This is a genomic window from Pseudomonas edaphica, from assembly GCF_965277385.1.
Lineage (GTDB): Bacteria > Pseudomonadota > Gammaproteobacteria > Pseudomonadales > Pseudomonadaceae > Aquipseudomonas > Aquipseudomonas edaphica.
The window spans coordinates 3,033,454-3,264,139 of record NZ_OZ255725.1 but is presented as its reverse complement, the minus strand read 5'-3'; the positions used below and the strand labels follow the sequence as shown (position 1 = coordinate 3,264,139).

The 230,686-nt window shown below is 59.4% G+C and carries 182 protein-coding genes, 2 tRNA genes, 4 rRNA genes and 3 pseudogenes (1 of these 191 cut by a window edge); 99 read left to right on the top strand and 92 right to left on the bottom strand.

The features are described 5' to 3' along the window. The 23 genes from ACQY47_RS14710 to rpmH form a co-directional block, all read right to left on the bottom strand. On the bottom strand, positions 1-704 hold the 5' portion of the coding sequence (locus ACQY47_RS14710; RefSeq protein WP_236460346.1) for a hypothetical protein. The gene continues 286 nt to the left of window position 1, outside the view; the window shows 704 of its 990 coding nt (coding positions 1-704); it begins with the start codon at positions 702-704; its stop codon lies off the left edge, out of view. 108 nt (positions 705-812) lie between these two features. Next, entirely contained in the window at positions 813-1,178 is a 366-nt protein-coding gene (locus ACQY47_RS14705) for a hypothetical protein (protein ID WP_138450349.1), read from the bottom strand. Positions 1,179-1,258: 80 nt separating this feature from the next. After that, a complete protein-coding gene (gene glmS, locus ACQY47_RS14700; protein ID WP_428557330.1) occupies positions 1,259-3,091 on the bottom strand; it encodes a glutamine--fructose-6-phosphate transaminase (isomerizing) in 1,833 nt (610 codons plus the stop codon). Between the two features lie 10 nt (positions 3,092-3,101). Then, positions 3,102-3,869 carry a DeoR/GlpR family DNA-binding transcription regulator gene (locus ACQY47_RS14695; RefSeq protein WP_099550203.1) on the bottom strand — a complete coding sequence of 256 codons (768 nt, stop codon included), beginning with the start codon at positions 3,867-3,869 and terminating at the stop codon, positions 3,102-3,104. 241 nt (positions 3,870-4,110) lie between these two features. Further along, positions 4,111-5,478 (bottom strand): bifunctional UDP-N-acetylglucosamine diphosphorylase/glucosamine-1-phosphate N-acetyltransferase GlmU, encoded by a 1,368-nt coding sequence (gene glmU, locus ACQY47_RS14690; RefSeq protein WP_428557329.1) that lies wholly within the window; start codon positions 5,476-5,478, stop codon positions 4,111-4,113. A gap of 123 nt (positions 5,479-5,601) precedes the next feature. Beyond that, positions 5,602-6,018, bottom strand: a complete 417-nt coding sequence (locus tag ACQY47_RS14685; RefSeq protein WP_017135117.1) for a F0F1 ATP synthase subunit epsilon — start codon at positions 6,016-6,018, stop codon at positions 5,602-5,604. A 44-nt stretch (positions 6,019-6,062) separates the two neighbouring features. Next, entirely contained in the window at positions 6,063-7,439 is a 1,377-nt protein-coding gene (atpD, locus tag ACQY47_RS14680) for a F0F1 ATP synthase subunit beta (RefSeq protein ID WP_017135118.1), read from the bottom strand. Between the two features lie 27 nt (positions 7,440-7,466). Next, entirely contained in the window at positions 7,467-8,327 is an 861-nt protein-coding gene (atpG, locus tag ACQY47_RS14675; protein ID WP_010207685.1) for a F0F1 ATP synthase subunit gamma, read from the bottom strand. 50 nt (positions 8,328-8,377) lie between these two features. Then, a complete protein-coding gene (atpA, locus tag ACQY47_RS14670) occupies positions 8,378-9,922 on the bottom strand; it encodes a F0F1 ATP synthase subunit alpha (protein ID WP_017135120.1) in 1,545 nt (514 codons plus the stop codon). 21 nt (positions 9,923-9,943) lie between these two features. Then, the gene (locus tag ACQY47_RS14665; protein WP_017135121.1) at positions 9,944-10,480 is read right to left on the bottom strand and encodes a F0F1 ATP synthase subunit delta; all 537 of its coding nucleotides are present in this window, start codon (positions 10,478-10,480) and stop codon (positions 9,944-9,946) included. 12 nt (positions 10,481-10,492) lie between these two features. Beyond that, entirely contained in the window at positions 10,493-10,963 is a 471-nt protein-coding gene (locus ACQY47_RS14660) for a F0F1 ATP synthase subunit B (RefSeq protein ID WP_017135122.1), read from the bottom strand. Between the two features lie 56 nt (positions 10,964-11,019). Beyond that, positions 11,020-11,277, bottom strand: a complete 258-nt coding sequence (gene atpE, locus ACQY47_RS14655) for a F0F1 ATP synthase subunit C (RefSeq protein WP_002555987.1) — start codon at positions 11,275-11,277, stop codon at positions 11,020-11,022. Between the two features lie 133 nt (positions 11,278-11,410). Further along, positions 11,411-12,280: a F0F1 ATP synthase subunit A gene (atpB, locus tag ACQY47_RS14650; protein ID WP_017135123.1), complete on the bottom strand. Its 870-nt coding sequence runs from the start codon at positions 12,278-12,280 to the stop codon at positions 11,411-11,413. Positions 12,281-12,296: 16 nt separating this feature from the next. Further along, positions 12,297-12,704, bottom strand: a complete 408-nt coding sequence (locus ACQY47_RS14645; RefSeq protein WP_010565865.1) for a F0F1 ATP synthase subunit I — start codon at positions 12,702-12,704, stop codon at positions 12,297-12,299. Between the two features lie 148 nt (positions 12,705-12,852). Continuing rightward, positions 12,853-13,725: a ParB/RepB/Spo0J family partition protein gene (locus ACQY47_RS14640; protein ID WP_017135124.1), complete on the bottom strand. Its 873-nt coding sequence runs from the start codon at positions 13,723-13,725 to the stop codon at positions 12,853-12,855. A gap of 9 nt (positions 13,726-13,734) precedes the next feature. Beyond that, complete coding sequence (locus ACQY47_RS14635; RefSeq protein WP_017477894.1) at positions 13,735-14,532, bottom strand: ParA family protein; 798 nt, start codon at positions 14,530-14,532, stop codon at positions 13,735-13,737. Between the two features lie 18 nt (positions 14,533-14,550). Then, positions 14,551-15,195: a 16S rRNA (guanine(527)-N(7))-methyltransferase RsmG gene (gene rsmG, locus ACQY47_RS14630; RefSeq protein ID WP_017135125.1), complete on the bottom strand. Its 645-nt coding sequence runs from the start codon at positions 15,193-15,195 to the stop codon at positions 14,551-14,553. Beyond that, positions 15,192-17,084 carry a tRNA uridine-5-carboxymethylaminomethyl(34) synthesis enzyme MnmG gene (mnmG, locus tag ACQY47_RS14625; RefSeq protein ID WP_099550201.1) on the bottom strand — a complete coding sequence of 631 codons (1,893 nt, stop codon included), beginning with the start codon at positions 17,082-17,084 and terminating at the stop codon, positions 15,192-15,194. Before mnmG ends, rsmG begins: the two co-directional genes overlap by 4 nt. A 553-nt stretch (positions 17,085-17,637) precedes the next feature. Further along, positions 17,638-19,008: a tRNA uridine-5-carboxymethylaminomethyl(34) synthesis GTPase MnmE gene (gene mnmE / locus ACQY47_RS14620; protein WP_428557328.1), complete on the bottom strand. Its 1,371-nt coding sequence runs from the start codon at positions 19,006-19,008 to the stop codon at positions 17,638-17,640. A 79-nt stretch (positions 19,009-19,087) separates the two neighbouring features. Further along, entirely contained in the window at positions 19,088-20,770 is a 1,683-nt protein-coding gene (gene yidC, locus ACQY47_RS14615; RefSeq protein WP_017135128.1) for a membrane protein insertase YidC, read from the bottom strand. Between the two features lie 2 nt (positions 20,771-20,772). Next, on the bottom strand, positions 20,773-21,018 hold the full coding sequence (yidD, locus tag ACQY47_RS14610; RefSeq protein ID WP_073636650.1) for a membrane protein insertion efficiency factor YidD: 246 nt from the start codon (positions 21,016-21,018) through the stop codon (positions 20,773-20,775). Then, positions 21,011-21,415: a ribonuclease P protein component gene (gene rnpA / locus ACQY47_RS14605; protein WP_026013533.1), complete on the bottom strand. Its 405-nt coding sequence runs from the start codon at positions 21,413-21,415 to the stop codon at positions 21,011-21,013. The genes yidD and rnpA overlap by 8 nt, the downstream gene beginning before the upstream one ends. Before the next feature lie 16 nt (positions 21,416-21,431). Beyond that, positions 21,432-21,566: a 50S ribosomal protein L34 gene (gene rpmH / locus ACQY47_RS14600; RefSeq protein ID WP_003213577.1), complete on the bottom strand. Its 135-nt coding sequence runs from the start codon at positions 21,564-21,566 to the stop codon at positions 21,432-21,434. 586 nt (positions 21,567-22,152) lie between these two features. On the opposite strand from rpmH, the gene dnaA reads away from it, so the two are divergent. Genes dnaA through gyrB form a run of 4 tightly spaced genes read left to right on the top strand, consistent with a single transcriptional unit; the run spans position 22,153 to position 28,361 of the window. Further along, positions 22,153-23,673: a chromosomal replication initiator protein DnaA gene (gene dnaA, locus ACQY47_RS14595; RefSeq protein ID WP_017135130.1), complete on the top strand. Its 1,521-nt coding sequence runs from the start codon at positions 22,153-22,155 to the stop codon at positions 23,671-23,673. A gap of 38 nt (positions 23,674-23,711) precedes the next feature. Beyond that, positions 23,712-24,815 carry a DNA polymerase III subunit beta gene (gene dnaN, locus ACQY47_RS14590; RefSeq protein ID WP_017135131.1) on the top strand — a complete coding sequence of 368 codons (1,104 nt, stop codon included), beginning with the start codon at positions 23,712-23,714 and terminating at the stop codon, positions 24,813-24,815. Between the two features lie 20 nt (positions 24,816-24,835). Next, the gene (recF, locus tag ACQY47_RS14585; RefSeq protein ID WP_099488159.1) at positions 24,836-25,939 is read left to right on the top strand and encodes a DNA replication/repair protein RecF; all 1,104 of its coding nucleotides are present in this window, start codon (positions 24,836-24,838) and stop codon (positions 25,937-25,939) included. A gap of 4 nt (positions 25,940-25,943) precedes the next feature. Continuing rightward, positions 25,944-28,361, top strand: coding sequence for a DNA topoisomerase (ATP-hydrolyzing) subunit B (gyrB, locus tag ACQY47_RS14580; protein ID WP_017135133.1), 2,418 nt, complete (start codon positions 25,944-25,946; stop codon positions 28,359-28,361). Between the two features lie 104 nt (positions 28,362-28,465). On the opposite strand, the gene ACQY47_RS14575 is transcribed toward gyrB, so the two are convergent. Continuing rightward, positions 28,466-29,185 carry a response regulator transcription factor gene (locus tag ACQY47_RS14575; protein WP_428557327.1) on the bottom strand — a complete coding sequence of 240 codons (720 nt, stop codon included), beginning with the start codon at positions 29,183-29,185 and terminating at the stop codon, positions 28,466-28,468. A 293-nt stretch (positions 29,186-29,478) separates the two neighbouring features. Here ACQY47_RS14575 and ACQY47_RS14570 point away from each other — a divergent pair, with 293 nt between their 5' ends. Both ACQY47_RS14570 and ACQY47_RS14565 read left to right on the top strand, forming a co-directional pair. Then, positions 29,479-30,408 (top strand): FecR family protein, encoded by a 930-nt coding sequence (locus tag ACQY47_RS14570; RefSeq protein WP_428557326.1) that lies wholly within the window; start codon positions 29,479-29,481, stop codon positions 30,406-30,408. Between the two features lie 3 nt (positions 30,409-30,411). Then, entirely contained in the window at positions 30,412-32,691 is a 2,280-nt protein-coding gene (locus ACQY47_RS14565) for a CHASE2 domain-containing protein (protein WP_428557325.1), read from the top strand. 181 nt (positions 32,692-32,872) lie between these two features. Here ACQY47_RS14565 and ACQY47_RS14560 read toward each other — a convergent pair whose 3' ends face one another. From ACQY47_RS14560 to glyQ, 4 genes are all read right to left on the bottom strand, one after another. Next, entirely contained in the window at positions 32,873-33,643 is a 771-nt protein-coding gene (locus ACQY47_RS14560; RefSeq protein WP_017135137.1) for a lysophospholipid acyltransferase family protein, read from the bottom strand. An 82-nt stretch (positions 33,644-33,725) separates the two neighbouring features. Then, positions 33,726-34,262: a D-glycero-beta-D-manno-heptose 1,7-bisphosphate 7-phosphatase gene (gene gmhB / locus ACQY47_RS14555; protein WP_428557324.1), complete on the bottom strand. Its 537-nt coding sequence runs from the start codon at positions 34,260-34,262 to the stop codon at positions 33,726-33,728. Between the two features lie 2 nt (positions 34,263-34,264). Then, positions 34,265-36,319, bottom strand: coding sequence for a glycine--tRNA ligase subunit beta (gene glyS / locus ACQY47_RS14550; RefSeq protein WP_200431006.1), 2,055 nt, complete (start codon positions 36,317-36,319; stop codon positions 34,265-34,267). Continuing rightward, positions 36,316-37,269, bottom strand: a complete 954-nt coding sequence (gene glyQ, locus ACQY47_RS14545; RefSeq protein ID WP_003187265.1) for a glycine--tRNA ligase subunit alpha — start codon at positions 37,267-37,269, stop codon at positions 36,316-36,318. The genes glyS and glyQ overlap by 4 nt, the downstream gene beginning before the upstream one ends. An 81-nt stretch (positions 37,270-37,350) precedes the next feature. Here glyQ and ACQY47_RS14540 point away from each other — a divergent pair, with 81 nt between their 5' ends. Together ACQY47_RS14540 and ACQY47_RS14535 are read left to right on the top strand one after the other, a co-directional pair. Beyond that, positions 37,351-37,908, top strand: a complete 558-nt coding sequence (locus ACQY47_RS14540; protein WP_428557323.1) for a DNA-3-methyladenine glycosylase I — start codon at positions 37,351-37,353, stop codon at positions 37,906-37,908. A 40-nt stretch (positions 37,909-37,948) separates the two neighbouring features. Continuing rightward, positions 37,949-38,836, top strand: a complete 888-nt coding sequence (locus ACQY47_RS14535; RefSeq protein WP_017135141.1) for a lysophospholipid acyltransferase — start codon at positions 37,949-37,951, stop codon at positions 38,834-38,836. Positions 38,837-38,966: 130 nt separating this feature from the next. Here the strand turns inward: ACQY47_RS14535 and ACQY47_RS14530 are convergent, their stop codons facing one another. The 5 genes from ACQY47_RS14530 to def all read right to left on the bottom strand — a co-directional run bounded on the left by ACQY47_RS14530 (position 38,967) and on the right by def (position 43,645). Beyond that, positions 38,967-39,278 (bottom strand): tetratricopeptide repeat protein, encoded by a 312-nt coding sequence (locus ACQY47_RS14530; RefSeq protein ID WP_428557322.1) that lies wholly within the window; start codon positions 39,276-39,278, stop codon positions 38,967-38,969. 135 nt (positions 39,279-39,413) lie between these two features. After that, positions 39,414-40,787 (bottom strand): Trk system potassium transporter TrkA, encoded by a 1,374-nt coding sequence (gene trkA / locus ACQY47_RS14525; RefSeq protein ID WP_017135143.1) that lies wholly within the window; start codon positions 40,785-40,787, stop codon positions 39,414-39,416. 21 nt (positions 40,788-40,808) lie between these two features. Continuing rightward, positions 40,809-42,119: a 16S rRNA (cytosine(967)-C(5))-methyltransferase RsmB gene (rsmB, locus tag ACQY47_RS14520; RefSeq protein WP_017135144.1), complete on the bottom strand. Its 1,311-nt coding sequence runs from the start codon at positions 42,117-42,119 to the stop codon at positions 40,809-40,811. After that, the gene (gene fmt / locus ACQY47_RS14515) at positions 42,116-43,069 is read right to left on the bottom strand and encodes a methionyl-tRNA formyltransferase (protein ID WP_428557321.1); all 954 of its coding nucleotides are present in this window, start codon (positions 43,067-43,069) and stop codon (positions 42,116-42,118) included. Before fmt ends, rsmB begins: the two co-directional genes overlap by 4 nt. Positions 43,070-43,138: 69 nt before the next feature. Beyond that, positions 43,139-43,645, bottom strand: coding sequence for a peptide deformylase (def, locus tag ACQY47_RS14510; RefSeq protein ID WP_017135146.1), 507 nt, complete (start codon positions 43,643-43,645; stop codon positions 43,139-43,141). Positions 43,646-43,780: 135 nt separating this feature from the next. Here def and ACQY47_RS14505 point away from each other — a divergent pair, with 135 nt between their 5' ends. The 3 genes from ACQY47_RS14505 to ACQY47_RS14495 all read left to right on the top strand — a co-directional run bounded on the left by ACQY47_RS14505 (position 43,781) and on the right by ACQY47_RS14495 (position 46,331). Beyond that, the gene (locus tag ACQY47_RS14505) at positions 43,781-44,548 is read left to right on the top strand and encodes a peptidoglycan-binding protein (RefSeq protein WP_428557320.1); all 768 of its coding nucleotides are present in this window, start codon (positions 43,781-43,783) and stop codon (positions 44,546-44,548) included. Between the two features lie 63 nt (positions 44,549-44,611). Next, positions 44,612-45,715: a DNA-processing protein DprA gene (dprA, locus tag ACQY47_RS14500; RefSeq protein WP_428557319.1), complete on the top strand. Its 1,104-nt coding sequence runs from the start codon at positions 44,612-44,614 to the stop codon at positions 45,713-45,715. Between the two features lie 58 nt (positions 45,716-45,773). Beyond that, the gene (locus ACQY47_RS14495) at positions 45,774-46,331 is read left to right on the top strand and encodes an L-threonylcarbamoyladenylate synthase (protein WP_056860965.1); all 558 of its coding nucleotides are present in this window, start codon (positions 45,774-45,776) and stop codon (positions 46,329-46,331) included. An 88-nt stretch (positions 46,332-46,419) separates the two neighbouring features. On the opposite strand, the gene ACQY47_RS14490 is transcribed toward ACQY47_RS14495, so the two are convergent. Both ACQY47_RS14490 and ACQY47_RS14485 read right to left on the bottom strand, forming a co-directional pair. Beyond that, positions 46,420-47,337: an IS110 family transposase gene (locus ACQY47_RS14490; RefSeq protein ID WP_017139096.1), complete on the bottom strand. Its 918-nt coding sequence runs from the start codon at positions 47,335-47,337 to the stop codon at positions 46,420-46,422. A gap of 259 nt (positions 47,338-47,596) precedes the next feature. After that, positions 47,597-48,574: an NADPH:quinone reductase gene (locus ACQY47_RS14485; protein WP_017135150.1), complete on the bottom strand. Its 978-nt coding sequence runs from the start codon at positions 48,572-48,574 to the stop codon at positions 47,597-47,599. Positions 48,575-48,733: 159 nt separating this feature from the next. On the opposite strand from ACQY47_RS14485, the gene hemF reads away from it, so the two are divergent. After that, positions 48,734-49,666: an oxygen-dependent coproporphyrinogen oxidase gene (hemF, locus tag ACQY47_RS14480; protein WP_017135151.1), complete on the top strand. Its 933-nt coding sequence runs from the start codon at positions 48,734-48,736 to the stop codon at positions 49,664-49,666. Next, positions 49,666-50,490, top strand: coding sequence for a shikimate dehydrogenase (gene aroE, locus ACQY47_RS14475; RefSeq protein ID WP_428557318.1), 825 nt, complete (start codon positions 49,666-49,668; stop codon positions 50,488-50,490). The genes hemF and aroE overlap by 1 nt, the downstream gene beginning before the upstream one ends. A 126-nt stretch (positions 50,491-50,616) precedes the next feature. Here the strand turns inward: aroE and ACQY47_RS14470 are convergent, their stop codons facing one another. From ACQY47_RS14470 to betC, 3 genes are all read right to left on the bottom strand, one after another. Then, positions 50,617-52,185 carry a SulP family inorganic anion transporter gene (locus ACQY47_RS14470; protein WP_428557317.1) on the bottom strand — a complete coding sequence of 523 codons (1,569 nt, stop codon included), beginning with the start codon at positions 52,183-52,185 and terminating at the stop codon, positions 50,617-50,619. A gap of 155 nt (positions 52,186-52,340) precedes the next feature. Continuing rightward, complete coding sequence (gene choX, locus ACQY47_RS14465; RefSeq protein WP_428557316.1) at positions 52,341-53,255, bottom strand: choline ABC transporter substrate-binding protein; 915 nt, start codon at positions 53,253-53,255, stop codon at positions 52,341-52,343. An 18-nt stretch (positions 53,256-53,273) separates the two neighbouring features. Then, on the bottom strand, positions 53,274-54,788 hold the full coding sequence (gene betC / locus ACQY47_RS14460) for a choline-sulfatase (RefSeq protein ID WP_428557315.1): 1,515 nt from the start codon (positions 54,786-54,788) through the stop codon (positions 53,274-53,276). Positions 54,789-54,891: 103 nt separating this feature from the next. Here betC and ACQY47_RS14455 point away from each other — a divergent pair, with 103 nt between their 5' ends. From ACQY47_RS14455 to ACQY47_RS14430, 6 genes are all read left to right on the top strand, one after another. Next, positions 54,892-55,842 carry a choline sulfate utilization transcriptional regulator gene (locus tag ACQY47_RS14455; protein WP_017137931.1) on the top strand — a complete coding sequence of 317 codons (951 nt, stop codon included), beginning with the start codon at positions 54,892-54,894 and terminating at the stop codon, positions 55,840-55,842. A 30-nt stretch (positions 55,843-55,872) separates the two neighbouring features. Beyond that, positions 55,873-56,199 (top strand): DOPA 4,5-dioxygenase family protein, encoded by a 327-nt coding sequence (locus tag ACQY47_RS14450; protein WP_026013770.1) that lies wholly within the window; start codon positions 55,873-55,875, stop codon positions 56,197-56,199. Between the two features lie 162 nt (positions 56,200-56,361). After that, positions 56,362-57,321, top strand: a complete 960-nt coding sequence (locus tag ACQY47_RS14445) for a 2-dehydro-3-deoxygalactonokinase (protein ID WP_428557314.1) — start codon at positions 56,362-56,364, stop codon at positions 57,319-57,321. A 1-nt stretch (position 57,322) separates the two neighbouring features. After that, positions 57,323-57,943 (top strand): 2-dehydro-3-deoxy-6-phosphogalactonate aldolase, encoded by a 621-nt coding sequence (locus ACQY47_RS14440; RefSeq protein WP_017137928.1) that lies wholly within the window; start codon positions 57,323-57,325, stop codon positions 57,941-57,943. 48 nt (positions 57,944-57,991) lie between these two features. After that, on the top strand, positions 57,992-59,140 hold the full coding sequence (gene dgoD / locus ACQY47_RS14435) for a galactonate dehydratase (protein WP_017137927.1): 1,149 nt from the start codon (positions 57,992-57,994) through the stop codon (positions 59,138-59,140). A gap of 159 nt (positions 59,141-59,299) precedes the next feature. Next, positions 59,300-60,604 carry an MFS transporter gene (locus ACQY47_RS14430; protein ID WP_099550181.1) on the top strand — a complete coding sequence of 435 codons (1,305 nt, stop codon included), beginning with the start codon at positions 59,300-59,302 and terminating at the stop codon, positions 60,602-60,604. Positions 60,605-60,816: 212 nt separating this feature from the next. Here ACQY47_RS14430 and ACQY47_RS14425 read toward each other — a convergent pair whose 3' ends face one another. The 3 genes from ACQY47_RS14425 to trpB form a co-directional block, all read right to left on the bottom strand. Beyond that, positions 60,817-61,260 (bottom strand): anti-virulence regulator CigR family protein, encoded by a 444-nt coding sequence (locus ACQY47_RS14425; RefSeq protein WP_017137925.1) that lies wholly within the window; start codon positions 61,258-61,260, stop codon positions 60,817-60,819. Positions 61,261-61,398: 138 nt separating this feature from the next. After that, on the bottom strand, positions 61,399-62,208 hold the full coding sequence (gene trpA / locus ACQY47_RS14420; RefSeq protein ID WP_017137924.1) for a tryptophan synthase subunit alpha: 810 nt from the start codon (positions 62,206-62,208) through the stop codon (positions 61,399-61,401). Further along, positions 62,208-63,449, bottom strand: a complete 1,242-nt coding sequence (gene trpB / locus ACQY47_RS14415) for a tryptophan synthase subunit beta (RefSeq protein WP_170040613.1) — start codon at positions 63,447-63,449, stop codon at positions 62,208-62,210. The genes trpA and trpB overlap by 1 nt, the downstream gene beginning before the upstream one ends. A 109-nt stretch (positions 63,450-63,558) precedes the next feature. Between trpB and ACQY47_RS14410 the strand changes: the two genes are divergently transcribed. Continuing rightward, positions 63,559-64,455, top strand: coding sequence for a LysR family transcriptional regulator (locus ACQY47_RS14410; RefSeq protein ID WP_428557313.1), 897 nt, complete (start codon positions 63,559-63,561; stop codon positions 64,453-64,455). Here the strand turns inward: ACQY47_RS14410 and ACQY47_RS14405 are convergent. Then, positions 64,452-64,778 carry a DUF883 family protein gene (locus ACQY47_RS14405; RefSeq protein ID WP_003187304.1) on the bottom strand — a complete coding sequence of 109 codons (327 nt, stop codon included), beginning with the start codon at positions 64,776-64,778 and terminating at the stop codon, positions 64,452-64,454. The genes ACQY47_RS14410 and ACQY47_RS14405 overlap by 4 nt on opposite strands. A 155-nt stretch (positions 64,779-64,933) precedes the next feature. Here ACQY47_RS14405 and ACQY47_RS14400 point away from each other — a divergent pair, with 155 nt between their 5' ends. Both ACQY47_RS14400 and ACQY47_RS14395 read left to right on the top strand, forming a co-directional pair. Beyond that, positions 64,934-65,149 (top strand): dodecin, encoded by a 216-nt coding sequence (locus tag ACQY47_RS14400; protein WP_016969657.1) that lies wholly within the window; start codon positions 64,934-64,936, stop codon positions 65,147-65,149. Between the two features lie 115 nt (positions 65,150-65,264). Beyond that, the gene (locus ACQY47_RS14395; RefSeq protein WP_017137921.1) at positions 65,265-65,489 is read left to right on the top strand and encodes a DUF1161 domain-containing protein; all 225 of its coding nucleotides are present in this window, start codon (positions 65,265-65,267) and stop codon (positions 65,487-65,489) included. A gap of 149 nt (positions 65,490-65,638) precedes the next feature. On the opposite strand, the gene ACQY47_RS14390 is transcribed toward ACQY47_RS14395, so the two are convergent. Further along, complete coding sequence (locus ACQY47_RS14390; protein ID WP_017137920.1) at positions 65,639-66,640, bottom strand: LLM class flavin-dependent oxidoreductase; 1,002 nt, start codon at positions 66,638-66,640, stop codon at positions 65,639-65,641. Between the two features lie 216 nt (positions 66,641-66,856). Between ACQY47_RS14390 and ACQY47_RS14385 the strand changes: the two genes are divergently transcribed. Together ACQY47_RS14385 and ACQY47_RS14380 are read left to right on the top strand one after the other, a co-directional pair. Further along, complete coding sequence (locus ACQY47_RS14385) at positions 66,857-67,285, top strand: OsmC family protein (RefSeq protein ID WP_017137919.1); 429 nt, start codon at positions 66,857-66,859, stop codon at positions 67,283-67,285. A 234-nt stretch (positions 67,286-67,519) separates the two neighbouring features. Further along, positions 67,520-67,759, top strand: coding sequence for a DUF1161 domain-containing protein (locus tag ACQY47_RS14380; protein WP_017137918.1), 240 nt, complete (start codon positions 67,520-67,522; stop codon positions 67,757-67,759). Here ACQY47_RS14380 and ACQY47_RS14375 read toward each other — a convergent pair whose 3' ends face one another. Then, positions 67,760-68,182 (bottom strand): hypothetical protein, encoded by a 423-nt coding sequence (locus ACQY47_RS14375; protein ID WP_017137917.1) that lies wholly within the window; start codon positions 68,180-68,182, stop codon positions 67,760-67,762. It lies immediately after the preceding gene. A 143-nt stretch (positions 68,183-68,325) separates the two neighbouring features. Here ACQY47_RS14375 and ACQY47_RS14370 point away from each other — a divergent pair, with 143 nt between their 5' ends. Beyond that, on the top strand, positions 68,326-69,369 hold the full coding sequence (locus tag ACQY47_RS14370) for an aminopeptidase (protein ID WP_428557312.1): 1,044 nt from the start codon (positions 68,326-68,328) through the stop codon (positions 69,367-69,369). 320 nt (positions 69,370-69,689) lie between these two features. Here ACQY47_RS14370 and ACQY47_RS14365 read toward each other — a convergent pair whose 3' ends face one another. Together ACQY47_RS14365 and ACQY47_RS14360 are read right to left on the bottom strand one after the other, a co-directional pair. Then, complete coding sequence (locus tag ACQY47_RS14365) at positions 69,690-70,349, bottom strand: HAD family hydrolase (RefSeq protein ID WP_428557311.1); 660 nt, start codon at positions 70,347-70,349, stop codon at positions 69,690-69,692. After that, on the bottom strand, positions 70,346-70,888 hold the full coding sequence (locus ACQY47_RS14360) for a gamma carbonic anhydrase family protein (RefSeq protein ID WP_428557310.1): 543 nt from the start codon (positions 70,886-70,888) through the stop codon (positions 70,346-70,348). Before ACQY47_RS14360 ends, ACQY47_RS14365 begins: the two co-directional genes overlap by 4 nt. 101 nt (positions 70,889-70,989) lie before the next feature. Here ACQY47_RS14360 and prlC point away from each other — a divergent pair, with 101 nt between their 5' ends. Both prlC and ACQY47_RS14350 read left to right on the top strand, forming a co-directional pair. Beyond that, positions 70,990-73,041, top strand: coding sequence for an oligopeptidase A (gene prlC / locus ACQY47_RS14355; protein WP_428557309.1), 2,052 nt, complete (start codon positions 70,990-70,992; stop codon positions 73,039-73,041). Then, positions 73,038-73,313: a YheV family putative zinc ribbon protein gene (locus ACQY47_RS14350; protein ID WP_428557308.1), complete on the top strand. Its 276-nt coding sequence runs from the start codon at positions 73,038-73,040 to the stop codon at positions 73,311-73,313. Before prlC ends, ACQY47_RS14350 begins: the two co-directional genes overlap by 4 nt. A gap of 146 nt (positions 73,314-73,459) precedes the next feature. On the opposite strand, the gene ACQY47_RS14345 is transcribed toward ACQY47_RS14350, so the two are convergent. Continuing rightward, the gene (locus ACQY47_RS14345) at positions 73,460-74,116 is read right to left on the bottom strand and encodes a dual specificity protein phosphatase family protein (protein WP_017137911.1); all 657 of its coding nucleotides are present in this window, start codon (positions 74,114-74,116) and stop codon (positions 73,460-73,462) included. 274 nt (positions 74,117-74,390) lie between these two features. Here ACQY47_RS14345 and ACQY47_RS14340 point away from each other — a divergent pair, with 274 nt between their 5' ends. The 6 genes from ACQY47_RS14340 (at position 74,391) to ACQY47_RS14315 (ending at position 81,967) form a co-directional block, all read left to right on the top strand. Continuing rightward, the gene (locus ACQY47_RS14340; RefSeq protein ID WP_169987954.1) at positions 74,391-75,143 is read left to right on the top strand and encodes a gluconate 2-dehydrogenase subunit 3 family protein; all 753 of its coding nucleotides are present in this window, start codon (positions 74,391-74,393) and stop codon (positions 75,141-75,143) included. Positions 75,144-75,145: 2 nt separating this feature from the next. After that, positions 75,146-76,930: a GMC family oxidoreductase gene (locus ACQY47_RS14335; RefSeq protein WP_017137909.1), complete on the top strand. Its 1,785-nt coding sequence runs from the start codon at positions 75,146-75,148 to the stop codon at positions 76,928-76,930. A gap of 12 nt (positions 76,931-76,942) precedes the next feature. After that, on the top strand, positions 76,943-78,241 hold the full coding sequence (locus ACQY47_RS14330; RefSeq protein ID WP_026013769.1) for a cytochrome c: 1,299 nt from the start codon (positions 76,943-76,945) through the stop codon (positions 78,239-78,241). Between the two features lie 81 nt (positions 78,242-78,322). Next, positions 78,323-79,381, top strand: coding sequence for a PA0069 family radical SAM protein (locus tag ACQY47_RS14325; RefSeq protein WP_428557307.1), 1,059 nt, complete (start codon positions 78,323-78,325; stop codon positions 79,379-79,381). A gap of 227 nt (positions 79,382-79,608) precedes the next feature. After that, positions 79,609-80,340, top strand: a complete 732-nt coding sequence (locus ACQY47_RS14320) for a carbonic anhydrase (protein ID WP_017137905.1) — start codon at positions 79,609-79,611, stop codon at positions 80,338-80,340. Between the two features lie 85 nt (positions 80,341-80,425). Next, a complete protein-coding gene (locus ACQY47_RS14315) occupies positions 80,426-81,967 on the top strand; it encodes a SulP family inorganic anion transporter (protein WP_170040735.1) in 1,542 nt (513 codons plus the stop codon). A gap of 129 nt (positions 81,968-82,096) precedes the next feature. On the opposite strand, the gene ACQY47_RS14310 is transcribed toward ACQY47_RS14315, so the two are convergent. Further along, positions 82,097-82,744, bottom strand: a complete 648-nt coding sequence (locus ACQY47_RS14310; RefSeq protein WP_428557306.1) for a hypothetical protein — start codon at positions 82,742-82,744, stop codon at positions 82,097-82,099. 369 nt (positions 82,745-83,113) lie between these two features. Between ACQY47_RS14310 and coxB the strand changes: the two genes are divergently transcribed. The 4 genes from coxB (at position 83,114) to ACQY47_RS14290 (ending at position 87,502) form a co-directional block, all read left to right on the top strand. Beyond that, complete coding sequence (coxB, locus tag ACQY47_RS14305; protein ID WP_017137902.1) at positions 83,114-84,241, top strand: cytochrome c oxidase subunit II; 1,128 nt, start codon at positions 83,114-83,116, stop codon at positions 84,239-84,241. 58 nt (positions 84,242-84,299) lie between these two features. Next, positions 84,300-85,883 (top strand): cytochrome c oxidase subunit I, encoded by a 1,584-nt coding sequence (gene ctaD, locus ACQY47_RS14300; RefSeq protein ID WP_017137901.1) that lies wholly within the window; start codon positions 84,300-84,302, stop codon positions 85,881-85,883. A gap of 144 nt (positions 85,884-86,027) precedes the next feature. After that, positions 86,028-86,579 (top strand): cytochrome c oxidase assembly protein, encoded by a 552-nt coding sequence (locus ACQY47_RS14295; protein WP_026013768.1) that lies wholly within the window; start codon positions 86,028-86,030, stop codon positions 86,577-86,579. A 35-nt stretch (positions 86,580-86,614) separates the two neighbouring features. Next, a complete protein-coding gene (locus ACQY47_RS14290) occupies positions 86,615-87,502 on the top strand; it encodes a cytochrome c oxidase subunit 3 (RefSeq protein ID WP_428557305.1) in 888 nt (295 codons plus the stop codon). Between the two features lie 6 nt (positions 87,503-87,508). Here the strand turns inward: ACQY47_RS14290 and ACQY47_RS14285 are convergent, their stop codons facing one another. Continuing rightward, on the bottom strand, positions 87,509-87,712 hold the full coding sequence (locus tag ACQY47_RS14285; protein WP_016969525.1) for a twin transmembrane helix small protein: 204 nt from the start codon (positions 87,710-87,712) through the stop codon (positions 87,509-87,511). A 43-nt stretch (positions 87,713-87,755) separates the two neighbouring features. Here ACQY47_RS14285 and ACQY47_RS14280 point away from each other — a divergent pair, with 43 nt between their 5' ends. From ACQY47_RS14280 to ACQY47_RS14255, 6 genes and pseudogenes are all read left to right on the top strand, one after another. Beyond that, on the top strand, positions 87,756-88,520 hold the full coding sequence (locus ACQY47_RS14280; RefSeq protein WP_177034744.1) for an SURF1 family protein: 765 nt from the start codon (positions 87,756-87,758) through the stop codon (positions 88,518-88,520). Continuing rightward, positions 88,486-89,070 (top strand): hypothetical protein, encoded by a 585-nt coding sequence (locus ACQY47_RS14275; protein ID WP_428557304.1) that lies wholly within the window; start codon positions 88,486-88,488, stop codon positions 89,068-89,070. Before ACQY47_RS14280 ends, ACQY47_RS14275 begins: the two co-directional genes overlap by 35 nt. 10 nt (positions 89,071-89,080) lie before the next feature. After that, a complete protein-coding gene (locus ACQY47_RS14270) occupies positions 89,081-90,160 on the top strand; it encodes a COX15/CtaA family protein (RefSeq protein ID WP_428557303.1) in 1,080 nt (359 codons plus the stop codon). Then, positions 90,148-91,047, top strand: coding sequence for a heme o synthase (gene cyoE / locus ACQY47_RS14265; RefSeq protein ID WP_428557302.1), 900 nt, complete (start codon positions 90,148-90,150; stop codon positions 91,045-91,047). The genes ACQY47_RS14270 and cyoE overlap by 13 nt, the downstream gene beginning before the upstream one ends. Next, positions 91,044-91,679 (top strand): SCO family protein, encoded by a 636-nt coding sequence (locus tag ACQY47_RS14260; RefSeq protein ID WP_017137893.1) that lies wholly within the window; start codon positions 91,044-91,046, stop codon positions 91,677-91,679. The genes cyoE and ACQY47_RS14260 overlap by 4 nt, the downstream gene beginning before the upstream one ends. Before the next feature lie 399 nt (positions 91,680-92,078). Next, positions 92,079-92,405, top strand: a pseudogene (locus ACQY47_RS14255) (Bro-N domain-containing protein); the annotation flags it as partial. Positions 92,406-92,707: 302 nt separating this feature from the next. Here the strand turns inward: ACQY47_RS14255 and ACQY47_RS14250 are convergent. Genes ACQY47_RS14250 through ACQY47_RS14240 form a run of 3 tightly spaced genes read right to left on the bottom strand, consistent with a single transcriptional unit; the run spans position 92,708 to position 95,213 of the window. Further along, positions 92,708-93,481: a MetQ/NlpA family ABC transporter substrate-binding protein gene (locus tag ACQY47_RS14250; protein WP_428557301.1), complete on the bottom strand. Its 774-nt coding sequence runs from the start codon at positions 93,479-93,481 to the stop codon at positions 92,708-92,710. A gap of 50 nt (positions 93,482-93,531) precedes the next feature. Next, positions 93,532-94,206 carry a methionine ABC transporter permease gene (locus ACQY47_RS14245; RefSeq protein ID WP_099488106.1) on the bottom strand — a complete coding sequence of 225 codons (675 nt, stop codon included), beginning with the start codon at positions 94,204-94,206 and terminating at the stop codon, positions 93,532-93,534. Further along, on the bottom strand, positions 94,206-95,213 hold the full coding sequence (locus tag ACQY47_RS14240; protein ID WP_428557300.1) for a methionine ABC transporter ATP-binding protein: 1,008 nt from the start codon (positions 95,211-95,213) through the stop codon (positions 94,206-94,208). Before ACQY47_RS14240 ends, ACQY47_RS14245 begins: the two co-directional genes overlap by 1 nt. A gap of 265 nt (positions 95,214-95,478) precedes the next feature. Between ACQY47_RS14240 and katE the strand changes: the two genes are divergently transcribed. Beyond that, positions 95,479-97,620, top strand: a complete 2,142-nt coding sequence (gene katE / locus ACQY47_RS14235) for a catalase HPII (RefSeq protein WP_428557299.1) — start codon at positions 95,479-95,481, stop codon at positions 97,618-97,620. A 101-nt stretch (positions 97,621-97,721) separates the two neighbouring features. Here katE and ACQY47_RS14230 read toward each other — a convergent pair whose 3' ends face one another. The 4 genes from ACQY47_RS14230 to zur are packed head-to-tail and all read right to left on the bottom strand — an operon-like array spanning position 97,722 to position 100,527. Then, complete coding sequence (locus tag ACQY47_RS14230; RefSeq protein WP_428557298.1) at positions 97,722-98,441, bottom strand: PA5502 family lipoprotein; 720 nt, start codon at positions 98,439-98,441, stop codon at positions 97,722-97,724. 37 nt (positions 98,442-98,478) lie between these two features. Next, entirely contained in the window at positions 98,479-99,267 is a 789-nt protein-coding gene (gene znuB, locus ACQY47_RS14225; RefSeq protein WP_017139100.1) for a zinc ABC transporter permease subunit ZnuB, read from the bottom strand. Further along, on the bottom strand, positions 99,260-100,045 hold the full coding sequence (gene znuC, locus ACQY47_RS14220) for a zinc ABC transporter ATP-binding protein ZnuC (protein ID WP_017139099.1): 786 nt from the start codon (positions 100,043-100,045) through the stop codon (positions 99,260-99,262). The genes znuB and znuC overlap by 8 nt, the downstream gene beginning before the upstream one ends. Continuing rightward, on the bottom strand, positions 100,045-100,527 hold the full coding sequence (gene zur, locus ACQY47_RS14215; protein WP_056861009.1) for a zinc uptake transcriptional repressor Zur: 483 nt from the start codon (positions 100,525-100,527) through the stop codon (positions 100,045-100,047). The genes znuC and zur overlap by 1 nt, the downstream gene beginning before the upstream one ends. A 58-nt stretch (positions 100,528-100,585) precedes the next feature. Between zur and ACQY47_RS14210 the strand changes: the two genes are divergently transcribed. Continuing rightward, on the top strand, positions 100,586-101,515 hold the full coding sequence (locus tag ACQY47_RS14210; protein WP_428557297.1) for a zinc ABC transporter substrate-binding protein: 930 nt from the start codon (positions 100,586-100,588) through the stop codon (positions 101,513-101,515). A 121-nt stretch (positions 101,516-101,636) separates the two neighbouring features. Here ACQY47_RS14210 and ACQY47_RS14205 read toward each other — a convergent pair whose 3' ends face one another. Both ACQY47_RS14205 and ACQY47_RS14200 read right to left on the bottom strand, forming a co-directional pair. Beyond that, a complete protein-coding gene (locus ACQY47_RS14205; protein ID WP_017139094.1) occupies positions 101,637-102,590 on the bottom strand; it encodes a homoserine kinase in 954 nt (317 codons plus the stop codon). 55 nt (positions 102,591-102,645) lie between these two features. Continuing rightward, on the bottom strand, positions 102,646-102,936 hold the full coding sequence (locus ACQY47_RS14200; RefSeq protein WP_017139093.1) for a DUF2782 domain-containing protein: 291 nt from the start codon (positions 102,934-102,936) through the stop codon (positions 102,646-102,648). 74 nt (positions 102,937-103,010) lie between these two features. On the opposite strand from ACQY47_RS14200, the gene polA reads away from it, so the two are divergent. After that, positions 103,011-105,788, top strand: a complete 2,778-nt coding sequence (polA, locus tag ACQY47_RS14195; protein WP_428557296.1) for a DNA polymerase I — start codon at positions 103,011-103,013, stop codon at positions 105,786-105,788. Between the two features lie 269 nt (positions 105,789-106,057). On the opposite strand, the gene yihA is transcribed toward polA, so the two are convergent. Continuing rightward, on the bottom strand, positions 106,058-106,699 hold the full coding sequence (gene yihA / locus ACQY47_RS14190; RefSeq protein WP_042943980.1) for a ribosome biogenesis GTP-binding protein YihA/YsxC: 642 nt from the start codon (positions 106,697-106,699) through the stop codon (positions 106,058-106,060). Positions 106,700-106,921: 222 nt separating this feature from the next. Here yihA and ACQY47_RS14185 point away from each other — a divergent pair, with 222 nt between their 5' ends. The 6 genes from ACQY47_RS14185 to ACQY47_RS14160 all read left to right on the top strand — a co-directional run bounded on the left by ACQY47_RS14185 (position 106,922) and on the right by ACQY47_RS14160 (position 112,414). Then, positions 106,922-107,113, top strand: a complete 192-nt coding sequence (locus tag ACQY47_RS14185) for a c-type cytochrome (RefSeq protein WP_428557361.1) — start codon at positions 106,922-106,924, stop codon at positions 107,111-107,113. A 33-nt stretch (positions 107,114-107,146) separates the two neighbouring features. Next, positions 107,147-107,788, top strand: coding sequence for a c-type cytochrome (locus ACQY47_RS14180; protein ID WP_017139089.1), 642 nt, complete (start codon positions 107,147-107,149; stop codon positions 107,786-107,788). A gap of 170 nt (positions 107,789-107,958) precedes the next feature. Beyond that, positions 107,959-108,594, top strand: a complete 636-nt coding sequence (dsbA, locus tag ACQY47_RS14175) for a thiol:disulfide interchange protein DsbA (protein WP_017139088.1) — start codon at positions 107,959-107,961, stop codon at positions 108,592-108,594. A gap of 7 nt (positions 108,595-108,601) precedes the next feature. Continuing rightward, positions 108,602-109,483, top strand: coding sequence for an endonuclease/exonuclease/phosphatase family protein (locus ACQY47_RS14170; protein WP_370589433.1), 882 nt, complete (start codon positions 108,602-108,604; stop codon positions 109,481-109,483). After that, the gene (locus ACQY47_RS14165; RefSeq protein WP_428557295.1) at positions 109,480-111,549 is read left to right on the top strand and encodes a diguanylate cyclase; all 2,070 of its coding nucleotides are present in this window, start codon (positions 109,480-109,482) and stop codon (positions 111,547-111,549) included. Before ACQY47_RS14170 ends, ACQY47_RS14165 begins: the two co-directional genes overlap by 4 nt. Positions 111,550-111,637: 88 nt before the next feature. After that, positions 111,638-112,414, top strand: coding sequence for an N-acetylmuramoyl-L-alanine amidase (locus ACQY47_RS14160; RefSeq protein WP_428557294.1), 777 nt, complete (start codon positions 111,638-111,640; stop codon positions 112,412-112,414). 124 nt (positions 112,415-112,538) lie between these two features. Here ACQY47_RS14160 and ACQY47_RS14155 read toward each other — a convergent pair whose 3' ends face one another. Both ACQY47_RS14155 and algB read right to left on the bottom strand, forming a co-directional pair. After that, positions 112,539-114,326, bottom strand: coding sequence for an ATP-binding protein (locus ACQY47_RS14155; RefSeq protein ID WP_428557293.1), 1,788 nt, complete (start codon positions 114,324-114,326; stop codon positions 112,539-112,541). 10 nt (positions 114,327-114,336) lie between these two features. Beyond that, positions 114,337-115,683 (bottom strand): sigma-54-dependent response regulator transcription factor AlgB, encoded by a 1,347-nt coding sequence (algB, locus tag ACQY47_RS14150; protein WP_017139083.1) that lies wholly within the window; start codon positions 115,681-115,683, stop codon positions 114,337-114,339. Positions 115,684-116,061: 378 nt separating this feature from the next. Here algB and ACQY47_RS14145 point away from each other — a divergent pair, with 378 nt between their 5' ends. The 5 genes from ACQY47_RS14145 (at position 116,062) to ACQY47_RS14125 (ending at position 120,453) form a co-directional block, all read left to right on the top strand. Continuing rightward, a complete protein-coding gene (locus ACQY47_RS14145) occupies positions 116,062-116,352 on the top strand; it encodes a hypothetical protein (protein ID WP_017139082.1) in 291 nt (96 codons plus the stop codon). Positions 116,353-116,430: 78 nt separating this feature from the next. Next, entirely contained in the window at positions 116,431-116,595 is a 165-nt protein-coding gene (locus ACQY47_RS14140) for a DUF1328 domain-containing protein (protein WP_003170804.1), read from the top strand. Between the two features lie 2 nt (positions 116,596-116,597). Next, positions 116,598-117,065, top strand: a complete 468-nt coding sequence (locus tag ACQY47_RS14135; protein WP_169987972.1) for an inhibitor of vertebrate lysozyme family protein — start codon at positions 116,598-116,600, stop codon at positions 117,063-117,065. A gap of 728 nt (positions 117,066-117,793) precedes the next feature. Beyond that, positions 117,794-119,125 carry a glutamate/aspartate:proton symporter GltP gene (gene gltP, locus ACQY47_RS14130; RefSeq protein WP_017139080.1) on the top strand — a complete coding sequence of 444 codons (1,332 nt, stop codon included), beginning with the start codon at positions 117,794-117,796 and terminating at the stop codon, positions 119,123-119,125. Between the two features lie 98 nt (positions 119,126-119,223). Beyond that, positions 119,224-120,453, top strand: coding sequence for a nucleoside recognition domain-containing protein (locus ACQY47_RS14125; RefSeq protein WP_017139079.1), 1,230 nt, complete (start codon positions 119,224-119,226; stop codon positions 120,451-120,453). Positions 120,454-120,545: 92 nt separating this feature from the next. Here ACQY47_RS14125 and ACQY47_RS14120 read toward each other — a convergent pair whose 3' ends face one another. The 20 genes from ACQY47_RS14120 to ACQY47_RS14025 all read right to left on the bottom strand — a co-directional run bounded on the left by ACQY47_RS14120 (position 120,546) and on the right by ACQY47_RS14025 (position 141,151). Then, positions 120,546-121,157: an ABC-type transport auxiliary lipoprotein family protein gene (locus ACQY47_RS14120; RefSeq protein WP_428557292.1), complete on the bottom strand. Its 612-nt coding sequence runs from the start codon at positions 121,155-121,157 to the stop codon at positions 120,546-120,548. Further along, complete coding sequence (locus ACQY47_RS14115; RefSeq protein WP_017139077.1) at positions 121,154-122,092, bottom strand: MlaD family protein; 939 nt, start codon at positions 122,090-122,092, stop codon at positions 121,154-121,156. Before ACQY47_RS14115 ends, ACQY47_RS14120 begins: the two co-directional genes overlap by 4 nt. A gap of 1 nt (position 122,093) precedes the next feature. Then, a complete protein-coding gene (locus ACQY47_RS14110) occupies positions 122,094-122,897 on the bottom strand; it encodes an ABC transporter ATP-binding protein (protein ID WP_428557291.1) in 804 nt (267 codons plus the stop codon). Then, positions 122,894-124,042 carry an ABC transporter permease gene (locus tag ACQY47_RS14105; RefSeq protein ID WP_017139075.1) on the bottom strand — a complete coding sequence of 383 codons (1,149 nt, stop codon included), beginning with the start codon at positions 124,040-124,042 and terminating at the stop codon, positions 122,894-122,896. The genes ACQY47_RS14110 and ACQY47_RS14105 overlap by 4 nt, the downstream gene beginning before the upstream one ends. A gap of 54 nt (positions 124,043-124,096) precedes the next feature. Then, positions 124,097-125,128 carry a DUF5924 family protein gene (locus ACQY47_RS14100; protein WP_017139074.1) on the bottom strand — a complete coding sequence of 344 codons (1,032 nt, stop codon included), beginning with the start codon at positions 125,126-125,128 and terminating at the stop codon, positions 124,097-124,099. Positions 125,129-125,198: 70 nt separating this feature from the next. Next, positions 125,199-126,581, bottom strand: a complete 1,383-nt coding sequence (locus tag ACQY47_RS14095) for a M16 family metallopeptidase (protein ID WP_428557290.1) — start codon at positions 126,579-126,581, stop codon at positions 125,199-125,201. A gap of 58 nt (positions 126,582-126,639) precedes the next feature. Beyond that, positions 126,640-128,298: a Na/Pi cotransporter family protein gene (locus ACQY47_RS14090; protein WP_428557289.1), complete on the bottom strand. Its 1,659-nt coding sequence runs from the start codon at positions 128,296-128,298 to the stop codon at positions 126,640-126,642. A 289-nt stretch (positions 128,299-128,587) separates the two neighbouring features. Beyond that, positions 128,588-129,355, bottom strand: coding sequence for a TerC family protein (locus ACQY47_RS14085; RefSeq protein ID WP_017139071.1), 768 nt, complete (start codon positions 129,353-129,355; stop codon positions 128,588-128,590). 65 nt (positions 129,356-129,420) lie between these two features. Next, positions 129,421-130,728: a CitMHS family transporter gene (locus tag ACQY47_RS14080; RefSeq protein ID WP_017139070.1), complete on the bottom strand. Its 1,308-nt coding sequence runs from the start codon at positions 130,726-130,728 to the stop codon at positions 129,421-129,423. 256 nt (positions 130,729-130,984) lie between these two features. Continuing rightward, on the bottom strand, positions 130,985-132,946 hold the full coding sequence (locus ACQY47_RS14075) for a DUF4105 domain-containing protein (protein ID WP_017139069.1): 1,962 nt from the start codon (positions 132,944-132,946) through the stop codon (positions 130,985-130,987). Beyond that, on the bottom strand, positions 132,943-133,263 hold the full coding sequence (locus ACQY47_RS14070) for a DUF2388 domain-containing protein (RefSeq protein WP_060756468.1): 321 nt from the start codon (positions 133,261-133,263) through the stop codon (positions 132,943-132,945). Before ACQY47_RS14070 ends, ACQY47_RS14075 begins: the two co-directional genes overlap by 4 nt. Positions 133,264-133,302: 39 nt before the next feature. Then, positions 133,303-133,611 carry a DUF2388 domain-containing protein gene (locus tag ACQY47_RS14065; RefSeq protein WP_099550155.1) on the bottom strand — a complete coding sequence of 103 codons (309 nt, stop codon included), beginning with the start codon at positions 133,609-133,611 and terminating at the stop codon, positions 133,303-133,305. A 107-nt stretch (positions 133,612-133,718) separates the two neighbouring features. Then, positions 133,719-134,039 (bottom strand): DUF2388 domain-containing protein, encoded by a 321-nt coding sequence (locus ACQY47_RS14060; protein ID WP_017139066.1) that lies wholly within the window; start codon positions 134,037-134,039, stop codon positions 133,719-133,721. A gap of 160 nt (positions 134,040-134,199) precedes the next feature. Further along, the gene (locus ACQY47_RS14055) at positions 134,200-134,379 is read right to left on the bottom strand and encodes a DUF1127 domain-containing protein (RefSeq protein WP_428557288.1); all 180 of its coding nucleotides are present in this window, start codon (positions 134,377-134,379) and stop codon (positions 134,200-134,202) included. Positions 134,380-134,642: 263 nt separating this feature from the next. After that, complete coding sequence (locus ACQY47_RS14050) at positions 134,643-134,858, bottom strand: DUF1127 domain-containing protein (RefSeq protein WP_003214752.1); 216 nt, start codon at positions 134,856-134,858, stop codon at positions 134,643-134,645. 318 nt (positions 134,859-135,176) lie between these two features. Continuing rightward, positions 135,177-136,670 (bottom strand): acetyl-CoA hydrolase/transferase family protein, encoded by a 1,494-nt coding sequence (locus tag ACQY47_RS14045; RefSeq protein ID WP_017139063.1) that lies wholly within the window; start codon positions 136,668-136,670, stop codon positions 135,177-135,179. Positions 136,671-136,905: 235 nt separating this feature from the next. Next, positions 136,906-138,342: an NAD(P)(+) transhydrogenase (Re/Si-specific) subunit beta gene (locus ACQY47_RS14040; RefSeq protein WP_017139062.1), complete on the bottom strand. Its 1,437-nt coding sequence runs from the start codon at positions 138,340-138,342 to the stop codon at positions 136,906-136,908. Continuing rightward, a complete protein-coding gene (locus ACQY47_RS14035) occupies positions 138,342-138,662 on the bottom strand; it encodes an NAD(P) transhydrogenase subunit alpha (RefSeq protein WP_003220416.1) in 321 nt (106 codons plus the stop codon). Before ACQY47_RS14035 ends, ACQY47_RS14040 begins: the two co-directional genes overlap by 1 nt. Positions 138,663-138,677: 15 nt before the next feature. Beyond that, a complete protein-coding gene (locus ACQY47_RS14030) occupies positions 138,678-139,799 on the bottom strand; it encodes a Re/Si-specific NAD(P)(+) transhydrogenase subunit alpha (protein WP_099550154.1) in 1,122 nt (373 codons plus the stop codon). Between the two features lie 452 nt (positions 139,800-140,251). Beyond that, positions 140,252-141,151: a LysR family transcriptional regulator gene (locus ACQY47_RS14025; RefSeq protein WP_017139060.1), complete on the bottom strand. Its 900-nt coding sequence runs from the start codon at positions 141,149-141,151 to the stop codon at positions 140,252-140,254. A gap of 157 nt (positions 141,152-141,308) precedes the next feature. Here ACQY47_RS14025 and ACQY47_RS14020 point away from each other — a divergent pair, with 157 nt between their 5' ends. From ACQY47_RS14020 to rrf (ACQY47_RS13985), 8 genes are all read left to right on the top strand, one after another. Then, positions 141,309-142,490: an acyl-CoA dehydrogenase gene (locus ACQY47_RS14020; protein ID WP_003187423.1), complete on the top strand. Its 1,182-nt coding sequence runs from the start codon at positions 141,309-141,311 to the stop codon at positions 142,488-142,490. A gap of 12 nt (positions 142,491-142,502) precedes the next feature. After that, a complete protein-coding gene (locus ACQY47_RS14015; protein ID WP_099550152.1) occupies positions 142,503-143,723 on the top strand; it encodes a CaiB/BaiF CoA transferase family protein in 1,221 nt (406 codons plus the stop codon). A gap of 576 nt (positions 143,724-144,299) precedes the next feature. Next, a 16S ribosomal RNA gene (locus tag ACQY47_RS14010) occupies positions 144,300-145,836 on the top strand. Between the two features lie 82 nt (positions 145,837-145,918). Further along, positions 145,919-145,995, top strand: a tRNA-Ile gene (locus ACQY47_RS14005). A gap of 30 nt (positions 145,996-146,025) precedes the next feature. After that, positions 146,026-146,101: transfer RNA gene (locus ACQY47_RS14000), tRNA-Ala, on the top strand. Positions 146,102-146,348: 247 nt separating this feature from the next. Beyond that, a 23S ribosomal RNA gene (locus ACQY47_RS13995) occupies positions 146,349-149,240 on the top strand. Positions 149,241-149,397: 157 nt separating this feature from the next. Continuing rightward, positions 149,398-149,513, top strand: a 5S ribosomal RNA gene (rrf, locus tag ACQY47_RS13990). 109 nt (positions 149,514-149,622) lie between these two features. Then, positions 149,623-149,738 (top strand): 5S ribosomal RNA (rrf, locus tag ACQY47_RS13985). Together the 16S, 23S and 5S rRNA genes with 2 tRNA genes alongside form the textbook arrangement of a ribosomal RNA operon. A 181-nt stretch (positions 149,739-149,919) precedes the next feature. Here the strand turns inward: rrf (ACQY47_RS13985) and ACQY47_RS13980 are convergent. Further along, positions 149,920-150,102 (bottom strand): annotated as a pseudogene (locus ACQY47_RS13980) (hypothetical protein); the annotation flags it as partial. Positions 150,103-150,237: 135 nt separating this feature from the next. After that, positions 150,238-150,854, bottom strand: a pseudogene (locus ACQY47_RS13975) (FecR domain-containing protein); the annotation flags it as partial. A gap of 416 nt (positions 150,855-151,270) precedes the next feature. Here ACQY47_RS13975 and ACQY47_RS13970 point away from each other — a divergent pair. Further along, entirely contained in the window at positions 151,271-153,151 is a 1,881-nt protein-coding gene (locus ACQY47_RS13970; RefSeq protein ID WP_428557287.1) for a methyl-accepting chemotaxis protein, read from the top strand. Between the two features lie 38 nt (positions 153,152-153,189). Here the strand turns inward: ACQY47_RS13970 and ACQY47_RS13965 are convergent, their stop codons facing one another. The 5 genes from ACQY47_RS13965 to ACQY47_RS13945 all read right to left on the bottom strand — a co-directional run bounded on the left by ACQY47_RS13965 (position 153,190) and on the right by ACQY47_RS13945 (position 159,822). Continuing rightward, entirely contained in the window at positions 153,190-153,648 is a 459-nt protein-coding gene (locus ACQY47_RS13965; RefSeq protein WP_017134437.1) for an SRPBCC family protein, read from the bottom strand. An 11-nt stretch (positions 153,649-153,659) separates the two neighbouring features. Continuing rightward, positions 153,660-157,034: an amino acid adenylation domain-containing protein gene (locus tag ACQY47_RS13960; protein ID WP_428557286.1), complete on the bottom strand. Its 3,375-nt coding sequence runs from the start codon at positions 157,032-157,034 to the stop codon at positions 153,660-153,662. Further along, positions 157,022-157,978 carry a diiron oxygenase gene (locus ACQY47_RS13955; RefSeq protein WP_428557285.1) on the bottom strand — a complete coding sequence of 319 codons (957 nt, stop codon included), beginning with the start codon at positions 157,976-157,978 and terminating at the stop codon, positions 157,022-157,024. Before ACQY47_RS13955 ends, ACQY47_RS13960 begins: the two co-directional genes overlap by 13 nt. Then, the gene (locus ACQY47_RS13950; protein WP_017134434.1) at positions 157,975-158,733 is read right to left on the bottom strand and encodes a DUF3050 domain-containing protein; all 759 of its coding nucleotides are present in this window, start codon (positions 158,731-158,733) and stop codon (positions 157,975-157,977) included. Before ACQY47_RS13950 ends, ACQY47_RS13955 begins: the two co-directional genes overlap by 4 nt. Before the next feature lie 378 nt (positions 158,734-159,111). Next, positions 159,112-159,822, bottom strand: a complete 711-nt coding sequence (locus ACQY47_RS13945; protein ID WP_428557284.1) for a GntR family transcriptional regulator — start codon at positions 159,820-159,822, stop codon at positions 159,112-159,114. Positions 159,823-160,140: 318 nt separating this feature from the next. On the opposite strand from ACQY47_RS13945, the gene lapG reads away from it, so the two are divergent. Together lapG and lapD are read left to right on the top strand one after the other, a co-directional pair. Beyond that, entirely contained in the window at positions 160,141-160,764 is a 624-nt protein-coding gene (gene lapG / locus ACQY47_RS13940) for a cysteine protease LapG (RefSeq protein WP_370589355.1), read from the top strand. 14 nt (positions 160,765-160,778) lie between these two features. Next, on the top strand, positions 160,779-162,725 hold the full coding sequence (lapD, locus tag ACQY47_RS13935; protein ID WP_017134431.1) for a cyclic di-GMP receptor LapD: 1,947 nt from the start codon (positions 160,779-160,781) through the stop codon (positions 162,723-162,725). A gap of 140 nt (positions 162,726-162,865) precedes the next feature. Here lapD and ACQY47_RS13930 read toward each other — a convergent pair whose 3' ends face one another. Next, complete coding sequence (locus ACQY47_RS13930; protein ID WP_017134430.1) at positions 162,866-163,204, bottom strand: hypothetical protein; 339 nt, start codon at positions 163,202-163,204, stop codon at positions 162,866-162,868. 152 nt (positions 163,205-163,356) lie between these two features. Further along, entirely contained in the window at positions 163,357-180,450 is a 17,094-nt protein-coding gene (locus ACQY47_RS13925; RefSeq protein ID WP_428557283.1) for a retention module-containing protein, read from the bottom strand. A 341-nt stretch (positions 180,451-180,791) separates the two neighbouring features. On the opposite strand from ACQY47_RS13925, the gene ACQY47_RS13920 reads away from it, so the two are divergent. From ACQY47_RS13920 to ACQY47_RS13875, 10 genes are all read left to right on the top strand, one after another. After that, positions 180,792-182,150 (top strand): TolC family outer membrane protein, encoded by a 1,359-nt coding sequence (locus ACQY47_RS13920; RefSeq protein ID WP_428557282.1) that lies wholly within the window; start codon positions 180,792-180,794, stop codon positions 182,148-182,150. A gap of 41 nt (positions 182,151-182,191) precedes the next feature. Beyond that, complete coding sequence (locus tag ACQY47_RS13915; protein ID WP_428557281.1) at positions 182,192-184,348, top strand: type I secretion system permease/ATPase; 2,157 nt, start codon at positions 182,192-182,194, stop codon at positions 184,346-184,348. After that, complete coding sequence (locus ACQY47_RS13910) at positions 184,338-185,702, top strand: HlyD family type I secretion periplasmic adaptor subunit (RefSeq protein ID WP_138451889.1); 1,365 nt, start codon at positions 184,338-184,340, stop codon at positions 185,700-185,702. The genes ACQY47_RS13915 and ACQY47_RS13910 overlap by 11 nt, the downstream gene beginning before the upstream one ends. 214 nt (positions 185,703-185,916) lie before the next feature. Continuing rightward, positions 185,917-186,810, top strand: a complete 894-nt coding sequence (locus tag ACQY47_RS13905) for a TauD/TfdA dioxygenase family protein (RefSeq protein WP_428557280.1) — start codon at positions 185,917-185,919, stop codon at positions 186,808-186,810. Positions 186,811-186,830: 20 nt separating this feature from the next. Beyond that, positions 186,831-187,682 carry an ABC transporter ATP-binding protein gene (locus ACQY47_RS13900; protein ID WP_017136617.1) on the top strand — a complete coding sequence of 284 codons (852 nt, stop codon included), beginning with the start codon at positions 186,831-186,833 and terminating at the stop codon, positions 187,680-187,682. A gap of 11 nt (positions 187,683-187,693) precedes the next feature. Then, positions 187,694-188,542, top strand: a complete 849-nt coding sequence (locus tag ACQY47_RS13895) for an ABC transporter permease (RefSeq protein ID WP_017136616.1) — start codon at positions 187,694-187,696, stop codon at positions 188,540-188,542. Positions 188,543-188,602: 60 nt separating this feature from the next. Beyond that, positions 188,603-189,523, top strand: a complete 921-nt coding sequence (locus ACQY47_RS13890; RefSeq protein WP_017136615.1) for a LysR family transcriptional regulator — start codon at positions 188,603-188,605, stop codon at positions 189,521-189,523. Between the two features lie 227 nt (positions 189,524-189,750). After that, positions 189,751-191,286, top strand: a complete 1,536-nt coding sequence (locus tag ACQY47_RS13885) for an MFS transporter (RefSeq protein WP_236461021.1) — start codon at positions 189,751-189,753, stop codon at positions 191,284-191,286. Positions 191,287-191,301: 15 nt separating this feature from the next. Further along, complete coding sequence (locus ACQY47_RS13880; protein ID WP_138450956.1) at positions 191,302-192,360, top strand: HlyD family secretion protein; 1,059 nt, start codon at positions 191,302-191,304, stop codon at positions 192,358-192,360. After that, positions 192,357-193,808 carry an efflux transporter outer membrane subunit gene (locus ACQY47_RS13875; protein ID WP_428557279.1) on the top strand — a complete coding sequence of 484 codons (1,452 nt, stop codon included), beginning with the start codon at positions 192,357-192,359 and terminating at the stop codon, positions 193,806-193,808. Before ACQY47_RS13880 ends, ACQY47_RS13875 begins: the two co-directional genes overlap by 4 nt. Before the next feature lie 368 nt (positions 193,809-194,176). On the opposite strand, the gene ACQY47_RS13870 is transcribed toward ACQY47_RS13875, so the two are convergent. Both ACQY47_RS13870 and ACQY47_RS13865 read right to left on the bottom strand, forming a co-directional pair. Beyond that, on the bottom strand, positions 194,177-194,881 hold the full coding sequence (locus ACQY47_RS13870; protein ID WP_428557278.1) for a DUF3142 domain-containing protein: 705 nt from the start codon (positions 194,879-194,881) through the stop codon (positions 194,177-194,179). After that, a complete protein-coding gene (locus tag ACQY47_RS13865; RefSeq protein ID WP_428557277.1) occupies positions 194,878-197,034 on the bottom strand; it encodes an outer membrane assembly lipoprotein YfiO in 2,157 nt (718 codons plus the stop codon). The genes ACQY47_RS13870 and ACQY47_RS13865 overlap by 4 nt, the downstream gene beginning before the upstream one ends. A gap of 194 nt (positions 197,035-197,228) precedes the next feature. On the opposite strand from ACQY47_RS13865, the gene ACQY47_RS13860 reads away from it, so the two are divergent. From ACQY47_RS13860 to ACQY47_RS13760, 21 genes are all read left to right on the top strand, one after another. Next, on the top strand, positions 197,229-198,839 hold the full coding sequence (locus ACQY47_RS13860; RefSeq protein ID WP_428557276.1) for a glycosyltransferase family 39 protein: 1,611 nt from the start codon (positions 197,229-197,231) through the stop codon (positions 198,837-198,839). A gap of 33 nt (positions 198,840-198,872) precedes the next feature. After that, a complete protein-coding gene (locus ACQY47_RS13855) occupies positions 198,873-199,118 on the top strand; it encodes a DUF2789 domain-containing protein (RefSeq protein WP_428557275.1) in 246 nt (81 codons plus the stop codon). Positions 199,119-199,357: 239 nt separating this feature from the next. Then, positions 199,358-200,011 (top strand): hypothetical protein, encoded by a 654-nt coding sequence (locus ACQY47_RS13850; protein WP_428557274.1) that lies wholly within the window; start codon positions 199,358-199,360, stop codon positions 200,009-200,011. Beyond that, a complete protein-coding gene (locus tag ACQY47_RS13845) occupies positions 200,008-200,445 on the top strand; it encodes a hypothetical protein (RefSeq protein WP_099549579.1) in 438 nt (145 codons plus the stop codon). Before ACQY47_RS13850 ends, ACQY47_RS13845 begins: the two co-directional genes overlap by 4 nt. 138 nt (positions 200,446-200,583) lie before the next feature. Continuing rightward, a complete protein-coding gene (locus ACQY47_RS13840; RefSeq protein ID WP_428557273.1) occupies positions 200,584-200,997 on the top strand; it encodes a hypothetical protein in 414 nt (137 codons plus the stop codon). Between the two features lie 292 nt (positions 200,998-201,289). Continuing rightward, positions 201,290-201,706, top strand: coding sequence for a MarR family winged helix-turn-helix transcriptional regulator (locus ACQY47_RS13835; protein WP_017136599.1), 417 nt, complete (start codon positions 201,290-201,292; stop codon positions 201,704-201,706). After that, the gene (locus ACQY47_RS13830; protein ID WP_428557272.1) at positions 201,703-203,781 is read left to right on the top strand and encodes an FUSC family protein; all 2,079 of its coding nucleotides are present in this window, start codon (positions 201,703-201,705) and stop codon (positions 203,779-203,781) included. The genes ACQY47_RS13835 and ACQY47_RS13830 overlap by 4 nt, the downstream gene beginning before the upstream one ends. Further along, the gene (locus ACQY47_RS13825; RefSeq protein ID WP_016969155.1) at positions 203,778-203,987 is read left to right on the top strand and encodes a DUF1656 domain-containing protein; all 210 of its coding nucleotides are present in this window, start codon (positions 203,778-203,780) and stop codon (positions 203,985-203,987) included. Before ACQY47_RS13830 ends, ACQY47_RS13825 begins: the two co-directional genes overlap by 4 nt. Next, on the top strand, positions 203,984-204,874 hold the full coding sequence (locus ACQY47_RS13820; protein ID WP_017136597.1) for an efflux RND transporter periplasmic adaptor subunit: 891 nt from the start codon (positions 203,984-203,986) through the stop codon (positions 204,872-204,874). Before ACQY47_RS13825 ends, ACQY47_RS13820 begins: the two co-directional genes overlap by 4 nt. Continuing rightward, positions 204,871-206,313, top strand: a complete 1,443-nt coding sequence (locus ACQY47_RS13815) for an efflux transporter outer membrane subunit (RefSeq protein WP_428557271.1) — start codon at positions 204,871-204,873, stop codon at positions 206,311-206,313. Before ACQY47_RS13820 ends, ACQY47_RS13815 begins: the two co-directional genes overlap by 4 nt. An 80-nt stretch (positions 206,314-206,393) precedes the next feature. Continuing rightward, positions 206,394-207,026, top strand: coding sequence for a hypothetical protein (locus tag ACQY47_RS13810; RefSeq protein WP_026013660.1), 633 nt, complete (start codon positions 206,394-206,396; stop codon positions 207,024-207,026). Positions 207,027-207,173: 147 nt separating this feature from the next. Continuing rightward, positions 207,174-208,670 (top strand): YdgA family protein, encoded by a 1,497-nt coding sequence (locus ACQY47_RS13805; RefSeq protein ID WP_017136594.1) that lies wholly within the window; start codon positions 207,174-207,176, stop codon positions 208,668-208,670. A 297-nt stretch (positions 208,671-208,967) separates the two neighbouring features. After that, positions 208,968-211,448 carry a poly-beta-1,6 N-acetyl-D-glucosamine export porin PgaA gene (gene pgaA / locus ACQY47_RS13800; RefSeq protein ID WP_099549574.1) on the top strand — a complete coding sequence of 827 codons (2,481 nt, stop codon included), beginning with the start codon at positions 208,968-208,970 and terminating at the stop codon, positions 211,446-211,448. 12 nt (positions 211,449-211,460) lie between these two features. Further along, entirely contained in the window at positions 211,461-213,458 is a 1,998-nt protein-coding gene (gene pgaB / locus ACQY47_RS13795; RefSeq protein WP_428557270.1) for a poly-beta-1,6-N-acetyl-D-glucosamine N-deacetylase PgaB, read from the top strand. Between the two features lie 2 nt (positions 213,459-213,460). Further along, on the top strand, positions 213,461-214,801 hold the full coding sequence (gene pgaC, locus ACQY47_RS13790; RefSeq protein WP_017136591.1) for a poly-beta-1,6-N-acetyl-D-glucosamine synthase: 1,341 nt from the start codon (positions 213,461-213,463) through the stop codon (positions 214,799-214,801). Positions 214,802-214,803: 2 nt separating this feature from the next. Continuing rightward, the gene (pgaD, locus tag ACQY47_RS13785; RefSeq protein ID WP_428557269.1) at positions 214,804-215,286 is read left to right on the top strand and encodes a poly-beta-1,6-N-acetyl-D-glucosamine biosynthesis protein PgaD; all 483 of its coding nucleotides are present in this window, start codon (positions 214,804-214,806) and stop codon (positions 215,284-215,286) included. Positions 215,287-215,736: 450 nt separating this feature from the next. Then, positions 215,737-217,461: a ShlB/FhaC/HecB family hemolysin secretion/activation protein gene (locus tag ACQY47_RS13780; RefSeq protein ID WP_428557268.1), complete on the top strand. Its 1,725-nt coding sequence runs from the start codon at positions 215,737-215,739 to the stop codon at positions 217,459-217,461. A gap of 31 nt (positions 217,462-217,492) precedes the next feature. Next, positions 217,493-227,917, top strand: a complete 10,425-nt coding sequence (locus ACQY47_RS13775; RefSeq protein WP_428557267.1) for a hemagglutinin repeat-containing protein — start codon at positions 217,493-217,495, stop codon at positions 227,915-227,917. Then, complete coding sequence (locus ACQY47_RS13770) at positions 227,914-228,231, top strand: hypothetical protein (protein WP_073637953.1); 318 nt, start codon at positions 227,914-227,916, stop codon at positions 228,229-228,231. The genes ACQY47_RS13775 and ACQY47_RS13770 overlap by 4 nt, the downstream gene beginning before the upstream one ends. 411 nt (positions 228,232-228,642) lie before the next feature. Then, positions 228,643-229,311 (top strand): hypothetical protein, encoded by a 669-nt coding sequence (locus ACQY47_RS13765; protein WP_138449388.1) that lies wholly within the window; start codon positions 228,643-228,645, stop codon positions 229,309-229,311. Positions 229,312-229,917: 606 nt separating this feature from the next. After that, on the top strand, positions 229,918-230,508 hold the full coding sequence (locus ACQY47_RS13760) for a transposase (RefSeq protein ID WP_232005437.1): 591 nt from the start codon (positions 229,918-229,920) through the stop codon (positions 230,506-230,508). The last annotated feature ends 178 nt before the right edge of the window (positions 230,509-230,686 follow it).

Genomic DNA, 230,686 nt, shown 5'->3' with positions numbered 1-230,686 from the left:
GCCAACAACGGCAGCGATAAACCTTGGCGCTGATACAACAAAGCCACCCATTCATGGAATGGCCCCAATCCAGCCATTTGCTGGAACGTATCGCGGCTGGGCAACTGCCACTGCATCCATTGCGCCGGATCTATAAGCAGTAGCGCCATACTGAACAACACCACCAAGGCACTGCATAACCCCAAGGCGCGCCACGCTGGCACAGCGAGACGATAGTTGTTCACAGTGCGCAGCCGCTCCACACCAAATACCGTATCGGCCTCCTCACCCCGGACGATCACCGTTTTACCGTTACGCTGTATTGCAGTACCGATAACCATGACCTCCAGGCTTTCGCTGAGCAAGATTTCTCCTTGTTGGCGGCCCGGTCCTGCGGTGTAACGATAGTCCCCTAGCTGTGGCACTTGGCCTGAAAACAACTCAATGCCTTCGGCGATGATATCCACAGTGCCGTGGGCATCCTTGAGCGCAAAGTCATTGCATTGTGCGTCAGTAAATACTGTCCGCCATGCATCCCTTTCGCCGCTGTCGCGGTAGCTCTCCTGGATCTGCAGTGAATACCCGGCACAGGGCAAGCCATCCACTGGGGATAAGCGCGACTCTTTGAGCATCACAGTGCCACAGACTTTTACCAGACCAGGTCTCAGCGAGTACGAAAGGCTGAGCGGCAAGCGTTTGTCCGCACGGTAGAAACCTCTGTTCATAGTGATGACACCCCTGTCTGGCTATCCATAAGGCTGCATTCTAGGGATAAGGTGGCCGCTAATGCACATCAATGAGGCAGGGAGCATGGGGGTTCTCGGCGGGCTACCTCATGCAGTCAACTCGGTGTAATTCGACTCGCCGCCACCTGTCGCGCCCGACAACCAGCCCCAAACAAAGCTCAAGGTTGTGCGCCCTGACGCGTCGACACCCACTGTACCTCTCGACCACCCGGCAAGTAGTTGCTCGTCCACTGTCACACAGTGAAAAAGCAGCTCAAAGGTGTTGTGACCTGTCACCTGTCCGACCTGCGCTCCCAAACGAATCCGACCGCCTTGGTAAGTACTCGAAATAACGCCATCTTCGACCAGGTAATGAAATACCGTGCCGACACCGGACAGTCCTTGGGCGTTGTTCGCCACCGCAAATCGGCGATTGTGCAAGCGTGCGTGTACGATTGTAGAGAGGCTTTGCATAAACGGGCGTCCTTGAGTTGGCGGCTCCAGCATGTAAAAAGGGGCTATTGAAATAGCCCCTTCCGATACGCCAGCAGCGCTTACTCCACCGTCACCGACTTCGCCAGGTTACGCGGCTGGTCAACGTCAGTGCCCTTGAGCACAGCAACGTAATACGACAGCAGCTGCAACGGGATGGTGTAGAGGATCGGCGACAGGGTGTCGTGGATGTGCGGCATGTTGATCACGTGGGTGCCTTCGCCATTGGTCATGCCAGCCTTTTCGTCGGCAAACACGATCAACTGACCGCCACGCGCGCGTACTTCCTGCAGGTTGGATTTGAGCTTTTCCAGCAGTTCGTTGTTCGGCGCGACGGTGACCACCGGCATGTCGTCATCCACCAGGGCCAAGGGGCCGTGTTTGAGTTCGCCGGCCGGGTAGGCTTCGGCGTGGATGTACGAGATTTCCTTGAGCTTGAGTGAGCCTTCCATCGCTACCGGGTATTGCGCGCCACGGCCGAGGAACAGGGTGTGGTTTTTGTCGGCGAACAGTTCGGCGACTTTTTCCACGGTGCTGTCCATGGCCAGGGCTTCGCCCAGACGGGCCGGCAGGCGGCGCAGTTCTTCAACCAATGTGGCTTCGACGCCTTCGGCGAGGGTGCCGCGCACCTGGCCCAGGGACAGGGTCAGCAGCAACAGGCCAACGAGTTGGGTGGTAAAGGCTTTGGTGGACGCCACGCCGATTTCGCGACCGGCCTGGGTCAGCAGGGTCAGGTCGGACTCGCGCACCAGCGAGCTGATGCTGACGTTGCAGATCGCCAGGCTGCCAAGGAAGCCGAGTTCTTTGGCATTACGCAGCGCGGCCAGGGTGTCGGCCGTTTCGCCGGACTGGGAGATGGTCACGAACAGGGTGTCGGGCTGCACCACCACCTTGCGGTAGCGGAACTCGCTGGCGACTTCGACCTGGCACGGGATGCCGGCCAGTTCTTCGAGCCAGTAACGGGCAACCATACCGGCGTGGTAGCTGGTGCCGCAGGCGACGATCTGCACATTGCGCACTTTGGCGAACAGCTCGGCGGCTTGTGGGCCGAAGGCGTTGACCAGCACTTGGTTCTGGCTCAGGCGGCCTTCCAGGGTGCGTTGCACCACAGACGGTTGCTCGTGGATTTCCTTGAGCATGAAGTGGCGGAATTCGCCTTTATCAGCGGCCTCGGCACCGTCGCGGTATTGCACAGCTTCGCGCTCGACCGGCACGCCGTTGACGTCCCAGATCTGCACACTTTCACGGCGAATATCGGCGATATCACCTTCTTCCAGGTACATGAAGCGGTCAGTCACTTGGCGCAGGGCCAGTTGGTCGGAGGCAAGGAAGTTTTCGCCCAGGCCCAGGCCAATCACCAACGGGCTGCCACTGCGCGCAGCCACCACGCGGTCGGGTTGGCTGGCGCAGACCACGGCCAGGCCGTAGGCGCCGTGCAGTTCCTTGACCGTAGCCTTGAGCGCGACGGTCAGGTCGCCGAGGTCCTTGAGCTTGTGGTTGAGCAGATGGGCGATGACTTCGGTGTCGGTGTCCGAGGTGAACTCATAGCCCAGGCCCTTGAGCTGTTCACGCAGCACTTCGTGATTTTCGATGATGCCGTTGTGCACCACGGCCAGGTCGCCGGAGAAATGCGGGTGAGCGTTACGTTCGCACGGTGCACCGTGGGTGGCCCAACGGGTGTGGGCGATACCCAGACGACCCACCAGCGGCTCGCCGAGCAAAGCTTGTTCCAGCTCGCTGACTTTGCCTGGGCGGCGCATGCGCTCGAGCTCGCCGGCGTTGGTAAATACGGCTACACCGGCGCTGTCATAGCCGCGGTATTCCAGACGTTTGAGGCCTTCAAGCAGGATGGCGGTGACGTTGCGTTCAGCGACTGCGCCTACAATTCCACACATGGTGTATCTCCTAGATGATTGCCGCGCATATCAGCGTAATGCCGCGGGCTTGGATCTGGTCGCGGGCCTCAAGCGGCAGGCGATCATCGGTAATAAGGGTATGGACGCTGCTCCAGGGCAGCTCCAGGTTGGGGATCTTGCGGCCGATCTTGTCGGATTCGACCATCACCACCACTTCACGGGCGACGTCGGCCATTACACGGCTCAGGCCCAGCAGTTCGTTGAATGTGGTGGTGCCACGTTCCAGATCGATGCCGTCAGCGCCGATAAACAACTGATCAAAATCATAGGAACGCAGCACTTGTTCGGCGACCTGGCCCTGGAATGAATCCGAATGCGGGTCCCAGGTGCCGCCGGTCATCAATAACACCGGCTCATGTTCCAGCTCGCTCAGCGCGCGGGCCACGTGCAGGGAGTTGGTCATCACCACCAGGCCCGGCTGGTGGCCGAGCTCCGGGATCATGGCGGCGGTGGTGCTGCCGCTGTCGATGATGATGCGCGCGTGTTCACGCAAGCGCATGACGGCCGCCCGGGCGATGGCGCGCTTGTAGGCCGAGATGGGCTGGGCAGCGTCGCCGACCAGTTCCTGGGGCATGGTGATCGCGCCACCGTAGCGGCGCAGCAGCAGGCCATTGCTTTCGAGGGCGGCGAGGTCCTTGCGGATGGTCACTTCCGACGTTTCGAAACGTTTGGCCAATTCGTCCACGCTGACTTCGCCCTGTTCATTGAGCAGGGTCAGAATGTTGTGGCGTCGTTGGGGTGTATTTCGTTTCGACATAGTAGTGATAAGTTTCGTTTCGAAAGATAACGAAGGCAATCAAAACCTATTGGCGAAAGATCGTCAAGCGGCAAGCTGTAATTTTTACGCTGATTTTTGCTAACACCACTCAACCCATGTGGGAGCTGGCTTGCCTGCGATGGCGGAGTGTCAGGCAACATTCATCGTGAATGCCAGACCGCTATCGCAGGCAAGCCAGCTCCCACAGGAGATAGCATTAGCTGGTGAGGTTGTGGATAACTCAGGTCTTTTTGATTTTGACCGGGCGTTTCCAGCCGTCGATATTGCGCTGGCGGGCGCGGGCAACAGCCAGTTGGGACTTATCCACATCCTGATTGATGGTCGAACCTGCCGCAGTGTTTGAACCATCCCCAATGGTGACCGGCGCAATCAGCGAGTTGTTGGAGCCGATAAATACATCCTCACCAATGGTGGTCTGGTACTTGTTGGCGCCATCGTAGTTGCAGGTGATCGCACCGGCGCCGATGTTGCTGCGCGCGCCGATCACCGCATCGCCGAGGTAGGCCAAATGACCGGCCTTGGCGTCGTCGCCCATTTTCGCGTTCTTGAGTTCAACGAAATTGCCGACGTGCGCACGGGCACCCAGCACACTGCCCGGACGAAGGCGCGCAAACGGACCGGCATCACTGCCCTCGCCCATCACCGCACCGTCAAGATGGCTGTTGGCCTTGACCACCACGCCTTTGCGCAAGGTGCTGTCCTTGATCACGCAGTTCGGGCCAATTACCACGTTATCTTCGATGATCACGCGGCCTTCAAGGATCACGTTGATGTCGATCAGCACGTCGCGACCCACGGTGACTTCACCGCGCACATCGAAGCGCGCTGGATCGCGAAGGGTCACGCCCTGGGCCATCAGGCGGCGACCTTCACGCAGTTGGTAGTGACGCTCAAGCTCGGCAAGCTGCTTGCGGTCGTTGGCGCCCTGCACTTCCATCGGGTCATGGGGCTGCTCGGTGGCAACCAGCAGGCCGTCACTGACGGCCATTTCGATGACGTCAGTGAGGTAGTACTCGCCCTGGGCATTGTTGTTGGACAAGCGGCTCATCCAGTCAGCCAGCATGTTGGCCGGCACGGCGAGAATACCGGTGTTGCCTTCGGTAATCGCACGCTGGGCTTCGCTGGCGTCTTTGTGTTCGACGATGGCAGCGACCTTGCCGCTGGCATCGCGCACGATACGGCCGTAGCCGGTTGGGTCATCCAGCTCAACGGTGAGCAGGCCCATCTGGCCAGGTACCACTTGCTTGAGCAGGCGTTGCAGGGTTTCGACTTCGATCAGCGGTACGTCGCCGTAGAGGATCAGTACGGTGTCGGCGCTGATGAACGGTACGGCCTGCGCAGTCGCGTGGCCGGTGCCCAGTTGCTTGTCCTGCAACACGAAATTCAAATCATCCGCGGCCAGGCGTTCACGCACCACGTCGGCGCCGTGGCCGATCACCACGTGAATACGCTGGGGGTCCAGCTGCCGGGCGCTGTGGATAACATGACCAAGCATGGAATTGCCCGCGACCGGGTGCAGCACCTTGGGCAGGGCTGAACGCATGCGGGTGCCCTGGCCTGCGGCGAGAATGACAATTTCAAGAGACATGAATGGCTACCAATCCTGGGCGGTCCGACTTCAGACCAGAGAAGTGTTTTGCTGAAAAAGAAAAAGGGTAGCCGAGGCTACCCTTTTTAATCAATCGCGCTTGAAGCATTGCGGCTGGGCCGCTTACTTCTTGCGGATCTGCTGGAGCGTGCGCAGCTGGGCTGCAGCCTCGGCCAGACGTACAGCAGCAGCGCTGTAGTCGAAGTCCGCACCCTTTTCGTTCAGGGCCTTCTCGGCAGCCTTGACGGCTTCCTGAGCGGAGGCTTCATCCAGGTCGCCAGCACGTTGCACGGTGTCGGCAAGTACCTTGACCATGTTCGGCTGAACCTCGAGGAAACCGCCGGAGATGTAAAACACCTCACGTTCCCCGCCTTGCTTGGTCAGAGTGATCGGACCTGGCTTCAAGCTGGTGATCAACGGTGCGTGACCCATGGCGATACCAAGATCACCCAGATCGCCGTGTGCAATCACCATTTCTACCAGACCGGAGAAGATTTCCCCTTCCGCGCTGACGATATCGCAATGGACTGTCATAGCCATCTGATTGCCTCAACCTGATGAGCGCCCGTTTCCGGGCGCCGAGATTACAGTTTCTTGGCTTTCTCGATCGCTTCTTCGATGCCGCCGACCATGTAGAACGCTTGTTCTGGCAGGTGGTCGTAGTCACCGTTGAGGATGCCTTTGAAGCCAGCAATGGTGTCTTTCAGGGAAACGTATTTACCCGAAGCACCGGTGAAGACTTCAGCCACGAAGAACGGCTGCGACAAGAAACGCTGGATCTTACGAGCACGGTTTACCAACTGCTTGTCGGCTTCCGACAGCTCGTCCATACCCAGGATCGCAATGATGTCCTTCAGTTCTTTGTAACGCTGCAGCACGTACTGAACGCCGCGAGCGGTGTCGTAGTGCTCCTGGCCGATCACGTTCGGGTCCAGCTGGCGCGAAGTCGAGTCGAGTGGATCGACCGCTGGGTAGATGCCCAGGGAAGCGATGTCACGGGACAGAACGACGGTTGCGTCCAAGTGGGCGAAGGTGGTCGCAGGCGACGGGTCAGTCAAGTCATCCGCAGGTACGTATACCGCTTGGATCGAGGTGATCGAACCTTCTTTGGTCGAAGTGATACGTTCTTGCAGAACGCCCATCTCTTCGGCCAGGGTCGGCTGGTAACCTACTGCGGAAGGCATACGGCCCAGCAGTGCGGATACTTCAGTACCGGCCAAGGTGTAACGGTAGATGTTGTCGACGAACAGCAGAACGTCGTTACCTTCGTCACGGAACTTCTCGGCCATGGTCAGGCCGGTCAGTGCTACGCGCAGACGGTTACCCGGCGGCTCGTTCATCTGACCGTAAACCAGTGCCACTTTGTCCAGAACGTTGGAGTCCTTCATCTCGTGGTAGAAGTCGTTACCCTCACGAGTACGCTCACCCACACCGGCGAACACGGAATAACCGCTGTGCTCGATGGCGATGTTACGGATCAGTTCCATCATGTTTACGGTTTTGCCTACACCGGCACCACCGAACAGACCGACTTTACCGCCTTTGGCGAACGGGCAAACCAGGTCGATAACCTTGATACCGGTTTCGAGCAGATCGTTGCCGCCAGCTTGTTCGGCGAACGAAGGTGCTGGACGGTGAATGCCCCAGCGCTCTTCGGTGTCGATCGGGCCAGCTTCGTCAATCGGGTTGCCCAGAACGTCCATGATCCGGCCCAGGGTCGCTTTACCGACCGGTACGGAGATGGCAGCGCCAGTGTCGACAACGTCCAGACCGCGCTTCAAGCCTTCGGTGGAACCCATCGCAATGGTACGAACCACGCCGTCGCCCAGCTGCTGCTGAACTTCCAGAGTGGTTTCCGCGCCTTGTACTTTCAGCGCGTTGTAGATGCTCGGTACGCTGTCGCGTGGGAATTCCACGTCGATAACGGCGCCGATGATTTGAACGATACGTCCGCTACTCATAGCTGGATCCTCTGAATATTTGAACCGTTAAACCGCGGCAGCGCCGCCGACGATTTCCGAGATCTCTTGGGTGATCGCAGCCTGACGCGCCTTGTTGTAGATCAGCTGCAAATCGCTGATCAGATCACCGGCGTTATCGGTAGCGTTTTTCATCGCGATCATCCGCGCCGCTTGTTCAGCTGCGTTGTTCTCGACCACCGCCTGGTACACCTGCGACTCCACGTAGCGCACCATCAAGCCGTCAAGCAGCTCTTTGGCGTCTGGTTCGTAGAGGTAGTCCCAGTGGTGCTTGAGTTCCTGATCCGGAGTCGCCACCAGTGGAATCAATTGCTCCACGGTTGGCTGCTGGGTCATGGTGTTGATGAACTTGTTGGATACCACGGACAGGCGGTCAATCCGGCCTTCCAGGTACGCATCCAGCATCACCTTCACACTGCCGATCAAATCATTGATCGACGGCTCTTCACCCAGGTGGCTGATAGCTGCAACGACGTTACCGCCGAAGTTGCGGAAAAAGGCCGCACCCTTGCTACCAACTACACACAGATCGATCTCGACGCCCTTTTCGCGGTTTACCGCCATGTCCTTGACCAGGGCCTTGAACAGGTTGGTATTCAGACCACCGCACAAACCACGGTCACTGCTCACTACCACATAACCCACACGCTTAACTTCGCGGTCGATCATGAACGGGTGGCGGTATTCCGGGTTGGCGTTAGCCAAATGCCCAATTACCTGGCGGATACGCTCCGCATAAGGACGGCTAGCAGCCATGCGCATTTGTGCCTTGCGCATTTTGCTGACCGCCACTTTTTCCATGGCGCTGGTAATCTTTTGCGTGCTTTTGATGCTCGCAATCTTACTGCGAATCTCTTTTGCGCCTGCCATGTAACACCTATCAGGTTAGCAAGCGGGAGCCTTGCGGCTCCCGCTGCGGCTTACCAGGTTTGGGTGGCCTTGAACTTCTCGATACCGGCTTTCATGCCAGCGTCGATTTCGTCATTGAAGTCACCCTTCACGTTGATCTTGGCCAACAAGTCGGCGTGATCGCGGTTGAAGTAAGCAATCAGCGCTTGTTCAAAGCTGCCGACCTTGGTGATTTCGACGTCAGTCAGGAACCCACGCTCAGCGGCATACAGCGACAACGCCATGTCAGCGATCGACATTGGGGCGTATTGCTTCTGCTTCATCAGCTCGGTAACGCGCTGACCATGCTCAAGTTGCTTACGGGTCGCTTCGTCCAGGTCAGAAGCGAACTGGGCGAATGCCGCCAGTTCACGGTACTGAGCCAGAGCGGTACGGATACCACCGGAGAGCTTCTTGATGATCTTGGTCTGAGCGGCACCACCCACACGGGATACCGAAACACCGGCGTTCACAGCAGGACGGATCCCGGAGTTGAACATGGCCGATTCCAGGAAGATCTGACCGTCGGTGATGGAAATCACGTTGGTCGGAACGAACGCGGAAACGTCGCCAGCCTGGGTTTCGATGATCGGCAGTGCGGTCAGGGAACCGGTTTTGCCGGTCACTGCGCCGTTGGTGAACTTCTCTACGTATTCTTCCGAAACGCGGGATGCGCGCTCCAGCAGACGGGAGTGGAGATAGAACACGTCGCCTGGGTAAGCTTCACGGCCTGGTGGACGGCGCAGCAGCAGGGAAATCTGGCGGTAAGCCACTGCTTGCTTGGACAGATCGTCATAAACGATCAGCGCGTCTTCACCGCGGTCGCGGAAGAATTCACCCATGGTGCAACCGGAGTACGGTGCCAGGAATTGCAGCGCAGGAGATTCCGAAGCACTGGCAGCCACGATGATCGTGTTGGCCAGGGCGCCGTTTTCTTCCAGCTTGCGAACCACGTTGGCGATGGTCGATTGCTTCTGACCAATGGCTACGTAGACGCAGAAAATGCCGCTGTCTTTCTGGTTGATGATCGCGTCGATCGCCAGAGCGGTTTTACCGATCTGACGGTCACCGATGATCAGCTCACGCTGGCCACGGCCGACTGGGATCATGGCATCGACAGCCTTGTAGCCAGTCTGTACAGGCTGGTCTACCGACTTACGCCAGATCACGCCTGGAGCAACTTTCTCGACCGCGTCGGTCTCGGTGTTGCCCAGTGGACCTTTACCGTCAACAGGGTTACCCAGTGCGTCGACTACGCGACCCAGCAGTTCCTTACCAACCGGAACTTCCAGGATGCGGCCTGTGCACTTGGCGCTCATGCCTTCAGCCAGACTGGTGTACGCGCCCAATACAACGGCACCTACGGAGTCTTGCTCCAGGTTGAGGGCCATACCGTAGACGCCGCCCGGAAACTCGATCATCTCGCCGTACATGACGTCGGCCAGACCGTGAATCCGCACGATGCCGTCAGATACGCTGACGACAGTGCCTTCGTTACGGGCTTGGGAGGTCACATCGAGCTTGTCGATGCGGCCCTTGATAATTTCACTTATTTCGGAAGGATTGAGTTGCTGCATTGCTCTGCTGCCCCTTCAAACTCAAGATTTCAATGCTTCGGCAAGTTTCGCGATTTTGCCGCGAATCGAGCCATCGATAACCAGGTCGCCGGCACGGATAACAACACCACCAATCAGGGATGCGTCCTCCGAAGCTTGCAGGCGCACTTCCCGATTGAGTCGTGCACTGAGAACCTTGGCGAGTTTGTCTTGCTGTTCTTGGTTCAATGCAAAAGCACTGGTCACTTCAACGTCTACCGATTTCTCTTCTTCGGCCTTGTACAGGTCGAACAGAGCGGCGATCTCCGGCAAAAGCGGGAGACGGTCGTTTTCGGCAACGACGTGGATGAAGTTCTGTACCTTCACATCAAACTTGTCGCCGCACACTTCAATAAAAGTGGCGGCCTTGTCTGCGCTCGTCAGTCGCGGGGCCTTGAGCACGCGCTGCATGGTGTCGTCTTGCGACACTGCTGCAGCCAGGCCGAGCATGGCTGACCAAGAGGCCAGCTGCTGGTGGGCCTGGGCGTGCTCGAAGGCTGCCTTAGCGTAAGGTCGGGCCAACGTGGTCAATTCTGCCATGATCGCCCTCGCTTAGATTTCAGCAGCCAGTTTGTTAACCAGCTCCGCGTGCGCGTTTTGATCGATTGTGGCACCCAGGATCTTCTCAGCACCGCCGACGGCCAGAGCACCCAGTTGGGCACGCAGCGCATCTTTGACACTGTTCAATTCCTGCTCGATCTCGGCCTGAGCCTGAACCTTCACACGGTCAGCGTCGATACGGGCTTTTTCAACAGCCTCTTCAACAATCTGATTACCGCGTTTCTTGGCTTGCTCAATGATTTCAGCTGCCTGTGCCTTAGCATCGCGCAGTTGATGGCCCGCTTTCTCTTGGGCCAACTCCAGGTCGCGAGCTGCACGGGTGGCAGCGTCCAGTCCATCCGCGATCTTCTTCTGACGTTCGTGCAAAGCTGCGATGACCGGAGGCCATACGAACTTCATGCAGAAAACGACAAAAATCAAGAACGCTAAGGACTGACCAATAATGGTTGCATTAATGTTCACGCCAATACCTCGCTCGTTCGTTGCACAACACACCAATCACTCGAAAAAACGAGTGATTAACCGGCGAGTTGACCAACGAAGGGGTTCGCGAAGGTGAAGAACAGAGCGATACCAACACCGATCATGGTCACGGCGTCGAGCAGACCGGCAACGATGAACATTTTAACCTGCAGCATTGGGACCATTTCTGGCTGACGCGCTGCGCCTTCCAGGAACTTGCCGCCCAGCAGGCCGAAACCAATGGCAGTACCCAGGGCGCCCAGGCCGATCAACAGTGCAACAGCGATAGCGGTTAGACCAACTACAGTTTCCATCTTTCCTCCCGACTTTTACGTCGTATGGTTTAGGTTTTTTAGATTTTAAAGCGGTAAAACAAATCGTTTCATAGCCCTGGTGGGCCACCTTCCCGTTTCACCGGGAAGGACATCAGACTAGTCGAGACCGGCCTTAATGGTTCTCTTCGTGCGCCATCGACAGGTAGACGATGGTCAGCATCATGAAGATGAAGGCCTGCAGGGTGATGATCAGGATGTGGAACACAGCCCACGCCCACTGCAGAACAATGCCCAGGCCGCTAAGCCAGAGCAGACCACTGCCGAACATCACAGCGATCAGAATGAACACCAGCTCGCCGGCATACATGTTGCCGAACAGTCGCAGAGCCAGGGAGATAGGCTTGGCGATCAGGGTGACGAATTCCAGCAGGAAGTTCACCGGGATCAGCAGGGCTTGAACGAAAATGTTCTTGCTGCCGAACGGGTGCAGGGTCAGTTCGCCGATGAAGCCGCCGATGCCCTTGATCTTGATGCTGTAGAAAATGATCAACGCGAATACCGACAAGGCCATGCCCAGGGTAGCGTTAGGGTCAGTGGTCGATACGGCACGGAATGGAATATGCGGATCGCCGCTGATCGCCATGGCGAGCTGAGGAATCCAGTCAACCGGAATCAGGTCGACGGCGTTCATCAGGAACACCCAGACGAAGATGGTCAGTGCCAGCGGTGCAATCACCGGGCTACGGCCATGGAAGCTGTCTTTCACGCTGCCATCGACGAATTCGACCAATACTTCAACGAAGTTCTGCAACGCACCTGGCTGACCGGAAGTCGCCTTTTTTGCCGCCATGCGGAAAATCAGGACGAAGATCAGACCCAATGCGACCGACCAGCCCAGAGTATCCAGGTGGAAAGCCCAGAAACCCATTTCTTTGGCTTCTGCTGCGGTGTGGGCGAAGCCCCAGCCGCCGTTGGGAAGCTGACCGAAGGTCAGGTTCTGCAAGTGGTGCTGGATATAGCCCGAAGCGGTTGTTTCTGCCATGGTTGCCTCAAACGCCCTAAGGTTTCGAAAGTCTTGTTTTCATTAGCAGGGGAGCGAACCAGCTGACCAGTTGGGTCAACACGAAGACGCCGAATACAGCCAGCGGCGCCAATGGCTTCACACCTGCAAAGGTCAGTGCAAACAGCACTGCCGTCAAAATCAGTTTCCCCGCCTCGCCGGCATAAAATGACCGGACGATAGCCTGGGCTGCTCGGGCGCCGGAAAACCGAAAGGCCCTGTGAGCAAAATACATATTGGGCAGCAAGGCTATCAGGCCTCCGCAGAGTCCTGAATATCCGGCTACGACTCCATGCCAGTACCAAAGCGCCAACGCGGCGATCAGTAGAATGACAAATTGAGCCAATAAAACCGGGAAAACGGCCAAGCGATGGAACGGCAACGTGTTTGGCGTGCGGGTTTCCATCACTTTTGCTCCTCAATGGTCGGCTGCCGAGAATCAATAACTTGGCATAATTTGTGCCGACAAAATGCGCGCAGAGTATAGGGGCGGTTCAGCCCCTATTCAACTGTCGGGTAGTGTTTTCCGATCGCGCGCTACATAAGCAAATGTTTCAGCGGATGTGGGCAAGGACGCCCTGAAGCTCGTCAAGCGAGTTATATCCGATAACCAATTGCCCTTTGCCCTTCTTGCCGTGGCGAATTTGTACCGCAGAGCCCAGCCGCTCGGCCAGGCGCTGCTCGAGGCGTGCGATATCCGGATCAGGTTTGGCGGTTTCGACCGGTGCAGGTTTGCCGCTCAGCCACTGGCGAACCAGCGCCTCAGTCTGACGCACCGTGAGCCCTCGTGCGACAACGTGTCGCGCCCCTTCAACCTGTTGATTTTCCGGCAAACCGAGCAAAGCACGGGCATGACCCATTTCCAGGTCGCCGTGGGACAACATGGTCTTGATGACTTCCGGCAACGCGATCAGACGCAGCAAGTTGGACACCGTGACGCGGGATTTACCCACCGCGTCGGCCACTTGTTGCTGGGTCAGCTGGAATTCCTGCTGCAAACGCTGCAACGCGATCGCTTCTTCAACCGGGTTGAGGTCTTCACGCTGGATGTTTTCGATCAACGCCATGGCGATGGCGGTTTCATCCGGTACATCGCGCACCATCGCCGGGATGGTTTCCTTTCCGGCCTGCTGGCTTGCGCGCCAGCGGCGTTCGCCGGCGATGATTTCAAACCGACCGCCGCCGATCGGGCGCACCACAATCGGCTGCATCACGCCCTGGGCCTTGATCGAGTTGGCCAGTTCTTCCAGCGCCTGGGGGTCCATATCGCGGCGTGGCTGGTATTTGCCGCGCTGGATCAAGTCCAGCGGCAAATGTTGCAGCTCGCGCTCGTCGGCCTGTACCGCTTGTTCTTCAAGCGAAGTGACAGTCGGACCACTCAACAGTGCATCCAGTCCACGTCCGAGACCTCGTTTCTTGACGGCCATGGGGATTCCTTAAGTTGGCTGGGCTGCAGCGGTGCGTGAGTTGCGGCGTTGACGGCGAACCATCTCGCCGGCCAGTGCCAGGTAGGCAATGGCGCCACGCGATGATTTGTCGTACGCCAGCGCGGGCATGCCGTAGCTTGGCGCTTCGGCCAGGCGGATGTTGCGTGGGATCACGGTGTCGTACAACTGATCACCAAAGTGTTCCTTGAGCTGCGCCGACACATCGTTCATCAGGCTCAGGCGCGGGTCATACATGGTCCGCAACAGGCCTTCGATTTGCAGGTTCGGGTTGAGCAACTCGGCGATACGCTTGATGTTATCCACAAGGTCACTCAGACCTTCCAGCGCGAAGTACTCGCACTGCATGGGGATAATCACCCCATCGGCGGCAACCAATGCGTTGAGCGTGAGCATCGACAGCGACGGTGGGCAGTCGATCAAAATGTAATCGTAATTCTCGCGGATCGGCGCCAAGGCGCTGCGCAGACGGCTTTCTTTCATCTGCATTTCGAGCAGCACCACTTCCGCCGCGGTCAAATCGCGGTTGGCCGGCAGCAGTTGATAACCACCGTGCTCGGAGTAGTGCATGGCCTGGGCCAGGTCACACTCGCCGATCAGCAAGTCGTAGACCGAATTTTCCAGGCCGTGTTTATCCACACCGCTACCCATGGTGGCGTTGCCCTGTGGATCGAGATCGATCAACAGCACCCGACGCTTGGTGGCGACCAGGGATGCTGCGAGGTTGATGCAGGTGGTGGTTTTGCCCACGCCACCTTTCTGGTTCGCTATCGCGAATACCTTAGCCATTCTTGCTTGTGTTCCCAATCATGCCGTGCGGCGCAGTATCAGCAGATGGCGTTGGCCTTGGCAACCGGGTACGGCCAAGGCGTGTTCGCTATCGAGGTGGAAGTCTGTCGGCAATGCTAACAGCTCGTCGCTTGGATGAACGCCCTTCATTGCCAGCCAGCGGGTGTCGCGGTCGCCCAGGTGGCGAGTCCAATTGCTGAAGTTCTCCATGCTGCTGAATGCCCGGGAAACAATTCCATTGAAAGGCAGTTCAGGTGTGAACTCTTCGACCCGACTGTGGATAACTTGCAGGTTTTCCAGCTTGAGCTCGAGTTTTACCTGGGTCAGGAAGCGGGTTTTCTTGCCGTTGCTGTCCAGGCACGTCACTTGCGACTCGGGAAACAGGATCGCCAGCGGAATGCCTGGCATCCCACCGCCACTGCCCACGTCAAGCCAACGGCCGTTTTCGATAAACGGCATCACGCTCAAACTGTCGAGCAAATGACGCGATACCATTTCGTCGGGGTTACGCACCGCAGTCAGGTTGTAAGCCTTGTTCCATTTGATCAACAGGGCCAGGTAGCCGAGCAGTAATTCGTGCTGGGCTGCAGTCAGGTCCACGCCTAACTGGCGCGCACCTGTGGATAATTCTTCGGCGTGTTGCGAGGTGACCAACGAACTCAAGCGCTTTGCTCCAACTGACGGCCCGCGCCGCGTTTTTTCAAATGAATCATCAACAGCGAAATCGCTGCCGGAGTGACGCCGGGAATACGTGAAGCCTGACCAAGAGTCTCCGGCCGAGTTATCCCCAGCTTGCTTTGGATTTCTTTCGACAACCCCGAAATCCCGGTGTAATCGATATCCACAGGCAGCTTGGTGTCTTCACTGGCGCGCAGGCGAGCGATCTCATCCTGCTGGCGGTCAATGTAACCGGCGTATTTGGTCTTGATCTCGACCTGCTCGGCAACCTGTGGGTCTTCTGCGCCCTGGCCTGTCACTTCGACCAAGCCAGCGTAGTCGATTTCCGGACGGGACAGCAGGTTCAGCAGGTTGTATTCGTGGGTCAGCGGCGTACCGAATTTTTCCGCAATCGCATCGCCCTGCTCGGTGCCTGGGCGAACCCAGGTACTTTTCAGACGTTGCTCTTCGAGCGTGATGCTTTCGCGTTTTTTGCAGAAGGCTGCCCAACGCGCGTCATCGACCAGGCCCAGCTCGCGACCTTTTTCGGTCAGGCGCAGGTCGGCGTTGTCTTCGCGCAGGATCAAACGGTATTCCGCCCGGGACGTGAACATCCGATACGGTTCCTGGGTGCCCAGGGTAATCAGGTCATCGACCAATACGCCGATGTACGCTTCATCGCGACGCGGGCACCAGCTGTCTTTGCCCTGCGCGCGCAGTGCTGCGTTGGTCCCGGCCAGCAAACCTTGGGCGCCGGCTTCTTCGTAACCGGTGGTGCCATTGATTTGGCCAGCGAAAAACAGACCGGCGATGACTTTGGTTTCGAGGCTGTACTTCAGATCACGCGGGTCGAAGTAGTCGTACTCGATGGCGTAGCCCGGACGCACGATGTGGGCGTTTTCCATACCGCGAATCGACTGCACGATCTGAATTTGCACGTCGAACGGCAAGGACGTGGAAATCCCGTTCGGGTACAGCTCATGGGTGGTCAAGCCTTCGGGCTCGATGAAGACCTGGTGGCTTTCCTTGTCGGCAAAGCGATGGATCTTGTCTTCGATCGAAGGGCAATAACGCGGGCCAATGCCTTCAATCACCCCGGAATACATCGGCGAACGGTCGAGGTTCGCGGCAATGATCTCGTGGGTGCGGGCGTTGGTGTGGGTAATCCAGCAGCTCACCTGTTTCGGGTGCTGCTCTTTGGAACCCATGAACGACATGACCGGGATTGGCGTATCACCGGCTTGTTCGGTCATCACCGAGAAATCCACAGAACGCCCGTCGATACGCGGCGGGGTACCTGTTTTCAAGCGACCGACTCGCAGTGGTAACTCGCGCAGGCGTTTTGCCAGGGCAATCGATGGCGGATCACCGGCGCGACCGCCGGAATAGTTCTGCATACCGATGTGGATAAGTCCGCCCAGGAATGTGCCGGTGGTCAACACCACGGATTCTGCGAAGAAACGCAGGCCCATCTGGGTGACAACGCCCTTCACCACGTCCTGTTCGACGATCAGGTCATCGGCAGCCTGTTGAAATATCCACAGGTTCGGCTGGTTTTCCAGGGTTTCACGTACCGCAGCCTTGTACAGGATGCGGTCTGCCTGTGCCCGAGTAGCACGTACGGCCGGGCCTTTGCGGCTGTTGAGCACGCGAAATTGAATACCACCTTTGTCGGTGGCCATGGCCATGACACCGCCAAGGGCATCAATTTCTTTAACCAGATGGCTTTTGCCGATCCCACCGATGGCGGGGTTGCAACTCATGGCGCCGAGGGTTTCCACGTTGTGCGTCAACAACAGGGTTTTAACGCCCATGCGTGCTGACGCCAGTGCTGCCTCGGTACCGGCATGACCGCCGCCGATGACGATCACTTCAAAACGGGAAGGGAAATCCACCACGCACCTCGTGCCTGCTTATGTAGGTAATCAGGAATTGTTTGTTGAAAGAGTTTTAGAGCTATGGCGGCAAGTATAGGGACTTAGCCCTTCCTAAAGAACCCTTTGCACAAAATTTAACCAGCTGTGGATGAATCACAGACAATAGAAATTAAAAAAGAAGAAATTTATAAGATCTTTGTTTTTATGTTTATTTCTACTGAGCCTACTTTCTGTGGATAGATCTCTACAAGCCTCTATTTACGTCGTGTACAGAGATTCAAAAGTCTGTGGTCATGTGCCAATGAGGCCCTTGGATAAGTGCTTTAAGCCTGTGGATTAAAGGGGTGGTTATCCACAGAGGGTTTTTTGCTCAGGTTTCAAGCCCTGTTATCAACTGGGCACAGGTGCGGTTATTCACAGGGCTTAATCCACAGAAAATGGCTTGCATGGCCAAATCTCGCCCACGCAAAAGCCACCTGCCTTTTAGGTAATGAGTCAAAAATGGGAATTGAATGCCCTGAGGCGGGCGAAACAGGCAGGCGCGAATGGCCTGCCTGTGGACAACGAAGGGTTATTTACCGATGCAGAAGCTGGAAAAGATCCTTCCGAGCAGATCATCGGAGCTGAAAGCGCCGGTAATCTCACCCAACAGCTGTTGCGCCTGGCGTAAATCCTCAGCCAGCAGCTCGCCAGCCCCCGCCAAGGTCAACTGAGCCCGACCGTGCTCCAACGCCGCGCTGGCATGGCGTAGCGCTTCCAGGTGCCTGCGGCGTGCGCTGAAGCTGCTTTCGGAGGTCTGCTCATAGCCCATGCAGGCTTTGAGGTGGTCGCGCAGCAATTCCAACCCATCGCCCACTGACTTTGCGCTCAGGCTGATGGTCACGTGGCCATCGTCGCTGGTCTCCATGGCAATGGCTTCACCAGTCAAATCGGCCTTGTTGCGGATCAAGGTGACTTTGGCCGGGTCTGGCCGTTGCTCGAGAAATTCCGGCCACAGGGCAAAAGGATCCGCAGCCTCTGGCGCAGTGGCATCCACCACCAGCAATACGCGGTCCGCTTCACTGATCGCCTTGAGCGCCCGTTCCACGCCGATCTTTTCTACCTGGTCTTCGGTATCGCGCAAGCCGGCGGTGTCGACCACGTGCAGCGGCATACCATCGATGTGGATATGTTCGCGCAAGATGTCCCGGGTGGTGCCAGCAATCTCGGTGACGATCGCGGCTTCTCGGCCAGCCAGCGCATTGAGCAGGCTGGACTTGCCGGCATTGGGTCGCCCGGCAATCACTACCGTCATGCCGTCACGCAGCAAAGCACCCTGCCCGGCCTCGCGCAGTACGGTGGATAACTCGTCGCGAACTTTATCCAGCATCGCCAGGACGTGGCCATCAACGAGGAAGTCGATTTCTTCCTCTGGGAAGTCAATCGCAGCCTCGACGTAGATGCGCAGACTGATCAACTGTTCGGTCAAGTTATGCACACGCAGGGAAAAAGCGCCCTGCAGTGAGCGCAACGCATTGCGCGCCGCCTGTGCAGAACTGGCCTCGATCAAATCCGCAATCGCCTCGGCCTGGGCCAGGTCCAGTTTGTCGTTAAGGAATGCCCGCTCGCTGAATTCGCCTGGGCGCGCCAGACGGCAGCCCAATTGCAGGCAACGCTGCAGCAACATATCCAGCACTACCGGGCCACCATGGCCCTGCAGTTCCAGCACGTCTTCGCCGGTGAACGAGTTAGGGCCGGGGAAATACAGCGCCAGCCCCTCATCCAATACCGTTTCATCAGCATCCAGGAACGGCCCGTAATGGGCATATCGGGGTTTCAACTCACGGCCGCTGATGGCCTGGGCCGCCACGCTGGCCAGCGGCCCGGAAATTCTAACGATACCAACACCGCCGCGACCTTGAGCGGTAGCGACAGCAGCGATGGTTTCACGAGGAGCGCTCATCAGCAGGTTCCAGAACAAAAGTGACAGAAAGCAAAACGCCCCACTAGGGGGCGTCTTGAGTGGTTATCCACAGAGTAAATTACGCCGCAGCTTTTTTGGTAGCCGCTTCGATTTTACGTGTGATGTACCACTGTTGAGAGATCGACAACACGTTGTTGACCACCCAGTACAGAACCAGACCGGCTGGGAACCACAGGAAGAAGAAGGTGAAGATGATTGGCATCATCTTCATGACCTTGGCCTGCATCGGGTCCGGCGGAGTCGGGTTCAGACGCTGCTGGATAAACATGGTCGCGCCCATGATGATCGGCAGAATAAAGAACGGGTCTTTAATCGACAGGTCAGTTATCCACAGAATGAACGGTGCCTGGCGCATTTCGACGCTTTCCAGGAGAACCCAGTACAGCGACAGGAATACCGGCATCTGCACCAGAATCGGCAAGCAACCACCCAGCGGGTTGATCTTCTCTTTCTTGTACAGCTCCATCATGGCCTGCGACATTTTCTGCCGGTCGTCACCATGTTGCTCTTTCAGAGCGGCCAGTTTCGGCGCAACGGCACGCATGCGCGCCATCGACTTATAGCTGGCTGCCGACAGAGGGAAGAAAATCCCTTTGATCAGCATGGTCAGGAAGATGATCGAGAAGCCCCAGTTACCCACAATGCTGTGGATATGTTGCAGCAGCCAGAAAATAGGCTGGGCAATGAACCACAGAATGCCGTAATCCACAGTCAGTTCCAGACCTGGGGACAACTCTTTGAGCACAGCCTGGCTTTTCGGGCCGGCATACAGGGTAGTGCTGGTTTCAGCCTTGGCACCTGGAGCGACGGTCAACGCCGGGCCAGTAAAACCAATGATGTAGTTGCCTTGGCTGTCTTTGCGGGTTTGAACCAGGTTGGCTTCACCCTTGTTCGGGATCCATGCGGTCACGAAGTAGTGTTGCAACCAGGCAACCCAGCCACCTTGGACGGTTTCTTTCAGCGCGCCCTTGTCGATATCTTTCATCGACACTTTTTTGTACGGCTCGCTACTTGTCCACAGGGCGGCGCCCAGGTAAGTCGCAGTGCCGGTGGCGGTGCTGGAAGAAGGATCGGCGCTGTTGTCACGCTTGAGCTGGGCAAACAGGTTGCCCGTCCATGGCTTGGCGCTTTCGTTGTCGATCAGGTAAGTGACCTTCAAGTCGTACAAACCACGGGTGAAGCTGAAACGCTTGATGTAGTTGACGCCGTCGAGGCTGAATTTCAGGTCGACATTCAACTGGTTCTGGCCATCAGCCAGTTGATAAGTCTTCTGTTCGGTCGAATAAACCGGACGACCGGTAGCACGAGCATCAGGACCGTCAGTGCCGGTCAGGCCGCTTTGCGCCAGATAAGTACGTTCACCACCGTTATCGAACAGTTGGAACGGAACATCTGGATGGTCTTGGCGACGTGGATACAGCGGCAGTTTCAACTGCGCGATATCACCACCTTGTGGGTCGATAGCCAGGTCGAGCACATCCGTTTTCACGTGGATGAGGTCTTTATTGGTGACCACTGGCGTTTCTAGAGGGGCGCTTGTCTCGCCATTCGCGCTGGGAACATCGGCACTCGCGGACGCATTGTTACCCAGCGGGGTGTCCGGAATAGCCGGCGCAGCCTGATTGGTAGCAACATTCTGAGTCGGCAGGGCAGCCTGGCCGTAGTCCTGGTTCCACTTAAGAACCATGACGTAGGACACGATTGCCAGGGCGACGATCAGGATCGTGCGTTTAATATCCATGATTACTCGGCCATCGAAGAAGAACGGGAGGTAGGGATAGGTGGAACCGGGTCGAAACCACCGGGATTCCACGGATGACAGCGGCCTAAACGACGAAAGGCCAGCCAGCCACCGCGCAGAAGACCATGATTTTCTATGGCCTCTAACGCGTAGCAGGAACAACTGGGGTAGAAACGACAGTGGTCGGCCATCAGAGGACTAATGGCATAACGGTAAAACTGGATCGGAACGAGTGCCAGTTTACGCATTGGTGCTGTCTACCCCTACAGTTTCGGTGCTGACTGCTGGTGCTGGCTTGTTGGTACGCGCCAAACGTTTCCAGAGCTTGCCGAAATGCTGAATCAATTCGGGGTTTTCTACATCCCCCAAGCCTTTGCGCGCGACGATAACAATATCCCAACCAACCAGAGTGTCCTGGTGGAGGCGAAACGATTCGCGCATCAGACGCTTGAGGCGATTGCGCTCAACGGAGAGCTTTACGCTCTTCTTGCCGATCACCAACCCGAGACGGGGGTGATCCAGATCGTTGTTACGCGCAAGGAGCAGGAGATTTTTCCCCGGAACCTTGCCGGTGGGGGAGTCAAAGACTGCCTTGAAATGCCGGGGGGTTAGCAGACGCTTTTCCCGACTGAAGTCCTGACTCACCACCAGTACCGGATTATCAAACTGCCAGACGCGCACGACCTTTGGCGCGGCGACGCGACAGGACAGCACGGCCGTTCTTGGTAGCCATGCGAGCACGGAAGCCGTGAGTACGGGCGCGTTTGATGGTGCTTGGTTGGAAAGTACGTTTCATGGCGTTGTTACCTGGTTCGTCCACAACGGGCCGGAATGGCCCCCGTTTTAAGAGACCGGCGATTCTAGAGAAAGCAAGCCTCTAGGTCAATTTCCAACCAGCTTTTCCTTCAATTAGATCTTCTACAGGTAATCGGTCCTTTTCTGTCCGCCGGGCTTTCACGAGCAATGCCATAGATATAAAAATAAAGAAGGAAGTTATTTAAAGCTTTTCTGTAAAGCTTATAAAAGCTAGGCAGGCGATCATCTGTGGATAACTGCCTTGAGGCCATATTCCACCTGCTGTACAGAGAATGACAAGTACGGGGGAAAACGGTGCTCTGCCTGTGCTGCGCTGTCGGATAAGCTGTGGGTGGAATGGGTTGTTATCCACAGGCCATTTACCCACAGACTTTCGACCCCACTTGTGCAACGAGCTTAGGTGCGCTTATCCACAGAGCTTATGCACAGACCATTGGTCGGCTTTTTTGCACTTAACACGTTGATTTTGGCTGCTCTGTGAGCAACCTACATGTGGATAAGTGGGCGTCTGGCCGCTACAATGGCGGCTGTTTTTGCCTCACCGGCTTTCAACTTAGGGGATATCCGTGTCAGTGGAACTTTGGCAGCAGTGCGTGGAGCTTTTGCGCGAAGAGCTGCCTGCCCAGCAATTCAACACCTGGATCCGTCCGCTACAGGTCGAAGCCGAAGGCGACGAGTTGCGTGTCTACGCGCCGAATCGTTTTGTTCTCGACTGGGTCAATGAAAAATACCTGAGCCGCGTTCTCGAATTGCTCGATGAACACGGCAACGGCATCGCGCCCGTGCTTTCCTTATTAATAGGCAGCAAACGCAGCTCTGCACCTCGCGCTGCGCCGAATGCGCCGCTGGCTGCTGCTGCGTCGCAAGCCCAAGCAGCACCGGCACCTGTTAATAACTCGCCGGCGCCCGTGGCCCAGGCGCCGTCGAAATCCTCGTCGCAGAAAAACGCGCCTATAAATGAAGAACCGTCGCGTGACAGCTTTGACCCGATGGCCGGCGCCAGCTCCCAACAAGCACCGGTTCGCGCTGAGCAGCGCACCGTGCAGGTGGAAGGTGCGCTCAAGCACACCAGTTATCTGAACCGCACCTTTACCTTTGAGAACTTCGTCGAAGGTAAATCCAACCAGTTGGCCCGCGCGGCCGCCTGGCAGGTTGCCGATAACCCCAAGCATGGTTACAACCCGCTCTTCCTTTATGGTGGCGTTGGCTTGGGTAAGACCCACTTGATGCATGCTGTGGGTAACCATCTATTAAAGAAGAACCCGAATGCCAAGGTTGTGTACCTGCACTCGGAGCGCTTCGTGGCTGACATGGTCAAGGCCTTGCAGCTCAACGCAATCAACGAATTCAAGCGTTTCTACCGTTCTGTGGACGCGTTGCTGATCGATGACATTCAATTTTTCGCTCGCAAGGAACGTTCCCAGGAAGAGTTTTTCCACACCTTCAACGCGCTGCTCGAAGGCGGCCAACAGGTCATCCTGACCAGTGACCGTTACCCGAAGGAAATCGAAGGCCTGGAAGAACGCTTGAAGTCACGCTTTGGCTGGGGCCTGACCGTTGCGGTAGAACCGCCGGAGCTGGAAACCCGTGTGGCGATCCTGATGAAAAAGGCCGACCAGGCAAAAGTCGACCTGCCCCACGATGCAGCCTTCTTTATCGCCCAACGCATTCGTTCCAACGTGCGTGAGTTGGAAGGCGCGCTCAAGCGGGTCATTGCACACTCGCACTTTATGGGTCGCGACATCACCATCGAGTTGATTCGCGAATCCCTGAAAGACCTGTTGGCTCTGCAAGACAAGCTGGTGAGTGTGGATAACATTCAGCGCACCGTGGCTGAGTACTACAAGATCAAGATTTCAGACCTGCTGTCCAAGCGCCGTTCGCGCTCGGTGGCACGTCCACGTCAGGTGGCGATGGCACTCTCCAAAGAGCTGACCAACCACAGCCTGCCGGAAATCGGTGATGTGTTTGGCGGTCGCGACCACACCACGGTCTTGCACGCGTGCCGCAAGATCAATGAACTTAAGGAATCCGACGCGGATATTCGCGAGGACTACAAGAACCTGCTGCGTACACTGACTACCTGATGACACCAGCGCAGCTTATTAAGGCAAGGGACTAGACCATGCATTTCACCATTCAACGCGAAGCCCTGTTGAAACCCCTGCAACTGGTCGCAGGCGTCGTCGAGCGCCGACAGACCTTGCCGGTGCTTTCCAACGTATTGCTGGTGGTCGAAGGCCAGCAATTGTCCTTGACCGGTACCGACCTGGAAGTCGAACTGGTGGGTCGTGTGCAGCTGGAAGAACCGGCTGAGCCCGGCGAAATCACTGTGCCGGCACGTAAGCTGATGGATATCTGCAAGAGCCTGCCCAACGATGCGCTGATCGACATCAAGGTTGATGAGCAGAAGTTGGTGGTCAAGGCCGGTCGCAGCCGTTTTACGCTGTCGACCTTGCCAGCCAATGACTTCCCTACCGTCGAAGAAGGCCCAGGCTCGCTGACCTGCAGCCTGGACCAAAGCAAGCTGCGCCGTTTGATCGAGCGCACCAGCTTCGCCATGGCCCAGCAGGACGTGCGTTACTACCTCAACGGCATGTTGCTGGAGGTCGCAGAAGGCGTTATCCGTGCAGTGGCTACCGACGGTCACCGCCTGGCCATGTGCTCGATGCGTGCTGATATCGGCCAGCCGGACCGTCACCAGGTCATCGTGCCGCGTAAAGGTATTCTGGAACTGGCGCGTCTGCTCACCGAGCCGGATGGCAATGTCAGCATCGTCCTGGGTCAGCACCACATCCGCGCCACCACCGGCGAATTCACCTTCACGTCCAAGCTGGTTGACGGCAAATTCCCGGATTACGAGCGTGTGCTGCCAAAAGGTGGCGACAAGCTGGTGATCGGCGATCGTCAGGCGCTGCGTGAAGCGTTCAGCCGTACCGCGATTCTGTCTAACGAAAAGTACCGTGGTATTCGTCTGCAACTGGCCAACGGTCAGCTGAAGATCCAGGCCAATAACCCGGAGCAGGAAGAAGCGGAAGAAGAAGTCGGCGTTGACTACAATGGCGGCTCGCTGGAGATCGGCTTTAACGTGAGCTACCTGCTGGACGTACTGGGCGTGATGACCACCGAGCAGGTTCGCCTGATTCTGTCGGACTCCAACAGCAGTGCCCTGGTGCAAGAATCCGACAACGACGACTCGGCTTACGTTGTTATGCCGATGCGCCTGTAATCATGCTCAGCAGAAGCTAGATGTCCCTCAGTCGCGTCTCGGTCACCGCGGTGCGCAATCTGCACCCGGTGACCTTCTCCCCCTCCCCCCGCATTAATATCCTTTACGGCGCCAACGGCAGCGGCAAAACCAGCGTGCTGGAAGCAGTCCATTTGCTTGGGCTTGCCCGTTCCTTTCGTAGTGCTCGCTTGTTGCCGGTGATTCAATACGAACAACTGGCTTGCACCGTGTTTGGGCAGGTTGAACTGGCAGAAGGTGGGCACAGCGCCCTGGGGATATCTCGAGATCGCGGCGGTGATTTCCAGATTCGCATTGACGGGCAAAATGCTCGCAGTGCTGCACAGTTGGCAGAAATCCTGCCGCTGCAGCTGATCAACCCAGACAGCTTTCGCCTTTTGGAAGGTGCGCCGAAAATCCGCAGGCAGTTCCTCGATTGGGGAGTGTTCCACGTGGAACCGCGCTTCATGGCCACTTGGCAGCGCCTGCAGAAGGCCCTGCGGCAGCGGAACTCATGGCTGCGGCATGGTACACTTGACGCCGCTTCGCAAGCGGCCTGGGACCGGGAACTGTGCCTGGCCAGTGACGAAATAGATGAATACCGCCGGGCCTATATCAAAGCCTTGAAACCAGTCTTTGAGCAGACCTTGAGTGAGTTGTTGGATCTCGAGGGCCTGACGCTGAGCTACTACCGTGGTTGGGATAAAGAACGTGAGCTGAGCGCAGTGCTCGCCACGTCCTTGCAGCGGGATCAGCAAATTGGCCATACCCAGGCAGGCCCACAACGTGCTGACTTGCGCCTTAGATTAGGCGCACACAATGCCGCGGATATTTTGTCCCGCGGTCAGCAAAAGTTGGTGGTGTGTGCACTGCGTATTGCCCAAGGGCATTTGGTAAGCCAAGCCCGGCGCGGTCAGTGTATTTATCTGGTGGATGACTTGCCGTCCGAACTCGACGAGCAGCACCGCCGCGCGTTATGCCGCTTGTTGGAAGACTTACGCTGCCAGGTGTTTATCACCTGTGTAGACCACGAATTATTGAGGGAAGGCTGGCAGACGGAAACGCCAGTCGCTTTGTTCCACGTGGAACAGGGCCGTATCACCCAGACCCACGACCATCGGGAGTGAAGGCATGAGCGAAGAAAACACGTACGACTCGACCAGCATTAAAGTGCTGAAAGGTTTGGATGCCGTACGCAAACGTCCCGGTATGTACATCGGCGACACCGATGATGGTAGCGGTCTGCACCACATGGTGTTCGAGGTGGTCGACAACTCCATCGACGAAGCTTTGGCCGGTCACTGCGACGACATCAGCATTATCATCCACCCGGATGAGTCCATCACCGTGCGCGACAACGGTCGCGGTATTCCGGTCGATGTGCACAAAGAAGAAGGCGTATCGGCGGCAGAGGTCATCATGACCGTGCTTCACGCCGGCGGTAAGTTCGACGACAACTCCTATAAAGTATCCGGCGGTTTGCACGGTGTAGGTGTGTCGGTGGTGAACGCTCTGTCCGAAGAGCTGATCCTGACTGTTCGCCGTAGCGGCAAGATCTGGGAACAGACCTACGTGCATGGTGTTCCACAAGAACCGATGAAAATCGTTGGTGACAGTGAATCCACCGGTACGCAGATCCATTTCAAGCCTTCGGCTGAAACCTTCAAGAATATTCACTTCAGCTGGGACATCCTGGCCAAGCGTATTCGTGAACTGTCGTTCCTTAACTCCGGTGTGGGTATCGTCCTCAAGGACGAGCGCAGCGGCAAGGAAGAGTTGTTCAAGTACGAAGGCGGCTTGCGTGCGTTCGTTGAGTACCTGAACACCAACAAGACTGCGGTCAACCAGGTGTTCCACTTCAACATCCAGCGTGAAGACGGTATCGGCGTTGAAATCGCCCTGCAGTGGAACGACAGCTTCAACGAGAACCTGTTGTGCTTCACCAACAACATTCCACAGCGCGACGGCGGTACTCACTTGGTGGGTTTCCGTTCCGCACTGACGCGTAACCTGAACACCTACATCGAAGCGGAAGGCTTGGCCAAGAAGCACAAAGTGGCCACTACCGGTGACGATGCGCGTGAAGGCCTGACGGCGATTATCTCGGTGAAAGTGCCGGATCCAAAGTTCAGCTCCCAGACCAAAGACAAGCTGGTGTCTTCCGAAGTGAAGACCGCAGTGGAACAGGAGATGGGCAAGTACTTCTCCGACTTCCTGCTGGAAAACCCGAACGAAGCCAAGCTGGTTGTCGGCAAGATGATCGACGCGGCGCGTGCCCGTGAAGCGGCGCGTAAAGCCCGTGAGATGACCCGCCGTAAAGGCGCGTTGGATATCGCCGGCCTGCCGGGCAAACTGGCCGACTGCCAGGAGAAGGACCCTGCCCTCTCCGAACTGTACCTGGTGGAAGGTGACTCTGCTGGCGGTTCCGCCAAGCAGGGTCGTAACCGTCGCACCCAGGCTATCCTGCCGTTGAAGGGTAAGATCCTCAACGTCGAGAAGGCCCGCTTCGACAAGATGATTTCCTCTCAGGAAGTCGGCACCTTGATCACGGCGTTGGGCTGCGGTATTGGCCGCGATGAGTACAACATCGACAAACTGCGTTACCACAACATCATCATCATGACCGATGCTGACGTCGACGGTTCGCACATCCGTACCCTGCTGCTGACCTTCTTCTTCCGTCAGTTGCCGGAGCTGATCGAGCGTGGCTACATCTACATCGCTCAGCCGCCGTTGTACAAAGTGAAAAAGGGCAAGCAAGAGCAGTACATCAAAGACGACGACGCCATGGAAGAGTACATGACGCAGTCGGCCCTGGAAGATGCCAGCCTGCACTTGAACGACGAAGCCCCGGGCATTTCCGGTGAGGCGCTGGAGCGTTTGGTTAACGACTTCCGCATGGTAATGAAGACCCTCAAGCGTCTGTCGCGCCTGTACCCTCAGGAGCTGACCGAGCACTTCATCTACCTGCCTTCCGTGAGCCTGGAGCAGTTGGGCGATCACGCCCACATGCAGAATTGGCTGGCTCAGTACGAAGTACGTCTGCGCACCGTCGAGAAGTCTGGCCTGGTTTACAAAGCCAGCTTGCGTGAAGACCGTGAACGTAACGTGTGGCTGCCAGAGGTTGAACTGATCTCCCACGGCCTGTCGAACTACGTCACCTTCAACCGCGACTTCTTCGGCAGCAACGACTACAAGACCGTGGTTACCCTCGGCGCGCAATTGAGCACCCTGTTGGACGACGGTGCTTACATCCAGCGTGGCGAGCGTAAGAAAGCGGTCAAGGAGTTCAAGGAAGCCCTGGACTGGTTGATGGCTGAAAGCACCAAGCGCCACACCATCCAGCGATACAAAGGTCTGGGCGAGATGAACCCGGATCAACTGTGGGAAACCACCATGGATCCTGCTCAGCGTCGCATGCTGCGCGTGACCATCGAAGACGCCATTGGCGCAGACCAGATCTTCAACACCCTGATGGGTGATGCGGTCGAGCCTCGCCGTGACTTCATCGAGAGCAACGCCTTGGCGGTGTCCAACCTGGACTTCTGATCAGGCTACCCGCTAAAACAAAAAGGCCAACGCTAAGCGTTGGCCTTTTTTATTGGGTGAAACTTAAGCGTTTTACAATTGCTCCACGTGGAACATCAGCGTTTTTAACCTTGGGCAGCCGCCACACTCTCCAACCGATAGCCGTACCCGTAGATGGTCAGCAGCTGCCAACCCCGGTCGGCGGTCAGCCCCAGCTTGTTACGCAGCCGATAAATATGTGTATCCAGTGGCCGTGAGGAGACCATTTCTTCATGGCTCCAAAACCGCTCATACAGGTATTCCCGAGACAGTGGCCGAGCCAGGTTGGCGAACAAGCAACTGGCCAGGCGGTATTCACGCTCAGTGAGATTGATCGGCTTACCCGCGCGCGTCACCGTCAGTTCGGCATCATCAAAGGTCAGGTCGTTGAAACTCTGCACCTCATTAGTCGCTGGCTTTTGCAGCCCATGGCGGCGTAGCACGGCGTTGACCCGAGCCTTGAGTTCGTTTGGCCGAAACGGCTTGCTGACGTAATCATCCACCCCGCTGTTGAGTGCGGTGACGATATCGCTCTCGGCATCGCGGCTGGTCAACATGATTACGGCGGGTGGTGAGTCCATGTGCTCGCGGGTCCAGCGCAACAATGCGATGCCTGTGATATCCGGCAGTTGCCAGTCGAGGATCAACAGGTCAAAGGTTTCGCGGCGCAGTTGGCGCAGCAGGTCTTCACCGCGTTCGAAGAAATGCAGAGACCAGGGTTGCTCTGCGGTGCTGGGGATCTGTCGCAGCGTCTGTTCAACCCGACGCAATTCAGCGGGTTCGTCGTCCAGTATTGCGACACGCATGGGTGGGTCCTTTCTACAAAAAATACGACAGCCGACGGTCTGTTCAATCGCGTAGGTAATGCACAGATGCCTGTGGTTGAATCTGAATAATTATGGCCAGACTCAATGCTCACAGGATCTATCGGTACGCTGATATCAAAGGGCCGTAAACCCGTTTAAAGTCTTGCGTACCTACCAAGCGAAAGATACCGGCTCCTACCCTTGAGGAAAAGGATCAGCCGACACATGCGCTGCCGTAGACCTGTATGTGCTGAGGTCAGATGCCGTCTGAAACTACTCGGGTGATGAGCTCCATGACCTGTTCTGCCTATCGATTATGCTGTGCCCTACCCGCGTTACTGGCCCTGGTCATCAGTACAGCCCAGGCTGCTACGCCCTATCGCCCTGCTTATATTGACGAGCCGTTCCTGTGCCGTGCGCACCCGTTGCCAGCAGTTGTGCAGCATTTGACGGGTGAAGCCTGGAAGCTCGATGCCAAAGGCGGGGCGCAGCCTCTACTGGAAGGGATGAGCATTGATGAGCAAGAAGGCGTGAAGACTTCGACATCGGCTTTCGTCAGCCTGCGCCTGGGTGATGGTTCCAGTGTGGTGCTGCCCTCCAGTTCACAGGTGCGTCTGCACCTGGTGCAAAAACAGGCGATTCCCCAGGTCATTCTGGAACAGGGCCAGGTCGAGACCTATGTGATCAAACGGGCCAGTGACTACGACCGTTTTCAGATCGTGACGCCCGTCGGCGTTCTGGGCGTGCGTGGCACGCACTTTCGCGTGCGCAATGACGGCGAGCAATCCGTGCTGGAGGTGCTGAATGGCCAGGTAGCGGTTAACCGCGCAGCAGGCAACGCCGCAGCCGAAGTGAAGGTGGACGCACGCCAAGGTCTGCTGATCAGACAACAAGGTGAACTCAAGCCCGTGGCGCTTTTGCCCGCGCCTGTATTAATCGGCCAGGATGGCCAAAAAGGTCAGTCGCCAGTCTGGAGCCTGTACCTGCGGCCATTACCCGGTGCACAGCGCTACCGCGCCCAAGTCGCGACCGACTCAGCCTTTATGAACATCAAGCAGGAAAACTTTTCCAGTGAGCCGAAAATGCGCTTCACTGGGCTCAAAGCATCGTTTTACCACGTGCGTTTGTCCGCCTACGACGCGCAGGGCCTGGAGGGAGAAACCGGGGTCTATGACATCTTCTACTACCCACCCGCCACTCAGGCACAGGCCAGCGGTGGTTAACCCATGATGCTTTGGCGCAAGGCCGAGAAACGCCAGCCCACTCATGCCCAGCGCTTGTTCCACGGCCTGGTGCGCGAGTGGTTGTGGATAGGTTTGCTGTTATTGCCAATGACGGCCTACCTCTCGTTGAGCCCGGGCCTGGCGCTGAACAACCCGCTGTATGACAGCCTCAGGCGCCTGGCGCCGTTGCCGGTAGACCCGCGCATCGTGCTGGTGACCATTGACGATCCTAGCCTGAAAGAGTTGGGCCGCTGGCCCTGGCCGCGCAGTTTGCACGCCGACCTGATCGACCGCCTGAGCGCCGCGCAGCCAGCGGCCATCCTCTTCGATGTGATCTTCAGTGAGCCCGGTGTGCCTGCCAACGACCAACGCCTCGCAGCCGCCGTGTGCAACGCCGGCAACGTGGTACTGCCGTTGCTGCGTGAGGAAGCGGCGAACTACAGCACGCCGGACGCGCAAATGTTGCCGCTGCTCAAGTGTGCTAAAGGTCTCGGGCATATCAATGTTGAAGCCGACAGTGACGGCGTGGTGCGCAGCCTGTTTATGCGTGAAGGCCCACCCGGTGACACCACGCCGCAGTTGGCGTGGGTGGCCTATGCATTGAGCGGCCAGGCCTCTGAGATGCCAGGAGAACCCCAGCAACCGATTAACCCGTCCTGGCACCGGGAGCACGCCATTCGGATCCCGTTCATCGCTGCCGACACCCGCTTTCCTACGGTCTCCTACGCCAGCGTTATACGCGGTGAGGTCGACCCTGAACGGCTGCGGGGTCGGCTTATTCTGGTAGGCGCCACTGCGTCCGGCATGGGCGATCGTTTCGTCACCCCACTCTCCTCGACTGTCGGCACCACGGCGGGTGTTGAGATCCAGGCCAACGTGCTCAACGGCCTGCTGCAAGGGCGCAGCATCGTTGATCTACCCGGCGCGGTGTCGGCCTTGATGGCGACTGCCTGGGTGGCATTGTTACTGGGCCTGTTGTTGTATCGCCCACGCTACGCGCTCTGGATGACCCTGGGCTGCATGGCCATCGCATTGCTCGGCGCGTGGGTGTTGCTGCGCCAGGGCCACTGGTGGTCACCGGCCGCGTGCCTGATTGGTTTGCTGCTCAGCTACCTGATATGGAATTGGCGGCGCCTCAGCGTGATCCTGGCCTACTTCGGCTGGGAGCTCGCGCGATTGGATAACGAACCCAAAGTACTTCCCGAGCGTCGTCGTGCGCCCGCGAGCAAGGGCGATGTGCTGCAAGCGCGGATCTTTGCCCTGGAACAAGCGGTAAGCCGTACACGCGATACCCGGCGGTTTATGGCCGACGGTCTGGAGTGCCTGCCGGTGGCCACGCTGATTACCGACCCCAAAGGCAGCATCCTGCTGGCCAACCGGATTGCACGTGAGGTGTTCAGTAATGAGTTGGTCAACCAAAACCTCCTCGAACAACTCGCCGACCTGGGTTATCCGCCGCTGCACAATGGCGTGCGCCCTGCTCTCTCAGCGCTGGAACTCGTTGAGTTTCGCGATATCCATCAGCGCAGCCTGCGCATTGAGCTTGCCCCTTTGCTGCCGGCTGAAGGCGACGTCGCCCTCGGCTGGCTGATGAGCCTCACAGACTTGAGCAAAGAGCGCGAAGCGCAGCAGCACCGCGAAACCATGCTGCGCTTCCTGTCCCATGACCTGCGTGCGCCACACTCGGCGATCCTGGCGCTGCTGGATGTGCATGGCGGTGAGTCGCCGGTGTTTGCTCAGATCGAGCAACAGGTCAGGCGCGCGCTGAGCCTGACTGAATCCTTCGTACAACTGGCCAAAGCTGAGGCCGATGGCTACCAGTTTCAGCCCACGCTGTTTGCCATGCTGGTTATGGATGCTTTCGATCAAGTGGCGGTCATTGGCCAACTTAAAGGCATCCACCTGGTTCATGATCTGGACGAAGCCGATGAAGGCATGGTGTACGCCGATCAATCGCTGCTGACCCGAGCGTTGTTCAACGTGCTGGAGAATGCGATCAAGTATTCCCCTTCCGGTACTACCGTCACCTTGAGCCACGGCAGCGCGCAAGGATGGCTGGAATGCCGCATCAGCGATCAAGGACCCGGTATTGCGCCAGAGGATTTGCCCGAGCTATTCAGCCAATACCGACGCTTCGATTCGGCCCAAGGCAGTGAAGGTTTGGGGTTGGGGTTGACCATGGTCAAAGCTGTAGTGGAGCGCCATGGCGGTCGCATTCAGTGTGAAAGCGAGGTGGGTAAGGGTTCGACTTTCAGCCTGCAACTGCCGTTACTCGAGGATTGAAAAACGTACTTTTTCACGGTGCATAAAAAACCGGTCACAAGGACCGGTTTTTTTATGCGGGAAAAACTTATGCACGTTTTTCGCGATTTTATGAGCTTTGGAAATATGTAAGTAAATCAGCTTGTTATGAGGCAAAAACACCATTTCGCCAACAAACCGTACACAGGTTATCCACAGATCACTAAATCGCAGGTGTCTCGACTACAACCGGCTCTGGAGGCAGCGAACCCATGGCCCGTTGCTGCGCTTCATTCCACGCCTGTGCGCGGTCATTGAGTGCGGCAATGGCGCGTGGCCCTTCACCTTCGGCGTACATGGGCTCGCCAATGACCACAGTGATAGTGCCTTCACGCTTGGCCCACCCGGTCTTCGGCCAGAACTTGCCGGCGTTATGCGCAATCGGCAGCACGGGCAGATGGGCGTTGACCGCCAATGCAGTACCGCCGCGCGAGAACTTGCCCACGGTGCCAAACGGCACACGCGTACCTTCCGGGAAGATCAGCACCCAAACACCATCCTTGAGCAGCTCGTCACCCTTCTTGGCCACGTGTTTGAGCGCCGCCTTGGGGTTGTCACGGTCGATGGCGATCGGCCGCAGCATGGCCATCGCCCAGCCGAAGAACGGCACGTACAGCAGCTCACGCTTAAGCACCTGGCTCAGAGGCGAGAAGTACGCGGACAGGAAGAACGTTTCCCACGTGCTCTGGTGATTCGACAGAATCACGCAGGGCTGGTCCGGGACGTTTTCAGCGCCCTTGATCTCGAAACGGATGCCCAGGAATACCTTGGTCAGCCACAACGCACAGCGGCACCAATAAACGTTGATAAAGCGATAACGCGCCTTGAACGGCAGGAACGGCGCGATAAAAAAGCTCAGGGTGCACCACAGAAACGAACTGGTGCCCAACAGCAGGTAAAAGAAGAAGGTTCTGATGGCCTGCAAAATCGACATGGCAGCATTTACCGTTGCGGGACATGGCCCGCCTGCTAAAAGCACACTCCCGAGCGATCCTTGTTCAGGAAGTCGAGGGCGGCTAGTTGTTAATAAGTTCTGCGGCAACCGCCGCCAGATCGTCAAAAATCAGAGTGCCCACCGGCAGGTTTTTCGCCTGGGTCTTTTCGCCTTTCCCGGTCTTAACCAAAACTGGCTGAGAGTCGACGGCTTTGGCCGCCTCCAGGTCACCGAGGCTGTCCCCGACGAACCATAGCCCAGCTAACGGCACCTTGTAATGTTCTGCAATGGTTTTCAACATGCCAGGCTTGGGTTTGCGGCACTCGCAGCCCTCATCCGGCCCGTGGGGGCAGTACAGCACCAGCCCCACCTCACCGCCCTGCTCGGCCACTAACGCGCGCAAACGCGCGTGCATGGCGTCCAGGGTGGCGATGTCGTAATAACCGCGGGCGATGCCGGACTGGTTGGTGGCGATGGCCACCGTCCAGCCGGCTTTGCTCAACTGCGCGATGGCCTCGATCGAGCCGGGCAGTGGAATCCATTCCGCCACCGACTTGATGTAAGCGTCGGAGTCGTAATTGATCACTCCGTCCCGATCGAGAATCAGCAGTTTCAACATGGTCAGCCCAGTACAGAAATGTCAGCGATGTTGATGAACAAGCCGCGCAGGCGTGCCAGCATGGCGTAGCGGTTTTTCCGCACACCAGCATCTTCTGCATTGATCATCACCGCTTCAAAGAACGCATCCACCGGCTCACGCAAGGTGGCCAGGCGCGCCAGTGCTTCGGCGTAATTGCGTTCGGCGAGCAGCGGCTTCACCGCGTTTTCCGCTTTGGCGATGGCCGAGTTCAGCGAGAACTCCTTGGCATCGGCAAACAGGCCAGGGTCGACTTCGGCATTGCCGAGGTTGTCGGCCTTGCTCAGCAGGTTCGACACACGCTTGTTCACGGCGGCCAGGGCATCGGCTTCCGGCAGCTTGCGGAAGGCTTGCACGGCCTGTACGCGCTGGTCGAAGTCCAGTGCCGAACCCGGTTGCAGGGCACGTACCGACAGGTAGACGGACACGTCCACGCCTTCGTCTTCGTAACGCGCACGCAGGCGGTCGAATACAAACTCCAGCACTTGCTCGGCCAGGCCGGCTTGCTTGACCTTGGTGCCAAACTGGCCGACAGCGAACACCACGGCCTGGGTCAGGTCGAGGTCGAGCTTTTTGTCGATCAGGATACGCAGCACGCCCAGGGCCGCACGGCGCAGGGCATACGGGTCTTTGCTGCCGGTAGGCAACATGCCGATACCGAAGATGCCGACGAGGGTGTCCAGCTTGTCAGCGATGGCCACGGCCGCACCGGTCAAGGTGCTTGGCAGCTCAGCGCCAGCGCCGCGCGGCATGTACTGCTCGTTCAGTGCCAGGGCTACATCGTCCGGCTCGCCGTCGTTGAGGGCGTAGTAGTAACCTGCAACGCCTTGCATCTCCGGGAACTCGCCGACCATTTCGGTGGCCAGGTCGCACTTGGACAGCAAGCCAGCGCGGGCTGCCCAGGCAGCGTCACCGCCAATGCGTGGGGCAATGTAGGCGGCCAGCTTGGAAACGCGCACGGCCTTGTCGTAGACGCTGCCGAGTTTTTCCTGGAACACCACGTTTTGCAGGCGCAGGTTGAAGTCTTCTAGCTTCTGCTTCTTGTCTTGCTTGAAGAAGAACTCGGCGTCAGTCAGGCGCGGGCGCACGACTTTCTCGTTACCGGCGATGATCTGCTGCGGGTCTTTGCTTTCGATATTGGCCACGGTGATAAAACGCGGCAGCAGCTTACCGTCCACATCCAGCAGGCAGAAATACTTCTGGTTGTCCTGCATGGTGGTGATCAGCGCTTCTTGCGGCACGTCGAGGAAACGCTCCTCGAACGAGCACACCAGCGGCACCGGCCATTCAACCAGCGCGGTCACTTCGTCGAGCAGGCTTGGCGGCACGATGGCCGTGCCTTCCTGCAGGCGGGCCAGCTCTTCGGTGCGCTTGCTGATCAGCTCGCGACGCTCGTTGGCATCGGCCAACACGTAAGCGGCACGCAGGTCGGCGGCGTAGTTGGCCGGCGAGGTGATGCGCACGGCTTCTGGATGGTGGAAGCGGTGACCACGGGAATCACGGCCAGACTTCTGGGCGAGGATCGTGCAGTCGATGACTTGGTCACCGAGCAACATCACCAGCCACTGAGTTGGGCGCACGAACTCTTCCTTGCGAGCACCCCAGCGCATGCGCTTGGGAATAGGCAAGTCGTTCAGCGAGTCTTCAACGATGGTCGGCAACAGGCTCGCCGTTGGCTTGCCGGTGATGACTTGGCTGAAGCGCAGTTTCGGGCCGCTCTGGTCGATCTCGCTCAGCTCGACGCCGCACTTCTTGGCAAAACCAAGGGCGGCTTGAGTCGGATTGCCTTCAGCATCAAAAGCCGCCTGGCGCGGTGGGCCGTCGAGGTTGATGCTGCGGTCCGGTTGCTGGGTTTCCAGCGCGGTCAGCAACACCGCCAGGCGACGTGGCGCGGCGTAGACTTTTTTCGCGGCGAATTTCAGGCCAGCGCTGTGCAGGCCTTTTTCGATACCGGCCAGGAACGCATCGGCCAGGGTGTTCAGTGCCTTGGGTGGCAGCTCTTCGGTGCCCAGTTCAACCAGGAAATCTTGAGCACTCATTGTGCAGCCTCCAGCTTAGCCAACACTTCATCACGCAGGTCCGGGGTTGCCATCGGGAAGCCCAGCTTGGCGCGAGCCAGCAGGTAGGCTTGGGCGACGGAACGCGCCAGGGTGCGTACACGCAGGATGTATTGCTGGCGCGCGGTCACCGAGATGGCACGGCGGGCGTCCAGCAGGTTGAAGGTATGGGAAGCCTTCAACACCATTTCATAGCTCGGCAACGGCAGCGGCTGGTCGAGTTCGATCAGGCGCTTGGCTTCGCTTTCATAGAAGTCGAACAGTTCGAACAGCTTGTCGACGTTGGCGTGTTCGAAGTTGTAAGTGGATTGCTCCACTTCGTTCTGGTGGAACACGTCGCCGTAGGTGACTTTGCCGAACGGGCCGTCAGCCCACACCAGGTCGTAGACCGAATCCACGCCTTGCAGGTACATGGCCAGGCGCTCGAGACCGTAGGTGATCTCGCCGGTCACCGGGTAGCACTCGATGCCGCCGGCTTGCTGGAAGTACGTGAACTGCGTCACTTCCATGCCATTGAGCCAGACTTCCCAGCCCAGGCCCCAGGCGCCCAAAGTTGGCGATTCCCAGTTGTCTTCGACGAAACGGATGTCGTGCACCAGTGGGTCCAGGCCGACATGTTTCAGCGAGCCCAGGTACAGCTCCTGGAAGTTATCCGGGTTCGGCTTCAATACCACCTGGAACTGGTAGTAGTGCTGCAGACGGTTCGGGTTTTCGCCGTAGCGGCCGTCAGTCGGGCGACGACTGGGCTGCACATAAGCGGCGTTCCAGGTTTCCGGGCCGATGGCCCGCAGGAATGTAGCGGTGTGGAAAGTGCCGGCGCCTACTTCCATATCGTAGGGCTGAAGTACCACACAACCTTGCTCGGCCCAGTATTGCTGGAGGGCGAGGATCAAGTCTTGGAAGGTACGCACGGCTGGCGTAGGCTGGCTCACGAAATTCACCTGTTACTTGGGCTGCGATTTAAAGAGCGGGAGTATACCCGATTCGGCCCTGCCACCACTCCCTGGAGCCTTATGCCACGCTGCTTTTGGTGTTCTGAAGATCCGCTGTACATGGCTTATCACGATCAGGAGTGGGGAACGCCGCTGCGCGATGCGCAGGGTTTGTTCGAGTTGCTTTTGCTCGAAGGGTTCCAGGCGGGCCTGTCCTGGATCACCGTTTTACGCAAACGCGAGCATTATCGAAAGGTCTTGTTCGGCTTTGATGCGCAGCGTTTGGCCAGGCTGACCGATGCTGAAATCGAAGCACTGATGCTCGATCCAGGCATCGTGCGTAACCGCCTAAAGCTCAACGCCACCCGCCGCAACGCCGCCGCCTGGCTGGCGCTGGAAGATCCGGTGGGGTTGCTCTGGTCCTTTGTTGGCGGCGTGCCCAAGGTCAATCACTTTACCGATCGCAGCCAAGTCCCGGCGATTACCCCCGAGGCTGAAGCCATGAGTAAAGCGTTGAAAAAAGCCGGTTTCACCTTCGTCGGCCCGACCATCTGCTACGCGTTCATGCAGGCCTCGGGCATGGTCATGGACCACACTCAGGGCTGCGACCGTTACGCGGACTTGGCCAACGCCGGTTAGAATGCCCGCTTTGCGCACCACACACGATCAGGAGTGACCTGTGGAAAAGTTTAAAGGCGCCTTGCTGGTAGGCGCTCTTCGGTTGTTTGCCCTGCTGCCCTGGCGCGCTGTCCAGGCCGTCGGCACGGCGATTGGCTGGATCATGTGGAAAACCCCCAACCGCTCCCGCGACACGGTGCGGATTAACCTCTCCAAATGCTTCCCGGACATGGACCCGGCCGCCCGCGAGCGTCTGGTGGGCCAAAGCCTGATGGACATCGGCAAGTCGCTGACCGAAAGCGCCTGCGCCTGGATCTGGCCGGCACAGCGTTCCATCGACCTGGTGCGCGAAGTCGAAGGCCTGGAAGTGCTGCATGAGGCATTGGCCTCGGGCAAAGGCGTGGTTGGCATCACCAGCCACCTGGGCAACTGGGAAGTGTTGAACCACTTCTATTGCAACCAGTGCAAACCGATCATTTTCTACCGCCCGCCCAAGCTCAAGGCGGTGGATGAGTTGCTGCAAAAACAGCGGGTGCAGTTGGGTAACCGCGTGGCGGCGTCCACCAAGGAAGGCATCCTCAGTGTGATCAAGGAAGTGCGCAAAGGTGGTCAGGTGGGTATTCCGGCTGACCCGGAGCCGGCGGAATCTGCGGGCATCTTCGTGCCGTTTTTCGCCACCCAGGCGCTGACCAGCAAGTTTGTGCCGAACATGCTCGCAGGCCACAAGGCTGTTGGCGTGTTCCTGCATGCCCTGAGGCTGCCGGACGGTTCGGGTTACAAAGTGATTCTGGAAGCAGCGCCGGAAGATATGTACAGCACCGACACGGCTACGTCCTGTGCGGCGATGAGCAAGGTGGTGGAGCGTTATGTCGGTGCCTACCCGAGCCAGTACATGTGGAGCATGAAGCGCTTCAAGAAACGCCCGCCGGGTGAAGAGCGCTGGTACTGATTTACCGCTGAACTCAAGACCATTGAGGATCTGATGTGGGAGCTGGCTTGCCTGCGATGCAGGCAACTCGGTTTTTCAGCCATACCGAGGTGATGCTATCGCAGGCAAGCCAGCTCCCACAGGGATCAATTCAGGCCAGGCGATCGAGTTTCTTCAGGAACACCGTCATCTCTTTTTCAGCCTGTTTGTCGCCATGTGCCAGGGCTGCTTCTATGCCCTTTTCCCAAGCTAACCGTGCTGCAGCGTTATCACCCTGCCCTTGCTGAGCCTTGCCCAACAGCTTCCACGCCGCCGAATACTTCGGGTCGAACTCGACGCATTTCTGCAAATGCTCGGCCGCCTTGGCGTTGTCCTTCAAGTCCAGATAACCCTTGCCCAAGCCAAAGCGCAGCAATGAATTATCCACACTCTTGGCGAGCATTTTTTCCAGGGATTCGAGCATGGCTGTGCGTCCTTTAGCTACATAGCGGTTTCGATATCGTCATCGCGAGCAAGCCCGCTCCCACACTTGGAACGCGATCACAGGTGGGAGCGGGCTTGCCCGCGATGGCGGCGGCAGGCTCACTCAAATTTTTAATCAGAAAAAACTCAGCCCCACGTGAAACAGCTTCTCCACATCGCGAATATGCTTTTTATCCACAAGGAACAAAATCACATGGTCACCCGTGGCGATCATCGTGTCGTCATGGGCGATGATCACCTCTTCGTCACGAATGATCGCGCCGATGGTGGTGCCCGGCGGCAGGCCGATATCGCGGATCGCCTTGCCGATCACTTTGCTCGACTTTGAATCACCATGGGCAATCGCCTCGATGGCTTCCGCCGCGCCCCGGCGCAATGAGTGCACGCTGACGATATCGCCACGGCGCACGTGGGCCAGCAAGGTGCCGATGGTGGCCAACTGCGGGCTGATGGCGATGTCGATGTCGCCGCCCTGGATCAGGTCGACATAGGCCGGGTTGTTGATGATGGTCATCACCTTCTTCGCCCCCAGCCGCTTGGCCAGCAACGAGGACATGATGTTGGCCTCGTCGTCGTTGGTCAGGGCCAGGAAGATATCGGCGTCGGCGATGTTTTCTTCCATCAGCAGGTCACGGTCCGAGGCGCTGCCTTGCAGGACCACGGTGCTGTCGAGGGTGTCGGACAAATGCCGGCAGCGTGTCGGGTTCATCTCGATGATCTTGACCTGGTAGCGGCTCTCGATGGCCTCGGCCAAGCGCTCGCCGATCTGCCCGCCGCCGGCAATGACGATGCGTTTGTAGCTCTCATCGAGTCGACGCATTTCGCTCATCACTGCACGAATATTCGCTTTGGCAGCGATGAAAAACACTTCGTCGTCCGCTTCGATCACCGTATCGCCCTGGGGCAGGATCGGCCGGTCGCGACGGAAAATCGCCGCCACGCGGGTTTCCACATTCGGCATGTGTTCGCGCAGTTGGCGCAGTTGCTGGCCCACCAGCGGACCGCCGTAATAAGCCTTTACCGCCACCAGTTGCGCCTTGCCTTCGGCAAAGTCGATGACCTGCAAGGCACCGGGAATTTCGATCAGGCGCTTGATGTAGTGGGTCACCACTTGTTCAGGGCTGATCAGCACATCCACCGGAATCGCATCGTTGTCGAACAGACCGGCGCGGGTCAGGTAGGCGGCTTCGCGCACGCGGGCGATCTTGGTGGGCGTGTGAAACAGGGTATGGGCGACTTGGCAGGCGACCATGTTGGTCTCGTCACTGTTGGTCACCGCCACCAGCATATCGGCATCGTCGGCACCGGCCTGGCGCAGCACCGTCGGGAATGACGCACGGCCTTGTACGGTGCGGATGTCCAGGCGGTCGCCCAGGTTGCGCAGGCGCTCGCTGTCGGTGTCGACCACGGTGATGTCGTTGGCTTCGCTGGCCAAATGTTCGGCCAGTGTGCCGCCGACCTGCCCTGCACCAAGGATGATGATTTTCATCCGGTCACTCCCTTAAACCCATTAGCCGCGCGCGGCAGCAATCTTGATCAGTTTGGCGTAATAGAAGCCATCGTGTCCGCCTTCCTGCGCGAGCAGTTGGCGGCCGTGGGGCTGCTTGATACCGGCCGCCGTGGCGAGGTCCAGCTCCCGTGCGCCACTGGTGCGGGCGAGGAAGGCTTGGATCACCTCGGTATTTTCTGTCGGCAGCGTGGAGCACGTGGCGTAGAGCAGGATGCCGCCGACTTCCAGCGTTGGCCACATTGCATCGAGCAGTTCGCCTTGCAGCACGGCCAGGGCGGCGATGTCGTCGGGTTGGCGGGTGAGCTTGATATCCGGGTGACGGCGGATCACGCCAGTGGCGGAACATGGCGCGTCGAGCAGGATGCGCTGGAACGGCTTGCCGTCCCACCACGTGGCGGTGTCGCGGCCGTCGGCGGCGATCAGCTCGGCGCTCAGGCCCAGGCGTGCAAGGTTTTCACGCACGCGCACAAGGCGCTTGGCTTCCAGGTCGACGGCGACTACACCGGCCAGGTCTTTTTCGACTTCCAGAATGTGACACGTCTTACCGCCCGGCGCGCAGCAGGCGTCCAGTACGCGTTGGCCTGGGGCCAGGTCGAGCAGGTCGGCGGCCAATTGTGCGGCTTCGTCCTGCACGCTGATCCAGCCTTCGGCAAAGCCCGGCAGGCTGCGCACGTCGGTGGCCGCTTCCAGCACGATGCCGTCGACGCTGTACACGCACGGCGCGGCGTTGATGCCGGCACCGGTGAGCAATTGCAGGTAGGCGTCACGGCTGTGGTGGCGACGGTTGACCCGCAAAATCATCGGCGGGTGCGCATTGTTGGCGGCGCAAATGGCTTCCCATTGCTCGGGCCAGAAGGCTTTCAGGGATTTTTGCAGCCAGCGCGGGTGCGCCGTGCGCACCACTGGGTCATGTTCCAGCTCGGCCAGCAGCGCTTCGCTTTCACGCTGGGCGCGACGCAGTACGGCATTGAGCAAGGCCTTGGCCCACGGCTTCTTCAGCTTGTCGGCGCAGCCGACGGTTTCACCGATGGCGGCATGCGCGGGCACGCGGGTGTAGAGCAGTTGATAAAGGCCGACCAGCAGCAGCGCCTCTACATCGGCGTCGGCGGCCTTGAACGGCTTTTGCAGCAGCTTGGCCGCCAGGGCCGACAAGCGCGGCTGCCAGCGGGCGGTGCCAAAGGCCAGGTCCTGGGTGAAACCGCGATCACGGTCTTCAACCTTGTCCATTTGTGTAGGCAACGAACTGTTCAGAGAAGCCTTGCCGTTGAGTACGGCAGCGAGCGCCTTGGCGGCGGCCAGACGCGGGTTCATTGAGCGACCGCCCCTAGAACCGTGCCCAAGGCAAATTTCTCACGACGGCTGTTGAACAGGTCGCCGAAGTTCAGTGCCTTGCCGCCGGGCAATTGCAGGCGGGTCAGGCACAGCGCCTGTTCACCGCAGGCGACCAACAGGCCGTCCTTGCTGGCGCCGATGATTTCACCCGGAGCACCTTTGCCATCCACCCAGGTGGCGGCCAGCACTTTCAAGGCTTCGCCATTGAGGGTGCTGTGGCAGATCGGCCACGGGTTGAAGGCACGCACCAGGCGTTCCAGCTCAACGGCCGGGCGGCTCCAGTCGATACGCGCTTCGTCTTTATTCAGTTTGTGTGCGTAGGTGGCGAGGCTGTCGTCCTGTACTTCGCCTTCCAGCGTGCCGGCCGCCAGGCCAGCGATGGCCTGGATCACGGCGGGCGGGCCAAGTTCGGCCAAGCGGTCGTGCAGGCTGCCGCCGGTGTCTTCAGCCGTGATTGGGGTGGCAACCTTGAGCAGCATCGGGCCGGTATCCAGACCCGCCTCCATGCGCATCACGGTCACACCGCTTTCAAGGTCACCGGCTTCGACGGCGCGCTGGATCGGCGCCGCACCGCGCCAACGCGGCAGCAACGAAGCGTGGCTGTTGATGCAGCCCAGGCGCGGGATATCCAGCACGGCTTGGGGCAGGATCAAACCGTAAGCCACTACCACCAGCAAGTCGGGCTTCAACGCCGCCAGTTCCGCCTGGGCATAGGCATTGCGCAGGGTTGGCGGTTGCAGCACAGGGATGTTGTGCTCAAGCGCCAACTGCTTGACCGGGCTTGGCATCAGTTTTTGCCCGCGACCGGCCGGGCGATCCGGCTGGGTGTACACCGCCACGATGTCATAAGGGCTGGCAAGCAGCGCCTTGAGGTGTTCGGCAGCGAATTCGGGAGTGCCGGCAAAAACAATGCGCAGTGGCTCGGTCATGGGAGTTCTCGGTTAAAAACAGTCACAAAAGAAAAAGGCTTGCCGCAGCAAGCCTTTGGAAGAAGGGCATCAAGCTTGCTGGCGATGCTTTTTTTCCAGCTTCTTCTTGATCCGGTCGCGTTTAAGCGTGGACAGGTAATCAACAAACAGCTTGCCGTTGAGGTGGTCGCATTCATGCTGAATGCACACTGCCAGCAAGCCTTCGGCGATCAGTTCGTAGGGCTTGCCGTCACGGTCCAGGGCCTTGATCTTCACGCGCAGCGGGCGTTCGACGTTCTCGTAGAACTCCGGCACTGACAGGCAGCCTTCCTGGTATTCGCCCATCTCTTCGGTCAGCGGTTCGAACTCGGGGTTGATAAACACCCGCGGCTCGCTGCGATCTTCCGACAGGTCCATGACCACGACGCGCTGATGCACGTTGACCTGGGTCGCGGCGAGGCCGATGCCCGGGGCTTCATACATTGTTTCAAACATGTCATCGACCAACTGACGAACCTTGTCGTCCACTACGGCCACCGGTTTGGCGATCGTGCGCAGGCGCGAGTCGGGAAATTCGAGGATGTTCAAAATAGCCATAAGCGTAATTGCTGCACATGTGAGGTAGAGGCAAATCGGCGTTGGGATGGACCCAAACCGCCGGTGTGAAAGGTTCGAAAGCCGCTAAGGCTCTGGCATTTCACGCGAACGCACATAATAAAGGAGATTGACCCCATGAGGAAATCGCTACTCGTCTTGCTGTTGTGGGCGCCGCTCGCCATGGCCCTGGTTTCCCAGCCCGGCCCGCGCCTGGAACAGGCGACGCAACAGGCCATCCGCCACTTCTTGCTGCACAACCGCATTTTCGATACACCCCAGGACCTGGACAACGCCCCTTACATTGTTGCCGCCGACGCGGGGCGAGTCCTGGGCGCCAACGGTGAGCGCGTGCATGCCCGCGGTGACCTGGACCCGGCCCAGCCGGACTATGGGATCTTTCGTCGCGGTAAAACCTACACCGACCCGCAAACCCAGGAGCTGCTGGGCATCAATGCCGACGACATCGGCAGCGCACGCTTTGTATTGGCGGGCGACCTCAGCACCCTGGCCGTGCAAAGGGTGACCCAGGAAGTGCGCCCAGGCGACCGCTTGCTGCGTGCCGAACCGCCCGTCGAATGGGCTAACCGGGAGCCTGCGCCTTTCATCGAAGGGCACATTATCGATATTCCCAAGGGTGTCACCCAGATCGGCGTAATGGATGCCGTGACCTTGAACAAGGGCCGCCGTGACGGTCTGGCCGAAGGCCACCTGCTCACGGTGATCAAGGCCGGCGTGAGCGTACGCGACAGCCTCTCTGGCGCCCAGGCCCAACTCCCCGATGAAGATGCCGGCACGCTGCTGGTGTTTCGCACCTACGAAAAACTCAGTTATGGCCTGGTGCTCAGAGCCTCGCGTTCACTCGCGGTCATGGATCGATTCGAGACTGCCCGACAAACGCAATAAATAGCCTGCTAAATAAGTTACCAACAGAGTTATCCACAGCTTGTTCAGATCAAGGACGATCAAATGTATCCGACAAACAGCCCTGAAATTTCCCCTGCAGAACTGGAAGCCCGACTACGCTTGCACAGGCTGCCGGAACTGGGCCCCAAGCGTTTTCGTGTATTGATTGACGCATTTGGTTCTGCCTCCAAGGCCATCAGCGCCCCGGCGAGTGCCTGGCGTTCTCTCGGGTTGCCACCCATTAGCGCCGATGCCAGGCGCAGCCCTGAAAGTCGAGATGGCGCCAGTGATGCGCTCGCATGGTTGGAGCGCCCGGCCCAGCATTTACTGATGTGGGACCAGCCTGAGTACCCCGCGTTACTGGCGCAGATCGACGATGCACCGCCGTTATTATTCGTTGCCGGCGAGCCAAGCATTCTCGAAAAGCCGCAGTTGGCCATGGTCGGCAGTCGCCGTGCATCACGCCCTGGGATGGACACTGCCGCCGCCTTTTCGCGCAGCCTGGCAAGCGCCGGTTTTGTCATCACCAGTGGCTTGGCCTTGGGCATCGACGGTGCTGCGCACCAAGCGGCATTAGATGTCGGGGGGCAGACAATCGGCGTGCTCGGCACCGGCCTCGAAAATTTTTATCCACAACGCCACCGCCAGCTCGCCGCCGCGATGATTGCCCAGGGCAGCGCGGTGGTTTCCGAGTTTCCGCTGGACGCCGCGCCCCAGGCCGCCAACTTTCCACGGCGCAACCGGATCATCAGCGGCCTGTCGCTGGGGGTGCTGGTGGTGGAAGCCAGCATGGCCAGTGGTTCGCTGATCACCGCCAAGCTTGCCGCCGAGCAAGGGCGTGAAGTGTATGCGATTCCGGGCTCCATTCATCATCCGGGCGCCAAGGGCTGCCATCAGTTGATTCGCGACGGTGCGACGCTGGTGGAGTCCATCGAGCACATCCTGGACGGCTTGCGCGGTTGGCAGGCGTTGTCCCGCCCGGCGCCGATGCCGGTCACCCATCCGCTGGTGGCGCTGTTGCACGCGGCGCCCCTCACCAGCGAGGCCTTGGCGATTGCCAGCGGGCGGCCGTTGTCCCACACACTGGCGGCGCTTACCGAGCTTGAGCTTGAGGGCCAGGTGATCTGCGAAAGCGGGCGCTGGCTTGCGCGCGGCCCGCTTATGTAATTAGTTTTTGCAAAGAACATCGGTAAACTGCCCACAGCTTTAGTCCGGAGAGTGAGCAATGGTCAACAGGTGGCGTGTGCTGGAAGCCGCACGAGAAATTCGCGCAGGCGCGGTGATTGCCTATCCGACCGAAGCGGTCTGGGGCCTGGGCTGCGACCCGTGGAATGAAGACGCGGTGGACCGGCTGCTGGCGATCAAGAATCGCTCGGTCGACAAGGGGCTGATCCTGGTGGCGGACAATATCCGTCAGTTCGATTTTCTGTTTGAAGACTTCCCGGACACCTGGATCGACCGCATGGCCAGCACCTGGCCGGGGCCGAATACCTGGCTGGTGCCGCATCAGGGCATGTTGCCGGAATGGGTGACCGGTGTGCATGACACCGTGGCGCTGCGGGTCAGTGATCATCCGTTGGTTAGGGATTTATGCGCGCAGGTGGGGCCGTTGATCTCTACCTCAGCCAACCCGCAAGGCCGCCCGGCGGCGCGTACGCGGCTTCGTGTGGAGCAGTATTTCCGTGGCCAAGTGGATTTGGTGCTGGGTGGTGCCCTGGGTGGGCGCAAGAACCCGAGCCTGATTCGCGATTTGGCCACGGGTGAGGTAGTGCGGCCTTCTTGAGACCGAGGCGCAGCCATCGCGGGCAAGCCCGGCTCCCACAGGGGAATGCATTCCAAATGTGGGAGCAACTGTCTTAACCCACCGTCCGTCAGCGCCATTCTGTACCGTCTCGCAGCATGGCATTTAGTCTGATCAGCAGTATCCGCATGCAGGCGATGAGCGCGACTTTCGCGCTCTTGCCTCGCTCCCTTAGAGCCTCGTAGCGCGTTTTAAAGTCTGCTTGAAAGCGGATAACAACCCAACTCGACATGTATAACGCATGCCTGACACGGGTTCTTCCTCCGTATATCTGCCGTTTTCCATTGTGGTTTCCGCTGTCGTCGTTGTAAGGGGCTATGCCTGCTAACGCCGCCACTTCTCTGCGATCCAACTCGCCCAACTCCGGCAAGTAAACCAGCAAACTGGCGGCCGCGACTTTGCCAATCCCCTTCACAGACATGAGTCGCCTGGCCTTTTCTGCATCCAAATCAAACATGCCCTGAACGAGGTGTTTTTCCAGGGCTTTGATCTGCGCTTGCAGGTAGCGAATATGATCTTTGGTAGCGCTGACAACGGTTGGCAACTGAGCCTGCTGAAGTCGACGCTTATTGTCGTCGCGCTGCTGAACGAAGTGCTCACGTAATTGGATCAGTTCGCGCAGAGCTTCGCGCTCAGGAGAAATGACCTTTTCGTGAGACCCATGCAGCACTTCGGCAAAATCAGCCAGAACTGCCGCATCAATCGGGTCGGTCTTGGCATTTTTGCCCATGGCCACCGCGAAGGCTCTGGCCCGACGAGGATTGATTCGGAGCACTTGGAAATTCGTCTGTTGCAGTGCCGCCATGACCTGGCGCTCGTAGCCTCCCGTGGCCTCCAGCAATACCCGGCCAACCTCATAGCAGCTCAATCGTTTGATCAGCTCAACAAAGCCTTCAGATGTGTTTGGAATCTCGAAGCCTTCTTTCTGAGGTTGAACCCAGACAACAAGGTTTAATTTAGAGATATCGATGCCGACCCAGGAAATCATGGCAAAACCCTCTTACACTCAGGAGTGAGAGTGCTCTGGCTATGCCCACGCTTGTGATTCGAGTGGTGCTCGTCCAACTGTTCGGGCTTGTCGGCCAGAGTGGAAAGGTGGATGGCAGCTTTGCTCCCACTCGTGCTTCTAGCACCGCGGACTCACAGCTTGCCATCCACCCCTCTCACCTCAGAGTTTATTCCCAGATCAAGACACAAGCGGGCTTGCCCGCGATGGGGCCCTTACAAACGCGGAAGATCTTAGAGACTTATGGCAGCAAAATGGTCGACCCGGTCGTCCTGCGCCCCGACAACTCCGTCTGCGCCTTCGCCGCATCCGCCAGCGCAAACCGCTGGTTGATATCAATACGCACCTTGCCGCTCTTGATCATCGAGAACAGATCATCGGCCATCGCCTGCAAGTCTTTCGGGTTGCTGGCGTAAGTCGCCAGTGTCGGCCGAGTGACATACAACGAGCCCTTCGCCGCCAGAATCCCCAGGTTCACGCCATCCACCGCGCCCGACGCATTGCCGAAACTCACCACTAAACCCCGTGGCGCCACGCTGTCCAGCGAGGTCAGCCAGGTATCTTTGCCAACGCCGTCGTACACCACCGGGACTTTTTTGCCGTCGGTCAATTCCAGCACGCGCTGTGCGACGTTTTCCTTGCTGTAGTCGATGGTTTCCCAGGCGCCGAGGGATTTGGCCAGTGCGGCTTTTTCCGGTGAACTCACCGTGCCGATCAGCTTTACGCCCAGCGCCTTGGCCCATTGGCAGGCCAGGGAGCCCACGCCACCGGCAGCGGCGTGGAACAGAATGGTTTCGCCACCCTTCAACTCGTAAGTCTGACGCAGCAGGTACTGCACGGTCAGGCCCTTGAGCATCGCGCCAGCCGCCTGTTCGAAGCTGATAGCGTCCGGCAAGTGCACCAGGTTGGCGGCAGGCAACACATGCAGTTGGCTGTACGCACCCAGTGGGCCACTGCCGTAGGCCACGCGGTCACCGACCTTGAACTGCGTGACCTCGCTGCCAACCGCATCCACCACGCCAGCACCTTCTGCGCCAAGGCCCGATGGCAAGGCTGGCGGCGCATACAGGCCGCTGCGGAAATAGGTGTCGATGAAGTTCAGGCCGATGGCCTCGTTCCGTACACGAACCTGCTGTGGCCCAGGTTCTGCCGGGGTGTAGTCCACATACTCAAGCACTTCGGGGCCACCATGGGCGCTGAACTGGATACGTTTGGCCATCTGCACTTCTCCTGAGGTCGAATCGCGTAGCCCCCTATCCCACTCCTAAGCTTGATCTTCGTCAACTGCGGCGCGGTCGGGTGCAGTGGTATCCTGTGCGCCCATTTGCCGCCGACGCCCAATGGCCTCGCGTAGCTTTGCCCGATTCAAGGTGATGCCATGACTACCCGCACCGAGGCTGTAAAGGCCTACCTGCTTGACCTGCAAGACCGCATTTGCAGCGCCCTGGAAACCTTCGAGACGGATACTCGCTTTATCGAAGACGCCTGGACCCGGCCTGCCGGCGGCGGCGGTCGCACCCGTGTGATCGAAAACGGTTCGGTGATCGAAAAAGGCGGCGTCAACTTTTCCCACGTCTTCGGCAGCGGCCTGCCACCGTCCGCCAGCGCGCATCGCCCGGAACTGGCTGGGCGTGGCTTTGAAGCCCTCGGCGTGTCGCTGGTGATCCACCCGCACAACCCGCATGTGCCGACGTCCCACGCCAACGTGCGCTTTTTCATCGCCGAAAAAGACGGCGAAGAGCCGGTGTGGTGGTTCGGTGGCGGCTTCGACCTCACGCCCTACTACGGCAATGAAGAAGACTGCATCCACTGGCATCGCGTGGCCGAGCAGGCCTGTGCGCCGTTTGGCGCGGATGTGTATTCGCGCTACAAGGCCTGGTGCGACACCTACTTCCATATCAAGCACCGCAACGAACCGCGCGGCATCGGCGGCCTGTTCTTCGATGACTTGAACGAGTGGGGCTTCGACACCTGCTTCGCCTTCATCCGTGCCATCGGCGATGCCTACATCGACGCCTACCTGCCGATCGTGCAGCGTCGCAAGGCCATGGCTTACACCGAGCAGCAGCGCCAATTCCAGGAATTTCGTCGTGGCCGCTACGTCGAATTCAACCTGGTCTACGACCGGGGCACCCTGTTCGGCCTGCAATCGGGCGGGCGTACCGAGTCGATCCTGATGTCGCTGCCGCCGCAAGTACGCTGGAGCTACGACTGGAAGGCCGAAGCCGACAGCGAAGAAGCGCGCCTCACGGATTACTACCTGCAAGACCGCGACTGGTTGGGCCTCGCTGCGCCCAAGGCGGCTGTCTGATGGACCGTTATGTGGTGTTCGGCAACCCCATTGGCCACAGCAAGTCGCCGTTGATTCACCGCATGTTCGCCGAGCAGACCGGTGAGCAACTGGACTACAGCACCCTGCTCGCGCCGCTGGAGGATTTCACCGCCTGTGCCCGTGAGTTCTTTGCACAAGGCCGTGGCGCCAACGTCACCGTGCCGTTCAAGGAAGACGCCTACCGCCTGGCCAACAGCTTGACCGAACGCGCCCAGCGCGCAGGCGCTGTGAACACCCTGAGCAAGCTTGCCGACGGCACCTTGCTGGGCGACAACACCGACGGCGCCGGCCTGGTGCGCGACCTCACGGTGAACGCCGGGCTTAGCCTGCAAGGCAAACGCATCCTGCTGCTGGGCGCCGGTGGCGCCGTACGCGGGGCGTTGGAGCCATTACTGGCTGAGCAACCTGCGTCGCTGATCATCGCCAACCGCACCGTTGAAAAAGCCGAACTGCTTGCCGAGCTGTTCGACGATTTGGGGCCGGTGTCGGCCAGCGGTTTCGATTGGCTGCGTGAGCCGGTGGACGTGATCATCAATGCCACGTCTGCCAGCCTGTCAGGCGATGTACCGCCGATTGCCGGCAGCCTGATCGAACCGGGCAAGACCTTTTGCTACGACATGATGTACGCCAAGGAGCCGACCGCGTTCTGTCGCTGGGCTACCGAGCAAGGCGCGGCGGTGGCGATGGATGGTTTGGGCATGTTGGTGGAGCAGGCCGCAGAAGCCTTCTTCCTGTGGCGCGGCGTGCGCCCGCAGTCTGCGCCGGTGTTGGCTGAGTTGCGACGGCAGTTGGCTGCGGCATAAATCTGAATGTGAACACGGTCAAAATGTGGGAGCTGGCTTGCCTGCGATGGCGGTGTATCAGATACAGATGTGCTGGCTGATTCACCGCCATCGCAGGCAAGCCAGCTCCCACAGTTTTAACCGTGTTTATTCTTCAAAATGGATGGGGCATTTATCGGCCCCTTCCAGCTTTTTCAGTTCCTCGACGACTTGCGGCCGCGCCCGGCGCAACGTCAGGCTACGCCCCACACCCACCAACCGCCGCGCCTCCTGGTGCAGCATCTCCACCCCGGAATAGTCGATAAAGTTAATTTGCTGCGCCTCGATCACCACCCGCTCGCCCTGCAGGCTTTGCAGCCGCACTTGCAGGTAATGGCTGGCGCCGAAGAAGATCGAACCGCCTACCCGCAACACATCCTCATCACCGTCGCGCCATTGCTGAACCCGCGGCTGTGAGGTGCGTTTGAGGTAGAAAAACAACGATGCCAGCACGCCCGCGTAAATCGCCGTTTGCAGCTCCAGCAGCAAGGTCGCGACGCACGTCAGGCTCATCACCACAAACTCGGCGCGGCTGACGCGGAACAGCGCGCGAATGCCACGATGATCCACCAGGCCCCAGCAAATCAGCAGGATGCTTGCGGCCATGCTCGGGATCGGGATGTGCGCGATCAAGGCCGCGCCAAATAACGCAAACAATGCCACCCAGAGCGCGGAAAACACGCCCGCCAACGGCGAGCAGGCACCCGCTTCATAGCTGAGGCCGGAGCGGGTAAAGGAACCGGCCGACAAGTACCCGGAGAAAAAGCCCCCGACGATATTGGATAGACCCTGCGCACGGACTTCCTGATTGGCGTCGAGCAATTGCTGTGAACGCGCCGACAACGAGCGCGCAATCGACAGGCTGGTGACCAGCCCAAGCATGCCCACCGCCACGGCGCTGGGCAGCAGGCGCAGAAGTATATCCAGGTCCATCGGCAGCGGGCTGAACGGTGGCAGTTTGCCGATAAACGAACTCACCCGCGCCACATGCCCGAACATCGCCGGCCACAGCCACGCCACCAGGCTGCCCAGCGTCAGGGCGATCAACAGGGTTGGCCAACGCGGGACCAGGTATTTGAGCAGCGCGCCCACCAGCAAGGTGCCCAGGCCCAGCGCCAGTGAGGCGTGGTCCCATTCACCGGCATGGTCCACCAGTGCCAGCAAGCTATTGATCGCCGTGGCCTGGCTGGGCAAATCCAGCCCCAGCAAGTTGGGCAATTGCCCCAAGGCAATCACCACGGCAGCGCCCAGAGTGAAACCCAGCACCACCGAATGCGAGACGAAATTCACCAGCGCGCCAAAGCGCAGCATGCCCAGCAGCCACTGGAACACACCGGCGAGGAATGTGAGCAACAGGATCAGCGTGATGTAGTCCTGAGAGCCTGGAACGGCCAGCGGACTGACGCTGGCGTACAGGACGATGGAAATCGCCGCCGTCGGGCCGCAGATCAGGTGCCAGGAGGAGCCCCACAGGCAGGCGATCAAGACGGGGATGATGGCGGCATACAGGCCGTATTCGGGTGGGAGCCCGGCGATCAGCGCGTAGGCAATGGACTGCGGCAAGGCGAGCACGGCGCCGCTGAGCCCGACAATCGCGTCCCGGCCGACGCTGGCGCGGGTTTGGCGCGGCAGCCAGGCAAGGAAGGGGAAGAGAGTGTGGCGGTTGGGCCGGGGCATCGCAGACTCGGTAGAAAGGTTTAGCTCAGAGTATCAGTACACCTAAGTCTCTGTGGGAGCTGGCTTGCCTGCGATAGCATCACCTCGGTCTGTCTGGCAGACCGAGTTGTCTGTATCGCAGGCAAGCCAGCTCCCACAGGGATGCGCGGCGGCCCTTAGAGTTTGGCTTTTACGGCAGACAGTGCGTCTTTACCGTCGAGGGTTTTTACGCCATCCAGCCATGTGTCCAGTACCGCCGGGTTGGCTTTGATCCACGCTTTTGCCGCGTCGGCATTGCTGACTTTATTGTTGGCCACCTCGGCCATGATGCTGTTCTCCATCTCCTGGGTAAAACTCAGGTTGGTCAGCAACTTTCCTACGTTCGGGCAGGCCTGTGCATAACCCTTACGGGTCAAGGTATACACGCTGCCGGTGTCACCAAAATATTTCTCGCCGCCTTTGAGGTAATGCATTTTCAACTGCACGTTCATCGGGTGCGGCGTCCACCCGAGGAAGGTCACGAACTTCTGCTTTTTCACCGCCCGCGACACTTCGGCCAGCATCGCCTGCTCGCTGGACTCGATCAGCTTCCACTGGCCCAGGTCGAAGTCATTCTTCTTGATGATCTCCTGCAGCGAGATGTTCGCCGGCGCGCCGGAGCCAATGCCGTAGATCTTCTTGTCGAACTTGTCGGAAAATTTGTTCAAGTCGGAAAAATCATGCACACCGGCGTCCCACACATAGTCCGGCACGGCGAGGGTGAACTCGGTGCCGTCGAGGTTTTTCGCCAGTTGCACCACATCGCCATTGGCCACGAACTTGTCGTAGAAACCCTGCTGCGCCGGCATCCAGTTGCCCAGGAACACATCCACCTGGCCATCCTTGAGCCCGCCAAACGTGATCGGCACCGCCAGGGTGTCGACCTTGGCCTTATAGCCCATGCCGTTCAACAGGAAACCGGTGATGGCATTGGTGGCGGCGATATCGCTCCAGCCTGGATCGGCCATTTTTACCGTTTCGCAGCTAGCGTCTGCGTACACATTGGCGCTGCCCAGCACCAACATACTCAGTACCACGGTCAACTTTTGCATGGCCTTCCCTCTGTCTATTTATTGGTTTTGGCAGGGTTGTGGATAACGTGCCTTGCGCTCCAGGTCGTCGAGGTCGATATGGTTGCGCATGTATTGCTGACTGGCGTCCACCAGTGGCTGGTGATCCCAGCTCTTCAGCTTGCCTTGGGTCAGTGCCTCGAACACCAGGCGGCGACGGCGTTGGCTGGCGAGCACCTGCTGGTGGATCGCCGGGATGTCCCATTTGGCCCGCGCCTCATTCAAAAACGCCTCGAACAGTGGCCGGTGTTCCGGTGACTGGCTGAGGTCTTTCCGTTCATGCGGGTCGGTGTGTACATCGAACAGTAGACAAGGGTCGTCTTCGCTGTAGATGAATTTGTAGGCGCCGCGCCGAATCATCATCAGTGGGCTGATGGTGCCTTCGGCCATGTATTCGCCAAACACTTCGTCGTGCCCGCCCTGCCCTTGCAGGTGCGGGACCAGCGAGCGGCCGTCCAGCGCCAGGCGCGGGTCCAACTCGCCGCCGGCCAGTTCCACCAGGGTGGGCAGCAGGTCGGCGGTGGACACGGCGTTGCTCACGCGGCCCGCCGCAAACTGGCCGGGCGCACTCACCAGCAGCGGTACGCGGGCGGCCATTTCGAACCAGTGCATTTTGTACCAGAGGCCTCGCTCGCCGAGCATATCGCCGTGGTCGCCGGAGAAGATGATGATCGTGTCGTCGGCCAGGCCGGTGTCTTCCAGGGTTTGCAGGAGCTTGCCGACATTGCTGTCGATATAGCTGCACGCGCCGAAATACGCGCGGCGCGCATCGCGGATCTTGTCCACAGGCAGCGGCTTGCCCCACAGGTCGTAAACCTTGAGCAGGCGCTGGGAATGCGGGTCGAGATCGCCTTGCGCGGGGGTTGCCGGCATTGGGATGTCGTTGTCGTCGTACAGGTCCCAGAACGGCTTGGGAATGGTGTACGGGTCGTGTGGGTGCGTCATCGACACGGTGAGGCAGAACGGTTGGTTGCCGTCTTCACGGATATGGTCGAACAGATACTGCTGGGCTTTGAACACCACCTCTTCGTCGAAATCCAGCTGATTGGTGCGCACGCACGGCCCGGCTTGCAGCACCGACGACATGTTGTGGTACCAGGTGGGGCGCACGTTCGGTTCATCCCAGTTCACCGCCCAGCCATAGTCGGCCGGGTAGATGTCGCTGGTCAGGCGTTCTTCATAGCCGTGCAACTGATCTGGCCCGCAGAAATGCATCTTGCCCGACAGTGCCGTGCGGTAACCGAGGCGGCGCAGGTAGTGGGCATAAGTCGGTACATCGGCGGGGAAATCGGCGGCGTTGTCGTAGGCGCCAATCTTGCTCGGCAACTGGCCGCTGACCAGGGTGAAACGCGAAGGCGCGCACAGCGGGCTATTGCAGTAGGCGGCGTCAAACACCACGCCCTGTGCAGCCAGGCGGCTCAGGTTCGGCAACTTGATCGGGGAAGGTCCGTAGAGCGGCAGCATCGGCGCGGCCATTTGATCGGCCATGATGAAAAGAATGTTCTTGCGCTTCATGATCTATCGGCATTCCATAGGCGGTGTTTATGCGAATGAGCATGCAGCCCATGGAAAATGGGGTAAAGCCCATGGAAAGCAATGTCTAGGATAAGCACAGCTTATGTATGAAGCCCTCGGTGATCTGTCCCTCGACCTGCTGCGTGCCTTTGAAGCCGCGGCGCGCCATCGCAGCTTTACCGCCGCTGCGATGGAGCTAGGCACTACGCAGCCAGCCATCAGCCAGCAGATCAAGCGCCTTGAAGAGCAACTGGCGATCCGCCTGTTCGATCGCATCTACCGAGGCATCGAACTGACGGATGCGGGCGCGCTGTTGTTTGAACAGGTGCAAGGCGGTTTGCAGGCCATCAACCAAGGCCTCAGCACGATCACCCAGCAGGACCAGCACGAAGTGCTGCAAGTGGCCACCGACTTTGCTTTCGCCGCCTACTGGTTGATGCCGCGCCTGCATCGCTTTCACCAGGCCAACCCGCAGGTGGATGTGAGCCTGGTGACCAGCGAACGCAACCACGCGACTTTGCGCAGCGATATCGACGTGGCGGTGTTGTTTGGCGATGGTCGTTTCAAGCAGGGCGAGAGCTTGTGGCTGTTCAACGAGGAAGTGTTTCCGGTGTGCAGCCCGCAGTGGCTCAAGGCTCAATCCACGCCACTGACGGTGCAAAATCTGCACGATTACCCGCTGCTGCACCTGCGCCAGGAAAACAACAGCCAGTGGTTCGACTGGAGCGGCGTGTTTCGTGAGTTGGGCATCACCACGGCGCCCACGCCTGGGCAATTGCGCTTCGACAATTACACCCTGCTGATCCAGGCTGCGATTGCCGGCCAGGGCGTGGCCATCGGTTGGCGGCACTTGGTGGATAACCTGCTGGAACAGAACTGGCTGTGCCGGCCGATCAATGACACGGTGATCTCGCGCTTCGGTTATTACGTGGTGCAGCCCCAGCGCAAACGCCGGGGGCAACTGGTCGAGCGCTTTGTCGACTGGCTGGTGGCCGAGCAAGCCAGCAGCGCGCAGTCGTTGACCGGGCTGGCCCTGCCGTCGATTGCGGTCTAGGATCGGCGCATATTGGATCCGGATTTCGTCATGCAACGTATCAAGGGCTACCACGCCCATATCTACTTCGACGCCAGCACCATCGACCAGGCGCGCAAGCTCTGCGAGGACGCAGCCAAGCTGTTCCCGCTGAGCATGGGTCGTGTACACGAAAAGCCGGTCGGCCCCCACCCGGACTGGAGCTGCCAGCTGGCATTCGAGCCGGAATACATCGGCGTGGTGTTGCCCTGGCTGGCGCTGCATCGCGATGGGTTGGTGGTGTTCCTGCACCCGGATACCGGTGATGACCTGAAAGATCACACCGATTACGCGATCTGGATGGGCGCGATGCGTGAGCTGAACCTGTCTATTTTTTAACCACTGTTGCACCTGATCCCATCACCGTGAGCAAAGGCGATGGGATTTTTTATTATGTTCTCCCAATATATGGGACTGTTATTTATATATTGAGATATTGCCGGCCGTAGGTTTATATTCGCCCATCAGCTTTTTCAGCACCCACTCATTTCAGGTGAAGCGATGCAGGCGCAATTGATCGCGCTCGACTGGGGGACCAGCTCCCTTCGTGCTTACAAACTCGGCCCGGCTGGCTGTGTGCTCGAACAGCGCGCGTTGGCGTTCGGCATCATGCACCTGCCCAGCGAACCCCGGGTCATTGCTGGCGTGCTGTGCAGTGACGGCTTTGAGTTGGCGTTCGATGCGGCCTGCGGCGACTGGCTCGACGCGCAGCCCGGCCTGCAGGTGATTGCCTGCGGCATGGTCGGCAGCGCCCAAGGCTGGAGCGAAGCGGCCTATCGGCAAACGCCCGTCGACGTCGCCAGCCTCGGCCAGGCCTTGCACCCTGTGCGCAGCCTGCGCGGGGTGCAGGTGCATATTGTGCCGGGTGTGATCGAGCGGGTCGGCTTGCCCAATGTGATGCGTGGCGAAGAAACTCAAGTGCTGGGTGTGCTGCAAGGCCTGGGCGCCGACGTGTTGATCGGCCTGCCGGGCAGCCATTCCAAATGGGTCGAGGTGGTTGAAGGCTGCATCACCCACTTCGACACATTCATGACCGGTGAGCTGTTTGCGGTACTCAGTAAGCACAGCATTCTCGGGCGTACCCAGCAACAGTCCGAAAAATTCCAGGTCGCGGCGTTTGATCGTGGCGTCCACGTGGCGCTGTCAAACGACGGCCAGCGCGGCGTGCTGTCGACCTTGTTCAGCGCTCGTACCCTGGGGTTGACCGGCGAACTGGCGCCAGACGAGCAGCCCGATTATCTGTCCGGCCTGCTGATCGGCCACGAACTCGCCGGCTTGCCGCAGCAGGCCAAACACAAGCCTATCGTCCTGGTCGGCGCTGCCGACCTCTGCGCCCGCTACCAACGCGCCCTTGCCCTCTGCGGCTTCGTCCACGTCAGCCTCGCGCAGGAAGCCACCGCGCGCGGTCTGTGGCAGTTGGCCGTCGCTGCTGGGCTCACTCAACCTGTACAGGAGGCCTGACATGCTCAAGCAAGCACTCGCACACAACGGTTTGATCGCAATCTTGCGCGGCGTGCGCCCGGATGAAGCGCAGGCGGTCGGCCAGGTGCTCTATGAGGCCGGTTTTCGCGTGATCGAAGTGCCACTGAATTCGCCGGACCCTTACACCAGCATCCGCACCCTGCGCGACACCTTGCCCGCCGATTGCCTGATCGGCGCGGGCACCGTGTTGACCCCGGAACAGGTCGAGCAGGTCAAAGCCGCCGGCGGCCAAGTCATCGTCATGCCCCACAGCGATGCCAAGGTATTGCGTGCCGCCAAAGCGGCGGGGCTGTTCCTGTCGCCGGGTGTGGCGACGCCGACCGAAGCCTTCGCCGCGCTGGCCGAAGGCGCAGATGTTTTGAAGCTGTTCCCGGCCGAGCAAATGGGCCCGGCGGTGATCAAGGCGTGGCTGGCGGTATTGCCGACCGGCACCTTACTGCTGCCGGTGGGCGGCGTGACCCCAGGCAACATGCAGGTGTATTTCGACGCTGGCGCCAAGGGCTTTGGCCTGGGTTCCGGGTTGTTCAAACCGGGCATGTCGGTGGACCAAGTGGCGAGCAATGCCCAGGCCTATGTCGCGGCCTGGAACGCGCTTAACTGAACTCAAGGTTTGCGCCCCTGGCGCTGCATCGATAAGAGAGATAAGAAGATGAAAATCACCAAACTGACCACCTTTATCGTCCCGCCGCGCTGGTGCTTCCTCAAGGTCGAGACCGACCAGGGCGTGACCGGTTGGGGTGAGCCTGTGGTGGAGGGCCGCGCCCACACCGTGGCCGCCGCCGTTGAAGAACTTTCCGACTATTTGATCGGCAAAGACCCACGCAATATCGAAGATATCTGGACCGTGCTCTATCGCGGTGGCTTTTACCGTGGCGGCGCGGTGCACATGAGCGCCCTCGCCGGTATCGACCAGGCGCTGTGGGACATCAAGGGCAAGGCGCTCGGCGTGTCGGTCAGCGACCTGTTGGGTGGCCAGGTGCGTGACAAGATCCGCGTGTATTCCTGGATCGGCGGCGACCGCCCCGCCGACACCGCCCGTGCCGCCAAAGAGGCCGTGGCCCGTGGCTTCACCGCCGTGAAAATGAATGGCACCGAAGAATTGCAGTTCGTCGACAGCTTCGAGAAAGTCGACCTGGCATTGGCCAACGTTGCCGCCGTGCGCGATGCGGTCGGGCCTAATGTCGGCATCGGCGTCGACTTCCATGGCCGCGTGCACAAGCCCATGGCCAAGGTGCTGATGAAAGAGCTGGACCCGTACAAGCTGATGTTTATCGAAGAGCCGGTGCTCAGCGAAAACTACGAAGCGCTCAAAGAACTGGCGCCGTTGACCAGTACGCCGATTGCCCTGGGCGAGCGGCTGTTTTCCCGTTGGGACTTCAAGCGTGTGCTCAGCGAAGGTTATGTCGACATCATCCAACCGGACGCGTCCCACGCGGGCGGCATCACCGAAACCCGCAAGATCGCCAACATGGCCGAAGCCTACGACGTGGCCTTGGCCCTGCACTGCCCGCTAGGCCCGATTGCCCTGGCGGCGTGCCTGCAATTGGACGCGGTTTGCTACAACGCGTTTATTCAGGAGCAAAGCCTGGGTATTCACTACAACGAGAGCAATGATCTGCTCGATTACGTGCGCGATCCAGGCGTGTTCGACTATGACAAAGGCTTCGTGAAGATCCCCAACGGGCCGGGCCTGGGCATCGAGATCAACGAGGAATACGTGATCGAACGCGCCGCCATCGGCCACCGCTGGCGTAACCCGATCTGGCGGCATGCCGACGGCAGCTTTGCCGAGTGGTGATTGCTCACTGAAGGAACCGGATCAACTGTGGGAGCTGGCTTGCCTGCGATAGCGGTCCGCCTGTGCCAGATCAGTTAGCTGATGCACCGCCATCGCAGGCAAGCCAGCTCCCACATTGACCGCGCCCCGTCCTCAATAAACATAAGAAGAGGCAACCCCATGCACCCTGAATCCTTCACCGGGCAGGCTTCTCTCGTCACGCCTAGCAGAAAGCGTTTCTTCATCATGGTGCTGCTGTTTATCACCGTGGTGATCAACTACCTCGACCGCAGCAACCTGTCGATTGCCGCCCCGGCGCTCACCAGCGAACTGGGGATCGATCCGGTGCATGTCGGGCTGATCTTCTCCGCGTTCGGCTGGACCTACGCCGCCATGCAGATTCCCGGCGGCTGGCTGGTGGACCGCGTGCCGCCGCGCATTCTCTACACGGCTGCCCTGCTGTTGTGGTCTATCGCCACGGTAATGCTGGGGTTTGCGGCCAGCTTTATCGCGCTGTTCGTGCTGCGCATGGCCGTCGGCGCCCTGGAAGCACCGGCCTATCCGATTAACAGCCGCGTGGTCACCACTTGGTTCCCCGAGCGTGAGCGTGCCACCGCGATTGGCGTTTACACCTCCGGGCAGTTTGTCGGGCTGGCGTTCCTCACGCCGGTACTGGCCTGGCTGCAACACGCGTTTGGCTGGCACATGGTGTTTGTCGCCACCGGTGGCGTCGGCATCCTGTGGGCGTTGATCTGGTACGCGGTGTACCGCGAGCCGAAGGATTTCAAAGGCGCCAACGCGGCAGAAATCGAGCTGATCCGCGAGGGTGGCGGCCTGGTGGATATGCAGGCGAAAGCGGTCAAGGCGCCGTTCAGTTGGGTCGACCTCGGGATAGTGCTGAGCAAGCGCAAGCTGTGGGGCATCTACTTGGGGCAGTTCTGCCTGAACTCGACACTGTGGTTTTTCCTGACGTGGTTCCCCACCTATCTGGTGAAATATCGCGGCATGGACTTCATCAAGTCCGGCCTGCTGGCCTCGCTGCCATTCCTCGCTGCGTTTATCGGTGTGCTGTGTTCGGGGATTTTTTCTGATTGGCTGATTCGCCGGGGTACGTCGGTAGGGTTTGCGCGCAAGCTGCCGATCATTGGTGGGTTGCTGATTTCCACGGCGATCATCGGCGCCAACTATGTGGACTCGACGGCCTGGGTGATCGCGTTTCTGGCGCTGGCGTTCTTTGGCAATGGCCTGGCATCGATCACCTGGTCATTGGTGTCGACCCTGGCGCCGGCGCGGTTGTTGGGGCTGACGGGTGGGGTGTTTAACTTCATCGGCAACTTGTCGGCGATTACCACGCCGATAGTGATTGGCTTTCTGGCCAGTGGGGATTCGTTTGCGCCGGCGATTACCTATATCGCAGTGCTGGCATTGCTGGGGGCGCTGTCCTACGTGTTGCTGGTGGGCAAGGTCGAGCGCATCGAGCTGTAAATCCATTGTTTGAGTGGCCCGAAACCCTGTGGCGAGCGGGCTTGTTGTGGCGAGCGGGCTTGCCCCGCGTTGGGCTGCGCAGCAGCCCCAATAAAGCCACTGCGGTTTTTCCAGATGAAACCGTGTTGTCTGGTTTTGGGGGCGCTTCGCACCCCAACGCGGGGCAAGCCCGCTCGCCACAACAGCTCGCCCGCCACAAAAGCTTTGCTGGGCTAGTAGAGGGCGCCATCCAGGATTTGATAGACGATGCTGGTGCCGATGGCGATCAACACGATATCGCCGCCGGAACGACGCCATTCATACCCTGGGTATTGCGGCAGATGGGCCAAGGCGCGGTTGTCGAGGCGTTCGCCGTAGTAGTTGCGTGGCAGCGGTTGGCCCCGCACCAGGCGCACGCCAGGAGGTGGTGGTGCGCCACGGCGGAAGTCGTTGTGGTTGTCACGGATCACCTGGCGCACGGGGCCGAAGTCCTGTGGCGGGCCACGACGGTTATCCTGCGGGCCGCGGTGGTCGTCGCCGCGTTGCTCGTACTGGCCTTGCGGGCCGCCACGGCCTGGGCCATCGCCGCGTTGGTCGGGCGGCGCGGCCTGCGCCAGGGCACTTGCGCCGAGCATCAACACGCCAAGACCTGCGATCAAGCGTTTAGGCATTTTCATGGGGGCTTTCCTCAGTACTGCACGAACAAAAAAGGGATTTCGAACGAGGCTCGAAATCCCTTGGTCTTGTCAGTTTAGGTACTGGATTGCCCGGATGATTCCTCTGTATCAGGAACTTTACCCATTGCTACACGCCGCTTACGTACGGGCGTTACGGACACCTTCCGACAGCGCCGCGCAGAGGCTCAATACGCCATCAATTGCTTGCTGATCATTTTTCGCATTGGCGATGTGATCGATCAGCGCCGAACCGACCACCACACCGTCTGCCAGGCGGGCGATAGCGGCGGCTTGTTCCGGTGTGCGAATACCAAAGCCGATGCTGATCGGCAGGTCGGTATGCCGACGCAGGCGCGTTACCGCTTCCTCGACGTGTTCCAGGGTGGCGGCGCCGGCACCGGTCACACCGGCCACCGACACGTAATACACAAAGCCTGAGCTGCCGTTAAGCACGGTCGGCAGGCGCACGTCATCAGTGGTCGGCGTGGTCAGGCGGATAAAGTCGATGCCTGCAGCCTGGGCCGGGTCGCACAGCTCGCCGTTATGCTCGGGCGGCATGTCGACCACGATCAGGCCGTCGACACCGGCTTCTTTGGCGTCAGCGATAAACGTGGGCACGCCGTATTTGTGGATCGGGTTGAAGTAACCCATCAGCACCAGTGGCGTGTCCTGGTTGTCTTTGCGGAACTCGCGAACCATCTGCAGGGTTTTCAGCAGGTTCTGTTTGGCTTCCAGCGCACGGATGTTGGCGAGTTGAATCGCCGGGCCGTCGGCCATCGGGTCGGTGAAGGGCATGCCCAGCTCGATCACGTCGGCACCGGCGGCGGGCAAGCCCTTGAGGATCGCCAGCGAGGTGTCATAACCCGGGTCGCCGGCGGTGACGAAAGTCACCAGGGCGGCGCGGTTTTGTTCTTTCAGTTGCGCAAAACGGGTTTGCAGGCGGCTCATCAGTGTTTCTCCTGCTTTGACTGCTCTTGTTGAGAGTGTTCCATATGGTGCATCACGGTCTGCATGTCTTTGTCGCCACGGCCGGACAGGTTGACCACCATCAGGTGATCTTTCGGCAAGGTCGGTGCGCGCTTGAACACTTCAGCCAGGGCATGGGCGCTTTCCAGTGCAGGAATAATCCCTTCCAGGCGGCAGCATTTGTGGAAGGCTTCGAGGGCTTCGTCGTCGGTCACCGAGGTGTACTGAACACGGCCGATATCATGCAACCAGGCGTGTTCAGGGCCGATACCTGGGTAGTCGAGGCCGGCGGAAATCGAGTGGGCGTCGATGATCTGGCCGTCGTCGTCCTGCAACAGGAAGGTGCGGTTGCCGTGCAGCACGCCCGGTACACCGCCGTTGAGGCTGGCGGCGTGCTTGCCGGTTTCGATGCCGTGGCCGGCGGCTTCAACGCCGATGATTTCGACGCTGGTGTCATCCAGGAACGGGTGGAACAGGCCCATGGCGTTGGAACCACCGCCGATGCATGCCACCAGGCTGTCCGGCAGGCGGCCTTCCTGGGCTTGCAGCTGGTCGCGGGTTTCCTTGCCGATCACGGCTTGGAAATCGCGCACCATCGCCGGGTACGGGTGGGGGCCGGCCACGGTGCCGATCAGGTAGAAGGTGCTGTCGACGTTGGTCACCCAGTCACGCAGGGCTTCGTTCATCGCGTCTTTAAGGGTGCCGGTGCCGGCCACGACCGGGATCACTTCTGCGCCCAGCAGCTTCATGCGGAACACGTTGGCCTGCTGGCGCTCGATGTCGGTGGTGCCCATGTAGATCACGCAATCGAGGCCAAAGCGCGCCGCCACGGTGGCGGTGGCCACGCCGTGCATGCCCGCGCCGGTCTCGGCGATGATGCGTTTTTTGCCCATGCGCCGCGCCAGCAGGATCTGGCCGATGCAGTTGTTGATCTTGTGCGCGCCGGTGTGGTTGAGCTCTTCGCGCTTGAGGTAGATCTTGGCGCCGCCACAGAACTCGGTCAGGCGCTCGGCGAAATACAGCGGGCTTGGGCGCCCGACATAGTCGCGTTGGAAGTAGGCCAGTTCTTCGTTGAACGCAGGATCGATCTTGGCCGCTTCGTATTCGCGGGCCAGGTCGAGGATCAACGGCATCAGGGTTTCAGCGACGTAGCGGCCGCCGAACGTGCCAAACAGGCCGTTGGCGTCGGGGCCGTTGCGAAGGTCGGTCTGGGACTGAGTCATGGGGCGCTCCAGGAAAGAAGGTGAGGAGAGGCAATGACGGCCACTCTACCCCTGACGCGCCAGGCTGAAAACCGATAAGATCGCCACAACCTGTCAGGAAAACTCACAGATGAGCCGAGACCTACCGCCCCTCAATGCCTTGCGTGCGTTTGAGGCCACCGCCCGCTTGAACAGCGTCAGTCAGGCAGCCGAGCAACTGCATGTGACCCATGGCGCGGTCAGTCGCCAGTTGAAGGTGCTGGAAGAGCACTTGGGTGTCAGCCTGTTCGCCAAAGACGGGCGCGGCCTTAAACTCACAGATGCAGGCGTTCGGCTCAGGGATGCCAGTGCCGAAGCGTTCGAGCGTTTAAGGGATGTTTGCGCCGAACTGACCCAGGCCGGCGCCGATGCGCCTTTTGTGCTCGGCTGCTCGGGCAGCTTGTTGGCGCGCTGGCTGATTCCGCGCCTGGGCCGCTTGAACGCAGACTTGCCCGACTTGCGTCTGCACCTGTCGGCGGGTGACGGCGACCTCGACCCACGGCGCCCCGGCCTGGATGCCCTGCTGGTTTTTGCTGAGCCGCCATGGCCAGCGGACATGCAGGTGTATGAGTTGGCCAGCGAGCGCATTGGCCCGGTAATGAGCCCGCGCTTCGCCGGTTACGAACGCCTGCGCCAGGCGCCGCCCCACGCCCTGTGCGGTGAAGCCTTGTTACACACCACCTCGCGCCCGCAGGCCTGGCCCATCTGGGCGCAGCAACATGACATCGAGCCCGGCGCGTTGAAGCACGGCCAGGGTTTTGAGCATTTGTATTATTTGCTGGAGGCGGCGGTGGCGGGTTTGGGTGTGGCAATTGCGCCCGAACCGCTGGTGGCAGAGGACCTGCGAGCGGGTCGCCTGGTGGCGCCGTGGGGTTTCAGTGAAACCCCGGCGCACCTGGCGTTGTGGCTACCCAAGCGCGCCGCAGACGGGCGCGCGGGTCAGTTGGCGCAGTGGCTCAAGGCTGAGCTGTTGCGCCAGCCAGTTTAGTCACCGCGTTTGCACAGCAGGTAAGCCGCCAACAGGCCCAGCGCGCCAACGGCAACGCCGGCGGTAGTCCATGGGTGCTCTTGTGCGTAGTCACGGGTTGCCGCGCTGGTTTCGCGGATTTTGACTTTGCTTTCTTCGTAGGCATCGCTGATCAGGTGGCGGGAATGCTTGAGGGCATTCTCGGCATTGCTTTTCAGGGCCTTCAGCGTTTTGCGCGACTCATCGGACGCATCGTCCTTGAGGCTCTCAAGGGACTTGAGCAGGCTCGAAATCTCGGCTTCCATGCTTTCCAGCGACGCTTTGCGTAAAGAAGTGTTGGCCATGTGGAACTCTCCTGAAGTGATTGAGTGGCATGTGTAGATACCGACTCCACGGTTTTCAGAAAGTGCAGTAAATCTGAACTTTCGAGTGGGATTGGTCGCCAGAAGCAGTACGAAGATTCACTGCTACGCTCACTAGAGACCTCAGGAGAAACGTTATGTCTGATCATCACACCTACAAGAAAGTCGAACTGGTCGGCTCCTCGACCACCAGCATCGAAGACGCCATCAACAACGCCATCGCTGAAGCGCACAAGAGCATCAAGCACCTGGAGTGGTTCGAAGTGACCGAAACACGCGGCCATATCAAGGACGGCAAGGCCGCGCACTTCCAGGTCACGCTCAAGGTGGGATTCCGAATTGCCAGTAGTTGATCCCGCGAGTTGAACTTGCTGACTGGCCGATTGCCATAACCTGCGCTACAACCATTGGGTGCCGACGCCACAAGCGTCGGCACGCTCTTTTCGATCAGCGCAAGGAAAGTAACGGATGAAGAAGTTCCTGTTAGCGGTAGGTTTGTTGAGCATTGCGGGCACTGCCCTGGCGGCGGGCAAGCCTTGTGAAGAGCTGAAAGGTGAACTCGCGGCGAAGCTCGACGCTAAAGGTGTTCAGCATTATTCGCTGGATGTTGTCGACAAAGGCGCGGCGGCCGATGGCAAAGTGATTGGCAGCTGCGAAGGCGGCACCAAGGAAATCGTCTACAAGCGCGGTTAATCCCGTGCAGACATGAAACGACGCACTTGTGGCGAGGGAGCTTGCTCCCGCTGAGTGCGCAGCGCTCCCTTTCTTTTGGGGCCGCTACGCAGCCCAGCGGGAGCAAGCTCCCTCGCCACAGGTGCGTCGTTTTTTTCGCCTGCGGGTAATCAGCCCTTCATCACCTGCGCCAGCAGCTCGTAGGAATGAATCCGGTCGGCATGCTCATACAGGTCGCTGGTAAAGATCAGCTCATCGGCGCCGGTTTGCTCGATCAACACTTCCAACTTCGCACGGATCTTCGCTGGGCTACCGACCATGGCCAGGCCAAGGAAGCTGCCCACCGCGTCTTTTTCATGGGGCAGCCACAGGCCGTCCATGGTTTTCACCGGCGGGCGTTGCACCAGGCTTTGCCCGCGCATCAGCGCCAGGATGCGTTGGTACACGGAAGTGGCCAGGTAGTCGGCCTGCTCGTCGGTATCGGCGGCCACCAAGGGAATGCCAAGCATCACGTAGGGCTTGTCCAGCACGGCTGAAGGCTTGAAGTGATTGCGGTACACGCGAATCGCCTCGTGCATCAAGCGGGGTGCGAAATGGGAGGCGAAGGCGTAGGGCAAACCACGCTCACCGGCCAGTTGTGCGCTGAACAGGCTGGAACCGAGCAGCCACACCGGCACGTTGGTGCCGGTACCGGGAACGGCGATGATCCGTTGGTCGGGCGTGCGTGGCCCCAGGTAGGCCATCAGTTCGGCCACATCTTCCGGAAACTCGTCAGCGCTGCCGGAGCGTTCACGGCGCAGGGCGCGGGCGGTCATCTGGTCGGAACCGGGGGCGCGGCCCAGGCCCAGGTCGATACGGCCGGGGTACAGGCTTTCCAGGGTGCCGAACTGCTCGGCAATCACCAACGGCGCGTGGTTGGGCAGCATCACACCGCCGGAGCCGACGCGAATCGTTGAGGTGCCACCGGCCAAATAACCCAGCAGCACCGAAGTGGCCGAGCTGGCGATGCCGTCCATATTATGGTGTTCAGCTACCCAGAAACGGTTGTAGCCGAACTTTTCCACGTGCTGGGCCAGGTCCAGCGAGTTGCGCAATGACTGCGCGATGCTGCCGTTGGCGCGCACGGGCACGAGGTCGAGGGTCGAGAACTTCACGTCGGACAGCGATTTCATAAGCCTGCTTCTCCATTAGGTGCGCAGGCTTATAGACGAACCAAAACCTGCCGCTTCATGTGCATGCTCTATGCAATGAGGGCATATACCCGAGATTCAATAGCAACTGCGAAATTTCCTACTAAATCGCTAGGTTTCTCCGACAAGATGAACTTTGCCGGGCCGTCTATCCTCAGAACCCTTACTGACGCAAAACCACCGTTCGAGGAGAGAGCTATGAGTATTGTTAAAAAAGCATCCGCGCATTGGGAGGGTGATCTGAAGACGGGCCTGGGTTCCATCTCCACGGAAACCGGCGTGCTGCGCGAAGCACCCTATGGCTTCAAGGCCCGTTTCGAAGGCGGCAAGGGCACCAACCCTGAAGAGTTGATCGGCGCGGCCCACGCTGGCTGTTTCTCCATGGCATTCTCCATGATTCTGGGCGATGCCGGCCTTAAGGCTGACAGCATCGACACCCAGGCTGAAGTGACCCTGGACCAGGTGGATGGCGGTTTTGCGATTACCGCCGTGCATTTGGTCTTGAAAGCCAAGATCCCCGGTGCAAGCCAGGCGCAGTTCGAGGAACTGAGCAAAAAGGCGAAGGAAGGCTGCCCAGTGTCGAAAGTGCTGAACGCAAAAATCAGCCTGGATGCCACGCTGGTCTAACTGACACAGCAAGATCCCCTGTGGGAGCGGGCTTGTGTGGGAGCCGGGCTTGCCCGCGATAGGTTCACCTCGGTTATCCAGTTGTATCGAGGCGTTGCCATCGCAGGCAAGCCAGCTCCCACAAAGGCCCGTTCCCATAGTTTGTTGTGCGTTAAATCAGAACTCGCGTTTCCAAAATGTGGTCGAATAGCCTAGGCGCACACCCGTGCGCAGTGCATTCAGGGAGCTTCACACATGAAACGTTTTGCCTTGGCGATCATTTGCGGTGTATTGGCCACTTCGGCCGTGGCCGCGCCAAAAGATTGTGAAGAGCTCAAGCAAGAGATCGAGGTGAAGATCCAGGCCAAGGCGATTCCGTCTTACACCCTGGAAATCATCACCGCCGAAGAAGCCAAGAATCATGACAGCGCCATGATCGTCGGCTCCTGCGAAAACGGCACCAAGCGCATCATCTATCAGAAGAATAGCGACTGATCAGATGCAATTAACGCTGCGCTCCTCCGCCAACAGCTGACGCGCCGCGTTGTACAGCCGGATATTGGGCGTAAAGGCCAGCGAGCGCCCCTCCAGCACATAGCGTTGGCCTGCCTGGAAGTTGTCGTATTGCAGGGTCATGAAGCAGGTTCGGTCATGGGTCTGGTCCAGGCCGCCAAAGCCCGCCCCGGTGTTCACCTCGAAATCAAAGCGCACCATCAGCTCATGGCTGCCCGGTGGCACCTGAAAGAAACGCCCGTCGTTGAGGTTCTTGCCGTCCAGGCGCTGGGCCATCACCAGTTTGGCGCCCGGTGTCGGCGTGGCGAAATCGATCCAGGCCTGGTGCGGGTCGACCGGCGGGATTGGGGTCGAAGCGCAGGCGCTGAGAAACAAGGCGGTGACGGGGAGCAAGAGCTGGCGCATGGCGGGCACTCAACGGTGGGTAAGAATTCAACCTGGCAGCCTGTGGCAACAGACGCTGTATCAGTATAAACACGCCACGGCATGGAAAAATTCCGTGCAGGCAGGATAGTCTGGCGGGCCAATAACCCAGGAGCGGTCGGTGCATGGTCAGGCGTTTTCTTCCAGGGTTGATGGTGCTGCTGCTCAGCGGCTGTTCCAGCGTGAGTTATTACAGCCAGTTGGCCAGCGGCCAATGGCAGTTGCTGCGGGCTCGGGAGCCGGTTGCCGAGGTCATCGCCGACCCTGCTCGCCCACAGGCGTTGCGCGACCACCTGATGCAATCGCAGCAGGCCCGCACCTTTGCCAGTGAGCACCTGCACCTGCCTGACAACCAGAGTTACCGCCTGTACGCCGACATTGGCCGGCCTTACGTGGTCTGGAATGTGTTCGCCACGCAGGAATTTTCCCTGTCACCTGAAACCCACTGCTTCCCCATCGCTGGGTGTGTGGCCTATCGCGGCTATTACAGCCAGGGCGCAGCACGCGGCGAAGCGGCGCTATTGCAGCAACAAGGCATGGATGTGTCGATGGGCGGCGTCGAAGCCTATTCCACCCTGGGCTGGTTCAACGACCCGATCATGAGTTCGATGATGCATTGGGGGGATGAGCGCCTGGCCACGCTGATCTTCCACGAGCTGGCGCACCAACGCTTTTATGTGAAAGACGACACCGAGTTCAACGAGTCCTATGCCAACTTCGTCGAGCAGGAAGGCACCCGTCAATGGCGTGCGGCGCGGGGCTTGGCGCCGCTGAGCAATGCGGCGTTGCAGCAGCGCGACCAATTTATCCGGCTGGTGCTCGATACCCGCAAACGCCTGGAGGCGTTGTACGCACAGCCCTTGGCGGCGGATGTGTTGCGCCAGGCCAAAGCGGCAGAGTTCGAGCGCCTGCGCAGTGAGTACCGGCACATGCGCGACAGCCAATGGGGCGGCGACAAGCGTTATGACGTGTGGATCAACCAGCCGATGAACAATGCGCGGTTATTGCCGTTCGGGCTGTATGACCAGTGGGTGCCGGCGTTTGCGGCGTTGTTTGCGCACCAAGGCGGGGATTGGGTGAAGTTCTTTGCGGCGGTGGAGAAGCTGGGTGGGTTGCCGGTTGAGCAGCGTAAGGCGGCGTTGCGGCAGTTGGAAGGTAGTGGCCGTTAGGGCCTCATCGCAGCATAAGTATCTACACTACCGGTTAACACGAAGTCTGTGGCAGGTGGACTGTTGTGGCGAGCAGGCTTGTCCTGCGTTGGGCTGCGAAGCGGCCCCAGTAAAGGCACTGCAATTTTCCTGAAAGAACTCAGCGTCTGGGTTTTGGGGCTGCTTCGCAGCCCAACGCAGGACAAGCCTGCTCGCCACAGGAGAAATTGGCTGCCTTCAAAAGTTGTAGATACCCATGCCCATCGCAGGCAAGCCAGCTCCCACAGTTTGAATTGTGAACACGGTCAAATGTGGGAGCTGGCTTGCCTGCGATAGCGGTCTCAGCCGCGCTGCAAAAACGCCTGATGCATCTGCTCCAGCGTCTCAAAATGCCAGGTCGGCGCCTCAGCATTCAGTTCTTCAAAACTACCAAACCCATAACCCACCGCCGCCGAATCCAACCCATTGCTGCGCGCCCCGATCAAGTCGTGCTTGCGATCACCAATCATCAGGGTAGTCGCCGGGTCCAAACCCTCTTCGCTCATCAGGTGCGCAATCAGCTCAACCTTGTTGGTGCGCGTGCCATCCAGTTCGCTGCCGTAGATCACTTTGAAGTGCTTGGCAAAATCAAAATGCCGGGCAATCTCACGGGCAAACACCCACGGCTTGGATGTGGCGACATACAGCTGGCGGCCCTGGCCGTTCAGCTCCTCAAGCAACGGCATCACACCATCGAATACGCGGTTTTCATACAGGCCGGTGACCTTGAAGCGTTCGCGATAAAAATTCACCGCTTCCCAGGCTTTGGCCTCATCGAAGTCATAGAACTGCATAAAGGCTTGCAGCAACGGCGGGCCGATAAAGTGTTCCAGCTTGGTCAGGTCCGGCTCGTCGATACCGAGCTTGCCGAGGGCGTACTGGATCGAGCGGGTGATGCCTTCACGCGGATCGGTCAGGGTGCCGTCCAGGTCGAACAGCACGGTTTGGTATTGCTGGGTCATTGATCGAATCCTTCAGCCAGGTGCAGGTCTTTGAGCTTCACGTAGTTCGCGGCGCTGTAGGTGAAGAAGGCCCGTTCTTTGTCAGTCAGTGGGCGGATCTGTTTAACCGGGCTGCCCACGTACAAAAAACCACTCTCAAGTTTCTTGCCGGGCGGCACCAGACTGCCGGCGCCGATGATCACATCGTCTTCGACCGCCGCGCCGTCCATCACGATGCTGCCCATGCCGATCAGAATGCGATTGCCGACCGTGCAGCCGTGCAGCATGACTTTGTGGGCGATGGTCACATCATCGCCAATAAGCAGTGGAAAGCCGTCCGGGTTGAATGGCCCGGCGTGGGTGATGTGCAGCACACAGCCGTCCTGCACACTGGTGCGCGCACCGATGCGGATGCGGTGCATGTCGCCGCGAATCACCGTCAATGGCCAAACCGAGCTGTCGGTGCCGATTTCGACATCGCCGATCACCACCGCCGAAATATCGACAAAAGCCCCGGCGCCCAGGGTTGGCGTGTGGTTCTGATAGGTGCGAAGGGTCACGATAGCCTCTCTCTTATAGGTTGATAGCTGCGGTGGGTGTTGATTGTAATTAAGATGGCCCCATCTTTGTCTTATCAGTTTCTTCAGCCAAGGTGCCCACCGTGAGCGCGAACAACCCACTTTTGCAGTCCTACGACCTGCCGCCGTTCTCGGCGATCCGTGCCGAGCACGTGCAGCCGGCCATTGAACAGATCCTCGCCGACAACCGCGTTGCCATCGAAGGCATCCTGCAAAGCCAGGGTAAAAACCCTACGTGGGCTGGTCTGGTTTTGGCCATGGACGAACTGAATGACCGCCTGGGCGCCGCCTGGAGCCCCGTCAGCCACCTCAACGCCGTGTGTAACAGCGCCGAACTGCGCGAAGCCTACGAGGCGTGCCTGCCGGCGTTGAGCGCCTATTCCACCGAGATGGGCCAGAACCGCGAACTGTTCCAGGCCTTCGAAGCCCTGGCCAGCAGCCCGGAAGCCGCCGGTTTCGATGTGGCGCAAAAAACCATTCTGGAACATTCACTGCGCGACTTCCGCCTCTCGGGTATCGATTTGCCGCCTGAGCAGCAAAAACGCTACGCCGAAGTGCAGAGCAAACTGTCTGAGCTGGGCAGCAAGTTCTCCAACCAATTGCTGGACGCCACCCAGGCGTGGACCAAGCACGTCACCGACGAAGCCACCCTCGCCGGCCTGACCGACTCGGCCAAGGCGCAAATGGCCGCCGCCGCCCAGGCCAAAGGCCTCGATGGCTGGCTGATCACCCTCGAATTCCCAAGCTACTACGCGGTAATGACCTACGCCCAGGACCGCGCCCTGCGTGAAGAAGTCTACGCGGCCTACTGCACCCGTGCGTCAGACCAAGGCCCGAATGCCGGTAAGAACGATAACGGTCCGGTAATGGAGCAGATCCTCGACCTGCGTCAGGAGCTGGCCAAACTGTTGGGCTACGCGTCGTTCTCCGAGCTGAGCCTGGCGACCAAAATGGCCGAGTCCAGCGACCAGGTGCTGAGCTTCCTGCGCGACTTGGCCAAGCGCAGCAAACCCTTTGCCGCCCAGGACCTGCAACAGCTCAAGGCTTACGCTGCCGAACAAGGCTGCGCCGACCTGCAAAGCTGGGACAGCGGTTTCTACGGCGAAAAGCTCCGCGAACAACGTTACAGCGTGTCCCAGGAAGCCCTGCGCGCTTACTTTCCGATCGACAAAGTGTTGAGCGGCCTGTTTGCCATCGTGCAACGCCTGTACGGCATCGAAATCGCCGAGCAAAAAGGCTTCGACACCTGGCACCCGGATGTACGCCTGTTTGAGATCAAGGAAAACGGCCAGCACGTCGGCCGCTTCTTCTTCGACCTGTACGCCCGCGCCAACAAGCGTGGCGGCGCGTGGATGGACGGCGCGCGCGATCGCCGCCGCACTGTCGACGGCGTGCTGCAAAGCCCGGTGGCGAACCTGGTGTGCAACTTCACCCCGGCCGACAGCGGCAAGCCTGCCCTGCTGACCCACGATGAAGTGACTACGCTGTTCCACGAATTCGGCCACGGCCTGCACCACCTGCTGACCCGCGTTGAACACGCTGGCGTGTCCGGCATCAACGGTGTGGCTTGGGATGCGGTGGAGCTGCCGAGCCAGTTCATGGAGAACTGGTGCTGGGAGCCGGAAGGCCTGGCACTGATCTCCGGCCACTATGAAAGCGGCGAGCCGCTGCCCCAGGACCTGCTGGAAAAAATGCTCGCGGCGAAGAACTTCCAGTCCGGCCTGATGATGGTGCGCCAGCTGGAATTCTCGCTGTTCGACTTTGAACTCCACGCCACTCACGGCGATGGCCGCAGCGTGGCTCAGGTGCTCGAAGGCGTACGCGATGAAGTCTCGGTGATGCGTCCGCCAGCCTACAACCGTTTCCCCAACAGCTTCGCGCACATCTTCGCTGGCGGTTATGCCGCGGGTTACTACAGCTACAAGTGGGCTGAAGTGTTGTCTGCCGACGCCTTCTCCAAGTTTGAAGAAGACGGCGTGCTCAATGCCGAAACCGGCCGGGCATTCCGTGAAGCGATCCTGGCGCGCGGTGGCTCCCAGGCGCCGATGGTGCTGTTCGTCGACTTCCGCGGACGTGCGCCGTCGATTGACGCACTCTTGCGCCACAGCGGCCTGAGTGAGGACGCAGCAGCATGAGTGATGGGCCTGTGGTGACCAAAAAGCAATTTATCGCCGGGGCGGTCTGCCCGGCGTGCAAAGAGTTGGACAAGCTGAAAATGTGGACCGAAGACGATGTGCCGCACCGCGAATGTGTGGCCTGCGGTTATTCGGACACGTTGAATGAACAAGGCAATTCGGTGCCCAAGGAATTGGGCACGCGGGTCAATACGTCGGCGTTGAAAGCGCCCGCGGACCCGAAGGTGCAGGCGGTGCAGTTTTTCCCTAATCCCAAGCTGAAAAAGGACTGATACCCGACGCCTGCTTCTGCTTGGGGCGGGCTTTTTGTGGGAGTCGGGCTTGCCCGCGATGCAGGCACCGTGGTGTGTCATTCACACCGCGTTGAAGCTATCGCAGGCAAGCCAGCTCCCACAGCCAGCTCCCACAGAAAGGCGCGCTACAGTTGCCCTTCGGCCTTGTCTGTCGTGGTGATCCAGCTTTTTACCGAGCACAGTGCAAAGGCACTGGTGCTGCAGTCGCCATTGGCCAATGCTGTACGCAACTTGTCGATATCTGCCTTCATCATGTAGCGAACGCCGTCTTTAAAGCCGTTACTGCTACCAAAGCCGCCCAGCGTCATCTCGTTCAGCGCATCCTCTTTGCTCCAACCCTGAATCACCACCCGATACATCGCCGCCATCAGGCCAGTGCGATCGGAGCCGTGTTTGCAGTGCATCAGCACCGAGCCATGGGTTTCGGCTTCTTGAATGGCCCGGAGTGCCGCCAGCACGTCGGCATCGTCGACATGGTTGGTGCGATACGTCAGCTGCACCTGTTTGATATCAGACGTCTTCAGCCAGGGCGCATCAGATTCCGGCAGGAAGTTGATCACCGTGCCGATCTTCAAATTTTGCAGCACAGGCAGCGCAGTGCTGTCCGGCAACGCACTGCGATACAGCGTGGGTGTCATCTGGTGCAGGTTGAATTGGTTGCCCACTGGCTGTGCCCACTCGGCAGAGCGGATAGACGTAGCCTCGTCGGCGTGGGCCTGCAGCGTGGTGAACAATGCCATGAACGCCAGGCCAAGGGCGGGCAGCAATCGAATCGTGAACATGCGCGTAGAGACCGAATGGGATAGGGCTGATGGGTCACAGATTCGCCTACAAGGGGTCAATGCCATGTGAGGTGGCTGTCAAAGAATCGTGAATCCGCCCATCTGATCCGCTGTTTTTCGCGCTGAATCGATTTCTCTTAATGCTTAGGCTGCTATCATTTGTAACTATTGATTGCCAGTGTGTTCTAGCTCTTTGGATCCAATGCCCTGGCAAACCATCACGCCGCTCCCAGAAGCGGTGGATAAACCCGTGACCACATGATGAGGTGCACCTATGTCTGATCAAGATCAGGACAACCCGCGGCGTGACTTTTTACGCAAATCCTTGACCTTGATCCCGGTGGTCACGGTTGCCAGCACTGGCCTTGGCGGTTCGATGTTGATGGCCACACCGGAGCCGGTGCAGGCCGCTCCCGCCAAAACGCCCGTCAGCGACAAAGCCTACGAGCCAAGCTACTTCACGGCTGAAGAGTGGGCGTTTATCAACGCCGCCGTCGCCCGCCTGATCCCAGCGGATGCCCAAGGCCCAGGCGCCCTGGAAGCCGGCGCGCCGGAATACATCGACCGCCAGATGAACACGCCGTATGCCGCTGGCGCGTTGTGGTTCATGCAAGGTCCGTTCAACGCCGATGCGGCGCCAGAGATGGGCTGGCAGAGCAAACTGGTGCCCAAAGACATCTATCGCCTGGGCATTGCCGCCACGGATGCGTGGTCGAAGGCGTTCAATGGTAAAGCTTTTGCTGCGCAAGACAGCGCTACCCAGGATGACATGCTGCGACGCATGGAGGCCGGTGGCAGCGAGATGACTGCCCATTTTGAGGCCGTACCGGCCAAGATGTTTTTCAACCTGTTGCTGCAAAACACCAAGGAAGGCTTCTTCTGCGACCCGATCCACGGTGGCAACAAGGGCATGGTCGGCTGGACCATGATCGGCTTCCCCGGCGCCCGCGCCGATTTCATGGACTGGGTTGAACGCAACGAGCAATACCCCTTCCCGGCTGTTTCCATTCGCGGCGAGAGGGCATAAACGTGGCGACCATCATGAAGAAAGTGGACGCGGTGATCGTGGGTTTCGGCTGGACCGGCGCGATCATGGCCAAGGAACTGACGGAAGCTGGCCTCAACGTGGTAGCGCTGGAGCGCGGCCCGATGCAGGACACTTACCCGGACGGCAACTATCCCCAGGTCATCGACGAACTGACCTACAGCGTGCGTAAAAAACTCTTTCAGGACATCTCCAAGGAGACGGTGACCATTCGCCATAGCGTGAATGATGTTGCCCTGCCCAACCGTCAGTTGGGTGCGTTCTTGCCGGGCAATGGCGTGGGTGGTGCGGGCCTGCACTGGTCGGGTGTGCATTTTCGCGTCGACCCTATCGAGTTGCGCATGCGCAGCCACTATGAAGAGCGCTACGGCAAGAACTTCATCCCCAAGGACATGACCATCCAGGACTTCGGCGTGAGCTATGAAGAGCTGGAGCCGTTTTTCGACTACGCCGAAAAAGTCTTCGGCACCTCCGGCCAAGCCTGGACCGTAAAAGGCCAGTTGGTGGGTGAAGGTCGTGGCGGCAACCCGTATGCGCCGGATCGCTCCAACCCGTTTCCGTTGGAATCGCAGAAAAACACCGTGTCTGCGCAGTTGTTTCAGAAAGCGGCTACCGACGTCGGCTACAAACCCTACAACCTGCCATCGGCCAATACGTCGGGGCCGTACACCAACCCCTACGGCGCGCAGATGGGGCCGTGCAACTTCTGCGGTTTCTGCAGTGGCTACGTGTGCTACATGTATTCCAAAGCCTCGCCGAACGTGAACATCCTGCCGGCGCTGCGTCAGGTGCCGAACTTTGAGCTGCGGGCCAATTCCCATGTGCTCAAGGTCAACCTCGACAGCACCAAGAGCAAGGCCACCGGCGTGACCTATATCGACGCCCAGGGCCGCGAGTGTGAGCAGCCGGCGGACCTGGTGATCATCGCCTCCTTCCAGTTCAACAACGTGCGCCTCATGTTGCTCTCGGGCATCGGCAAACCCTACGACCCGATTACCAATGAGGGCGTGGTGGGCCGCAACTTTGCCTACCAGAACATGGGCACCATCAAGGCCTTCTTCGACAAGGACACCCACACCAACAACTTCATCGGTGCGGGCGGCAATGGCGTGGCCATCGATGACTTCAACGCGGACAACTTCGACCACGGCCCGCACGGCTTTGTGGGCGGCTCGCCGATGTGGGTCAACCAGGCTGGCAGCCGGCCGATTGCCGGTACGTCCAACCCGCCGGGCACGCCGGCGTGGGGCAGCGCCTGGAAGCGTGCCACCGCCGACTACTACACCCACCAAGTGTCGATGGACTCCCATGGTGCGCATCAATCCTACCGGAGCAACTACCTGGATCTGGACCCGGTTTACCGCGACTCCTACGGCCTGCCGCTGCTGCGGATGACGTTCGACTGGCAGGAAAACGACATCAAGATGAACCGCTTCATGATGGAGAAAATGGGCAAGGTCGCCGCGGCGATGAACCCCAAGGCCATTGCTGTGCTGGGCAAAAAAGTCGGTGAGCAATTCAACACCGCGTCCTACCAGACCACCCACCTCAATGGGGGCGCGATCATGGGCACCGACCCGAAAACCAGTGCGTTGAACCGTTACCTGCAAAGCTGGGATGTACACAACGTGTTTGTTCCGGGCGCATCGGCTTTCCCACAAGGCCTGGGCTACAACCCTACCGGCCTGGTGGCAGCGCTGGCCTATTGGTCGGCGCGGGCGATCCGCGAGCAGTACCTGAAAAACCCCGGCCCACTGGTTCAGGCATAAGGAGCGATGACCATGAAAGCACTTGTTATCGCCAGTTTTGCCCTGTTCAGCAGCTGCTCGGTGAGCGCTGCCGAAACCGATTTGGTCAAGCAGGGCGAATACCTGGCCCGTGCCGGTGACTGCGTGGCCTGCCACACCGCCAAGGGTGGCAAACCCTTCGCCGGTGGGCTGCCGATGGAAACCCCGATCGGCGTGATCTATTCCACCAACATCACCCCGGACAAAACCGGCCTGGGCGACTACAGCTTCGAAGACTTCGACAAGGCCGTGCGCCATGGCGTCGCCAAGAACGGTAGTACGCTTTACCCGGCGATGCCGTATCCGTCCTACGCGCGTGTCAGCGACAGTGACATGCAGGCGTTGTATGCGTATTTCATGAAGGGCGTGGAGCCCGTCGCCCAGGAGAACAAGGACAGCGATATTCCCTGGCCCTTGAGCATGCGTTGGCCGTTGGCGGCGTGGCGCTGGATGTTCGCGCCGGCGGTCGAGGCGCATCAGGCGCAAGCCGCCACCGACCCGGTGGTCGCTCGCGGTGCCTATCTGGTTGAAGGCCTCGGCCACTGCGGCGCCTGCCATACACCGCGTGCCCTGACCATGCAGGAAAAAGCCCTCAGCGCTACTGACGGCAACGCGTTCCTGTCCGGCAGTGCGCCGCTGGAAGGCTGGATCGCGAAAAGCCTGCGCGGCGACCACAAGGACGGCCTTGGCAGCTGGAGCGAGGAGCAACTGGTGCAGTTCCTCAAGACCGGCCGCAGTGACCGCAGTGCAGTGTTCGGCGGCATGAGTGATGTGGTGGTGCACAGCATGCAGTACATGTCCCAGGACGACCTCACCGCGATTGCGCGATACCTCAAGAGCCTGCCGGCGGTGGACCCGAAGGACCAGCCGCATCAGTACGACAAGCAGGTGGCCGAGGCGCTGTGGAAAGGTGACGACAGCAAGCCGGGCGCGTCGGTGTATATCGACAACTGCGCGGCGTGCCACCGTACCGACGGCCATGGTTACACGCGGGTGTTCCCGGCGCTGGCGGGTAACCCGGTGTTGCAGACGGCGGACGCCACCTCGTTGATCAACATCGTGTTGAACGGCGGCACCTTGCCAGCCACCCACACGGCGCCGTCGACTTTCACCATGCCGGCGTTCGCGTGGCGCCTGTCGGACCAGGAAGTCGCGGATGTGGTCAGTTTCGTCCGTGGCAGCTGGGGCAATAAAGGCGCGCCAGTCAAAGCCAGTGACGTGGCAGACCTGCGCAAGAGCGATATGCGCACCACATCGGGTGACGACTTGGGGCAGGTAACGCAAAAGCACTGATCCTGCCCTGGCCGCCAAACGGCACTGGTCAGAAACCTTGCGCCTCGATACTGTATATAAAAACAGTATCGAGGCGTTTTCATGACTACTGCGCTGCCGCCCCGTGGCCGGGGCACGGCCACTAACCTGCACAACCGCTTTGCGCCGACCGTCAGCGTGGCCGAAGACGACGGCTGGTTCCAGGAAGTGCCACCGACCCAGGGCACCGAAGTGCGTATCGAAACGGCCAAGAGCATCATCACCCGCAACAACTCGCCGGATTTGCCGTTCGACCGCTCCATCAACCCCTATCGCGGCTGCGAACATGGCTGCATCTACTGCTATGCGCGGCCCAGCCACGCCTATTGGGACATGTCGCCAGGGCTGGATTTCGAAACCAAACTGATTGCCAAGACCAACGCCGCCGACGTGCTGGAGCAACAGCTGTCGAAGCCAGGTTATGTCTGCGCACCGATCAACCTGGGCTCCAATACCGACCCGTACCAGCCTATCGAACGCGACTACACAATCACCCGGCAAACCCTCGAAGTGCTGCTGCGCTATCGGCACCCGGTAACCATCATCACCAAGGGTTCGCTGATCTTGCGCGACCTCGACCTGCTCACCGAGTTGGCGCGTCAGCGGCTGGTGGCGGTGATGATCAGCCTCACCAGCCTGGACGACGAGCTCAAGCGTATCCTGGAGCCGCGCGCGGCGGCGCCCAAGGCGCGGTTACGGGCGATTCGGGTGATGCGCGAGGCGGGTATCCCGGTGGGCGTGCTGTGCTCGCCAATGATCCCGATGATCAACGACAGCGAGCTGGAAAGCCTGCTGACCGAAGCCCACGCCGCCGGTGCGCAGAGCGCCGCCTACATGATGTTGCGCTTGCCCTTGGAAGTGGCGCCACTGTTCGAGGAGTGGCTGGCGGCGCATTACCCGCAGCGCGCGGCCCATGTGATGAGCCTGGTGCGCCAGGTGCGCGGTGGTGAGGTGTACGACAGCCGCTTCGGTGTGCGCATGCGTGGCGAGGGGCCGTTTGCTGATTTGTTGGCGCAGCGTTTCAACAAAGCGATCAAGCGGCTGGGGCTGAATCGACGGGAAGGGTTTAATCTGGATTGCACGGCGTTTTGCCCGCCGGGCAGGCAGATGGCATTGTTGTAAACTGAAGAGAACGAAGGCGCCATTGCTGTGGAAATAGTCGCGTTTTGATATCACTGAAACCCTCGTTCTAGAGCGGTTCATTCAGTTTGAGTTAAGTTTCGCCGGTTACCTTGTTCAGCGAGTGACTGGTGAGTCGACGCCTTGGTTTGTTTAGTTTTTCAACTTTTCCGATAGCCAGACGTCGAACTGACCTGAACACTCCCCTGCATTAATAAAGAGGATGAATCATGAGTGACAAGGATAAACAGCCGTTGGCTGCGTCGGCTTCAGCCACTCAGGTGGCGGAGTCTGCCGATGCAGCGTTAAAGCACATCGTTGACGGCTTTTTGCATTTCCATCACGACGTCTTCCCGCAGCAGGAAGAACTCTTCAAGAAACTCGCCACGGCCCAGAGCCCGCGGGCGATGTTTATTACGTGCGCCGATTCGCGCATCGTCCCCGAGCTGATCACCCAAAGCTCCCCCGGCGATTTGTTCGTGACGCGTAACGTCGGCAACGTGGTGCCGCCCTACGGCCAGATGAACGGCGGGGTTTCCACCGCCATCGAGTACGCGGTACTCGCCCTGGGCGTACAGCACATCATCGTGTGCGGGCACTCCGATTGCGGCGCCATGCGCGCGGTACTCAACCCCGACAGCCTGGAAAAGATGCCGACGGTACGGGCCTGGTTGCGTCACGCCGAAGTCGCCAAGTCCATGGTCGAAGACAATTGCGACTGCGCCAACGAAGGCGAGAGCATGAAGGTGCTGACCGAAGAAAACGTCATCGCTCAATTGCAGCATTTGCGTACCCACCCTTCCGTGGCTTCGCGCATGGCCAATGGTCATTTGTTTATCCATGGTTGGATCTACAACATCGAGACCAGCGAAATCCGCGCTTACGATGCGGACCAGGCGGCATTCAGACCGCTGAACGGCACCGAGCCGATTCCTTGCGCGACGCCTAGAGCGCGCTTCTAAAACACTTCCCTGCCGGGTCAAGCGGTGGCTGCCATGGACGCAGCCAGGCTTTACCGCGCCCGGCGAATCCCTCGGGAGAGCCATCATGCGTGCTGCTCAATTGAAAGCTGTATTGCCACGGGAGCTGCTGGCCTCGGTGGTTGTGTTTCTGGTCGCCCTGCCCTTGTGCATGGGCATCGCGATTGCGTCCGGCATGCCGCCGGCCAAGGGGCTGATCACCGGGATAATCGGTGGCCTGGTAGTGGGTTGGCTGGCGGGCTCGCCACTGCAGGTCAGTGGCCCGGCGGCGGGGCTGGCGGTGTTGGTGTTCGAGTTGGTGCGCCAGCACGGGATGATGATGCTCGGGCCGATTCTGTTGCTGGCGGGTTTCCTGCAACTGGTGGCTGGGCGTTTGCGCCTGGGCTGCTGGTTCCGGGTCACGGCGCCGGCGGTGGTGTACGGCATGTTGGCGGGTATCGGCGTATTGATTGTGCTGTCGCAGGTGCATGTGATGCTCGACGGCGCGCCTAAACCTTCGGGGTTGGATAACCTGGCGGGCTTCCCGGCGGCCATGGCCGAAGCGATCCCGACGCTGGGCGGCGGTCTTGGTTGGCAGGCTGGTTTGCTGGGTCTGTCGACCATGCTGGTGATGTACTGCTGGGATAAATTCCGGCCGCAAACATTGCGCTTCGTACCGGGCGCGTTGTTGGGTGTGGGCCTGGCGACGGTGACCAGCCTGGTGCTGGCGTTGCAGGTCAAGCGCGTGGAGGTGCCGGAAAACCTCGCCGACGCCATCGACTGGCTGCGCCCCAGCGACCTGCTGAACCTGGCTGATCCGCAACTGCTGATCGCCGCCTTCGCCGTCGCGTTTATTGCCAGCGCCGAAACCCTGCTGTCTGCGGCAGCGGTTGATCGGATGCACAGCGGCCAGCGCTCCGATTTCGACAAGGAATTGTCAGCTCAAGGCGTGGGCAACATGCTCTGTGGTTTGGTTGGCGCCTTGCCGATGACCGGCGTGATCGTGCGCAGCTCGGCCAACGTGCAGGCTGGCGCTACCACGCGGCTGTCGGCGATGTTCCATGGTGTGTGGCTGCTGGGCTTTGTGTTGCTGCTGTCGAGTGTGCTGCAAAGTATTCCGGTGGCGAGTTTGGCGGGCGTGCTGGTGTACACCGGGATCAAGCTGGTGGACGTCAAAGCCTTTCGCGCGCTGGGCCGCTATGGTCGGATGCCGATGTTTACCTACGCCGCTACGGCACTGGCAATCATCTTCACCGACCTGCTGACCGGCGTATTGGTGGGCTTTGGGCTCACGTTGCTGAAGCTCGCGTTTAAAGCTTCGCGATTGAAAGTCAGCCTGATCGATTTGCCCCAGGACGGTGAGATGGAGCTGCGATTGACCGGTGCCGCGACCTTCCTGAAAGTGCCGGCGCTGACTCAGGTGCTGTCGACGGTGCCTGCGGGGACCACCTTGCATGTGCCGCTGAGCAACCTGAGCTACATCGACCATTCGTGTCTGGAGTTGCTGGAAGAATGGGGCCGGGCCAATGCGGCCAAGGGCTCGACGCTGGTGATCGAGGCGCGGGGGCTGAAGCGCAGGCTGGAAGGTCGGGTGAGGACGACGGTGGGGATAGGTTCGGCGCCCGTCTGAACACCACAAAAATTGTGGGAGCCGGGCTTGCCCGCGATGGCGGTGGGTCAGCCAGCTAATGTGCTGACTGACACTCCGCCATCGCGGGCAAGCCCGGCTCCCACAGTGGTTCTATGTTCACTCGGAAAATCAGGCTGGCTGATCCAGCGATAACTCAACGCCCAGTTGCCGCGAAAGGCACGGCCAGCGCTTCCACGCCGCTTCCGTTGCCGGGCTTTTGAGCTGTTCGCGATACGCCTCAACCGACTCCAGCGCAAAGCTTTCGTCGTTGAGCATTTCATCTACCGCCAAGTGCACGGCTTCATCCAACTGATTGGCAAATGTTTCACCAATCAGCTGATGGGCAATCAAGTTAGCCACAGTGGTGTCCGCCGGAATCAACGGCTGGCCGAAATGCTTGATATACAGGTCGTTGACCTCTTCAACCAAGCGGTGAGCCAGGTAGGCCTCATCCAGCAAGCCGTCCAGGCCTTCATGGCCGGCCAGGATCGCAGGCGGCTGCAGGAAGAAATGCTCGGCGATTTTCAACACCGGTTTGATCTGGCTTTCGATACCGGCTTCGCGGGCCACATCGTTGGCGGCTTCGAGCAAGTCCGGAACCAGTTCGATGTAGGCGGTGACAAAGCGGGTCATGACAATGTTGCGATCACCGTCAGCCAGGGAGATGGCCGAATGCAGGTGCGGCAATTGTTTTTCCAGTTGCTGGGCAAGCTGGCCCGTAGTGGCTTCGTGTTGATGGGCACGGAAAATCTGCTCGCGCAATGCGGCGGTGTTCATGAAGGCTCCAGTGAAACAGGCGTAGGAAAAGGGAGAGGATAAGGTAGCTCGTTTATACGAGCGCCTAAGACGCATTTGTCATAATTATTTCATGGTTATGCGTGTGCGTTATATCGAAATGCCATCGTTCGTCGGATAAACGTTTGCGCGCCCGGTTTTATTGGGTCCGCCCGTCTGTTTTTGCTCATTTGCCCCTACACATTGCGGGGTCGCCCCCGCTGTCTATACTCGGGTTTGTACGCAATTAGCTGATGACGCCCAACTGCATGACGCAGGCAAGGCTTGGCGGTTGTAAGCAGTATGGAAGCCGCTCCCTTCGCCGCAGGTGCAAACCGGCGGGATAACAAGAAACATAAAGGGGAACCCGCAATGACGCGACATCCACACGTTTGGATGGGCCTACTGTTGTGGTCAGTATTCGGCCAGGCGCACGCCGCCTGGACAACGAATATGGCGCCAGGGGCTACTGAAGTCAGTCACGCCGTGTTTGACCTGCACATGACCATTTTCTGGATCTGTGTGGTGATCGGCATCGTCGTGTTTGGCGCGATGTTCTGGTCGATGATCCTGCACCGCCGGTCTACGGGCCAGGTGGCGGCCAAGTTCCACGAGAGCACCACCGTGGAAATTCTCTGGACCGTAGTGCCCTTGCTGATCCTGGTGGCCATGGCCATTCCGGCGACCAAAACCCTGATCAATATCTACGACAGCAGTGAGTCGGATATCGATATCCAGGTCACCGGCTATCAGTGGAAGTGGCACTACAAATACCTGGGCCAGGACGTGGAGTTCTTCAGCAACCTGGCCACGCCCGCCGAGCAGATCCATAACCAGGCCACCAAGGGCGAGCACTACTTGCTCGAAGTCGACCAGCCGCTGGTGCTGCCGGTGGGCGCCAAGGTGCGCTTTCTGGTGACGGCCGCCGACGTGATCCACTCCTGGTGGGTGCCGGCCTTTGCGGTCAAGCGCGATGCGATCCCCGGCTTCGTCAACGAGGCCTGGACCCGGGTCGAGAAGCCCGGCATCTACCGTGGCCAGTGCGCCGAGCTGTGCGGTAAGGATCACGGCTTCATGCCGATTGTGGTCGAGGTCAAATCCAAGGCCGACTACGACACCTGGCTGGGCGAGCGCAAGGCAGAGGCCGCCAAGCTCAAGGAGCTGACGTCCAAAGAGTGGACGCTGGACGAGCTGGTGGCCCGTGGCGACAAGGTTTACCACACCACCTGCGTGGCCTGTCACCAGGCCGAAGGCCAGGGCTTGCCGCCGATGTTCCCGGCGCTCAAAGGCTCGCCAATTGCCACCGGCGCCAAAGAAGACCACCTGCACCGCGTGTACTTCGGCAAACCCGGCACCGCCATGGCGGCGTTCGGCAAACAGCTGTCGGAAGTCGATATCGCCGCCGTGGTCACCTACGAGCGCAACGCCTGGGGCAACAACAAAGGCGACATGGTCACGCCCAAAGACGTGCTGGCTCTGAAACAGGCGGAAAGCAAATGACGGCCTCAACTGCGTATGCCCTGAACCGCACAGCCCATTCCTTTGCAGGAGAACGGCCATGAGCACTGTGATCGACCATGGTCATGCCGACCATGCCCACGGCCCCGCCAAAGGCTTGATGCGCTGGGTGCTGACCACCAACCACAAAGACATCGGCACCATGTACCTGTGGTTCGCCTTCACCATGTTTCTGCTCGGCGGCTCGTTCGCCATGGTGATCCGCGCCGAGTTGTTCCAGCCAGGCCTGCAAATCGTGCAGCCGGCGTTCTTCAACCAGATGACCACCATGCACGGCCTGATCATGGTGTTTGGCGCGGTGATGCCGGCGTTTGTCGGCCTGGCCAACTGGATGATTCCGCTGATGATCGGCGCGCCGGACATGGCCTTGCCGCGCATGAACAACTTCAGTTTCTGGCTATTGCCGGCAGCGTTCCTGCTGCTGGTCTCGACGCTGTTCACGCCGGGCGGCGGGCCGAACTTCGGCTGGACCTTCTATGCCCCGCTCTCCACCACCTACGCGCCGGAAAGCGTGACGTTCTTCATCTTTGCCATTCACCTGATGGGCATCAGCTCGATCATGGGCGCGATCAACGTGGTCGCCACCATTCTCAACCTGCGCGCGCCCGGCATGACCTTGATGAAAATGCCGCTGTTCGTATGGACCTGGCTGATTACCGCCTTCCTGCTGATCGCGGTGATGCCGGTGCTGGCCGGTTGCGTGACCATGATGCTGATGGACATTCACTTCGGCACCAGCTTCTTCAGTGCGGCCGGTGGCGGTGACCCGGTGCTGTTCCAGCATGTGTTCTGGTTCTTCGGCCACCCCGAGGTGTACATCATGATCCTGCCGGCGTTTGGCGCTGTCAGCTCGATCATCCCGACCTTCTCGCGCAAGCCGCTGTTCGGCTACACCTCGATGGTCTACGCCACGGCGAGCATCGCGTTTCTGTCGTTTATCGTGTGGGCGCACCACATGTTCGTGGTGGGTATTCCGCTGGTGGGCGAGCTGTTCTTCATGTACGCCACGCTGCTGATCGCGGTGCCCACGGGCGTGAAGGTGTTCAACTGGGTGAGCACCATGTGGCAGGGCTCGCTGACGTTTGAGACACCCATGCTGTTTGCTGTGGCCTTCGTGATTCTGTTCACCATCGGCGGTTTCTCCGGACTGATGCTGGCGATTGCCCCGGCGGACTTCCAGTACCACGACACCTACTTTGTGGTGGCGCACTTCCATTACGTATTGGTGCCCGGGGCGATCTTCGGCATCTTCGCCTCGGCCTACTACTGGCTGCCGAAATGGACCGGCCACATGTACGACGAAACCCTGGGCAAGCTGCACTTCTGGCTGTCCTTTGTGGGCATGAACATGGCGTTCTTCCCGATGCACTTTGTGGGGCTGGCTGGTATGCCGCGCCGGGTTCCGGACTACAACCTGCAGTTCGCCGACTTCAACATGGTCTCCTCGATTGGCGCGTTCATGTTTGGCGCCACGCAGATCTTCTTCCTGTTTATCGTGATCAAGTGCATCCGTGGCGGCCCGCCGGCGCCGGCCAAGCCGTGGGATGGCGCTGAAGGCCTGGAATGGAGCATCCCCTCGCCTGCGCCGTATCACACGTTTACGACGCCGCCGGAGGTCAAGTGAACGCCTTGATGCAGGTCGACTCGGTGTCCTGTGGGAGCTGGCTTGCCTGCGATAGCGGTGTGTCAGGCACAGAATGTATTGCCTGCCAGGGCCTCATCGCAGGCAAGCCAGCTCCCACAGAAAAACCAGAAGCGGGTGAGCGCCATGCTTGAATCCGTCCCCATCAAGCGCCTGGTCACCCGCCTGCTGATCCTGGTAGTGGCCATGTTCGCCTTCGGCTTCGCCCTGGTGCCGATCTACGACGTGATGTGCAAGGCATTCGGTATCAACGGCAAGACCGCCGGGCAGTACGAAGGCGAGCAGGTGGTGGACCCTACGCGCCAGGTGCGCGTGCAGTTCATGTCCACCAATGCCATCGACATGGTCTGGGAATTCCACTCCAAAGCCGATGAGGTCGTGGTCAACCCTGGCGCTGTCACCGAGATGCTGTTCGTGGCCTACAACCCCACGGATAAACCCATGACCGCCCAGGCCGTACCGAGTATTTCCCCGGCCGAAGCGGCGATGTATTTCCACAAGACCGAGTGTTTTTGCTTCACCCAGCAAGTGCTGCAGCCAGGTCAGCGCATAGAAATGCCCGTGCGCTTTATTGTCGATCGCGCCATGCCCAAGGATGTGAAGCATTTGACCCTGGCATACACGCTGTTTGACATCACTGCGCGCCAACCGCCGGTGGCCGTCCATACCGGCGGCTAGCTACTGTTTGCCCCCTCAATCAGGAGAGCGAATACATGTTGTCTCATGATACGTACTACGTACCAGCGCAAAGCAAATGGCCAATAATTGCTACGTTTGGCATGTTGATCACGGTGTACGGCCTGGCCGTGTGGTTCAACGACCTGAAGGCGGCGCGCCCGGAATCTCACGGCCCGTGGATTTTTTTCGTCGGCGGGCTGTTGCTGGCCTACATGCTGTTCGGCTGGTTCGGCGCGGTCATCAAGGAAAGCCGCGCGGGTTTGTACAGCCCGCAGATGGATCGCTCATTTCGCTGGGGCATGACCTGGTTCATCTTTTCCGAGGTGATGTTCTTTATCGCGTTCTTCGGCGCGCTGTTTTATGTGCGGCATATGTCCGCGCCATGGCTGGCGGGCGAAGGCTCCAAGGGCGTCGCGCATATGCTGTGGCCGAACTTTGAATTTGCCTGGCCGTTGCTCAACAACCCTGACCCGAAAATGTACCCGCCGCCCGAAGGCACCATCAGCCCGTGGGGCTTGCCGCTGGTGAATACGATCTTGCTGGTCAGCTCCAGCGTGACCATCACCATTGCCCACCACGCGTTGCGCAAGGGCCATCGCGGCGCGCTGAAAATCTGGCTGGCACTGACGGTGCTGCTGGGTTGGGCTTTTTTGGGGTTTCAGGCCGAGGAGTACATGCACGCTTACAAAGAGCTGGGCCTGACCCTTGGCTCGGGCGTTTACGGCGCGACCTTCTTCATGCTCACCGGCTTTCACGGCGCCCACGTGACCATCGGCACCATCATTCTGTTCGTGATGCTGATGCGCATCCTCAAGGGGCACTTCAACGCCGAGCACCAGTTCGGTTTTGAGGCGGCCAGTTGGTACTGGCACTTTGTGGATGTGGTGTGGATCGGCCTGTTTTTCTTCGTTTATGTGCTGTGAGGCGTTTTACCACGGTGCATGAGAGACCAACTGGCCGCTGAAAAAGCCCCAGGCGATCAAGCCTACGGTGATCGCGGCCAGTACAACACGCACGGTCAAGGCAGTGACGAGGCGGTTGGAGTTGCCCTCGTCCTTGACCAGAAAGAACAAGCCACTGAACAGGCTCACGACAGTCGCGATCAGCATCAGGGCAATGGCTGCTTTGAGTATGGTCAGGTTCCATTCGGATGGGCGGGCAATGAAAAGGCGGGCAATGAAAACAAGTATAGCCAGCGCCATAAAAGACTTTCGCCCAGGGCTCGCTCCCACGCTGGTGGTGTTGGTATTGCTGCCGCTGATGGTGGGCCTGGGGTTCTGGCAACTGGCTCGCGGGCATGAAAAACAGCTGCTGGTGGACAGCTATGCCGAACGGCGTGTGGCTGAGCCGATCAGCAGCGTGCAACTTGATGGCATGGCCGACCCGGCCTTCCGCCGGGTGCGGCTGCGCGGCCAGTTCGATGCTGAGCACAGCGTGCTGCTCGACAACCGCATGCGCGACGGCAAGGCCGGTGTTGAACTCTTGCAGCCCTTTCACGACCAGGCCAGCGGCGAATGGCTGCTACTCAATCGCGGCTGGTTGCCGTGGCCGGACCGGCGCACGCCGCCCGTGTTCACCACGCCTGAACAACCTCTGAATCTGGATGCCTGGGTGTACATCGCGCCCGGCGAAACCTTCCAACTGCACGCCGACCCCGCCACCACGCAATGGCCGCGCTTGCTGACTGCGTTGCATCCCGCCGCGCTCTGGGCGGAGTTGGGCCGCAGCGGTTTCGCCTATGAGCTGCGCGCCGAACCTGGCCCCGGCACCTACGACACTACCTGGCCGGTGGTCGCCATGGGCCCGGAAAAACACTTGGGCTACGCCGTGCAGTGGTTCGCCATGGCACTGGCGTTGCTGGCGCTTTACCTCTACCTCGGATGGCATAACAAAAAGGAGAAACCCCATGGGAGCGGCCATGAATCCACCCAGCACGTCTGAGGCACCCGACCGGCGCAAAGGCCGCTGGCAGCTTATTTTGATCCTGATGATGGTGATCGGCCCGATGGCGCTGGCCACCTTTATGTACAAGTTGCAGTTCTGGGTGCCCGACAGCCGCAGTTACCACGGCGAGATGATCGGCAACGGCCAGACCCGCGCCGACATTGGCGTGCAGGCCGACGAAGACCGTTGGCAACTGTTGGTCACTGCGCCCACCGCGTGTGCTGCCGAGTGCGAGCAACTGGTGTACCTGGCGCGCCAGCTGCAAATCAGCCTGGGCCGCGATGCCTCCCGCGCCAGCCATGCCCTGGCCAGCGCGCAGCCGGTGAGCACGGATTACGACGCCAAGCTCAAGGCCGAATACCCACAACTGCAGCGCTACCCGCTGGACCTGACCACCTTCAGTAAAAACGCGGCTGCGCCGGGTGAGGCGCAACTGTGGATCGTCGACCCGCACGGCAACCTGGTGCTGCGCTACGACGCCAAGGTCAAGGGCAAGGACCTGCTCAACGACCTGCGCCTGCTGCTGAAACTGTCGAACATCGGATAAGGGCATCGTCATGGCCAAACCTGGATTTCGCCTCGCGTTGTTTGCCACCTTGCTGGCGCTGCTGGTCGTGCTGCTCGGCGCCTACACGCGCCTGACCCACGCTGGCCTCGGCTGCCCGGACTGGCCCGGCTGCTACGGGTTTATCAGCGTGCCGCAAAGCGAAGCCCAGCTGGCGCATGCCGAGCTGCATTTTCCCGATACGCCGGTAGAAGCCGACAAGGGCTGGGCCGAGATGACCCATCGCTACTTCGCCGGCACCTTGGGCTTGCTGATCGTGCTGCTGGCGGCGCGCTCGTGGAGCCATCGGCGTGATCCGGGGCAGCCAGTGAAACTGCCGCTGTTTGTGTTGGCGGTGGTGATTGCCCAGGCGGCGTTCGGTATGTGGACGGTGACGCTGAAGTTGTGGCCGCAAGTGGTCACGGGGCATTTGCTTGGCGGCTTTGCCACCTTGAGCCTGTTGTTTTTGCTCACCTTGCGCCTGTCCGGCGTGTTGCCCGCTTTGATCGTGCCCAAGCGCCTGCAGTATTGGGCCACGGCGGGCCTGGTGCTGGTAATCGGGCAGATCGCGCTTGGCGGTTGGGTCAGTTCAAACTACGCGGCGGTGGCCTGTGTCGACCTGCCGACGTGTCATGGCGAGTGGTGGCCGGCGGCGGACTTTGCCAACGGGTTTCACCTCACCCAGCATATCGGCCCCAATTACCTCGGCGGCCAGCTCGACAGTGAGGCGCGCACGGCCATCCACCTGACCCATCGCATCGGCGCGGTGCTGGTGACGCTGGTGCTGCTGGGGCTGGCCTGGCAATTGCGCGCCGTGGGCATGACGCGGCTGGCAGGCCTGCTGCTGATCGCCCTCGCGGCGCAAATCTGCCTGGGCGTGAGCAATGTGGCGTTCGGCTTGCCACTGCCGGTGGCGGTCGGGCACAACGCAGGCGGGGCGGGTTTATTGCTGACGCTGGTGCTGGTCAACTACCACGCCCGTACCAGCCTGGTCCGGGTGCGCAATCAGTTGCCGTTTGGCTGGCGTTTTATCCCGCGCAAACACGTATCGGGTCTCATCACCCTAAAAGGAGAAATGCCATGGCGACCTTGATCGGCGCGCGTCACGATCAGGCGATCTGGCGGGACTATTTGGAGCTGACCAAGCCGAAAGTGGTGGTGCTGATGCTCATCACCTCCTTGGTGGGCATGTTCCTCGCGACCCGCGCCGGGGTGCCATGGACGGTGCTGGTGTTCGGCAATTTGGGCATTGCCCTGTGCGCCGGAGGTGCGGCGGCGGTCAACCATGTGGTGGATCGGCGCATCGATGCGGTGATGGCGCGCACGCATAAACGGCCGTTGGCAGAAGGGCGCGTGTCGCCCGTGGCGGCATTGGCCTTTGCATTGTTTCTGGCTGTTGCAGGTTTGGCCTTGTTGCTGGCGTTCACCAACCCGCTGGCGGCTTGGCTCACGTTGGCCTCATTGCTGGGTTACGCGGTGATCTACACCGGCTTTCTCAAGCGCGCCACGCCGCAAAATATCGTGATCGGCGGCCTGGCCGGTGCGGCGCCGCCGCTGCTCGGCTGGGTCGCGGTTACCGGGCATGTCAGCGCCGAGCCGCTGCTGCTGGTGCTGATCATCTTCGCCTGGACCCCGCCGCACTTTTGGGCCCTGGCCATTCACCGCAAAGAGGAATACGCCAAGGCCGATATCCCGATGCTGCCGGTCACCCACGGCGAGCACTACACCAAGGTGCATATCCTGCTCTACGCCTTCGCCCTGCTGGCGGTGAGCTTCATGCCCTATGTGATCCATATGAGCGGCCTGCTGTACCTGGCGTGTGCGCTGGTATTGGGCGGGCGCTTTCTGCAATGGGCCTGGGTGCTGTACCGTGGCAGCAAGCCGCACGCGGCGATCAACACCTTCAAGTACTCTATCTGGTACTTGCTGCTGCTGTTTATCGCGCTGCTCGTCGACCACTACCTATTGTTGAACCTATGACTCGAACTCAAAAAACCGTCTTCATCCTGGTGGCCATCGTCGCGTTGATCATGGGCCTGACCGTTAACAAAGTGCTCAGCGGCAAAGGCCAGGGCGACCCTACCGCACTGATCGACGCCGGCATTATCCTGCTGCCGCAAAGCCGCCAGCTGCCGCCGGTGACCATGACCAATCAGGACGGCCAGCCGGTGGTGGTCAACGAGTTGAAAGGCAAATGGAGCCTGCTGTTCTTCGGTTACACCTTCTGCCCCGACATCTGCCCGACCACCCTCGCGCAACTGCGCCAGATCAAGAGCGAATTGCCTAAAGAGGCGGTGGATAAGTTGCAGGTGATCCTGGTCAGCGTTGACCCGAACCGCGACACGCCGACCCAGCTCAAGCAGTACCTGGGCTACTTCGACCCGCAATTCGAAGGCCTGACCGGCGCGAATGTAGCGGATGTGCAGAAGGTCTCGAATGCGGTGAGCATTCCGTTTATTCCGGCCGATACCAGCAAGCCCAACTACACCGTGGACCACAGCGGCAACCTGGCGCTGATCGGCCCGGACGGCACGCAGCGTGGGTTTATTCGTGCGCCGTTGAATAATCAAAAGCTGGTGGCGCAGTTGCCGGGTTTGCTACAGCGCAAGTAGGCCAATCACCAAGCTAACCAACAACACAAATAACCTGTGGGAGCTGGCTTGCCTGCTCCCACATTGGGTTTTGTTCAAGGTTTGAACAGGATGTCGTCGGAGATTTCCCACGTGTTATCGCGCTGTGCGTGAACTTGTTGGACGGTCTTGGGGTGGCTAGTCTTTGGCCTGTCGCTGCAAATTCAGTGACAGGGTGTGGAAGCCCTTATATCGTTAGGCGCACAAAGCGCCACCAAGTGTCAGGCGCTTTTTCTTGTCTGTGTTTTATGGTGGCTGTGCGCGGGGCGCTTTCGAGTGCGCCGGGTGCCTAACGTCCCGGTCTTCCACACCTGCGTACAGCCGCCACCCATTACGTGGAAGTAGTGCTTGGCGGTCCCTTGATACGTTAGGAGCTAGACCGTGCAAACACTTACCCCTGATCCACCGATCACACCCAAAGTCTTCACCCGCCACCATCACCAGCTGCACGCCGTGCTGGTCGAAAGCCAACCCTGGTTCAGCGCCTCCGACATCGGCCATCTGATGGGCCTGCACCTGAACCCTGCGTTACTGCGCAAGCTCGATCCCGACCAGCAACACACCCTGCCGCTGATCACTCATGGCCACTGTGCGCCGACGTTGATGGTCAGTGAGTCTGGCGTTTATGCGCTGCTTATCTACCACTACTACCCGGAGAATCGGTGCCTGCGCCAATGGTTGACCCATGAGGTGGTGCCAGCCCTGCGCTGATAGCAAAAGCCACACAAAGCTGGTGGCTGAGTTGCCGGTTTTACTCCAGCGCAAATGATCGTTCCCACGCTCTGCGTGGGAATGCCTCCTGTGACGCTCTGCGTCGCGGCCTCAGAAGCGGGACGCAGAGCGTCCCGGGCTGCATTCCCACGCGGAGCGTGGGAACGATCACAACACAAAACAAATGTGGGGGCTGGCTTGCCTGCGATAGCGGCAGGCCAGTCAACATCTTCGGTGACTGACACTCTGCTATCGCGGGCAAGCCAGCTCCCACATTAGGTTTACGGTGTAGCTCTGGATCAGAACGCCGGCAGAATCGCGCCTTTGTACTTCTCAAGAATGAACGCTTTCACTTCTGGCGTGTGCAGGGCTGCAACCAGCTTCTTCACCGCGTCCGAATCCTTGTTGTCGTCGCGGGTCACCAGGATGTTCACGTAAGGCGAGTCATTGCCTTCGATCACCAGCGCATCCTTGGATGGATCCAGCTTGGCTTCCAGGGCGTAGTTGGTGTTGATCAGCGCCAGGTCGACCTGGGTCAGCACGCGCGGCAGGGTGGCGGCTTCCAGTTCGCGGAATTTCAGGTTTTTCGGGTTGGCGGTGATGTCCTTGATGGTCGACAGGATGTTGGTCGGGTCCTTCAGGGTGATCAGGTTGTGCTTGGCCAGCAGCAGCAGGGCGCGACCGCCGTTGGTGGCGTCGTTAGGGATCACGACATTGGCGCCGCTTGGCAGGTCTTCCAGCTTTTTGTACTTGCTGGAGTAAGCGCCCAGGGGTTCCAGGTGTACCGCGCCAACGCTCACCAGGTGAGTGCCCTTGGCTTTGTTGAACTCATCCAGGTACGGCTGGTGCTGGAAGAAGTTGGCGTCCAGGCGTTTTTCAGCCACTTGTACGTTCGGCTGCACGTAGTCGGTGAAGACTTTGACCTGCAAATTAACGCCTTCTTTGGCGAGTGCAGGCTTCACGAATTCGAGGATTTCCGCGTGGGGCACCGGCGATGCAGCGACTGTAATAGTCTCGGCAGCGTGGGCAGAAAACGCGGCAACGGCGGCGAAAGCAACCAGTAGTTTTTTCATCCAACAAGCTCCTTGTTCGGGCATGTGCCGGCGGGGGCCGGCAATGGCCGTTATTTTCGAGAAAAATGCACCACCAGCTTATCGCCGACGGTTTGCAGAATTTGCACCAGGATCAACAGCATCACCACGGTGACCACCATCACATCGGTCTGGAAACGCTGATAACCGAAGCGGATCGCTAGGTCACCCAAACCTCCGGCACCCACCACACCGGCCATGGCCGTGTAGGAAACCAGTGTAATAGCCGTCACCGTAATCGCCGCGAAAATGCCAGGGCGAGCTTCGGGCAGCAGCGCGTTGGTAATGATCTGACGCGTGCTGGCGCCCATGGACTGCGTGGCCTCGATGATGCCGCGGTCCACTTCACGCAAGGCCGTTTCCACCAGGCGCGCGAAGAACGGCGTCGCACCTACCACCAGCGGCGGGATTGCGCCGGCCACCCCCAGCGAAGTGCCGGTGATGAGTACGGTGAACGGGATCATCACAATCAGCAGGATGATGAACGGCAGCGAACGCAGGATGTTCACGATCAGCGACAGCAGCGCGTACAGGCCTTTTTGTTCAAACAACTGGCGCGGGCTGGTCAGGAACAACAGCACGCCCAACGGCAGGCCCAGCACCACGGTGAAGAACAGCGAACCGAACAGCATGGTCATGGTGTCGCCGGTTGCCAGCCAGATTTCGGACCAGTCGATATTGGCGAAGAAACTCAACAGGACTTCCATTAGCGCAGAACCTCCATGTGGACGTCTGCCGCAGTAAAGCGGGCGAAGGCGGCGTCCATATCCCCACCGGTCACGGCCAGGGTCAGTTGCCCGTAGGGGGTATCTTTGATGTGGTCGATGCGACCGGCAAGGATGCTGTAGTCCACTCCCGTTTCGCGGGCGACGGTCCCCAGCAATGGCGCGTAGGTCGCTTCGCCCTGGAACGTCAGGCGCACGATGCGGCCCGGTACATGGGCAAACACATCACGCTGCTCGCCTTCATCGACTTGCTCGGCTTCTTGCACAAAGCGCTTGGTGGTCGGGTGCTTGGGGTGCAGGAACACCTCGGCCACCGAGCCTTGCTCGACGATCACGCCGGCGTCCATCACGGCGACCTGGTCGCACACGCGGCGGATCACGTCCATTTCATGGGTGATCAGCACGATGGTCAGCTTCAACTCGCGGTTGATCTCGGCCAACAATTTGAGCACCGAGGCGGTGGTCTGCGGGTCGAGGGCGCTGGTGGCTTCGTCGCACAGCAGAATTTTTGGCTTGGTCGCCAGGGCGCGGGCGATGCCGACGCGCTGCTTCTGGCCGCCGGACAACTGCGCCGGGTACTTCTTGGCATGGTCCGACAGGCCCACGCGGGCGAGCAGTTCAGCCACGCGCAGGTCGATGTCTTTACGCGACAATTCGCCGGCCAGGGTCAGTGGCAGCGCCACGTTGTCGGCAACGGTCTTGGACGCCAGCAGGTTGAAGTGCTGGAAGATCATCCCCACTTGCTGGCGAAAACGGCGCAGGCCGTTGGCGTCCAGGGCGGTGACTTCCTCACCGTCGACGTTGATCTGACCGCCGCTGGGTTGTTCCAGGCGATTGATCAGGCGCAGCAGGGTACTTTTGCCCGCACCGGAGTGGCCAATCAGGCCGAACACCTGGCCGTTTTCGACGCGCAGGCTGGTGGGGTGCAGGGCGGGGATTTCCTTACCGGCGACGCGGTAGGTTTTATGGACGTTATGAAACTCGATCACGTAGCGAACCTTGTGGGGCGCATTGAAAAGGGATCAGCGGTTAGCCGGGCGCGCATTTTAGCCTGTCCGTATAGCGTTTCTTAGCATTTATTTCGCATTCAACCAGCGATTTGGCAATAACGCGATCAAAGGTCATAAAAAAGGAACGGCCCAAAACCCCATCAGTCACTACTTAAGCAACTCAATTTCCCAGGTGCCGTGCCTGGGGGTTTGCTCAAACGAGCCGGGGACCGCTCTGGCCACTTTGAATAAGGAGTTTTGACTGATGAGTACCAAGAAGCCAGCCACCCCGCCTAAGAGTGAGCTTGCGGGCACCGATACCCTGGACCGTGGCAACACCAACGCCAAGCTGCAGGCCCTGGAAGAGTTTCGCTCCGATGCGACCCGCCAGGCGCTGCGCACCAACCAAGGCGTAAAGATTTCCGATAACCAGAACACCCTCAAAGTCGGCGCCCGTGGCCCCTCGCTGCTGGAAGACTTCATCATGCGTGAAAAAATCACGCACTTTGACCATGAGCGTATCCCGGAGCGCATCGTGCATGCCCGTGGCACTGGCGCCCATGGTTATTTCCAGACCTATAAGAACCATTCTGCGCTGAGCAAGGCCGGGTTCCTGCGTAACCCGGAGCATAAAACCCCGGTGTTCGTGCGCTTCTCCACCGTGCAAGGCCCGCGTGGTTCGGGCGATACCGTGCGTGACGTACGCGGCTTTGCCGTGAAGTTCTTCACCGACGAAGGCAACTTCGACCTGGTGGGCAACAACATGCCGATCTTCTTCATCCAGGATGCGATCAAGTTTCCGGACTTTGTGCATGCGGTAAAACCTGAGCCCCATAACGAAATTCCTACCGGCGGCTCGGCCCACGATACGTTCTGGGATTTCGTCTCGCTGCAGCCGGAATCGGCGCATATGGTGCTGTGGGCCATGTCTGACCGTGCCATTCCAAAAAGCCTGCGTTCCATGCAGGGTTTTGGTATTCACACCTTCCGGTTGATCAATACCGAAGGCAAGTCCAGCTTTGTGAAATTCCATTGGCACCCGAAAGTCGGCACCTGCTCGCTGGTGTGGGACGAAGCGCAAAAGCTTGCCGGTAAAGACACCGACCACCACCGTCGCGACCTGTGGGAAGCGATCGAGGGCGGCGACTACCCTGAGTGGGAGTTGGGCGTGCAAATCGTTGCCGAAGAGGACGAACACAAGTTCGACTTCGACCTGCTTGACCCGACCAAGATCATTCCCGAAGAGCTGGTGCCGATTACGCCGCTGGGCAAAATGGTGCTTAACCGCAACCCGGACAACTTCTTTGCCGAGGTCGAGCAGGTCGCCTTTTGCCCAGGCCACATCGTGCCGGGTATCGATTTTACTAACGACCCGCTGCTGCAAGGTCGTCTGTTTTCCTACACGGATACGCAGATCAGCCGACTCGGTGGCCCGAACTTTCATGAGCTGCCGATTAACCGGCCGGTCACGCCTTTCCACAACGGCCAGCGTGATGCTCAGCATCGCACGGTGATCGACAAGGGTCGTGCGTCCTACGAGCCGAATTCGATTGATGGCGGTTGGCCAAAAGAAACGCCACCGGCTGCTCAGGATGGCGGGTTCGAAACGTATTACGAGCGTGTCGACGCCAACAAGGTGCGTGAGCGCAGTGAGTCGTTCGGCGACCATTTCTCGCAAGCCACGCTGTTTTTCCACAGCATGAGCCACCACGAGAAAGAGCACATCATCGCGGCCTACAGCTTCGAGTTGGGCAAGGTGGAGCGTGAGTTTATCCGCGCGCGTCAGGTCAACGAGATTCTGGCCAATATCGACCTGGAGCTGGCCAAGCGCGTTGCGCAGAACCTCGGCCTGCCGGCGCCGACCAAAGGCACGGTACCGCCGCGCAAGACGTCGCTGAAAGAGTCGCCGGCGTTGAGCCAGGTGAACCTGCTGTCGGGCGACATCAAAACACGCAAAGTCGCAATTCTTGCGGCTAACGGTGTGGATGGCGCAGCGATTGCGGCGTTGAAGAAAGCGCTGGCCGCCGAAGGTGCGCATGCCAAGGTGCTGGGGCCGACGTCGGCACCGGTGAAGACTGCGGATGGCAAGAGCCTGCCGGTGGATGCGTCGATGGAAGGCATGCCGTCGGTTGCGTTTGATGCGGTGTTCGTACCGGGCGGTAAAGAGTCGATCAAGGCCTTGAGCGGCGATGGCGTGGCGCTGCACTTCCTGTTGGAGGCGTACAAGCATCTGAAGGCGATTGCGCTTGCCAGTGATGCCAAGCCGTTGCTGGAGCAGCTTAAGCTGGAGGCGGATGCTGGATTGATCGTGGGAGCGGATGCCAAGGCGTTCAAGGCATTCTTTGCGGCGATTGCGCAGCATCGGGTGTGGGCGCGGGAGCCTAAGGCCAAAGCGATTCCGGCTTAAGCTTTTGGGTGTTTGTTAGACCGCTATCGCAGGCAAGCCAGCTCCCACATTTGACTGTATTCACAGTTCAAAAGGTGGGAGCTGGCTTGCCTGCGATGGCTTTACTCGGTTTTGCGCGGAATCAACACAACCTGCGCCGGGATGTGTTTCACAATCTGCCGGTGAATCTTCAGGTCATATGCCGAATCAATGCGCTTTACCCGTTTGGTCAGCAGTGTGGCCAGCCATGGGTAATCCTGGGTGCGCGGCGCCTGAATGGTCACGTCGCACTGGTAATTCACCGCATCGGTGGCGATCGCATCCAACTGATGGCGAAGTTCTTCAATATCGGTGAGGTTCAACGCAACCGTGGTGCTTTGAGCCGCCGGGTCGATGACCTTGGCGGGTGGCTTGGCCTCGGCAGCTTTCAAGGCGGCTTCGGCTTTATCCAGCTCGGCTTTGCGGGCGTGGCTGATGGCGCTGTTGACGCCGCCAGTAAGCGCCGGAGCCTTGGGCATCAAGGCGCGTGCGCGGCTTAACGCCGTAGCGGCGGCATTTACATCACCTTTTTGCAACACGATCTGGCTGCGTTGCAAGTAGGCTTCGGCCAATTGGCGCTGGTAGGTTTCCAGGGCTGGGTCGTTGGGCGACTGGGCCTGTAATGCGGCCAGCTCGTCTTCGGCGGTGGCCAGTTCACTGCTGGCCAGGTTTTGCTCCAGCTGCGCGATGGCCGCAGCACGCGGGTCCTGCGCCTCGGGGGCGGCGGGCGGTGTGCTTTGGCAGGCGCCCAGCAGCAGGGAAAATGCGGCAAGGAGCAGATAACGGGAGTTGAACGGCTTCATTCCTGCGACTCTCTATTTGCGCAAAAAGCGAGCAAGTCTACACCCCTCGACGGGGCAGGACAAAACTCAGCAGAAACAGGGCGGCGGCCGTGACCACAATCGACGGCCCGGCCGGCGTGTCCTTGAACCAGGACAGCGCCAGGCCCCCGCACACGGCGAGCATGCCCAGCAGGCTAGCGCCGATCGCCATCTGCTCCGGTGAGCGGGCATGGCGCTGGGCGGCGGCTGCGGGAATGATCAGCAGCGACGTGATCAACAATACGCCGACAATCTTCATTGCGACAGCAATCACCACGGCGATCAACAGCATCAGGGTCATGCGCAGCGCCGGTACGGGCAAACCTTCGACGGTGGCCAGCTCTTCGTGCACGGTAATTGCCAGCAACGGGCGCCACAAGGCCACCAGCAGCACCAGCACAGCGGCGCTGCCGCCGAGGATCCAGGCAAGGTCAGTGGGGCTGATCGCCAGCAAATCGCCGAACAGGTAGGCCATCAGGTCGATGCGTACTTCATGCATGAAGCTCAGCACCACCAGGCCCAGCGACAGCGTGCTTGGCGCCAGAATGCCCAGCAGCGTGTCCGAGGCCAGCGGCTGGCGCTGTTGCAGGGTTACCAGCAGCACTGCCAGTAATAGGCAGCCCACAGTGACGGCGATGGTCGGGCTCACATCCAGCAGAAAGCCCATGGCCACGCCCAGCAGCGCGGCATGCGACAACGTGTCGCCAAAGTAGGCCATGCGCCGCCAGACCACGAACGAGCCCAATGGGCCCGCCACCAGTGCCAAAGCCAAGCCTGCCAGCAGGGCGTAGAGCAGAAAATCAGCCATGCTTGCAGCTATCTCCATGAACGTGGGGTTGAGGCGTAGCGGGATCGTCGACCACAGCGCCATGCAAATCATGGGCGTGATCGTGATGGTGGTGATAGATCGCCAGGCTCTGCGCGTTTTTGCCGAACAGCTCGACGAATGCCGGGTCGCCGCTCACCTGTTCCGGGTGGCCGGAGCAGCATACGTGACGGTTGAGGCACACCACTTGATCCGTGGTGCTCATCACCAGGTGCAAGTCGTGGGAGACCATCAGCACGCCGCAGCCATGGCGGTCACGCAGGCGGGTGATCAGGCTGTACAGCTCGGCCTGGCCGGCAACATCCACGCCTTGCACGGGTTCATCAAGTACCAGTAGCTCGGGTTCGCGCAACAAGGCGCGCGCCAGCAGTACGCGCTGCATCTCGCCGCCGGAGATGCTCTGCACCGGGCTGTCGATAACCTGTTCGGCACCGACTTCCTTAAGCGCCGCTTGTGCGCGTGCGCGGTCGACGCCAGGCACCAGGCGCAGGAAGCGCAGTACCGACAGCGGCAGCGTTGGATCGACGTGTAATTTTTGCGGCATGTAACCGACGCGCAGCTTGGGCTTGCGCCACACGCTGCCGCTGTCGGGCTTGAGCAGGCCAAGCACGGCGCGCACCAGCGTGGTCTTGCCGGCGCCATTGGGGCCGATCAGCGTCACGATCTGCCCCGGCTCCACGCTCAACGCGATGTTATCCAGTACGTTTTGCCCGGCGAACGTGACCCCAACCTGCTCCAGGCGGATTAACGCGTTGCTCATCAAGCCCCCTGGCAACCGGAGCAGAGCCCGACCACTTCGACCGTTTGCCCTTCGACCTTGAAGCCCACGTCGGCGGAGCTTTTGACGATGGCGTCGCTGATGCTTTTTTGTTCAAGCTCGATGGCGGCATGGCACTCGCGGCAGATCAGGAATTGGCCCTGGTGCGCGTGTTCCGGGTGGCTGCAGCCGACAAAGGCGTTGAGCGAGGCGATGCGGTGTACCAGGCCGTTTTCCAGCAGGAAGTCCAGCGCGCGGTACACCGTCGGCGGTGCCGCGCGGCGGCCGTCCTGCTCGCTGAGCACGCCAAGAATGTCGTAGGCGCCCAGCGGCTTGTGACTTTGCCACACCAGCTCCAGCACCCGACGACGCAGGGCGGTCAGGCGCAAGCCTTTCTGCGCGCACAGGGTATCGGCCTCCGACAGCGCGGTGTGTACGCAGTGAGAGTGGTCGTGGGGACGGCTGGCAAGCGGTGTTTTAGGCATGAGCGGCGACAGACATTTGATAGAGACGTTATTATGTTACCTGTTCCTACGCCATTGAGTGGTCATCGTGTCCCGACTTTTTCCCGTTTTTGTCGTATTTGTCACCAGTTTGTTCATCGCCGGGGCCGCTCAGGCTGAGGTCAAGGTGCTGACCAGCATCAAACCGTTGCAGTTGATCGCCGCCGCTGTGCAGGACGGCGTGGCGATTCCAGAGGTGCTGTTGCCGCCTGGCGCATCGCCGCATAACTATGCCTTGCGCCCATCCGACGTACGGCGCGTGCAGTCGGTAGACCTGCTGTATTGGATCGGCCCGGACATGGAGAGCTTCCTGCCACGCGTGCTCAAGGGGCGTAGCCTGCCGACCGTGGCAGTTCAGGACTTGCCTGGGATGAAGTTGCGTCGGTTCGCCGAAGATAGCCACTCGCATGCCGATGATGCCGACGAACACGACCACGATCACCGCCCTGGCAGCCTGGATGCTCACTTGTGGTTGTCGACGGTCAACGCTCGGGTGATTGCGGCGCGTATGGCGTCTGACCTCAGCACTGCCGACCCGGCCAACGCTGCGCGTTATCAGAGCAATGTGAAGGCGTTCGATCAGCGTCTGGATGCTTTGGATGCACGCCTGAAGGCGCGCCTGTCCACCGTCGGCGACAAGCCGTACTTCGTGTTCCACGAGGCATTTGATTACTTCGAAGACGCTTACGGGCTCAAGCACACGGGCGTGTTCAGCGTGGCCGCCGAAGTGCAGCCGGGCGCTCAGCATGTTGCCGCGATGCGTACGCGTTTGCAGGAAGTGGGTAAGACGTGCGTGTTCAGCGAGCCGCCGTTGCGTCCGCGTTTGGCCGAGACTTTGGTGGCGGGCTTGCCGGTGAAGTTGGCAGAGCTGGATGCGTTGGGCGGTTATACCCCGGCGACGGCGCAGGGTTATGAGCAGGTACTGGAAAAGCTGGGGAATGACTTGGCCGGGTGCCTGGAGTCGCTCTAACAGCCAACACAGAATGACTGTGGGAGCTGGCTTGCCTGCGATGGCGATGTCGAATGACACACCGCTATCGCAGCGGTGCGACGATTCGACAAGCCAGCTCCCACATTGACCGAGTTGAGCCCTAGAGTGCGAACGGCAGGTGGACTGTGACCTGCTGGCGCTGCGCCAGCCGATGCTCGAACTCCGCCGGGTCATGGATCAACACATCCTGCCCGGCAAACGATTCCGCGGCGATCAGGCGTGACAGCCAGAAACGCACGCACGCAACGCGCAGCAGGGTCGGCCACAGCTCGGCCTCCTTGGCGGTAAACGGCCGCAGCCCCGCGTAGGCGCCCAGCAACGCGCGGGCGCGTTGCCCATCAATCACGCCATCGGCGTCGGAGCACCAGTCATTCAAGGCGATTGCCACGTCGTACAGCATCGGGCCTGAGCAGGCGTTGTAGAAGTCGATCAAACCGGTGAGGTGCGTGCCTTCGAACATCGCGTTGTCGCGGAACAGGTCGGCGTGTACGTTGGCGCGCGGCAGGGCGAGGATGTCGGCCTTGTGGGCTTCGATTTCGCTCAAGGACGCTTGCAGCAGACGCTGCTGGGCTTCGTTCAGGTGTGAAATAAGCTGCGCGCCTTCAGTGAGCATCCACTCCAGGCCGCGATCGGTCTTGCGCTCCAGCACTTTGTCGCCTTGCGTCGCCAGGTGCAGGTGGCCGAGCAGGTCGCCGACCTGGGCGCAATGCTGCGCGTTGGCGTCCTTTATGTGCTTGCCTGCCAGGCGCGGCTGCAACAGCGCCGGTTTGCCTTTGAGTTCGCGAAGCGCCATGCCATCGGTGGTACGCAGCGCGTAAGGCACCGGCAGGTCGGCGTCGTGGAGCACGTCTAGCAGTTCGATGAAGAACGGCATTTCCGCCACTGGGCCGCGCTCAACCAGAGTCAGGACGAATTCGCCCTGTTCCAGGCTGATGAAAAAGTTGGTGTTTTCGCTACCGGCGGCAATCCCCTGGAAATCAAGCAGGCGGCCGAGCCCGTAAGGGGCGAGAAAGGTTTCCAGCTCGGGCCGAGCCAGGGGGGTGAACACAGACATGTTTAAGCTGCCAGTACGGGCGCCGCAGTGCGCGGCGCCAATTTAAGTTAAGAAATCATTTCCATTCGAAGATCTTCCATGACGGGATCAGCATATCCGGCTGGTCAGAGCGGATGAAGTTCGCATCGGTTCCGTCCGCGCGCACCAGGAAATACGGTGGAAAGCCTTTTTGCGTCACCTTAATTGCGTACAGGAAGCCATTCTGGCGGTATTCCTGAATGGTCTTGTCGCCTTCCGTGCGAATGGTAACTTCCGGGTCGCCCGACGGCGCAGTATCCGCCGCCATGGCCACTATCGGGGTGAGTGCAATCAAGCCGGTCAACAACAGGCGATTTACTGTACGCATGATAACCTTGTCCCTTTGTCGTCATTGGTCCGGCTATTCTAGCGCCTGACCCGCCGAAAAGGTTGATCCTGCTCATGAGCCAAGCCCCCCTCGTCCTGGTGGACGGTTCTTCTTATCTGTACCGCGCCTTCCACGCGCTGCCACCGCTGACCACCTCCAAAGGCCTGCCGACCGGTGCGGTCAAGGGCGTGTTGAACATGCTCAAAAGCCTGCGCAAGCAGTACCCAAACAGCCCGTTCGCGGTGGTGTTCGACGCCAAGGGTGGGACCTTTCGCGATGAGATGTACGCCGAATACAAGGCTAACCGCCCCAGCATGCCCGATGACATGCGCCTGCAAATCGAGCCTTTGCACCAGAGCGTGATCGCCCTGGGCTTCCCGTTGCTGTGCGTTGAAGGCGTCGAAGCCGATGATGTGATCGGCACGCTGGCCCGCAGCAGCGCGGCGGCTGACCGTCCGGTAGTGATTTCTACCGGCGACAAGGACATGGCGCAGCTGGTGGACGGGCACATTACCTTGGTCAACACCATGACCGGTAGCTCGATGGACATCGAGGGCGTGAAGGAGAAATTCGGTGTCGCTCCGGAGCAGATCATCGATTATCTGGCGCTGATGGGCGATTCGTCCGACAACATCCCAGGCGTGCCGGGGATTGGTCCGAAGACGGCTTCCGGCTTGCTGGTGGGCGTGAATGGCGGCATCAAAGAGCTGTATGAGCAGTTGGATATCGTGCCGACCTTGCCGATCCGCGGGGCCAAGACCCTGCCGGCCAAGTTGGAAGAGCATAAGGAGATGGCATTCCTGTCCTATCAACTGGCGACGATCAAGGTCGACGTGCCGCTGGATGTGGGCCTGGATGATTTGCACCTGATCGAGCCGGACCGCGAAAAGCTGCTGGAGCTTTACACGCTGCTGGAGTTCAAGAGCTGGTTTGATGAGATCCAGCGCGATGCCAAGCGCGTTGAGCTCAAGGCTGCCCCTGTTGTTGAAGAGGCCGTCGAAGTTGTGGCACCCGCAGAAGCGTCGTACACCACCATCCTCGACCAGGCGACATTCGACGCCTGGCTGAAAAAACTCAACGCGGCAAAATTGTTCGCGTTCGACACCGAAACCACCGGGATCGATGCGCAACAGGCGCAATTGGTCGGGGTTTCCTTTGCCGTGCAGCCCCATGAAGCGGCCTACATTCCGCTGACCCATTCCTACATCGGCGCGCCGCAGCAGCTGGACCGGGACACGGTACTGCTGGCCTTGAAGCCGTTGCTGGAGGACGCGACCAAGCTCAAGGTCGGCCAGCACGCCAAGTTTGATATGAACATCCTGGCCAACTGTGCCATCGGCGGCGACCAGGCCAACGGTATTACCGTGCGCGGCATCGCTTTCGACACCATGCTCGAATCCTATGTGCTGAACTCCACCGCGACCCGGCACGACATGGACAGCCTGGCCAAGAAGTACCTGGACTACGACACTGTCAGCTTCCAGGACATCGCCGGCAAGGGCGCCAAGCAGCTGACGTTCGACCAGATCCCGCTTGAGCAAGCCGGTCCTTATGCGGCCGAAGATGCCGACGTGACGCTGCGCCTGCACCAGGCTTTGCATGCGCAGCTTGAAGCCATTCCAAGCCTTGCCAGTGTGCTGACGGACATTGAAATACCCTTGGTGCCGGTGCTGGCGCGTATCGAGCGCCAGGGCGCACTGGTGGATAAGGCGCTGCTGGGCATCCAGAGTATCGAGCTGGGCAACAAGATGGTTGAGCTGGAGCGCCAGGCGTTTGAGATCGCCGGTGAAGAGTTCAACCTGGGCTCGCCCAAGCAACTCGGGGCGATTCTTTACGAGAAGCTCGGTTTGCCGGTATTGAAAAAGACCGGCAAAGGGCAGGCGTCCACGGCTGAAGAAGTATTGGCCAAGCTGGCCGAAGATGACTTCCTGTTGCCCAAGGTACTGATGCAGTACCGCAGCATGAGCAAGCTCAAAAGCACCTACACCGACCGCCTGCCGGAGCAGATCAACCCGCGCACCGGGCGTATTCACACGTCTTATCATCAGGCGGTGGCGGCGACCGGGCGTTTGTCGTCCAGTGATCCGAACCTGCAGAACATCCCGGTGCGCACCGCCGAAGGGCGGCGCATTCGCCAGGCGTTTGTCGCGCCTAAAGGCTACAAGTTGCTGGCGGCGGACTATTCGCAGATCGAACTGCGGATCATGGCGCATTTGTCCAAGGACGAGGGGCTGATGAATGCCTTCCGTAATGACCTGGACGTGCACACCGCCACCGCCGCCGAAGTGTTCAAGGTTGAGCTGACAGAGGTCACGTCCAACCAGCGCCGCAGTGCCAAGGCGATCAACTTTGGCCTGATCTACGGCATGGGTGCGCAGAAGCTCGGCAAGGACATTGGCGTGGATACCAAGACCGCCAAGGCCTACATTGATGTGTACTTTGCGCGCTACCCAGGCGTGCGTGAATACATGGAGCGCACCCGCGCCCAGGCGGCCGACCAGGGTTATGTCGAAACCTTCTTTGGGCGTCGGCTGTATCTGCCGGACATCAACTCCAACAAGCCTCAGGAGCGCGCGGCCGCAGAACGCACAGCGATTAACGCGCCGATGCAGGGCACCGCGGCGGACATCATCAAGAAAGCCATGGTGCTGGTGGACAACTGGCTGACCGAGTCGGGCCTGGATGCCAAGGTGATCCTGCAGGTGCACGATGAATTGGTGCTTGAGGTGCGAGAGGATCTGGTGGCGCAAGTCAGCGAGAAGATCCGCGAGCATATGAGCGCGGCGGCCAAGCTTGACGTGCCTTTGGTGGTAGACGTGGGCGTGGGCGATAACTGGGACGAAGCACACTGACAGCGCGGCTCTGCCATTGCCGAGGGTGATGGCAGAGCGCTTTAGATCAAAAGGCGTCGCAGGTTATTTCCAATAGTTTTTTTGACCTGCCGGAACTTAACCCGTGAACTGCTACTCAGAGTTACTGAATGGGTGGTGAAGCCCTTCAATGCTCCTATGTTGTGTTAAGTGTTGGCAGATATCTGGACCCCGCCCTAGCGGTCCGGAACTTGGACCCCGAACTTCCCCTCCCCATACGAAGTCCGGGGTTTTTTTTGCCTGCGCAAAAGTTATTCGGCGATTTCCGCGCCCTTGTCTGCTAATTCCATCCAGCCGGCCAGCACGGTGTAAGCGTCTTCCAGGCCCATGCGCTTGGGCGCCGAGAACAACTGGATGGTGATCGCGTCGCCCCAACCTTTACGGATTTCGGACTGCACTTTGAGCAAGGTGTTCTTGGCTGCGCCGTAGGTCAGCTTGTCGGCCTTGGTCAGCAGGATATGCATCGGCATGCCGCTGGCGACGGCCCAATCGAGCATCAGCAGGTCGAAATCGGTCATTGGATGACGGATGTCCATCATCAGAATCAAGCCCTTCAAACTCTCGCGGCCACCCAGGTAAGCCTCAAGGTGACGCTGCCAGTGCAGCTTCAACGGGATGGGTACTTTTGCATAACCGTAGCCCGGCAGGTCGACCAGACGCCGATCATCGTCTAGCTTGAAGAAATTGAGCAGCTGCGTGCGGCCCGGGGTTTTCGAGGTGCGCGCCAGGCTGGCGTGGGTCAGGGTGTTCAGCGCGCTGGACTTACCGGCGTTGGAACGGCCGGCAAAGGCGACTTCAAAGCCCTCGTCATCGGGGCATTGGTCCACTTTGGCGGCGCTGAGCATGAACGTGGACTGTTGGCACAGGCCGAGGATGGGATTCTTGAGTTGCATGAGATTTCCGATGTGGGCGGTGCCGAGAAAGGGTGCGGCAAGCGGTGTCGTTTCCGTTTCAGTAGCGCCAGTATATAATGCCGCAGATTTTGTGTGTGCTTTGTCCCAGCGAAGGATGAAGTTCACGGGAGCGAAAGACCTTCATTGCGCATTAGAACGCAAAACGCTCTCAAACCCTGAAAAGGTCGATGTATGACCTGATGGTTATGCGCTTTTGGTGTCCTGATCGCGCTTTTAGGCGCTCAGGCTACACAGGATCCAGAGGCGCTGTACAACCGAGTTTGCATGGCTACGCTGATGCAACACGTGACTCAGGGTTTCAAGGCAATGCCGCCGCGTGGTTTGTGCATGGACTGCAGTACTGAGGATTACCAGGCCATCAACGCGTTGATGGTGAGTAAACCCGGTAGATAACTCTTAAACCCTTAGCCGTAGTTGGATTAGCTGATGAACAAACTGATCGTGAGTCTGCTGTTGACCTTGGGCATCACTGGCGCTGCCGTCGCTGCAGAGGGCCCCCTTAAAGGTGATGCCACTGCCGGTCAAGCGAAAGCCGCCGTATGTGGTGCTTGCCATGGACCGGATGGCAACAGCCCGGCGCCGAACTTCCCCAAACTGGCAGGCCAGGGTGAGCGTTACCTGACCAAGCAGATGCACGACATCAAGGACGGCAAGCGCACGGTGCTGGAAATGACCGGCTTGCTGACTAATCTCAGCGATCAGGACCTGGCGGACATCGCGGCGTATTTTGCCAGCCAGAAAGGCAGTGTGGGAGCTGCTGATCCGAAGCTCGTTGATAAAGGCCAGGCGTTGTTTCAAGGCGGCAAACTCGCTGAAGACCAACCTATCGGTGGCATGCCTGCCTGTAAGGCTTGTCACATCGCAGGTGGCAGTGGGCTGGCCGAGGCGGGTTTTCCCCACCTGAGTGGTCAGCACGCCCAATACACAGCCAAGCAGTTGAAGGACTTCCGCGAGAAGGTTCGCTCCATCGATGGCGATGCCAGCAACAAAATGATGACTGACATTGCGGCGAAACTTTCGGATAAAGATATCGAAGCGCTGTCCAGCTATATTCAGGGCCTGCACTGATTGGACCTGCGACGTTAACGCTCGATTAATCCATCGATGCAAGCATAAAAAGGGTGGCTTAGGCCGCCCTTTTTTGTGGCCGGTGCCGTTACACTAACGAACTCATGCCCGCGTAGACCTGTCACAACTAAAGGTCGCGTGAGGCGACTTTATTTGTCCAGGAGTAAAGCATGCGTAATCTGATCCTCAGCGCCGCTCTCGTCACTGTCAGCCTTTTCGGCATGACCGCGCAAGCTGCCGACGTGCCGCTTGAAGCCGGTAAAACCTACGTTGAATTGGCCAACCCGGTTCCGGTCTCGGAGCCAGGCAAGATCGAAGTGGTGGAGCTGTTCTGGTATGGCTGCCCGCATTGCTACGCCTTTGAGCCGACTATCAATCCTTGGGCCGAAAAACTTCCGTCCGACGTTAACTTCCGACGCATCCCGGCCATGTTCGGCGGCCCATGGGATGCCCACGGCCAACTGTTCCTGACCCTGGAAGCCATGGGTGTCGAGCACAAGGTTCACAACGCTGTATTTAATGCGATTCAAAAAGAAGGCAAGCGCCTGACCAAGCCTGACGAAATGGCTGACTTTGTTGCCACCCAAGGCGTCGACAAGGACAAGTTCCTGGCCACCTTCAACTCCTTCGCTATCCAGGGCCAAATCAAACAGGCCAAGGAACTCGCCCAGAAGTACGGCGTACAAGGCGTACCGACCATGATCGTCAACGGCAAATACCGTTTCGACCTGGGCACTACCGGTGGTCCTGAGCAAACCCTCAATGTTGCCGACCAACTGATCGCTAAAGAGCGCGCAGCCAAGTAAGGGGGCCATCATGCGCGGCTGGGGTACTGAACGTAGCGTTGGTCTGCATGAACCGCGGGTCAACGAACACCACCTGGAGTCCACGGGCTTGCCGGCAGACAGTCGTCTGCGGCTGCTCAGCTTCAATATTCAGGTGGGCAACAGTACCGAGAAGTATCGGCACTACCTCACCCGTGGCTGGCAGCATCTTCTGCCGCACAAAGGGCGTACCGGTAATCTGCAGAAAATCGGCGACCTGCTCAACGACTTCGATCTGGTCGCCTTGCAGGAAGCCGACGGCGGCAGCATGCGCTCCGGTTATGTCAATCAGGTGGAGCATCTCGCCCATCTCGGTGCTTTCCCTTATTGGTATCAGCAACTCAACCGCAACCTCGGGCGCCTGGCACAGCACAGCAATGGCGTGCTCAGCCGCTTGAAGCCGACAGCCATCGAAGATCACCCCTTGCCCGGCCCAAAAGGGCGCGGCGCGATTCTTGTGCGTTTCGGCGAAGGCCCGGAAGCCTTGGTGGTGGTGATGATGCACCTGGCGCTTGGAGCGCGTACACGCAACCTCCAGTTGGCCTACGTGCGTGATCTGATCGGCAACTACAAACACCAGGTGCTGATGGGTGACATGAACACCCATGCCACCGACCTGTTGCAGAATTCCCCGTTGCGCGACCTCGGGTTACTGGCGCCGCAAGTCGAAGCCACGTTTCCCAGCTGGCGCCCGCAACGCTGTCTCGACCATATCCTGCTCAGCCCCAGCCTTACACTGGAAAGTGTGCAGGTGCTGGCGCAGCCCATTTCCGATCACCTGCCCGTCGCGGTAGAGATTCGTCTGCCGGGTTCGCTCACGGCTGATGCATTACCCGCGTTGAGCCCAGGCCCTCGCGGACCCCTTGCATGAGCGACGACGCCCAGCGCTGGAAAGAGAAATACCTTAAAAGCGTTGAGCAGCAAGATAAGCTCGAACGCCGCTGGGCTGCCCGCCTCGACCTGTTGCGCCGAGGCCTGGTGCGCAGCACGCTGGCGGCGGAAGGCACCGACCGTGCGGTTGATCAATGCATGAAAGAAATGCGCGATGTGGTGCGTACCGACGACATGGACGCTGCCCTCGCCGCCTTGCTGCCACGCCTGGAAAAAGCCGTGCTCGACTCGGAGCAGCGCCGCGAAACCCGGGTCGACCAGATCAGCACTGCGCTGACTGCCTTGGTTGCGCAGTTGCAGAAACTGCCTCTGCCGCGTGAAGTCGCCCGCCCGCTGAAAACCTTCGCCAAACAGCTTGATGGCCGAGTCGGCCAGGCGCGTGAGATCCCGCTGCTGCTCAGCGAATTGAGCAGCCTGCAAGGGCAGGCGCTAAATAACCTGGAGCCTGAAGGCGAAGCTGCGCGCCCTGGACCAGGCCTGCTGCAACGCCTGTTTGGTGCAAAGGATGTGTCGAATGAGGCGCCGCTGGTTGAATCTGCCCCGCTCTATGCACCGCAACCGCCGGCGTCGAAACCTGCTGCTGCCAAAGCCGCGCCCGAGCCACTGGAGCCCGTGCAATCCGAAGAGCTGACCCAAGCCTTGCGCGCTTTTGCGCCATTGCCGGTAACGCCGGCCGCCGCGCAGCCTGAACCCGCTGAGCCGGTCAAAGTGGCTGAAGTCGCCCGCGAAGCCTTTGCCTTTGAGGCACCGGCGCCGGAGCAAGCCCCCGTCGGGCCTGACGAAGTCTCTGAGCCAGAGATGCCCGAGCCAGCACTAGAGGAAGCCGCGCCCGAAAGCGCCCTTGCTGCATTTATCGAAGAGCCGCAGTTTGAGGTCGACACGCCAGATCAAACGCTCATCGGCAGCCTGTCGCTTCCGCCCGTGCTGGAACCCTGCGAGCCCTATCCCGATGCGCTGCAACCGGACGGCACCTACGCCCTGCCCGACTCCCCCGAGCCGTCCTACAGCTCGGTCGCCAAGCATATCGAAGACACCTTGCTTGGCTTGCTGGAGGATCTGTCCTTACCCGAGCGCCACCGGCCCCAGGCCGAAGCCATGCGCGAGCGCTTGGCCCACGGCTTGAACTGGTACGAATTGCTGCCGATCCTCGATGACCTGGCGGTGCTGATGCTGGCGATTACCGACAGTGGCCAGCATGAGTTCGAGGCCTACCTCAAGCAGCTTAATGAACGCCTCGAAGCCTTCCAGGGCCATCTGCAGGTGGCCAGCGAGGGGCACGCCGACAGCCGCTCGGCCGCACGGGAGCTGGATACGCAGATCCGTGAACAGGTCGACGGCCTGCAAAGCAGCGTGCAGGAAGCTGCTGACCTGGACAGCCTCAAGCATGTGCTGGAAAGCCACCTTGAAGGCTTGCTCGGCACCATGGACGAACACCGGCAGCAGCGTGACCAGCGTGAGCAGGAAGTCGCGGCGCGGCTCAAAAGCCTGGCCGAGCGGGTGGCGAACATGGAGCAGGAAGCCCAAGGTTATCGCGAGCATTTGGAAGTGCAGCGCCAGAAGGCCTTGATCGACCCGCTCACCGGCCTGCCCAACCGTGCGGCGTGGAGCGAGCGCCTGGATCATGAAGTGAATAGCTGGCATCAGCGCGGCAACAGCCTGTCACTGGCCATGCTCGACCTGGACCACTTCAAGCGCATCAACGATGGCTACGGCCACTTGGCCGGCGACAAGGTGCTGAAGATCATCGCCAATGTGTTGCGCAAGCGCCTGCGCTCCGGCGATTTTATCGCGCGATTTGGGGGTGAAGAGTTTGTATTGTTGATGCCTGACTCAGGTTTGGCAGATGCTTTGGATGTGGGTGAGGTGCTGCGTTCGGCCATCGAAGCATGCCCGTTCCACTTCAAGGGCGAGCCGGTGACTATTACGGTGTCCATGGGCGTGGCGCAGTTCCAGCCGGGAGAGTGCAGCGACCTGGCACTCAAGCGTGCCGATGAGGCGTTGTACCGAGCCAAGGCGGCCGGGCGCAACCGGGTGCAGGCGGCGTAAAAGATGTTCCATTTTGTGATTTGACCGTCGAGCCCCGAACCATCCGTTACACTGTTGCATTATCGTCTTCTGCGTACTGTCTTCCGCCATGAAATCCTTTTGCATTGCCTTTGTGCTTCTTTTGCTCGCCGGCTGCGCCAGCGGCCCGCGGCTGAACACCAGCCACCCTTCTTTGAACCACGACAACCGCGTGCAGTTCGTCATTGTCCATTACACCTCCGCCAGCCTTGAACGCTCCCTGGCGCTGCTCACGCACGGCCAGGTCAGCAGCCATTACCTCATTGGCGATGACGCTTCAGGCACCATCTACAAGCTGGTAGACGAGAGCCAGCGCGCCTGGCACGCCGGTGAAAGCGAATGGGCGGGCCGCACCTGGCTCAACTCCAGCTCCATTGGTATCGAGATCGTGAACCCAGGTTATACAGACGCGCCGACCGGCCGCCTGTGGTACCCGTACTCCGAGGCCCAGGTGCAGTCGTTGGTGGTGTTGCTCAAGGACATCAGCAAGCGCAACGGCATCGACCCCAAAAACATTATCGGCCATAGCGACATTGCGCCATTGCGCAAGCTCGACCCAGGCCCGTTGTTCCCGTGGAAGCGCCTGGCGGCTGAAGGTTTGGGCGTGTGGCCGGATGCACAGGTGGTGGCTCGGTTCCAGCAACAGTATGCCGTTAGCCTGCCGAGTATTACGTGGTTCCAGGAAGAACTGGCGCGCCTGGGCTACCAGACGCCGCAGACGGGTGAGCTGGATGTGGCCACGCGACATGTGATCGCGGCGTTCCAGATGCACTTCCGGCCATCACGGTTCGACGGCACGCCGGATGCGGAAAGTGCAGCGATCCTGAGCGCATTGAACCGCCGCTAAAGGTGTAACCCCATACAAATGTGGGAGCGGGCTTGCCCGCGATGACGGAGTGTCAGTCAACAAAGTTTTGGCTGAACCACCGTAATCGCGGGCAAGCCCGCTCCCACATTTTTTTGTATCCAGGCTACAACGGCAGTGCCATATAGAACTGCGTACCCTGCCCCGGCCGCGAATACACGCCCATGCGACCGCCGTGCAACTGTACGATCTCCTTGCACAACGCCAGCCCCAGGCCAGCGCCGCCTTTCTTGCGGCCTACTTGTACGAAAGGTTCAAAGATGCGCCCCTGTTGGCCATAGGCAATACCCTCGCCGTTATCTTCAACGCTGATAATCACCCGTTCGCCGTGGCGGCGCGCCTGCAAGCGAATCTGGCCACCATTGGCCGTATGTCGCAAAGCATTGCCTAGAAGGTTATCGAGTACACGCTCGAGTTGAACTTGGTCGGCGTACAGCCTGGGCAATTCCGATTGGGCTTCCACCAGCAGTTCGATGTGTTGTGCGTTCGCGGGCTCCGTGAACCGGGCTCGTGCGTGCTCGAGCAAATCAGTGACATCGCATGGCCCGAGCGTGAGTTTTTGCAGGCCGTTCTGGTAGCGCGAGAAGTTGAGCAGGTCGTTGATCAACTGCATCAGGCGCTGCATTTCTTCATTGACCGTATCCAGCAGGTCGGCCTCACGGGACTCGGCGGGAAACTTCGCCCGTTCGCGAAACAGCCCGAAGGCCATGTGCATGCCCGTCACCGGCGTGCGTAATTCGTGGGAGGCGCGCAATACGAACTCGCTGCGCACACGTTCGAACGCGCGTTGTTCGGTGACGTCATGCAGCACCATCACCGCACCTAGAATATGCCCTTGGGTATGGCTGACCGGCGTCAGGCTGTAGGTCAGCAGGCGCAGTTCGCCTTCGACTTCCACTTCCAGATCGTCCGGCGCGCGCTCCAGGTTGCCGCCGCGCAGCACCAGTTGCAGCTGCTCATCCATTTCAGGGCGACCCAAGGCTTCACCCAAGCCTTGGCCGAGGCGCTCTTCGTCCCAGCCCAACTGGCGCTGTGCCACGGGGTTAAGGTGTTCCAGACGGCCTTGGCGGTCAATCATCAGCAAGCCGTCGTCGATGCTGTCGAGCACTGCTTGCAGGCGTTGCTGGCCGGCCAGCAATTCATCGATATTGGTCGCCTGATGCTGACGCAGTGCTTCGGCCATGATGCCGAAACGACGGGTCAGCTGATTCATTTCTGCCGCCGATGAGATCGGCAGCGTCACTTCGAAATCGCCTTGCCCGATCTTGTCGGCGGCCTTGGCCAAGGCTTCAATTGGCCCGCCAAAGCGCCGGGCGATGCCATGGGCGGTGACGAAGCCGATGATCAACACCGCCAGGCCGACCAGCCCCAGCAAGCCGGCGATTAACAAGGCGCGATTGCGCGACTTGTGCTCGCTGTCGTTGATATTTTCCAGGGCGCCTTTGTGTTCAGCGATCAGTCCGTTACGCAGTGCATTGAAGGTTTCGGTGAGTTTTTCGTTTTTATTGTTGGCCAGTGAGCTTTGCTGAGCCTCGTCAAACGCCTTGAGGAAATTCAGGTAGTCGATGCGTGCCTGGCTGAAGCCACTGGTTCTGCCGTCCTGCTGCTCATGGGCGATGCCCTGGTCCAGCAGGGCAAAATAGTTCTGCTTGGACGTCTGCAGGGCAGCGGGGTCGGGCCGCTCCTCCAGCATCAGGATCAACTGGTCGCCCAAGGTCTGGCGCAGCTTGAGGCCCAGGTCCAGGGTGATAAAGTTGCTGCGGATCAGCGACTCCTGGCTCTTGGCCATTTGCATGACGCTGACCAGTCCCAGGACCAGTCCCAACAGGGCGACGGTGATCAGCGCTGAGATACTCAGAAACAACCGAGTGCGCAGTTTCATCGCAAGCTTCATAAGGTGCAGCTCACAGGTTGTACTGTTTACGTTTGCGGTACAGGGTCGACGCGTCGATGCCCAGCGTGCGGGCCGCTTGATCCAAGGTGTCGCTGGTAGCGAGAACGGCGCCGATATGGGCTTTCTCCAGTTCGTCCAGGCTCAGTGCTGCGCCAATACGCGGGGCATTGTTGGTCGGCTGTTCGGCCATCCCGAGGTGGCTGATTTCAACCTTTTCCTGCGGGCAAATGATGCTGGCCCGCTCCACCACGTTACGCAGTTCGCGGATATTGCCCGGCCAGCGGTAGTTAAGCAGCGCTTCACGGGCGGCATCGCTGAAACCGCGTGCAGGTCGGGCATACTCCTTGACGAAGCGCGCCAGGAAACGGTCGGCCAGAGTCAGGATGTCTTCACTGCGCTCGCGCAGGGGCGGCAGGTGCAGGGTGATGACGTTGAGGCGGTAGAGCAAGTCTTCCCGGAAACGGCCGTCGCGCACCATGTCTTCCAGGTTCAGGTTGGTGGCCGCGAGGATGCGCACATCAGCACGTCGAGTGACCGGGTCGCCTACGCGCTCATATTCCTTGTCTTGAATGAATCGCAGCAGTTTTGGCTGCAACGTCAGGGGAAAGTCGCCGATCTCGTCGAGAAACAGCGTGCCGCCGTCGGCTTGGTTAACGCGGCCTAGCGTGCTCTCACTGGCGCCGGTAAACGCGCCACGGCTATGGCCGAACAACTCGCTTTCCATTAGCTCGGCTGTCAGTGACGGACAGTTAATGGTCACGCAGGATTTTTTCGAGCGTTTGCTCCACCCGTGAATGGCCCGGGCCAGCTCGCCTTTACCGGTGCCGGACTCACCGAGGATCAAAATATTGGCATCGGTGCCAGCCACCTGACGCGCAGTTTCCAGTACCACCATCATCGCCGGGCTGTGGGAATCGAGGCCGTCCTTGGGTTGGCGCACTGCGCCTTCCAGTGCTTCCAGGCGTGCGGAGAGCTGGCGCACTTCCAACTGCTTGGCGGTGGCCAGGCGCAGTTGATCGGGGCTGCACGGCTTGACCAGGTAGTCGGCGGCGCCGGCCTGGATCGCGTCAACGGCGGTGTCTACAGCCGAATGCGCGGTCACAATCACCACGCGCATCCATGGCGCCTGGATGCGCATCTGGGCCAACACATCCAGGCCATTGTCTTCACCCAGGCGCAGGTCCAGGAAGCACAGATCGAATACCTGACGCTGCATCAAGGCATCGGCTTGGGCGGCGCTGTTGGCAGTGGCTACGCTGTAGCCTTCATCTTCCAGGCAGTAACGGAAGGTGCGGAGGATCGCGGATTCGTCATCCACTAAAAGAATGCGGCCTTGAAGTTCCTTGGCTGATTCCATCTGTCCCGCGCTCCTTAACTATAAATGATGGTGTTTAGTCCCGGATTAATCGGGCAAGTTGCATGGTTTATTCTGATTCATAAAAGGCATCTTCGCGCAGGTATCTTCACGTTCCCCTACAAAGGCGCCGATTGATGGCGTTTTCTTGCCTTCTTGCCAATTCGGCAACGCCCGCGGTTGTTTCGATCCATTGACCCGACCACTGACCATCGTGCATTTCGCACGGCCTGCAAAGGGGCATCGTGCAGGATGCTGTTCGATACTGTATTGGTGTATCTATAACTAATTGATTTTATTGAGTTTTATTTTGTAAAAAAACTGGCATGCACTCTGCAATAGCTCTCCCAACGAATAATCAAAATGCGGGAGAAATGCAGCATGACTCGCCAAAGCCTCAGCCAACTACGTGTATCGCCACTGCGCTTGCAGCAAGGTCTGTTCGCCAGCCTGGCTTTGATGGTCACGTTGATTGCCGGCCAGCAGATGCAGCATTGGCAGCAAAGTCAGCAGCAAACCGCGCAATTCGAACGTCCGTCGATGACCCAAACCCATTTCCGTTCCGTTGGCAGCGCCAGCGCTACTACTGAAGTAACCGCCCCGCAATTGAGAGTGGCAGGCCAGGATTCAACCCTGGGTGAATTGCCAACCCAAGAGCGCTGGGTGTTCTAAGCAAGAAAAGGTCGCTTGTGTTGAGCGGCTGCACGGCACTACCGCTGTTACCCCTATAAAAGCGTAAGGAGAATCACCATGTTGAGTTGGGCAATCACATTTCTGATCATCGCCATTGTGGCTGCAGTCCTGGGCTTCGGTGGTATCGCGGGCACCGCCACGGGTATCGCAAAAATTCTGTTTGTGGTCTTCCTGGTGATGTTCATCGCTTCGTTCTTCTTTGGTCGTCGCGGCCGAGGCTGAATATGACCATTTTGTCCTTTAAAGCCATGGCTGCCGCCCTGCTCTTGGGCGGCAGCGGGCTGGTGATGGCCGCCAATGACGGCCAATCCCGAGCCAACGAATTGCTTAGTGCGGATAAGCAGTACCGCGAAACCTGGCAAAGCGTGGTGAAGAAAGAACAGCGCTTGCCGGAATGGGTGATGAACCTGTCCGGTACGGCCGAGCAAATGAATGCCGTTGAAGAAGATGGCGACAAGTATTTGGTGGGGCCGCTCTGTGAGACTGCAGATACGTGCCTGAACAAGCGCCTGATCGTTGCCTTTAGCCTCGACAAGGAAGATGCCTACGCCATGTTGGTGGAAGTCCCGGCCGGTTTGCCGGCGGACAAATCCCCGACACGGCATGCCGATTATCGTTTTATCGGTAAGCCGAACGAAGGCATGCAAAAGCTGCTGATGGAGCAGCTTAAGAAAGATCCGAATTGGTACTAGGTTCCGTCTGATGCGTCTGTCGTCTGCGGAGCCGGCGTCCATAGAAAGAAGCCCCTCGCTTCTTTCTGTCTGCATCGCCCGCCAAGGGTATGCATGACCAGGGGGCCGGGTTGCTCTGATCAATCAAGATCGGCGTGACCTACGGGTACAGGGAGTGCCTGCGCAAGGGCCGGGTCAGGTGAAAAGCTGCGACGCAAGTTCACAAGCCCTCACGCTTGCTGAACTTGCGACGGGCTTGTCACTCTCATGCTCCGCTTCTTATACGGCTCATAGCCGACAATTTCTCTTTTGCGCGCGCCTAACCATTACTTGGTGTTTCGTGGCGACCATCTATCGAGAAAATTTTGGCTGCGCCATAGGACATTTCTGGCGCCAGGTCAGTGAATTCCCAGGCATTTTCGCCAACCTGTATAAGTCGTCCAACATCTCTGAGCGAGCCGGTATTGGCCGGTTAACGGCATATTCACGGGCTTTAATGGCGGATTTGAACTGACCGTTCGGACAGCTAATTTCAAAAAAAGTCATGCCGATTCGGCATAGGGTAGGCGTTTACGGCATTAGACGTCGAACCCTTGCATGGGAATAGTTGCGCCTTTTTTCGCCTGCCAGTAAGCCATTTCGGCCATGCTGCGGTGACCTTCCATGGAGGCAAATGCGCACACTTTTTCGCTTCCGAGCGTTGCGAGTGGCGCATTTGCCTTAAGTCCACTTGAAGTAAGGGTAATGACATGAAGAAGGCAAAGCTAAGCCTCGCCTGGCAGATCCTCATCGGTTTGGTACTGGGGATCGCAATCGGTGCAGTGCTCAACCATTTCAGTGCTGAAAAAGCCTGGTGGATCAGCAATGTGTTGCAGCCAGCGGGCGATATCTTTATCCGCCTGATCAAGATGATCGTGATCCCGATTGTGATTTCCTCGCTGATTGTTGGCATCGCCGGCGTAGGGGATGCGAAGAAGCTGGGGCGGATCGGCGTCAAAACCATTCTTTACTTCGAAGTGGTCACCACCATCGCCATTGTGGTCGGCCTGTTGCTTGCCAACCTGTTCCACCCGGGCGCCGGCATCGACATGAGTACCCTGGGTACCGTCGACATTTCCAAATACACCGCCACCGCCGCCGAAGTGCAGCATGAGCATGCGTTCATCGAAACCATCCTCAACCTGATCCCATCGAATATTTTCGCTGCCGTTGCCCGTGGCGACATGCTGCCGATCATCTTCTTCTCGGTGCTGTTCGGCCTGGGCTTGTCGAGCCTCAAGCCTGAGCTGCGCGAACCGCTGGTGACCATGTTCCAGGGCGTGTCCGAGAGCATGTTCAAAGTGACCCACATGATCATGAAGTACGCCCCAATCGGTGTATTTGCCTTGATCGCGGTAACCGTCGCCAACTTCGGTTTCGCCTCCTTGCTGCCGCTGGCCAAGCTGGTGATCCTGGTTTACGTCGCCATCCTGTTCTTCGCCTTTGCGGTACTGGGCCTGATCGCCCGCCTGTTCGGCTTCTCGATTCTCAAGCTGATGCGCATCTTCAAGGATGAGTTGGTACTGGCCTACTCCACCGCCAGCTCCGAAACCGTGTTGCCGCGTGTGATCGAGAAGATGGAAGCCTACGGTGCGCCGAAGGCCATCTGCAGCTTTGTGGTGCCAACCGGCTACTCGTTCAACCTCGACGGTTCGACCCTGTACCAGAGTATCGCGGCCATCTTTATCGCCCAGCTGTATGGCATCGACCTGTCGATTGGCCAGCAACTGATGCTGGTACTGACCCTGATGGTCACCTCCAAAGGTATCGCCGGCGTGCCGGGCGTGTCCTTCGTGGTGTTGCTGGCTACCCTGGGCAGCGTGGGCATTCCGCTGGAAGGCCTGGCCTTTATCGCCGGTGTCGACCGTGTGATGGACATGGCGCGTACCGCACTCAATGTGATCGGCAACGCCCTGGCCGTTCTGGTTATCTCTCGTTGGGAAGGCATGTACGACGATGCCAAGGGCGAGCGCTACTGGAACTCGCTGCCGCACTGGCGCAGCAAAGAAGCCGCACCGACCGCACAAGCTACCCGCGGCTGATAGCACCGCTGCTTTGAAACAAACCCCGGAAAATTCCGGGGTTTGTCGTTTCTGCCAGCCCCGCTATCATTCGCCCCATCTTTCGGGGGATTCAACTGATGCTCAATGGCCTGTGGCTTGGCTTCTTTGTCGTGGCAATGGTGTCAGCACTGGCGCAATGGCTGGTTGGCGGTAATGCCGGGATTTTTGCGGCGATGGTCGAAAGCATTTTCGCCATGGCCAAACTGTCGGTGGACGTGATGGTGCTGCTGTTCGGCACCCTGACCTTATGGCTGGGCTTTTTGCGCATCGCCGAAAAAGCGGGCATCGTCGATTGGCTGGCCAAGGCGCTCGGCCCGCTGTTTCGCCGTTTGATGCCGGAAGTGCCCGCTGGCCACCCGGCCATCGGCTTGATCACCCTCAACTTCGCCGCCAATGGCCTGGGCCTGGACAACGCCGCCACACCGATTGGCCTGAAAGCCATGAAGGCGTTGCAGGAACTCAACCCCATCCCCAACACCGCGAGCAACGCGCAGATTCTGTTCCTGGTGCTTAACGCGTCCTCGCTGACGCTGTTGCCGGTGACGATCTTCATGTACCGCGCCCAGCAAGGCGCCGCCGACCCGACGCTGGTGTTCCTGCCGATCCTGCTGGCCACCAGCGCCTCAACGCTGGTGGGCCTGTTGTCGGTGGCTGTCATGCAGCGCCTGCGCTTGTGGGACCCGGTGGTGCTGGCGTATCTGATTCCCGGCGCGCTGATGCTGGGCGGCTTTATGGCGTTGCTGGCGACACTGTCCGCCACGGCGCTGGCGGGCCTGTCGTCGATCCTCGGCAACCTGACGCTGTTTGGCTTGATCATGCTGTTTCTGGTGATCGGTGCGTTGCGCAAGGTGAAGGTGTATGAGGCATTTGTCGAAGGTGCCAAAGAGGGCTTCGATGTTGCCAAGAACCTGCTGCCGTATCTGGTGGCGATGCTTTGTGCAGTGGGCGTATTGCGCGCCTCCGGGGCGTTGGACTTTGGCCTGGAGGGGATTCGCCATGTGGTGGCCTGGACGGGCATGGACACGCGCTTTGTCGATGCATTGCCGACGGCGATGGTCAAGCCGTTCTCCGGCAGCGCGGCGCGGGCGCTGTTGATCGAGACCATGCAGGCCAAGGGCGTGGACAGCTTCCCGGCGTTGGTCGCGGCGACGATTCAGGGCAGTACCGAGACCACCTTTTATGTGTTGGCGGTGTACTTTGGTTCGGTGGGCATCCAGCGCGCGCGGCATGCGGTTGGGTGTGCGCTGCTGGCGGAGTTTGCCGGTGTGGTGGCGGCAATTTCGGTGTGCTACTGGTTTTTTGGTTAAGGCTTAGATCGCTATCGCAGGCAAGCCAGCTCCCACATTTTGATTTGTGAACACCGTCAAATGTGGGAGCTGGCTTGCCTGCGAAGAGGCACTCAGCGTTTCGCAGCAGCATTGCCCTGCTGCACCACCCAATCCACCACCTGCTTATTCAACTGATCCCCTGCCTGCCCAAACGCCGCCACTACCGCGGGCACTTTTGTATCGCCGACCGGCTGCTTCACCTCAAACCGCCGACTGGCAATAATCCGCTGATCACTGCCACGCACCAGCCGCGCATCCAGGCGGATCACCACCTCCACCGCACTGCCATGGTACTCACTCTGAAACGCCTGCAACTGCCCGCCCAGCTCGTAATCGGCCTGCAGGTTGGTCTCGTCGGTACTCAGCAGCGTCACCCGCCCATCGCGCTGGAAACCGTCCATAAACCGGTTGCGCAGCAACACCGGCGTCGGGTCGCTCCAGCGTGAGTTCGCGTAGCTGCTGATCAGGTCGCCGTTTGGCACTACGGCGATGCGCGGGCTGTCGAGAAACTCGCTGCTCTGCGGCTTGGACACCCGCAGCGACCAGCTCACCGGCGCGCCTTGGGTGCTGGTTGGCGCCGACGCCAGGCGATACACATCAGACGGATCCGGCTTGGGCAGGATCGAGCAGGCGCTGATCAGCACCAAGGCCAAAGGGACGATTATTTGGTAAGCACGCTTCATGGCGTGAACTCCTTGTTCTTGTCGCTGCCCAGCAGGTAACCGCTGGGGTTGGCTTCGAGGCGGCGGGAGATGGCGCGCAGCGAACCGAGGGTTTCGCGCAGCTCTCGCACGGCCGGTGCCAGTTCGTTGAGGCCCTGCATGCCGCTGTTCACCGAGTCTTTGTTGTTGGTCAGCAAGGTGTTGATGGTCGTGGTGCTTTGTTCCAGCGACTTCATGGCCTGCTCGGCACTGCCGAAGGCTTGCTTGCCTTGGTCATTGAGCAAGCCGTTGGCATTGCGCATCAACGTGGTGGTTTGCTCCAGCGCGGCGCTCGCCTGTTTGCTCACCTGCATCAATTGTTGCATCACTACCTTGATATCACCGCGTTGGTCGGCAATGGCGCCGGTGGTTTGTTGCAAGTTGTCCAGGGTGTTGCTCAGGCGCTCGACGTTCTCCCGCGAGAACATGTGGTTGGCGTTGTGCAGCAGCAGGTTGATGCTGGTCATCAGGTCGTTGCTGTTATTAAGCAGGCGCGCAATGGGGGACGGCGAGGCGATGATTTCCGGCAGGTTGCCGTCCTTGCCCTTGAGCTCCGGGCTTTGCGGCGTACCACCGCTGAGCTGGATGATCGAGGTGCCGGTGATGCCGGTCAGTGCCAGCTTGGCCTGGGTGTCTTCCTTGATCGGTGTCTGCCCGGCCAAACGGATGCGCGCCAGTACCCGGCGCGGGTCTTTCGGGTCCAGGCGCAGGCTGGTGACATCGCCCACCTTGATCCCGCTGTATTGCACCGAACTGCCCTGGGACAGGCCGCTGACGGCCTCGTTGAACACCACCTCGTATTCCTGGAACGCGCTGTCGACGCTGGACTTGGCCAGCCACAGGCCGAACAGCATGGCGCCGACCACCACGATCACGCTGAACAGACCGATCATCACATGATGGGCTCGGGTTTCCATGTCATACCTCGTTAAGCGATTGAGCGGCATCCAATGCCGCGCGGCCACGGGGGCCGTGGAAATATTCGTGAATCCAGGCGTCGTCCGTTTCCGAGACGACATCGATGGCATCGGCCACCAGCACTTTCTTCTGCGCCAGCACCGCCACACGGTCGGTGATGGTGTAGAGCGTGTCGAGGTCGTGGGTGACCAGGAACACGCTCAAGCCCAGCGCATCGCGCAGGGTGAGGATCAGTTGGTCGAATTGCGCCGCGCCAATCGGGTCGAGGCCGGCGGTGGGTTCATCCAGGAACAGAATGTCCGGGTCCAGGGCCAGGGCGCGTGCCAGGGCCGCGCGCTTGATCATGCCGCCGGACAATGACGCCGGGTATTTATCCGCCGCCGACAAAGGCAGCCCTGCCAGGGCTAGCTTGACTGCCGCCAAGTGTTCGGCGTCGCGACGGCTGAGCCCGGCGTGTTCGATCAACGGCAGGGCGACGTTTTCGGTGACCGTCAGCGAGGAAAACAGCGCACCCTTCTGGAACAGCACGCCAAAGCGCCGTTCCACCAGCGAGCGTTCATGTTCCGACAAATTGGGCAGGTTCTTGCCGAATACCCGCACCTCACCTTCGCTGGGCCGCCGCAGGCCGACGATGCTGCGCAGCAGTACCGACTTGCCGCTGCCGGAGCCGCCGACCACCGCGAGGATCTCGCCTTCGTACAAATCCAGATCGAGGTTTTCGTGCACGCTCTGGCTGCCAAAGCGATTGCACAGGCCGCGCACTTCGATCACCGCCTCAGTGGGCGCACGGTGTAGACGACTCACCAGCCCATCTCCATAAAGAACATCGCGGCGACCGCATCCAGCACGATCACTACGAAAATAGACTGCACCACGCTGGAGGTGGTGTGCGCGCCGACCGATTCGGCGCTGCCGCTGACCTTGAAGCCTTCGAGGCAGCCAATCGCCGCGATCAGGAAGGCGAAAATCGGCGCTTTCACCATCCCCACCAAAAAGTGCTGCACGCCAATGTCCGATTGAAGCAGAGAGAGAAACATCGCCGGTGAAATATCCAGGGCGACGGCACACACCACGCCGCCGCCGACAATCCCCGAGAGCATCGCCAAAAATGTCAGCATCGGCAGCGACACCAGCAGCGCCATTACCCGTGGCAGCACCAACAGTTCCATTGGGTCCAGGCCCAGGGTGCGGATCGCGTCGATTTCTTCGTTAGCCTTCATCGAGCCGATTTGCGCGGTAAAGGCGCTGGCCGTTCGGCCTGCGATCAGGATGGCGGTAAGCAATACGCCGAATTCTCGCAGGAAAGAAAACGCCACCAGGTCCACGGTAAAAATCGTCGCACCGAAGCTTTTGAGCACGGTGGCGCCGAGGAACGCCACCACGGCGCCCACCAGAAAGGTCAGCAACGCGACGATGGGCGCAGCGTCGAGGCCGGTTTGTTCGATATGCGCGACCATCGGTGTGATGCGCCAGCGTTTGGGGCGCAAAACGCCACGGGCGAAAGTTTCAAGGATCAGGCCGATAAAGCCCAGCAGTTTCATGCCGTCCTGCCATACCGTGTCGACAGCTCGACCGATACGCGCCAGCACTTGGATACCGGCGGCTTCTTCCGGCTCTTTGTCGGGTACGCAGAAATCGTTCAGAGAGCGGTAGACGGTTTTGAGCAGTGCCCGGTCGGCGGTAGACAAGCTGCAATCGGTCTGCTCGGCGGAATGCTCGATGCGCTCCGGGCCCAGCAACTCGACCAGCAGCGAGGCACCCGCGGTATCCAGGGCGCCGAGGCCATTGAGGTCGATGCGTGCACCGGCGTCGTATTGGCCGTCGAGCTTGTCGCTCAGCTTTTTAAGATTGGCGTAGTGGGCAAGCGTCCAGTCCCCCGTAATCCTGAGCAACGGGGGAACGCTGGAGGTGTCGAGGTGGGCTGCGCCGGCCGTGGTACGAGTGGTCATAAGCTCCGAGCTTGTTTGGCTATCCACAATTGCTACGTAATAGCACGATACGGCCTACTTTGGGTTGTCCGTTTGTGCTGGGTCAGTGACTTTAAAACGCAGCACGCCGATGACTTGCCCATCCTCCGTCAACACCTGCACCTGCCAGCGCCCGACCGCGTCGGCCGGGAAATTCTGCTTGTGGGTCCAGGCGCGATAGCCTTCCTTGCGTCCGCCATGGATATCCAGGGCGATGCGGTCGACCTCTTGGCCGTTGAATTTCCACACATGGTAAATCCGCTCATCCAGCCCGCGTGGCGCGTTGATCGCGGTGTAAGCGTACAGCCCGCCGCTGCGCAGTTGCGCGGCGGTGACTTCCTTGAGGTCATCGCCCGGTGTGCGGTCTTGCAGCTGGGTGCTGATCGCCACTTCGGTCATCCACAATGTGGCCGGCGGCACCCAGCTGCGCAGGAACCAACCGGCGCAGCCGATGGCGGCCGTCACCCCGAGCAGCATCGCCCAGCCTTTGACGCTGCGCAGTGGCAGGCTCGCGGCCAGGCTCGGGATCGACAGCGCCATGGCCACGCCGAGCGCCAATTTGTAACTCTCGGCGGTAGTCAGGTGCATGATGATGGGCAGTGCGGTGAGCAGTGCCGCGAACAAGGTCAGGGTGTGCAGCGCCAGGAACAGCGAGCGCTTGGGCGCCAGCCACTTGTAGTACAGCGGGTCGGTGATCGACACCAGCGCCGCCGCGCCGAGCAGGCCGGTGAATACGGATTGGCCGCTGTTCCAGGCGGTGGTGACGAAAAAGAACGGCAATACGAAGAACAGGCTTTCCTGGTGGATCATCTGGGTCGCGTAGCGCAGCAGCGGCTCGGGGATTTCGCGCTTGAAGACTTTGGCGAACAGCTGGGTAAAGCTGTTTTCCAGCATCAGCCACAGCCAGCTCACCAGCATGATCACCGCGATCCAGCTGGCCATGCCCTGCTGGCGGTCCACCAGGATGAAGCTGCACACACCGGATATGAAACCGCCGAGTGCGATCACCCCTGGATAGCGCTTGATCAGTTCGATAATGCGCTGGATAAGGGGCGGTAGATTTGGCATTGGCGATTCACAATTGGTGTAGGAAAAATCCCAGACAGAATAACGTCTTAGCCCTGTGTTCGGTGCCTCATTACGTGATCCGTTTGCGATAAAGGCGCACGCCGATCAACACACTGGCGATCAGCACGAGTACACCGGCACCGATCCAGCTCAGGGCGTCATAGCTCAGCAAGGGTTTTTCGATGCGCCAGTAGCCCTTCTGGTTAAACACCTCGCGCATGGCCTGGTTGGTTTGCGCCAGGTTGACGGCCTTGATGCGCTTGGCCGGGTCGCTGATATGGCCATCGGCATAGTCGCCGGCAGCGCTCCAGTAATAGTCGGCCAGCGCGCTGTTACCCTGCACCGCCCAGGCTTGGCGCGCGATGGCAGCCTGCTGCAGGCGGGCGAATACCGCTGGGTCGAGGCCGTCCTTGAGCAGTTGCGCCGTGAGGTTCTGCAACACCTGTTCAGCCTCAGGGAGTTTGTCGCGCTCAAGGTCGGCATTCAGGCTGAGGAAGCCGACGCCGCCGAGCACTTCGCGCTCACTCCATGGGCCGTAGGACAAACCGTGCTTGAGGCGCAGCTGACGGTACAGCGCCCAGTCGAGGTAGTCCTTGAGCAAATCGTAGGTTTCATCGTGTTGGTCGTCCAAAACCGGTTCGGGGAACAGCCAGTGCAGTTTGGCGCTGTCACCAACCCAGCCGTGGATAAGGTCGCGATGGCTGGCGGCGGTGTGCTGGATTTCCGGCAGCGGCCGGTGCTCGGTGGGTTCGACCGGATCAAGTTGACCGTAAGTGCGCTCCAGATACGCCGGAAGCAGTTTGTCGAGGTCGCCGACGATAATCAGGGTCATGTTGTTGGGCGCGTACCAATGTGTGCGCAGGGTTTGCAACTGATCACGGGTCAGTTGGCTGACTTCGGCACGTTCGGCGCATTTGAGTCCCAGTTCGACGGCCAATTGGTTGCTGGCGGTGTGACCCAGGTCCTGGCGGTCGAGCAAGCGTTGCAGGTGCGAGTAATGGCCGCCGTCTTCGCGCTCGACCACTTTTTTGGCGGCATTGATGTTCGCGTCGGTCAGTTCGGTGCGGGTGAGGATCGCCAGTAACAGGTCCAGCACCTTGCGCTGGTTTTGCGCGGGTGCCTCGATCACAAAGGTGGTATCGGCATTGCTGGTGTAGGCGTTCCATTCGCCGCCGAGGGCTTGCATGCGGTCCTCAAGGTCGCCTTCATCACCGCCGTCGATGCCGCTGAACAGCAAGTGTTCGAGCAAGTGCGGCAGTTCTTTTTCGTCGCAGGGAAAGTCATCCAGGCCTACGCCGACCACCAGGCGGATCGCCACGTGCCCACGCTCGGTGCCCGGCTTGAGCAACAATTGCAGGCCATTGGGCAAGGTGTAGCCTTCGACTTGCAGGCGGTCGAAGGCAAAGGTGTGTGCCGAGCCCATGAGCAGGCAGGCAAGTAACAGGCGACGCATAACAAGCTTCCTGGCGGGTGAGGTCCATTGTTAACTGACTTCACGGGCCATCGTATGTTCAGGGCGAATGAGTGATGTCGGCAATATCTTCGGCAGAGAGTGCGCCGGTGTCTGAGGTTTCCAACACTACATAAGCACTGCTGCAAAACAACGAGTTCAGGCGTTTCATGTCGGCAATCAGCTCCAGGTGCAGGGAACTGGTCTCCATGCTCTGTACGATTTTACGCTGCAGACGGCTGACGTGGGCGTGGGCCAGGCGGCGCTCCTGGGCGCGGAAACGGCGCTTTTCACGCAGCAGTTGGCGGGCGCTTTCCGGGTCGGCGCTGAGAAACACCGACAGGCCCAAGCGCAGGTTGGCAATCAACTGGCTGTGCAGGCCGGTGAGTTCTTCCAGGCCGACTTCGGAGAACTGTCGGCGCTGTGAGGTTTTCTGCTGCTGGACTTTGCGCAGCATACGTTCGATCAGGTCGCCGGCCAGCTTGAGGTTGATCGACAGCTCGATGATCTCCGCCCAGCGGCGGCTGTCCTGTTCACTGAGGTCTTCGCGGGGCATTTGCGCCAGGTAAAGCTTGATCGCGCTGTAGAGGGCCTCGACGTCATCGCTGAGGCTGCGCATTTCCTGGGTAATGGCGGTTTGCTTGCCACGCAGTACTTCGAGCATGGCGGTGAGCATGTTGTCGATCAGGTCGCCCAGGCGCAGGGTCTCGCGGGCGGCGTTGGCCAGCGCCAGGCTTGGGGTGGCGAGCGAGGCCAGGTCCAGGTGACGTGGCCTGGCTTTGCCGTTGGTCTCCTGTTGTTCCGGCAGCAACCAGGCGCACAGGCGCGCCATTGGCCCGATGGTGGGCAGCAGGATCAGGCAGCGCGTGGTGTTGTAGAGCACATGGAAGGTGATGACCATGCCTTGGGCGCTGTAGTCCAAACCATCCATCCAGCGTACGAGAGGGTCGAGCACCGGAATAATCAGCAACAGGCCGATCAGTTTGTACAACAAGCTGCCCAGCGCGACCTGGCGGCCGGCAGCGTTCTGCATGTTGGTGGTGAGGAAGGCCAGCACACCACTGCCGATGTTGGCGCCGATCACCAGGCCGATGGCCACGTGCAAGCCGATCACACCGGCACCGGCGAGGGTTGCGGTCAGCAGCACGGCGGCCAGGCTGGAGTAGGAAATCATCGCAAACAGGGCGCCGACCAGGGCATCCAGCAAAATGTCGCCGGTCAGCGAGGCGAAGATGACTTTGACGCCTTGGGCATGGGTAATCGGCCCGGCGGCTTCGACGATCAGTTGCAGGGCCAGAATGATCAGGCCCAGGCCGATACCGACGCGGCCCATCTGCCCTGCCCGTGTCTGTTTACGCGAGAGGAAGAAAATCACCCCAAGAAAAATCAGCAGTGGCGACAGCCAGGACAGGTCGAAGGTCAGTACCCGCGCCATCAACGCCGTACCGACGTCGGCACCGAGCATGGTCGCCAGCGCCGGCATAAGGCCCATCAAGCCCTGGCCGACAAACGACGTCACCAGCATCGCCGTGGCGTTGCTGCTCTGGACCATGGCCGTCACCAGGATACCGGCGATAAACGCCAGCCAGCGCTTGGACATGTTCTGCCCGATGACTTGGCGCAAGTTGGAACCGTAGACCCGCAAGATGCCGGTACGGACGATGTGCGTGCCCCAGATAAGCAGGGTCACGGCGGAAAGCAGATTGAGCAAGGTCAGCATGCTCGGCCCCCCGTGTGGGTGTGCTCCAGAAAGAGCAAATGAGAATTGCCGCGTGCCGTTCTACGTCTTGTACTTAAGCTGTAGTTGGCGAATGGGCTCTGCGCCAGCATCGCATAGCTAAAGTGGGGATTGAAACAAAACTGTCATGAAGATCGTTCCCACGCTCTGCCTGGGAATGCATCCCGTGACGCTCTGCGTCGCTTTGAGGGCGGACGCGGAGCGTCCAGAGGCGGCATTCCCACGCGGAGCGTGGGAACGATCAACAACGATCAACAGCAGCGGGTCAGGTTTATTGACCCGGAATGTCCTTGCGCAGTTTCACAGGATCCTGCTGTTTCTTCTTTTTCGCGATAGCGGTACGCATCTTGATGTTTACCGCTTCTACTGCCAGCGAGAACGCCATGGCGAAGTAGACGTAGCCTTTTGGCACATGCACGTCGAAGGATTCGGCGATCAGCACCGTACCCACCACCAGCAGGAACGACAGCGCCAGCATCTTCAGCGACGGGTGCTTGTCGATGAATTCGCTGATAGTGCCCGCAGCCAGCATCATCACCAGTACGGCTACCACGATCGCAGCGACCATGACCGGCACATGGGAAACCATGCCGACAGCCGTGATAACCGAGTCCAGGGAGAACACGATGTCGATGATCGCGATCTGGATGATGGTGTAGATGAACTTGCCACCCTTGCCGCCCGGCTCGTCGTGGGTTTCGTCTTCACCTTCGAGTGCGTGGTACATCTCTTGGGAGCTTTTCCACAGCAGGAACAGGCCACCGAAGAACAGGATCAGGTCGCGACCGGAGATGCCCTGGCCGAAGACCACGAACAGGTCGGCGGTGAGTTGCATGACCCAGGTGATCGACAGCAGCAACAGGATTCGCGTGACCATGGCCAGGGCCAGGCCGAAGATCCGGGTGCGCGCCTGCATATGCTTGGGCATGCGGCTGACCAGGATCGAAATCATGATGATGTTATCGATGCCCAGGACGATCTCGAGGGCCGTCAGGGTGAAGAAGGCAATCCAGATTTCCGGATTGGTCAGCCATTCCATGTGTATTCCTTTGAGCAAATGTGAAACCGCGCAAGCTGCAGCGCCGCGCGGTCAGGTCGTTACGATTATAGAGTGCTGAACAGCGGAAAAATCCCCATCAGCAAAGCGGCGAACATTATGCACAGGCACACCAGCACTGCCCACTTGAGGGTAAAGCGTTGGTGATCGCCAAATTCGATCCCGGCCAGGGCCACCAGCAGGTAAGTCGATGGTACCAGCGGGCTGAGCAAATGCACGGGCTGGCCAACGATGGACGCGCGAGCCATTTCCACGGCGGTGATACCGTAATGGCTGGCCGCTTCGGCGAGCACAGGCAGTACGCCGTAGTAGAACGCGTCGTTGGACATGAAGAAGGTGAACGGCATGCTTACCAGCGCGGTGATCACTGCGAGGTACGGGCCCAGCGCTTCCGGGATAACCGCCAGCAAGCTCTTGGACATGGCATCAACCATGCCGGTACCGGACAGAATGCCGGTGAAGATGCCCGCGGCGAAGATGAGCCCGACGACTGCCAGCACGCTGCCGGCATGGGCGGCGACGCGGTCTTTCTGCTGTTGCAGGCACGGGTAGTTGACGATCATCGCGATACTGAACGCCACCATGAACAGCACTGGCAGCGGCAACAGGCCGGCGATCAGGGTGCACATCAGTGCGAAGGTCAGTGCGCCGTTGAACCAGATCAGCTTGGGGCGACGGGCGTCAGGGAATTGCGACACGCTGATCTCGCTGTGATCGATCTCGTCGCCCTGCAGGTGCAGTTCACCCAGGCGGGCACGTTCGCGTTTGCCGTACATATAGGCAATCACCAGGATCGCCACGACGCCGACAGCCATGGCCGGGATCATCGGTACGAAGATGTCCGACGGGTCTACATGCAAAGCACTCGCGGCGCGGGCAGTCGGGCCGCCCCACGGCGTCATGTTCATCACGCCGCCGGCGAGGATAATCAAGCCGGCCATGATCCGCGGGCTCATGCCGATGCGCTGGTACAGCGGCAGCATGGCGGCCACGCAGATCATGTAAGTGGTGGCGCCGTCACCGTCGAGGGACACCACCAGGGCAAGCACGGCGGTACCGACCGAAACTTTCAGCGGGTCGCCCTTGACCATCTTGAGGATCTTGCGCACGGCCGGGTCGAACAGGCCGGAGTCGATCATCAGGGCAAAGTAGAGAATGGCGAACATCAGCATTACGCCGGTCGGCGCAAGCTTGGTGATGCCCGCAAGCATCATCGGGCCGATCTCGGGGGCAAAACCACCAAACAGGGCGAACAGGATTGGCACAATGATCAAGGCAATCAGCGCGGACAGGCGCTTGGTCATGATCAGGTACATGAACGTGATGACCATGGCGAAGCCAAGGAAAGTCAGCATAGGAATACTCCGGGCGTAGCGCGGCTAGGGAATGGCGAACCGGGTTGGGGTCAGCGCAGTACGAAAGGCACGTAGCGTACGAGTGGAGTTGGAGCGAACAGGCGGGTAGTAGCGGACATCAGGAATCACCATTGTTGTTGTTTACAGCCGGTCTGTTGCCGGCAGTGGGGGCGATCCTAGACGGGGAAGCTTTCAGCCAGCTTTCGCTGTGTAAGTCAGATGATGGAAGGTTTGTAGGAGTTTTCTTTAAGGTGACTCAGGGCAGCTCCAAACCGCCCGAGGCTTTGTGCAAGGCGCGCAGGTGCTCGCCCATCTGCTTGAGGTTGGCTTCGCAGGCGGCAATCTCGTCGGCGCGTGAAGGGTCCAGCAGCGCCCTCACCTCTTTATCCAGATCGCCGGTCAACGATTGCAGTTGCTTCTGGCGCTCGGCGCTTTCCGATTCCAGGCGTTTGGCTTCCGAAGGTTGCGGAAGGCCGTAGCCGCCGCTGTCGAGCAATTCCGCCGGGCGGCTTAGAAAACCGCTGTTGGCGAGGATCTGTTGCAGTGTGTTGTTGGCTTTTTCCATGCCGCCGTTTTTCAGCTCACGGGCATTGAGGTAGCGCTGCTTGACTTCGTCCTGGGCCAGCATCAGTTGTTTGCGATAGCTGGCTTGTTCCAGCAGCAGCAGCGCGGCGCTGGTGCGCAGGTCGGCCTGGATGAACCACTGGCGGCGTTCTGCGGCACTGAGGGCGAGCCAGTCTTCGACTTGGGTCTGCTTGATCGGCAGGTGTTTGCGCAGCACGTCGAACATCGCCTGGTAGCGCTCGCGGAACGAGTCGAAGTGATAACCCAGGCGCAAGGCTTCGCGTTTGTCGTCTAGCACACTGGTATCAGCCAGGCCGCGGGCACTGAGCACCTCGAGCAAGCCGTTGGGGGTGATGTTGTCCAGGCCGGTCAGTTGCGGGTTGGCGCTGCCGCTGCGTAGCAGCTTGAGGCTCTCCACCGCGCAGTTGTTGGAGATAAAAAAGTAATTGCCGTCGTAGCTCCAGTGCATCTCGGCGGCATGTTCGACGGTGTCGTTGATCTCTTGGCGGGTGAGCTTGAGTGGCACCGAGGCCAGGCCGCGCAGTTCAGTCTTGGTGTATTCGTCGATCACCTGGGCCAACGGCAGCACAAACAGCCGTGACGGGTACTTGCCCACCAGCCCATCCCAGCTCGAGAGCTGTACGTCACCGACGAAAGCGCGGTAAGACAACACCAAGTGCTGGTCCAGGTCCAATCGGCAATCCGGACCACGCGGGCGGCCGGGTGCGCAGATCACCAGACGCAACATGCTGTGGCCCCAGCGGCTTACCAGATTTTGGTTGGCCTCGGCCAGCAAGTAGTCGATTTCATACACGCGCTCCGGGTCGATCTGGCCCAACGGCGTTTTGGCGAAGTCGTTACCGGCGTTCAGGAACGCGTAGGTCTTGGCGCAGGTGTCTTGCTCGGGCGGTGCCCAGCCGAAGTGTTCCTTGTAATAGCGAAACAGCGCGGGGCGACGGCAGGCATAGCTCGGGTCAAGTAGGAAATACTCCATATTGACCGCCACGAACTCCAGCGGGCTGGTGGTTTCGTAAATATCGGGGCTGCGGGCGACCTGGTGGTTGTGTTGCTCGCGCTCGCCGCGACGGCCCACGTATTGGGGCCAGCCGGCAATGTCCAGCAGGCGCGGGTCGTCACTCAGGGTGAAACGACGGTCGTTCTGGCCACGGCATTGATCGGGCAGGCCGATCAGGCCGGTGATGTTGTTCTGGCGGCTGCAGCGTTGGATCAGGCGGCGCTCGTCTGTGGACCACAAGCGCGCACGGTCATAGATGTGGGTCAGCTCATGCAGCACGGTGGCGAGCATTTCGCGGCGCACAGTGCCATGGGGACGATTGGTCTTCTGGGTGGCGGCGCTGCCGTCGGTGAGGCTGGCGAGCAGGTTGCTGTTGAGGTCCAGTTCGGACACCAGAGAAGCCTGGCCATAGGCGTTTTCAGGCATCTTGTCGGTCCAGCCGACATCAATACGCCGGTCCAACTGCTCGATAAAGCGCGGCGGCAGAGCGCGCATCGCTTCGTCGAGCAACGCCTGGCTGGCCTGCTGTTCGGCCGGGCTCAAGCCATCGGTCTTGAGCCGCAGTTGCAGGCTGGCCTGGGCTGCGCCTGCACAGAGCAGCACAGTCCCGGCCAGTAGCCAGGCGAACAGGCGCCTCACAGAGCGAGGATAGCTTCGGCGAGGGTCTGGTCACTGGCGTCGCGGGCTTCCGGTACGCGGGTGCGCAGGGTATCGAAGGCTGCTTCCAATTGTGCGCCGCGGATTTCACCGTTGGAGGCGACGAAGCTGGCAGCGTCATCGTGTGCTTCGCGCACGATTTTGGAGTCGCGGATGGAAGTGGTGGTGTCCGAAGTGAAATCAATGGTGCGCGCCGAGGCACGCACGATGATGTTACTGGTGGCTTTCAGGGTTTGCGCGTGGGCGACATCGGCCAACAACAGCAGGCCCAGAGCGGCGGCGATCAGCGGGCTACGCATGGAATGACTCCGAAATACAAAGATAGAAATATATGATGATTATTGGACGAGAATTGCCTGCGCCAGTTCAAGGTCGCTGACATGAAGTTTTGGCTGGGTTCGGCGCAGATACTCCAGCGCAGACTCCAGACGAGCTCCCCGCCATTGGCCGTCAGTGGCGATAAAAGCGGCAGCGTCATCCTGGGCGGCCAGTATCAATTTTCTGTCAAAGGGCGCTGACGTCACCTTGCTGGTGGCGTAGGCACTGATGACGGTGCTCTGGGTGGACACATCAAAGGCCGAAGCCAAGGGTGACCAGCAGGCGGAAAACAACACGGGAACAATCAACAGGCGGTATGAAAAAGCCATGGGACTCGACAACTGAAAGCGAGCGCCAAGGCTAGCGCAACGCCCGGGCGAGAGCCAGTGCTGACACATTTGGTAGCGGCTGGCGTGCCCTGGCGTTTACCGGATCATCAGATGGCCAGAATCGCCTGGGCCAGTTGTGCGTCGGTCGCTGTGTTCAGTTGTGGGGCTTGTTGGCGGATCTGGGCCAGGGCGCTTTCCAGTTTCACACCACGAATGGCGCCTTCGCTGGCAACAAAGCTGGCAGCGTCGTCACGGGCGGCTTGCACCACTTTGTTGTCACGCAGGGACGACGTGGCATCGGAGCTGGCATCGGAAGTGGCTTTGAGGGCGCCGACGATCGAGTCGGTGGTCACGATAAGGCTGCTCGCGTTGGCGTTGGCGGCCAGGGCCAACAGGGTGGCAGCACTCAGCAGGCGAAGACGGGACATGGAAAAACTCCTGTAGAAGATCAAATAAAAGCGGCGCAAGGCGGCCACTGTGAAACGGACATTGCTGCGGATTAAGCATCAGACGTCCGCTCTACAAGGTTCGCCACGTAATAACGGGATCTTAAGCTGCCGCTTATCCGTTCGGAAAGCCTCTATCTGCCTAGTCACGCCAGAAAGGTTTGGACAGCTCGGCAGTACGGTCGCCCTGGCTGATGCCGGCGTCGGCTAATTCACGTGGGTCAAGTTGTGCAAGTTGGCGGCGTTCATGGGCCTGCCGCGCCCATCTGCCCAGGGCGCAAGCCATTCGAATGATCAACTTTTTGTAGGTTTGTGTGTTCATGACGACGGCCTTCCATGAGGTCTTGGAACACCATCTTGGGCGGCCAGCTTTTACCAATACAGATACACCAAAGTTAAATTGTACCGTCTAATTGTTATGTTATTTAAACTGTACTGGTCCTTATCTCTGGGGTCTGTTTTAGCCGTGTAAAGTTTGAAACCCGGAAACAACAAAGCCCGCCTCCGGTTTCCCGGGGCGGGCTTTGTTTTGTTAAATCAGGGTGCTGGCGGTGGACCCGGCGGGTCAGGGCCAGCGGGCGCCAATTAGCGCCAGAACGGCTTGCTCAGTTCTTCGTAGCGTTGAGCTTCGCTGATACCGGCGTCAGCCAGCAGACGCGAATCCAGACGAGCCAGTTGATGGCGGCTGGAGATGCGGCGCTGCCACAACATCAGGTTGGCGAGAACGCGCAAAGGCAGGGAAGCCTGGGTGTTTACAGCTTTTTCTTCGAAGAACAGATCGGAACTGAGTGTACGTTCCATGATGACATCCTTCCGCTTGTGGCGGGATTAGGTAGTGGTTTAACTGATGCCAATGATCCTCCTCCGACGCAAGACTCTCTAGATACAGTTCACCTGTATTGTGAGGGGCCAGTTAACTGTTTATAGCGGCTGTACTGTACGGAAATGGGGCAACTGTACCTGTCTGCACTTTATCGGTGCGAAATTGGCATTTGCGGTGGGGTTCGTAGGAGAATTCAGTAGGAAATGACCGGTACAGCAGTACAGTTTTTTCAAAATGTACGGCTGTGGTCACCGAGCTGAACAAACTGTGTTTGCATCAGCTCGGATCTGTATCAATCAAGCCTTGAGCATATGCCCGGTTTCTTCCAGGTTGATGTGCCAACTCAGTGCTTCGCGCAGGATGTGCGGAGTATGCCCACCGATCGCGCAGGCAGCGTTGAAGTAACTGTTCAGCGCATCGCGGTAAGCCGGGTGCACGCAATTGTCGATGATCACCCGTGCGCGCTCGCGTGGCGCCAGGCCACGCAGGTCGGCGAGGCCAACCTCGGTCACCAGTATGTCCACGTCATGCTCGGTATGGTCCACATGGCTGACCATCGGCACCACGCTGGAAATTGCGCCGCCCTTGGCAATCGACTTGGTGACGAAAATCGCCAGGTGCGCGTTACGCGCGAAGTCTCCGGAGCCGCCAATCCCATTCATCATCCGCGTGCCGCAGACGTGGGTGGAGTTGACGTTGCCGTAGATGTCGAACTCAAGCGCCGTGTTGATACCGATAATGCCCAGGCGCCGAACCACTTCAGGGTGGTTGGAGATTTCCTGAGGGCGCAGTACCAGCTTGTCCTTGTAGTGTTCCAGGTTGCCGAACACGTCAGCGTTGCGTCGCTCCGACAAGGTGATCGAGCTGCCCGAAGCAAAGCTCAGCTTGCCCGCGTCGATCAGGTCGAAGGTCGAGTCCTGCAACACTTCCGAATACATGGTCAGGTCTTCGAATGGCGATTCGATCAGGCCGCACATCACCGCGTTGGCGATGTTGCCGATCCCGGCCTGCAGCGGGCCGAGCTTGTTAGTCATGCGCCCGGCGTCGACTTCCTGCTTGAGGAAGTTGATCAGATGGTTAGCGATGCCTTGGGTGTCGGCGTCCGGTGGTGTCACGGTTGAGGCGGAGTCGGCCTGATTGGTGATCACGATGGCGACGATTTTTTCCGGCGGGATCGGAATCGCGGTACTGCCGATGCGGTCGTCGACCTTGACCAGTGGGATTGGCGTGCGCGTCGGCCGGTAGGTCGGGATATAGATGTCGTGCAGCCCTTCCAGGTTAGGGTTGTGCGCCAGGTTGATCTCGACAATCACTTGTTTGGCGAAAATCGCAAAGCTGGCCGAGTTGCCCACGGAGGTGGTGGGCACGATGTGTCCTTGTTCGGTGATCGCGACGGCTTCGATCACGGCGATGTCCGGCAACTTGAGCTGGTTGTTGCGCAGTTGCTCGACGGTTTCCGACAGGTGCTGGTCGATAAACATCACTTGGCCTGCGTTGATCGCCTTGCGCAGTGTGCTGTCGACTTGAAACGGCATGCGGCGCGACAAAACGCCGGCCTCGGTCAGTTGCTTGTCCAAGTCATTGCCCAGGCTGGCACCAGTCATCAGGGTGATTTTCAGCGGCGAAGTCTTGGCGCGTTCGGCCAGGGCGTGGGGGACGGCCTTGGCTTCACCGGCACGGGTGAAGCCGCTCATGCCGACGGTCATGCCGTCCTCGATCAGTGCGGCGGCATCTGCCGCGCTCATGACCTTGTTCAACAACGAAGGCAAGCGGATACGATCACGGTACATGAATTGTTATCTCAGGCTACGGAAGCAAGGTGGGCAGTGTAGTGATTTCAAAAAAATTCGGCCCGCTACCATGGTCGAATGCCAGGCAGCGATTTAGAGCCTTTGGTCGGGTTTCACGTGAGTACAAAGCGGAACGCAGAGCATTCCCGGATGCATTCCCACGCAGAGCTTGGGAACAATAAAAAAACCCCAGCCTACTGGAGGCCAGGGTTTCGTGTATTGCGCTGGCGCAGTGTTATTCGACGGCTTTGACCATATCTTCGATGACTTTCTTGGCATCACCGAAGACCATCATGGTCTTGTCCAGGTAGAACAGCTCGTTATCCAGACCGGCGTAGCCGCTGGCCATCGAGCGCTTGTTGACGATGATGGTCTTGGCCTTGAATGCCTCAAGGATCGGCATACCGGCAATCGGTGAGTTAGGGTCGTTCTTGGCGGCCGGGTTGACCACGTCGTTGGCGCCCAACACCAGCACCACGTCGGCCTGGCCGAACTCGGAGTTGATGTCTTCCATCTCGAACACTTGGTCGTAAGGCACTTCCGCCTCGGCCAGCAGCACGTTCATGTGCCCAGGCATACGGCCCGCTACCGGGTGGATCGCGTACTTCACGGTCACGCCACGGTGTGTCAGCTTTTCGGTCAGCTCTTTAAGGGCGTGTTGCGCCCGAGCGACTGCCAGGCCGTAGCCGGGAACGATGATCACGGTGTCGGCGTTGGTCAGCAGGAACGTGGCGTCGTCCGCCGAACCGGATTTCACCGGACGCGCTTCTTTGGAGCCTGCCGCTGCGCCGGCATCTGCTGTGTTGCCGAAGCCACCGAGCAGCACATTAAAGAAGGAGCGGTTCATTGCCTTGCACATGATGTACGACAGAATCGCGCCGCTGGAGCCCACCAGAGAGCCGGCGATGATCAGCATCGAGTTGTTCAGCGAGAAGCCGATGCCCGCCGCTGCCCAACCGGAGTAGCTGTTGAGCATCGAGACAACCACCGGCATGTCGGCGCCGCCGATCGGGATGATGATCAGCACGCCCAGCACGAAAGCCAGGGCCAGCATCAACGCGAACGCAGTGAGGTTGCCGGTGAACATGAACGCCAGGCCCAGGCCCAGGGTGGCCAGGCCGAGCACCAGGTTCAGTTTGTGCTGGCCACCGAACTGTACCGGTGCGCCCTGGAACAGGCGGAACTTGTACTTGCCCGAGAGTTTGCCGAATGCGATCACCGAACCGGAGAAGGTAATTGCACCAATGGCTGCGCCGAGGAACAGTTCCAGGCGGTTGCCCGCAGGAATCGAGTCGCCCAGGTGTTTGACGATGCCCAAGGATTGCGGCTCGACCACGGCGGCAATCGCGATGAATACCGCCGCCAGGCCGATCATGCTGTGCATGAAGGCAACCAGCTCTGGCATCTTGGTCATTTCTACGCGCTTGGCCATGATCGAACCGGCGGTGCCGCCGATCAGCAGGCCGACAATTACGTAACCGATACCGGCTGTTGCAAGCTCAGCGCCGAGCTTGTAGATGAGGCCCACGGTCGTCAGCACCGCCAGCGCCATGCCGAGCATGCCGAACAGGTTGCCGCGTCGCGATGTGGTTGGGTGCGACAGGCCTTTGAGGGCCTGGATAAAGCAGATCGACGCGATCAAGTAGAGCGTCGTAACCAAATTCATGCTCATTACTTTGGCGCCTCTTCTTTTGCTTTCGGGGCTTTCTTCTTGAACATCTCCAGCATCCTGCGCGTGACCAGGAACCCGCCGAATACGTTAACCGCCGCCAAGGCCACGGCCAGGGTGCCCATGGTTTTACCCAGTGGTGTCACGGTGAGGGCTGCGGCGAGCATGGCGCCGACGATTACGATCGCAGAGATCGCGTTGGTCACCGCCATCAGTGGTGTGTGCAGCGCGGGTGTGACGTTCCAGACCACGTGGTAACCGACATAAATCGCCAGCACAAAGATGATCAGGTTGTAGATACCGGGGGAGATAAGCTCTTCCATCGTCTGAATCCCTGCTTAGGCGTTTTTGCGGATGACTTGGCCGTCGCGGCACATCAGGCACGCGGCGACGATGTCGTCTTCGAGGTTGATTTCAAACTGCCCTTCCTTGGTGAAGACCAGCTTCAGGAAGTCCAGCAGGTTGCGCGCATATAAAGCAGAAGCATCGGCGGCGACGGCACCGGCCAGGTTGGTCGGGCCGCAAATGGTCACGCCGTTTTCCACCACGACTTGGTCGGCGACGGTCAGCGGGCAGTTGCCACCCTGGGCGGCGGCGAGGTCGATGACCACCGAACCCGGCTTCATTTGTGCGACGGTTTCGGCACTGAGCAAGGTCGGGGCTTTGCGGCCCGGGATCAGCGCAGTAGTGATGACAATGTCCGCTTGTTTGGCACGTTCATGCACGGCCAGGGCCTGGCGCTGCATCCAGCTCGATGGCATCGGGCGCGCGTAGCCGCCGACACCGACCGCGCATTCACGCTCTTCATCGGTTTCGTAGGGCACGTCGACGAACTTGGCGCCGAGGGACTCGATCTGCTCTTTTACGGCAGGGCGCACGTCAGACGCTTCGATCACGGCACCCAGGCGTTTCGCTGTAGCGATGGCTTGCAGGCCTGCGACACCCGCGCCGAGGATCAGCACGCGCGCGGCTTTGACGGTGCCGGCGGCAGTCATCAGCATCGGCATGAAGCGTGGGTAGTGATGGGCTGCCAGCAATACGGCTTTATAGCCGGCAATGTTGGCCTGTGACGACAGCACGTCGAGGCTTTGGGCTCGCGAGGTACGTGGCGCAGCTTCGAGCGCGAAGGCGGTAATGCCTCGCTCTGCCAGCTTGGCGATGGTTTCGTTGCTGAACGGGTTGAGCATGCCCACCAACACGGTGCCGCTTTTGATCAGCGTCAGTTCGCTGTCGCTGGGGGCAACCACCTTGAGAATCAGCTCGGCGCCAAACGCGTCGCTGGCGCTGCCAATGGTTGCGCCTGCCGTTTCATAGGCACTGTCGACGATGCTGGCGGTAATGCCTGCGCCGCTTTGTACAGTGACCTTATGGCCCTGGCCGATCAGCTTCTTGATGGTTTCCGGGGTGGCAGCCACCCGCGTTTCACCGGTCTGGGTTTCGAGAGGAACACCAATGTGCACGTCAAATCTCCTGCATGATCTTTTTGCTTTTGATCTTTTTGTAAAAAGGCCAGTGCACCGTGAGGGGCGCAGCTGGGGCGGCCGATCAGCACGATCCCGCTGAAATGACAGCGGGGCGCGGCATTTTGCAGGCGAACTTTACGGCCTTCAAGGGATTATGACGGGTGACGAAAAATTAACTACAAGTCACCCTGTGACTGATTGTCGCAACATGGCAAAATAACCTCTTTAAATACAGGTGTTTAAAGGGTTTTAGAGGGCTGTAGACGGTTTTCCTATCTTTGGCGTGAATGGTCGGGCATTGGCAGCTGATAGTCGCTACAAGCCTTGTCAGTCATGGCGTTAAGCTCATTTTTACGCTGAGAGGTACAGTCTTCCAAAACACGACATATAGTTACATCTGTAGGCGCTTAATTTATTTGACTACAAGGTCAATAAAATGACCTTACCCTTTAAATGCTGGGGTTATAGCGCTGTGACTGGTCGATCAGCCAATCTCTAAACGCGTGCAGCGACGCAGATTCGACTTTTCTTTCGGGAATCATCAGGTAGTAAGCCTTTGTGCTGCTCAGCGCTTCGAGGCTTGCGATCACCAGATGCTTCTCCTCCAGCTCGCGCTGGATGAGGAAAGGCGGAATCAGCGCGATTCCCATGTCATGCATGGCTGCCTGCGACAACATCGAGAATAGCTCGTAACGCGGGCCTGTCATGTCGCGAGGTATGTTCAGTTGTTGCGCGCTGAACCACTGGCGCCAGGCATATGGCCGAGTGGTTTGTTGCAGCAGTGGCAGTTGGGCGATCTCTTCCGGGCTGAAGTGGGCACGGCTGCCCAGTAAGCGCGGACTGCACACGGGAACGGGGTTTTCGCCCATTAGCCGGTGGGATTCGGTGCCTGACCAATCGGCATCGCCAAAGTAGATGGCGGCGTCGAACTCGGTGTCGGCAAACAGAAAAGGGCGCGTGCGGTTGGTGAGGTTGACCGTGACTTCCGGGTGTTGGTGCTGGAAGTCCTTGAGCCGTGGGATCAGCCATTGGGTGCCGAACGTTGGCACCACTGCCAGCTCGATGACATTCGCACCTTGCTGCCCCATGACCGACAAGGTATCGCGTTCTACGGCGTCCAGTTGCATGGCAACGCGACGGCTATAAGAAAGCCCTGCCTCCGTCAGCTTGACGCCCCGCCGTGAGCGTCGAAACAGCTCGACACTCAAAAACTCCTCCAGACTGGCGATCTGTCGACAGATGGCGCCTTGGGTGAGTGAAAGTTCGTGCGCCGCCTTGGTAAAGCTCTCGTGGCGGGCCGCTGCTTCAAAACTGACCAGGGCGGTGGTGCTGGGGATTTTTCTGCGCATGTACGTTGTACTCACTCATAAAGCGCATTTGCGCGCTTCTAGCTCATTACGAAGTGAGAAATTAGCACAACCCTATGCATAAACCTCGTTTGCCCTCTGCGGTTGCTCGGCCTAGGCTGCATCCACGACTTCTGTTTTCTTCCCCGAGGACTTATTCATGGCTGGCAAGGCAAGCTTCAACTGGATCGATCCACTGTTGCTGGATCAACAGCTCACCGAAGAAGAGCGCATGGTGCGCGACAGTGCTGAGCAATTCGCCCAGGACAAGCTGGCGCCGCGTGTGCTCGAAGCCTTTCGCCATGAAAAGACCGACCCTGCGATCTTTCGCGAGATGGGTGAAACCGGCCTGCTGGGCGCGATGATCCCTGAGCAGTACGGCGGCAGTGGACTGAACTACGTGAGCTACGGGCTGATTGCCCGTGAGGTGGAGCGTGTCGACTCCGGTTATCGCTCAATGATGAGTGTGCAGTCGTCACTGGTGATGGTGCCGATCAACGAATTTGGCACCGAGGCGCAAAAGCAGAAGTACCTGCCAAAGCTGGCATCGGGCGAGTGGATCGGCTGTTTCGGCCTGACCGAGCCTAACCACGGTTCTGACCCGGGTGCGATGATTACCCGTGCACGTAAGGTCGATGGCGGCTACAGCCTGACCGGCGCCAAGATGTGGATCACCAACAGCCCGATCGCCGATGTGTTTGTGGTGTGGGGTAAGGACGATGCGGGTGATATCCGTGGTTTTGTCCTGGAGAAGGGGTGGAAGGGGCTGAGCGCTCCGGCGATTCACGGCAAGGTCGGCCTGCGGGCTTCGATTACCGGTGAGATCGTCATGGATAACGTGTTTGTACCCGAGGAGAACATCTTCCCGGATGTGCGCGGCCTGAAGGGGCCTTTCACTTGTCTTAACTCGGCACGCTATGGCATTTCCTGGGGGGCGCTGGGGGCTGCCGAGTTTTGCTGGCATACCGCTCGTCAGTACACCCTGGACCGTCAGCAGTTTGGGCGGCCCTTGGCGGCTACCCAACTGATCCAGAAGAAGCTGGCGGACATGCAGACCGAGATCACCCTGGCCTTGCAAGGCTGCCTGCGTTTGGGGCGCATGAAGGATGAAGGGACGGCGGCGGTTGAGATCACGTCGATCATGAAGCGCAACTCGTGTGGCAAGTCCCTGGATATCGCGCGCATGGCGCGGGACATGTTGGGCGGCAACGGTATTTCGGATGAGTTCGGGGTGGCGCGTCACCTGGTCAACCTGGAGGTGGTCAATACCTATGAGGGCACCCATGACGTGCACGCCTTGATTCTTGGGCGCGCGCAGACCGGTCTTCAAGCGTTCTATTAATAGGAGAACGGCATGGGTGCGCTTTCACATCTGCGGGTATTGGATTTGTCACGAGTGCTGGCCGGCCCGTGGTCCGGGCAGATCCTTGCAGACCTTGGGGCCGAGGTGATCAAGGTTGAGCGGCCGGGCAGTGGCGATGATACGCGGGCATGGGGGCCGCCCTTCCTTAAAGACGCCTATGGCGAGAACACCAGTGAGGCGGCGTATTACCTGTCGGCCAACCGTAACAAGGAGTCGGTGACCATCGACTTCACGCGCCCGGAGGGGCAGAAGTTGGTGCGCGACCTGGCGGCCAAGTCCGATATCCTGATCGAGAACTTCAAGGTGGGTGGTCTGGCGGCGTATGGGCTGGACTATGAATCGCTCAAGGAAATCAATCCAGAGTTGATCTATTGCTCGATCACAGGCTTCGGCCAGACGGGGCCTTATGCGACGCGTGCAGGCTACGACTTTATGATCCAGGGGCTGGGTGGGCTTATGAGCCTGACCGGTCGGCCCGAGGGTGATGAGGGAGCTGGGCCGGTAAAGGTGGGCGTGGCGTTGACGGATATCCTGACGGGGCTGTACTCGACCGTGGCGATCCTGGCGGCGCTGGCTCATCGGGATCATGACGGCGGTGGGCAGCATATCGACATGGCGTTGCTGGATGTGCAGGTGGCGTGCCTGGCCAATCAGGCGATGAATTACCTGACGACGGGTATCGCGCCCAAGCGCCTGGGCAATGCTCACCCCAATATTGTGCCTTACCAGGACTTTCCCACGGCTGATGGCGACTTCATTCTGACGGTGGGTAATGACGGACAGTTTCGCAAGTTTGCTGAGGTGGCCGGGCAGCCGCAGTGGGCGGATGATCCGCGCTTCGCGACTAATAAGGTGCGGGTGGCTAACCGTGCGGAGCTGATTCCGCTGATACGCCAGGCCACAGTGTTCAAGACGACGGCTGAGTGGGTGTCGCAGTTGGAGCAAGTAGGCGTGCCGTGTGGGCCGATCAATGATCTGGCGCAGGTGTTTGCCGACCCGCAGGTCAAGGCGCGTGGGTTGGCGATGGCGTTGCCGCATGCATTGGCGGGGATGGTGCCTCAGGTCGCCAGTCCGATGCGGTTGTCCAAGACGCCGGTGGAATATCGTAATGCGCCTCCTCTATTGGGCGAGCATACGGTGCAGGTGCTGCAGGGGGTGTTGGGTCTGGATTCGGCGAATGTGGCTGCGCTGAAGGCTGCGGGCGTTATCTGAAGCTGCTCTTCTATATAAGTAGTTTGATCAAAGAGCGTTTGGCTGGTTGTTTTTTGATCAATTCTAACTTATTGATAGAGGCGCCAAATTAAGTGTTGACGGCAGATTCTAGAAGTCTATAATTCGCCCCACTTCCGGCGCAGTCGAAACGGAAAACTCCTTGGTAAACAACGAGTTACGAAGTTTTCGACAGTAAGTTGCTTCAGTTCATCGAAGCCAAAAGGAAGTTGAAAAAGAGGTGTTGACAGCAGCGTGTAACGCTGTAGAATTCGCCTCCCGCTAACGAGAGATCGTAAGCGCAAGTGGTTGAAGTTGTTGAAGAATTCTTCGAAAGCTTCTGAAAATAATCACTTGACAGCAAATGAGGCTGCTGTAGAATGCGCGCCTCGGTTGAGACGAAAGATCTTAACCAACCGCTCTTTAACAACTGAATCAAGCAATTCGTGTGGGTGCTTGTGGAGTCAGACTGATAGTCAACAAGATTATCAGCATCACAAGTTACTCCGCGAGAAATCAAAGATGTAACCAACGATTGCTGAGCCAAGTTTAGGGTTTCTTAAAAACCCAAAGATGTTTGAACTGAAGAGTTTGATCATGGCTCAGATTGAACGCTGGCGGCAGGCCTAACACATGCAAGTCGAGCGGTAGAGAGAAGCTTGCTTCTCTTGAGAGCGGCGGACGGGTGAGTAATGCCTAGGAATCTGCCTGGTAGTGGGGGATAACGTTCGGAAACGGACGCTAATACCGCATACGTCCTACGGGAGAAAGCAGGGGACCTTCGGGCCTTGCGCTATCAGATGAGCCTAGGTCGGATTAGCTAGTTGGTGAGGTAATGGCTCACCAAGGCGACGATCCGTAACTGGTCTGAGAGGATGATCAGTCACACTGGAACTGAGACACGGTCCAGACTCCTACGGGAGGCAGCAGTGGGGAATATTGGACAATGGGCGAAAGCCTGATCCAGCCATGCCGCGTGTGTGAAGAAGGTCTTCGGATTGTAAAGCACTTTAAGTTGGGAGGAAGGGCAGTAAATTAATACTTTGCTGTTTTGACGTTACCGACAGAATAAGCACCGGCTAACTCTGTGCCAGCAGCCGCGGTAATACAGAGGGTGCAAGCGTTAATCGGAATTACTGGGCGTAAAGCGCGCGTAGGTGGTTTGTTAAGTTGGATGTGAAATCCCCGGGCTCAACCTGGGAACTGCATTCAAAACTGACTGACTAGAGTATGGTAGAGGGTGGTGGAATTTCCTGTGTAGCGGTGAAATGCGTAGATATAGGAAGGAACACCAGTGGCGAAGGCGACCACCTGGACTAATACTGACACTGAGGTGCGAAAGCGTGGGGAGCAAACAGGATTAGATACCCTGGTAGTCCACGCCGTAAACGATGTCAACTAGCCGTTGGAAGCCTTGAGCTTTTAGTGGCGCAGCTAACGCATTAAGTTGACCGCCTGGGGAGTACGGCCGCAAGGTTAAAACTCAAATGAATTGACGGGGGCCCGCACAAGCGGTGGAGCATGTGGTTTAATTCGAAGCAACGCGAAGAACCTTACCAGGCCTTGACATCCAATGAACTTTCTAGAGATAGATTGGTGCCTTCGGGAACATTGAGACAGGTGCTGCATGGCTGTCGTCAGCTCGTGTCGTGAGATGTTGGGTTAAGTCCCGTAACGAGCGCAACCCTTGTCCTTAGTTACCAGCACGTAATGGTGGGCACTCTAAGGAGACTGCCGGTGACAAACCGGAGGAAGGTGGGGATGACGTCAAGTCATCATGGCCCTTACGGCCTGGGCTACACACGTGCTACAATGGTCGGTACAGAGGGTTGCCAAGCCGCGAGGTGGAGCTAATCCCACAAAACCGATCGTAGTCCGGATCGCAGTCTGCAACTCGACTGCGTGAAGTCGGAATCGCTAGTAATCGCGAATCAGAATGTCGCGGTGAATACGTTCCCGGGCCTTGTACACACCGCCCGTCACACCATGGGAGTGGGTTGCACCAGAAGTAGCTAGTCTAACCTTCGGGAGGACGGTTACCACGGTGTGATTCATGACTGGGGTGAAGTCGTAACAAGGTAGCCGTAGGGGAACCTGCGGCTGGATCACCTCCTTAATCGACGACATCAGCTGCTCCATAAGTTCCCACACGAATTGCTTGATTCATTGAAGAAGACGATAAGAAGCAGCCCGAAATTGGGTCTGTAGCTCAGTTGGTTAGAGCGCACCCCTGATAAGGGTGAGGTCGGCAGTTCGAATCTGCCCAGACCCACCAATTTTGTGTGGGAAACGCCTGTAGAAATACGGGGCCATAGCTCAGCTGGGAGAGCGCCTGCCTTGCACGCAGGAGGTCAACGGTTCGATCCCGTTTGGCTCCACCACTACTGCTTCTACGTTAAGAAAGCTTAGAAATGAGCATTCCATCAGGTTGATGATGAATGTTGATTTCTAGTCTTTGATTAGATCGTTCTTTAAAAATTTGGGTATGTGATAGAAAGATAGACTGAACGTTACTTTCACTGGTAACGGATCAGGCTAAGGTAAAATTTGTGAGTTCTCTTAGTTGAGAAATTCGAATTTTCGGCGAATGTTGTCTTCACAGTATAACCAGATTGCTTGGGGTTATATGGTCAAGTGAAGAAGCGCATACGGTGGATGCCTTGGCAGTCAGAGGCGATGAAAGACGTGGTAGCCTGCGAAAAGCTTCGGGGAGTCGGCAAACAGACTTTGATCCGGAGATGTCTGAATGGGGGAACCCAGCCATCATAAGATGGTTATCTTACGCTGAATACATAGGCGTAAGAGGCGAACCAGGGGAACTGAAACATCTAAGTACCCTGAGGAAAAGAAATCAACCGAGATTCCCTTAGTAGTGGCGAGCGAACGGGGACTAGCCCTTAAGTGGCTTTGAGATTAGCGGAACGTTCTGGAAAGTACGGCCATAGTGGGTGATAGCCCTGTACGCGAAAATCTCTTAGTCATGAAATCGAGTAGGACGGAGCACGAGAAACTTTGTCTGAATATGGGGGGACCATCCTCCAAGGCTAAATACTACTGACTGACCGATAGTGAACTAGTACCGTGAGGGAAAGGCGAAAAGAACCCCGGAGAGGGGAGTGAAATAGATCCTGAAACCGTATGCGTACAAGCAGTGGGAGCCCACTTTGTTGGGTGACTGCGTACCTTTTGTATAATGGGTCAGCGACTTATTTTCAGTGGCGAGCTTAACCGAATAGGGGAGGCGTAGCGAAAGCGAGTCTTAATAGGGCGTCTAGTCGCTGGGAATAGACCCGAAACCGGGCGATCTATCCATGGGCAGGTTGAAGGTTGGGTAACACTAACTGGAGGACCGAACCGACTACCGTTGAAAAGTTAGCGGATGACCTGTGGATCGGAGTGAAAGGCTAATCAAGCTCGGAGATAGCTGGTTCTCCTCGAAAGCTATTTAGGTAGCGCCTCATGTATCACTGTAGGGGGTAGAGCACTGTTTCGGCTAGGGGGTCATCCCGACTTACCAAACCGATGCAAACTCCGAATACCTACAAGTGCCGAGCATGGGAGACACACGGCGGGTGCTAACGTCCGTCGTGAAAAGGGAAACAACCCAGACCGTCAGCTAAGGTCCCAAAGTTATGGTTAAGTGGGAAACGATGTGGGAAGGCTTAGACAGCTAGGAGGTTGGCTTAGAAGCAGCCACCCTTTAAAGAAAGCGTAATAGCTCACTAGTCGAGTCGGCCTGCGCGGAAGATGTAACGGGGCTCAAACCATACACCGAAGCTACGGGTATCACGTAAGTGATGCGGTAGAGGAGCGTTCTGTAAGCCTGTGAAGGTGAGTTGAGAAGCTTGCTGGAGGTATCAGAAGTGCGAATGCTGACATGAGTAACGACAATGGGTGTGAAAAACACCCACGCCGAAAGACCAAGGTTTCCTGCGCAACGTTAATCGACGCAGGGTTAGTCGGTCCCTAAGGCGAGGCTGAAAAGCGTAGTCGATGGAAAACAGGTTAATATTCCTGTACTTCTGGTTATTGCGATGGAGGGACGGAGAAGGCTAGGCCAGCTTGGCGTTGGTTGTCCAAGTTTAAGGTGGTAGGCTGAGATCTTAGGTAAATCCGGGATCTTAAGGCCGAGAGCTGATGACGAGCTAACTTTTAGTTAGCGAAGTGGTTGATGCCATGCTTCCAAGAAAAGCTTCTAAGCTTCAGGTAACCAGGAACCGTACCCCAAACCGACACAGGTGGTTGGGTAGAGAATACCAAGGCGCTTGAGAGAACTCGGGTGAAGGAACTAGGCAAAATGGCACCGTAACTTCGGGAGAAGGTGCGCCGGTGAGGGTGAAGGACTTGCTCCGTAAGCTCATGCCGGTCGAAGATACCAGGCCGCTGCGACTGTTTATTAAAAACACAGCACTCTGCAAACACGAAAGTGGACGTATAGGGTGTGACGCCTGCCCGGTGCCGGAAGGTTAATTGATGGGGTTAGCTAACGCGAAGCTCTTGATCGAAGCCCCGGTAAACGGCGGCCGTAACTATAACGGTCCTAAGGTAGCGAAATTCCTTGTCGGGTAAGTTCCGACCTGCACGAATGGCGTAACGATGGCGGCGCTGTCTCCACCCGAGACTCAGTGAAATTGAAATCGCTGTGAAGATGCAGTGTATCCGCGGCTAGACGGAAAGACCCCGTGAACCTTTACTATAGCTTTGCACTGGACTTTGAATTTGCTTGTGTAGGATAGGTGGGAGGCTTTGAAGCGTGGACGCCAGTCTGCGTGGAGCCAACCTTGAAATACCACCCTGGCAACTTTGAGGTTCTAACTCAGGTCCGTTATCCGGATCGAGGACAGTGTATGGTGGGTAGTTTGACTGGGGCGGTCTCCTCCTAAAGAGTAACGGAGGAGTACGAAGGTGCGCTCAGACCGGTCGGAAATCGGTCGTAGAGTATAAAGGCAAAAGCGCGCTTGACTGCGAGACAGACACGTCGAGCAGGTACGAAAGTAGGTCTTAGTGATCCGGTGGTTCTGTATGGAAGGGCCATCGCTCAACGGATAAAAGGTACTCCGGGGATAACAGGCTGATACCGCCCAAGAGTTCATATCGACGGCGGTGTTTGGCACCTCGATGTCGGCTCATCACATCCTGGGGCTGAAGCCGGTCCCAAGGGTATGGCTGTTCGCCATTTAAAGTGGTACGCGAGCTGGGTTTAGAACGTCGTGAGACAGTTCGGTCCCTATCTGCCGTGGACGTTTGAGATTTGAGAGGGGCTGCTCCTAGTACGAGAGGACCGGAGTGGACGAACCTCTGGTGTTCCGGTTGTCACGCCAGTGGCATTGCCGGGTAGCTATGTTCGGAATAGATAACCGCTGAAAGCATCTAAGCGGGAAACTAGCCTCAAGATGAGATCTCACTGGAACCTTGAGTTCCCTGAAGGGCCGTCGAAGACTACGACGTTGATAGGTTGGGTGTGTAAGCGCTGTGAGGCGTTGAGCTAACCAATACTAATTGCCCGTGAGGCTTGACCATATAACACCCAAGCAATTTGACTACTCGAAAGAGCATCAGATTGCGGTGTGTGAAGACGCAATGAACCGAAAGTTCGACGCTCACAAAACACCGAAAGCTGTCACATACCCAATTTGCTGAAGCGAAGCCAACTGGCTACGACTCAGTACCCGAATTTCTTGACGACCATAGAGCATTGGAACCACCTGATCCCATCCCGAACTCAGTAGTGAAACGATGCATCGCCGATGGTAGTGTGGGGTTTCCCCATGTGAGAGTAGGTCATCGTCAAGATTAAATTCCGAAACCCCTGATTGCTAACGCAATCAGGGGTTTTGTTTATGTAGAAGTCCATGAATTTCACCGGCACGTTGCAAGCGCAACGGACTGGTACACAGAATTTCTTGACGACCATAGAGCATTGGAACCACCTGATCCCATCCCGAACTCAGCAGTGAAACGATGCATCGCCGATGGTAGTGTGGGGTTTCCCCATGTGAGAGTAGGTCATCGTCAAGATTAAATTCCAAAACCCCTGTCTGCTAACGCAGACAGGGGTTTTGTCGTTTAGGGGGGATGATAATGCCCCGGCTGCAGATCGCCCACATATACGTCTGGGCCGGACAAAGGCAACCTGACGACACCCACAAAAAAGCCGGCACCAGGAATCAGGCGCCGGCTTGTTAGAAGCTTTAACGGATCAGAACTGATAGCTGACCGTCGCACTGACATTACGCTCTTCACCCAGATAGCAAAAGTTCAGGCTGGCACAGGACGCCACATAGCTCTCATTGGTCAGGTTGTTGGCATTGAGCCTTACATCCACACCCTTCAAGCCCACCTTGCCCAAGTCGTATCCTCCTGAAGCGTCAAACAACGTATGGTAGGAGGAGTCTGGTGAGTCGTTGAGAAAGCGCACAGTCATGATCAAGGTCCGTAGAGGCCGGTCAAGGCAGATAAAGAGGCTTACTGTCTAAGCCGTACTCACGGAAAAAGCCGCCAACAAAAACTGAAAAAGTCAGGCCAGGCGTTCCAGGCTCACCCACCAACGTGTGCGATAGCGCACTTGAACTGGCAGTGTTTGCGCAACGATCGCCAGCAACTTGTCGGTGTCGTCCAAGCGGAAAACCCCTGATAGCCGCAAGTCGCCGATATCCGCCGCACAGCCCAGGTAACCCTGACGGGAGCGCTCCACTTCCGACACCAAGTCAGCCAGGCGCATGTCTCGCGTCACAATCAGCCCATCGGCCGTCTGCGGTGAATGGATGGCCACATTGCCGCTGACCACGCCTTGCTGTCTTGGCGCACGGTAAAACGCCCATCGATGCCTTCGAGCAAGCCGTGGCGAGTGTGTACCAGCAAAGGTGCTGACGATGGCGAACCGCAGGTCACCAGGATTTCCCCGCGCACCAATGTGATCAGGCGCTGTTGCGGATTGAAGGTGAGGTTCACCGTACTGTCGGAGTTGAGTTGCAGGCGTGTGCCGTCCGGAAATTGCTCGCTGCGCCGCTCGCCGGTGGCGGTTGCGAAATCGGAGGTCCAGCGCTGCCAGCCGGTCATGCCCCGGCTTATCCACGCCGCGGACCCCATCAACACCACACTCGACAACACCTTCAGTGCCCGTCGTCGGCCTAAGCTCCAGTGCCGCATGCGCCCCAGGAATCGCCGCCATTGCCCAAGCGACTGCGCAGACAAGTGTTGAGCCAGTTGTGGTGGGTGCTGTAAAGCGTGTGTACAACCCTTTCGCACGCAATGTAGTCAGTAGAGGGCATTCACACAGGCCTGGCCAAGCGCCACAAATGACAATTAGTCGCATTGTCGCGAGGGCAGAAAAAATTTGCAGCGCCGAACCCTGAGCGTCTACCGCTGGTCGGTTTCCTACTCAAAATCAGGATGCTTCTCACAAATCTCTAAGATTTCTCCTGAAGTGGCCGAAAGCCTGACGAGCCATGCGTGCACCGAAATAGAGCGGCCGAAGAGTCCGCCTATCCCGTTACATGGAATGTTCCACTCGGCACGCTCACCCCCCTTTGGCAAAAGAAGTCGATGAAATGAATCTCAAGTTCAGTCATAAAATTCTACTGGCCGCGTCAGGCGTCGTGGTTCTGGCCTTCGCGCTATTTACCCTCTACAACGATTACCTGCAGCGCAGCACCATCAAACAAAACCTTGAGTCGTCCATTCAACAATCGGGCGAACTCACGGCCAGCAGCGTGCAGAACTGGCTCAGTGGCCGCATCCTGGTCCTCGAAAACCTGGCGCAAAACGTTGCTCACCAGGGCAGCGGTGCTGAGCTGCCAGGGCTGGTCGACCAGCCCGCGCTCACCTCGAACTTCCAGTTCACCTATGTCGGCCAAACCAACGGCGTATTTACGCAGCGCCCTGACGCCAAGATGCCCGACGATTACGACCCTCGTCAGCGCCCTTGGTACAAGCAGGCGGTCGCGGCCGATAAAACCATGCTCACTCCGCCTTATATGGCGGCGGTTGGCGGGCAAATCGTGACCATCGCCCTGCCGGTCAAAAAGAACGGCGAACTGCTCGGCGTAGTCGGCGGTGACCTGAGTCTGCAAACCCTGGTGAAGATCATCAATTCGGTGGACTTCGGGGGTATTGGCCATGCGTTCCTGGTCAGCGCCGATGGCCAGGTCATCGTCAGTCCTGACCAGGACCAGGTGATGAAGAACCTCAAGGACATCTACCCGGGCACCAGCCTGCGTATCGAGAAGGTCAGCCAGGACGTTGTGCTCAACGGCCAGGACCGTATTCTGTCATTTACCCCGATCAGCGGTTTGCCGGGCGCGGATTGGTACATCGGCCTGTCGATCGACAAAGACAAAGCCTACGCACCACTCAGTAAATTCCGTACATCGGCACTGATCGCCATGTTGATCGCCGTAGTGGCCATCGCCGTACTGCTCAGCCTGCTGATTCAAGTGCTGTTGCGCCCGCTGACCACTATGGGCGTGGCCATGCAGGACATCGCCCAGGGCGAAGGCGATTTGACCCGCCGCCTGGACGTGACCAGCAAAGATGAGTTCGGCGAAGTGGGCAGTGCGTTCAACCAGTTCGTCGAGCGCATCCATGCCTCGATTTCCGAAGTGTCTTCGGCTACGCGTCAGGTGCACGACCTGTCACAGCGCGTCATGGCGTCCTCCAACGCTTCGATCATCGGCTCGGACGAGCAAAGCGCGCGCACCAACAGCGTGGCAGCCGCCATCAACGAGCTGGGCGCCGCCACCCAGGAAATCGCCCGCAACGCAGCCGATGCATCGCAACATGCCAGCGGTGCCAGCGAGCAAGCAGATGACGGGCGCAAGGTGGTGGAGCAAACCATCCTGGCCATGTCGGAACTGTCGCAAAAGATCAGCTTGTCCTGTACGCAGATCGAAACCCTCAACGCCAGCACCGATAACATTGGGCACATCCTGGATGTGATCAAAGGCATCTCTCAGCAAACCAACTTGCTGGCGCTCAACGCGGCGATCGAGGCTGCGCGTGCCGGTGAAGCCGGGCGCGGATTTGCCGTGGTTGCCGATGAAGTGCGCAACCTGGCGCACCGTACCCAGGAATCGGCCGAAGAGATCCACAAGATGATCACTTCGCTGCAAGTGGGCTCGCGTGAAGCCGTGACTACTATGAACGCCAGCCAGGTCTCCAGCGAAGAAAGCGTTGAAGTGGCCAACCAGGCGGGTGAGCGCCTGGTCAGCGTGACGCAGCGAATCGTCGAGATCGATGGCATGAACCAATCGGTTGCGGCGGCTACCGAAGAGCAGACCGCAGTGGTTGAAACCCTCAACGTTGATATCAACCAGATCAATCTGTTGAACCAGCAAGGTGTCGTCAACCTCAACGAAACGCTCAAGGACTGCGATGCGTTGTCGCAGCAGGCCAGTCGATTGAAGCAACTGGTCGACAGCTTCAAGATCTGACCCGACTTGGCAGGAGCGAGGCCTCTCGCTCCTGCTGATCAGTCGAACATCCGGCGCACATTCTCCAAGGCGCTGTCGGCAAAAGCCTGCGCAAACTGCTCGAACGCCGCCTGCGGTGTATCAACCGGTTCGCCAATCAGCGTCCAGGTCGCCCTGGCGTGTTTGGCGCCAAGTGCTTCCACACGCATGGCGGCCCATAGCCGCGCGACCCCCAAGGTGTTGTAGAGGGTGGTCCACGTCATGCACATCGCTTCGTCGTCACGGCTGTTGAGTTGCTCAACGACGCGATGCCCATCATGGAAAAATTTGGTGCGTAATGCGCCTACGCCGGTTCCCGTCATTTCGATGTGCGACAGGGCAGGAATGAAGGCATCAAAGCCTGCAAAATTTCCCACCACACTCCACAGGCTTGCGGCATCGCACGCGACGTCAACACACGCTATCAGCGGCGCGCCATTCGGGTTACGGATCAATGTATCGGGTTGCAGCGGTTCCATAAGGAGTCCTGTCAAAGAAAGCCAATGGCCTTGAGGTGGTCGCAGCCTTTGCGCAACAGCGCAGGGTCCTTTCGCGGGTACTGTTCGCCCATCGCTGCCACACCCTGGCGTGCGTTGTCGTGACAAATCATCGAGACGTCGCTGATATCTTCCGCGAGGTCATCCAGGTAAAAACCCAGTACGCCAAACAGCGCGTTATCAGGCCCCACCGTTGGCAGCATCTTTTGCCACTGCGCGACGCTCACCCGTTCGAAAAGATGGCCGGCCTGGCTGAACGCATCCAGGTAATGGTCCCAGCTCAAAGGCTGCGGGTTATGCAGGTTGAAGACGTTTCGCCGTGCCGCGAATTGACCGCAGTGAAACGCGACGAAACGTGCGAGAAAGTCCACCGGCATCAAGTCAAAATTCACTTCCAGGCTGGGCGCGAGGCCCAACTGCAGCGACCCCTTGAGCATCAGCATCAGGCGGTTGTTTTGCGGCTGGCAAACACCGTTGTGGCTGTTGAACGCAATATTCCCCGGTCGATGAATATTCACCCAGGCACCTTGTTCGACCGCACGCCCCAGCAGCCGCTCGGCAACCCACTTGGAAAGGTTGTAGCCATTCTTGAGGTAGAGCGGCAACGTGGCCACGGCCGGTGCTTCGAGGATGTGACCCTGAGCGTCGATGCTGCTGCAGGCTGACAGCGTCGAGATGAAGTTGAAGACTTTCTTGCTGTGGGTTTCACACAGGCGCAGGCACTCAAGCACGGGTTCGACGTTATCCCGGGCGAGTGAGGCATAGTCCAGCACATGGTTGACCCTGGCTGCGTTGTGCACCAACACACCATGGTTACGGGCGAGGTGGTCATAGACATCGCAGGCCAGGCCCAGACGAGGCTGGCTCATGTCAGCGGCATAAACCTGCACACGGCTCAGGTCCAGATGCTCCAGGTGGTACTCGCGCAGTGCCTGTGCAAACCGCGCTGGCGCCGAGTGCCCCGGGCGTTCACGCACCAGGCATGCCACCTCCCGTGCTCCACCCGCCAACAACGCTTCGACCAGATGCACACCCACGAAGCTGTTTGCACCCGTGACGATCACCTTGCGCGGATCCCCAGCGGACCTCTCTGGCAGGATTTCTACATTCAGCGCCTGGCATGCGTCCTTTTCCATCTGGCATGACGGTGTGTAAGACGGTGCGGCGTCTTCCATCAGCAAGGCAAGCGAACGAATCGTCGGTGCTTCAAAAAAACGGTTCAAAGAAAGGCTGCGGCCAAACTGTTCGCGCAATCGCAGCAGCAAGGTCGACAGCAAGATGGAATGGCCGCCCAGATTGAAAAAACTCTCATCAATGCAAAGATCAACGCCAGGTACGCCCAACAACTCGCTCCACAGGGTCACCAGTTGCGTTTGCAGCGGCGTTTGCGCCGAGGCGCGGGCGGTGCGCGGCGTCGCGTGCCCGAGCACCGTCAGCAACGCCTGGCGGTCAATTTTGCCATTGCCGGTGCAGGGCATGCCCGGCAGCTCTGTCCAGCGCTCGGGTTGCATGTAAGCCGGCAACCACTGCTCTGCATGCTGCTTCAGATCCGTCACCGTTGCGTCGGCCTCGGGCTGGGCGGCAAAAGCTAAAATCCGTCGGTCAAGGTCGATCACCACCGCCACTTGGCGAAATAGCCGACTGCTGCGCAGGCACTGTTCGATCTCCTGGGGTTCGACGCGAAAGCCCCGGATCTTCACCTGATCGTCCCGTCGTCCGCCCAGCTCTATACCGTCCGCCGTCCATTTGGCCCGGTCACCGCTGCGGTAGGCCCTCAGCGCTTGGCCGCCCGGCAACGTAAGCTCAACGAACGGGTTGCCCTCGGGCGGCGGCGTGGTCACATACCCCAGCCCTACGCCAGGGCCTGTGATGTAAAGGTCGCCCATGACCTGCTCATCCACCGGTTGCAGCGCGTCATCGAGGATCAGCACCTGGCTGTTGGCAATGGGGCGCCCCACATTGCGATTGCTGTCACCGGGGCGCAACGTCCGGTGGCTGACCAGCACCGTGGTCTCGGTAGGGCCGTAGAGGTTGTGCAACTGGCACTGGCCCGCCAGCCGTTCGATCACATAGGGCTCGCAGGCATCGCCGCCGGTCAACAGATGGGTCAGGCCCAGGGGCTGATCCAACGGCAGGATGCTCAGTAGCGCCGGCGGCAAAAAACCATGGCTGATGCGCAGTTGGCGAATCAACTCGACCAGTTGCTGAGGGTCGCGCCGCTGCTCTTCGCTTGGGACGATTAACTCGGCACCGGCGATCAGGGCCGGGAAGATATCGATCAGTGATGAGTCGAAACTCAGTGGCGAAAACTGCAGGACACGGCTGTGTTCATCCAACGCCACGCTGGCGCCGGTCCAGCTGGTGAAATGCGCAAGATTGCCCTGGCTCAGTAGTACGCCTTTGGGCTGGCCGGTGGTGCCCGAGGTGAACAGCACCATGCACGGAGCGTCGATGTCGGGGCGGCGTTGTATCAATGGCTGCGTGATGTCGGCGTGGTTGGAGTCAATATTGCCGACACTCAGTGTCGTGAACTGCTCGCGCAAAGGGTGTCGGCCGTCATCCAGCAATACCTTGGCGCCGCTGTGTTCCAGCATGGCCTGCTGGCGTTGCGGCGGATGATCCGGAGCCAGTGGCAGATACACCGCGCCGCAACCGAGTACTGCGAGAATACTGGCATACAACTCGACGGACTTTTCCAGGCACACGCCAACCACCGGCGTCTCAACGCCTTCCAGTAGAGGGTGCAGGCGTTGCTGGATCGACAAGGCGCGAAGCTGCAATTGGCGGTAGGTCAGCACGCTACCCGCGATGTTCAGCGCCGGGCGCTCGGCGAAGGCGTGCAGACCGGCCTGCAATCGCTCGATCATCGGCACCTGGGCAGCCAGCAACAATGCTGGCTGGTCGGTGCGATTGAACCGGTGCATAAACGCAAGGGCGTCCAGTCCGTGCAAGCTTTGCTCAGGCCAGAGGCTAATGGTGCTGCTGGCGGCAAAAAAGCCCGCATCCCTCGAGAAGCCGCTGACCAGCGAGGTGGCCCACTCCACGAGTGAGCTTGTCGCCTGCCGGCGCAATCGCTGGCCGTTGCCGCTGGGCTCCTCGGCAACGTTATGTACAGCCAGCACGCGTTGGTCACGGTCATAGCAGCGTAACTGCAGTGAGGGCAGGCCGCCTTCGTACACCGGGCCTATACCCAACCGCAGGCTTAACCATCGGGTTGCGGCACAGTATGCGAGCGGCGCTTGAGTGCCGTCCTCGATAAACAGGTCGAAGGCTTGTGTCACGCTGGCGTGTCCGTATTCTTCGAGCACTTGCTTCAGCGCAATCAGGGCGTGGCTGGTGCCGGCCCATCCGATACTCAGACGTCGCATGTCTGCCTCCCCGACTCGGGCAGGTAGTCGCTCAACGCGCGGGCGACGCTTGGCGTGTGCAGCACGCCGCTGTTATGCAGGAACCCCATGATATTGCCGAGCAGCGGGTGCTGGCGGGTGATGGGAAAGTGCAGGGCCGTGACTTCGTCGCGTAGTGCCTGGCGGATGTCGGTGCCTACGTCCAGGTGCTCGACAAGCTGAAGGTCGAAGCCTTTGTGCAGCGTGTTGGTCAGGTAGTGGGTCAAGAAGGTCGGCAGGACTGCGGCGATGCTGTCGCGGTCTGCCGGGCTAGCCGCCTGCCAGTAGAGACGCACCAGCTGCGTCCAGAACTGGGCGTGACGCCCCTCGTCAAACAAGTGGTCGGCCATCAAGCCGCGAATCGAAGGTTTGACGCTATCGTCCTTGGCAAACGCCGCTACATCGTGGGTGACGGTGTTCTCGGCGATGGCCACGCCAATCAACGCTACAGCGTCGTGCAGGTGTTGCGGGGCAAGCGCCTGGGCGGCCGGCAAGGCCCGGCTCAGTTCGATTTGCGTGGGCAGCTCGAGCGGTTGTATGCCGGTCAGTTCAATGGTCTGTTGCAGGAAGTCCAACGCGACCAGCGCGTGGTAATCCTCATCGACCACGACCGTCATCGCATCAATGCGACAGGCAAGGGGGAAGGGCAGTGTGAAGCGATTCTTGGCAATGCTGCGGGCGGTCTTGTCGACGATCTCGGTTTCGAAGATCACCACGTCATTAATGAATTTGTAGAAACTTTGCGTCAACACGAAGTCGCGCCACTGCGGGCAATGCTCGACAAAAGTTGCGTTTAGCACCAAGGGTTGGCGGCAGAGCGGAAAGATCAAGCGATCGTCGTTTTCCAGCAGGCGCCGGGGGCGCGTGCGGATGGTGGCGCGACGTTCCCAATCTTCGGCAAACGAGCGGTAGTCTGCGGTGTTCATGGTCGCACCTCGTGTAGGGAGGCATGCACGTCGTCCCAGAAACCGAGGCGGTTTTCTATGGCGCTGATGGCGGTTTCATCCGCCTCGCGTTGGCGCTTGGGGTCGGCACCGATCAAGCGCTGGAGTAACTGCTCTGCGCCTGGGCCATGATCCTCGGTGTCCAGTTCGATGTGACGGCTGAGGTAGTGACAGAACAACGGTGCCTGACGCGCCATGAAGGCGTCGCCCTGCAGAATACGTTCGAACATCGATGGGATGACGCTCTCGCGGCCGTGCAGGAACGTCGCTGCCACACAGTGGGCGGGCGCGTTCAGCGCGATCTGCAAGGTGCTGCTGACGAAGCGCGTTACGCCAGGGCGTACATTGACCCTTTGCATCGCAGCATCTGCCTGGACGCCTTGGCGCTGCAGTTCAATGAAGCGTTGGATGGCTGAGGTATCTGCGCCGGTCTCGGTCATCGCCTCCAGATATAGCTCGAAGTGGCTGCAGTGGCCACGCGTTGGATGTTCGTCTGACTCTTCGCCAAGCACTATCTCATTGATCAGCCGTGCGCTCTGCGGGTCAACGGGTGGCAGCCACGGCAATTGCATGCATGTCAGATCCTGCTGCAGGCGTTTAGCCAAGCTCATGAAGTCCCAAACAGCAAATACATGCTGCTCCATAAAAATTTGTAACTTGTTAAGTGAAGTTATTTCTGCAAATAACGGATGGCTGCATAGCTGTAGTTTTTTTTGTTCAAGCAAATGTTGATGCATGGTTGACGCCTATAAGTTGTTGCGACTGCTCTGGAAACAGTAATGGGGTTTTGTAATGAAAAGCGGATGGCCGGCGTTTAGGCAAGCCACGCGTACAGCGCTAACCTGACATAGGTTGGCACTGCCGAATGAAGTGTTCTTTTATGGGTGAAAGATAATAATCCGATTAAACGTTTGGATAAACTGATGAAAGTATTAAATGTTTTTTCGGGAAGACACTAGTCGTGATCAAGTAGTGTGCAAGTGTGTGAGAAGTTTCTTTAACAAGCGTGGGCTTATTTGAATGTTAATCTCAGCGTGGCGCATAAACATGGGGCACTTCCTGAGAGGATAGATACCCCATAGCGTTCACGTGGCAAGAAAGGGCGGTGTAAACCCTTACTGTGAAGTTTTTTTTGCGGTGGCCTCAAGGCTATCGAGGTAGGTATTGATCACTTCCATGCCGCGCATCAGGTGATTGCGTAGCGTCAGGATGCTTTCGTCGACTTTCTTGTGCACCACCAGGTTCAGCAATTCACGGTGATCTTCCTGGGATGTCTCGCCCAGGCCCATCGCTTCGAGGTTGAAGCGCAGAAAGCGTTCCTCCTCATTCAAGCCGTGCGCAACCAGATTGAGCAACCGCTGGTTGGGCGCCTTGCCATACAACGCCATGTGGAACAGACGATTGAGCCGGCCAATCTCGGCATAGTCACGCTCTTGTTCCAACGCATTGATGCAGGCTTCAGCCTCGGCAATGTCTGCGTCGGTGAGCAACGGAATTGACAGGCGCAGCGCTTCGGATTCCAGCAACATGCGCAGGGCATAGGTCTCGGCCGAATTGTCTTGGATCAACGGCGCAACCACAGCACCTTTGTGGGTTACCACATGGAGCAAGGACTGGGCTTCCAGCTGGCGCAAGGCTTCGCGCACGGGCATGCGGCTGACGCCGAACAGGCTGGCCAATTCTTGCTGGCGCATCGCGGTACCACAGGGCAACCTGCCGTCGAGAATGGCATTGCGCAACGTTTCTTCAATAACGGCGCGTGCAAGATGGGCGGGAATAGGCCCGCTGATTTTGATGCTGCTTAATGGGTTCGGCTTCTGCGTCACGGTTACGCTATCCTCCCTTCTTGAATGGAGTGTGTTTAATTGGATCCAAAGCACACTAGAGATGGGTCGCGCGCTTGTCAAACAGCCAAAGTTTCAGTTTGTAAGGGCTTACAGGCGGAACTTTGTGAGTCCCACAAGCGGTGTTTATAAACTCGAACCCCTCATGAATGATTGCACTGTGCCATTGTTTTTTGTTGATCGAAGCTTCACCATCCCTGAAATTCCGTCTCCCTTCACGGACTGAACGCCTTGGCGGTAAGTTTTATTCCCTCTCGAATAGTCGGCTGGCTACTTTCAGCGACTTTGCTCGCTGGCCTGATGCCCGGCGGGCTGCATGCCGATTGGGATTTCTCGCAGATCAGCCGCAAAGCCACGGCTCTGTACGGGCCGCTCGGCGAGGGCCAACAGCGCATCGACGCTTGGCAGCGCCTGTTGGCGACTGAAAAGAAGGTCGATGAACAGGAGCAGCTCAAGGTCGTCAACCTGTTCTTCAACAAGCAAATGAGCTACGTAGAAGACATCGACCTCTGGCACGTGGTCGACTATTGGGAAACCCCCATCGAAGCGCTGTGGAAGGGTGCAGGAGATTGCGAGGACTACGCAATCGCCAAGTATTTCAGCCTGCGCCACCTGGGCGTCTCCAGCGACAAATTGCGCATTACTTACGTTAAGGCTTTGCGTCAGAATCGCGCGCACATGGTGCTGACGTATTACCCGACGCCCGATGCCATCCCGCTGGTGCTCGACAGCCTGATGGATGAGATCCTGCCGGCCACCCGCCGTACCGACCTGGTGCCGGTGTACTCATTCAACGCCGAGGGCTTGTACCTGCCCGGCGCCAAGGGCAACAAGAAAGTCGGTGATACCAAACGCTTGTCGCGTTGGCAGGATGTGTTGAAAAAAATGCGTGCGGAAGGCTTCCCGGCCGAGCCTGCCAACTAGGAGTAACTGATCGGATGTCACTGTTCAAACAACTATTGATCGCAATCTGTCTGTTCCTGGTGGTCGCCTTCAGCGGCAGCTTCATGGTCAGCCTGGAAAGCTCGCGCACCCAATACGTCAACCAATTGCGCTCCCATGCACAGGACGCGGCTACTGCGCTGGCATTGTCGCTGACGCCCAATATCGACGACCCGGCGATGGTGGAGTTGCTGGTCAGCTCGATTTTCGACAGTGGCTATTACGCCAGCATCCGCGTGGTGGATTTAGCCACCGACAAAACCATCGTCGAACGCAGCGGCATCCCGGACAACAACGGCGTGCCCAACTGGTTCGTCAAGCTGATCGGCCTTGAACCGGCCGGCGGCGATGCACTGGTCAACCGCGGCTGGGAGCAGGCGGCGCGCGTGGAGGTGGTCAGCCACCCGATGTTCGCCCTGGCCAAGCTCTGGCAAAGCGCCCTGGGCAGCCTGGGCTGGTTGCTGCTGTGCGGCGCGGTGAGTGCGGTGCTCGGTGCATTGCTGCTTCGTCGGCAGTTGAAGCCGTTGGACTACATGGTCAAGCAGTCCCACGCCATCGCCCGCCGTGAGTTTCTCAGCCTGCCGGATCTGCCCCGCACGCCGGAACTGCGGCGCGTAGTGCAGGCCATGAACCAGATGGTCGAGAAACTCAAGGCGCTGTTCCAGGAGCAGGCCGAGCGCAGTGAAAAATTGCGCATTGAATCCTATCAAGACAACCTGACCGGCCTCGCCAACCGGCGTTATTTCGAGATGCAGCTCAACGCCCGCGTCAGTAACCCGGAAGACACCAATTCCGGTTACCTGCTGCTGCTACGAGTCAAGGACCTGGCCGGCCTTAACCAACGCCTGGGTGGCCAGCGCACCGACCAGTTGCTGCAAGCGGTTGGCGAACAATTGTTGCGCCAGTGTGAGCCTTACCCGGAAACCCACAACCTCGTCACCCGTATTCGTGGTGGTGAGTTCGCGGTGCTGGCGCCCGGGCTGGTGCGTGAAGAAGCGCTGCAATTGGCACAAAACCTTGAAAGCACCCTGCTCAGCCTGCAGGCCACCAGTGCCAGTGACGTCACGCCGGTGGCCTACATTGGCCTTGCGCCATTCAACCACGGTGATTCGCCCCAGGCATTGCTGACCCTGGCTGACCAGGCTCTGGCCCAGGCCGAAGGGCAGGGCGACAGCAGTTGGGTGTGCCTGGACCACAGCGCCGCCGCCAGTGTCGGTGACGATCACCATGCCTGGCACACGCTGTTGGACCAGGCCCTTACCCACCAGCGTTTTGAGCTGTACTTCCAGCCGGTTGTCGCCAGCCAGGACCCGCAATTGGTGCTGCACTACAAAGTGCTGTCGCGTTTGCAGGATGACGACGGCCACACCATCCCGGCCGGGCGTTTCCTGCCGTGGCTTGAGCGTTTCGGCTGGACTGCACGCCTGGACCGACTGATGCTCGAACACGTGCTCAAGCAGATGGCCAGCCATACGCACAGCCTGGCGCTGAACCTCTCGGCGGCCACCTTGCAGGACGCCCAGGCGTTGAACCGGATTGTCGAGTTGCTGCGCCAGCACAGCAACCTCGGCCCGCGCTTGACCCTGGAGATCGGCGAAGAACAATTACCCGAGCAGGCTCTGCTGGAGCAGTTGACCCAGCGCCTGCGCGAGTTGGGCTTCTCCCTCAGTCTGCAGCGTTTTGGTGGGCGCTTCAGCATGATCGGCAACCTGGCACGCCTGGGCCTGGCGTACCTGAAGATCGACGGCAGCTACATCCGCGCCATCGACCAGGAAAGCGACAAACGCCTGTTTATCGAAGCGATCCAGCGCGCGGCCCACAGCATCGACTTGCCGTTGATTGCCGAGCGCGTGGAGACCGAAGGTGAATTGAAGGTGATTCGCGAGATGGGGATTTTCGGTGTACAGGGGCAGTTGATTGGTGAGCCTGCGCCCTGGAAGTGATGCAAATCCAATGTGTGTGCGGGCTTGTGTGGGAGCTGGCTTGCCTGCGATAGCATCACTTCGGTGTATCAGGCAAACCGAGGTGATGCTATCGCAGGCAAGCCAGCTCCCACATTTCGATCCGGTTCGACTTTAAGAAATCAGATCAACCCAGTCTCTTCATCATTGATCAGATGGCTCAACCCACCCAGCGCTTCCCGTGCATGGTTACGGTCCATCAGCTTGGCCTGGGCCGCCGGGGGCAGGTCGGTGACGCTGATCACGCCCTTGCGGGTCAGTACCTGAATCAAGTCGTCCAGTACCCGGATCATCTCCATGTCACTTTGTTTGAGCTGGGCCAGGCTGGTTTCCACCACTTCGTTGGCGTACCAGGCCTGGATCTCATGGTGATCGGCCGGCAGGGTTTCGGTCGAATCGGCAAAGGCGGCGGCCTCCACGCGACTCAGCACTCCCTGTGCATCACGTTGCACGTAAAACATAAGAATCCCTCGAAAATGAGCCACACGCGTTCACCAGCATAGGTCAATGCTGTGTTTATGGTCGCGAGTATGCGATGCAACCGGCCGCCAGGGCCAGCGACGTATCGCCCAAGCAAATCGACCGCCCTTGCGGGCGGCCGATAAATCACAGCTTAGGAAGTGTGGTCGATCTTGATGGTCGGGTCGGCGCCTGTGATCAGCGAGTTGATGCTGGTGTGCGACCAATCGTTGCCTTCCAGCTTGATGGTCACATCGGCATTGGCCAGGCCGCCAGCGGCGTTGAGCTTGCCTTCACTGCTGATTTGCAGGGTCGACACACCTTCTACCGTGGTGATCTTGAGGTAGTTGTCGATGGTGCTGTCCGTCTCACCTTTCAACAGATCCTTGAGATCGATCCGGTCACCTTCCGAGGCCTTGAAGTCCTTGATCACGTCGTTGCCGAAGTCGCCCGCCTTCCAGACGAAGGTGTCGGCACCCGAGCCGCCGATCAGGATGTCGTTGCCCGGCCCACCGATCAGGGTGTCGTTACCGGTGCCACCCAACAGGATGTCATTGCCTTTGCCGCCGTCCAGCAGGTCGTTGCCGCCCTGGCCGAACAGGATGTCATCACCTGCGCCGCCCAACAGCGTGTCGTTGCCGTCCTTGGCGCCGGAGACGTCGAAGTCCGCGTAGTGCTCGGTGACGTACTGGTGCACGTTCGAGGTGGTCACCGCCGAGACAGCCACACCGGTTTTCTGTGCCACAAAGGCCTGCAGTGCGTTGTAGCCCTCACCGGTAATCCCGCTGAAGCTCACCAGGTCGCCGAAGAGGATGTCGTTGCCGTCGCCACCGCTGATGGTGTCGGCGCCTGGCAGCGTGGCTTCGGTGTGGCCGAGGATCGCGTTGGCCAGGTCCTTCGGATCGATGTTGCTTTGCGGCTTGCCATCGGTGTCGTAAGGCTTGAGGTCGTTGAGGCTGACGTCGCCGTTGATACCGATGGCTTCAACCGCCGACAAGCCTTTGAGCAGTGCAAAACCGCTGTTGGCATTGCTGGTGGTTGACGAGTCGGTGCTGCTGCCGCTGCCGTTGAGGTACGAGACTTCAAACGTCCCGTCGCCCTGGGCATGCACGGTGCCGATAACGCCGTTATCGTACCAACTGCCACCGCGGTATTGCACCCACTGGTGGACCTGGCCACGACTGTCGATCAACTGCAGGTTAGTGCCATTGACGTTGATGTTGAAGGTGTTGCCCAGCACATAGTTGTTGGTGTTGATGTAATCGTCCAAGCGACCATCGGTGGTGTTGCTGCTATAGAAATCAACCACCACCGGGTTCGTCTGCTCGCCGCTTTGGTAGTAGGTTGGCTGACCATCGGTGATGAAGTACGTCAGGTTCGTGGCACTTGTGTTACTGGTTGCCAGGTTACTCTGGAAGAAGTTCGCAGTGGCCTTGAACACGTCTTCATAGTTGGTACCGCCACCCGACACCATCGAATCCAGCACAGACTTGAGCAACGTCAGTGCATTTGGATCGTTAAGATTGATCGCAACCGACTTGTTCACCTGGGTATCGAAGTCCGCCAGGAAGATGTTCACGGTGCCCGAGGTGTTCGCGCCGAGGCTGTCTTTGAGCGAGTTGAACACCGACGTCAGCGAAGCTTTGGCCGCGTTGACCGAAGCGGTGCTCATACTGCCGGAACTGTCCACCATGAACGCGATGTTGTAGTTCTTGCCCTGCACCACGTTCAGGCCGCCGATATCGGCCACGACGATGTCATTGCCGTCGGTGCCGACAATGTTGTCGCTGCCTGAAGTACCCGTCACCGAGTTGTAGGTTGCCGGGTACACGGTGACTGGCAATTGCGCGGTGGTAGACGCCGAACCGCCGAGGCTTTCGGTGGAGGTCGACGTCACGGTCAGGTTGAACTGGCCGCTGTAATAGGTCGGTGGCTTGATGGACAGGGTGTTCAGGTCCCAGCCCGTGACGTTCACTTCGCCCACGCCTTTGGTCGCAGTGAAGGTGTGCCCGGACGCGTCGGTGAGGACCGAGCCTGCCGGTACGCCGCTGATCTTCACGCTCAGGGTTTCCGAACCGTCGGTATCAGTCAGCGCGGTGGTTACCTTGGACAGCTTCACAGTGCCGTTTTCCTGGGCTTCGTTAAGCTTGTAGCCCACGTAATAACCGTCACCGTTGCTGCCATGCAGGTCGGACACGGTCACACCGGCGTTGGTCAAATCAGTGAGGCCGGTGTACAGCGGCACGGTGCTGGTGCTCAAGTTCTGAATCGCCCCGCCGTTGATCGACAGATTGACGTCAAAGCTGCCAGGCCCCGCTTGGTTGGCTTGGTAGATCTCGAGGCTGTAGTAACCGCTGACCGTTGGCGTAAACGAGCCGCTGAATTTGCCGCTGTTGGTCGCCCATAGCCCGCTGGCAATGTCTTTGCCGCCAACGTTGACCACCACACTGTCATCTGCGACGCCGCTGAAGGTGTAGCTCTTGCCAGCTTCCATGTACATCAGGCCGGAGATCTTGGAGCCAGAGCCGGCGTTGACATTGTCGACTGACTCGACATTGGTGACGACACTGGTGTTGTTCGGCGTACCTGCGTTGTCGATGGCGTTTTTCAGTACGTCTGGTGCCGCGCCGTTCCCGTTGGTGCCGAGGCCGGCAATGCTGTTCCAGCCCTGTTTGATCAGACCGGTCGAGGCGACATTGTTATCGGCCACGTTCAGCGTAGGTGCATCGGCCACGGGTGTGATATCGACTTTCACCGTGGCGCTGTTGCCCAGGTCCTTGCCGTCGGTAGGCTGGAACTTGAACTGCGCATAATCAGCCTGCTTGTTGCCAACACCGGTGCCGCCATAACCGTCGGCGCCGGACTCGTTGGCGTTAGGCATAAAGCGCAACTGGCCGCCGTCGATCTGGGCCTTGGTGAAGGTCTGGTTGGCAGTCACGTTGGTCCAGGTGGTGCCATCCGCTGCCAGGTATTGCAGCTTGCCGGCCACCGGCAGGTCGGTGATTTTCACGCCCAGGCTGGCTTGTGGCGAATCCACATCGGTCACGCCGAAGTTGGCCCAGGTCAGCGCCAGCGGCGTGTCTTCGGTGCCGGTCACGGCGCTGCCGGTGGCGACTGGCGGATCGTTGACTGCCACCACGTTAACGGTGGTGGTGGCAACGTTGGAATAGTTGCCGCCATCGGTCACGGTCACGGTGATGGTCCGCGGCGTGGTGCTTGGGTCGTGACTGTTGTTGGTGAACGTGATGTTCTGGATACGCTGCATGTAATCAGCCAGCGTCGCGCTGCCCGACAACGTCAGGGTGATGGTGCCCGTCTGGTTGTTGGTGCTGACGATGATGCCATTGACGCTGTTGCCCAGGTTCAGTGCATCACCGGCCTGTGCGTTGGTCAGGGTGACCGTCGCACCGGTCAGCATCGTGCTGTCCGGATCGGTGATCTTGATATCGGTGTCGGCAATCGACACACCCGGCCCGGCGGTGCCTTCGGTGAACGTGGTTCTGTAGTCGGCACCGGTCGCGCCGCTGGAGTTGTTGGCGTCCAGGTCGATGACCGGCGGCGCATCGTTATCGATGATATTGGTGCTGACGCTGCCGTTGCCGACCACCAGGTTCTCGAAGTTGCCGCCGGTGGTCTTGTCGATAGTGATGACAATCTGTTCGGTTGGCTCGGTGATCCTGTCGTCGATCGTGGCGATGTTAAACGGCACGCTGCTGGCGCCCGCCGGGATCTTCACGGTGTACACGCCGTTGAAGTCCGAACCGTCGGTGGCGGTGCCGCTGTACTTGAGCGTCACGGTCACATCGGTTTGCGCCGGGTTGCTCAGGGTCAGCGTGTAATGCGCAGTGCCGCCTTCAGTCACCGAGGCGTCGCCGGTGATGCTGATAGTGGTGTTGTTGACCACATCCGTCACTTTGGTGGTGACGGTGCTGCCGTCGACGATCAGGTGTTCGTACTTGTCGCCGCCGCTGACTACGCCGGTAATCTTGTTGTTCACATCGTTGGCGCCGACATACGCGTCGTTAGGCGCAACAGCCGTGGTGGTGCTGCTGGACTTGCCGTTGCCGATGGTGATGGTCGAGCCGTTATCCAGCCTTACCACCAAGTCGGAACCGACGTTGGTCACTGCCGCGCCGTTCTTGTCGACCAGCGATGCGGTGTAGGTAATCTGACCGCCTTCAGCGACCGAGCCGGTGGCTTTGAGTACCACGGTCACATCATCGATGGTGTCGTTGATGGTGGTGGTCGCGCCGCCCGGAGTGATGGTCACGCCTTCGAAGTTACCGCCGGTAGTGCCGGTGATCTTGACGGTCTGGGTGCTCTTGTCGATGAACACGTCATCGCCAGGCGCGGCAACGGTCACAGAGCCTACGGTCGCACCTTGCTTGATGGTGATGCTCGAACCGTTATCCAGCGTGACTACCATGTCGGTGCCAGCCTTGTTGCTCAAGGTGGCGGTGTAGGTGATGGTGCCGCCTTCGTTGACGGCACTTGGTGCGGTCAGCGTGACGCTGGTGAGATCGGTGGTGCCTGGGGTATCCGTCACTGTGGTGTTAACAGGCGTAGTGCCTGGCACCAGATTCTCGAAGTGCGCGCCGCCGGTCACGTTGGTGATGGCGGTGGTAACGGTCTGGTCGCCTTTGTACACGTCGTTGGGTGCTACGACGGTGACGGTGCCGCTGGACTGGTTCACACCGATGGTGATGGTTTTGCCGTTGTCCAGGGTGACGGTCAGCGGGCTGGTGATGTTGGTCACCAGCGCGCCGTTTTTATCCACAAGGCTGGCGGTGTAGATGATGTTGCCGCCTTCGCCAACCGTGGTGGTGGCGGTGAGGACTACATCAACCTTGTCGATGGTGTCGTTGATCGTCGTGGTTGCGCCGTTACCTGCAACTTCCAGTTTCTCGAAGTTGCCGCCAGCGGTGTCGGTGATCTTGACGGTCTGGGTGCTCTTATCGATGAACACGTCATCGCTAGGCGCAGGGACGGTCACGGTGCCGACGGTGTCGCCCGCTTTGATGGTGATGGTCGAGCCGTTATCCAGTTTCAGGGTTACGTCAGTGCCAGCCTTGTTGCTCAAGGTGGCGGTGTAAGTGATCTGGCCACCTTCGTTGACGGCACTTGGAGCGGTCAGCGTGACGGTCGTGGTGTCTGCAGTGCCAGGTGTGTCAGTCACTGTGGTGTTAACAGGCGTAGTGCCTGGCACCAGATTCTCGAAGTGCGCGCCGCCGGTCACGTTAGTGATGGCGGTGGTAACGGTTTGGTCGCCTTTGTATACGTCGTTAGGCGCAACAGTGGTGACGGTGCCGCTGGACTGGTTCACACCGATGGTGATGGTCTGGCCATTGTCCAAAGTCACGGTCAGCGGGTTGGTGATGTTGGTCACTGCCGCGCCGTTTTTATCCACAAGGCTGGCGGTGTAGACGATATTGCCGCCTTCGCCAACGGTGGTGGTGGCGGTGAGGACCACATCGACTTTGTCGATGGTGTCGTTGATCGTGGTGGTTGCGCCGTTACCTGCAACTTCCAGTTTCTCGAAGTTACCGCCAGCAGTGTCAGTGATCTTGACGGTCTGGGTGCTCTTATCGATGAACACGTCATCGCTAGGCGCAGGGACGGTCACGGTGCCGACGGTGTCGCCAGCCTTGATGGTGATGGTCGAGCCGTTATCCAACTTCAGCGTGACGTCAGTACCCGCTTTATTGGAGAGCGTCGCGGTGTAGGTGATCTGACCACCTTCGTTGACGGCACTTGGCGCGGTCAACGTGACGGTCGTGGTGTCCGCAGTGCCAGGTGTGTCCGTGACGGTGGTGTTCACCGGCGTTGTGCCCGGCACCAGGTTTTCGAAGTGCTCGCCGCCCGTTACACCCTTAATTGCGGTGGTAACGGTCTGGTCGCCTTTGTATACGTCGTTAGGCGCAACAGTGGTGACGGTACCGCTGGACTGATTCACACCGATGGTGATGGTTTTGCCGTTGTCCAGGGTGACGGTCAGCGGGCTGGTGATGTTAGTCACTGCCGCGCCGTTTTTATCCACAAGGCTGGCGGTGTAGACGATATTGCCGCCTTCGCCAACGGTGGTGGTGGCGGTGAGGACCACATCGACTTTGTCGATGGTGTCGTTGATCGTGGTGGTTGCGCCGTTACCTGCAACTTCCAGTTTCTCGAAGTTACCGCCAGCAGTGTCAGTGATCTTGACGGTCTGGGTACTCTTATCGATGAACACGTCATCGCTAGGCGCAGGGACGGTCACGGTGCCGACGGTGTCGCCAGCCTTGATGGTGATGGTCGAGCCGTTATCCAACTTCAGCGTGACGTCAGTACCCGCTTTATTGGAGAGCGTCGCGGTGTAGGTGATCTGACCACCTTCGTTGACGGCACTTGGCGCGGTCAACGTGACGGTCGTGGTGTCCGCAGTGCCAGGTGTGTCCGTGACGGTGGTGTTCACCGGCGTTGTGCCCGGCACCAGGTTTTCGAAGTGCTCGCCGCCAGTTACACCCTTAATTGCGGTGGTAACGGTCTGGTCGCCTTTGTATACGTCGTTAGGCGCAACGGTGGTGACAGTGCCGCTGGACTGATTCACACCGATGGTGATGGTTTTTCCGTTGTCCAGGGTGACGGTCAGCGGGCTGGTGATGTTAGTCACTGCCGCGCCGTTTTTATCCACAAGGCTGGCGGTGTAGACGATATTGCCGCCTTCACCAACGGTGGTAGTGGCGGTCAGGACCACATCGACTTTGTCGATGGTGTCGTTGATCGTGGTGGTCGCACCGTTACCAGCAACTTCCAGTTTCTCGAAGTTGCCGCCAGCGGTGTCGGTGATCTTGACGGTCTGGGTGCTCTTATCGATGAACACGTCATCGCTAGGCGCAGGGACGGTTACTGTGCCGACGGTGTCGCCCGCTTTGATGGTGATAGTCGAGCCGTTATCCAACTTCAGCGTGACGTCAGTACCAGCCTTGTTGCTCAAGGTGGCGGTGTAAGTGATCTGGCCACCTTCGTTGACGGCACTTGGCGCGGTCAGCGTGACGGTCGTGGTATCCGCAGTGCCAGGTGTGTCAGTCACTGTGGTGTTAACAGGCGTAGTGCCTGGCACCAGATTCTCGAAGTGCGCGCCGCCGGTCACGTTGGTGATGGCGGTGGTAACGGTCTGGTCGCCTTTGTACACGTCGTTTGGTGCTACAACGGTGACGCTGCCATTCGACTGATTCACACCGATGGTAATGGTCTGGCCATTGTCCAAAGTCACGGTCAGCGGGTTGGTGATGTTGGTCACTGCCGCGCCGTTTTTATCCACAAGGCTGGCGGTGTAGACGATATTGCCGCCTTCACCAACGGTAGTGGTGGCAGTCAGAACTACATCCACTTTGTCGATGGTGTCGTTGATGGTGGTGGTTGCGCCGTTACCTGCAACTTCCAGTTTTTCGAAGTTGCCGCCAGCAGTGTCGGTGATCTTGACGGTCTGGGTGCTCTTGTCGATGAACACGTCATCGCTAGGCGCAGGGACGGTTACGGTGCCGACGGTGTCACCCGCTTTGATGGTGATGGTCGAGCCGTTATCCAGTTTCAGGGTTACGTCAGTGCCAGCCTTGTTGCTCAAGGTGGCGGTGTACGTAATTTGACCGCCTTCATTGACTGCGCTTGGCGCGGTCAGTGTTACGGTCGTGGTGTTATCGGTACCCGGAGTATCGGTGACGGTGGTGCTAACCGGCGTGGTACCTGGGACCAGATTTTCGAAGTGCTCGCCGCCGGTGACGCCTTTAATAGCGGTAGTGACAGTCTGGTCGCCCTTGTACACGTCATCTGGAGCGACAACGGTCACGCTGCCGTTCGATTGGTTCACACCGATGGTAATGGTTTGGCCGTTATCCAAAGTCACAGTCAGTGGGTTGGTGATGTTGGTCACCGCATTACCCGACTTGTCGACCAGCGACGCGGTGTAAACGATGTTGCCGCCTTCACCAACGGTGGTGGTGGCGGTCAGAACTACATCCACCTTATCGATAGTGTCGTTGATGGTCGTAGTTGCACCATCACCAGCCACTTCCAGCTTCTCGAAGTTACCGCCAGCAGTGTCGGTGATCTTGACCGTCTGGGTGCTCTTGTCGATGAACACGTCATCGCCAGGCGCTGCAACAGTCACGGAGCCAACGGTATCGCCAGCTTTGATGGTGATAGTCGAGCCGTTATCCAACTTCAGCGTTACATCAGTGCCAGCTTTGTTGGAGAGCGTAGCGGTGTAGGTGATCTGACCACCTTCGTTCACTTCAGACGGAGCCGTCAGTGTCACAGTGGTGGTGTTATCGGTACCCGGAGTATCAGTGACGGTGGTGCTAACCGGCGTGGTGCCTGGAACCAGATTTTCGAAGTGCTCGCCACCGGTGACGCCTTTAATAGCGGTAGTGACAGTCTGATCGCCCTTGTACACGTCATCTGGAGCGACAACGGTCACGCTGCCGTTCGATTGGTTCACACCGATGGTAATGGTCTGGCCATTATCCAGGGTCACGGTCAGCGGATTGGTGATGTTGGTCACTGGCGCGCCGTTTTTATCCACAAGGCTGGCGGTGTAAACGATGTTGCCGCCTTCGCCAACGGTGGTGGTGGCGGTCAGGACCACATCGACCTTGTCGATGGTGTCGTTGATCGTGGTGGTTGCGCCGTTACCTGCAACTTCCAGTTTTTCGAAGTTGCCGCCAGCAGTGTCGGTGATCTTGACCGTCTGGGTGCTCTTGTCGATGAACACGTCATCGCTAGGCGCAGGGACGGTTACGGTGCCGACGGTATCGCCCGCTTTGATGGTGATGGAAGAGCCGTTATCGAGTTTCAGCGTTACATCAGTGCCAGCTTTGTTGGAGAGCGTAGCGGTGTAGGTGATCTGACCACCTTCGTTCACTGCAGACGGAGCCGTCAGCGTCACGGTGGTGGTGTTATCAGTACCCGGTGTATCGGTGACGGTGGTGCTCACCGGTGTAGTACCTGGCACCAGGTTTTCGAAGTGCGCGCCGCCAGTCACGTTGGTGATGGCGGTAGTAACGGTCTGGTCGCCCTTGTACACGTCATCCGGTGCTACAACGGTGACGCTGCCGTTCGACTGGTTCACACCGATGGTGATGGTTTGGCCGTTATCGAGAGTGACGGTCAACGGGTTGGTGATGTTAGTCACCGGCGCGCCGTTTTTATCCACAAGGCTGGCGGTGTAGACGATATTGCCGCCTTCACCGACGGTGGTGGTGGCGGTCAGAACCACATCCACTTTGTCGATGGTGTCGTTGATGGTGGTGGTTGCGCCGTTACCTGCAACTTCCAGTTTTTCGAAGTTACCGCCAGCGGTGTCGGTAATCTTGACGGTCTGGGTGCTCTTGTCGATGAACACGTCATCGCTAGGCGCAGGGACGGTTACGGTGCCGACGGTGTCACCAGCTTTGATGGTGATGGTCGAGCCGTTATCCAACTTCAGCGTTACATCAGTACCCGCTTTATTGGAAAGCGTAGCGGTATACGTAATCTGGCCACCCTCATTGACTGCGCTTGGCGCGGTCAGCGTGACAGTAGTGGTGTTATCAGTACCCGGAGTGTCGGTGACGGTAGTGTTGACCGGCGTTGTACCTGGAACCAAATTCTCGAAGTGCTCACCGCCAGTCACGTTAGTGATAGCGGTAGTGACGGTCTGATCGCCCTTGTACACGTCATCTGGAGCTACAACGGTCACGCTGCCGTTCGATTGGTTCACACCGATGGTAATGGTCTGGCCATTATCCAAGGTCACGGTCAGCGGATTGGTGATGTTGGCCACTGGCGCGCCGTTTTTATCCACAAGGCTGGCGGTGTAAACGATGTTGCCGCCTTCGCCAACGGTGGTGGTGGCAGTCAGCACCACATCGACTTTGTCGATGGTGTCGTTGATCGTGGTGGTTGCGCCGTTACCTGCAACTTCCAGTTTCTCGAAGTTACCGCCAGCAGTGTCAGTGATCTTGACCGTCTGGGTGCTCTTATCGATGAACACGTCATCGCTAGGCGCAGGGACAGTCACGGTGCCGACGGTGTCGCCAGCCTTGATGGTGATGGTCGAGCCGTTATCCAGTTTCAGAGTTACGTCAGTACCGGCCTTGTTGCTCAAGGTGGCGGTGTAAGTGATCTGGCCACCTTCGTTGACGGCACTTGGCGCGGTCAGCGTGACGGTAGTGGTGTTATCAGTACCCGGAGTGTCGGTGACGGTAGTGTTGACCGGCGTTGTACCTGGGACCAGGTTTTCGAAGTGCTCGCCACCGGTGACGCCTTTAATAGCGGTGGTGACGGTTTGGTCGCCCTTGTACACGTCATCTGGAGCTACAACGGTGACGCTGCCATTCGACTGATTCACACCGATGGTAATGGTCTGGCCATTATCCAGGGTCACGGTCAACGGGTTGGTGATGTTGGTCACCGGCGCGCCGTTTTTATCCACAAGGCTGGCGGTATAGACGATGTTGCCGCCTTCACCAACGGTAGTGGTGGCAGTCAGAACTACATCCACTTTGTCGATGGTGTCGTTGATCGTGGTGGTTGCGCCATTACCTGCAACTTCCAGTTTCTCGAAGTTGCCGCCAGTGGTGTCAGTGATCTTGACCGTCTGGGTGCTCTTATCGATGAACACGTCATCGCTAGGCGCTGCAACAGTCACGGAGCCAACGGTATCGCCCGCTTTGATGGTGATAGTCGAGCCGTTATCCAACTTCAGCGTGACGTCAGTGCCCGCTTTATTGGAGAGCGTAGCGGTGTAGGTGATCTGACCACCTTCGTTCACTTCAGACGGAGCCGTCAGTGTCACAGTGGTGGTGTTATCGGTACCCGGAGTATCAGTGACGGTGGTGCTAACCGGCGTGGTACCTGGGACCAGATTTTCGAAGTGCTCGCCACCGGTGACGCCTTTAATAGCGGTGGTGACGGTTTGGTCGCCCTTGTACACGTCATCTGGAGCTACAACGGTCACGCTGCCGTTCGATTGATTCACACCGATGGTAATGGTTTGGCCGTTATCCAAAGTCACAGTCAGTGGGTTGGTGATGTTGGTCACCGCATTACCCGACTTGTCGACCAGCGACGCGGTGTAGATGATGTTGCCGCCTTCACCAACGGTGGTGGTGGCGGTCAGGACCACATCGACCTTGTCGATGGTGTCGTTGATAGTCGTGGTTGCGCCGTCGCCTGCGACTTCCAACTTCTCGAAGTTGCCGCCAGCAGTGTCAGTGATCTTGACGGTCTGGGTGCTCTTATCGATGAACACGTCATCGCTAGGCGCAGGGACAGTCACGGTGCCGACGGTGTCGCCAGCCTTGATGGTGATGGTCGAGCCGTTATCCAGTTTCAGAGTTACGTCAGTACCGGCCTTGTTGCTCAAGGTGGCGGTGTAAGTGATCTGGCCACCTTCGTTGACGGCACTTGGCGCGGTCAGCGTGACGGTAGTGGTGTTATCAGTACCCGGAGTGTCGGTGACGGTAGTGTTGACCGGCGTTGTACCTGGGACCAGGTTTTCGAAGTGCTCGCCACCGGTGACGCCTTTAATAGCGGTGGTGACGGTTTGGTCGCCCTTGTACACGTCATCTGGAGCTACAACGGTGACGCTGCCATTCGACTGATTCACACCGATGGTAATGGTCTGGCCATTATCCAGGGTCACGGTCAACGGGTTGGTGATGTTGGTCACCGGCGCGCCGTTTTTATCCACAAGGCTGGCGGTATAGACGATGTTGCCGCCTTCACCAACGGTAGTGGTGGCAGTCAGAACTACATCCACTTTGTCGATGGTGTCGTTGATCGTGGTGGTTGCGCCGTTACCTGCAACTTCCAGTTTCTCGAAGTTACCGCCAGCAGTGTCAGTGATCTTGACCGTCTGGGTGCTCTTATCGATGAACACGTCATCGCTAGGCGCAGGGACAGTCACGGTGCCGACGGTGTCGCCAGCCTTGATGGTGATGGAAGAGCCGTTATCGAGTTTCAGCGTTACATCAGTGCCAGCTTTGTTGGAGAGCGTAGCGGTGTAGGTGATCTGACCACCTTCGTTCACTGCAGACGGAGCCGTCAGCGTCACGGTGGTGGTGTTATCAGTACCCGGTGTATCGGTGACGGTGGTGCTCACCGGTGTAGTACCTGGCACCAGGTTTTCGAAGTGCGCGCCGCCGGTCACGTTGGTGATGGCGGTAGTAACGGTCTGGTCGCCCTTGTACACGTCATCCGGTGCTACAACGGTGACGCTGCCGTTCGACTGGTTCACACCGATGGTAATGGTTTGGCCGTTATCCAAAGTCACAGTCAGTGGGTTGGTGATGTTGGTCACCGCATTACCCGACTTGTCGACCAGCGACGCGGTGTAGATGATGTTGCCGCCTTCACCAACGGTGGTGGTGGCGGTCAGGACCACATCGACCTTGTCGATGGTGTCGTTGATAGTCGTGGTTGCGCCGTCGCCTGCGACTTCCAACTTCTCGAAGTTGCCGCCAGCGGTGTCAGTGATCTTGACGGTCTGAGTGCTCTTATCGATGAACACGTCATCGCTAGGCGCAGGGACAGTCACGGTGCCGACGGTGTCGCCAGCCTTGATGGTGATGGTCGAGCCGTTATCCAACTTCAGCGTTACATCAGTACCCGCTTTATTGGAAAGCGTAGCGGTATACGTAATCTGACCGCCTTCATTGACTGCGCTTGGCGCGGTCAACGTGACGGTAGTGGTGTTGTCCGTACCCGGTGTATCGGTGACGGTGGTGCTGACCGGCGTAGTACCTGGTACCAAATTCTCGAAGTGCTCGCCGCCAGTCACGTTGGAGATAGCAGTAGTAACGGTCTGGTCGCCCTTGTACACGTCATCTGGAGCTACAACGGTCACGCTGCCGTTCGACTGGTTCACACCGATGGTGATGGTTTGGCCATTGTCCAAAGTCACGGTCAGCGGATTGGTGATGTTGGTCACCGCATTACCCGACTTGTCGACCAGCGACGCGGTGTAAACGATGTTGCCGCCTTCACCAACGGTGGTGGTGGCGGTCAGAACCACATCGACCTTGTCGATGGTGTCGTTGATGGTCGTAGTTGCACCATCACCAGCCACTTCCAACTTCTCGAAGTTGCCGCCAGTGGTGTCGGTGATCTTGACCGTCTGAGTGCTCTTATCGATGAATACGTCATCGCTTGGCGCAGGGACAGTCACGGTGCCGACGGTGTCGCCAGCCTTGATGGTGATGCTCGAACCGTTATCCAACTTCAGCGTGACGTCTGTGCCCGCTTTATTAGAGAGCGTAGCGGTGTACGTAATCTGACCACCTTCGTTTACTGCAGACGGAGCTGTCAGTGTCACGGTGGTGGTGTTATCGGTACCCGGAGTATCGGTGACGGTGGTGCTAACCGGCGTGGTACCTGGGACCAGATTTTCGAAGTGCTCGCCGCCGGTGACGCCTTTAATAGCGGTAGTGACAGTCTGGTCGCCCTTGTAAACGTCATCCGGAGCGACAACGGTCACGCTGCCATTCGACTGATTCACACCGATGGTAATGGTCTGGCCATTATCCAAGGTCACGGTCAGCGGATTGGTGATGTTAGTCACTGCCGCGCCGTTTTTATCCACAAGGCTGGCGGTGTAGACGATGTTGCCGCCTTCACCAACGGTGGTGGTGGCGGTCAGCACGACATCCACCTTATCGATAGTGTCGTTGATGGTGGTGGTTGCACCATCACCAGCCACTTCCAACTTCTCGAAGTTGCCGCCAGCGGTGTCAGTGATCTTGACGGTCTGAGTGCTCTTATCGATGAATACGTCATCGCTTGGCGCAGGGACAGTCACGGTGCCGACGGTGTCGCCAGCCTTGATGGTGATGCTCGAACCGTTATCCAACTTCAGCGTGACGTCTGTGCCCGCTTTATTAGAGAGCGTAGCGGTGTACGTAATCTGACCACCTTCGTTTACTGCAGACGGAGCTGTCAGTGTCACGGTGGTGGTGTTATCGGTACCCGGAGTATCGGTGACGGTGGTGCTAACCGGCGTGGTACCTGGGACCAGATTTTCGAAGTGCTCGCCGCCGGTGACGCCTTTAATAGCGGTAGTGACAGTCTGGTCGCCCTTGTAAACGTCATCCGGAGCGACAACGGTCACGCTGCCATTCGACTGATTCACACCGATGGTAATGGTCTGGCCATTATCCAAGGTCACGGTCAGCGGATTGGTGATGTTAGTCACTGCCGCGCCGTTTTTATCCACAAGGCTGGCGGTGTAGACGATATTGCCGCCTTCACCAACGGTGGTGGTGGCGGTCAACACGACATCCACCTTATCGATAGTGTCGTTGATGGTCGTAGTTGCACCATCACCAGCCACTTCCAGCTTCTCGAAGTTGCCGCCAGCAGTGTCAGTGATCTTGACGGTCTGAGTGCTCTTATCGATGAATACGTCATCGCTTGGCGCAGGGACAGTCACTGTGCCGACGGTGTCGCCAGCTTTGATGGTGATAGTCGAGCCGTTATCCAACTTCAGCGTTACATCAGTGCCAGCTTTGTTGGAGAGCGTAGCGGTGTAGGTGATCTGACCACCTTCGTTCACTGCAGACGGAGCCGTCAGCGTCACGGTGGTGGTGTTATCAGTACCCGGAGTGTCGGTGACGGTAGTACTAACCGGCGTAGTACCTGGAACCAAATTCTCGAAGTGCTCGCCGCCAGTCACGTTAGTAATAGCGGTAGTGACGATTTGGTCGCCCTTGTACACGTCATCTGGAGCTACAACTGTGACGTTGCCGCTGGACTGATTAACACCGATGGTGATGGTTTGGCCATTATCCAAGGTCACGGTCAGCGGGTTGGTGATGTTAGTCACCGCATTACCCGACTTGTCGACCAGCGACGCGGTGTAAACGATGTTGCCGCCTTCACCAACGGTGGTGGTGGCGGTCAACACGACATCCACCTTATCGATAGTGTCGTTGATGGTCGTAGTTGCACCATCACCAGCCACTTCCAGCTTCTCGAAGTTACCGCCAGCAATGTCAGCGATCTTGACGGTCTGAGTGCTCTTATCGATGAACACGTCATCGCTAGGCGCAGGGACAGTCACTGTGCCGACGGTGTCGCCAGCCTTGATGGTGATGGTCGAGCCGTTATCCAACTTCAGCGTGACGTCAGTGCCCGCTTTATTGGAGAGCGTAGCGGTGTACGTAATCTGACCACCTTCGTTTGCCTCGGACGGAGCCGTCAAGGTGACCGTCGTGGTGTCAATCGAGTCGGTAATCGTGGTGACCGCAGGCGTAGTGTTCGGCACCAGGTTTTCAAAGTTGCCGCCGGTCGCGCCAGTAATGGTGGTGCTCACCGTGCTGCCATTGACGTAAACGTCGTTCGGTGGAGTGTCGACCACCACACTGCCGACAGATTCGCCAGCTTTGATAGTGATCACCGAGCCATCGCTCAAGGTGACAGTTACCGGGGTTTGCGCCGGGTTGGTCAGGGTGGCGGTGTAGGTAATCTGCCCACCTTCGGTAACGGTATTGGTAGCCGTCAGCGAAACAGTGGTGGTGTCGATCGAATCGGTGATCGTGGTGACCGCAGGCGTAGTGCTCGGTACCAGGTTTTCAAAGTTGCCGCCGGTTGCCCCGGTGATGGTGGTGCTGACGGTCGAACCGTTGTTGTAAACGTCGTTCGCCGGGGTATCCACGACGACGGTGCCAACCGATTCCCCAGCCTTGATCGTAATCACCGAGCCATTGCTCAAGGTGACAGTTACCGGCGTCTGCGCCGGGTTGGTCAAGGTGGCGGTGTAGGTAATCTGGCCGCCTTCAGTCACGGTACTGCCCGCCGTCAGTGTGACGGTGGTGGTATCGATCGAATCAGTAATCGTAGTAACCGCAGGCGTCGTGCTCGGTACCAGATTTTCAAAGTTGCCGCCGGTCGCACCAGTAATAGTGGTGCTGACAGTCGAACCATTGTTGTAGACGTCGTTCGCCGGAGTGTCCACGACGACGGTGCCAACCGACTCCCCAGCCTTGATCGTGATCACCGAGCCATTGCTCAAGGTGACAGTCACCGGCGTCTGCGCCGGATTGGTCAAGGTAGCGGTGTAAGTGATCTGACCGCCTTCGGTCACAGTGTTACCCGCCGTCAGCGTGACGGTGGTGGTGTCGATCGAATCAGTGATCGTAGTAACCGCAGGCGTAGTGCTCGGTACCAGGTTTTCGAAGTTGCCGCCGGTCGCACCGGTAATAGTAGTGCTGACAGTCGAGCCATTGTTGTAAACGTCGTTCGCCGGAGTATCGACAACAACAGTGCCAACCGACTCCCCAGCCTTGATCGTGATCACCGAGCCATTGCTCAAGGTGACAGTCACCGGCGTCTGCGCCGGGTTGGTCAGGGTGGCGGTATAGGTAATCTGACCGCCTTCAGTCACGGTATTGCCCGCCGTCAACGTGACGGTGGTGGTGTCGATGGTGTCGGTAATCTGCGTAACGGCCGGGTTCGGGTCAATCGTCAGCACCAGGTTGTTGCCGCCGGTGGTGCCGGTGACGTTCACGTTGATCTGGCTTGGGTCGATGTACGGGCTGTCATTCGGTGCCAGCGGCACGTTAACGGTGCCGGTCAGTTGGCCGGCGGTGATGGTGATCACGGCACCGTTGGACAGGGTGATGCTCAGGTCATTGATCGGCGGCTGCGTGACGGTGGCGGTGTAGGTCAGCACACCACCAGCTTCAGTGATGGTCGGTGTTGCGCTCAGCGTCAGGGTCGACGTCTGCAAGACCAGGTTGCCATTGCCACCGGCGCCCTGGGCGCCCGTGAGTTGGGTCGTTGTTGCGGCGCCCTGGCCCAGTGGGCCGGTCGGGAACCCGATCGTCGGGTCGACACGGCCAGCCGTCGCGTCCAGTACAACAAAGCTGTGGCCCCCGCCCGCAGCACCATTACCGGCAGCCGTCGCGCCGGCGGCGGTAGCATCCAGGTCGGTGGTCGGGTCGGCGCCCGCAACGATGGCCTGCTGCAGTTCAGCAACCGACGGCGCGGCGTTTTCGGCGGCAGCGGCCAGGTCGAGGCTGGAGTCCGGCAGGTCGGCGCTCCACTGGGTTTCACGGCCCAGGTCCAGGGTGCGGCCGTCGGCCAACTCAAGGCTCACAGCGCCGGACATGCCGGTGTCGATCTGGTCGCCTGCGAACAGACGGTCACCTTCTACTAAAACACGACGCGTCCCTTCCGGAGAAATAACGAAAACTTGACCAACAATGCTTTTGACGATGGCAACTACACTGCTCATTAAAGATTTCTCCGGCGATCCGTTACTGATGAATTCCATGTGGCCGCACGCGGGGGGGGAGGGCCAAACAGGAGTGGTGTAGTATAAACAGTTACTGGCGTCAAATAATTGGCTAGATTTATTCGTTATCTAGTTTATGCCAAAGTATTGACCTTATGGTCGCCATCCTAAACAATTGGCCCCGTAATGTCACATTGATATTTATGCGGCGAACCGTCCTACATGTGTGAAGCAGTTCCGCTTTTTGAACTTTCCGACGTACGGTCATTACGGTAGCCATTATCCGACGCAGCGGTACCAATCGCTGTGATTTGAGACAAGAAGTCCTGGGGAATTTTTAAATGCGTTTGAACCTGTTCAAGGCAATACCGTTCGTACTCGCCGCCGGTTTCGTAGAAGCCCAAACATTGCCCCAGGCCATGCAGCAGGCGCTGGATGTGCATCCGGAAATCCAGGCCGGTGTGAACAGCCGCATCGCCGCCGATTACCAGTTGCGCGCCGCTCAAGGTGGTTACTTGCCGCGCGTTGACCTGAACGCCGGTTACGGTCGCGAAGGCACCGACAACTCCACCACCCGCGCCGCCAACGGCCCAAACGGCAACCACTGGGACACGCTCAACCGCGGCGAGTCCAGCCTGCGCCTGCAACAGATGATTTTTGACGGTTTTGCCACGTCCAGCGAAGTTGGGCGTCAACAAGCCAACGTCAACTCCCGTGCTTATTCCTTGCTCGGCACCTCCGAGCGCACCGGTTTGACCGTGGCCCAGGTCTACCTGGACGTGTTGACCCGCCGCGAATTCGTGCGCCTGGCCGAAGAGAACCTGCGCAACCACGAACGCATCTACGACCAGATCAAATTGCGCACCCAGCGCGGTGTCGGCAACGGTGCCGACCAGGACCAGGCCGAAGCGCGTCTGGCCCAGGCTCGCAACAACCTGATCACCGAGCAGACCAACCTGGCCGACTCCCAGGTCAACTACCTCAGCGCCGTCGGCCAGATGCCCGACCAGCTTGAGCGCCCAGCGCCATTTATGGCCATGCTGCCGGCGGACCTGAATGAAGCCCGTCGCCAGATGCTCGATAACAGCCCGATCCTGCGCTCGGCCGAGTCGGATATCTCCGCCGCCGAGAGCCAGTACGAAGCTGCCAAGTCGACCTTCTACCCACGCTTTGATGCCGAGCTTGGCACCAACGCCGATAACAACGTAGCCGGCGACGCCAGCCATAACAACGGCTGGGAAGCCATGGTGCGCATGCGCTTCAACCTGTTCGCCGGTGGCAGCAACAAGGCCGACTTGCAGTCCAAGTCGTACCAGACCAGCCAAGCCCTGGATATCCGTAACAACGCCTTGCGCCAACTCAATGAAGAACTGGGCCTGGCCTGGAACGCCTTGAACAACGCCAATGCGCAGTTGCCGGTTGCCCAGCAATACGTCGACCACAGCACCCGCGTGCGTACTTCGTACCAGCAGCAGTTCAGCCTCGGCCAACGAACCCTGCTCGACTTGCTCGACAGCGAGAACGAATTGTTCACCGCTTCCCGTCGTCTGGAAGAGATCAAGAACATTCAGTTATTTACTCAGTATCGAATCAAGGCGACCATGGGTGAATTGCTCAAAAGCCAGGGAGTGGTCGCACCGATGGCGTCCGTCGTACAGAACGACGTGAAACCTAAAGTTCAACTGCCTGGGATGAATTGAGCCACCCCAATAGCCCCATCTGTTAGTCGAGAGTGCGCCGCGTGGAATCCGAAGTCAGTCGAGTTCATCTCAGTCATGATCCACGCACGCTGCACGACGACCCGTTACTGGACGGGTTGTTGGCGCTCTGTGCCCTGCATCAAAAGCCCGCCAGCGCGGCCATGCTCACCACCGGTTTGCCGCTGCCGTCGCAACGCCTGAGTGCCGAGTTGCTGCCACGTGCAGCCGCGCGTGCCGGGCTGCAAGGGCGGGTGTTGCAGCGCAAGCTGGAGCAGATCCCGACGATTGCACTGCCGGCGCTGCTGTTGCTCAAGGACGGTCGCAGCACCGTGCTGGTGGGTTGGCAAGGTGAAGACCAAGCACGCATCCTGCTCAGCGAAAGCGACGGCGGTGAAGTGCTGATCAAACGTGAGCTGCTGGCCGACGACTACATCGGCAAAGTCTTCTTCGCCCAGCCGCAGCACAAATTCGACGTCAACCACGGCACCCTGATTCCTCGGGCGCGCTCGTGGTTTCGCGACACGCTCAAACGTTCGCGCTGGCTTTATACCGACGCGATTGCCGCGAGCTTTCTGATCAATATCATCGCCATGGCCGCGCCGCTGTTTGTGATGAACGTGTACGACCGTGTCGTGCCAAACCAGGCCACCGCGACCCTCTGGGTGCTGGCCGTGGGTATTTGCGGCGCCTACCTGTTCGATCTGGTGCTCAAAAGCCTGCGCAGTTTGTGCCTGGACCTGGCCGGCAAAAAAACCGACCTGATCATCTCGGCCACGCTGTTCGAGCGCATTGTGGGCATGTCCATGAAGTACCGCCCGGCACGGGTTGGCAGCTTCGCGCAGAACATCCATGAGTTTCAGAGCCTGCGTGATTTTCTCGCATCCTTGACCCTCACCAGCCTGATCGACCTGCCGTTTACTTTGCTGATTTTCCTGGTGATCGCCATCCTGGGCGGGCACCTGGTGTGGATCCCGGTATTGGCCTTCCCGCTGGCCCTGGGCATCGGCTATGCCCTGCAAAAACCGCTGGTGGCGACTATGGAGCGGACCATGGCCCTGGCCGCCGAGCGCCAGTCCAGCCTGATCGAAACCCTCGCCGGGCTTGATGCGGTCAAGGTCAACAACGCCGAGAGCGAGCGCCAGTACGGCTGGGAACAGACCATCGGCACCCTCAGCCGCCTCGAGCTGCGCGTGAAGTTGCTGTCGGGCCTGTCGATGAACATGACTTTGCTCATACAGCAACTGGCCGGCGTGATCATGATCGTGTTCGGCGTGTACCAGATCATCGACGGCAACCTCAGCATGGGCGGCCTGATTGCCTGCTACATGCTCAGTGGCCGCGCCCTGAGCCCGCTGGCCTCGCTGTCGGGCCTGCTGACCCGTTACCAGCAAGCCAAGGTCACCATGACCTCGGTGGACCAGATGATGGAACTGCCCCAGGAGCGCAATTTCGAAGAGCGGCCCATGAGCCGCCGCACCCTGCAAGGTGCCATTGAGTGCCGTGGCCTGAACTTCACGTATCCGAACCAGCAGAACGCCGCGCTGAGAAATATCAACCTGGTGATCAAACCGGGCGAGAAAATCGGCATCATCGGCCGCAGTGGCTCGGGCAAAAGCTCCCTGGCCAAACTGATCGTCGGCCTGTACCAGCCCGACTCCGGCGCCTTGCTGGTGGACGGCGTGGACGTGCGCCAGATCGACGTCAGCGAGCTGCGCCACAACATCGGCTACGTCGCTCAGGACATTCAATTGCTGGCCGGCACCCTGCGCGACAACCTGGTGTCCGGTGCGCGCTATGTAGAAGACGAAATGGTCCTGCAAGCCGCAGAGCTGGCCGGCGTGCACGAATTCGCCCGCCTGCACCCACAAGGTTATGAACTGCAAGTGGGCGAGCGTGGGCAGAACCTGTCCGGCGGCCAGCGCCAGAACGTCGCCCTGGCACGCGCGCTGCTGCTCAACCCGCCCATCCTGCTGCTGGACGAACCTACCAGCGCCATGGACAACACCGGTGAAGAACGCTTGAAACAACGCCTGCAAGCTGTGGTGCAAAGCAAGACCGTGGTGCTGGTGACGCACCGTGCCTCACTGCTCTCGCTGGTGGACCGCCTGTTGGTGGTCGACCGTGGGCAGATCCTCGCAGACGGCCCGAAAGCCGTGGTTATGGAAGCGTTGAAAAAGGGGCAGATCAGTGTTGCTTAACTCCATCAAAAGCGCGGTCGGCCGCTACTTCAAAGGCACCGACTCGCTGCAGGGCCAGCCCCTGCCTGAAGTCAACAAAGCGCTGATCGAAGATGCGCCGAGGGTGATCCGCCTGACCATCTGGGCCATCATCGCGTTCTTCATATTCCTGGTGACCTGGGCCGGTTTTTCCAGCATCGACGAAGTCACCCGTGGCGACGGCAAGGCGATTCCGTCGTCCAAGCTGCAGAAAATCCAGAACCTGGAAGGTGGCATCGTCTCCGAGCTGTATGTGAAGGAAGGCCAGATCGTCGAAGCCGGCGCGCCGTTGATTCGCCTCGACGACACCCGGTTTGTCTCCAATGCCGGCGAAACCGAAGCCTTGCGCCTGGCCATGCAACTGCGCGTCGAGCGCCTGAGTGCGCAGGTGGATGACCGTCCGCTGAACATCCCGGATGACGTGCTCAAGGCTGCGCCCAGCCAGGCCGCCAACGAGCGTTCGCTGTATGAAAGCCGCCGTCAGCAATTAAAAGACGAAGTCGGTGGTTTGCAGGAGCAACTGGTGCAGCGCCAGCAGGAACTGCGCGAATTCACCTCCAAGCAAGGCCAGTACCGCAGCCAGTTGTCCCTGCAACGCCAGGAAATCAACATGTCCGAGCCGTTGGTGGCCCAGGGCGCGGTATCGCCGGTGGAAGTATTGCGCCTCAAGCGCGCCGAGATGGAAACCCGCGGTCAGTTGGACGCCACCACCCTGGCGATCCCTCGCGCCGAGTCGGCGATCAAGGAAGTGCAGCGCAAGATCGACGAAACCCGTGGCAAATTCCGCAGCGAAGCCCTGACCCAACTCAATGAAGCCCGCACCGAGCTGAACAAGGCCGAGTCCACCGGCCGTGCCCTCGAAGACCGCGTCAGCCGTACCTTGGTCACCTCGCCGGTGCGCGGCATCGTCAAGCAGCTGTTGGTCAACACCGTGGGCGGCGTGATCCAGCCGGGCAGCGACATGGTCGAAATCGTGCCGCTCAATGACACCCTGCTGGTGGAAGCCAAGATCCGCCCGCAAGACATCGCCTTCCTGCACCCTGGGCAAGAAGCGATCGTCAAATTCACCGCCTATGACTACACCATCTATGGCGGCCTCAAGGCCAAGCTTGAACGCATCGGTGCCGACACCATCACCGATGAAGACAAGAAAACCACCTACTACATGATCACCCTGCGCACTGATCGCAGCCACTTGGGCACCGACGAGAAGCCGTTGCTGATCATTCCTGGCATGGTGGCTTCGGTGGATATCATTACCGGCAAGAAAAGCATCCTCAGCTACCTGCTCAAGCCGATCATCAAGGCGCGGGCCGAGGCGTTGCACGAGCGCTGATCTTCGGCGCCTGTTGTGACCTCATCGCAGGCAAGCCAGCTCCCACATTTGAATGTGTTCACATATCAAAATGTGGGAGCTGGCTTGCCTGCGATGGCGACACCCGCCCCACCGCAGATCCCAACCCTAAAGCATATCGATATTCGCTAACGGTATTTAAGCTTCCATTCTTATACCTATAAATTCACTCCCCTGTCCGACCGGGAGTGCCCTCATGTCCGCCACCTCTACTGTTCCAACAGCGACCCCAACCGCCCAATCCTTCGAGATTCGCCCACTGCCCGGCAGCGTCGGCGCCGAGATCGTTGGCCTGGACTTGTCCCGCCCGGTCAACGACACAGACTTCGCGCGCATCCACCGCGCGCATTTGGATCACCACGTCGTGGTGTTCCGCGACCAACGCATCACCCCCGAACAACAGATCGCCTTCAGCCGCCGCTTCGGCGTGCTGCAGATCCACGTGCTCAAACAGTTCCTGCTGGCCAACCACCCGGAAATCCTGATCGTCTCCAACATCATCGAGAACGGCCAATCCATCGGCCTGGGTGATGCGGGTAAATTCTGGCATTCGGACCTCTCCTATAAAGAGCTGCCCAGCCTGGGCTCGATGCTGCACGCTCAGGAGCTGCCCTCCGAAGGCGGCGACACCCTGTTCGCCGACATGCACAAAGCCTGGGACCAACTGCCCGAGCACCTGCGCAAAGCCGTGGAAGGCCGCAGCGCCGCGCACTCCTACACGGCGCGCTACAGCGAAACCAAATTCGAAGGCAATTGGCGCCCAACCCTCACGCCCGAACAGTTGGCTCAGGTGGCGCAAGTGGTCCACCCGATTGTGCGCACCCACCCGGAAAACGGCCGCAAAGCCCTGTTCGTCAGCGAAGGTTTCACCACCCGCATCGTCGGCCTGCCGGAAGACGAAAGCCGCGACGTGCTGGCCCAGCTCTACGCTCACAGCGTGCTGCCGCAGAACATCTATCGCCACCAGTGGCAGCCCCACGACATGGTGTTCTGGGACAACCGCTCGCTGATCCACTTGGCTGCCGGTTGCCCGAGCCATCTGCGCCGCAAACTGTTTCGCACCACCATCCAGGGCGATGCGCCTTTCTGATTCCCGGCAAGAGAGTTGACATGAACGCGCCCCTGCAAGGCCACGCGGCCAGCACCCTGAGTACCGCCAAACCGCTGTTGGCGGTGGACAACGTCAGCCTCGAATACCGCACGCCCGAGCGTGTGGTGCGGGCCACGCACCAGGTCAGTTTCGAAATCGACCCGGCCGACCGTTACGTGCTGCTCGGCCCTTCGGGGTGCGGCAAATCCACCTTGCTCAAGTCCATCGCCGGGTTTATCAAACCCTGCGAAGGCGAGATTCGCCTGCTGGGGCAAAAGGTCGACGAACCCGGGCCGGATCGCATTGTGGTGTTCCAGGAATTCGACCAGCTGCCACCGTGGAAAACCGTCAAACAGAACGTGATGTTCCCGCTGTTGGCCTCCAAGACCCTCAAGCGCCGCGAAGCCGAAGAACGCGCGCTGCACTACCTGGAAAAAGTCGGCCTCAGTGCCTTTGCCGACGCCTACCCGCACACCCTGTCCGGCGGCATGAAAGCCCGGGTGGCCATCGCCCGCGCCCTGGCCATGCAACCGAAAATCCTGCTGATGGACGAACCCTTCGCCGCCCTCGATGCCCTGACCCGGCGCAAGATGCAGGAAGAACTGCTGCTGCTGTGGGAAGAAGTGCGCTTCACCCTGTTGTTCGTCACCCATTCCATCGAAGAAGCGCTGGTGGTGGGCAACCGCATCCTGTTGTTATCGCCGCATCCCGGGCGCGTGCGGGCAGAAATCCACAGCCATCAATACGACCTGCACAGCCTCGGCGGTGTGGAATTCCAGGCGTCGGCGCGGCGCATTCATCGCCTGCTGTTCGATGAAGCGCCCGAAGCCGAACGTGAGTTGGGTTTCGCCGATATCCGCATTGCTTACTAAGGGGCCGAACCATGCGCCAGGAATTTGAAGTCACCCTCGAACCACTGCTCAGCGTCCCTGTCGAGCGCGAACTGCCCCTGCGCCAACGCCTGTGGCAGCAAGGCTGGCTGCGCAAGGGCTTGATCCTGATCGTGCTTGCGATCCTCTGGGAGGCGGTCGCCCGCTACCAGAACAACGACCTGCTGCTGCCGAGCTTTTTGCAGACCTCCCAAGCACTGTTCGACGGCTTGCTCAGCGGTGAGCTGTTGAGCAAGGTCTGGATCTCGCTGGCGGTGCTGATCAAGGGCTACCTGATCGGCATCGTGCTGGCGTTTGCCCTCACCACGCTGGCGGTCTCGACCCAACTGGGCCGCGACCTGCTCAGTACCCTGACCTCAATGTTCAACCCGCTGCCGGCGATTGCCCTGCTGCCGCTGGCGCTGCTGTGGTTTGGCCTGGGGCAGAACAGCCTGATCTTTGTGCTGGTGCATTCGGTGCTGTGGGCCTTGGCGCTCAACACCTATTCGGGGTTTCTCGGCGTGTCCGAAACCCTGCGCATGGCCGGTCGCAACTACGGCCTCAAGGGCATGCGTTTTGTGTTGTTCATCCTGATTCCGGCGGCGCTGCCGTCGATCCTGGCCGGCCTGAAAATCGGCTGGGCCTTTGCCTGGCGCACACTGATCGCCGCTGAACTGGTGTTCGGCGCCACCAGCGGTAAAGGCGGGCTGGGGTGGTACATCTTTCAGAACCGCAACGAGCTGTATACCGACAAAGTGTTTGCCGGTTTGGCTGTGGTGATCCTGATTGGTCTGCTGGTGGAAAACCTGGTGTTTGATACCTTCGAGCGTCTCACCGTAAAGCGCTGGGGCATGCAGCGCTGAGCCACTGATCCCTGCTAGGATTGCGTGCAATTCACTCCCCACTGATCACGAGTGCTTGGCATGCAACTACCGGACATGAACCTGCTGGTCGCCCTCGACGCCTTGCTCGACGAGGGCAGTGTGGTTGGCGCGGCGCGGCGGATGAACCTCAGCCCGGCGGCCATGAGCCGCACGCTCACGCGGATTCGCGAGGCGGTGGGCGACCCGATCCTGGTGCGGGCCGGTCGCGGCCTGGTGCCGACGCCCAAGGCTTTGCAGCTGCAAGGCCAGGTGCGCAACGTGGTGGAACAGGCGGCGTTGCTGTTTCGCTCCGCGGACCAGGTAGACCTCAGCACCTTGCGCCGCCGCTTCAGCGTGAGGGCCAATGACTTTTTTGTTGGCGTGTACGGCGGTCGGTTGTTCGACACCATGGAGCGCATGGCGCCGCTGTGCGAGCTGTGCTTTGTGCCCGAAGGTGATACCGACGACGACGCGCTGCGCGAAGGGCGCCTGGACCTGCGCGTGAGCAATACGCTGCCGGCCAGCCCCGAGGTGAAGGTGCAGAATTTGTTTTCCACCACCTTTGTTGGCCTGGCGCGGCAAGATCACCCGCTGTTCGACGAAGAAATCACCGCCGCACGGTTTGCCAGCTATTCCCATATCAGCATTTCGCGACGCGGCATCGCCCGTGGCCCGATTGACACTGCGCTGAATGCCCAAGGCCTGGAGCGCCGCGTGGCAATGATCGCCCCAGGCTTTCACGGCGCGATGTTCATGCTGCCCGACTCTGATCTACTGCTGCCGGTGCCAAAGGAAGCGTTGCTGAGCGCCAACCGCCTGAACCTGCCATTGCGCGCCTTCCCGTTGCCTATCTCCTTGCCGACGTTGGTATTGGCCCAATCCTGGCACCCGCGCTTCGACAAAGACCCGGCCCATAAATGGCTGCGCGAAACCATGCGCGAGAGCTGCCATGCCACTTGGCTCGAAGCCCAGCCCAGCTGAAGTGCACTCGATCAATGTGGGAGCTGGCTTGCCTGCGATGGCGGTGGGTCAGGCAATGAATCCTAAACAGTCAGACCGCCATCGCAGGCAAGCCAGCTCCCACATTAGATCTAAGTCATCCCAACGATTGCGTCTGGCGCACTTATAAGCTTCCAATAAGTAACTTTTTTGTCATGTATGCGCCCCCTTAAACTGCTCGGGTATTTCTAATTCCGAGTTGCGCGTTCATGACATCCCTCGCTGCCCCCGCTCTCCAGGCTGCAGCCAAACCTACCGCCCTGAGCCCACCTGTGTTCGGCCCGCGCATCATCATCGGCCTGGTCGGTGTGTTGTTGGCGGTGCTGGTCTCTGGTCTCAACGAGATGGTCACCAAGGTAGCCCTCGCCGATATTCGCGGTGCACTGTTCATTGGTTTTGACGAAGGCACCTGGCTGGTTGCGGCCTACACGGCCACCTCCGTGGCGGCCATGGCCTTTGCGCCGTGGTGTTCGGTGACGTTTTCGCTGCGCCGCTTCACCCTGTGTGCCATCGGCCTGTTTACCTTGCTGGGCATCCTGTGCCCCTTTGCGCCGAACTACGAAAGCCTGCTGATACTACGAACCGTGCAAGGCCTGGCCGGCGGCGCATTGCCGCCGATGTTGATGACCGTGGCGCTGCGTTTCCTGCCGGCCCACGTCAAGCTCTACGGCCTGGCCGGTTACGCACTCACCGCCACCTTCGGCCCGAGCCTGGGCACGCCGCTGGCGGCGTTGTGGACCGAATACGTCGGCTGGCAATGGGCGTTCTGGCAAATCGTCGGGCCGTGCCTGCTGGCGATGGCCGCGGTGGCTTACGGCTTGCCGCAAGACCCGCTGCGCCTGGAGCGCTTCAAGCAGTTCAACTGGCGCGGCCTGCTGCTGGGTTTTCCGGCGATCTGCATGCTGGTGATCGGCCTGTTGCAGGGCAATCGCCTGGACTGGTTCGAGTCGGGCCTGGTCACCTTTTTGCTGATCGGCGGCGGCGTATTGCTGGTGCTGTTCATGCTCAATGAATGGTCGCACCCCGTGCCGTTTTTCAAGTTGCAGATGCTCGGCCTGCGCAACCTGGCGTTCGCCCTGATCGTACTGGCGGGCGTGCTGATGGTACTGACTTCGGTGATCATCATTCCGTCGAGTTTTCTCGCCCAGGTGCAGGGTTACCGGCCACTGCAAACCGCGCCGGTGATGCTGTTGATGGCGTTGCCGCAATTGATTGCGCTGCCGCTGGTGGCGGCGCTGTGCAACCTGCGTTGGGTCGACTGCCGCTGGGTGCTGGGCATTGGTTTGAGCATGCTGGTGCTGTGCTGCATCGGCAGCTCGCACCTCACCTCGGCGTGGATACGCGACGATTTTTATGGCTGGTACCTGCTGCAGATTTTCGGGCAACCCATGGCCGTATTACCGTTGCTGATGCTCTCTACCGGCAGCATCCAGCCGATGGACGGGCCGTTCGCCTCGGCCTGGTTCAACACCGTCAAAGGCCTCGCTGCGGTCATCGCCACGGCCGTGCTGGACACGCTGACCACCCAGCGTGAGCACTTCCATTCGACCATGCTGGTGGACCACCTGGGCAACTCGCCCCTGGCCGACGGCGACGCGCCGGGCCTTGCCCAGCGCCTGCACCAGCAGGCCGTGGTGCTGACTTCTTCGGACCTCTATTACGTCATGGCCGGTGTCGCGGTGGCGTTAATCCTGCTGATTTTCTGGATGCCCACGCGGATCTTTCCGCCTCGCGCACCGACCTAGCCTCAAGGACTTCTCATGAAACGCAAAGACAAAATTGCCGTCTCCGTTATCGCTGTGTTTGCCGTCGGCGTCCTGGTTTATCTGGTTGCGCCGGGCGTGCTGGGTAACCAGCGCCAGACCACCAATGACGCCTTCGTCGCCGCCGACTTCACGCTGGTGGCGCCGCGCGTGGCCGGTTTTATCAAGGAAGTGCTGGTGGAAGACAACCAGCGGGTCAAGGCCGGCCAATTGCTGGCGTTGATCGACGACCGCGATTTTCGTGCTGCCGCCCAGGCCGCCGACGCCGACACCTTGGTCGCCCAGGCCCAGTTGAAGAACGCCACTGCGACCCTGGAGCGCCAAAGCTCGGTGATCGCCCAGGCTCAGGCCACCGTCGCGGCCGACCGTGCCGAAGTGGCGTTCGCCGAGCACGAACTGAACCGCTACAACCACCTCGCCGGCGTGGGCGCAGGCACCGTGCAGAACGCCCAGCAAGCCAAGACGCGCATCGATCAAGCCACCGCAAACCTGGCCAAAGCCACGGCCGTACTGGCGGCCGAACGCAAGCAAGTGGAAATCCTCACCGCCCAGCGAGACGCAGCGGAAGGTGGGCTCAAACGCGCCCAGGCAGCGTTGGAAATGGCCAGTTATCAGCTGTCCTACACGCGCATTGTCGCGCCAGTGGACGGCATGGTTGGTGAACGTGCCGTGCGGGTCGGCGCCTATGTGACGCCGGGCAGCAAGATCCTCGCGGTCGTGCCGTTGGCCCAGGCCTATGTGGTGGCCAATTTCCAGGAGACGCAACTGTCGCATATGCATGCCGGCCAAGCCGTAGAACTCAGCGTCGACAGCCTCGACGGCGAGTTGCTCAAGGGCCACCTGGAAAGCCTGGCGCCTGCCACCGGCGTGACCTTTGCGTCGGTCAGGCCGGATAACGCCACCGGCAACTTCACCAAGGTGGTACAGCGCATTCCGGTGAAGATCATCCTGGAGCCGAACCAGCCCCATATTGAACGCCTGCGCGTGGGCATGTCGGTGCAAGCCACAGTCGACACCCGGCCCGTCGCGCAGTCGCGTGAGGTGGCCCAGCAATGAAGCGATTTGCCTGGCTCACCTTGAGCCTGATCAGCCTGAGCGCCTGCACGGTCGGCCCGGATTTCCAGCGGCCCCAAGGCCCGCAAGTCACCCAATGGCGCGAACCCCAGGGCCGTCAGGCGGCCAGCCACGCGGTGACCGACCCTTTGCAAGAGCGTTGGTGGGACGTGTTCCACGATGCAGAGCTCTCGGCCCTCACGCGTCGTGCGCTCACTGATAACCTCGACCTGAAACTGGCCAGCAGCCGTCTGCAACAAAGCCGCGCCATGCGTCAGGTGACCACAGCCGAGCGTTATCCCAACGTCAACGCCAGCGGGGATTACGTACGCCAGCGCAACAGCGGCAAAGGCTTGAGCGACCCGTCCAAAAACAACGGTCAATCTGCTTACAACCAATGGGACATGGGCTTCTCCGCCGCCTGGGAGCTGGACTTCTGGGGCCGCGTCAAACGCGAAACCGAAGCCGCCGACGCCACCCTGCAAGTCGCCGAAGACGACCGCCGCGCTGTGTTGCTGTCGGTACTCGCCGAAACCGCCCAGGACTACATCCAGCTGCGCGGCGTGCAGAATACGCGCGCTGTCACCGAGCAAAACCTCGAGGTCGCTCGCCACAGCCTCAAACTCTCGCAACTGCGCCTGGCCGACGGCGTTGCCACCGACCTGGATGTGGCCGAAGCTGCCGCCCAGGTCGCCGCCATCGAAGCGCGTTTACCGGACTTGCAGCAGCGTCAGGATCAACTGATCAATGCCCTGAGCCTGCTGGTGGGCGAGCCGCCGCAAGCGCTGCATGCGCAATTGTCCAAGGACGCCGCCGTGCCGCAAACCCCGCGCCAGGTCGCCATCGGCTTGCCGTCGGAACTGGCCGAACGCCGGCCCGATATTCGCCAGGCGCAAGCGCGCCTGCATGCAGCCACCGCCAGTATCGGCGTGGCAAAAGGTGATTTTTACCCGCGTATCACCTTGTCCGGCAGCCTGGGCTCCCAGGCCCTGCAACTCTCGGATTTCGGCTCCTGGGGCTCGCGCGCGTTTGCCTTCGGCCCGCAGTTCAGCCTGCCGCTGTTCAATGGCGGGCGCCTGCAAGGCATGTTGAATTTGCGTGAAGCCCAGCAACAGGAAGCGGCGCTGGCGTACCAGCAAACCGTACTGCGTGCCTGGCATGAGATCGATGACCAACTGACCCGCTACAACGCCAGCCAACTGCGCCGCGACAGCCTCGCTGAAGCGGTGCGCCAGAACCAGATCGCGTTGAGCACCGCACAACAGCAGTACGTCGAAGGCGTGGTGGATTTCGTCAACGTGCTCACCGTGCAAAGCGCGCTGCTGGCCACGCAGGAGCAGTGGGTAGAAAGCTCCACCGGCGTGTCGCTGGCGATGGTGGGGCTGTACAAGGCGTTGGGCGGTGGCTGGGAGTCGGTCTACCCCGCGACAGCCTCCATTCCCGCAGGCTGAACATAACCCACTGTGGGAGCGGGCTTGCCCGCGATGGCCATAGGTATCTACACAACTTCTGAAGGCAGCCAATTTCTCCTGTGGCGAGCAGGCTTGTCGAATCGTCGCACCGCCTGCGTTGGGCCGCGAAGCGGCCCCGAAACCCAGACACTGAGTTCTTTCAGGAAAATTGCAGTGCCTTTACTGGGGCTGCTTCGCAGCCCAACGCAGGGCAAGCCTGCTCGCCACAACAGCTCACTGGCCACAGACTTCGTGTTAACAGGTTGTGTAGATACCTATGCCGCGATGGCGGTAGTTCAGCCACAGTTATGTTGACTGAAGTGCCCTCATCGCGGGCAAGCCCGCTCCCACATGGAATATTGCGTGGTTCAAGGGTTCTGCAAAAACACCACATACCCCCTGAACCATTCACTCCCTTTCAAATACCCCGGCTCTTCCCACACGCCGCCCTGAATCAGCCCCACCTTGAACGGCAGCCCCAGCCGGTTCATGCGTGGCAAATACGCCGCGTAATCCGGGATGCTATGGCGCCCTTGGTAGGTCTGGACCACCACTTCATCCACCACGCCTTTGAGCTGGGCGATGGCGGCTGGGTCGGCGTTGCTGCTCCAGTCCATCAGGCCGGTAATGCTCAGCCGCAGGTCAGCAGGCAGGCGTTGGCGCAGGTCGCGCAGGAAGCCTGTGTATTCGTGCAGGTATTGGGTGCGGGCGTCGAAATCGATCTGGATGCCGATCACCGGGTTGCCCGCATCGCGCCAGCGTTGCACCTGGCCGAGCAGTTGGCTGTAGACGCGCTCGGGCCAGTGCAGGGTGTGGGCGCGGTACACCACCCAGACCTCGCCTTGGGTGATGCGCGGTACGCTGATGCCTTGGGCGATAAACTGCACACCCAATTGCGGCGCACGGCGCGTGGAGTTGATCTGGCCCTGGAGGATGTACAGGGTTTTCGCCTGTTTGAGCACCGGCTGCGGCGTGACCCCGCTCCACAGCCAGAAGGCATCGTAGTCGCGGGCGTCAACGCCGGCAAAGGCCGGGCTTGCCAGGAGCAGCAAGCCTAGCCACAGGTGTTTCACCAGTAGTACTTCAGCGACTGCGCCCACTCGGTGTCGGCAAACCCGGTTTTGAGCTGGCGGAACCAGCCCTTGCGCACGGATTTATCCACGTCTACACCGCCGCAGCCGTTATAACCGGCCCGCGCATAGCAGTTGATCGCGCGGAACAGCGCGTAGGCTTTGTCGTTGTGCGGCGCCTTGGGGTTGGCGATGACCTGGCGGTAACCGTCGAGCCGCGAGAAGGTCTCGCCCTTGAACAGCGAGGCGGTGCTGCCCAGGCTGGCGGCGGCGCGCACTTGGTCCAGTGGCATGCCATCGAGGTTATTGCGCAGGATGAACTCACCCAGGCAGTTCAGGCCCTTGGGGTTTTTCCCATCGGCCTGCAGGGTGCTGGCGATTTGCGCAATGCTCGGGCAGGCGTAGCCGGACTCCGCCTTATCACCGTTCCACTGGAACAACTGCAGCGAGCGGCCATCGCCATAGACATAGCCCAGGCTGGTGCCGAGCTTGTCGGCGGGCGCCGATGCCGGCAGTTGCTTGAGGTCGTCGGCGAAGGTGGCGTACTGGCCGCGCATCAGGTCTTTGTACAGCAACACAAACTGGGCGGTGGCACGTTCCACCGGGTCGCTGGCCTGGCTGATCTGTTGGCGTAGCAGTTCCTGGCCTGCGATGTTGCGCAGCAAGATGTAGCGCACCTGTTTGGCGCTGATCGGCGAATCGCTGGCGAACACGTTGGCCAGTTGGTCGTTGCGCTCGTAGTTCATCGCCAGCGCCAGTTCCAACTGGTCGCGCTGCAAAGGTTGCTTGGCCAGGGGCAGCAGCTTCAGCCACAGTGCTTGCGCACCTTGCCAATCCTTCTTGGCTTCCAGGGCAAGGCCGCGCAGGGTTTGCTGGCTGAAGGCGAAGTAGTCGAGGCTGGCGGGCACGTCCTGAGGCAGCAACTTCAAAGTGTTATCGGGCTGATGTTCGACGTACAAGGCAAACGCCGCTTGCACGTAGTCGTAAAGCGCAGGCTCCTGGGCAAACACCGGCTTTTGCGCGTCCAGGGCCGCGCGGCTCAGCTGCGGCGGGTTGCCGGCGCGCATCCACATCAAGTCGTTGACGGCCAGCATCAGTGGGTTGGCCGAAGGTTTTTGGGTGGCACTCAGCAGCTTGTTGTCGGCTTCCTGCACCAGGTCGTCCAGCGACACATTGCGCTGTTTGGCGCTCAACTGCGCGGCCAGGTCGTTGGCCAGCTTGTCGGTATCGCCCGCCAGCCAATGCACCCGGCGCAGCAGGCCCTGGGCAGAGACAGCGTATTCGCCCTGTGGATAAGTTTTCAGGTACAGGTTGAAGCTGGTGTCGGCATTCGCCAGCACCGATTTATCCACATGCTCCAATTGCGGCATGCCGTATTCGTCGAAGGCGTTTTCCTGGGCCTGATTCAACTCGGTGCGGGCGATCATGTAGGACGCCGTTTCCTTGACCCACGGCAGGCTGCCGGTGGCGGCGGCAACAAAACCGCGCTGCGCATCAGCGAAACGGCCACTGTAGAAGTCACCGGCGGCTTGCAGGTAAGTGCGCAGCTCGCGGCCGGCGGTGGACTGGATCTGCTCCGGGTTACCCAGGCTTGCGCCGTCCCAGGTACAGGCGCCGAGCATCTGTACACGCCCCTTGGCCAGCAGCTGGCGCTCCGCGTCTGGCACGTCGGCTTTAACCACTTGGCTGATAAACGCCGTGGCACTGCTTTCATCATTGCTGCGGCAACGGCTGCCTTCGCCGGTCAGGAAGGCGTCACCCGCCGCTTTGTCGCCTTCACGCTGAATGCCCAACGGCGCAAGCAGCTCATCGAGTTTGCTGGGCGTAGGTGCCACGTCGGCTTTTTCATCGGCGGCGTCGGCTACCGGGGTCAGGCGGTACACCGGAAACGGCACCGGGCCGAAGCCCTCTTCCAGGTCCGTCTCGCCCAGTGCGTTGGGCGTCAGCGGTGCCACCTGTTTATCCGCCAGCAACAGGCGCAGGTTGACCCGGCTGTCATTGCCCGGGCTCAAGAAGGGCAGGTTGCTGCAGCCTTCAAGGCTGTCGCGTGAGACCCGCCAGTCGGGGTAGCACGAGTCATCGCCGCTGGCCTGGGCCTGGAAGGAAAGGCTGGCGAGCAATGCCAGGGTCAGTGGTGACAGAAAACCGATGCGCATGACGTGTCCTTGATCCTGAGTCCTTTGAAGGACGCAATAATAGCGTGATCTGACAAATGCTTCGGTGAAGGTCTACACAAATCGCTGATTTGTCCGATTCCAGCAGCGAATAAAGGGTTTTTGTCCTAGAGTGGCGGTCATTCACGCGCAGGGCTTTTTGGCCGGCCGGAAAAGGCGATGGTAGGGGAATCGAGGTGCGACGGTCTGTGGTGGAGCAAGATGAAAAGGTGGCGGCATTGTCCGCATTTGATCGCGTCGCGAGTAGCTGGCACGTTGCCGGCTGGATGAGCCGTCTGTGGTGGGTACCGATCCTGGTACTGGCCGTCGCTCTGCGTTTTTACAACCTGACGTCCGCCGCAATCTGGGGTGACGAAGGCTCCAGCCTGCTGCTCAGCGAATACGCTGCCGGTGACCTGTGGTTTCACGCCGCCCATGATGTGCACCCACCGCTGTACTTTTTCATGCTGCGTGGCTGGATCGAGCTGTTCGGTGACAGTATTTGGTCGATTCGCAGCATGAGTGCGATTCCCGGTGCGATTGCAGTGGGCCTGGGCATCTGGTTGACGCGGCAATTGTCTACCCGGCGTGCCGCCGTGCTCGCCGGGATCCTGCTTGCGCTGCTGCCCACGGCGGTGCGTTACAGCCAGGAAGTGCGCATGTATTCGCTGTTGGCCGTATGGCTGCTGGGCGCCACGCTGGCGCTGGTGTATTGGGTGCGCCAGCCCGAGCGCACGCGCTATCTGGCGGCGTATATCGTGCTGATGAGCGCCGGTTTCTACACCCATTATTTCACTGCTCTGTGTGTGCTGGTGCATTGGGCCTATCTGGCCTTGTTGAGCTCGGCCCAGGCGCCCGGCCAGTCTCTGCTCAGGCGCCCGGCGTGGTGGGTGGCCAACGCCGCGATCGTCGTGGCGTACCTGCCGTGGTTACCCAATGTGTTGGGCCTGGTGCAACACGTTGAGCAACTGAAGGTGGGCGGGGACATCGGCTGGGAAGACCCGGTCAACCTGTTTTCACTGCCGTCGATGATCTGGCAATTCATTGTCCAGGACGAGGGCAGCGGCTTTTGGCCGCCGTTGTTCTGGTTGGTCCCGTTGTTGCTGATTGCCGTGGTGAGCATCACCGCCTGGCAGGATCGCGAACGCCATCGCCCGGCCAGCCTGCTGGCGCTGTTTTTCCTGCTGCCGCTGCTGCTGGTGTACGCGGTTTCGTTCGTTTCGCCGGTGTTTATCGAGCGTTACCTTACGGTGTACGCCTTGGGTTTGCCCATCCTGTTGGCGCTGGCCATTGATCGCCTGCCGTCGCGCTGGTCATGGCTGGGCGTAGCGTTGTTCGCGCTGTTTGTCGGTGTCGAGTTGATGGGGCTCAAAAACAACTTCACCGTCGATGAACATGACCAGTTCAACGTGCCCGTGGAATTCGTCAATCGTAATTACCAGGAAGACGACCGCATCGTTCTCAGCGACATGCTGTGGTACCTCAGCTACGTGTATTACGACCAGACCGACGCCCAATTGCAGCTCTATACGCCGCCCAAACCCGACGGCACGCCGACCCGCCCGAACGCCTACGGTTTCGGCACATTGGTCGACCAGGACGGCGGGCGCATTTACCTCGACCGCCTGTCGGCATTGCCTGCCGATACCCACCGCGTCTGGCTGATCAGCAGCAACGAAGCGCCGGATGATTTCGCGCCCTTACCTGAAGGCTGGCGTGAGTTGAGCCGTCAGGATGGCGGTGGTGCGAGGGCGCGACTGTTCGTGCTGTGCAACGGGGCGCAGCCGCAACCTGAAGGTTGCCGCTAGACTCAGTTAAGTCTTCTTGACCTGGAGTTCGCCATGGAATCGCCTGTGCACAGCTTGCCATCACTGTTCAAACAGCTCGGGCTGCCGGATGACCCGGTCAGTATTGAGAAGTTTGTGGCAGTGCATTCGCCGCTAAAGCCGGAATTACATCTCGCGGATGCGTTTTTTTGGACGCCCGGCCAGAAGGCGTTTTTACGCGAAGAAATTCTCGACGATTCGGATTGGGCTGAAGTGGTGGATGAGCTGAATCTGTTACTGCGGGAAGGGCGCGGCGTGTAAAAAATGTGGGAGCTGGCTTGCCTGCGATAGCGCCGAGTCAGTCAACATCGACCTCGACTGATCCACCGCTATCGCAGGCAAGCCAGCTCCCACAGGTGTTTTGTCTGATTGTTCCCATGCTCCTCGTGAGAAGTGGGACAGCTTGGGAAGTTTCCTATTGGTTAAACAGAAGCGGACGATAGTCGCCAGAATGAGGAGCCCGCTATTTACAGACGCTGATTTCCTTTTATGGCCACGTCATGCAGCGTCTGATCCCTCACAAAGAAATTGAAAACTATGATCTCACCAAAATCGAAAGCCCCTACTTTGCTGGTATCAAGGTAAGGGAGTTCTTTCGCGCGCCTTATGCATTGCAGGGGCTGTGCGAGCTGCTAGCCGAGTGCAATGTTTCTCCTGTTCGGTGTTCAGGGGATAACGATCAGCGCCGAGTTTTGGACAAGTTGGCGTCCGGTGATTGGCTGTTCGTAATGGACAGGCCTTTTCTTCCTTTAAGTCGAGAATGCCGTGTTAAGTATGGGCATTTGATGGGGCGCCGACTTTATGTCGGGCCTGGTAAATGGGAAAAGGTAAGTATCGATTACGATGGGGTTAAAAATACTGCAATCCTGGCCGCAAACCGGCTGGCATCTATGGGTGACGAAGGACGAATGTTCTTATCCGACGGGAAAGATCTTGCGAACACCACCAGGGTCATGACGCAGCGCTGGGTCCGCTTGGATAGTCGTGATGACCAGCTCACCCACAGATCGGTTGAGCGCCGATACGGGGAGCTGCGGCAAATCAAGCAACGCTATCTGGAGGGAGATGACAATTGGCAACAGGGTGGGAAATCCTGGCATTGGCAGCCTGTGACACCGGACACAGCGTATGAATACAAGGATGCTAAACAGTGACGCGCAAGCAGGTCTTTTGGTTTTGGGGAGCGATGGATGCCATCTATCTGGTTCGCTATTGGGTCACCAGTGCGGTGGAGGGGCGAGTTCCTTACTTGAGCGATATCGAGAGCGCATTATGGGTTTTGCGTGACCACAGCGTGCTGCAGATTTACACCTTTGGCTTTGTCATGTTGCTGCAGATCTCGATAGTAGCGTCCTGTTTTTTATTTCTTCTCAGTAGTCAAAAGGTCCGCTGGCTTGTTTACCTTCAAACCCCGTTACGGTTAGTTTTTTTCATCCCTTCAGTTGCTCTTCTGCTTATAGGCGCTCAGTTAGTCCCAGGCTACAGCGTGGTGGTGATGGCGGTGCTAGTCGTCGCGTCCGAGGCCATGAAGGTTTGGAGCGTCTGGCGATGGGGCAAGAAATCTGACGTTTCCAGCAGTCGGCGTTAGTCGATAAGCCAGTTGCACAGCTTCAACCATCCCCCCTATAGTTCGCCCCGTCGCCGCACATCGGCGATCGGATTTGGCGATCCGCATTCTATGACGCGTTACAGCGCTCTAACTCCGTGTTCTCCGCTTGGCGGATACATGAGTTCTATGGCGGCTGTGCGCGGGAGATCTTCGGATCTGCCGGGTTTCATAGATAACCGGTTCGCCAACCTGCGTACAGCTGCCACCCATACTCGTTTGGCGACGGGGACGGGTGGTCAAAATCTTATCTATGAGGCTTTATCGATGGACCAATACAAACCGCTTCAAACCAATCCCACCGGCGTTCCCGTTCTGGCATTCAACACGTTTGCGCCCTCGCACCTGCTCCATGAAACAGCCCGCAGCCGCGTGCGTATCGGCACCGAGCTGTTGGAAACGCTCAGCGCCAAAACGGACAGCAAGAACCTTCATCACCTCGTCACCGCAGCACTGGTTTTGTTGCGCGATGGCTTGGACATGATGGGCGAAATCCAGCGCCGCTTGGATGCTCAGGCCGAACAGCCAGTCTGAGGCCAACACGGGTCCAAAATGTGGGAGCTGGCTTGCCTGCGATGGCGGTGGTTCAGTCAACATCAACCTCGGCTGATCCACCGCCATCGCAGGCAAGCCAGCTCCCACAGGTGTTTTGTTCTGCCGCAAATCTAACGTTCTCGCTCAAACGCGCTTTACTTACCCACAAACCCACCACCCATCACAAAAGTGTTTCAAAACTTGACGGCTTTGGATCCATCCACCATATTGATAGTTAGCAAACTAACTGTATGCGAACAATCCAGTGTCCCAAACCCTCGAACAGCTCCATATGAACCTCAGCAGCAGCATGGTGGTGGGCGCCCGTAACTGGCGCAAAATCTGCCAGACCACGCTGGTGAGCTATGGTATTTCCGAAGCCTGCGCCGTGCCGCTGTTGATGATCGGCCGCTTGGGCGACGGTGTGCACCAGGTGAAAGTAGCCCAGGCATCCGGCATGGAAAGCCCGTCGTTGGTGCGCCTGCTTGATCGTCTGTGCCATGACGGTTACGTGTGCCGTACCGAAGACGTCCATGACCGTCGCGCCAAGGCCTTGAGCCTCACCGAGCGCGGCCGCGAGTTGGTGCAGGCGGTGGAAGTGCAACTGGTGCGCCTGCGCCAGGAAGTGCTGGCGGACATCGCCCACGGCGACCTTGAAGCGGCGTTGCGTGTACTGCAGGCCTTCGAGGCGGCTGAGGCGACCTCTTGAACGGATTTTTTACCGGCATGCCGCCGGCCCGCGACTGGTTCTACGGCGTGCGCACCTTCGCCGCTTCGATGATCGCCCTGTACATCGCCATGCTTATGCAAATGCCGCGTCCGTATTGGGCGATGGCCACGGTGTATATCGTCTCCAGCCCGTTTGTCGGCCCTACCAGCTCCAAGGCGTTGTACCGCGCCATCGGCACCTTCATGGGCGCGGCGGCGGCGGTGTTTTTTGTGCCGATGTTTATTCAGACGCCGTACCTGCTGGTGGTGATCATTGCGCTGTGGACCGGCACCTTGTTGTTTTTGTCTTTGCACCTGCGTACCGCCAACAGCTACGCGCTGATGTTGGCCGGCTACACCTTGCCGCTGATCGCCTTGCCGGTAGTGGATAACCCGCTGGCGGTGTGGGATGTGGCCGAAGCGCGTACCGAAGAGATTTTCCTCGGCATTGCTGTGGCCGCCGTAGTAGGCGCAATGTTCTGGCCGCGGCGCCTGATGCCAGTGTTTGATGGCTCGGTGGCCAAGTGGTTTGCCGACGCTCAGGTCTATAGCCAGCGCTTTCTGACCCGTAACGTTGCGCCCGAAGAAATCAGCACCTTGCGCGGCGGCATGGTCGCCACCTTCAACACCCTGGAACTGATGATCGGCCAGTTGCCCCACGAAGGCGCTCGGCCACAGACGGTGCGCAACACCAAGGAACTGCGCGGGCGCATGATTCACCTGCTGCCGGTGATCGACGCGCTGGACGATGCGGTCTACGCGATCGAACACCGCGCCCCCGAGTTTCTCGACCGGTTCACGCCGTTGCTGCAAGACGCCAACGCCTGGCTGGAGAGCACCACCGAGCAAGCACCGCTGGAACGCTGGCGCGTGTTGCGCGACAAGATCGACGCCGCGCAGCCACAGGGCGAAGCACTGGACGACCGCCACACGCTGCTGTTCTCCAACGCCCTGTATCGCCTCGGCGAATGGGTCGACCTGTGGCAAGACTGCCGCAGCCTGCAGGCCGCCATCCAGTGCGAAAGCCAGGACACCTGGCGCGCCGTCTACCGCCATTGGCGCCTGGGCCGGCTCACGCCGTTCCTCGACCGTGGCCTGATGTTCTACTCGGCGTTTTCCACCGTTACCGCGATCATTGTCGCCTCGGTGCTGTGGATTCTGCTGGGCTGGACCGACGGCGGCAGCGCAGTGATTCTGGCTGCCGTGGCCTGCAGCTTTTTTGCCTCGATGGACGACCCGGCGCCGCAGATCTACCGGTTCTTTTTCTGGACCGCCATGTCGGTGCTGTTTGCCAGCCTTTACCTGTTTCTGGTGCTGCCCAACCTGCATGATTTCCCCATGCTGGTGTTGGCGTTTGCGGTGCCGTTTATCTGCATCGGCACGCTCACGGTGCAGCCGCGTTTTTACCTGGGCATGCTGCTGACGCTGGTGAACACCTCCTCGTTTATCAGCATCCAGGGCGCCTACGACGCGGACTTCCTCAACTTCGCCAACGTCAACCTGGCCGGGCCGGTGGGCTTGCTGTTCGCCTTTGTGTGGACGCTGGTCGCACGGCCGTTCGGCGCCGAACTGGCGGCCAAGCGCCTGACGCGTTTCAGCTGGCGCGACATCGTAACGCTCACCGAGCCTGCAACCCTGGCCGAACACCGCCACATGGCTGTGCAAATGCTCGACCGCCTGATGCAGCATCTGCCGCGCCTGGGCCTGATCGGCCAGGACACCGGCAGCGCCCTGCGCGATTTGCGCGTGGCGCTGAACCTGCTTGACCTGTTGGCCTACGCGCCACGCATCTACGGCGTGCCACGGGTGCTGCTCAACCAAGTGGTGGAAGGCGTGGGCGGTTACTTCAAGGCCTGCCTTAAAGCGGGTGAACGCTTGCCCGCGCCCAGCGGTCTGCTGATGACCCTCGACCGCACGCGCCGCGCCCTCAACGGGCAAGGCCTGCAAGACGAAGATGACACCCGCCTGCATCTGCTGCACGCACTGGCCGGCCTGCGCCTGTCGTTGCTGCCCGGCGTGGAATTTATTGGCGGCACCGAAATGGAAGCGCCGCTGCCTGATGGAGCGCCTTTATGATCGGTGATCTGGATATCAGCGGGGTGTTCCTGCCCACGCTGCTGGTGCTGATGGGCATTACGTATGTGTTGTTTCTGGTGGTGCACGGGTTGTTGACGCGCATTCACTTCTATCGCCTGGTCTGGCACCGGGCATTGTTCAATGTGGGGCTCTACGCGCTGTTACTGGGCGCCGTGGACTCACTCAGTCGATACCTCATGACATGAAAAAACCTTTTTTGACCATCGGCCGTGTCGTCCTGACGTTATTGATAGTGACCTTCGCTGTCGTCGTTGTGTGGCGCATGGTCATGTACTACATGTTTGCGCCCTGGACCCGTGACGGGCATATCCGTGCCGACATCGTGCAGATCGCCCCGGACGTGTCCGGGCTGATCCAGCAAGTCGACGTGCGCGACAACCAGTTGGTGACCAAGGGCCAGGTGCTGTTCGCCGTCGACCAGGACCGCTTTAAGCTGGCGCTGCGCCAAGCCCAGGCCGCCGTGGCCGACCGCCAGGAAACCCTGGCCCAGGCCAACCGCGAGTACAAGCGCAACCGTGGTTTGGGCAACCTGGTACCGAGCGAACAACTGGAAGAAAGCCAGTCGCGCGTGGCCCGTGCCCAATCGGCCCTGGCCGAGGCGCAAGTGGCCGTGGACGCCGCCCAGCTCAACCTTGACCGCTCGGTGATCCGCAGCCCCGTGGACGGTTACGTCAACGACCGTGCACCGCGCAACCAGGAATTCGTCACCGCCGGGCGCCCGGTGCTGTCGGTGGTGGACAGCAACTCCTTCCACATCGACGGTTATTTCGAAGAGACCAAGCTCGACGGCATCCACGTCGGCATGGCCGTGGATATCCGCGTGATCGGCGACAACGCCCGTCTGCGTGGCCATGTGCAGAGCATCGTCGCCGGTATCGAAGACCGCGACCGCACCAGCGGCTCCAACCTGCTGCCCAACGTCAACCCGGCGTTCAGCTGGGTGCGCCTGGCCCAGCGGATTCCGGTGCGTATTGCCTTTGATGATGTGCCGGCGGACTTTCGTATGATCGCCGGACGCACGGCCACGGTGTCGATCATCGGCGATAAGGTCAAAGACGGAGAAAAACCATGAAGCAGCTGCTGGCAACCGCTGCGCTGGGTTTGCTGCTGTCGGCCTGCCAAGTGGTAGGCCCGGATTACAAGCTGCCGGAAACGTCCGCCATCAACCGTGGCGACCTGCAAGGGCAGCTCGCGGGCGAGGGCAACAACGTGGTGTCGGCGCCGGTGCCGGCCGATTGGTGGAAGCTGTACAACGACCCGCGCCTGGATGAGCTGGTGCGCCAGGCCATGGCCTCAAACACCGATTTGCGCGTGGCTGCCGCCAACCTGCAACGCGCGCGTTTCCAGACCCAAGAGGCTGAATCCGCAGGCGGTTGGAGTGCTGGCGCCAAGGCGGAAGCCCAGCGCCTGCAGGAATCGGGCGAAGCGTTTTTGCTGACGGAAAAAGTCCCGGTGGCCAACATCGGCAGCGCCAGCATCAGCACGTCCTACCAGTTTGACCTGTTCGGCACCTTGCAGCGTGGCATCGAGAGTGCCCAGGCCAGCACCGACGCGGCCCAGGCCGCCGCCGATATTGCGCGCATCACCCTGGTGGCAGATGTGGTGCGCTCCTACACCCAGGTGTGTGCGGCCAATGAAGAGCTGGCGATTGCCAATGAGTCCCTCGACCTGCAAGGCCAGAGCATCAAGCTCACCCAGCGCCTGCGCGACGCCGGGCGTGGTGACGAAACCCAGGTGACCCGCTCGCAGACCCAATACAAATCCTTGCGCGCCGAGATCCCGCGCTATCAAGCATCGCGTCAGGCGGGTTTGTTCCGCTTGTCGATGCTGCTGGCCAAACCGGTGGACCAACTGCCCGCAGGCACCGGCACCTGCGCCGAGCTGCCGCATATCGCCCAATTGCTGCCTGTGGGCGACGGCGCAGCACTGCTCAAGCGCCGCCCCGACGTGCGCCAGGCCGAACGCCAACTGGCGGCTGCCACCGCCCGTATCGGCGTGGCCACCGGTGCGTTGTACCCGGACATCAGCATCGGCGCCACGGTGGGCACGGTCGGCATTCTTGACGACCTCGGCACGCCAGCGACCAATCGCTGGGGCTTTGGCCCGCTGATCAGCTGGACAGTGCCGACCAACGGTGCCCGCGCACGTATCCACGAAGCCGAAGCCGCGACCCAGGGCGCCCTGGCGCACTTTGACGGCGTGGTGCTCAATGCCATCCGCGAAACCCAGACCGGCCTTGCGCAATACACCGCGCAACTGCAACGCCGCGACGCCCTGGCCGACGCCGGTGCGTCCGCCAAGGAAGCCTCGGAGCAGACGCACCGCTTCTTCCAGGCCGGCCGTGCCTCGTTCCTGGCCGACCTGCAGGCCACTCGCACCTACACCGATGTACGTGCACAGCTGGCAGCGGCCAACACGCAAGTTGCCATGAGCCAGATCGATCTGTTCCTGGCCTTGGGCGGCGGTTGGGAAAGCGGACGAACGCAGGCGTCACAACCCGGCAAACCCTGAGCGAAAAGCTATGCTTTGACAGGCGGGCCACCGTGAGGCCCGTCTGACAAAGTTCGCGTTTGCTCATGGGGATTCCAATAATGAAAAACCCTTATGCTCCCGCTTTCTGGTGCGTGCTTTTCGCACTGGTGTTGCTATCGGCTGCCTATTTCTACGGCGTCATGCTTGCCCACCAACTCGACAAGGCCATGGTGTTTCTCGATAGCGCCTGTCTGGTGATCGGCACGTTGTCCATCGGCGTGGTGGCCTGGGCGTCCTATCAAAATCAACGGGTGAAGAAAAAGCTGCTTCAACAAGGCAAGACCCGCGTGGCGATCTGGGACACCAAGGTTGCTCTGCGCCGCGTCGAAACCGTGTTCGACCGCTATTTCTGGGGCAGCTACTGGCAGCCCGGGCGTACTTTCCAGGAAGTCATGGGCGAGCTCACCGGCACGCCGCTGGAAAAAAGCCTCGAGGCCCTGAAAAAACAATGTGTGCTGCTCGACCAACAGGTCGCCGACGGTAGGCATTGGCTCAATAACGCCCGGGAATTGTCCGACGTGGCCACGCAAATGGCGCGGGAACGCTACCAGCTGGACTTCTGCGACCCCAAGGCCGATACCCCCAGCAACACAGTGATACACCGCGAGTTTGAGGTGTTGGTGTACACCTGGACCGCACGCTTGAAGAGTTTCGATCACCAACTCGATGAGGTTGAATTGGAATACTCGTGAACCAACCGCTGACCTGACCTCTCTGAAAAGCTGGGCCGTTATCGGCCGCCAGTGCTAATCTTCCCCCGTTTTCGGCGGGCTTGAGCCAACCCCTTCGGGGTTCAAGGAAGACAGCCCACTTCTCACAGGATTTGATCAGGTCACTTCATGAATAAGCCAGCAGTTGTTTTCTTGGGTTTCGTTGTCGCCGTCGGCGCCATTAGTGCAGGCGGCGCCTGGTACACCGGTAAGCAACTGGAGCCGGTGCTGCAAACCGCCATCCAGAACGCCAACAAAGAACTGCAGACCTCTATGGCCGGCGTCGATGGCACGGTGAACCTGGAGCTGGTGTCCCTGGATCGTGGCCTGTTCAGCAGCACCGCGCACTACCGCCTCAAAGGCCAAGGCAGCGTGTTCGGTGAAGAAAACCCGAACCCTGAGCTGTTGTTCGTCGACCATATCGAACACGGCCCGCTGCCGTTCTCGCGCCTGGTGACGCTGAAGTGGCTGCCGGTCATGGCCACCAGTCACTATGCGCTGGAAAAGAACGCCACCACCGAAAAATGGTTCGCCGCCAGCAAAGACGTGTCGCCGCTCAAGGGCGTGGCCAATATCGGCTACAACCGCTCGGTCGATGGCAACGTCGAATTGCTGCCGCTGGACATCAAGGACGACAAGTCTTCGGTGAGCTTCTCGGGCGCCAACCTGGACTTCGACAGCAGCGCCGAAGGCCAGAAGGTCAAGGCCAGCGGCTACATGAACAGCCTCAAGGTTGCCGTGATCGACGCCAATGGCCAGCCGCTTGAAGCCGAACTGTCCGGCCTGACCGTGGCCAGCAACCTGGAAAAATCCACCTTCGGTTTCTACACCGGGCAAAACACCGTTGAGCTGACCGACACAAAAGTCACCTTCGGCCCGCAGAAAGCCGTGCTGACCCTCAAGGGCTTCGAGCAAAAAGACACCAGCGAAACCAAGGACAACAACCTGGCAGGCCGCGTTGACTACAAGATCGACGAAATCGGCTACCAGGGTAAACCTGTAGGTTCGGCCGCCATGGCCCTGAGCATGAAGAACATCGACATCCCGGCGATGCTGGTGCTGACCAAGCTCTACCAGGACAAGATGCAGCCGGTGCAAGCCGCCGCGGCTGCCGGCCAACCGGTGCCTGAGCTGCAACTGACCGAAGCCGAGCAGACCCTGGCCGAGGCCAACGTCAACCAGGTGCTGGCCGCCAAGCCGCAAGTGGCAGTGGAAAACCTGTCGCTGAAAACCACCCACGGTGAAAGCAAATTCAACCTGGTGGTAGACCTGACCAAACCCACCTCGATGGAATTGCCACCGGTTGAGCTGGGCAAGCAGGTTATCGCGCTGCTGGATGCCAACCTGACCCTGTCCAAGCCAATGATCGGCGACGTCGCTGCCCTGCAAGCGGAAGTGGGCGGTGTGACCGACCCTAAAGCCATCGAACAGCAATCACAGATGGCGGCCGAGATGGTCAGTGGCATGGCCGTTGGTACTCAGTTGGCAACCCTGGTGGGTACTGACGTGGTTTCCAAGCTGCACTACGCCAACAACGAAGTGACGTTTAATGGCCAGAAGATGACCGTGGAGCAATTCATTGGCTTTGTGATGGCCAAAGCGGGTGCGGTCAGCGGCGCGCAGTAAGATTTCTAACATCGGTAAGAAATAAATATTGGAGGCGTGGGTTTACCTGAAGCGGCAGTCAAACAACCGGCATACAGGCCGGCTGTGGCTGCTTAGCTCAGGCAAGCCTTGGCCTCCATTGGTTTTTCTGCGGTTGGATAATTCTGAACAATTGTTCTGATTTGGGCATTTCCCTACTTTCCTAAGAGATAGTTCCTACAGGAAAGCTAGGCCGGGTCACGAGACGCCGGCACCCTGATGCGTTTTGCTCAGGACCACCTATCGTTATAGCTTTCCGTGTGTAAGGAAGCTCACGATATGCTGCGAACACTACCCACCAGTGCTTCAGGCCGGTTGCGCCTGCTCGTTGGGGCCGCCTTATGCAGCCAATTGCTGACGCCCAGCCTTGCCTTCGCCGACCCAGCCTATGACGCGCTGATTATCCAGGCGCGTAACGGCAACTTCACTCCCGCGCTGACCCAATTGCGTCAACTGCCGCCTGAACGCCAGACACCTGGCCAGATCAGCGATCACCTGGTGATTGCCGGTTGGGCAGGGCAAGACGCCGAAGTGTTGAAGGTCTACGAGGCCCAAGGCAAAAATCGTAACCTCACCACCCAGGCGCTGGCCACGGTGGCGCGCACTTATCGCAACCAAAAGCAGTGGCCGCAGGCTCTGGCGGTTTACCAGCAAGCGCTGGTGCGTGAACCGGGCAATGTCGACCTGCAACTGGGCCAGGCGCTGACCCAGGCCGACGGCGGCCAGGCCACGACGGCCGTGCAGCGCTTGCGCGCACTGGTGGCGGCGCAACCCAATGACCCCAACCGCCGCATGGCCCTGGGTTATGCGCTGACCCGCGCAGGCTTGAACTACGACGCCTTGTTTGAGTTCGACCAAGCCTTTACTCGCGCCGGTGACAAGCCTGAAGTGGTCCGCGAATACATCGTCGCCCTGCAAAAGGCCCGCCTGCCGGAGCCGGCGCTGCGCCTGTCGGCCAAACATCCGGGCCTGCTCGACGCGGTGACCCAGCGCCGCCTCGAAGGTGACCTCGCCGCCGAGCGCGTGCGCATGGCCGAGTTCGCCACCCGCACCGAAAAAGAACGCTACGTGGTTGCCGACCGCGCCCTCAATGACTACGACAAACTGCTCGCGCGCTGGACCCCGGACCCAAGTGCCCATGATGATGTGGTGCGCTGGCGCATCGACCGCCTGGGTGCCCTCAAGGCGCGGGCACGCACCGCCGATGTGATCCGCGACTACGAAACCCTCAAGGGCGAAGGCGTGCAATTGCCGACCTATGCCCTGCGTTGGGTCGCCGCGTCTTACCTCGACCAGCGCTTGCCGGAAAAAGCCGAGCCGTTGTACCGCGAGGTGATCAGCGCTGCCGATGCCGAACCCGATGATCGAGTCGAAGACACCACGGCCTTGTTCTACACCTTGCAGGAAAGCGACAAAGGCGCCGATGCGCGCGAAGTCGCCAACAGCCTCGCCACCAGCCAGAAACCTCGAGTCGAACTCAAGGGCTTGCCCATTGGTAACCCCAACGACGCCTGGATGGACGCGCAACAGCTGTCGGCCCAGGCCGGCGTCTACGGCGGCGACCTGCCGGGCAGCGAAGCCGGCCTGGACGCGTTGGTGGCCAAAGCCCCCGGCAATGTCGGCCTGCGCCTGGCCCAGGCCGACATGTACCGCGCCCGCGACCTGCCACGCCGCGCCGAGGGCATCCTCAAGGAAACCGAAGCCCAGACCCCGCGGGATATCGGCCTGGAAGTCAGCCAGGCCTACACTGCCATGGACCTGCAGGAATGGCGGCAAATGGACGTGCTCACCGATGACGTGCTGGCCCGCAACCCGGACAGCCGCCAAGTGCAGCGCCTGAGCCGTCTGCGGGATGTACACGACATGGCCGAGCTGCGCGTGGAGGCCTACACCGGAAAAAGCTACGGCGGCGGCAATAACAACAACGCCGGCGCAGTGGCCGGCAGCCGTGACTGGGGCATCGAAAGCGTGCTCTACACGCCGCCTATCGATGAAGACTGGCGCCTGTTCGCCGGTGCCGGCTACGCCACCGCCGACTTCAGCGAAGGCACCGGCCAACACCGTTGGCAGCGCGTCGGTGTGGAGCGTCGCACCCGCGACATGACCCTGGAAGCCGAAGTGTCCAACCACTCCTACGGCTATGGCTCCAAGCAGGGTGCGGCCGTGTCGATTGCCCGCGACATCAACGACAACTGGCAGTACGGCGGCAGCCTCGGCTACCTGCTGACTACCACGCCGCTGCGAGCGTTGAATGCCGATGTCACCGCCAACGGCGGCAGTGGCTTTATTCGCTGGCGCGCGAATGAAAGCCGCGAGTGGAAACTGGCCCTGAGCCCGTCCCACTTCAGCGATGGCAACAACCGCTTCGAAGCCGTACTGACTGGCCGCGAGGGCATCTACAGCGCGCCCGGCGTGCAGGTAGACCTGGGCCTGGAAGTCGGCACCAGCCACAACACCAAAGAAGACACGGTGTACTTCAACCCCAAATCCGACTTCACCGTGTTGCCCACGGTCACGGTCAATCATGTGCTCTATCACCGCTACGAGACTCAGTGGAGTCAGCAGTTCCAGCTCGGTGCAGGTACGTACAGCCAACGGGATTATTCCACCGGTGGCGTCGGTTTGATCGGCTATGGCCAACGTTTTCGCTGGAACGATGTACTGGACGTGGGCGCCAACCTGAGCCTGATCAGCCGACCTTATGACGGTGATCGCGAACGCGATCTGCGCTTGCTCGTCGACCTCACTTACCGTTTCTAAAAGAGCCTGACCATGACCGTCCTTTGCCGTTGCTTGTTGGTCCTGGGTGTAATGCTGGCCAGTGCCTGCGCCCAGCAACCCGCGCCTTTCACTCCACCCGCCGAGCGGCCGATACTGGCCAACGAAGCGCCGTGGCCGAAAAACCATTTCCTGGGCATTGCCTACCACGATGTCGAGGATCGCGACCCCGACCAGGCGGTGGTGGCGGTGCGCACCGAGCGTTTGATTGAACAACTGGCGTGGTTGCGCGAGAACGGCTACCAGGCGGTCAGCGTCGACCAGATCCTGGCGGCACGCAACGGCGGCCCCGAGTTGCCGCCCAAAGCCATCATGCTCAGTTTCGATGACGGCTATTCCAGCTTCTACACCCGCGTGATGCCGATTCTGCGTGCCTATCACTGGCCAGCCTTGCTGGCGCCGGTGGGGTATTGGATCGATACGCCGCTCAATCAACCGGTGGACTTCGCCGGCTCGCCGCGCCCACGTGGGGAGTTCCTCACCTGGCAGCAGATTCGTGAAGTGTCGCAGTCGGGCCTGGTGGAAATCGCCGCGCACACCGACAACAACCACAAAGGGATTTTGGCCAACCCCCAGGGCAACCTGGAGCCGGCGGCGACCAGCCTGCGCTTTGACCCGGCCACCGGGCGTTATGAAGACCAAGCCAAATTCGATGCGCGCATGCGGGCTGATGTCGCGGCGATCACTAACAAGATCCGCAGCGTGACTGGCAAGGCGCCTCGGGTGTGGGTGTGGCCTTACGGCGCCGCCAAAGGCACCTCGTTGGCGATTGTCGGCGAGCAGGGCTACCAGATGGCGCTGACCCTGGAAGACGGCCTCGACAGCCTCGGCAACCTGATGAACAGCCCGCGCTTCCTGGTGGCTTCGGACCCGGACGGCGAGCATTTCGCCAATAGCATGGTGGCCGTGCAAACCCAGGCACCGCTGCGGGTGCTGCACGTGGACCTCGACAACGTTTACGACCCCGACCCGGCCCAACAAGCGCGCAACCTCGACCAGCTTGTACAACGTGTGGTGGACATGGGCGCGGGCACTGTATTCCTGCAAGCCTTCGCCGACCCCAACGGCGACGGCCTGGTGCACTCGCTGTACTTCCCTAACCGCCACTTGCCGGTGCGCGCCGACCTGTTCAACCGCGTCTCCTGGCAGTTGCACACCCGTGCCCACGCGGCTGTGTATGCCTGGATGCCGGTGCTGAGTTTCGCCCTCGACCCCAAGCTGCCGCGTGTGACCCGCTGGGACCCGCAAACCGGCCAGGTCGGCACCGACCCGGACCAATACAAACGTTTGTCGCCGTTCGACCCGCAGGTGCGCAAGATCATCGGCGAGATCTATGAAGACCTGGCGCGCAACAATGCCATCGACGGTGTGCTGTACCACGACGACGCCGTGCTTTCCGACTTCGAAGACGCCAGCCCCGCTGCGCTCAAGGCTTATGCCGCCAACGGCCTGCCGGGCAGCATTGCCGCGCTGCGTGCAGACCCTGCAGTGATGCAACGCTGGACGCGCTTCAAGAGCCGCTACCTGATCGACTTCACCAACGAGCTGACCGCCAAGGTTCGCGCCATCGGTGGCCCACAAGTGGCGACCGCACGCAATATCTTTGCCGAGCCGATGCTCAACCCGGCCAGCGAAGCCTGGTTCGCGCAGAACCTCGACGACTTCCTCCAGGCCTACGACTGGACTGCGCCCATGGCCATGCCATTGATGGAAGGCCAGGAGCTGAAAACCTCCAACGCCTGGCTGGAAAAACTCGTCGCCACGGTCAAGGCGCGCCCCGGCGCGCTGGAAAAAACCGTGTTCGAGCTGCAAGCCAAAGACTGGCGGACCAAAGAAGCGCCGGATATCAAGGGCGCGCAGATGGCCGAATGGATGGGCGTGCTCAAACGCCAGGGGGTCAAGAGCTTTGGCTACTACCCGGATAACTTCCTGGAAAATTCGCCGGACCTGAAGACAGTTCGTCCGGCCCTTTCCAACCAGTGGAACCCTTGATCATGTTCGACAGAATCCTGGCTTTATTCGTGTTGGCGTTGGTGTTGGGTGTGCCCCTGGGCCTGATCTTCCTGGTCACCGGGCAGTTCCTGATGGACTTCGTGTTTTTCTACCCGCTGTTCATGTCGGCGCTGTGGATCGCCGGCGGGCTGTACTTCTGGCTGCACTGGGAGCGGCATTGGCCGTGGAAGGAAGACACGCCGGCGCCGACCCTGGCCGGCAACCCGCTGATCTCGATCATCATCCCTTGCTACAACGAGGGCGATAACGCCGCCGACACCATTCATGCGGCCCTGAACCAGCTGTACCCGAATATCGAAGTCATCGCCGTCAACGACGGTTCCAAGGACAACACCGCTGCCGTGCTCGACGCCCTGGCCTTGCAACACCCACGCCTGCGTGTGCTGCACCTGGCGCAAAACCAGGGCAAGGCCGTGGCCTTGCGCATGGGCGCCGTGGCGGCGCGCAGTGAGTACCTGGTGTGCATCGACGGCGATGCCTTGCTCGACAAAAACGCAGCGGCCTACATGGTCGCGCCGATGCTCGACAACCCGCGCCTGGGCGCCGTGACCGGCAACCCACGCATCCGCACGCGTTCAACCTTGATCGGCCGGGTGCAGGTGGGCGAGTTCTCCTCGATTATCGGCTTGATCAAGCGCACCCAGCGCGTGTTCGGGCGGATCTTCACGGTGTCGGGTGTGGTGGTGGCGTTTCGCAAGAAGGCGCTGGACCGCATCGACTACTGGTCCACCGACATGATCACCGAAGACATCGACGTGAGTTGGAAGCTGCAACTGGACCACTGGGCGATCTTCTACGAGCCTCGTGCCCTGTGCTGGATCCTCATGCCCGAAACCGTAGGCGGCCTGTGGAAACAGCGCCTGCGTTGGGCCCAGGGCGGCGCCGAGGTGCTGTTCAAGAACATCCGAGGCATCTGGCAATGGCGCCATCGCTACCTGTGGCCACTGCTGTTCGAGTACTGCCTGTCCACCGGCTGGGCCTTCACCTTCCTGCTCTCGGTGATCTTCTGGGGCGTGGGCAAGTTCGTGGTACTGCCGCAGGCGATTGCCGTGGATTCCCTGGTGCCACCGGCCTTTACCGGGCTGGTATTGGCAATGGTGTGCCTGCTGCAGTTCGCGGTGAGCATCCTGATCGACCGGCGCTATGAAAAGGACCTGTGGAAAACCCTGTTCTGGACCGTGTGGTACCCGATGGTGTTCTGGCTGGTCAGCCTGCTCACCACCCTGGTCAGCTTTCCCAAGGTGCTGTTCAACCAGCACCAGAAACGCGCGCGCTGGGTCAGCCCGGACCGCGGCATCAAACCCAGTGAAGAGGAGGCGTGACCATGAAGCTGGTCAGAACTCGCCAAAACACCGTGATGTGGATCATCGACGTGCTGCTGACGCTGCTGGCGTGGGGCGGGCTGATCTGGCTGCTCGCGCGTGGTATCGGCGCCATGTTGGAAACCCATGGCGGCCCACGTATTGAGGCGCCGATTTTCGCCGCGCTCAACACCTTGCAGATCTACCTGTGGATCGCCTTGTTCAACGCGGTGATCCTGATCAGTTGGGCGCGCTATCAGCAACGCCGTGGGCGCAAGTTCGCCCAGCGCCGCGCCGAAGCCAATGCGCTGAGCGACAAAAACCTGAGTGAGAGTTTCAATTTGGGCGACGGCCATCTGGAGCAGTTTCGCAAGCCGGGCGTGCTGGTGATCCACAACGACGAAGACGGCGGTGTCGAGGATGTGAAGTCCCACGTGTCCCGCGACGTGGAGCGCCCCGGCCTGACCCTGGTGCCCGGCGCGGAAAAAGACAAAGACGCCGGCTAGAAATACCGAAAGACACCAAAGACCCCTGTGGGAGCTGGCTTGCCTGCGATAGCGGTGGGCCAGCAACCAATCAATACCTGACACGCCGCCATCGCAGGCAAGCCAGCTCCCACATTCCATCTGCGTCGCCTGGAATTCCGATAAATGGGATCCAATTCACAAAACTACCGCGAACTTTTCGCTATTCCCCTGCACTAACCTAACTCGGCAAGTAGTTGATGGCCAAATAATGGCATTTGCTCGGTTGTTTGCCGAATGACTATCAAAAGAGTTGCCGCTGGTCGGAATAAAAGTTCTAACGACTGCCGCTATCTCTTATTGATAATTCTTTGTTGTTAATAATCAATGTATTGCGGATGTAATAAGTACGAATGTGCAACTGTCCCGGTTTCTTGGGCCAGCGCTAGTTCGATGGTAGTTTGCCGCCCCTTGATAATCGATGGATCGAACATGTCTTTTTTATCGCCACGGACTCGGTATGTGTTGTGCACTTTCATGCTCGCCTGCCTGAGCCTGAATACGGCCATCGCCGCCCCTACGCCAGGGGATCAAGACCTGATCCGCGATCGGCAGAACCGCCTGCTGGAAGAGCAAAGCCGGCGCCTGCAAGAGCTTCAGGACCTGCCCGGCAAAGAAGCCAAGCCACAGGCACCGGCTACGCCTGCCGACACCCGCTGCTTCCCGATCAAAGACATCGAACTCAAAGGCGCCGACAGCCTGCCTGCCGGCGACCGCACGCTGCTGCTCAAACCCTATGTAGGCCAATGCCTGGGCGTCTCGCAGCTCAATGAGTTGCTCAAGGTCATCACCGACTATTACATCGCCAAAGGCCGCGTCACCAGCCGCGCCTACTTGCCGCAACAAGACCTCTCCAGCGGCCATCTGCAGGTGTTGGTGGTTGAAGGCAAACTCGAAGCGGTGCGCAGCGCCGAAGGCAGCAACGTCACCGAGCGTGAACTGGCCATGGCGTTTCCCGGCAAGGTCGGTGAGGCGCTGAACCTGCGCGAGGTCGAGCAACTGGTGGACCAGCTCAACCGGTTGCCGTCCAAACAGGCGCAAATGGAGCTGACGCCCGGCAAGCAAGTGGGCGGCAGCGACGTGGTGGTCAAGAACACCCCGCAAAAGCCCTGGCGCGCCAGCCTGTCGCGCAACAACGACGGGCAACGCAGCACCGGCGAACAGCAATGGGGCGCGGGCCTGGAGTGGGACAGCCCGCTCGGCCTGGCTGACCAACTGGTGCTGCGCGGTGGCCACGACGCCATCAGCGACCACCAGAAAACCTCGAAAAACACCCTGCTCTATTACAACGTGCCGTGGGGCTGGTGGAACTTCACCTACACCTACAGCGAGAGCGATTACCGCGCGCTGGGTTACACCGACACCTTCAAGTTCAAGCAGTCGGGCGACAGCCAGAACCACCAACTGCGCGCAGAGCGCGTGATTCACCGCGATGACGTAAGCAAAACCTCGGTCAACGTGGGTGTGGCTCACCTGCGCACCAACAACTACGTCAACGACGCCCAGCTCGATATCAGCAGCAACCGCCTCAGTGAGTTGCAGTTTGGTATTAACCACGGCCGGCGCATCGGCAATGCCTTCGTCAACATCGACCTCGGCGTGCAGAACGGCATCGGCGCCTTTGACGCCCAGCGCGACGACCAGCACCGCGACCAGTTCGGCAACCTCACGCCCACCCCGGATTACCGTAAATACACTGCCACGGTCAGCTATTTGCAGCCGTTTCGCCTGTGGGGCGAGTCGTTCAGTTTCACCAGCCTGGCCACCGGTCAACGCAGTGAAGACGTGCTGTTCTCGCCGCAGCGCATCAGCCTCGGCGGCTCGTCGTCGGTGCGCGGTTTGAAGGACCAGCAACTGTCCGGCGACAGCGGCGGCTACTGGCGCAACGAAGTGCGCTGGGCGCGCCCGGTCACCCTCGAATGGCTGCGCCCGGCCTTCGCCGAATACGGCACCAGCCTCGGTTACGACCAGGGCGTGATCCGCAACGACCGTTACAACGGCGACAACCACGGCCGCGTTTCAAGCAACTCCGTGGAACTGTTCGCCCGGGGCAAATACGTCAGCACCAGTGTGACGTTTGCCCACTCGTTAGAAAGACCTGGAGTGGTGACGGAGCGTGAAGCGCCGATCTACTTCCGCATGGATTTCTTCCTGTAATTCAACGCCCCGCTGCAACGAGAATTTGACCATGGATGTTCGCCACTTTGCCTTTCTGGCCCGCCAACCTTCTGCTGCCTTGAAGCGCCGCGACGCGTTCTTCGGCCTGCCCAAGCGCGGCCTGGTGCTGATCCTGGTCAACGCGCTGTTCTGGCAGCCGTTGCTGGCCCAGGCCGAAGGTATTGTGGTGAGCAACCCGGCCACCAGCGTCGGCCAGGCCGGCAATGGCGTGCCGGTGGTGAACATCGCCACCCCCAATGGCAGTGGCTTGTCCCACAACCAGTTCAAGGACTACAACGTCGGCCCCAACGGCGTGATCCTCAACAACGCCACTGGCGCGCTGCAGAACACCCAGCTGGGCGGTTACATCGTCGGCAACCCCAACCTCAAGGGCGGCGCGGCCAACGTTATCCTCAACGAAGTCAACGGCGGCAGCCCGAGCCAGCTGCGCGGTTACACCGAAGTGGCGGGGCAGTCAGCCAAGGTTATCGTCGCCAACCCTTACGGCATCACGTGCAGCGGCTGCGGGTTTATCAACACGCCCAACGTGACCCTGACCACCGGTAAACCGGTGATGGATGCGAACGGCCAGTTGCAGCGCTACCAGGTTGATGGCGGCGCCGTGACCATCGACGGCGAAGGCCTGAACGCCAGCAACGTCGACCGCTTCGAAATCATTACCCGCTCGGCCAGGATCAACGCGCAAATCAACGCCCGTGAACTGGCCGTGGTCGCCGGGCGCAACGACGTCGACGCCAAAAGCCTGAAAGCCACCGCCCGTGCCGACGACGGCAGCGCCAAGCCCGAGCTGGCCATCGACTCCAGCGCCCTGGGCGGCATGTACGCCGGTGCGATCAAACTGGTGGGCACCGAAGCCGGTGTGGGCGTGAAGCTCGACGGAACGTTGGCGGCCAGTGGTGGTGATATCCAGCTCGATGCCAATGGGCATTTGAGCATGGCGCAAACCGCCGCCAGCGGCGCGGTCAACATCAACGCCGCAAGCCTGGACGCCAAAGGGCCGGTGTATGCCGGTACCGCCCTTAACGTGAACACCCAGGGCGACCTCACTAACCGCCAAAGCCTGGCCGCCCGTGACCGCATTGCGCTGTCCAGCGGCGGCACGCTGACCAATGGCGACATCATCGAAGCCGGCGTCAACGCCGACAACACCCGCAACGCCACAGGCGATGTGAGCCTGCGCGGCAAAGCCGTCACCAACACCGGCGCCAGTGTGATTGCCAGCCGCGCGTTGAGCGTGGATGCCCAAGCGTTGAACAACCAGGGCGGCACACTGGGTGCCAAACAACACACCCAAATTACCGCTGCCACCGTCGACAACCAGAACAAAGGCCGCATTCTCAGCAACGGCGGCCTGGCCATCACCGCTGATCGCCTGCAGAACACCCAAGCTGGGTTGGTCACCAGCAACGGGCCGCTGACCGTCGTCGTCGGTGAGCTGCATAACCAGGGCGGTGAGCTCTCAAGCCTCGACACTGCAGCGCTGACGGTCGCGACCCTCGATAACGTCGCGGGCCTTATCACAGCGGGCAATGCGCTCAGCCTCAACGTCGGCAGCCTCAATAACCAAGCCGGGCTGGTCACCAGCCAAGGCACGGTAAGCGTGGCCGGTAATAGCCTCGACAACCGCCAAAAAGGCTTGGTCGCAGGCGTGGGTGGTGTGCAGGTCAATGTCGCCAACATCGACAATCGTAACGGCGAGCTGTCCAGCCGTGCGGGCGTGCAGGTAACCGGTACGCAACTGGATAACAGCGACGGCGGGCTGCTGATTGCTGGCGCCGGTGCAGGTTTGAATGTCGACCAACTGCTCAACCGCAACCAGGGTTTGATCAGCAGCGAAGGGCTGCTGAGCATCACCGCGCGCACGCTGGCCAACGGCGGCGGCACGCTCTCCAGCGCCGGCCCGCTGACCCTCAGCGCACTCGGCGCGGTGGACAACCGAGGCGGGCGGCTGGTCACCGATGGCAGCCTGATACTCAACGCCGCAAGCGTCGACAACAGCCAGAACGGCACCCTGAGTGCGCGCCAGGCCCTGTCCCTTGGCACCGCCGACCTCAACAACCAGCAAGGCGGCCAGATCACCAGCGCCGAGGCGCTGACGCTGGACCTGCACCGTGGCGAGTTCAATAACCAGGGCGGGCTGATCAACGCGCCGCTGTTGATGCTCAACAACCTCAAGAACGTGCATAACCAGGGCGGCGAAATCTCCGGCAGCCAGGCGTTCACACTCACCGCCGACAACCTCGATAACAGCAGCGGCAAACTGTTGAGCAACGCCGCGCTGACCCTGCGCATCGGCCAGGCCCTGGCCAACGTCAAAGGCATGATTGCCGCCGCCTCGGTTGACGCCCACGCCACCGACCTCGACAACAGCGGCGGCACCCTCACCAGCCGTGGCGACACGCTGCTCAACGTGGCTGGCCGCCTGACCAACCGTGACCAGGGCCTGCTCAACGCGAGCAATAGGCTGACGCTCAACAGCGCCGCGCTGGACAACCAGAACGGCTCGCTGTTGGGCAGCGCAATTGCCCTGGACTTCGGCACCGCCACCGGCGACCTCAACAACGCGGGTGGCCTGATCACCACCGCTGGCAACCTCTCCATCAACCACCTGCGTGACCTCAGCAACCAGGGAGGCGAACTCTCCAGCGCGCAAACCCTGAACCTCAGCGGCCGCACGTTGAACAACAGCAACGGCAAGCTGATCAGCAATAACCTGCTGGTGCTCAATGTCGAAAACCTGATCAACCAGAATGGCCTGATGTCCGGCTGGCAGGGCCTCACCGTCAGCGGCGCGAACCTGGACAACCGCAACGGCGGCACCTTGTCTAGCCGTTACGGCGACCTTAATGCCACGCTGACCGCCAGCCTGCTCAACAGCGCAGGCGGGGCACTGGTGAGCCAGAAAGCGCTGACCGTTAATGCCGGCGAACTGGATAACAGCAACAAAGGCGTACTCTCCAGCGCGGCCGGGCAGACGCTGACCGTCGGCGGCTTGCTGAACAACGCCCAGGGCGGCGTGATCGACAGCGGCGCGGCCCTGAGCCTGACTACGCAAAACCTGGATAACAGCGCCGGCAGCATCAGTGGCGGCACCGCCACCACCCTCGACCTGCTCGCGACCCTGACCAACACCAACGGCAAACTGGCCAGCGGCGGCCCGCTGCTGATCAGCCGCGCGGCGCAGATCAACAACCAGGGCGGCCAGATCGCCAGCCAAGGTTTGTTGACCCTGCTGACTGTCGGCCTGGATAACCGCAACCGTGGCACCCTGGCCGCCAACGACCGCTTGAGCCTCACCGCCAGCGGCCTGGTACAGAACGGCAACGACGGCTTGATCTACAGCCAGAACGCCGACCTCAGCCTCACGGCCAACCGCTTGGACAATGGCAAAGGCACCGTGCAAAGCCAGGGCGGCATGACCGCCAACGTGGCCGACACGCTGGATAACCAGAGCGGCAAACTGATCGCTCAGGCCGGTGACCTCAGCGTCAACGCCGCCAGCCTCGACAACCGTGGCGGCACCCTCGCCAGCCTCAAGGCCGCACTGCAAACCCAAGTGGTCGGCGTGCTGCGCAACGGTTACGACCTCAACAACAACCGCCAGGGCGGCGTGATGCAGGGGCAAAGCCTCAACCTGCAAGCCGGCAGCGTAGACAACTATGGCGGGCGCATCGCGGCGCAGGGCGGCAACGCACTGGTCACCACCGGTAACTTCGACAACCGCAACGGCGGGCTGTATGCCAAAGGCCTGATGCGCGTGGTCGGGCATGACTTCGATAACAGCGGCGACAACGACGGCCAGATTGCTGGCCAACAAATCGACCTGGACCTGAGTGGCGCACTCAATAACCGCCTCGGCATCATCGAAAGCGAAAGCACCCTGAAGGTACGCGCGGCCAGCCTCGATAACCAGACCGGGCGCCTGCGTGCGCTGGGCACGGCGGGTACCACCGAATTCGCCATCGGGGGCCTGTTCGACAACCGCAACGGCGTGCTGGAAACCGCCAACAACGACCTGACCCTCAACGCCGGCAGCTTCCAGAACCTGGGCGGCAATGTCCTGCACGTAGGCACCGGCAATTTCGGCATTGCCCCGGCCAACCTCAACGACGTGGGCGGCAGCCTGGTCACCCGTGGCGACCTGACCATCACCCAGGGCAACTGGACCAACAGCAGTGTGATCCAGGCCGGGCAACTCACCGTTAACGTCGACAGCCTCGACCAGACCGCCACCGGCCAACTGCTCGGTGCCCGGCGCTTTGTCGGCAATGGTGCCAACTGGACCACCCACGGCCTGATCGCCAGCGACGGCGCGCTCGACCTGACCTTGAGCGGCGCGCTCAACAGTTCCGGGCGCATCAGCAGCCTGGGCAACCTCAACCTCAGCGCCGCACAGGCCAACTTGAGCGACACGGCCAGCATTGCCGGCGGCGGCGTCACCACCGCCAACATCGCCGGCACGCTCAACAACCGCGGGCGCCTCACCGCTGCCACCGACCTGGTGGTAAACGCCGGCACACTCAACAACTACGCGACCCTGGGCAGTGGCCAGCGACTGGTCGCCACCACCGGCGCCTTGCTCAATGACCACGGCCTGATCTTCAGCGGCGGCGACATGAGCCTGCGTGTGGACGCGTTGAACAACAGCTACGCCGACGTCTACAGCCTGGGCAACCTCAGCGTCGACCGCGACGGCAAGGGCGGCCTGGCCAGCAGCATCCTCAACAGCTCATCCACGATCCAGAGTGACGGCAACCTCAGCCTGTCCGCCAATTCGATCAAAAATGAACGGGCGGTACTCGACGTCAACGACGCAGGTGTCTACACCGCCTCCGCCACCCAAGGCACGTGCATCGAGTACGTCAACGCCGGTGACTGCCACGCCGGTGGCACACCGCGCAACTACGTGTGGGAACTGGTGACACGCGACAAACTGGAAGTGACCGCCGCCAGTGCCGGTTCGAGCATCACCTCGGGCGGTAACATGACCCTGGCGGGCGGCGACCTGCTCAACAGCAGCAGCTCGATCGCGGCCGGCGGTAACTTCACCGCGCGCCTGAACAACCTGGTCAACACCGGCATCGAAACCGGCGAAACCGAGACCTATCGTCTTTTCACGTCAAAGCGCACCAAGCACCCTGAAGGCTGGTTCAGTGCCGCCGCCGCACTCACCAACAAATACTGGTACAAAAGCGCCGGTTACAATCCCAATGACCTCGGCGGCCTTGAGGCCACCGTGGCCAACTTCATCGGCATGATGGAGATCGAGCGCACCCAGTTCGGCAAAGTCACCAAAATTGCCAGCGATGACCAACGTTACGCCGCCGTGATTCAGGCAGGCGGCGCGGTAGACGTCAAAGCGCAAGCCGGCATCGACAACAGCGTGGTACGCCTGGGCTATAGCTACATCGGTGCGGGTGCCAAAACCACCACCGACGCCACCGGTGCCAGTGGCGAAGCCGGTTACTCGACACGCGTCACGCTCAACCAGCAACTGCCGCCGGACCTGGCCCAACAGCAGATCAACCCGCTGAGCCTGCCCGGCTTCACCTTGCCTACCGGCCAAGGCGGGCTGTTCCGCCTCAGTGGCCAAAGCGCCAGCGCGCCAGCCAGCACCGGCCCGCAAGGCTGGACCTTGGGCGGCGGCAGCGTCGATCGCACGCCGGTGACCGGCCCGGTCGTGCCCGGCAGCGGCACCTCGGCCGACGGCGTGGTGATCAACCGCGTGCAAGGCCTGCCAGACAGCCAGTTCGCCTCCAACCCACAGAAATACCTGATCGAAACCAACCCGCTGCTGACCAACCTCAGCCAGTTCTTAAGCTCCGATTACATGCTGTCCAAACTGGGCTACGACCCGGACCAGGCACAAAAGCGCCTGGGTGACGGCCTGTATGAACAGCGCCTGATCCAGCAAGCCGTGATCGCCCGTACCGGCCAGCGCTTCATCGATGGCCAGACCAGCGACACAGCGATGTTCAAGTACCTGATGGACAACGCCATCGGCACCAAACAGGCGCTAAACCTGGCCGTAGGCGTGAGCCTCACCGCCGAGCAAGTGGCGGCCCTGACCCACGACATCGTGTGGATGGAAAACGCCACCGTCGCCGGCCAGCAAGTGCTGGTGCCCGTGCTCTACCTGGCCCAGGCCAACAACCGCCTGGCGCCCAACGGCGCACTCATCACCGGCAGCGACCTGAACCTGGTCAGCGGCACCGACCTCAACAACGTCGGCACCCTGCGCGCCACCAACAACCTCGCCGCCAGCGCCGGGCGCAACATGGTCAACAGCGGCCTCGTGCAAGCGGGCAACCGCCTCGACCTGCTCGCCGGCAACACCCTCACCAACCGCGCCGGCGGCATCATCGCCGGGCGCGACGTCAGCGTGCGCGCGGTAAATGGCGATGTGCTCAACGAACGCACCGTCACCAGCCACCAGAGCAGCAGCGGCTACCGCACCGAGCGCACCGACTTCGTCGACAACGCCGCGCGCATCGAAGCCGCCAACACCCTCACCCTGCAAGCCGGGCGCGACGTCAACAGCACCGGCGGCGCCTTCAAAAGCGGCGCCGACCTGGGCGTTCAAGCCGGGCGCGACGTGAACCTGGCCACCGCCGAACAGCGCAATGCCAATGCCGTCAGCACCTACATGCGCAGCAGCAGCGCAAACCAGTACGGCACCGTGATCGAAGCCGGGCGCGACTTCCAGGTGGTGGCTGCGCGGGATATCAGTGCCATCGGCAGCCAGCTCAATGCCACGCGTGATCTGGCGCTGGTGGCCAAGGGCAATGTGAACCTGGCGTCGGCGGCGAATGAACAGCATTCGGCGTTTAATTCCAAGAAGGTCACCAGCCAGGAAGACCACGTCCAGCAAGTGGGCACATCGTTGGTGGCCGGTGAGAACCTCTCCCTGAGTGCCGGCAACGACCTCGTCGTCAGCGCCAGCCGTGCGAGTGCCGGCAAGGAAGCCTACCTGTACGCAGGCAATGACCTGGCGCTGAACGCCGCGCAAGACAGCGACTACAGCTATTACCGCAAAACCAAAACCAGCAAAGGGTTGCTGTCCAGCAGCCAGAAAACGCGCATCGACAGCAGTAACCAGATCAGCCAGCAGGGCTCTTCCATCAGCGCTGATACCGTGGTCGTGCGTGCTGGCCGTGACATCGGCACTACCGCCAGCGACGTGGTTTCCACCAACGCCACCAGCCTGATTGCCGGTCGCAATGTGGTGATTGATGGGGCAACGGAAACCTTTGAACAAAGCCATTCGTCCTCGACCAAAAAATCGGGCTTGATGAGCAGCGGCGGCATCGGCGTGACGTTGGGCTCAAGCAGCAACCAGAACACCTTCACCAGCAGCACCGAAACCACCCGGGCCAGCAACATCGGCAGTGTGCTGGGCAGCGTGGATATTCAGGCTGGCAAAGACCTGACCATTCGCGGCTCTGACGTGGTTGCTGGTAAGGACATCAGCCTGGTTGGGCAAAATGTCAGCATCCTGGCTTCCGAGAACAACAACCGCAGCGAGCAGACCTCCAAAAGCAAAACCAGTGGTTTGACCCTGGCGTTGTCCGGCACCGTGGGTAGCGCGGTGGACTCCGCTTATAAGACCGCCAAGCAAGCCAAGAACGAGGACGACGGCCGCCTCTCGGCGCTGCAGGGTGTGAAGGCAGGGTTGACGGGCGTGCAGGCGTGGCAAGCGGCGCAGCAGAATGGCGGCATGACCGGCGCTAACGCTTCGCAGTTTGTGGGGATCAGCATCTCCCTGGGTTCGCAGAAATCCGATTCCAAACAGACCCAGGAGCAGACACTCAGCCAGGGCAGCAGCCTGACGGCCGGCAACAACCTCACCATCGTGGCGGACGGTAACGGTACGCCTGGGGCCGCAGGTGATATCCATGTTCAAGGCAGCAAGCTTCAGGCCGGTAATGAGATGCGGCTGGCGGCGGAGCGCGATATTCGCCTGGAAGCTGCGGCGAATAACCAAAAACTTGATGGCAAAAATAGCAGCAGTGGTGGTGCGGTAGGTATCAGCCTAGGCGTGGGTTCCGAAGGCGGCGGCCTGAGCATTTTCGCCAATGCCAACAAAGGCACCGGTAACGAGAAGGGCACTGGCACCACCTGGACGGAAACAACCCTGGATGCGGGCAAACAGGTCAGCCTGATCAGCGGCCGAGACACCGCCCTGAAGGGCGCGCAGGTCAGCGCAGACAAAATTACCGCTACTGTGGGGCGCGACCTTACGCTGCAAAGTCTGCAAGACACCGATAACTACAAGTCCAAACAAACCGATGTCAGCGGTGGCGCAAGTTTCACGTTTGGCACCATGACGGGCAGTGGTTCGCTCAGCATCAGCAAGAGCAAGATCGACTCCAACTATAAGAGTGTGCAGGAGCAAACCGGCCTGTTCGGCGGTAAGGGCGGCTACCAGATTGATGTGGGCAACCACACGCAACTCGATGGCAGCGTGATCGCCAGCACTGCAACAGCGGACAAAAACCGCCTGAGCACCGGCACCCTCGGCTGGAGCGTTTTAAAGAACAAAGCCGACTACACAAGCCAGTTGCAGAGCGCCAGCGTCAGCAGTGGCGCAAGCGGCGCGAACGCCTTCATCAGCAATATGCCCTCCGGCAGCTTGATCGCGTTCAATCATGGCGACAGTGACAGCGGCACCACGTCATCGGCCATTTCCAACGGTACCCTAGATATTCGCGACCCTGCCAAACAGCAGCAGGATGTGGCAACGCTGAGCCACGATGTCGAACACGCCAACGGCAGCATCAGCCCGATCTTTGATAAGGAGAAAGAGCAGAAGCGCCTGCGGCAGGTGCAGTTGATTGCGGATATTGGTACTCAGGCAGTAGACATCGTTCGAACCCAAGGCCAGATCGATGCTGATAAAGAGGCGCGTGCTGAACTTGATAAGCGTGGCATCAAGGACCCTGGAAAAGATGCCAAAAAAGAGGACGTCGATGCCTACAAGAAACAACTGATTGCCACTGACGCTTATCAACGGATCATGGCGGACTACGGGGTCGGCGGCAATTACCCACGTGTAGCGCAGGCGGTGACAGCAGCATTGCAAGGGTTGGTGGGAGGCGATATCGGTTCCGCTATTGCGGGCGCGTCGGCGCCGTACATGGCGCAAGTCATCAGGAAAACCACCGGAGACAACGCTGTACTCAACACCATGGCGCATGCCGTATTGGGTGCGGTGGTGGCGCAGGCGCAAGGCAACTCTGCGGGAGCGGGGGCTGCGGGAGCGGCGACGGGTGAATTCATCGCCCATCAGTTGTATCCGGGCAGGAAGACAATCGAGTTGACGGAGGAGGAGAGAGAGACGGTTGTTGCACTTTCGGGTCTAGCAGCAGGGTTGGCTGGGGGGATTGCTGGTGGTGATCTGGGCGGTGCGGTTACTGGGGCAAAGGCGGGAAGCAATGCGGTGGAGAACAACTCCCTCAGTGATATTGCAGAAGCATTAGCCGCACATAAGACACTTGAGCAGCAGGCTGAAGACCGCGTCAAAGCAGAAAACCAACACTACAAGGAGCAAAACTGCGCTGGCATGAGTGAGCAAGCGTGCTCGGTCAAGATGTATACTCAGCGGCGTGAAGAGCTCAAAGATGCCCTGTCAGAAGGCGCAAATTTTGTACCAGTTGTCGGCACAGTTAAAAGCGTAGCGGAGGCTGAGAGTGCACTTGATTACCTTGAGGTAGCAGCATCACTTATTCCAGGTGAACGGATTATTTCCGGCACCTTGAAAATGGCACGCAAAGCTCTGAACAGGGGCGATATCAGCGAAGCATCGAAGCTGATTAGCAGCGCCAGTAATGAGATTCAGGGTGCAAAGGCGCCATACACCTCGATTTCCTCGCCGGATGCTGAGGCTGGCATGCCCTATGCCCACCCGATAAAGGAGGCTGGTGAAAAAGGTGGTGTCAAACTGGCTAGTGTTGAGGTCGATGTGACCAAAGCCAGTAAAGGAACACCTGAATACAAAATACTGAATGAGCCCCCACCAAATAGCCAAGTCAAGCTGAGCAACGGCACTGAATTTAAGACCAATTCAAGCGGTTACGTTGATGAAATTACCTACAGTCCGTCGTTGGATAAAGGCGTCCGTGATGCACGCCAAACGGCAGTTGGCAAAGAGGGATTGCCAACGGATGTGGGGGGGCACATCCAGGGTTGTCAGCTTGGTGGTACCTGTGACAGATTCAACCTCTTTCCGCAGGATGGTAATTTCAATAACTCTGCCTATAAGCGGTGGGAAACAGAAATTAAGAAGGGGTTGAACAACGGTGATCAGGTCGGCGCCGTGACAGTGCGCTTTTCTAGAACGGATCCTGTGTCGGCAAGACCAGATTCATTAGTTATTGACTACTCAATCAATGGAATAAAAATGCGCAAGTCATTCAGGAATGAGGCCGGGCAATGAGCATTGAGCAACAAGTACAGGTCTTGAATGCGCTCACGCAGATCATGCATGACTCTGCGAATGGTCCGTACGAGGAAATGCGTTGTGAATTTGAGCATGAAGTTTATGACGGAGGGTGGTCTGTAGGTTCTAAATACTCATTCGTTCGCGATGGCTTGTTCTTCAGCGAGCTTTTGGATGACCCTGAAGATAGAGCTTCTAGTCACGTCCATAAGTTGCACGAGCTGATGAGATCGCACACAGGTGGTGATTGGAGAAAATTTGTACTGGTTATCGACCCTAGTGGAAAGGCTAATACCAAATTCATTTATTAAGTTGGTACAAAAGGTGGTGTCAAACTGGCTAGGGAAATGGGGGCAGACCACGTTTTGTGGACCACGTTTTGCGTTTTTTAGAGTTCAGTGAAGTTGTTATTTAAAAATATGGTTTATTTTTTGAAAAATAAGGTGGGCCACGATTTTGCTTTTTTAGAGTTTGGTAGAGTTGGTATTTTCAAAGCATAATTTATTTTTGTAATATTTTTATTTTGTCCGCCTAGTGATCGAAGGCTAAGCTGGGATCCCTCAGGGCCTGACCCCTGTTTTCACTATTTCATCGAATGCGTTGAAACAAAATCCCGGTATCAAAGCCGTTTTTGAATTTCCAAGTCAAAAAGCGGCCGATAGAGCAACTGATATTTTGATTGAGCAAAATATCAGAAACATTACTGTGAGGGTTGCACCCTAATGGCTACGCATAAGCTTGAATTTCGTCATAGGCCAAAATTTTCAGAGTCGATTGAAAAGCGACACGAAAATTTTCTCGAAAGGTTGTCCGGCTTAGGTGCGCCATGGGATTTGGCCGGTGCTGTAGATGTTCCCGATATTGAAGGCGAGCTTGTTGTTTCTGTTTCTTTAGATAAATTCCTTCCAAAGGGAATAAAAGGTCGAATTGCATATTCTCTTAGAAGCGAGAGATATCTAGAAGATGATGCTCAATTTGATGACTCTATATTCATTGAGTTTTCGAATGCTAAAATTGATTATTTGGACTTGTTGAAAAGAATTTTCCCTGCGTACGTAGAGGCTTTTGGTGCCTATAGAGCTGCACTGCATGATTGGTCTGTCACTAGAAGCGACTGGCCGGCAGTAGTAGCTGCATGCGATGCTACAAAAAAAGATGTTAACGGGAGAGATGGTGTTTTTCGTATAAATGCGGCGAATTATTTTGATGAGAAATTGTGCCTTCGCGCATTTGGGAAAAGCCCTCAACAGATTATTAACTGTCTCAAGGGGCACGTTGAGGAGACCTCGGAATTGGCCGGAGGTGTGTTGATTGTTGTTAGCTATACGCCGCTGACCACCAGCGAGATAGCTACTGCTGGAGAGCGATTAAAAGAACTTTTGGTTGGGTGATGCGAGGGGAGGCTAGGTCCAGAAGAGCCGGGGCCAACTGGCGCACTCCCAACAATGACGACTTGTTGCCCTGCCTGCTGTCCGCACGTGACCTCCACGCTTGGCAAACTGGTAAGACAACTCGAGACCAGTCGACCAAGATTAAAGGATGTTTCAAGGGCCTAATAACCCCAGCAGCATACAAAAAAGGGACTGTAGAAATAGGGGGCGGATTTATTTAATTGTCCAAGTTCTTTTTTACTTAAATAAATCTGACCCTTTTCGCCTTCAGATGGGGAAATAGGGGTTAGACCAAGTTTGAGTTTCTTAGAGTTCAGTGAAGTTGTTCTTTAAAAATATGTTTTATATTTTGGAAAAATAGGGTGGGCCACGGTTTTACTTTTTTAGAGTTTTGTAGAGTTGCTCTTTTAAAAGCATGATTTATTTTTTGTGATTATTTTGTTTCGTTGGCCTAGTAATTTCAACTAAGCTGTAAGCTCTTATCCAATTAGGGGTTTATATGGCTCGCCGTTCTAGGGTTTTAATGCCGAATATCCCGTTGCATATTATTCAGCGGGGAAACAATCGGGCTGCGTGTTTTTATTCAGATAAAGACTATATTTTTACATGGATACATTAGCCGTGCTTGCTGAACTGTATGGCTGTAAAGTTCACGCATTGTGCTGGATGACAAATCATGTTCACTTGTTGTTGACTCCGACCTGCTGCGCGGGGGCTGGCCTGCTTATGAAGGGGCTGGGGCAACGCTACGTTCAATATGTCAATCGAACATATCAACGTACGGTCACGTTGTGGGAAGGCCGTTTCCGCTCCTATTTGGTTCAACAAGACAACTATGTTTTAGCTTGCTATCGATATATCGAAATGAACCCGGTCAGAGCGGGTATGGTTGCTCATCCGGGCGACTACCGTTGGACCAGCTATAGGACAAACGCGCAGGGCGAGCTATCAGGCTTTATAAGCTCGCATGCAGTTTATAGCGACTTAGGTAGCGGCAGCGCGCAACGAGCCGAAGCTTACCGGTCTTTATTCAATGATCGACTTTCACCTGGGCTGATAGAACAAATCCGATCTTCTACAAACGGTAATTATGTTTTGGGCGATCAGAAGTTTGCGTCCGAGATCGCGCACGCATTAGGTAAAAGAGTTTCGCAGGGTGTGTCAGGACGCCCAAAAAAGTATGAGTTAAAAGAATAGAAGAATAGTGGTCTGACCCCTATTTTCCGTTGCAAAAGTTAATAACGGACGCAGCCCATATTCTGAGTTAAACGGAGCAATTGGGGAGGCTCGTGGCTGGAGTCAGGCTATTGAATCGGGGCAAACACCAATTTCCGGACCTGGGAAAGCGTCACTTCCAGGTGCAGATTACATTACG

What these genes read in the sequence shown, in the direction of transcription:
- ACQY47_RS14705 (WP_138450349.1), bottom strand. Translation starts at nt 1,178, where the DNA reads ATGCAAAGCCTCTCTACAATCGTACACGCACGCTTGCACAATCGCCGA.
- glmS (WP_428557330.1), bottom strand. Translation starts at nt 3,091, where the DNA reads ATGTGTGGAATTGTAGGCGCAGTCGCTGAACGCAACGTCACCGCCATC.
- ACQY47_RS14695 (WP_099550203.1), bottom strand. Translation starts at nt 3,869, where the DNA reads ATGTCGAAACGAAATACACCCCAACGACGCCACAACATTCTGACCCTG.
- glmU (WP_428557329.1), bottom strand. Translation starts at nt 5,478, where the DNA reads ATGTCTCTTGAAATTGTCATTCTCGCCGCAGGCCAGGGCACCCGCATG.
- ACQY47_RS14685 (WP_017135117.1), bottom strand. Translation starts at nt 6,018, where the DNA reads ATGGCTATGACAGTCCATTGCGATATCGTCAGCGCGGAAGGGGAAATC.
- atpD (WP_017135118.1), bottom strand. Translation starts at nt 7,439, where the DNA reads ATGAGTAGCGGACGTATCGTTCAAATCATCGGCGCCGTTATCGACGTG.
- atpG (WP_010207685.1), bottom strand. Translation starts at nt 8,327, where the DNA reads ATGGCAGGCGCAAAAGAGATTCGCAGTAAGATTGCGAGCATCAAAAGC.
- atpA (WP_017135120.1), bottom strand. Translation starts at nt 9,922, where the DNA reads ATGCAGCAACTCAATCCTTCCGAAATAAGTGAAATTATCAAGGGCCGC.
- ACQY47_RS14665 (WP_017135121.1), bottom strand. Translation starts at nt 10,480, where the DNA reads ATGGCAGAATTGACCACGTTGGCCCGACCTTACGCTAAGGCAGCCTTC.
- atpE (WP_002555987.1), bottom strand. Translation starts at nt 11,277, where the DNA reads ATGGAAACTGTAGTTGGTCTAACCGCTATCGCTGTTGCACTGTTGATC.
- atpB (WP_017135123.1), bottom strand. Translation starts at nt 12,280, where the DNA reads ATGGCAGAAACAACCGCTTCGGGCTATATCCAGCACCACTTGCAGAAC.
- ACQY47_RS14645 (WP_010565865.1), bottom strand. Translation starts at nt 12,704, where the DNA reads ATGGAAACCCGCACGCCAAACACGTTGCCGTTCCATCGCTTGGCCGTT.
- ACQY47_RS14640 (WP_017135124.1), bottom strand. Translation starts at nt 13,725, where the DNA reads ATGGCCGTCAAGAAACGAGGTCTCGGACGTGGACTGGATGCACTGTTG.
- ACQY47_RS14635 (WP_017477894.1), bottom strand. Translation starts at nt 14,532, where the DNA reads ATGGCTAAGGTATTCGCGATAGCGAACCAGAAAGGTGGCGTGGGCAAA.
- mnmE (WP_428557328.1), bottom strand. Translation starts at nt 19,008, where the DNA reads ATGAGCGCTCCTCGTGAAACCATCGCTGCTGTCGCTACCGCTCAAGGT.
- yidC (WP_017135128.1), bottom strand. Translation starts at nt 20,770, where the DNA reads ATGGATATTAAACGCACGATCCTGATCGTCGCCCTGGCAATCGTGTCC.
- yidD (WP_073636650.1), bottom strand. Translation starts at nt 21,018, where the DNA reads ATGCGTAAACTGGCACTCGTTCCGATCCAGTTTTACCGTTATGCCATT.
- rpmH (WP_003213577.1), bottom strand. Translation starts at nt 21,566, where the DNA reads ATGAAACGTACTTTCCAACCAAGCACCATCAAACGCGCCCGTACTCAC.
- dnaN (WP_017135131.1), top strand. Translation starts at nt 23,712, where the DNA reads ATGCATTTCACCATTCAACGCGAAGCCCTGTTGAAACCCCTGCAACTG.
- recF (WP_099488159.1), top strand. Translation starts at nt 24,836, where the DNA reads ATGTCCCTCAGTCGCGTCTCGGTCACCGCGGTGCGCAATCTGCACCCG.
- gyrB (WP_017135133.1), top strand. Translation starts at nt 25,944, where the DNA reads ATGAGCGAAGAAAACACGTACGACTCGACCAGCATTAAAGTGCTGAAA.
- ACQY47_RS14575 (WP_428557327.1), bottom strand. Translation starts at nt 29,185, where the DNA reads ATGCGTGTCGCAATACTGGACGACGAACCCGCTGAATTGCGTCGGGTT.
- ACQY47_RS14570 (WP_428557326.1), top strand. Translation starts at nt 29,479, where the DNA reads ATGACCTGTTCTGCCTATCGATTATGCTGTGCCCTACCCGCGTTACTG.
- ACQY47_RS14565 (WP_428557325.1), top strand. Translation starts at nt 30,412, where the DNA reads ATGATGCTTTGGCGCAAGGCCGAGAAACGCCAGCCCACTCATGCCCAG.
- ACQY47_RS14560 (WP_017135137.1), bottom strand. Translation starts at nt 33,643, where the DNA reads ATGTCGATTTTGCAGGCCATCAGAACCTTCTTCTTTTACCTGCTGTTG.
- gmhB (WP_428557324.1), bottom strand. Translation starts at nt 34,262, where the DNA reads ATGTTGAAACTGCTGATTCTCGATCGGGACGGAGTGATCAATTACGAC.
- glyS (WP_200431006.1), bottom strand. Translation starts at nt 36,319, where the DNA reads ATGAGTGCTCAAGATTTCCTGGTTGAACTGGGCACCGAAGAGCTGCCA.
- ACQY47_RS14540 (WP_428557323.1), top strand. Translation starts at nt 37,351, where the DNA reads ATGCCACGCTGCTTTTGGTGTTCTGAAGATCCGCTGTACATGGCTTAT.
- ACQY47_RS14530 (WP_428557322.1), bottom strand. Translation starts at nt 39,278, where the DNA reads ATGCTCGAATCCCTGGAAAAAATGCTCGCCAAGAGTGTGGATAATTCA.
- trkA (WP_017135143.1), bottom strand. Translation starts at nt 40,787, where the DNA reads ATGAAAATCATCATCCTTGGTGCAGGGCAGGTCGGCGGCACACTGGCC.
- rsmB (WP_017135144.1), bottom strand. Translation starts at nt 42,119, where the DNA reads ATGAACCCGCGTCTGGCCGCCGCCAAGGCGCTCGCTGCCGTACTCAAC.
- fmt (WP_428557321.1), bottom strand. Translation starts at nt 43,069, where the DNA reads ATGACCGAGCCACTGCGCATTGTTTTTGCCGGCACTCCCGAATTCGCT.
- def (WP_017135146.1), bottom strand. Translation starts at nt 43,645, where the DNA reads ATGGCTATTTTGAACATCCTCGAATTTCCCGACTCGCGCCTGCGCACG.
- ACQY47_RS14505 (WP_428557320.1), top strand. Translation starts at nt 43,781, where the DNA reads ATGAGGAAATCGCTACTCGTCTTGCTGTTGTGGGCGCCGCTCGCCATG.
- dprA (WP_428557319.1), top strand. Translation starts at nt 44,612, where the DNA reads ATGTATCCGACAAACAGCCCTGAAATTTCCCCTGCAGAACTGGAAGCC.
- ACQY47_RS14495 (WP_056860965.1), top strand. Translation starts at nt 45,774, where the DNA reads ATGGTCAACAGGTGGCGTGTGCTGGAAGCCGCACGAGAAATTCGCGCA.
- ACQY47_RS14490 (WP_017139096.1), bottom strand. Translation starts at nt 47,337, where the DNA reads ATGATTTCCTGGGTCGGCATCGATATCTCTAAATTAAACCTTGTTGTC.
- ACQY47_RS14485 (WP_017135150.1), bottom strand. Translation starts at nt 48,574, where the DNA reads ATGGCCAAACGTATCCAGTTCAGCGCCCATGGTGGCCCCGAAGTGCTT.
- hemF (WP_017135151.1), top strand. Translation starts at nt 48,734, where the DNA reads ATGACTACCCGCACCGAGGCTGTAAAGGCCTACCTGCTTGACCTGCAA.
- aroE (WP_428557318.1), top strand. Translation starts at nt 49,666, where the DNA reads ATGGACCGTTATGTGGTGTTCGGCAACCCCATTGGCCACAGCAAGTCG.
- ACQY47_RS14470 (WP_428557317.1), bottom strand. Translation starts at nt 52,185, where the DNA reads ATGCCCCGGCCCAACCGCCACACTCTCTTCCCCTTCCTTGCCTGGCTG.
- choX (WP_428557316.1), bottom strand. Translation starts at nt 53,255, where the DNA reads ATGCAAAAGTTGACCGTGGTACTGAGTATGTTGGTGCTGGGCAGCGCC.
- betC (WP_428557315.1), bottom strand. Translation starts at nt 54,788, where the DNA reads ATGAAGCGCAAGAACATTCTTTTCATCATGGCCGATCAAATGGCCGCG.
- ACQY47_RS14455 (WP_017137931.1), top strand. Translation starts at nt 54,892, where the DNA reads ATGTATGAAGCCCTCGGTGATCTGTCCCTCGACCTGCTGCGTGCCTTT.
- ACQY47_RS14450 (WP_026013770.1), top strand. Translation starts at nt 55,873, where the DNA reads ATGCAACGTATCAAGGGCTACCACGCCCATATCTACTTCGACGCCAGC.
- ACQY47_RS14445 (WP_428557314.1), top strand. Translation starts at nt 56,362, where the DNA reads ATGCAGGCGCAATTGATCGCGCTCGACTGGGGGACCAGCTCCCTTCGT.
- ACQY47_RS14440 (WP_017137928.1), top strand. Translation starts at nt 57,323, where the DNA reads ATGCTCAAGCAAGCACTCGCACACAACGGTTTGATCGCAATCTTGCGC.
- dgoD (WP_017137927.1), top strand. Translation starts at nt 57,992, where the DNA reads ATGAAAATCACCAAACTGACCACCTTTATCGTCCCGCCGCGCTGGTGC.
- ACQY47_RS14430 (WP_099550181.1), top strand. Translation starts at nt 59,300, where the DNA reads ATGCACCCTGAATCCTTCACCGGGCAGGCTTCTCTCGTCACGCCTAGC.
- ACQY47_RS14425 (WP_017137925.1), bottom strand. Translation starts at nt 61,260, where the DNA reads ATGAAAATGCCTAAACGCTTGATCGCAGGTCTTGGCGTGTTGATGCTC.
- trpA (WP_017137924.1), bottom strand. Translation starts at nt 62,208, where the DNA reads ATGAGCCGCCTGCAAACCCGTTTTGCGCAACTGAAAGAACAAAACCGC.
- trpB (WP_170040613.1), bottom strand. Translation starts at nt 63,449, where the DNA reads ATGACTCAGTCCCAGACCGACCTTCGCAACGGCCCCGACGCCAACGGC.
- ACQY47_RS14410 (WP_428557313.1), top strand. Translation starts at nt 63,559, where the DNA reads ATGAGCCGAGACCTACCGCCCCTCAATGCCTTGCGTGCGTTTGAGGCC.
- ACQY47_RS14405 (WP_003187304.1), bottom strand. Translation starts at nt 64,778, where the DNA reads ATGGCCAACACTTCTTTACGCAAAGCGTCGCTGGAAAGCATGGAAGCC.
- ACQY47_RS14400 (WP_016969657.1), top strand. Translation starts at nt 64,934, where the DNA reads ATGTCTGATCATCACACCTACAAGAAAGTCGAACTGGTCGGCTCCTCG.
- ACQY47_RS14395 (WP_017137921.1), top strand. Translation starts at nt 65,265, where the DNA reads ATGAAGAAGTTCCTGTTAGCGGTAGGTTTGTTGAGCATTGCGGGCACT.
- ACQY47_RS14390 (WP_017137920.1), bottom strand. Translation starts at nt 66,640, where the DNA reads ATGAAATCGCTGTCCGACGTGAAGTTCTCGACCCTCGACCTCGTGCCC.
- ACQY47_RS14385 (WP_017137919.1), top strand. Translation starts at nt 66,857, where the DNA reads ATGAGTATTGTTAAAAAAGCATCCGCGCATTGGGAGGGTGATCTGAAG.
- ACQY47_RS14380 (WP_017137918.1), top strand. Translation starts at nt 67,520, where the DNA reads ATGAAACGTTTTGCCTTGGCGATCATTTGCGGTGTATTGGCCACTTCG.
- ACQY47_RS14375 (WP_017137917.1), bottom strand. Translation starts at nt 68,182, where the DNA reads ATGCGCCAGCTCTTGCTCCCCGTCACCGCCTTGTTTCTCAGCGCCTGC.
- ACQY47_RS14370 (WP_428557312.1), top strand. Translation starts at nt 68,326, where the DNA reads ATGGTCAGGCGTTTTCTTCCAGGGTTGATGGTGCTGCTGCTCAGCGGC.
- ACQY47_RS14365 (WP_428557311.1), bottom strand. Translation starts at nt 70,349, where the DNA reads ATGACCCAGCAATACCAAACCGTGCTGTTCGACCTGGACGGCACCCTG.
- ACQY47_RS14350 (WP_428557308.1), top strand. Translation starts at nt 73,038, where the DNA reads ATGAGTGATGGGCCTGTGGTGACCAAAAAGCAATTTATCGCCGGGGCG.
- ACQY47_RS14345 (WP_017137911.1), bottom strand. Translation starts at nt 74,116, where the DNA reads ATGTTCACGATTCGATTGCTGCCCGCCCTTGGCCTGGCGTTCATGGCA.
- ACQY47_RS14340 (WP_169987954.1), top strand. Translation starts at nt 74,391, where the DNA reads ATGTCTGATCAAGATCAGGACAACCCGCGGCGTGACTTTTTACGCAAA.
- ACQY47_RS14330 (WP_026013769.1), top strand. Translation starts at nt 76,943, where the DNA reads ATGAAAGCACTTGTTATCGCCAGTTTTGCCCTGTTCAGCAGCTGCTCG.
- ACQY47_RS14325 (WP_428557307.1), top strand. Translation starts at nt 78,323, where the DNA reads ATGACTACTGCGCTGCCGCCCCGTGGCCGGGGCACGGCCACTAACCTG.
- ACQY47_RS14320 (WP_017137905.1), top strand. Translation starts at nt 79,609, where the DNA reads ATGAGTGACAAGGATAAACAGCCGTTGGCTGCGTCGGCTTCAGCCACT.
- ACQY47_RS14315 (WP_170040735.1), top strand. Translation starts at nt 80,426, where the DNA reads ATGCGTGCTGCTCAATTGAAAGCTGTATTGCCACGGGAGCTGCTGGCC.
- ACQY47_RS14310 (WP_428557306.1), bottom strand. Translation starts at nt 82,744, where the DNA reads ATGAACACCGCCGCATTGCGCGAGCAGATTTTCCGTGCCCATCAACAC.
- coxB (WP_017137902.1), top strand. Translation starts at nt 83,114, where the DNA reads ATGACGCGACATCCACACGTTTGGATGGGCCTACTGTTGTGGTCAGTA.
- ctaD (WP_017137901.1), top strand. Translation starts at nt 84,300, where the DNA reads ATGAGCACTGTGATCGACCATGGTCATGCCGACCATGCCCACGGCCCC.
- ACQY47_RS14295 (WP_026013768.1), top strand. Translation starts at nt 86,028, where the DNA reads ATGCTTGAATCCGTCCCCATCAAGCGCCTGGTCACCCGCCTGCTGATC.
- ACQY47_RS14290 (WP_428557305.1), top strand. Translation starts at nt 86,615, where the DNA reads ATGTTGTCTCATGATACGTACTACGTACCAGCGCAAAGCAAATGGCCA.
- ACQY47_RS14280 (WP_177034744.1), top strand. Translation starts at nt 87,756, where the DNA reads ATGAAAACAAGTATAGCCAGCGCCATAAAAGACTTTCGCCCAGGGCTC.
- ACQY47_RS14275 (WP_428557304.1), top strand. Translation starts at nt 88,486, where the DNA reads ATGGGAGCGGCCATGAATCCACCCAGCACGTCTGAGGCACCCGACCGG.
- ACQY47_RS14270 (WP_428557303.1), top strand. Translation starts at nt 89,081, where the DNA reads ATGGCCAAACCTGGATTTCGCCTCGCGTTGTTTGCCACCTTGCTGGCG.
- cyoE (WP_428557302.1), top strand. Translation starts at nt 90,148, where the DNA reads ATGGCGACCTTGATCGGCGCGCGTCACGATCAGGCGATCTGGCGGGAC.
- ACQY47_RS14260 (WP_017137893.1), top strand. Translation starts at nt 91,044, where the DNA reads ATGACTCGAACTCAAAAAACCGTCTTCATCCTGGTGGCCATCGTCGCG.
- ACQY47_RS14250 (WP_428557301.1), bottom strand. Translation starts at nt 93,481, where the DNA reads ATGAAAAAACTACTGGTTGCTTTCGCCGCCGTTGCCGCGTTTTCTGCC.
- ACQY47_RS14245 (WP_099488106.1), bottom strand. Translation starts at nt 94,206, where the DNA reads ATGGAAGTCCTGTTGAGTTTCTTCGCCAATATCGACTGGTCCGAAATC.
- katE (WP_428557299.1), top strand. Translation starts at nt 95,479, where the DNA reads ATGAGTACCAAGAAGCCAGCCACCCCGCCTAAGAGTGAGCTTGCGGGC.
- ACQY47_RS14230 (WP_428557298.1), bottom strand. Translation starts at nt 98,441, where the DNA reads ATGAAGCCGTTCAACTCCCGTTATCTGCTCCTTGCCGCATTTTCCCTG.
- znuB (WP_017139100.1), bottom strand. Translation starts at nt 99,267, where the DNA reads ATGGCTGATTTTCTGCTCTACGCCCTGCTGGCAGGCTTGGCTTTGGCA.
- znuC (WP_017139099.1), bottom strand. Translation starts at nt 100,045, where the DNA reads ATGAGCAACGCGTTAATCCGCCTGGAGCAGGTTGGGGTCACGTTCGCC.
- zur (WP_056861009.1), bottom strand. Translation starts at nt 100,527, where the DNA reads ATGCCTAAAACACCGCTTGCCAGCCGTCCCCACGACCACTCTCACTGC.
- ACQY47_RS14205 (WP_017139094.1), bottom strand. Translation starts at nt 102,590, where the DNA reads ATGTCTGTGTTCACCCCCCTGGCTCGGCCCGAGCTGGAAACCTTTCTC.
- ACQY47_RS14200 (WP_017139093.1), bottom strand. Translation starts at nt 102,936, where the DNA reads ATGCGTACAGTAAATCGCCTGTTGTTGACCGGCTTGATTGCACTCACC.
- polA (WP_428557296.1), top strand. Translation starts at nt 103,011, where the DNA reads ATGAGCCAAGCCCCCCTCGTCCTGGTGGACGGTTCTTCTTATCTGTAC.
- yihA (WP_042943980.1), bottom strand. Translation starts at nt 106,699, where the DNA reads ATGCAACTCAAGAATCCCATCCTCGGCCTGTGCCAACAGTCCACGTTC.
- ACQY47_RS14180 (WP_017139089.1), top strand. Translation starts at nt 107,147, where the DNA reads ATGAACAAACTGATCGTGAGTCTGCTGTTGACCTTGGGCATCACTGGC.
- dsbA (WP_017139088.1), top strand. Translation starts at nt 107,959, where the DNA reads ATGCGTAATCTGATCCTCAGCGCCGCTCTCGTCACTGTCAGCCTTTTC.
- ACQY47_RS14165 (WP_428557295.1), top strand. Translation starts at nt 109,480, where the DNA reads ATGAGCGACGACGCCCAGCGCTGGAAAGAGAAATACCTTAAAAGCGTT.
- ACQY47_RS14160 (WP_428557294.1), top strand. Translation starts at nt 111,638, where the DNA reads ATGAAATCCTTTTGCATTGCCTTTGTGCTTCTTTTGCTCGCCGGCTGC.
- ACQY47_RS14155 (WP_428557293.1), bottom strand. Translation starts at nt 114,326, where the DNA reads ATGAAGCTTGCGATGAAACTGCGCACTCGGTTGTTTCTGAGTATCTCA.
- algB (WP_017139083.1), bottom strand. Translation starts at nt 115,683, where the DNA reads ATGGAATCAGCCAAGGAACTTCAAGGCCGCATTCTTTTAGTGGATGAC.
- ACQY47_RS14145 (WP_017139082.1), top strand. Translation starts at nt 116,062, where the DNA reads ATGACTCGCCAAAGCCTCAGCCAACTACGTGTATCGCCACTGCGCTTG.
- ACQY47_RS14140 (WP_003170804.1), top strand. Translation starts at nt 116,431, where the DNA reads ATGTTGAGTTGGGCAATCACATTTCTGATCATCGCCATTGTGGCTGCA.
- ACQY47_RS14135 (WP_169987972.1), top strand. Translation starts at nt 116,598, where the DNA reads ATGACCATTTTGTCCTTTAAAGCCATGGCTGCCGCCCTGCTCTTGGGC.
- gltP (WP_017139080.1), top strand. Translation starts at nt 117,794, where the DNA reads ATGAAGAAGGCAAAGCTAAGCCTCGCCTGGCAGATCCTCATCGGTTTG.
- ACQY47_RS14125 (WP_017139079.1), top strand. Translation starts at nt 119,224, where the DNA reads ATGCTCAATGGCCTGTGGCTTGGCTTCTTTGTCGTGGCAATGGTGTCA.
- ACQY47_RS14120 (WP_428557292.1), bottom strand. Translation starts at nt 121,157, where the DNA reads ATGAAGCGTGCTTACCAAATAATCGTCCCTTTGGCCTTGGTGCTGATC.
- ACQY47_RS14115 (WP_017139077.1), bottom strand. Translation starts at nt 122,092, where the DNA reads ATGGAAACCCGAGCCCATCATGTGATGATCGGTCTGTTCAGCGTGATC.
- ACQY47_RS14105 (WP_017139075.1), bottom strand. Translation starts at nt 124,042, where the DNA reads ATGACCACTCGTACCACGGCCGGCGCAGCCCACCTCGACACCTCCAGC.
- ACQY47_RS14100 (WP_017139074.1), bottom strand. Translation starts at nt 125,128, where the DNA reads ATGCCAAATCTACCGCCCCTTATCCAGCGCATTATCGAACTGATCAAG.
- ACQY47_RS14095 (WP_428557290.1), bottom strand. Translation starts at nt 126,581, where the DNA reads ATGCGTCGCCTGTTACTTGCCTGCCTGCTCATGGGCTCGGCACACACC.
- ACQY47_RS14090 (WP_428557289.1), bottom strand. Translation starts at nt 128,298, where the DNA reads ATGCTGACCTTGCTCAATCTGCTTTCCGCCGTGACCCTGCTTATCTGG.
- ACQY47_RS14085 (WP_017139071.1), bottom strand. Translation starts at nt 129,355, where the DNA reads ATGGAATGGCTGACCAATCCGGAAATCTGGATTGCCTTCTTCACCCTG.
- ACQY47_RS14080 (WP_017139070.1), bottom strand. Translation starts at nt 130,728, where the DNA reads ATGCTGACTTTCCTTGGCTTCGCCATGGTCATCACGTTCATGTACCTG.
- ACQY47_RS14070 (WP_060756468.1), bottom strand. Translation starts at nt 133,263, where the DNA reads ATGCGTAGCCCGCTGATCGCCGCCGCTCTGGGCCTGCTGTTGTTGGCC.
- ACQY47_RS14065 (WP_099550155.1), bottom strand. Translation starts at nt 133,611, where the DNA reads ATGGCTTTTTCATACCGCCTGTTGATTGTTCCCGTGTTGTTTTCCGCC.
- ACQY47_RS14060 (WP_017139066.1), bottom strand. Translation starts at nt 134,039, where the DNA reads ATGTCCCGTCTTCGCCTGCTGAGTGCTGCCACCCTGTTGGCCCTGGCC.
- ACQY47_RS14055 (WP_428557288.1), bottom strand. Translation starts at nt 134,379, where the DNA reads ATGAACACACAAACCTACAAAAAGTTGATCATTCGAATGGCTTGCGCC.
- ACQY47_RS14050 (WP_003214752.1), bottom strand. Translation starts at nt 134,858, where the DNA reads ATGGAACGTACACTCAGTTCCGATCTGTTCTTCGAAGAAAAAGCTGTA.
- ACQY47_RS14045 (WP_017139063.1), bottom strand. Translation starts at nt 136,670, where the DNA reads ATGTACCGTGATCGTATCCGCTTGCCTTCGTTGTTGAACAAGGTCATG.
- ACQY47_RS14040 (WP_017139062.1), bottom strand. Translation starts at nt 138,342, where the DNA reads ATGAGCATGAATTTGGTTACGACGCTCTACTTGATCGCGTCGATCTGC.
- ACQY47_RS14035 (WP_003220416.1), bottom strand. Translation starts at nt 138,662, where the DNA reads ATGGAAGAGCTTATCTCCCCCGGTATCTACAACCTGATCATCTTTGTG.
- ACQY47_RS14025 (WP_017139060.1), bottom strand. Translation starts at nt 141,151, where the DNA reads ATGCGCAGAAAAATCCCCAGCACCACCGCCCTGGTCAGTTTTGAAGCA.
- ACQY47_RS14020 (WP_003187423.1), top strand. Translation starts at nt 141,309, where the DNA reads ATGGCTGGCAAGGCAAGCTTCAACTGGATCGATCCACTGTTGCTGGAT.
- ACQY47_RS14015 (WP_099550152.1), top strand. Translation starts at nt 142,503, where the DNA reads ATGGGTGCGCTTTCACATCTGCGGGTATTGGATTTGTCACGAGTGCTG.
- ACQY47_RS13970 (WP_428557287.1), top strand. Translation starts at nt 151,271, where the DNA reads ATGAATCTCAAGTTCAGTCATAAAATTCTACTGGCCGCGTCAGGCGTC.
- ACQY47_RS13965 (WP_017134437.1), bottom strand. Translation starts at nt 153,648, where the DNA reads ATGGAACCGCTGCAACCCGATACATTGATCCGTAACCCGAATGGCGCG.
- ACQY47_RS13960 (WP_428557286.1), bottom strand. Translation starts at nt 157,034, where the DNA reads ATGCGACGTCTGAGTATCGGATGGGCCGGCACCAGCCACGCCCTGATT.
- ACQY47_RS13955 (WP_428557285.1), bottom strand. Translation starts at nt 157,978, where the DNA reads ATGAACACCGCAGACTACCGCTCGTTTGCCGAAGATTGGGAACGTCGC.
- ACQY47_RS13950 (WP_017134434.1), bottom strand. Translation starts at nt 158,733, where the DNA reads ATGCATCAACATTTGCTTGAACAAAAAAAACTACAGCTATGCAGCCAT.
- lapG (WP_370589355.1), top strand. Translation starts at nt 160,141, where the DNA reads ATGCCCGGCGGGCTGCATGCCGATTGGGATTTCTCGCAGATCAGCCGC.
- lapD (WP_017134431.1), top strand. Translation starts at nt 160,779, where the DNA reads ATGTCACTGTTCAAACAACTATTGATCGCAATCTGTCTGTTCCTGGTG.
- ACQY47_RS13930 (WP_017134430.1), bottom strand. Translation starts at nt 163,204, where the DNA reads ATGTTTTACGTGCAACGTGATGCACAGGGAGTGCTGAGTCGCGTGGAG.
- ACQY47_RS13925 (WP_428557283.1), bottom strand. Translation starts at nt 180,450, where the DNA reads ATGAGCAGTGTAGTTGCCATCGTCAAAAGCATTGTTGGTCAAGTTTTC.
- ACQY47_RS13920 (WP_428557282.1), top strand. Translation starts at nt 180,792, where the DNA reads ATGCGTTTGAACCTGTTCAAGGCAATACCGTTCGTACTCGCCGCCGGT.
- ACQY47_RS13905 (WP_428557280.1), top strand. Translation starts at nt 185,917, where the DNA reads ATGTCCGCCACCTCTACTGTTCCAACAGCGACCCCAACCGCCCAATCC.
- ACQY47_RS13900 (WP_017136617.1), top strand. Translation starts at nt 186,831, where the DNA reads ATGAACGCGCCCCTGCAAGGCCACGCGGCCAGCACCCTGAGTACCGCC.
- ACQY47_RS13895 (WP_017136616.1), top strand. Translation starts at nt 187,694, where the DNA reads ATGCGCCAGGAATTTGAAGTCACCCTCGAACCACTGCTCAGCGTCCCT.
- ACQY47_RS13890 (WP_017136615.1), top strand. Translation starts at nt 188,603, where the DNA reads ATGCAACTACCGGACATGAACCTGCTGGTCGCCCTCGACGCCTTGCTC.
- ACQY47_RS13885 (WP_236461021.1), top strand. Translation starts at nt 189,751, where the DNA reads ATGACATCCCTCGCTGCCCCCGCTCTCCAGGCTGCAGCCAAACCTACC.
- ACQY47_RS13880 (WP_138450956.1), top strand. Translation starts at nt 191,302, where the DNA reads ATGAAACGCAAAGACAAAATTGCCGTCTCCGTTATCGCTGTGTTTGCC.
- ACQY47_RS13875 (WP_428557279.1), top strand. Translation starts at nt 192,357, where the DNA reads ATGAAGCGATTTGCCTGGCTCACCTTGAGCCTGATCAGCCTGAGCGCC.
- ACQY47_RS13865 (WP_428557277.1), bottom strand. Translation starts at nt 197,034, where the DNA reads ATGCGCATCGGTTTTCTGTCACCACTGACCCTGGCATTGCTCGCCAGC.
- ACQY47_RS13855 (WP_428557275.1), top strand. Translation starts at nt 198,873, where the DNA reads ATGGAATCGCCTGTGCACAGCTTGCCATCACTGTTCAAACAGCTCGGG.
- ACQY47_RS13850 (WP_428557274.1), top strand. Translation starts at nt 199,358, where the DNA reads ATGCAGCGTCTGATCCCTCACAAAGAAATTGAAAACTATGATCTCACC.
- ACQY47_RS13840 (WP_428557273.1), top strand. Translation starts at nt 200,584, where the DNA reads ATGAGTTCTATGGCGGCTGTGCGCGGGAGATCTTCGGATCTGCCGGGT.
- ACQY47_RS13835 (WP_017136599.1), top strand. Translation starts at nt 201,290, where the DNA reads ATGAACCTCAGCAGCAGCATGGTGGTGGGCGCCCGTAACTGGCGCAAA.
- ACQY47_RS13825 (WP_016969155.1), top strand. Translation starts at nt 203,778, where the DNA reads ATGATCGGTGATCTGGATATCAGCGGGGTGTTCCTGCCCACGCTGCTG.
- ACQY47_RS13820 (WP_017136597.1), top strand. Translation starts at nt 203,984, where the DNA reads ATGAAAAAACCTTTTTTGACCATCGGCCGTGTCGTCCTGACGTTATTG.
- ACQY47_RS13815 (WP_428557271.1), top strand. Translation starts at nt 204,871, where the DNA reads ATGAAGCAGCTGCTGGCAACCGCTGCGCTGGGTTTGCTGCTGTCGGCC.
- ACQY47_RS13810 (WP_026013660.1), top strand. Translation starts at nt 206,394, where the DNA reads ATGAAAAACCCTTATGCTCCCGCTTTCTGGTGCGTGCTTTTCGCACTG.
- ACQY47_RS13805 (WP_017136594.1), top strand. Translation starts at nt 207,174, where the DNA reads ATGAATAAGCCAGCAGTTGTTTTCTTGGGTTTCGTTGTCGCCGTCGGC.
- pgaA (WP_099549574.1), top strand. Translation starts at nt 208,968, where the DNA reads ATGCTGCGAACACTACCCACCAGTGCTTCAGGCCGGTTGCGCCTGCTC.
- pgaB (WP_428557270.1), top strand. Translation starts at nt 211,461, where the DNA reads ATGACCGTCCTTTGCCGTTGCTTGTTGGTCCTGGGTGTAATGCTGGCC.
- pgaC (WP_017136591.1), top strand. Translation starts at nt 213,461, where the DNA reads ATGTTCGACAGAATCCTGGCTTTATTCGTGTTGGCGTTGGTGTTGGGT.
- pgaD (WP_428557269.1), top strand. Translation starts at nt 214,804, where the DNA reads ATGAAGCTGGTCAGAACTCGCCAAAACACCGTGATGTGGATCATCGAC.
- ACQY47_RS13780 (WP_428557268.1), top strand. Translation starts at nt 215,737, where the DNA reads ATGTCTTTTTTATCGCCACGGACTCGGTATGTGTTGTGCACTTTCATG.
- ACQY47_RS13775 (WP_428557267.1), top strand. Translation starts at nt 217,493, where the DNA reads ATGGATGTTCGCCACTTTGCCTTTCTGGCCCGCCAACCTTCTGCTGCC.
- ACQY47_RS13770 (WP_073637953.1), top strand. Translation starts at nt 227,914, where the DNA reads ATGAGCATTGAGCAACAAGTACAGGTCTTGAATGCGCTCACGCAGATC.
- ACQY47_RS13765 (WP_138449388.1), top strand. Translation starts at nt 228,643, where the DNA reads ATGGCTACGCATAAGCTTGAATTTCGTCATAGGCCAAAATTTTCAGAG.
- ACQY47_RS13760 (WP_232005437.1), top strand. Translation starts at nt 229,918, where the DNA reads ATGGATACATTAGCCGTGCTTGCTGAACTGTATGGCTGTAAAGTTCAC.